Origin of the sequence: Pedobacter sp. MC2016-14 (assembly GCF_020991475.1) — a bacterium.
Lineage (GTDB): Bacteria > Bacteroidota > Bacteroidia > Sphingobacteriales > Sphingobacteriaceae > Pedobacter.
This window is the reverse complement of sequence record NZ_JAJMPA010000001.1, coordinates 2,768,229-2,998,914: the sequence shown is the minus strand read 5'-3', so window position 1 is coordinate 2,998,914 and position 230,686 is coordinate 2,768,229. Positions and strand designations below refer to the sequence as shown.

The following is a 230,686-nucleotide window of genomic DNA, read 5'->3' as shown; positions in this document are numbered from 1 at the left end:
GTAGTGACGGAGATTCTTATCTACGGGCAGCGGTAGCCAAATATTTGGAAAAATGGTGTGAAGACAACGGCTATAGCCTTTATGAGGATGGTTTAAAAATCTATACGACCATTGATTCCAAACTTCAAAAATATGCTGAGGAAGCGGTATCAGAACAGATGAAAATTCTGCAAAAAAGATTTTATAATGTTTGGGGTAATGAAGATCCATGGTATGACTCTGAAAAGAAAAAAGTAGATTATCCAAATCGCGCTATGCACAATTTGCCGATATATGCTTTATTGCAGAAAAAATTTGCAAACCAACCCGACTCTATTGACGCTTATTTTAATAAGAAAAAGAAAATGAGGATATTTTCATGGAAAGGTGATCGGGACACCCTTTTTTCTACTATTGATTCTATCCGCTATTATGGCAAAATATTAAATACGGGCATGATGACCCTTGATCCTTTTTCGGGTAAGATTAAGGTATGGATCGGTGGAGTTGATCATAAATTTTTCAAATATGACCATGTGAACCAATCTAAACGTCAGGCTGGCTCTACTTTTAAGCCCTTTGCTTATTTGGCAGCTCTTGAAAGTGGAATGAGTCCTTGTGATACTTTTACTGACAAACCAGTTAGTATTGAATATCAGGAAAATGGAAAAACGGAGCATTGGGAACCAAAAAATGCGGATTGGAACATCACTTACAGGGAAATGTCCCTGCGTTGGGCAATGGCAAAATCTGTAAACACAATTACCGCGCAGGTAACTGAAAAAGTGGGTTGGGATAATGTAGTAAAATGGGCCCATGAATGCGGAATAGATAGCCATTTACAGTCTGTGCCTTCTGTGAGTCTCGGTCCAAATGATGTTTCAGTATATGAAATGGTAAAGGCTTATGGTACATTCCTGAACGATGGCGTGAAAACAGATCCAATTCTTGTTGAAAAAATAACCGACCTGGATAACAATATCATTGAAGAGTTTAAAGCTAAAACAAAAAAAGTGCTTAGCGATGAAATTTCATGGCTGATGTTATATATGTTCAGAGGTGGAATGGAAGAACCGGGTGGTACTTCGCAAGCTTTATGGGAATGGGATTTATGGAAAAAGAACAATCAAATTGGTGGCAAGACGGGCACTTCATCTGATTATGTAGACGCTTGGTATATGGGGATTACAAAAGATCTGGTAACCGGGGTTTGGGTGGGCTGCGATGAGCGAACTGCACATTTTAAAAATGGGGAAACAGGTGAAGGTTCCCGTACTGCTCTTCCAATTTTCGCGAAGTTTATGGAGAAAGTGTATCATGATCCTAATTCCGGCTACACTTATGGCCCTTTCCCAAAAGCTAAGGTAAAAATTACCAGGACTATCAATTGCCCTAGCCCAAGAATAGTAGAAGATACTACGGCAACAGACAGCACAGCTATAGATTCACTGAGTATTGATTTACCTGAAACGGGTGACGTACAACAGGCAGCACCAACAACGGACGTGCAGAAGACTGAGGACAAAAAAACTTCAGAACCTGTACAAAGCCAACAGCCAGCAACACCTGTTCCGCTAACAAGAAAAGAAGAACGTGAACTCAAGAGAAAGCAGCGCCAGGAAGAAAAGGACAAAAAAAATAACGCTCAATAATATCATGTAAAACATCTAAATTTATGAAGATAACTTTTACTTTTTACAGAGGACTTATTCCTTTATTTTTATTAATTATGTTATCTGTATTTTCCGTCCAGGCGCAGTATTTTGGGCAAAATAAGGTACGTTATAAAAATGAAAAATTTAAAGTACTGGAAACTCCGCATTTTGAAATTTACCATTATTTAAAGAATCCAAAGCTGCTGCAAAAAGTAGCACAGGACGCTGAAATATGGTATAAAATGCACCAGGAAATATTCAGGGATACTTTTTTGAAGAAAAACCCAATAATTCTATACAACAACTCTCCGGATTTCCAGCAAACTACAGCCTTAAACGGCGAAATTGGCATTGGAACGGGTGGTGTTACTGAGGCATTAAAGAACAGGGTTATTATGCCTGTAATGGAACTGGGGAGCCAAACAAGGCATGTACTTGGCCATGAATTGGTTCATGCTTTTCAATACCACACATTACTGGAAAAAGATTCCATGAGCCTTGAAAATGTAAGTCAGGTACCCTTATGGATGGTTGAAGGAATGGCAGAATACTTGTCAATTGGTAAAAAGGATGCTTTTACCTCCATGTGGATGCGCGATGCATTGCTAAACAGAGATGTTCCTTCTTTAAAAGACCTTACAAATTCAAATAAATACTTTCCTTATAGATACGGCCAGGCCTTTTGGACGTTTGTTGGCTCAGTTTACGGCGACAGCACAATTGTACCGTTATTTAAGGCAACTGCAAGATATGGCTATGAAAATGGCTTGAAATATACTTTTGGATATGACGACAAAGCATTTTCTGGCCTATGGAAGAATGCAATTGAATCTCACTACAGGCCCATGCTGAGAGCAGACAGTTCGCAAATAAAAATCAGTGGCACAAAGATTATCGACAACAAAAATGCCGGTAATATGAACGTGGCCCCGGCATTAAGCCCTGATGGAAAACTTCTCGCTTTCTTATCAGAAAAGGATCTTTTTGGAATAGACCTGTTTCTAGCTGATGCGAAAACCGGAAAAATCTTAAAAAAACTAAGCAGTCAAATTGCAAATTCTCATATTGATGATTTTAATTTTTTAGAATCCGCAGGTGCCTGGTCGCCAGACAGCAAGTCATTCGCCTTTAGCATTTTCAGTAAAGGAAGAAATAAACTCATGGTAATTGATGTGAATTCCGGCAAAACAAAACTAGTTACCGATATGGGTAAAGTGGAGCAGTTTGGAAACCTGACCTGGTCGCCAAATGGCAAAGAAATCGCCTTCTCTGGAATGGTTGAAGGCCAAAGCGACATTTTTTCCTACGATACTGATACTAAAATAATTACTCATATAACAGATGATATCTATTCTGATTATGCACCGAGTTATGCTCCTGATGGAAAAAAAATCATCTTTTCTTCTGACAGGGTTGCAGTAATGGCAAATAATCAGAATGCAGTGAACCCCATTAACCTTAGTATTTTTGACCTCGAGGAAAAGTCATTGACTAATGTCCCGGTTTTTAGTGGTGCAAATAATTTAAATGCACAATTTTCAGGAGATAGTAAAAGGATTTATTTTCTCTCTAACAGGGACGGCTTCCGGAACCTGTACGAATATGATTTAGCAAATCAAACTGCAAATCAACTTACGGATTATTTTACTGGCATTAGCGGAATAACAGAATTCTCTCCTGCCATTTCTGTATCAAGAACTGACGAGATTGTGTATAGTTATTATCGTTCTCAGCGCTATACATTATATAATGCTAAAATTAGCACCTTCAAACCTAAGCAGGTAGATGTTCAATCTACTAATTTTGACGCAGCTATTTTACCACCGCAAGTATCTACAGGTGTTGATGTCATCAATGCTAATCTTGGAAATTTCGCAAGGTTTGAGAGAACCAAGGCAGATTCTATGCGTATAATTCCTTACAAACCTAAATTTAAACTGGATTACCTTGCAAATAGTGGTGTAGGTATTTCAACCAGCAGGTTTGGAACTGGCGCGCAAGGTGGTGTAGTTGGTATGTTTAGTGATATACTGGGGCAAAATCAGATTATAGCCAATCTATCTGTAAATGGAGATATTTACGATGCCGGTGGTATGGTAGCTTACATTAATCAGCAAAACCGGATTAACTGGGGCTTTGCTTTGTCACATACTCCATATTTAAGCGGATTTAGAGAGATTGTAAAAACGACAATCCCGGTTGATGATCAGCAATTAAATGTTTTTGATGACCGTACAAATATTATACGCACGTTTGAACAGCAATTACAAGCATTTGGTGCCTATCCTTTTAACAAAGTACACCGCTTTGAAACTGGTGTTGCGGTTTCAAAATATAGTTACAGGGTAGACAGATTTAGTAATTACTATCAGGACATCAATGGTGTAATAGGCAATTATTTTGGATCTGATAGACAAAGGGTAGCTAATGAAGAGGCTTCAACCCAGTTGGGCACTCCATTGAAGCCTTTTTCAATTTTCCAGGTCAATGCGTCTTTTGTGGGAGACAATTCTATCTTCGGGCTGGCTGCACCTTTAGATGGTTTTAGATACAGAATTGGACTAGAACAGTATTTTGGTGACTATCAGTTTTATGCATTGAATTTTGATGTCAGAAAATATGTTAGAACCAAACCTTTTACCTTTGCTGCAAGAGCTTATACCTATATGCGGATGGGAGAACAAGGAGAGAACCTATATCCTTTATATGTAGGTTATCCTTATCTAATAAGGGGTTATGAGGCCACTTCTTTATACAATAACCAGAGCGCCGGTAATTTTGACATCAACCAACTATCAGGAAGTAAAATTGCGGTATTCAATTTTGAGCTGAGGCTTCCGTTTACCGGTCCTAAGAAACTGGCACAAATACCTTCTAATATATTATTTACGGATCTTAATATTTTCTTCGACGCAGGTCTTGCCTGGAATGAAGATTCAAAAATTGTATTTAAAGGACAGCCTGGTGATGATTTATTGCCAAATGGTACGCCACTGGAACGCGTACCCGCATTAAGTGCCGGCGTATCCTTAAGGGTAAACTTTTTCGGGGCTTTTGTACTGGAGCCTTATTATGCTTTTCCTTTTCAGCGTAAAGACGTAAAAGGTGGAGTATTTGGGTTAACCTTTGCACCGGGATGGTAAAGTATTGATCACGCACTCAGGGGTAAAATAACCTGAGTGCTGATTACCTTATTTATAATCAGATGTTCATAGTCCAACCCTATTGTTAAATCAATCCAATCCGGATTACATGACCGCACCAGTCTTTCCTTCTGCATTCTTGTAAATCTACTTACTACTTTAAAACGACTTAAAGCCTGCGCTTCTGTTTTAAATTCTTCAAAATAAACCAGACGGCTAAGCTGATGGCTTTTATCGAAAAACAAACTTGGCATCTGTTTGTAAAAATCCAGCGTTTTCATTAAGTCAGAACTCATTCCAACGTGAAGGTTAGTGCGGTTTCTATCGGTTACGATGTATACAAATTTCTTCATTGCTTTTAGTATAAATATGATCAAACTAATTTAGTTAGTACTTATATTTGCAAAGCGAATAAATATTACTAACTTTATTGGCACAATAATACTAACTTATTTAGTAAAAACAAATTATTTATAATATTTTATTTTATGTCAAATATATCCGCCAACCTAAAATACCTTCGCAAGAAAAAAGGGCTTACACAACAGCAATTCGCTGATGCTTTAGAAATTAAGAGATCACTTGTAGGTGCTTACGAAGAAGAACGAGCAGAACCTAAATATGACTTACTAAAAAAAATAGCTGAATATTACGAATTTTCAATTGATGAATTTATCAATGACACCATCAATGATAAATGGAAACCTAAAGCTAAAGCCCAAGGCTCTAACCTAAGGGTGCTTAGTATTTCTGTGGATAAAGATGACAATGAAAACATTGAATTAGTTCCTGTTAAAGCAAGTGCGGGATATCTTAACGGCTTTTCTGATCCGCAATACATCAAAGAACTTCCAAAATTTCAACTGCCCCTCCCCTCGCTAAGACAAGGAACGTTCAGGGCTTTTGAAATTATGGGTGATTCAATGCTGCCGATTCAACCGGGAAGTGTGATCATTGGTGAATACATCGAAAACTGGAATGACATTAAGGTGGGTGATACCTACGTGATCATCAGTAAAAATGAAGGTGTAGTATATAAGAGAGCTGGCAATCGCTTTAAAGAAAGTAAGGAGCTAAAATTAATTTCAGATAATAAAGTCTACGATGCTTATAGTATACCTGCAGACGACATATTGGAAATTTGGAAAGCGAAAGCTTATTTCAGCACCTCACTCCCGGACCCAACACCAGAACCAACCATAGAAACTTTAACGAGCATGATGTCGCAGATGCAAAAATCAATTTCTCAGCTGAATAAAAACAATTAATCTTAGAATATTTGTTACTCAATAGCCGTAATTCAAAATCCGGAAAAAACCTGAATTCCCCTCAAAGAACAATGAATTTTCAAGATATTAGGGCGTTAAAATTGCATTTTTTCATTAGCTTTGCGATTCAAAAATCACATTGTAGGTGATGGAAATATTCAATTTATTAATTTTTAAATCATAGTTGTAGATGATTAACATTACACTGCCTGACGGATCTGTCCGCCAGTATGATCAGGGCACTTCCGCCCATCAAATTGCTTTATCTATTTCAGAGGGCCTTGCCCGTAACGTACTTGCCGCAGAGGTAAATGGAGAAGTCTGGGATGCAAATCGCCAGATAGACACTGATGCTTCAGTAAAACTGCTTACCTGGAATGACCAGGCCGGCAAATCTACTTTTTGGCATTCCTCTGCCCATTTAATGGCAGAAGCCCTGGAAGCGCTCTACCCAGGTACTAAATTTGGAATTGGCCCTGCAATTGAAACAGGGTTTTATTACGATGTCGATTTTGGGGAAAAAGAATTTTCATCTGATGACTTCAAAGCCATTGAAAACAAAATGCTGGAACTGGCGAAACAAAAAGAAATTTTTGAGCGCAGTAGTGTCTCTAAAGCAGATGCTATTGCATATTTCACAGAAAAAGGCGATGAATATAAACTAGACCTTTTAGAAGGACTAGAGGATGGGAAAATTACATTCTATAAACAGGGATCTTTTACAGACCTGTGTCGTGGACCCCATATTCCAAACACGGGCTTCGTTAAAGCAATAAAACTGATGAATGTTGCGGGAGCTTACTGGCGTGGTGACGAAACAAAAAAACAGCTTACCCGTATTTATGGCGTTACTTTCCCTAAAGCAAGTGAGTTAACAGAATATCTTCATATGATTGAAGAAGCAAAAAAGAGGGATCACCGAAAACTCGGTAAAGAACTTGAACTGTTTGCTTTTTCTGAAAAGGTAGGTATGGGCTTGCCGTTATGGTTACCTAAAGGTGCTGCCTTACGCGAACGCTTAGTTCAGTTTTTAACCCGTGCACAGGGCAAAGCTGGCTACGAGCAAGTTGTTACACCACACATAGGTCATAAAAACCTGTACATCACTTCTGGTCATTACGAAAAGTATGGTAAGGACAGCTTTCAACCTATAAAAACACCACAAGAAGGTGAAGAATTTTTCTTGAAACCAATGAATTGTCCGCACCACTGCGAGATTTATAAGGTTAAACCACGTTCTTACAAAGACCTTCCATTACGCTTTGCAGAATTTGGAACAGTTTATCGTTATGAGCAAAGTGGAGAATTGCATGGTTTAACCCGTGTGCGTGGGTTTACTCAGGATGATGCGCATTTATTTTGCCGTCCTGATCAGGTAAAGGAAGAATTTAAGAAAGTTATTGACCTGGTACTTTATGTATTTAAGTCATTAGGTTTTAATGACTATATCGCTCAGGTGTCTTTGAGAGATCCTGATAACAAATCTAAATACATTGGTTCAGACGAGAACTGGCACCTTGCTGAGTCTGCTATTGTAGAAGCAGCTGAAGAAAAAGGGCTCCCTACTGTTGTTGAATATGGCGAAGCTGCATTTTATGGTCCTAAATTAGATTTTATGGTCAAAGATGCATTAGGTAGAAAATGGCAGCTTGGAACTATTCAGGTAGATTACAATTTACCTGAGCGTTTTGAACTGGAGTACACTGGTAGTGATAATGCAAAACACCGTCCGGTAATGATCCACCGTGCACCCTTTGGTTCACTTGAAAGATTTATTGCGGTGCTGATTGAACATTGTGCCGGTAATTTTCCACTTTGGCTTTCACCAGAGCAATTTATCATTCTTCCTATCTCAGAAAAATATGAAGAATATGCGAAAAAAGTTTCAGATGAACTAAATAATTCCGATATTCGCGGTTTGATTGACTTTCGGGATGAAAAGATTGGAAGGAAAATTAGAGATGCAGAGGTTAAAAAAATCCCTTATATGCTGATTATAGGCGAAAAAGAGATGGAAGATGGAAAGTTATCCGTGAGGAAACATGGAGAAGGAGATTTGGGAACAATGACTTTGCAAGAGTTTAGCGATTTATTAATAAAAGAAATAACAATTTAAATAACATACAAATTTGGCATTAGGCAGACCAGGATTTAACAGGGGACCACGTCCTCCTTTTAAGAAAAAAGAAGCAGAACATAATATTAATCAGTTTATCAGAGCCCAGGAGGTGAGATTAGCTGGAGATAATGTTGAACCAGGGATCTATCCTTTGGCAAAAGCTTTGGCCCTTGCTGATGAACTGGAACTGGATCTTGTAGAAATTTCTCCAAATGCGGTTCCACCAGTTTGCAGAATTATTGATTACAGTAAATTTGTTTACGAACAAAAGAAAAAGCAGAAGGAGATTAAATCTAATGCAAAGCAGACTGTAATTAAAGAAATTCGTTTTGGTCCGAATACCAATGATCACGACTTTCAATTTAAACTAAAGCATGCTGTTAGTTTTCTTGAAAATGGTGAAAAGGTACGTGCCTATGTTCACTTTAAAGGAAGGGCAATTGTTTATAAAGAGCAGGGAGAGATTCTTTTGCTTAAATTTGCCCAGGCTTTAGAAGATATTGGTAAAGTTGAACTGTTACCAAAATTAGAGGGAAAACGTATGTTTTTAACGCTGGCCCCGAAAGTTGCAAAAAAATAAATAAGTTACATAAATAAACACAGGTTATGCCAAAAATGAAGACCAATTCCAGTGCTAAAAAGCGTTTTTCGCTTACTGGAACAGGTAAAATCGCAAGAAAGAACGCATACAAAAGTCACATCTTAACAAAGATGTCTACTAAACGTAAGCGTAATTTAGGTCACACCTCAATGGTGTCAACAGCTGATATGGGCAACGTTAAGCGTATGCTTGCCATCGGTAAATAATTAATTTTTAACCAGGTACCCGGTAGTAAGTTTGCTGAAATACGCAACACCGTTTATCAAAAAACAACACACTATGCCACGTTCGGTAAACGCAGTAGCTTCGAGAAGAAGAAGGAAAAAAGTCCTAAATATGGCCAAAGGCTATTGGGGATCAAGGAGTAAAGTATTCACTGTAGCTAAAAATACAGTAGAAAAAGGTTTGCAATATGCATACCGTGACCGTAAGGTTAAGAAAAGAGAATTCCGTGGATTGTGGATTCAGCGTATCAATGCTGGAGCTCGTCAATATGGTATTTCTTACTCTCAGTTTATTGGTAAATTAGCAGCTAAAAATATTGGCCTGAACCGTAAAGTTCTTGCTGATTTAGCAATGAACCATCCAGATGCTTTCAAAGCTGTAATTGATGCAGTAAAATAATAACTTATTTGTTATAAAAAAGGGGACTAATTATTTAGCTCCCCTTTTTTTATGCTTAAAGAATATTAATACTCCGTACTTTCCAACCAGCCATGTGTCAATACATCTGCAATATGCATGGTCTTTAATGGGATCTGATGTTTATCGATATATCCCTGCAAATGCATTAAACAAGATAAATCTGTTGAAATGATATAGTCTACTTCCTGTGCCAAGGCATTATTAACCTTTTGTTCAGCCATTGCTGAAGATATGGCATCAAACTTCACAGAAAATGTCCCTCCAAATCCACAACACATATCTGTATCTTTCATTTCTACCATCTCCAGGCCATGTACTTTAGACAATAACAATCTGGGTTCTTCTTTAATTTTACACTCCCTCAGTCCACTGCAGGAATCATGGTAAACAGCCTTACCTTCCAGCTCGGCACCGAAATAATCCCGCTTTAAGATGTTAACTAAAAAATCAGAAAGTTCAAAAATATTAGCTTGTATGCTTCGGCACCTGTTATGTACAATAGTATTTGTAAACAAATCATTGTAACCACTTTTAACCATCCCTACACAAGATGCGGAAGGGGCAACAATATATTTGGAATCTGAAAAATCGTTTAAAAATTTATTGCCGGTAATTTTAGCTTCTTCCCAATATCCGGCATTATAACCAGGCTGCCCACAGCAGGTCTGACTGGAATTGTAGCTTACTTTACAGCCTGCTTTTTCCAGAATCTTAATGGTATTAAAGGCTGTTTCCGGATATAATTGATCGACAAAGCAGGGTACAAATAATTCTATATTCATCTATTATATTTTTAGACTAATTGCTGCGTATCACCAGCCGATTTGGTTGGAACCCGCTTAAGCAGCATCAAAAATACCAATCCTAAAACAAAAAACAGGATTAATAATAGTATGGAATTTCTCATACTGCCGGTAAACTCCTCAATAAATCCAAAACCAACTAGTCCTGCAACAATAGCAAGCTTTTCAGTCACGTCATAAAAACTAAAAAAAGAAGCCGTATCAGCAGAGTTTTCCGGGATAAATTTCGAGTATGTAGATCTGGATAAGGACTGAATTCCCCCCATTACTAAGCCTACAAATGCAGCAACGATATAAAATTCAAGAGCTGTCGTTGTAAAATAGGCGCAAATACAAACAGCTATCCAAATAATGACCACAGCAATTAAAACACTAACATTTCCATAAATATCAGACAGCCTTGACATCAGCGTTGCACCTCCAATAGCAACCAACTGAATAATTAAGATGACCTGAATAAGCGCTTCTGTAGGCATTTCCAACTCCTTGGCGGCAAAGCCTGTAGCAACTAGCATTATGGTTTGTACGCCCATGCTATAAAAGAAAAATGAAGGTAAAAATCGCTTTAATTCCGGCATGTTTTTAACTTTTCTCCATACTTGAGCTAATTCAATAAATCCTCCCTTGATAATGTTATGCGTATGGGGCTGTGCATTCGGACTTCCCTTCGGCAATATCCTAAATGGAATGAGCGCAAAACCAATCCACCATATCCCAACAAGTAAGAAGGACAATTGTGCCGCACTAGACTCAGTCATACCGAATACAGCTGGCCGGAGTACAAAGACAAAACAAATCAGCTGCAAAATAACACTGCCAATGTAACCATAGGTAAAACCTTTTGCACTAACTTTATTTTGCATATCTGCAGAAGCGATTTCCGGAAGATAAGAGTTATAAAATACGAAGCCACCAGAGTATCCTATGGCAGCAAGAGCAAAACAAAAAATGCCCCATTCTAAAGTATTTGAATTAAGGAAATATAATCCGCAACAGGCAGCAGAACCAATTATAGTGAAGAACTGCATGAAAACTTTTTTATTGCCTCGGTAATCTGCGATGGAAGACAACACTGGCAACAACAGCGCAATAATGAGGTAAGCAGCCGCAAGTGCGTAATCAGCCAGTGCAGTATTTACAAAACGCTGTCCAAAAAATTCCACCGTATTGCCATTGGCCTTATTAGTAGTAACCGCTACATAATAAGCCGGAAATATAGTGGAAGTGATGACCAGGTTATAGGCGGAGTTTGCCCAATCAAAAAAAGCCCAGGCACGAATAACTTTCTTATCATTTTTTTGCTTCATAAACTTAATTAGCCTTTTCTAGTTTGCCTATACCGTTCTTTTTTTCTTCAATCTTTTTTGGGCTTCCTTTATAATATATTTCACTTGCCCCATTTGTTTTCACTTTTAACTCATTTAAAACATTAATATTGGATTTTCCCACACCCTCTATATTTAAATCATATAATCCAGAAACGAAATTAAATGCATTAAGTTCAATTGCGCCTTTAGATTTAAATTCATGTTTACCAGTCTGCCCGGAAAGGCTAATTTTTGATTTACCATTTACTTCAGTTTTTAGCTGTGCGGCATCCAAATTAAGGGTAAGCGCTGTTGTATCTGAAAGTTTAACTTTCAATTCTCCAACGTGTACAATTCCGGAGCTAAAAACCTGGCTTCTATTTTCGACTTCAAGTTCCTTTAACTCCCCTATTCCTGCATGCACAACAATAGAATCCTGACCACAATATTTTCCTGGATCCAGGGATATTTTTAGTTCGCCTCCACTAACCTCAGTTTTAATTTGGTCTATAATGTTAGAATCTGCTGAGAGCTGCAAAGTATAACTACTATCTTGTTTTATAACCAATTTTAAAGGACCACTAACTTTAATTTCGTCAAAAACTTTTAGGCTAACATCTTTATTAATGTGTATACCAGAATCTTCCAGGCATTTAGATTTACAGGCGGCAAACACGACCGGAACAAACAACATCAGGATGGATAACTTTTTCATAGGGATATATTTTAACAATTTGCTAAAGGTAATAATTCTTACTATCTGTTTTAATTTTACCGGCATCCATTAAAACACGTATTCTTTCCAGGCGTTCGGTTTCTGAACCACTTTTTAGCGAACTTAACAATACATCTAGGCTAATGGGACCTGTTTGTAGGAGCGAAGCTATTTCAAAATCTATTTTTGAAATTAAGTCTGCCAGGTCCTCCCGTTTCTTTTCTGCCAAACAAATGTCACACACACCACATTTAGGGGCATGGAGCTCATCAAAGTAAGCAAGCAACTGTACACTACGGCATACTTGCTGCTCGGTATAACTTAGTACTGCGTTAATTTGATCTGCCTGGATCTTTTTACGTAAGGCAATATATTTGGTATCTATATCCAGGTGTACTAAATCTGTTCTGGGTAATATCCACTGCAATTGCGGTTCATCTGTTTGAGGTAAATAAGATAGTAATTCTCTTTCCTGTAATTTATTCAGCAACGTAATTACCATATTATATGATACTGCAAGGCGCTTGGCAATGTCATATTCATTTATTTTCACATATTGATCAAAAGAGCCACCGTAGGAGCGCAAGATGGTTTTTATAAGAGGATCGTAGCCTGCATTTTCAATTTGAAAGCGATACAGATCTTCGTGATTAGCAGTAAAAAGCACTCTTGATTGTAAAAATATATTTTCAGATAAAGTGACATAACCATCGTGTTCCAGAAATTTTAAGGCTGCCATTGTTTTAATTACCCCAACATCAAAGCGTTTACAAAAATCTGCCAGATCAAATGGAAAGGTAACACCCTGTCCCGCCCCATATGCAAGCTGATAATAATTTCCGAGGTAATGGTAAACTTTCTTGATATCATCAACAGAAGGAAAGCTTTCTGTATATTTAGCTTTTAAAGCAAGCTGATCAGATTTGTTAGCAAGCAATACGCCATATGCGCGTTTTTCATCCCTGCCCGCTCTGCCGGCTTCCTGATAGTAAGCTTCCAGGCTTTCTGGTAAATCCAAATGCACTACATAACGTACATCAGGCTTATCAATGCCCATTCCAAAAGCGTTTGTAGCCACCATCACGCTAATTTTATTTGTTTTCCATGTCTCCTGTTTCCTTGACCTTTCCTTGGGTTCCAGGCCAGCATGATAAAAATCAGCTGCAATTCCATTACGCTTTAAAAAAAAAGCCACCTCAGCAGTTTCTCTCCTGTTACGAACATATACCAGGCCACTCCCTCCAACGTTTTTGATCACATTAATGAGCTTTTTATATTTATCCTCCAGATCAAATACTACGTAGCTTAAGTTTTTCCGGGCAAAACTTTTCACAAAAATCTTGTGGTTCTTAAATTCGAGTTTTTCTATGATGTCATTCCTCACAAATGCCGTTGCAGTGGCTGTAAGTGCAATAACAGGCACGCCAGGAAGTATTTCACGGAGGGCCGCCAGTTGAAGGTAAGGCGGCCTAAAATCATAACCCCACTGAGAAATACAATGTGCTTCATCAACAGCGATTAAGTTTACTTTCATGTAGGAGATCCTCACTTTTACCAAATCACTTAATAAACGTTCGGGCGAAAGGTATAGAAATTTAATATTGCCGTATATGCAATTGTCAAGCAGGATGTCTATTTCTCGCTTTCCCATACCCGCATAAATAGCTATCGCTTCTATACCTCTGGCCTGTAAATTCTCTACCTGATCTTTCATCAGGGCAATTAATGGCGAAATGACAATACAAATACCTTCCCTCAATAATGCAGGAACCTGAAAACACAATGATTTACCACCTCCGGTAGGTAACAAAGCCAATGTATCATGCCCTGCAATAACAGAATCAATGATATCTTCCTGTAATGGCCTGAAGACATCAAATCCCCAGAAATGCTTTAAAATCTCGGCTTTATTCATAAAAGGTATTCATCAAAACTATAAAAATGAACTGATATTATTAAATTGCGCATCAATATGACATGCCAGATGAGAAACTACATACTTATTACACTCCTGCTTTCTACACTACAAACAGTAACTGCGCAGGAAAGTTCCAAATGGGACGTTGAGAAATATAGAGGAACCACAAAAACTTTTAGTATCAATACAGATGAAGGCACCTGGATGAACCTTGATGTTAGTCCGGACGGAACCGAAATCGTATTTGATTTACTCGGAGACATCTATTCAATTCCAATTACAGGTGGCACTGCAAAATTACTGAGTGCGGGTGTAGCCTGGGATATACAACCAAGATTTAGTCCTAACGGAAAATTCATTTCTTATACCAGTGACAAATCTGGGGGAGACAACGTATGGATAATGAATCGGGATGGTTCAAACAAAAAACAAATCACAAAGGAAACTTTTCGGTTACTAAACAATGCGGCCTGGATGCCCGGTAGCGATTATTTGGTTGCCCGTAAGCATTTCACAGGGACACGTTCTCTTGGTGCAGGAGAAATGTGGATGTATAACATTTATGGCGGTGACGGTGTGCAGCTTACCAAGCGCAAAAATGACCAGCAAGATGCAGGAGAACCAAACATTTCTGCTGATGGTAAGTATTTATACTTTAGTGAGGATGTATCTCCAGGGCCAACTTTCCAATACAGTAAAGACCCCAATGGAATTATCTATGCCATCAGGCAATTGGATTTAAATACTGGAAAAATCAAAAACCTTATTGAAGAACAAGGCGGAGCGGCAAGGCCACAAATCTCTCCAGACGGCAGCCAAATGGCTTATGTTAAGCGCGTGCGTTTAAAAACGGCCTTGTATGTACAAAACATTAAAACCGGCGAAGAATGGCCACTTTACGAAGACCTTTCCCGGGACCAGCAGGAAACCTGGGCAATTTTTGGAGTATATCCAAACTTTGCCTGGACACCAGATGGCAAAAACATTATATTTTATGCCAGAGGCAAAATAAAAAACATCAACTTATCCAGCTTATCCATAACAGATATTCCGTTCCAGGTTACTACGAATCAAACTGTTCAGCAGGCGCTCCATTTTCCTCAGGAAGTGTTTAAAGATGATATCAACATTAAGATGATCCGCCAGCTTAGTACTTCACCGGATGGCAAAACAGTAGTATTTAATGCTGCTGGCTTCCTGTATAAGAAAGAATTACCAGCTGGTGTACCAGAAAGATTAACAAACGGTAGTGATTTTGAATTTGAGCCTAGTTTTAGTCCCGACGGAAAATCAATAATATATACCACCTGGAGCGACGAATTTAAAGGCTCTATTAAAAAAGCAGATTTAAAATCTGGCAGAACAACCACGCTGACTGATGAAAAAGGATTTTATTATTCACCTTCTTTTTCTAATAAAGGAGATAAAATTGTGTACAGAAAAGGCAGTGGAAATGAGGTATTAGGTTTTTCTTATGGAAAAAACACAGGTATCTATATCATGCCATCTAACGGCGGAAACCCAGATCTGATTTCAGAAAGCGGGATTAAACCACAATTTAATACGGATGACAGCAGGATATATTTTCAGTCTAACGAAAATGGAAAAAAAGCTTTCAAAAGTATTAGCATCAATGGAAACCAGGAGCGTACGCATTATACTTCGACCTATGCTACACAATTTACACCAAGTCCGGATGGTAAATGGATGGCTTTTACAGAGCTTTTCAATAGCTATGTGACGCCGATGGTTACCATTGGCTCGGCCCTGGAATTATCTGCTTCTAATGGTTCAATTCCCTTAACGCGGGTTACCAAAGATGCGGGCACTTACCTGCACTGGACTGCAGATAGCAAAAAATTATGCTGGACACTTGGAGGACAATATTTTAGCAGGGAACTCAAAAATTCCTTCACTTTTCTGGAGGGCTCGCCATCAGTATTGCCTCAGGCAGATTCTACTGGGATCAGCATTGGCTTAAAATTAAAATCAGATCGTCCTGATGGAATAATTGCACTTAAGGGTGCAAGAATAATTACGATGAAAGGTGAGCAGGTTATTGAAGAAGGAACCATTGTGGTAGAAAACAATAAAATTACAGCTGTTGGAAAAGCAGCAGAGGTAATTATTCCTGCTAGCGCAAAAGTTATAGATGTAACCGGAAAAACAATTATGCCGGGAATGATTGATGTACATGCACACCTGCATACCAGCCCTGATGGGATCAGTCCTCAGCAAGACTGGGCATACCTGGCAAACCTTGCTTTTGGCGTTACTACTGCTCATGATCCATCCAGTAATACAGAAATGGTTTTTAGCCAGTCAGAAATGATTAAAGCCGGGCGTATCACAGGTCCGCGCTTATATTCTACAGGTTCTATTTTATATGGGGCAGATGGCGATTTCAAAGTAGTCATTAACAGTCTTGATGATGCACTTTCACATTTAAGAAGATTAAAGGCCGCCGGCGCTTTTTCAGTAAAGTCATACAATCAACCACGCAGGTCACAACGTCAGCAAATTCTGGAAGCTGCCAGACAACTGAAAATGGAAGTGGTACCTGAAGGTGGTTCAACATTTTTCACCAATATGAACATGATTGCAGATGGCCATACGGGAATTGAACACAGCATACCTGTTGCACCTGTTTATAAAGATGTGATCTCCTTTTGGAACAATACCAGCGTTGCTTACACCCCTACATTAATTGTTGCTTATGGAGGGCAATGGGGAGAAAATTACTGGTACGACCGTACAAATGTATGGGAAAATGAACGTTTGCTTGCCTTTACACCAAGATCTATAGTTGATCAGCGTTCCAGAAGAAGAACTACTTCTGAATATGGCGACTATAACCACATAGATATTTCAAAAGCAGCGAAACAAATTGCTGATGGCGGCACCAAGGTAAATTTAGGCGCACACGGACAATTACAAGGCTTGGGCGCGCATTGGGAGCTTTGGATGTTGGTACAGGGCGGCATGAGCCCTTTAAGCGCAATTAAATGTGCTACGGTAAATGGGGCAGAATATCTTGGGATGAGTAAAGAAATTGGTTCATTAGAAACAGGTAAGCTTGCAGATCTGGTGATTATGGAAGACAACCCTCTGGATGACATCCGCAATTCTGAAAAAATTAAATATGTAATGATTAACGGACGTTTGTTTGATAGTCTGTCTATGAATGAAATTGGCAGCAGAGAGAAGTTACGCGGTAAACTATGGTTTGAAATGGGCAAAGGAACTGGTTACAACATGCCGGCCCAGGGATCAGAAACCTGGATCTTTACCACTCCTGATTGCGATTAAGATTATAATGATTTTCTAAGAGTCACTTTAAAGGGTACGGCAATGTGCTGGCAGGAAGGATTAAGCACCTCTTCTGCCGCCATTTTGCCCATCATTTCAAAATTTGTTGAAATGGTGGTAATACCATTTAAAATAACACGTTTTATGGGGGTTTCATTGTAAGAAATTAAACCAACGTCTACTCCTGCCGTTAATCCAGAATTGATCATCATTTCAATAAGTTCAACAAGATCGTCTTCCGTTAAAGTGATATAGCCTGTTCCCTGGTTTATCACCTCATCTTTTACGTAGGTAATCATATCGTAATCAAAAGCGTACTGCCTGCAAAAACGCTTAAAGCCCTTTAATATTTCTTTGGAGTGATAACTGTCTTGAGGAAAAATTATTTTAAGGGTGTGGTATTTGCACAACTGTTCCAGAAGCTGCTCCAGGGCGCTGTAAATGTCATTTTCAAAATCCTGATAAATCGAAGAGAAATTACCTGTAACGCCCTTTACCAGCTTATCCAGCAAGATCAATTTTTCTCTTGGTATGGTATTGATCATCTCGTATGCCCTGTCGCTGTTTTCAAGAAAATGAGGTACAATAACAAATTTAGCATAACTGTTTACCTTTTCAGAGATCAGCTTTTTGAAGATATTAAAGTCGTTATTGTAGACATAAAAATCTACAGCGGCGCTATTGCCCAAAGCATCAACAAAAGCATCATAAACAATTTTCTTATGTCCGCTTAGCTTGTTAAAAAGCAATAAGGTTTTTACAGGCTGTTCAAATTGGTCTTGTGCAATAAAAAATCCTTTACCAGCAACAGAGGTAACAATACCAGCCTTTTTTAAGGTATTATAAGTCTTTTCAACAGAATTTCTGGAAAGGTCCAGCGCTACACAAAAATCATTGATGGAAGGTAGCTGATCATCCTTTACAATCTGGCCAGATTCAATTCCCTGCATAATGGCATTAACCAATTGCCGGTATTTCGGCGTACTGGAATACTCATCAATGTGTACAATTTTCAGGTAATTCTTCATCAAACTATTTTACCATACCGTAAATTCGATTCAAAAATAAGTTTCTTTTCTCAATAGAACACCTTTTTTAGAAAAACACTTGTCAGCTAAGTTTGTTGTTTTGGCATGGCATTAATCAATTTCAGCAGCAAAGGCATTTACTGTAAACAGGGCAATTTTTATATTGATCCCTGGCAGCCCGTAGATCTCGCTGTGACTACACATGGTCACGCAGATCACGTAAAGTGGGGAAACAAGGCCTATTTATGCCATGAACTAACAAAGCCTGTTTTAAACCAGCGACTGGGCACAGATTTAAAGATAGAAACACTGCCTTATCATAAAGAGATTAGTATCAATGGGGTAAAAATAAGTTTATTCCCGGCTGGCCATGTCATTGGATCCTCCCAGATCAGACTAGAATATAAGGGAGAGATTTGTGTAATTTCTGGTGATTATAAAGTGGAATATGATGGCATAAGCACGGCGTTCGAGCCTGTAAAGTGCCACACCTTTGTTTCTGAAAGCACCTTCGGATTACCCATTTATAAATGGCAGCCACAAGAAATTATTTTTAACCAGATGAGAAGTTGGATCTCAGATAATCAGGACAAAGGTAAAACAAGTGTACTTGTGGCCTACAGTTTAGGTAAAGCGCAACGATTGATTAAGAATTTACACGGATACTCAGACATTTACGTACACCAATCTATAGCAAATCTTAATGAGGCATTTATACAAGCTGGGGTAGATTTGCCACCCACCACCAGAATAACTCCGGACCTTAGAAAAGAAACACTACAACAAGGCATAGTCATTGTACCTCCGGCACTTGCAGAAGGTCGCTGGATTAAAAATTTACAAAGCGCAGCAACAGGTGTGTGTTCTGGCTGGATGCAAGTGCGTGCAGGTAGGCGCTGGCGGGCGGCTGATGCTGGTTTTGCACTTAGTGATCATGCCGACTGGCCGGATTTACTTTCCGCAATTAAGGCTACCGAAGCAGAAAAAGTATTTGTTACGCATGGTTTTACTTCAACTTTTTCTAAATACCTAAATGAAATAGGTATTGAATCCGAAGAAGTTAAAACTCAGTATGGCCAGGAAGAAGAAGCTGAAAAGGAAACAACAGAGCTTATGAAAGAAAGGGAGGAACAGCTTTGAAACGCTTTACCGAATTGATTTCGCAGTTAGAAATGAGCAACAAAACCAATGATAAAATTGCAGCGCTGGTTTCGTATTTTAGTGAGGCTGATGAAAAAGACAAACCTTATGTAATTGCCATGTTTACTGGCAAAAAGCCAAAAAGGCCCGTAACTACAGCGTTATTGAAAGAATGGGCAATAGCACTGAGTAATATCCCGGCCTGGCTTTTTGCAGAAAGTTATCATAGCGTAGGTGATTTAAGTGAAACCATCGCATTGGTACTGCCTGCTCCATTACAGCTAAAAGACCGTAAACTTCACGAATGGATTAGGGATTTGGCAGCATTACATGGTGCAGATGACGATACTAAAAAAAGTTTTATATTGGATGCCTGGAATAGCCTCGAAACCCAGGAAAGATTCATTTTTAATAAGCTGATTTCGGGAAATTTCAGAATTGGGGTATCCAACAAAATGCTGGTAAATGCTATTGCCAAACAAAGTGGTTCAGAAAGCAATAAAATCATGCACAGCATAATGGGGCGCTGGACACCGGAAGAGATAACTTACGATGAACTCATAGCTGGAAGTCATGTAAATACGGATAACTCCTGGCCTTACCCCTTTTGCCTGGCATATGCACTGGAAGCAGATCCTCCAACTTTAGGCACAACTCAGGAGTGGCAGGCAGAATGGAAATGGGATGGTATACGTGGGCAAATTGTTAAAAGAAATGGCGAACTCTTTATTTGGTCACGCGGCGAAGAACTGGTAACAGCACAATTTCCAGAACTTCATTTTCTACAGGATGAGCTTAAAGACGGCACCGTTTTAGATGGAGAAATACTTTCAGTTAAAGATGGAAAAATACAGGCTTTTAGTACTTTACAGCAAAGGTTAAATAGAAAAACCATCAGCAAAAACCAATTGAATGATGCGCCCATTGGATTCTTTGTTTATGATCTGCTGGAATATGAAGGAGAAGATTTTCGCAGTCACGCACTGGCCCAAAGGCGCCGGCAGCTTGATAAAGTAATTGAAGACATACCTACTAAAAATATCGTCTTGTTATCGCCTGTAATAGATTTTTCATCATGGGAAGAATTAGCTGAAATCCGCAAAGGATCACGTGATAACAACAGTGAAGGGATCATGCTTAAAAAACTGGATTCGCTCTACCACAGTGGCCGTAAGCGTGGCGATTGGTGGAAATGGAAAATAAATCCCTATACGGTAGATACGGTGATGATTTATGCACAAAAAGGAAGTGGCAGAAGGGCTAACTTCTTTACAGATTACACCTTTGCCATAAGAGACGGAGAAAACCTCATTACCATTGCCAAGGCATATTCTGGCTTAACAGATAAAGAAATTAAAGAAGTAGATAGCTTTGTAAAGAAGAATGCAATAGAGAAATTCGGTCCCGTTCGTACGGTAAAACCAGAACTTGTTTTTGAAATTGCATTTGAAGGCATTGCAGAAAGCAAAAGACACAAAGCAGGTCTTGCCTTGCGTTTCCCCCGCATAGCACGCTGGAGAAAGGATAAACTAGCTACAGAAATCAATACCCTTGATGATTTAAAACAATTGTTACAGTCAACCTTATCAGCTGAATAATGGTTATAGAAAAAAGTGCTGGATATAAAAAAATCATTAAATGGCTAAAAAACGATAAAAAAAAGCCCTTTGATTTTCAAACGGATGCATGGCGATATTATGCTGAGGGTTACAGCGGCCTTGTAAATGCGCCCACTGGTTTCGGTAAAACATTTTCTATGTTTTTAGCGGTCATTATAGAAGAGTTAAACCACAGAGCAGATGAAATTACGATAACCGATAAAAAACAAATTCAGCAAAAAACACCAAGAAAGGCCACTGGAGTAAAGTTGATGTGGATTACCCCATTACGTTCACTGGCAAAAGACTTATCGCGCGCCATGAGAGAAGTTTGTACAGCATTAGAATTAGACTGGCAGGTCGGCGTGCGTAACGGAGACACCTCATCGGCTGATAAGTTAAAACAAAAGAAACAGCTACCAGAGGTGCTCATCATTACACCTGAAAGCATACACCTTTTACTGGCACAAAAAAATACTACAAATTATTTTGATGAACTGAGGTGTATTGTTGTAGATGAATGGCACGAGTTGCTGGGTAGTAAGCGTGGGGTGATGACCGAATTGGCCATTTCAAGAATTAGAGGATTGCTGCTGCACAAACATCCTGAACGGCTACTAAGGATTTGGGGAATTTCGGCAACCATTGGAAATATGGAACAAGCTTTAGAGGTACTGGTTCCTTACCAAGATGTTTTAAAAACCATTGTGGTTGCTGATATTGAGAAAAAAATAGACATCAAATCTATCCTTCCAGATCATATTGATATGCTACCCTGGGCGGGGCATCTTGGCCATAAGCTAGCACATAAACTACTGCCTATCATCTACAAAAGTAAAACTACCTTAATCTTTTGTAACACCAGAGGACAAGCAGAACTATGGTATCAGAACTTATTAAAAATAGATGAAAATCTTGCTGGTCAAATAGCCATTCATCATGGCTCAATTGATTACGAATTGCGTAACTGGATTGAAGATGCCATACATACCGGCATATTAAAAGCTGTAATCAGTACCTCATCACTTGATTTAGGTGTAGATTTTAAACCAGTTGACACCGTAGTACAGATTGGATCTCCAAAGGGCGTAGCGCGCTTCTTACAACGTGCTGGTCGCAGTGGACACTCCCCTTTTGAAACCTCCAAAATTTACTTCCTGCCGACACATGCACTGGAACTAGTTGAAGCTGCCGCCATAAAAGAGGCAGCCCGGACCAACAATATTGAAAGCCGGGAGCCAATTGTCATGTCATTTGATGTCCTGATTCAATACCTGGTTACCCTGGCGGTTGGCGATGGATTTGACGAGGAGGTCATTTATAAAGAGATTAAAGAAACACATGCTTTTCAGGAATTGTTGCCTTCAGAATGGAGCTGGATCAGGCAATTTATTACTACAGGTGGTGATAGTTTAACAGCTTATAATGAATTTAGTAAAGTAGTTAAAACAGATGGTCTATGGAAAGTAGAAAGCCGGCAAATTGCCATGCGCCACCGTTTACATATTGGTGCAATTGTAAGTGACGCCATGGTAAAAGTTAAATTCATTTCCGGCGGTTATATTGGCATGGTAGAAGAATCTTTCATTGCTAAAATTAAGCCGGGTAACAGCTTTACGCTGGCGGGTCGGGTACTCGAATTTATCATGGTCAAAGACATGACGGTGATTGTGCGCAAGAGCAAATTAAAATCTGCCATCACCCCCAGTTGGATGGGCGGCAGAATGTCGCTTACGGCAAATCTTGGTGCTATATTAAGGCTCAAATACAATCAAACGCTGGATAAAGAACATGATGATGAAGAATTAGATCTTATACTTCCTCTTTTTGAAAGACAAGCCAGAGAATCCCATGTTCCAAAAGACGATGAATTTTTGATTGAACTCATTAAAACAAGAGATGGCTACCACTTATTCGCTTATCCATTTGAAGGCAGGCAGGTTCATGAAATTATGGCCGCGCTAATTGCCTACAGGCTTAGCATATCCAAACCCATTAGTTTTTCAATCGCAATGAACGATTACGGCTTTGAATTACTAAGTGAGCAACCCATTTTACAAAAAGACATTTCTGACATCACAAAAAAGATAAAGCTGCTTTTTAGCCCTAAAAATCTTAGTCAGGATATTATAGCCAGCGTAAATTCAACAGAAATGGCACGCCGAAAATTCAGGGACATTGCTTGTATTTCTGGTTTGGTATTTCAGGGTTTCCCCGGAAAATATATTGCGAATAAACATCTACAATCCTCTTCAGCATTATTTTTTAATGTTTTTAGTGATTACGATCAACATAATTTATTATTGCGGCAGGCATATGACGAAGCCTTTTTTCAGCAAATTGAAGAACCTCGGTTGGCATCTGCACTAACACGGATCCAAAGCAGCAAAATCATAATTGTAGAAACTGATCGTTATACTCCATTATGTTTCCCAATTAAAGTAGATAGCTTGAGGGATAGCATGAGCAGTGAAGAGCTGGGACAAAGAATAGAAAGAATGACTGCTGAGGCAGAAAAAAAATCAAGGAAAAAGAATGACCATCAATTGTAATGGTGAAACACTAATATTGGATAAATACAGGGCCATTTATTGGTTTGCAAAAAAAATGCTGATGGTAAGTGACCTGCATATTGGGAAATCTGCCCATTTTCGCAAGGCCGGAATCCCCGTCCCCTCTACTGTAGCTGCATCAGATCTTGTAAAATTAAGCAGTTTAATAGCAAAATACGATGTAGAGACCTTACTAGTTACCGGAGATATGTTTCACAACACCGCCAATGGTGACGTAGCTGCTTTCTACAATTGGCGAACGGCCCTTCCCGACTTGAAAATTTGGTTAGTGAAAGGCAACCACGACGATTTAAGACCTAAAGATTACGCACAGCTAGACATTCAAGTTTTCGACAAAGAATTACTTTATAGGCCCTTTCGGTTTATCCATGACAAACCAGATACCGTTGATGAGTATTATAACATCTCAGGGCATATCCATCCAGGCGTAACACTTCATGGAAAAGCGAGGCAGAAATTGAAATTTCCATGTTTTTACTTTAACCCTACCTGTGCCATCTTGCCTGCATTCAGCAATTTTACAGGTTTGAGTGTTATAAAACCCAAAGAAGATGACCGTATCTTTGCCATTACGCCATCAACCGTAATTGAAGTGTAATTTATCCCGCTAAAAGTTCATTTGCTTCAACAGTAGTTCCACTACTGTCTTATCTGTTTTAAAAGTTACGTCATCTACAGATAATTTACTAAGATCTACCCATCTAAAAGACTGCAGTGCTTCGCCGTCAAAATCAAATGGGATGGTTTTAAAATTCACCGCTAAAGGGTGCCGTTCTTTAACAAAATAATAAATACTAAGAATCTGACTATCGTTAAAGGAAGACTGCTCGTAAAAGTCTGTAGTATACAAATGGCCCAGCACCTCAATCTCTGTATTGCATTCTTCCATAAACTCGCGTTTTAATGCGTCTGTAAGTCCCTCGCCCAGCTCCAAACCACCACCAGGAAATTTACTAAATGACCTTCCCCCTGACTTTTCATCACTAATCAAAACCTGATTTTTAGCATTGATCAGCAATCCGTATACCCTTACATTAAAATAACTCATCTTAAAATACTTATTTTATCTATCTGTTGGCGCTAATAATAGCTTAATAGCACGCTTCTTTTTAAGCATTCAAAAGTACAGTTTAACCATCAAACTCTATTAAAAGTATTTTTTTTAGTTCATAATTGGCCTATATACATATATTTGCCATCTAACAAAATTATATTTGCTTTTCGAATAACCAACTATGACATTTTTATCCAACAGAATCAATAATCTATCAGAATCACAGACCATTAAAATGGCTAAATTAGGTAGAGAATTGTCGGCTAAAGGCATTGATGTAATCAATTTAAGCTTTGGCGAACCAGATTTTTTCACACCTGAATACGTAAAGGAGGCTGCTAAAAAGTCTATTGACGAAAATTATTCTTACTACACTCCTGTGTCAGGTTATCCTGACCTGCGTAAGGTGATTACAGAAAAGTTACTGAAGGAAAATGGATTAACTTACAATTTTGATCAGATTGTAGTTTCTACGGGTGCTAAACAATCACTTGCAAACGCGGTATTGTGTTTGATTAATCCCGGAGACGAGGTTATTGTTCCAACGCCATACTGGGTATCTTATTCAGAAATGATCAAACTTGCTGAAGGCGAAACTGTCTTTATCAATGCCACTGTTGAAAATGATTTTAAAATAACTGCAGCTCAACTGGAAGCGGCTATCACGCCAAAAACCAAACTGTTCATGTTTTCTTCACCATGTAACCCAACAGGCTCTGTGTATTCAAAAACAGAACTTGCGGCCCTTGCAGCGGTTTTTGAGAAATATCCGGAAATTTACATCATCTCTGACGAAATTTATGAACACATCAACTTTGTTGGTGAACATACCTCAATTGCTTCTTTTGATGCCATTAAAGACCGTGTAATTTTGATTAACGGATTCTCAAAATCTTACGCCATGACTGGCTGGAGAGTTGGCTATATGGCTTCCAACAAAAAACTTGCTGATGCTTGTGATAAATTACAAGGTCAAATTACTTCAGGTACATCGTCCATCGCCCAACGTGCTGCATTAGCTGCCTATCAGGGAACGTTAGATTCTGTGAAGGAAATGGTTGCGGAATTTAAAAAACGTCGTGACGTTGTATATGCATTGCTTAGTGCAATTCCAGGCGTAAAAGTTAACCTTCCAGATGGTGCTTTTTATTTCTTCCCTGAAGTTAAATCTTATTTTGGCAAATCAAGCGGAAGTTATACCATCAATAATGCAGAAGACCTGTGTCTTTATATTTTAAATGAAGCTCATGTATCTACGGTAACGGGAGAGGCATTTGGAAATGAAGATTGCATACGTATTTCTTACGCAGCTGCAGAAGATAAGCTTAGGGATGCAGTATCAAGAATTGCTGGAGCTTTGGCCAAACTTAGTTAACCATACACAATATTTTAAGGCAGCTCTTACCGGGCTGCCTTTTTTTATGACCTTATGGCTTCCACGGGATCTAATTTAGAGGCTGCATAGGCTGGCCAGAATCCTGAAATTAGTCCAATCGCCAATGATATGCCAATGCCCATCACTATATTTTTAGCATATAGTACCACTTCTACTTCGGTAAAATAAGTGAACAGGTAGGTCCCCCCAAAAACCAGCAGCAAACCTATAATTCCACCCATTAAACACAATGCTACGGCCTCAAAAATAAACTGGAGCAAAATAAAATAGTTTTTGGCCCCCAGTGACTTTTGAATACCAATAATGTTGGTACGCTCCTTAACGGAAACAAACATGATGTTGGCAATACCAAAGCCACCTACAAGGATTGAAAAACCTCCAATTACCCATCCGGCAATCTTTATTGCCACAAACATTGCATTTAGCGTATCAGTGAGCATAGTTGTTTTATTAAGTGCAAAATCACTTTCCGCACCAGGTTTTATTTTTCTGATGGAACGCATTAGACCCAGCAACTCACTTTCCACTTCTTCTAAACTCACACTTTCCTTTCCTTTTACCGTAATCTGCGGATCGTACTGGTCGTTTTCTACCTCAAAGAGCCCACGTGCAAAATTTAGAGGAATTAGTACATTGTTATCTTGAGACATGCCCAGCATATCTTCTCCCTCTTTTTTAAATACCCCTACTACGGTAAGCCTGCGTCCCATTACTTTAATTTGCTTCCCTATCGCAGATTGATCTCCAAAAAGCCCCTGAGCCACCTCTGCACCCAGAATAACCAGTGGTGCGCCAAATTTCCCTTCTGTTTCTGTAAAATACCTTCCATCTTCAAAATCCAGGTTCCAGGTTTTATCATAATCCTGCGAAGCAGCTTTTAAGCCTACCCCTTCTACAGCGCTATTTTTATACTTAATCGTTCTTCCTGATGCCATTGACTCAAAACATATTCCATCCGCATTTTGAATTCGTTCTTTTAGCGTAGCATATTCTTTAAGTTTAGGCAAGGGGCGGTTAATGTATTTCCACCACGGATAATCGCCCCCGAAGCCCCAGGGCCACTTTTGAACAAACAGGGTGTTGGAGCCCAGCTTATCCACACTGGATTGCAACTTATCCCTTAAAGTATCAACAGCAGAAAATACAGATATGATGGTAAAAATACCAATCGTAATCCCCAGTAATGAGAGCATAGTACGCAGCCTGTTCTGAAACAAGGCGTCCGCGGCAAACCTAAAACTTTCTGCAATTAGTCTAAAAATCATCATAACATTAGTTAGAGCATGAGCGGGCAGAAAGGTTACAAAATGTAAGCTTTTTAAGCCATACCATTATATGCGAAAAAACAAAATTATTTTTTGTAAATTTGCGCCCTTAATTCTTACATCAAGACATATGAAGTTATCACAATTTAAGTTTAATTTACCTGAATCATTAATAGCCAATAATCCTTCAGAACAAAGAGATGAAGCCCGTTTAATGGTATTACATAAAGATAGTGGCAAAATTGAGCATAAAATATTTAAGGATGTTCTAAGTTACTTTGATGACCAGGATGTAATGATCTTAAATAACACCAAAGTTTTTCCTGCACGTTTATACGGAAATAAAGAAAAAACAGGTGCTACAATTGAAGTATTTTTATTGCGTGAACTGAACAAAGAACTTCGCTTATGGGATGTTCTTGTAGATCCGGCACGTAAAATCCGTGTTGGAAATAAATTATATTTTGGGGATGATGATCTTTTAGTTGCTGAGGTAGTTGATAATACCACCTCCCGTGGCCGTACCATTCGTTTTCTTTTTGATGGTACTGATGAGGAGTTCAGGAAAAACATTGAAATCCTTGGCGAAACACCACTTCCTAAGTACATCAAGCGTAAAGCAACTGCTCAGGATAAAGAACGTTACCAAACTATTTTTGCTAAACATGAAGGCGCTGTTGCCGCACCTACTGCAGGTTTACACTTTAGCCGGGAATTAATGAAACGCCTTGAACTTAAAGGTATTGATTTTGCCGAAGTTACACTTCACGTTGGTCTGGGTACTTTCAGATCTGTAGAGGTGGAAGATTTAACCAAGCACAAAATGGATTCTGAGCAATTTATAATTGAGCAGAAAGATGCTGATATTGTAAATAAAGCACTGGATAACAAAAGAAAAATCTGTGCTGTGGGTACTACCTCAATGCGTGCTATAGAATCAGCTGTTTCTTCAGGTAAGAGACTAAAATCAGCAAATGACTGGACAAGCAAATTCATTTTTCCTCCATACGAGTTCAGTATCGCAAATTCTATGATCACCAATTTCCACACACCAGAATCTACCTTATTAATGATGATTAGTGCTTTTGGAGGTTATGATTACGTGAGAAATGCCTACGAAGTAGCTTTGAAAGAAAAATACCGTTTTTACAGCTATGGTGATGCCATGCTAATTATATAACCGTAAAACAACGAACAAGTAAATAGGAGAACCTAAAGGTTACTCCTATTTTTTTTATCTTAGCATTTATGAAATATTACGCCATACTCGTTGCAGGAGGTTCGGGTAGCCGAATGAACAACGCGATAGCCAAGCAGTTTTTATTACTGAATGGTAAACCCATCCTCATGCATACCATTGAAGCATTTCATAAATCTGTCTTAAATGTTGAAATATTAGTTGTCCTGAATATACAACAACACGACTACTGGAAAAGCCTCTGTACTTCTTATCAGTTTCATATTCCACACCAAATTATTGAAGGAGGGAGCCAGCGTTTTCATTCTGTTAAAAACGGACTCTCGGCAATTCATGATGAGGGGATTGTAGCAGTTCATGATGCCGTACGCCCGCTGGTTTCGGCAGAATTGATTTTAAATTCATTTGAAACAGCAAGAAAATATGGAACTGCGGTTGCGGGAATACCACCCATAGATTCTATAAGAGTTATAAAAGAGGCTGATCGCAATGAAGCCTTACCTAGAGAACAGGTGATGCTAATTCAAACACCACAAACTTTTAAATTAGATATCCTTAGGAAAGCGTATGAACAGCCTTACAGCGAAAACTTTACTGATGATGCCTCAGTAGTTGAAAAAGCCGGTTTTAACATCACCCTGGTTACAGGAGAGCGTTCAAATCTAAAAATCACCTGGCCAGAAGACTTTGAAATCGCAAAAATGCTTTTAAAAAAAGAGGCCCCTGAAATTCAGGAGCCTGAGCTTTAAAAATATAATCTGCTTAAAACTATTTTAAGCAGCTCCTCTGATTACCCTCAAAATGATGGCTATAATAGCAATTACCAATAAGGCGTGAATAATACCGCCAGTGTAATATCCTCCAAGGAAACTGATGGCCCAAATGATAACTAGAATGACTGCGATTAAATAAAGTAGATTTCCCATAGTTGTATTTTTTAATTGTTCATAAATAAATGTAGCAGGCTCATGATTTCATTTACCTGACATTCGTTAAACAATCATCGTTCCAAAATACAAAAGCCCCGAATAACGAGGCTTTTTTAGGAATTAATATTCGTCTTCATTAAAGAAGAAATCATCTTTAGTTGGATAATCCGGCCAAATTTCTTCGATGGTTTCATAAGGTTCACCATCATCTTCCAAAGCCTGAAGATTTTCAATCACCTCTACAGGTGCTCCAGATCTGATTCCGTAATCAATCAATTCATCTTTTGTTGCAGGCCATGGAGCGTCTTCCAAATGCGATGCTAGTTCTAGTGTCCAATACATATTTATATAATTAGTATGCTAATTTTTAATTCCGCAAAAGTATATTAAAAAAGCTGAGGAAAACAAACTTTTTTTTCCACTTATACACGCGGAAGCCAAATATTTTCTTCGTTATTGAAGTCCATATTAAGTTTACGAGCCAAAACAAACAAATAATCGCTTAATCTATTCAAATAGACCGTCATCTTTTCGTCAACAAAACTTTCTGTTGCCAAATGAACAGTCAGTCGTTCAGCCCTGCGACAAATACAACGTGCAATATGACAATAAGATACTGTACTATTCCCTCCAGGCAGCACAAAATGTTTCAATTCAGGTAATTGTTCATTCATCACATCCATTTCTGTCTCCAGTAATAGAATATCACTTTGCAGCAGGTCTGGAATTTTCATCTTTGATTTTTCAGGATCGGCTGCCAAAGAAGCGCCCACTGTAAATAAACGATCCTGAATTTCTTTGAGCATCTGTTGGTAATGCAAATCAATAGGCTGACACAAGATCAGCCCAATGTACGAATTGAGCTCATCTACGGTTCCATAACATTCAATTCGTAAATGAAATTTTGGCACCCTGGTACCTCCAATTAAAGATGTTAGCCCCTTATCTCCGGTTTTGGTATAGATTTTCATGCAATTACAACATTTGGCTCATCACTCTCAATTAATCCATCCCGCATACGTACAATTCTGTGGGCATGTTGGGCTATATCTTCTTCGTGCGTAACCAAAATAATGGTATTTCCCTTGCTGTGGATTTCCTCCAATAAGGCCATAATCTCTATAGAAGTTTTGGTATCGAGGTTACCAGTAGGTTCATCTGCCAGAATAATAGAGGGATTATTAATCAATGCCCTTGCTACAGCCACACGTTGGCGCTGACCACCCGACAACTCATTTGGCCTATGGGTTACCCGGTTCCCCAAACCAACATTTTCAAGTGCCTGTTGTGCTCTACGCTGACGCTCTGATTTACCCACGCCAGCATAAATCAATGGCAAGGCTACATTATCTAAAGAAGTAGAACGCGGCAAGAGATTAAATGTCTGAAAAACAAACCCTATTTCTTTATTTCTAACCTCTGCAAGATCATTCTCCGTCATACGACTTACATCGGTTCCGTTTAGTGTATAACTGCCCTGGTTGGGTGTATCTAAACACCCCAAAATATTCATCAGCGTAGATTTACCAGAACCGGAAGGACCCATTAAGGCAACAAATTCACCTTTATTGATGTTCAGCGATACCGATTTAAGCGCATGAATAACTTCTGTGCCAATCACATATTTACGGCCAATTTCTTTAATAACAATAAGCGGTTCGTTCATGGAAATTTCAATTTGAATTCTGGCATCAGACAGTTTCCGGGCAACTTATGTTACATAAGCCGCTTTATTTTTCAATAACCTTAGGCACCATAAAATAATTCTCGTTGTGTACAGCAGCATTTTTTAAGCCTTCTTTCACTGTAATTTCCTGAATCACTTCATCTGCTCTCCAAACATTTACTTCCTCATTCATATAAATCAAGGGCTTTACACCGGTAGTATCCAACTCGTTTAGCTTCTCCATAAAAGTAAGTATTTTACTCATTTCCGTAATGAGTGTATCTACCTCCCCTTCCTGAATGTTTATCCTGGCTAAATCAGCAACTTTATGTATGGTTTGTGTATCTATTTTCATGTTTTATAAGGTAACAAGTTTACTATTTATCAAATCAAATACCTGGTCTTTCAGCAAATCTGCATCTGCACCAGCCAAATCTTTTGTGGATATTGGTTTATGGATGTAAATATCACAAATTCCGGGTCTACTTCCATATTTTCTACCATCATCCCACATCTTTTTCCAGGCATTACTGATACTGATGGGCACAATGGAAATATTTTTATCTATGGCTAACCTAAAAGGGCCATTTTTAAATGACTGTAAAACCGGCGGATAATGGGTTTCGTCAATTTTACCTTCGGGAAAAATAATCAAACTCATGCCATGATCTAAATTTTCCCCGGCACGTTTAAATGCCCTGAAAGCCGACATCTTAGAATCGCGGTTAACAGGAATATCAATCGTTTTAAAAAACAACCTTAATATCGGTGCTTTTAGCAGTTCATCCTTTCCCATAAAATGAAAGCGCCCCTTTGCCAGCAGACATAAAATCATAATATCCAGGTTAGAAGTATGGTTACTACAATAAATATAGGTTCTGTTTGCTTCTAGTTTTTCTTCATAATGAAACCGGAAAAAAATGCCGGTAAAAAAACTACAAACCCAGGAGTGGAATTTCCTTAGCTGATTTAACAGACCATAACCCGACGGCTTACGGGAAAGCGGATAGTAAAACGGGAAAAGCAGCACAAAAAACAGTACTATTATAAATATTACGTAGATGCGGTGGATTTGTCTCAGGCCTTTAAACATGTATTCCAAAAATAGACAATTGAAGCAAGTACGGGCACATTTGTTAGAAAAAAGAAATTATAAGCAAATCAAATAGCGGTTTTTTACTAATTTCGACCCATGAAAGAAACGGTAGTTAGTGGCATACGTCCGACAGGAAAATTGCATCTGGGAAATTATTTTGGTGCAGTAACCAATTTTGTAAAAATGCAATACGATTACAATTGCTATTTTTTTATCGCAGATCTACATTCACTTACCACACACCCTACGCCAGATGATTTACATGGCTATGTGCGCCATGTACTGGTAGAATACCTTGCATGCGGCATTAATCCCGAAGAAAGTACCATCTATATTCAAAGTGATGTCCCTGAAGTTGCCGAGCTTTACTTATACCTCAATATGAACGCTTACCTGGGAGAACTGGAACGCAGTACTTCTTTCAAAGATAAGATCCGCTCACAACCCGATAATGTAAATGCAGGCTTGCTAACCTATCCTTCGCTTATGGCGGCAGATATTCTGTTGCACAGGGCAACCAAGGTTCCCGTAGGTAAAGATCAGGAACAACACCTGGAAATGACCCGTACTTTTGGAAACCGCTTTAACCGCCTGTACAAAACAGATTTCTTTCCAGAGCCTTATGCATTTAATTATGCGCAAAACCTGGTTAAAGTGCCTGGTTTAGACGGAAAAGGTAAAATGAGTAAGTCTGAAGGTGATTCAAATTGCATTTACCTTTCAGATTCTCCAGAAATCATTCGCAAAAAAGTTTCACGCGCGGTCAGCGACAGTGGCCCGACTTCTGAAAACCAAACTAAACCTGAAGCCATACAAAACCTGTTTGACCTCATGAAAATTGTATCTTCAGCAGATACCATCAGCCATTTTGATTCGCTCTATAACAAGATGGAAATCCGTTATGGCGATTTGAAGAAACAACTGGCAGAAGACATGATCATTTTTAATACACCAATTAGGGAGCGCATCGAGGAACTTTCAAAGGACACCAGTTATTTACGTCAGGTTGCCAGACACGGTGCTTTAAAGGCCCGTGAAAGCGCCAGCGAAACGATTAGAGAAGTTAGAAAACTGATTGGTTTTAAATCATTCTAATTGCTCCAGATAAATTTATTGGTATTATTACTATCTTAAGCCCTTCAAAAATCACATATGCATATAGCTGTAGTAGGCAATATTGGCGCCGGAAAAACCACTTTAACTGAATTACTGGCCAAAAATTACGGTTGGGAGGCTTTATTTGAAGCTGTAGAAAACAATCCATACCTGGAAGATTTTTACAGTGACATGAAAAGGTGGAGCTTTAATTTACAAATTTATTTCCTGAACAGCCGTTTTCAGCAAATTGCAGATATCGCAAATTTTAAACGTAATGTAATCCAGGACAGGACCATCTATGAGGATGCGCATATTTTTGCAGAAAACCTTCACGAAATGGGCTTAATGACCACTCGTGATCATGAAAACTACAAAGCCATTTTTGAGAACATTACTTCTTTTATAAAACCACCTGATCTTTTGATCTATTTGAGGGCTTCTGTTCCTACGCTCGTAAACAACATACAGCGTCGGGGACGCGAATATGAAGCCAGCATCAGGATTGATTATTTGTCTAAGTTAAATGAAAAATATGAGGCATGGATTAAAGGTTACAACCTTGGAAAATTGCTGATTCTTGACAAAGATAAATTAGACTTTACCACGAACCCTGAAGATTTAGGTGCGGTGATACAAGCTATTGAGGCAGAAATTAACGGATTATTTTAATGAAAACTATAGGTATCATCCCTGCACGTTTTGCTTCTACCCGCTTTCCCGGAAAGCCTTTAGTGCAAATAGACGGAAAGAGCATGATCCGACGCGTATACGAACAGGCATCAAAAGCTTTAAGTCTGGATGATTTGGTAGTGGCTACAGATGACGAACGTATAGTGGCGGAAGTAGAAAGTTTTGGAGGTTCATATGTTTTCACCGGCAGCAACCATCAAAGCGGCACAGACCGCTGTGCCGAAGTTGTCAGTTTAAAACCAGGATTTGATGTAGCCATTAATATTCAGGGAGATGAGCCTTATATAGACCCTGCACAGATTGAATTGTTAGCAGGTTGTTTTAATGATCCATCTGTAAAATTAGCTACACTGGTTAAAGAAATTCATAGCCAGGAAGAGCTTTTTAACGCAAATATCCCAAAGGTATTGATCAACTCAAACCAACAGGCCATTTATTTTAGCAGGCACCCTGTTCCTTTTATCAGAAACGAGGAACAATCGAACTGGTTAAATGCCCACCAATTTTATAAACATATCGGCATTTACGGCTATACCATCCCAACCTTGTTGGCCATCACACAATTACCGCCTTCCTCTTTAGAAATCGCAGAAAGTCTGGAACAACTGAGGTGGATAGAAAATGGCTATAGCATCCAAACCAGGATGACATCTTTAGAAACCAGGGCGGTAGATACGCCAGATGATTTAAACAGAATTGTTAAGTTATAATTTGACTATGAAACAGCTGCTCACCCTTTTATCCCTGTCTGTTTTATTTTTTTTTGCCTGCAGCTCTTCAGATAACGGAAATATCGAAAGTGTTGTATCGAAACAAATGGTTAAGCCCTTTAGTGATTCTTTAAAGGCAGATACCTTTAATGTAGCACTTGCAGGCAATACGCCAAAAAACATGTCGCTAACCTTTACCATTCACAATTACAAAGGACAGGAGATCTATAAACAGATCATCAAAGGGGCAGAATTAATTGGCAACTATAAAAAAACACTGGATCTGGAAGGAGAAAAATCTCAGCTTAAATTTTTAAGAGAAGAGGTCAGCCTATTTTTTGAAGAAGAGAACTTTTTGGAGCCTGCTGTTACTGAACAGGAAGAGCCGGACCAGTATTCGCCAGATAAAGATTTCTATGCCGAATTAAAAAAAACAGGATTAAATGGTTTTAAGTACCGTCTGGGCAACGAGACTAAAATTTATATCGCCTGGTCGGCAAAAGATCAAAAAATCAAAATCTACTATAAGTGCTGTTAAAGGGCTTCGGTTATGCTGCTAAAACAAGCAGCAGCCTTAGTACTTAGTGTACAAATAACACTATAATTATGCTATGTTAGCATTGTACATTCATGACAATAACTTAGTATAATATGCAAAAATCGTATAACTAATACCTGAACAGGCCATATTCAGCTAAAAATTATTTAGTTGATTATATGGTAGTTATGAAATATTTAAGACTTTTTTTAGTAATGTCACAATAATTTAAAATAATCCTCCTATATTTACCTTAGTGTAATGATAGAAAGAACCACAATTAACACTACAACCTAAAGCATATTCTAACCAAATATATTACAAGAAGAGCCTGGCAAATTTGCCAGGCCTTTTTTTTAGCGCCAAATCCAGATATTTTTATAACTTTGTATCCCGTACAAAAACAATAAAGCAACACTAAAAACTGCTTTATCACACAAACACAAAAACATGACTAAGTATATTTTTGTTACGGGCGGTGTTACTTCCTCACTAGGCAAGGGCATCATTTCCGCTTCATTAGCTAAACTTTTACAAGCCAGAGGTTACCGTGTAACCATCCAAAAATTTGACCCTTATATCAATATCGATCCGGGAACACTAAACCCTTATGAGCATGGAGAATGCTTTGTAACCGAAGATGGTGCAGAGACTGACCTTGACCTTGGACACTATGAGCGTTTTTTAAATGTACCTACCTCTCAGGCAAACAACATCACCACCGGTCGCATCTATCAAAATGTGATCAACAAAGAAAGACAAGGTGAATACTTAGGCAAAACTGTACAAGTAGTACCTCATATTACAGACGAGATTAAACTAAACATGCGCAAGCTTGGTGAGACCGGCGAGTTTGACATCGTAATTACTGAACTTGGTGGAACTGTGGGTGATATTGAGTCCCTTCCATTTATTGAAGCGGTAAGGCAATTTAAATGGGAAGCGGGCTCTAATAATGCCATTGTAATCCATTTAACACTCATTCCGTACCTTGCAGCTGCAGGAGAATTAAAAACCAAACCTACCCAACACTCCGTTAAGGCATTATTAGAATATGGTATTCAGCCAGATATCCTTGTTTGTCGTACAGAACACCATATCAATATGGATATCCGCAAAAAGATTGCACTTTTCTGTAACGTAAATGTAAATGCGGTAATAGAGTCTATTGATGCTTCTTCTATTTATTCAGTTCCGCTTTTAATGATGAAAGAGCAACTGGATAAAACGGTATTGAGCAAGCTTAAATTACCCAACAAGAACGAACCTGACATGGAAAGCTGGAAAGACTTCCTGGGCCGTTTAAAAAACCCAACTTCCGAAATCAGAATTGGCTTAATTGGCAAATATGTGGAGTTGCCAGATGCGTACAAATCCATTATTGAATCTTTTATTCACGCAGGTGCCAAAAATGAATGTAAAGTACGCGTAGAATACGTGCATTCTGAAGAGGTTTTCCCTGACAATGCAAAAGAGAAATTAGGACATTTGGACGGTATACTGGTCGCACCGGGTTTCGGCAGCAGAGGTATTGAAGGTAAAATTGATGCCATTCGTTATGTCCGCGAAAATAATGTTCCCTTCTTCGGTATCTGTTTAGGTATGCAATGTGCGGTCATAGAATTTGGAAGAAATGTTCTTGGTCTTGCTAATGCAAACACTACGGAGATTGATGAAGAAGCACCGCATCCTGTAATTGACATGATGGAAGAACAAAAAACAGTGACCGACAAAGGAGGCACTATGCGTTTAGGTTCTTATCCATGCGATCTTAAAAAAGGCACAAAAGCTTATGCCGCGTACGGAAAATCTCATATCAATGAGCGTCACAGACATCGTTATGAATTCAACAATGATTATTTGAGCCAATATGAAGAAGCCGGAATGATTGCTTCGGGAATGAACCCTGACAGCCATCTGGTTGAAATTATTGAGCTTAAAAACCACCCTTTCTTTGTGGGCGGCCAATTTCACCCGGAATTAAAATCAACAGTTGCTAATCCTCACCCACTTTTTGTTAAATTTGTCGCCGCTGCGATGGAGCATGCAAAAAAGAAAATAAAATAATACGCGTTTAAACGACAATAATGGATAGAAATACGTTTACAGGATTATTCCTGATCATGATCGTTCTTGCTGGCTTTTTCTACTTTAATAAGCCATCAGAGGCCGAAATGAAGAAAGAGCGCGAAATACAGCGGATAGATTCTTTAAAAAGAGCCGGCGTAAATCCGGCAACAGAAGAGAAAGCCAAGGATACAACTACTGCTTTAATCAATGCTGCTCCCGCACTGGATTCTGCAACCCTAACAGGTCCTTTTGGAGCTAATTTAACAGGTACTGCCAGCACTAATGTACTGGAAAATGAAAAACTTAAAGTAACCTTTACAAATAAAGGTGGTAAAATAGCTTCTGTACAAATCAAAGGACAGGAATCGTACCACGGAAAGCCAGTTGTTTTATTTGATGGCGACCAAACCAAGTTTGGATTGGAATTGAATGTGAACGGTAAAACAGTAAAGACAGACGACTTGTTTTTTACGCCTTTAATCAGTGATTCTGCTTTAACGATGCGTGCTACTTATGGCGCTGGTAAATTTATAGATTTCATTTACAGCTTGAAAGCCAACAGTAACAATCTAGTTTTTAATGCTAACCTTATCGGCTTAAACCAGGTAGTACAAGGCAATTCAATTGTATTAAATTGGCAGGGTATTTTAAAAGAGCAGGAAAAATCATTAACCAATGAACAACATTACTCTGCACCTTATTATAAGTATGCAGATGAAAACCCTGACCATTTAAATTTTGCTAAGGATGAAGATGTAGCACTTACAAAAGGTAAAGTAGAATGGTTTGCCTTTAAGCAACACTTTTTCTCAGGCGTACTGGTACCTTCAGTTCCTTTTGAATCCGGAGATCTTTCGGTTAAAACCCTTACAGATCCTGGTGTAGTGAAATGGTATTCTGCCCGTATGAATTTACCTTTCAATCAACTGGCAGCACAAAACTATAGCATGAGCTTCTATTTCGGCACCAACAAGTTCGCTGAATTAAAAGAACAGGGACATGAAATAGAGAAATTGGTTGAAATGGGCTACTGGCCATTAAAATACATCAACAGGTTTGTGGTATTGCCGGTGTTCAACTTCCTTGAAGGTTTTGGTTGGAACTATGGCTTAATTATCCTGGTTTTAACCATCCTGTTAAAACTGGTGTTATCGCCCTTAACTTACAAGTCATACATCTCTATGGCTAAAATGCGGATTCTTAAACCAGAAATGGACGAGATTAAAGCTAAAGTAGGAGAAAGCAACCCAACATTACTACAACAGGAGTATTTAAAACTTTATAAACAAGTAGGTGTAAACCCATTGGGTGGTTGTTTACCCATGTTACTGCAGTTGCCAATTGTTATGGCCTTCTTCTTCTTTTTCCCTAACCTTTTCGAATTAAGGGGACAAAGCTTCCTGTGGATGCATGATCTTTCTACGTATGATGATTTCATTAAATTTGGTGTACATATTCCATTCCTTGGAGATCACTTAAGTTTAATGTGTATCCTAATGACGGTTTCAACCCTAATCTATACCTATTTTAATAACCAGGTATCTGGTGCAACCGGTCAGATGAAATATATTGGTTACATCATGCCAATTGTATTTTTGGGTGTACTGAACGATTATCCTTCAGGCTTAAACTACTATTATTTCTTAGCCAACATGCTCACATTCGGTCAGCAGTTCTTAATTAAAAGCATGGTCAATGACGAAAAAATACATGCTACCTTAAAAGAGAACAAAAAAAGACCTGAAGAAACGAAGAAAAAATCAAAGTTCCAGGCTCGTTTGGATGACTATATGCGTCAGCAAGAAGTGAACAAGATCCAGGATAAAAAAAATAAATAATCCTACATCAATCGATTAAACAGAAAAAGCACCTCATGAAGGTGCTTTTTCTGTTTAATAACCTTTCCTTTTAAACAATTTGTAATAAAAACGCTAAACAATCCCCAATTGTGCTAAAAATTTACAATTTTTAGGTTTGAATCTTTTGATCATATAAATCAGCCACAAACATGCAGGGAAAACTAGTATTATTATTTCTTTTCATTACAGAATTAGCTTTCGCACAAAAAAAACCACTCAACCATACTGTTTACGATTCCTGGGAAAATACAGGACTAAAAAAACTGTCAGATAACGGGCAATGGACGGCCTTTACCATCGTTAAACAAGAAGGCGACGGTATCCTGTATTTTAAAAACGTAGTTAATAACGCTGCGTTTAATGTACCAAGGGCCAGCAATGTACAGTTCACTGCCGACAGTAAATTTGCGGCCTTTCTCATCAAACCTACTTTTCAAGAGGTTCGTACGGCAAAAATTAAAAAGAAAAAACCAGAAGAACTGCATAAAGACACACTTGGTATCGCAAACCTGCTGAATTCAACCGTGCTAAAAATTGCAAAAGTTAAATCTTTCAAAATTTCCGAAAATGGCTCCAGCCACCTGGCTTACCAACCAGAGCCACAACAGGATTCTACTAAAAAAAATAAAGGTACGGAGGCTCCAACTAAAACAGAGGGGACAGACTTAATTGTCCGTAACTTTTTAACCGGAAGCCAGCGTACTTTTAATTATGTAAACGACTATCAGTTCAGTAAAGATGGCAAGTTGCTTGTACTGGCCTGCACAGGCAGCAAAAAAGATAAAGCAGCTGTCCAGGGTGTTTTCCTTTATAATACAGAAAAGGGAACCTTAAAGACTTTGGTTAAAAACAAAGGAAATTTCAAAGGATTCATTTTTGACGAAGACAGTGAACACCTGGCCTTTCTTGGCGAAAGCAGTCCCGAAAAAGCAGAAATTAAAGATTATAGCATCTATTATAACTCACCTAGTTTAGATACCGCACAAGTATTGGTAGATCGGGAAATCACCGGTATGCCGGCCAAATGGGCGGTTAGCGGAGATGGATTGCTAAGTTTCAGCAAAGATGGGGAAAAGCTTTTTTTCGGTATCGCCCCTATAAAAATTGCAAAAGATACCACCCTGGTAGATTTTGAACATGCTAAACTAGACATATGGGGTTATAAGGATGACTACCTGCAACCCATGCAATTGAAAAATCTGGAAAAGGATTTAAAAAGAAGCTTCCTTTCGGTGATCAACATTTACAGCAGCGATCCTAAAATTATACCCTTAACGGATTTAAAGATTCCCGATGCCAGTATCGTCAATGAAGGTCTTGCCAGTTATGTGCTGGCCTCTACAGATGCTGGCTACAGGTTAGAAAGTCAGTGGACCGGAGAATCCTTCCGTGATTATTACCTGTCTGACCTCAAAAACGGGACAAAGAAAAAAATCCTTTCTCGGGTAAAGGGCGCAGTGGCCTCTCCCGGGGGCAACTACATCATCTATACAGATGGTAAAAACCAGGGCATCTATACCTATGCCATTTCCTCAGGCAAAACTACGCAGCTCAATGATGGTATAAATGTCAAGTTCAATGATGAAGAAAACGATGTACCTGCAGAAGCCAGACCCTATGGTATTGCTGGATGGACAGAAGAGGACAAATCGGTTTTGATCTATGATAAATATGACATCTGGTCTTTTTCGCCCGATGGCAAAACCGCTGCAAAAAACATCACTAATGGATTTGGCAGACAAAATGGTTTAACTTTTCGCTACCAAATTGTAGATCCGGAAGAAAGGTTCATTACAAAAAAAGAAGCCATCTGGCTTACTGCTTTCAATCGTGCAAGCAAAGAAAATGGCTTTTATCGTAAAAATATATCCGACAACAAAAATCCAGAACGCATTGTAATGGGGCCATTCCATTACTCTGAACTTGTAAAAGCTAAAAATGCAAATCGCTACTTATACGATAAAAGTAATTATACGAGTTCACCAAATATTTTTACTTCTGCAGATTTAAAAACAGAAGTTAAGCTAAGCAATACCAATCTTCAGCAACAGAACTACAATTGGGGAACAGCAGAACTTGTAAAATGGACGACTCCTAAAGGACTTGCTGCAGAAGGCATTTTGTACAAGCCAGAAGATTTCGATCCTACAAAAAAATACCCGATGATCGTTTATTTCTACGAGAAACTAAGTTCGGGTTTGTATGATTATATTGCTCCCGCACCCACCCCATCCAGACTTAACATTTCTTTTTTTGTAAGTAATGGCTATCTGGTATTTGCTCCGGATATCAGTTACGAAATTGGTTATCCTGGCAAATCTGCTGAAGAATTCATCAATTCCGGCGTTGAAAGCTTAAAAAAGAACAGTTGGGTTGAGGGATCAAAAATAGGCATACAGGGACAAAGCTGGGGAGGTTATCAGGTTGCCCACCTCATTACCAGAACAAATATGTATGCTGCAGCATGGGCGGGTGCACCGGTAGCAAACATGACTTCTGCCTACGGTGGTATTCGTTGGGATAGTGGAATGAACAGACAGTTCCAATACGAGAAAACCCAAAGTCGCATAGGTGCCACACTTTGGGAAAAACCTGAATTATATATTGAGAACTCACCATTATTTTCTTTACCTAAAGTCAACACACCAGTAGTAATCATGTCTAATGATGCAGATGGTGCCGTACCATGGTATCAGGGGATTGAGATGTTTACAGGATTAAAAAGATTAGGTAAACCGTCATGGCTGTTAAACTACAATAATGAAGCTCATAACCTGATGCAACGTCAAAATAGAAAAGACATTCAAATCAGGGAGCAACAATTTTTTGATTATTATTTAAAAGGTGCAAAAGCCCCAGTTTGGATGACGGGCGGGATCCCTTCCACAGAAAAAGGAAAAAGCTGGGGATTTGAGCTTACGGATGATAAACCTTAAATTACAGGCCTAAACAAATAAACTAATGGCATTAAGCAGAATCTGGTCTGCATTTATTATCGTTGCAATACTAGTTGCGGCAATTAAATGCTTCTTTTTTGGACAGTCTGATATTTTTAACTGGATGGTTGTTGGAAAATCCGGAGATGAAGGTAACCCCTTAAAAGTTGACGGCGTAATCGAAACTTGCTGGACAGCAGTAAACATTTGTTTAAAGCTTGTTGGGATCATGGCTTTGTTTATGGGCTTTATGAGTATTGCAGAAAAAGCTGGTGGCATTCGTATGCTGTCAAAAATTATCGGCCCGTTTTTTTCTAAGTTGTTTCCGGAGGTTCCAAAAGGACATCCTGCAACGGGACATATGGTCATGAATTTTTCTGCTAATCTTTTGGGTTTAGACAATGCGGCTACACCATTCGGCTTAAAAGCAATGGAAAGTCTTCAGGAACTAAATCCCAATAAGGATACGGCCTCCAATGCGCAGATTATGTTTCTATGCCTCCATGCCTCAGGACTGACCCTAATTCCAGTGAGCATTATAGCAGTACGTGCGTCATTAAACTCGGCCAACCCAACCGAGATATTTATCCCATGTATGATTGCCACCTTCGTAGCCACCGTTGCGGCTATGCTCATTGTATCTTTTAAACAGAGGATCAACATTCTTCAGCCTGTTATCTTATCCTGGATACTAGGCTTATCCGCAGTTATTGCAGCAATGGTTTTATACCTTACCAGTCTAAGCAGTACTGGTCTTCAGTCCTTTTCCGGAATATTGAGCAACGGTATTTTACTGCTCATCTTTCTTTTGATTGTACTTGGCGGACTTTACAAAAACGTAAATATATTCGATGCTTTTATTGAAGGTGCTAAAGGTGGATTTGATACTGCCGTTCGGATCATCCCTTATTTGGTTGGGATGCTTGTTGCCATCAGTTTACTTAGAACGAGTGGCACATTTGATCTTGTGATTAACGGGATGAAAAGTGTTTGCGCTTTTCTGGGTGCCGACACCAGATTTATAGATGGAATACCAACCGCATTGATTAAGCCATTAAGTGGCGGAGGTGCAAGGGGGATGATGATAGATACGATGACTGTACATGGTCCGGATTCGTTTGCAGGACGTTTGTCTAGTATTCTGCAGGGATCATCAGATACTACTTTTTATGTTATAGCCGTGTATTTCGGAGCGGTAAATATCAAAAATACAAGATATGCCGTAGGCGCTATGCTCCTGGCAGATCTTGTAGGCGTTTGCACTGCCATAGGCTTGTGCTATTTATTCTTCGGCTAGAGTTATAGTTTACACTCCCGGCGAAAGTTCGCTGGTATGTGTGGCCAAATGGCCTATAATCCTGTCCAACACTCCGGATTCAATAGCGACATGCTTAGATGAACGCCAGGTTGCCGTATTGTCTATCCATACGCAAAAAGAATGATAGCCATCTACCATCACTGCATAAGTTTCATGGAAATCATCATGGATCCGCATACAGAAACCTTTAATAGGTTTACCCTGTACATCAAACTGAAAGTTTAGATAATTGCTTAACATAATTTATATCTGGTTATTTTAAACCATACAACAAAACTAACGGACGAATGTTTAGCAATCCTCAATTTTGTAATATGTAATTGTTAATTCTAGTTTATTTATAATTCCACTATTATGAACTATTGCGGTAGGCAGCTGGTAAAATCATATAGTATTTAGTACAGTAGTACTCAGACGGCCAATTGAACCCCTACCATTTTTACCAGGTTATCAATGTCAAATGGTTTAGGTAAAAAATCATTAGGTGAGCCCGGGAACTGAAGCAAGCTTTGTAAATTATGACTTGCGGAAATCATGATCACAGGGATATTTTTAAAAATTGAATGGCCTTTAATAGACTTACAAATGTCCCTTCCGTCCATTCCGCCCAGCATTACATCCAGTAAAATTAAATCTGGCTTAATTTCATCTATGCGGTCCATCACCCCCTCTCCTGTATTTAATGTGTCCACTTCATAACCTTCGTCTTCAAGAATTATTTTGATGACCTCTAGAATGTCGTTATCATCGTCTACAGCAAATATTTTTTTAGGCTTCATTATAACCTCTGCAAAGCCATTAACATGCCAAATTCAAACCATACAAGATAAAGTTGTAGCTAAAAAACCTGGATTTAAATTTAAATGAATATTATACTAAAATAATTAGCATATTTGCAATCATCTATCCTGATCAAAAATGTTGTATGCTGTTGTAGATATAGAAACCACCGGTGGATATCCCGCTGGAAATGGGATTACAGAAATTTCCATACTGATCCATAATGGAAATGAAGTAACAGACTCTTTTGAAACACTCATCAACCCGGGCCAGTGGATTCCAAAACACATCGAAGCGCTCACAGGTATTGACAATGAGATGGTTGCTGATGCACCTGCTTTTAGCGATGTAGCTGAAAAAATATACCATCTTTTATATGACAAAATATTTGTAGCACACAATGTTAATTTCGACTTTTCCTTTATCAGGCACCAGCTGGCTTTATGTGGTTATGAATTACAATGCAAAAAATTATGTACCGTAAGGTTAAGCCGTAAACTTTTACCAGGTCATTTATCATACAGTCTGGGTAAACTCTGTACCTCACTAGGCATCGAAATCAACAACAGGCACAGGGCTGGCGGCGATGCGGCAGCAACTGCCATTCTATTGACCATGCTTTTGACAGCAGACGATACCGGTATCATTACACAAGCCTTAAACCGTGGTTCAAAGGAACAGGCCCTTCCCCCAAATCTTCCTAAATCTGCAATAGAACGATTGCCTCAAAGCCCTGGTGTCTACTATTTTAAAGACCATAAAGGGGATGTGATCTATGTAGGAAAAGCCAAAAACCTTAAGAAGAGGGTTTGCTCTCATTTTACCGGCAACAATACCAGCAGACAACGACAAGATTTTCTGAAAAACATTTACCATGTAGATTTTGAAATCTGCGGTACTGAACTCATGGCCTTTATACTGGAAGCAGCAGAAATTAAACGCCTTTGGCCGGAAAACAACAGGGCCATGAAACGCCCCGAGCAAAAATATTGTCTTTTCTCTTTTGCCGATCAAAAAGGTTATATGCGCCTTGGGATTGAGAAACACAAACCATTCATTACACCTTTATTTAGTTTTAACAGCATCCTGGACGGACATAATTTATTAAGGAAACTGATCAAAGATCATAAACTTTGTGAACGGTTGTGTTTCATTCAGAAAAACAGATCGGCCTGTACAGGGCACGAATCTGGTCACTGTAGTGGTGCTTGTATTGGCGAAGAATCTTCCGCCGCATACAACGTTCGTGTTAAATTTGCCATAAAAGATCTTAAATCAATGCTGCCTTCTTTTGCATTGATTGATGAAGGCCGAAATAGTGAAGAACAAAGCTGTTTATGGGTTCAGGAAGGGAAATTCTGCGGCATGGGGTATATCTCGCACTATAGTGATGTAAATGACCTCCCGGGCTTAAAATCGGTTATACAGCCCTACCCCTCTAATGATTATATCCTAAACCTCATTATGACTTACGCCGATGCTCATCCGGAAAAGAAACTGAGTATTTAGATCCTGGATTAATCCAAGTTTCAGATGTCTGTGCCGTGTTAAATTGGTAATAAAAAAGGCTAATTATGCAGTGCGATAAGTGTGCCGCAGCTGGTCCAGATACTATATATCAATCCAAATAACAGACAATACAAAAGGATATCTGTCTCTTTTCTCAGATTGATCCAGAATACAACAATAGACATCAGCGGGCAGGTTACCATGAAGATAAAAACAATTGTAGCCAGCGTTACAAAAAAATCCTGATTATAATCCATGAGCAGTATCCGGATGCCAAAATGTATAAGCCAAACAAAAATTGGCGAAATGAAGCAAAGCAACCATTTCCAAACCTGTTTAAGCTTGAGCTGTTCGGGAAATGTACTGCGGAAATTACGAATTAACAATAAAATGGTAACAGCTACAAGCAAAACAAGAATTCCAATCTGGATATATTTAATTCGGATCGTATCAGCGCGCGTATTGACGCTACCTGAAGAAACAAGCTTGCCGCGGCTATACTGCTTAACGCTGGTTCGTTCTCCATTGACAAATGTTTGTATCAATACTTTTGTACCACTGCTGTCCCTGGTGGTCCAGGTGGAGTCTTCCAGTCCCATTTTGTAAAATCCCTCTATAATTAGCTGACTATTTTTTGTTCTGCTGAACCTGCCATCCAAACGCCCGCCATTAAACCTTAAAGCATCGGTACCCCAAGCCGTATTGATGGCAAGATTTGTCACTTTGCCAGGGGGAATCAGGCTTGTGCTGTCTGAGATCTGCTCTCGGATAGCTTCATCAAGATCTTTAACGGAGCGGTTCTTATTATAATCATCAGCCATGACTGGCTTTGCGATAAACATTTGATTGACTTCAACAACGAGCAACGAATCTTTTTTGTAAAATTCAAACCCTTCATATAGGCTGGGATCTGGTAATACAGTACTGCACAACAGCACATACTGCGGCTGATCAAATGATTGGATATACCTTTGCTGAGTAGTGGCACAGAATGAAAAAATAGCAACAGCCCCGATAAACAAAGCGCTTAAGCGTGTTAATAAAGAGTTTACAACAATTACTACCTTCGGATTGGTTTTTATATAGAACCAGCCCAGCAGTAACATCGATAAGGCTATCAGATCGGTTGCATCCACAGTCCGCTGAATGCTAAAGATGGTATTTACCTGTTCAATAAATCCTGACGCGTATTCGCTTTTCCACCAGACAAATAGTAGTCCGGTAAAGACAAAGACCCATATTTTTTGACGAGGAAAGACCGCTGACCAGAAAATCGGAAAAATAAACAATCCGCAGAAATCGGAAAGTTTCCCGGTAAGCATATTATGAAATGTTGCTTTAAGCAAAAAGTCGTTAAGGATTAACAACGCAAGGCAACAGATGAAAAGCGGCGACAATAAATGTCTTAAACGGTGATGCATGCTTATTGAATTTTATGTCTCTATTACTGGCGACTTTAAGGTTTTACTGGTGGTAAAACAACAGGTATTTGCTCATGTTGAATTTTATATTCGATAAAGCCATTGTACTTGTAGGATAGCTCTGCTCCTTCACCGCATACCGTGAAAAATAGGCTTTTAGCCAGATGTGTAACATCAATTTTGAATTCGCTCTTTGACTTTGGGGCCAACTTCTGGTATTGACGCAAGTAGCTTGGGTCATTGTATTGGTCTTGCATGTAGCGACTCTTGTTTTCCTTTGCTTCCAACGCAGTGTAAAGATTTTCTTTTTTATCATACACATACCTGGCTGTTTCTGGTTTAGGAAAAGTGTTATAATGCTGATTTGCATAAATAACATCCTTATTAAACCTTTTTTCCTGTTCATACTGGCTTTTCAGATCCAGGACTTCCTTCCACTGCTGCTCTCCCTTATCTTGTTTTTGCTTAAGATAGCCCTTTTCACCCCCATAGTTGGAGAGTTTGATGACTTCTCCTTTTTCAGTAGCAACAATGATGGCCACAAAGTCTTCATACTCTCTTTTGGTGGCATTATGCACAAAGATAAAGTCGTTATAACCTGCGTTATTTACGTAAGAAAAAGAAGTGTTGACTGAAGAAGTTGACCTGTGGAATTCAGGGGGAAGAGCAGCTAATGTAAATTCGGCTAGTTTTCCAGATTTAAGGTATACAAAGGGAGCATCAAAACAGTTGGCGTTTTCATTAAACACAGGCCTTATGCTGTCATTGGCTAGCTGTGCATATGTTTTACTTCCACGCTCAAAACCAATGAAGTTAATTCTGGCACCTGTTTTTAGAGAAGGGTTATGGTGCGCAAAAACCTCAAACAGTTCCTGACGATCAGCAGAGAAAAGCAGTTGGTCTTTTTCGAAACGATAGGTACCAAAAACCAAGGTAGCATATCCATACAATAGATAAGTACCGTCTTCAAAAAGCACAATACCTGAACTGTTACCATAACGACCAGCATATTTTTTATACCTGGAATCTTTCGGATTTTGTTGCTGTGCGGATGTTGAAGTCATAAAGAAAAGAATACCAAATAAACTCAGGACAAAAAATAAAGTAATTTTACACGGCTTGTACGTTGACATAAACTTGGCTCATAAGATATAATCGTTAGCTAATAGTTTCTAAATTCATTCGCTTTAGCTGCAATGGCACCTTGAAATTGTATCAGCTGTTCTTTGTTAGCGGTTATGGCTTCAATTTTAAATGGATAGCTAACCTGTTGATTAGCGCTGGTCCACTTGCCCGAAACCTGGCTGCCGGATACTATTCCGAAAAAAATACCCGAGAAATTTGGTGTGGCCTGCTCAACTAAAACAATATTGCCGTCCTTATTTCTATATCCGTTTAATAACAGGTATCCCTTTTGACCGTCATATTTATAGGCACCAATAATCGGATCAGCATTTGTGCCTTCCTCCAGCCCTTGTAAATAGAGACTGATTTTAATCGAATTGTTTAAGGTTCCCTTGAAAAGTTTCCCTGTTTGTGCAAATGTCTGGGATGTTAAGCCGAAAACCAAAAGTATAATTAAAATGCGCATATTTTGAAGTTGAATGTTAATGAAATTTGAAAACTGGTATTTAGCGACAATTATTGGACATGCCTTACTATTTTAACAACTTTAAAGGTTTATAGTTTTTTTTTAGAAATCCTACTCAAAAAAGTAAGCATCGCCACTAAACAATCTTTATACGGATAGGTTCCTTAATATGCTTTACATCTATGACCTTTCCCTTTTGGGTGATGCTTACCTTATTTTGTTGATGTAGGGCTAAAGCAGCATGAACCACCTCCGTCATATGTTTTCGCCAGTCATTAGGAAATAACATGCGGGCAATTTCAGAGGGGCAAGTACTTTTTTCAGCACCCCGCTGGGTTGCAACTGTTAGAATTGCTGCTGATAAATCTACAATCAAAGCGCCTGTGTGTTTTTCTTGTTTCATATATCTCAATATTAATGGATGAAGGCTCCATGCCCTTCAACAGATCATTCAGCTAAACAACTGTGGCGAAACATTGTTGATGACAAAGCATGACAAGTCAAATAATCAAAGATAAGTTTTGTGGTTATTCTGGGATTGCAACAATTCTAATCAAAATCAAGGATGCATAGTATGGAAAACAAAGGTTTTGTAATTGTAAAAGGTGCCAGAGAACATAACCTGAAAAATGTAAGTTTAAGCATCCCAAGGGATGCTTTTGTAGTTTTTACCGGTGTATCAGGCTCCGGTAAATCTTCACTGGCCTTTGGGACGCTATATGCCGAGGCACAGCGGAGATACCTTGAATCCGTTTCCCCTTACGCCCGTCGTCTGTTCAATCAGATGGCCATTCCGGAGGTAGACGAAGTTGAAGGTCTGCCACCTGCGATTGCCCTCCAGCAGCAGCGGGGCGCATCCAATTCCAGGTCATCGGTTGGAAGTGTGACTACTTTGTCTAACCTGTTGCGAATGCTGTACTCGAGGGCAGGAGATTATCCAGAAGGCCAGGAGATCATCTATGCGGAGGGTTTTTCTGCAAACACTCCTGAAGGTGCATGCCCGCAGTGCCACGGTATTGGCCGGGTATACGAAGTAACAGAAAAATCAATGGTTCCCGATGATTCCCTGACGATCAGGGAAAGGGCAATTGCGGCATGGCCTACAGCCTGGCAGGGACAAAATCTCCGGGATATTCTGATTACCCTAGGCTATGAAGTGGATACACCATGGAGAAAACTACCTAAAAAAGACCGGGACTGGATCTTATTTACCGACGAACAACCCGTAGTCCCGGTATATCCTCGTTTTACCGCCGAACAGGTGAGAAAGGCCATTGCAAATAAAATGCAGCCAGACTACATGGGTACATTTACCGGCGCAAAAAAATACGTTATGCAAACCTTTGCCGATAGCCAGAGCCAGCTTATGAAAAAACGAGTGAGCCAGTTTATGCTCAGTGCGCTCTGCCCGCTGTGCCAGGGCAAAAAGCTCCGGAAACAATCACTAAGTGTAAAATTCGATGGTAAAGACATCAGCCAGATGCACGCTTTGTCTCTGGACGAGTTACATGCTGTATTCCAGAGGCATGCCAGAGCCGATAATGAGTTTAATAAAACTAAAGAAGCTGCGCATCCGGAGAAAGGCATGGTGACCCAGCGCATCGCTGAAGACCTGGTATCTAGACTGGAGACCATACTTGATCTCGGTTTGGGCTACCTGAGCCTTGATAGAAGTACACCCAGCCTTTCTCCGGGTGAACTTCAGCGTCTGCGGCTGGCTACGCAGATCCGGTCTAATTTATTCGGGGTTGTTTATGTCCTGGATGAACCATCCGCCGGATTGCACCCCGCGGATACCCAGGCTTTATTGAGAGCGCTTGATAAACTTAAGGCTGCTGGCAACTCACTATTTTTGGTGGAACATGAAATTGACGTGATCCGTCACGCTGAGTGGATTGTAGATGTGGGCCCTGGTGCGGGCGAAAATGGCGGACAAATCCTGTACAGCGGTAAGCCTGAGGGGCTCAAATACATCAAAAATTCCCAAACTAAAGACTATATCTACCATCAAAAAAATACTATTAATGAACATCCACGTGCGCCTTCAGCATGGCTAAAGCTGGAAGGTCTGAACCGCAATAACCTCAAGAACCTGAGTGTAGAATTTCCACTTGGTGTTTTGACCAGTGTAACCGGTATCTCCGGTTCCGGTAAAAGCACATTGGTCAGCCAGGTACTGGTGACATTGGTTTCGGCAGCAATAGGACAAAAATCTGCTGATACACCCGATGAAAGCAGCGCTGATCTATTGCAGGAGCAGCCGGGACAGATGGAAGGAAAAATCACCGAAGGGGTTAATCAGATCAAAAGACTGGTTCAAGTGGATCAAAAGCCGATAGGCAGGACACCACGATCTAATTTAGCGACCTATACCGGTCTGTTCGATCCCATACGAAAACTCTTTGCAACTACGCCAGCAGCCCGGAAGCGGAAATACGATGCAGGTCGTTTTAGTTTTAACGTTTCGAAAGGCCGCTGTCCACATTGTCAGGGGGAAGGCTTTGTTATGGTAGAATTGCTATTTTTACCAAGCGTGTACAGTCCCTGTCCGGTCTGTAAGGGAACACGGTATAATGAAGAAACCCTGGAAATTGAATATAACGATAAAAACATTGCCGAAGTCCTTCAGATGAATGTAGACCAGGCATGGGACTTTTTCAGCGAAGATGCCACACTTGCACGCGGGCTGAATATTGTCAGGCAGGTCGGATTGGGCTATTTAAAGCTGGGACAGCCTGCTACCGAACTTTCTGGTGGTGAAGCGCAGCGCATTAAACTGGCTACGGAGCTTCAGCGCAACCAGCAGGGTAAAACGCTTTACATTATGGACGAACCTACCACTGGCCTGCATCCGGCCGACGTAGAGAAACTGATGGTTCAGCTCAATTACCTGGTAGACCAAGGCAATACCGTTATTCTGGTAGAGCATGACCTTTCTGTGATCGCCGCCAGCGACTGGATTATGGAAATCGGCCCCTCGGCTGGAGCAAAGGGCGGCAAAGTGGTATGCAGTACGGCCCCCCGGCAGTTCCTTACATCTGGCAACACCCGTACGGCGCCTTTTCTCGCTGCTTACCTGGATCCATCTTAGAGTTTTTACACTCCGGGTTTCTCCAGCTATAGTTTACTGGATCTGGTAAAAATCTGCTTATCCCAACGGGATGTTTTTTTGGTGATGATGGGCTTTGTCAGGTAGATCAGTGTGTTGTTTTTTGAGATGATTTCACTATAGGGCGCATGGAACTCGGTGTCTTCTGGCATGACGAGTTTTCCATTTCTGAGAAATGCCTTGTAGATATCGCCGCTTTCCCGCTTTTGTAATTTACTGGTCCAGTCTATAATGGTAGCATAACCATTCTCAAAAGATATTTCCAGGTGCCTGGTCGTTTTCTTATCCACCCATATCCCTTTAAAAAGCTTTTCCGCCTGTGGTGTGGAGGGCGACTGGGCTTGACCAGGAGCAGCAGTAAGTAATAAAAATATTAGCACCGGGATGTGTTTGATATACGTCATCATCTGTTTGACTAGATTGGCTAATTTCATATTTATATACGGAGCTTAAATGATTGATATGTAAGCGCTCCGAAAACAAAAAGCCCTTAACAATAAAGTTAAAGGCTTTTGATGTACACCCAATAGGATTCGAACCTATGACCTACGGTTTAGAAAACCGGTGCTCTATCCAGCTGAGCTATGGATGCATTTCCCTTCGGAGCGCCAAAGATAGGAGTAATACGCTACATGCGCAAATCTATTTTAAATTAATAGTGCATTTAAAGCTCAACAAGCTTTATATCAGCCTCCAATTAATTTAAAAAATTAAGCAACATCGTCTACAAATTATCCTCAACCCTAGCGGTGCTAAGGATTTGGTTCGGTATTTGTTTAAATTAACTAAATTCTAATATTTTTGCGCACAAAGAGCGATAGATCCTACATACCCTATGAATGAATACAATGTTGACCTTACCAATTGCGACCGTGAACCCATACACGTTCCAGGAAAAATTCAGTCTCACGGCTTTCTCATCGCCGTACATGCCGATAACCTGAACGTATCTTATGTTAGCGAAAACATTGAAGATTACCTCTCGGTGGATGCAAAACAACTATTGGATTTACCGATTGCTGATTTAAATAAAAACATTCCCGCTTTTAAAGATGAACTGGATTTTGCTCAGCTGCTTAAACTTGGAAAAAGTCAGCAGACATTTGAGGTTATCAACCCCTATAAATTAAAGATTAACGAGGAGCTATTTTACCTGATTATCCACCAAAGTAATTCAGCGTATATCCTAGAATTTGAACCGGCCACGTTAGAATTTGACATTCAACACCTGATCGGCAAATCCATCTCCGAAATCCTGGCCAGCAAAAATCTCGATGGTTTATTGAGCCATTCTGCCCATGAAGTCAAAAACTTGATTGAATACGACAGGGTAATGATTTACCGCTTTGCTGAAGATGGGCATGGAGAGGTAGTAGCAGAGGTAAAAAATGAAGAATTGGAACCTTTTTTTGGACTTCACTACCCGGCAACAGACATCCCCAAACAAGCAAGGGAATTGTATAAATTAAATTTTACCAGGATCATTGCCGACGTAAATACCAACAGTGCGGCAATTTCAACCTATACCAATACGCCGCTGGATTTAACCCATTCCAGTCTACGGGCCGTATCGCCCATACACATCCAGTACCTGAAAAATATGGGTGTAGCCAGCAGTTTCAGTATTTCTTTAATTGCACATGGAGAACTTTGGGGATTGGTGGCCTGTCACAATTACGGTCCTAAATTTATAGATTATAAAGCCAGAGAAGGCGCCAAGTTAATTGGACAGATATTATCTTCTGCATTAGAATACAGACAGGGGGAAGAAGACACAGAAAAAAGCAATAACCTTAAAGAGGCCATCCAGGAAATTTCAGGGTATCTGGAAAAAGATGCCGATTTGGTTTCTGCGTTAACCAACCATAAACTGTCCTTATTGGACGTAACCAGCGCCGAAGGTGTGGCCATTTTATTTGAAGGCCGGTTTGAAACTCTTGGAAAAACCCCGGCAAAGGAGCAGTTGATACCGCTTTTTAACTGGCTTAAAGATACCATGCAGGAATCGGTATACCACACTCATCAATTACCCGAAGTGTTTAAGCCAGCCAGAGATTATGCAAACATAGCAAGTGGAATAATGGTTTGCATGTTGAGCAGAGACCTTTCAGAATTAATTGTATGGTTTAAACCAGAACAGATTCAAACCATACAATGGGCAGGTAATCCAGAAAAACCAACAGAAAAAGGCGAAGATGGCCTCTTAATCCTTAGTCCCCGTAACTCTTTTGAAAGTTGGGCAGAACAGGTGAGAAATACTTCTATCCGCTGGACAAAGGAAGAATTTACAGGAATCTTGAAGCTCAGGGAAAAAATCATCAGCACCATCAATAAAAAAGCCAGTGAGATCAGAATCCTCAATGAACGTTTAAAATTAGCCTATGAAGAGCTGGATACTTTTAGCTACACGATATCACATGATTTAAGAACACCATTAACCTCTATAAAAAGTTACACAGAATTATTTTTGGCCCAGAACAAATCTATAGATGAAAAGGGCAAAAAATTACTCGATCGTGTAATTAATGGTGCAGACAGAATGAATTTTCTGATCAATGAAATTTTGAAACTGGCAAGAGTAGGCCGTTCTGAAGTGGACTTTGTTAGCATTACAATGGGTAAATTGATTAAAGACATTACCCGGGAAGTTGTTTCTGCTTATAAGGCAGAAAATGCCAAAATCATTATTGGGGAATGCCCAGACTTACAGGGAGACCAAACGATGATTTCTCAGGTGTTTAACAACATCATTGGCAATGCCGTAAAATATGCCTCAAAATCTACTTTGCCCCAAATTTCTATTGAAGGTAAGGCAGATGAAGATGAAATTATTTATGCGGTTAAAGATAATGGCATTGGTATTGATGTAAACTATCACGACAAGGTGTTTGAATTGTTTAAACGCATGGAAAATGTGAAAGATTACGAGGGAACAGGAGTCGGCTTGGCTATTGTTAAACGTATCATTGAGAAGCATAACGGACGCATTTGGTTCGAGAGTGAGTTGGGAACAGGTACAATATTTTATATAGCATTTAAAAAATAAGACTATGATTTCGCCGGATATATTTTATGTAGAAGATGACCAGGATTTTGCTTTTATCCTGGAACATGCAATGAAGGAAGTTAGAGAAGATTTGACCTTAAGCGTAGTAGAAGATGGAAGGGATGCAATCAGGAGCCTGGAGAAGTTTGTAGAGAACAAAAACAAACCTAAACTTATTTTACTGGACCTTAATCTTCCCGGACTTTCTGGGCTTGATATCCTGAAAAGAATCAAGGAAATCCCCTACTTACGTTTTACACCAGTTATCCTATTTTCTACTTCTGATGATCCAACGGATGTTAAGGCCTCTTATGAATTCGGTGCAAACGCCTATATCACGAAACCTTCTGGTTACAACAACCTGGTTACTTGTATAAGGTCAATGCATGAATTCTGGTTTAACCAAAACAGGACCATCAACTAAATTACCGTCTACCAGTATAACTTAGTGAAAACTATGTTAATTTTGAAATCTGGTTGAACAGCGGTAACATGGAAAAAGATAAAAAAGCAAAAAAGCCCGGGATTTTCACCCTTCTAAAGCCCTATAAGGGATTAATATCTTTACTTGTCCTATTTGCCTTATTGAGTAACGGAATTAACTTATTACTCCCGAAACTCATTGCCAGAGGCATTGACACTTACACCAAAGGCAGCTTCAACAGCAATGAAATAGCCTTACATTTTGGTATTGCTATAGGACTCATCTTCATCTTTACTTATCTTCAAAGCATTGTTCAAACCTATGCTTCAGAACGTGTGGCACGAGATTTACGCAGTAGGTTAGCGCATCAGATTTCCAGGCAAAGCCATGCAATGGTTGAATCCCTGAACCCATCAAAGCTACTAACCAACTTAACTGCAGATGCCGATTCCATTAAGCTCTTTGTATCGCAAGCCATAGTTTCCATTACCTCTTCCATTTTTCTGATTGTAGGCGCCAGTATATTGCTGCTAAACATCAACTGGAAATTAGGTTTATGCATCATCACCATTATCCCCATCATTGGCATTACATTTTATCTGGTTTTAAAAAAGGTAAAAGTGCTATTTGTTCAGAGCAGAGAGGTGATTGACTGGCTAAACAAAGTGATTAACGAAAGTATATTGGGATCTGCCATTATTCGCGTAATCAATTCTCAGCAATTGGAATACGATAAGTTTATTACAGCTAATGCCAAGGCAAGAAACCTGGGCCTGGCCATACTTAAACTGTTCGCCGGTTTAATTCCGGTGATCATATTCATCTCCAACCTTGCTGGTTTAACCATATTAGCGCTTGGTGGCCATTTTGTGATCACAGGGAGCATGTCGCTGGGGGAATTTGCAGCCTTTAACTCCTACCTCAGCATCCTCATCTTCCCCATATTGGTTATTGGTTTTATGAGTAATGTAATGGCGCAAGCTACAGCATCTTATCAGCGAATAGCCTCCGTTTTAGATAGTCCGGAACTACTGGATGAAGGAGAGCTTAGTGAAATGACAGGAAATATGACTGTAGAAAATATTTCCTTAAACTTTGGACAAAAGCCGGCACTCAAAGACATTAGTTTTACTTTAAGGGCTGGATCTAAAACGGCCATCATAGGCCCCACCGCAGCAGGTAAAACCCAACTCTTGTACCTGCTAACTGGTTTAACCAAACCAAGCCATGGCTTGATACTATTTGATGGCCATGATTTACAAAATTACAATCAGGATGCCTTTTACAGTCAATTGGGTTTTGTATTCCAGGACAGCATCATCTTTAACATGAGCATCCGTGAAAATATTGCCTTTAGCAAAGCGGCCACAGACCAGTCTTTAGAAAAAGCTATTGAAACAGCAGAATTAAAGGACTTTATAGCAGGACTTCCTGAAGGATTGGATACCATGGTTTCTGAACGTGGATCTAGCCTTTCTGGCGGACAAAAGCAGCGAATTATGCTTGCCCGTGCACTTGCTATAGAACCTAAAATCCTGTTATTGGATGATTTTACAGCAAGGGTAGATTACCATACTGAGCAAAGAATACTTGAAAATATACACACTAACTATCCGGGCATCACCTTGCTTTCCGTGACGCAAAAAATCTCGGCCATTGAGCAATACAACCATATCATTGTATTGATGCAGGGAGAAATTATTGCACAAGGTACACACCAGGAATTAATGAGCAGCAGTACAGAATACGTACAAATCCACGCTTCACAACAGAGCACCAGCAACTATGAATTACAATCTTAATGACCTCAATGAAAGCAATGTAAATAAATCTGCTTTTTCCGGGCTTAAAAAATTGCTACAGCTAATTTCCGGGGAGAAGAAAGTACTATTGCTGGCTTTGGCTGCGATATTAATTAATTCGGTGCTACTCCTATTAGGCCCTTTGATTGTAGGACATGTGATTGACAACTATGTATATACCAAAAAATATGATGGTGTTTTGTTATACAGCGGTTTATTATTGATGATGTACCTGGTTACACTGGCTACAGGTTACTGGCAAACTAAACTGATGGGGGGTGTAGGCCAGCGGATGTTATATACCCTACGTAATGCCATTTTTAATAAGCTACAGGAACTTCCTGTTTCATTTTTTAACCAGAACAAAGCAGGTGATTTAATCTCAAGGGTAAATAACGATACAGACAAGCTCAATCAGTTCTTTTCGCAGTCACTGATGCAGTTTATTGGCAGCATCATTGGGATGTTTGGCGCAGGTATTTTTCTGCTTTCTATCAATATAGAACTTGGTGCGGCGGCGTTATCCCCTGCCCTGTTAATCTTGCTCATCACTGCGGTATTGTCACCTTGGGTTAAGCGAAAAAACGCTTTAAATCTTAAAAGTCTGGGTGGCTTAAGTGCTGAAATTCAGGAAAGTCTCAATAATTTTAAAGTAATCATTGCCTTTAACCGCAGAGACTATTTTAGGAAACGCTTTGACGAGGCCAATACAGCTAATTACAAAACTGCAATAGCTGCAGGTTTGTCCAATACGATATTTGTGCCGATATATGGCTTGTTCTCTGGTGCTGCGCAGCTGATTGTACTTATCTTCGGCATCTACCTGATTACAATCCACCAGTTTACGGTCGGATTACTGGTCAGCTATTTTGCTTACACCATCAACTTTTACAATCCATTGCGACAACTGGCTGCACTGTGGTCAAGTTTTCAGGTTGCGATGGCCTCCTGGGAGCGAATTTCAATCATCCTGGCACTAGAAAACGATTTGGCTGATCATTCACTTGTTGTATCTGATTCCACTACTTTGAGCGATGCAACAAAAGGTGAAGTTCCGGTTTTATTGGAATTTAAGCACGTACACTTCTCTTATACGGAAGACAAGGAAATACTGCATGATATTAACCTTAAATTTGAGAAGGGAAAGACTTACGCTTTAATAGGTCCTACTGGTGGTGGAAAAACTACTACAGCCTCCTTAATTGCAAGGTTATATGACCCTACTAAAGGGGAAGTTTTATTGAACGGGCAAAACATGCGGAGCATTACAGCGGCAGCACGTAGTCAGAAAATAGGCTTTATACTCCAGGAACCGTTTTTATTTACCGGAACCGTACGTGAAAATATTTTGTATGGCAACACTGCGTACCAATCTTACACCAACAAAGAATTAGGCGCTGTGATTGCAGAGGCCAACCTGGAGGAGCTGATTGCTATTTTTGACGAGGGACTGGAAACTCCGGTGACCTCGGGTGCCGACAACATCAGTTTGGGTCAGAAACAACTTATTGCTTTTATGAGGGCAGTACTTAGAAACCCGGAATTGCTGATTCTTGATGAAGCAACGGCCAATATTGATACGATTACAGAGCAACTTTTAAGTGCGATCTTAAAAAAGCTGCCGAAAGAAACTACCCTGGTGATTATTGCACATCGTTTAAACACGATCGAAAATGCGGATGAGATCTATTTTGTAAATTCAGGGGAAGTGCTTAAAGCAGGAACATTGCAACATGCAATGGAAATGTTATTGCAAAAAAAGAGGAGCTCTTAGGCTCCTCTCTTCGCATTCTATTTACCGCTGTTTTTCTTTTCGGTTACTTCTGTACGGATTTCCTGAGCAAGGGTTTTTAAATCCTGCATTGCTTTGCGTACCCTGGTACCTGCGGCACCATTACCTGAACCGTAAAATTTTGTAGCATCTGCTTCTACAGCAGCAACAAGTTCTTTTAATTTAGCGAATTTTTCCATTTTATTTGATTTATTTTGATTTATGGGTTTAAAGTTAATAAATATTGCATCTGTTACAAATCTATAACGGCACTAAATGAAGTTTTAATATATCAACATTTGTATTCAAAACTATTTCCTACAAGCGTTGTTCTAAAATCATAAATCTTTTACTGTCAAAATCTTAAAAACATGGATAGCAAGGAACCTAAAAAAGACACACAAACACCTGTAAATGAAGGATATGATATTAATAACCCTCAAAACACCACAAAGCCGTCATATAACAGTGGAAGCGCTCATAGGGAAGCAGGGGCACTTCCGGGTGTGGAAAACTTAAATCAAAATAAACTGTCTGAAGTTGACAATCCGGGAGAAAAATTGGATAATTCAGGTATAAAAACGCCTATAAACGATGAATCTTTAACAGGAAGCGAGCCAAAAACCGACCTTGGAAATGGGCAACGTAAAGAAGATGAAGGAGAAAAAGAGAAGATCATCCGTACTTAACAGCATGGATAATCTTCCTTCATTTTTAATAATTACCGGTAACGCCGAGCTCTAAACCCCGCAATTCTGCCAGGCCTCTTAAACGACCGATCGCTGAATAACCCGGATTCGTCGTTTTATTCAGGTCATCCAACATCTGATGTCCGTGATCTGGCCTAAATGGAATTGGTTGATCACGTTTGGCATTTTCAGCGGCTATCACTTTCATTACCTCATACATATTTACATCTCCACCCAAATGATCGGCTTCATAAAAGTTGCCCATCTCATCTTTGGTTACGTTGCGGAGGTGCAGAAAATTTACGCGCTCTTTAACAGATTCGAAAATATCTACCAAATCATTTGATGGACCAGCGCCCAATGAGCCAGTGCAAAAACAAATTCCGTTAAATGGTTTATTTACACTTTCCAGGATATACAATAAATCTTCTTTATTACTGGCTACTCTTGGCAATCCAAGAATGGCATAAGGTGGGTCATCAGGGTGGATTGTCATCTTAATACCCTCCTCTTCGCATACATCTGCAATAGAGGACAAAAACCAACTCAAGTTCTTTCTCAAACCATCTTTACCAATTTCCTTATATTCATCTATACTGGTACGCAAAACTTCAAGTTCAATCTCCTTTTCGTTCGGAATTCCCATTAGTACATTAACACGAAGTTCTTTAAGCTCATCCTCGGTTAAAGTTGCGAATTTATCTTTAGCTGCCTGTTGGATTGCTGCGCTGTAATCTACTTCGGCACCTGTACGTTGAAGAATATAGAGGTCAAAAATAGCCAGGTCTATCCAATTAAAGTACAATGCTTTTGAACCATCAGTCATTTCAAGGTCCAGCTGCGTTCGCGTCCAGTCCAATACCGGCATAAAATTATAGCATACCGTTTTAATACCGCATTGTGCAAGGTTTCTTAAACTAGTTTTGTAGTTTTCGATGTATGTACCCGCATCCGCACGTTTGGTTTTAATGGCTTCGTGTACTGGCACGCTCTCTACTACCGCCCAATGTAAGCCTGATGCTTCAATAATTGCTTTACGCTCCAGAATATCTGCTACAGGCCAGACTTCTCCATGCGGTACGTGGTGTAGTGCGGTCACTATTCCTGTTGCCCCCGCCTGTTTCACGTCCTGCAAACTTACCGGATCTGAAGGGCCGTACCATCTCCAGGTTTGTAATAATTTATGTGGTTTTGTATCCATGGTTTTGAGTTAAAATCGGATCAATATTAATCAAATTTTAAGAGAGCTGGGGTTTCAATGACAGAATAATTCTACGTAAACGTTTTCGCCACAATGCGAAAACATGTTTTTTTGCCAGTCAATTTTTTCATCTGCTAACTTAACTGCAGCTTTTTGATTTTCTGTTCATGTTAAATTAACATTAACGATATGCTTAACATTAACAAAATAATAATTTAACAATACATTCATTTTTAGCTACCTTTGCTGGGTGATATTCCCTATCTTTATTTTCCACGAGCTGGTAATTAGACTCGACCAGGTTAATCCCGGGATTGGTCGTTACCAGTATAACAAGCAGCATGACGAGTCTTTTACATTGTTTACCGGAACAGGCAGCGTAATTGTACCTGTCCATTTTTTAAAGATGCAATTCGAAGACCCCTCCTTAATTAATGATGCTGATCTGGCGATCCTGGCCACAAACTTCAAAGCATTTGAGTTAGATGTAAAATAAGCCGGTAATTTATTACCTTTATTAAAATTTACACAACCAAAATATGATGCCCACACCTATTTCTGAGTGCTTGTATTGCCAGAAGAATGAGACTTTAGACCGTTTAATGATTAAAATCGGTGATCTGGAAGTATCTCAATTGTTTTTATTTAAAGAACAATCTCACCCAGGACGCTTAAATGTAGTTTATAAAGATCATGGAATTGAGTTTCACGAACTGAGTGATGAGCAACGGAATGCATTTATGAAAGATGTAGCCTCAGCGGCAAAAGCCATTGCAACCATCTTTAATCCTGATAAAATAAATTATGGTGCCTTTGCAGATACTTTATCGCATTTACATATGCACGTTGTGCCTAAGTATAAAGATGGGTATGGATTTGGTAGTGTGATTGAGATGAACCCTCAAAAGGTTGCTTTAACAGATACTGCATATGCTGAACTTGTTGAACAATTTAAAACCCAGTTATCTTTTCCAGTTCAATAACGTGAATGCCTGAATTCAATACCTTTGGGGCTTTGGCAAGTTTAGCTGCCAGTACCTCTGTACTTAGCGGTTTGAAACGCTTGAATAGCCCAATACTGCTTAGGAAATTTAATACAGGCGCAATGATCCGTTCTGCAGCTCTGTCTGAGCCTTTACGAATCAACATTCCTGGTTTAAAAACAATGAGCTGAGCGAAAGCAAGGTTAGCCATGGCTTCCTCCAGTTCACCTTTGATCCGCGAATAAAAGATCTTGCTTCCAGGGGATGCACCGTAAGCAGAGACCAGGACGAGGCTTTTGATTCCTTTTCGTTTTGCGATTTCTGCAAATTTGAATGGTATCTCGTAATCTATATGCCATTGCTGCTCTTTTGATCCGGCATCTTTTAAAGTGGTGCCCAGGCAAGAAAACAACACTGTGCCATTGATATGGTCTGCGATGTCTTCCAGCCGGTCAAAATCAGTTAGAATTTCTTCAAGCTTGTGGTCTGTAATTCCAGTAGACTTACGCACAAAAACAACTACCTTCGTGTATGCTGAATCTTGTAAAAGTACCTTTACCAGTTCCTTCCCTGTTGAACCTGTTGCGCCTATAATTAATGCTTTCATTATTTATCTCCTTTTGTAATGGATTACTTTTTCACCAAGATACAGGTTCTACCGCATTCGAGGTAGGAATAAATGAAATACCAGGCTAAAGTGGATTATACCTGCGGTTGAGGGAAAGTACGGCATAACAAATTAAGGCAAGGCCAATAATCAGAAAGCCAAGGTTGCCAAAAAGCCCTGGCCAGGGAGTCCCTTTAATCAGCATATCTCCAATGAGCGTAAAAAATACGCCTAAAACCTGTGTAGATTCTACTGCCAACATACCGAGATGGTTTTTACTGACCAGTTGCATGGCCTTAAAGAAAAGAATTGTGCCAATTACACCGGAGGACAGTACAGCCAGAAAGGAAGTTTCTAATTGAAGTAATGATGGAGCTCCGGCACTGTAAAAACCGTATGCAGCAAGCAACAGGAGAATGGGAAGGCCGCCAATGGTCATCCCTAATATTCTTTGAATAGGATCAAGCGTAATCTGCTCCTGCTCTAACTTAAGCATTAGCTTTCTATTGCCCAACGGCCATAAAAATGCAGCCAGAATAGCCATTCCAATACCAAGTACAGTTAAGGTAATGTGCTCCAGCTGACGAATTCTATCCATTTGCATAATGAGCAATCCTGAAACCAATAGTGAGGAAAGCAACAATGCCTTTTTCGAAATCATTGCCCTGTGGTCATCATAAATCAAGGGACAGATTAACACGCCGGCAAGTACTGTGGTCATAAACCCGGCAGTGACCAGCCAACCAGGTATCATCCCAATGGCATAAGAAAGCAGTGCATAATAAACCCCAAAACCCAGGTTGCCCCAAAGAATAAATGTGAGTGGCATCTTTTTAAAAGCCAGCATCAAGCCGTTTAATTTCCCTCTAAACAAAACAATAATTACCAGTACGGGAACGGCCAGCAAATACCTTAATGAAGCCGTCCATGCCCAGTTATTGCCCTTATAGGCATTGAGGCTGTTGATGATTAAACCGGTGGATAAAAAAAAGGTACTGATTATAGCAAGGCACAGCGCGTAGGCAATTTTTCTTCTGGACATTTAGGGATATTTTCGCAATTATTGGAGTTGCAAATGTCCTAAAACTAAACGGCAAGTCATGTTATGAAATGGTACTAATGGGAGTATAATCTGGTTAGGGCAAATACCTGTTGCGAAAGTCGGATGGACGTTCTGCACGGTGTTTCTTGAAAAAAGTGGCCATGTGCGACTGATCTACGAAGCCCAATTCAAAGGAAATCTCTTTTAAAGAGCGGTTGCTGCCAACAAGTCCGGCCTCAATTTCTGCCAGTAAACGCTGATTGATCATATCCTGGATAGATACACCCATGGTTCTATAGCAAAGGGCGTTGAGTTTTCTGGGCGAATAGCCTAATGAGGATGCATAGAAAGTACTTTCCCTGTTTGTCCTGAAATTAGATTCTATAAGCACTTTCAATTTTCTGAGCTGCTCGGTATCGATGCCTTGTATCGTGAGTGAATTGTCCTGGGCATACTTACGGGCGGCAAACAACAAGAGTATAGAAAGGTAATGTTGTAAAATGTCCATATTGAAACGCTCATTAGCCTCAACAGTCATAAGGTTGGCAATAGTTTCAAATTGCTCGATAAGATCTTCACCCAGATCTACCCATGGGCGGGCGTTGAAATAATCAAACAGTCCATTTTGTTCTTGCTTAGGGTTCATTTTCAAGAACTCCTGAAAGCACACGCCATTAAACATCACCATCCAGCCATCATTGGCGTACTCGCTTACCTGGTGCACCTGATTTTGGTGAAGAAAGAATAACCTGCCCCTTGTCATGATATATGGCTCGAAATCAATAAGATGCTTACCTTTTCCTTCAGTAGTCCAATAGCACATAAAAAAATCATGTCTATGCGGAAAGTCGGACGATGGATCATGAAAATCCAACATGCGTACAATTTGCAAGGGAGCTGGGAAAGGTATGGATTGAAAGGGAAGCGGCTGTGACATCTTGGGCAAAAGAAATATGAATGAGCAAATATAGCTACTATTTTACAGCCAAAGAGCCTGAACCGCAGCTACGGTTCAGGCTCTCCTCTAATTTTACAGCCTTAGCTATTATTTTGTTGCAAAAATCATCTGCAATTTCTTGTGAAGATCCTCACCTCTTAAATCCTTAGCTATTACTTTGCCATCAGGTCCAATTAAAAAACTGGCAGGTACGGAACTTACTCCATAGAGCGCCGCAGCTTCATTTTTCCATCCTTTTAGATCGGATACATGATGCCACGTTAACTGATCGGTAGCAATTGCTTTTAACCAGGGCTCCTTATTACTATCTAATGATACGCCCAAAATCTCAAAGCCTTTGTCATGATATTTTTTGTAAGCTGCCACAACGTTAGGATTTTCCTTTCTGCATGGGCCACACCAGCTTGCCCAAAAATCCACCAATACATACTTTCCCCTAAAATCGGCCAGGCTTAGGGTTTTCCTATCTCTATCAGCCATAGAAAACACCGGGGCAACTTTTCCTGTTGCAGTTTTTTCGTCCAGGGCCAATCTGGCGTAAATCTGTTTCCCAAAGGAAGATTCCCTCACCTCCTTACTTAACAATGGCATTAAGGCTCTTGCATTATCAAAATACGGATAGTCAATATAGCGGTCTTTAATGACCATAGCCGCAGCTATAGAATTCCAGTTCTTTTTTGCATATGCATTCACAACACTATCATTCATGATGTTGAGCGCCGCAAACTCGGCATCAAATGCTTTTCTGGTTGCAGCGTCCATTTTTACTTTTCCACCCTGATCCGCTACGGCCATCCTTCCGTAGATTTCACCAGCTTTGGCCGTTACAGGCTTCCACCAAGTATTGTAAAAAGTCATGTAAGTATCGTAAATCGGTCCGCCCTTAACCTTAGCCCGATAAAGCGAATCCTTTTGACCTAAAAATGTCAGATTCGAATTTTCCAATAGAAAGTGTGACGACTTACTTTTATCCTTAATATACAAGGAATAAAAAGCCAATTCATCTACTTTTCCTTTAAATTCAAATTTACCGTTCCTCACATTTGCAGAATCCCGGTGGCCATCTCCATCATTTTTTTCCAGATAAACTTTTCCCGTCGGAAAATCTACCATGGTCCCTTTAATGGTATATCCGGATTTATTTTGTGCTGTTGCATGGCTAAGTGCCCCGAAGGTCACAATGGCCAGCAAAAGGTTATTTACATTGTACTTTTTCATTACCATCCTTGATTATTTGGCAATAACGCCGGGTTTTTTTCTACTTCTGCCTGGTAAATCGGAAACAAATACAGCCTGTCTGTAAAGTTTCGCTGCAGAACCGGGATTTCTGTATATTGGCGTGGATTGGTACCACTTTGTGTAATTGATATGCCTTTTAATGGTGTTCCAAGCAATTCAGGGCCCAGCCTCCAACGACGAATGTCCCACAACCTGGTACCTTCAAAAGCAAGCTCAATATTTCGCTCATGCATAATTTTAGCCAGCGTAAATTGTGTGGCGGGAATTTCAGGCATGTTCACACTAGGCCTGGCCCGCACCCTGTTTACATACGTCCTTGCCTCCTCAATTTCTCCGATGTGAAATGCTGCCTCTGCCAGATTCAAAAAGATCTCAGCGTAGCGGATTAGGACATAATTCTGCCCACCTCCGTAGCTTTTAGTTAAATCTAAAGGATTAAAAGCTGGATCCTGCATTTTTTTTAATGCATAACCTGTAGTAAGCGGTGACGAAGAAGGATTATAATTTGAACCTGGGATAAAATCAAGCGTTTTACCTAAATACGTTGATCCATCATAAAGAATACTGGCATAAAATCTAGGATCACGATTGACGTATGGACGTGCGCTGTCATAATTGGAACCACTTTCGCCAATCATTTTACCATTGCTCATTTCATATTCATTGACAATGTTCTGGGTAGGCTGGTTCAATGCGCTTGGCCCCGGAGGAACAATTCCCCATGGCAAGTTGTAATGATGTACATGATAAGCCTGGAAATTTGACTTATACTGATGATCTAAAATGACCTCTGAATTGTTGTCATTTGCCTCATAAAACATCGTTTCGTAATTTGAAAATAACGCATAACCTGTTTTAGACTGTACATCAATGAGATCTTTTGCTGCATTATAAGCTGCCCGCCAGTTGTTATTATAGCTTGCTGCATATAACAGCACCCTGCCTTTTAAAGCGAGTGCGGCACCAATAGTGATGCGCCCAATATTGGCCCCTGTATATTTATAGGCCAGATATTGCGCACGATTGATATCGTCCATTTCAGAAACGATAAAGTTTACCACTTCTGTATAAGAATTACGAGGCACATTTAAGTTTTCATCCAGATCCTGGGCCTTAGTAATTAAAGGCACTGCTCCAAAATAGTTAATGAGATAAGCGTAATTTAAAGCACGTAAAAATCTTGCTTCATCTCTTGTTTGATTTTTAAATTTTGCGCTTGCGGGAACACGATCTATGTTGGCAATTAATATATTGCAACGTCTGATGGTAATGTAGGGATTATTCCATGCGCCAGATATTCCAAAAGGGGCAGTTGAGGCCGCAAATGTATTTTGATAGATACTTACATTACCGCTGGAATACAATTGATCGCTTAAGGCATCGCGCATGGTTCCGCCAAACTCTGTCGGAATATTAGCATACAGGTTATTTAAAAATAAGCCTGTTAGCGTAGAATCTTTATAAACATCTTCGTCGCTGAACCTGTCTAAAGGCTGACTGTTCAGGAAGTCCTTTTTACATCCTGTGGTAATAACTATGACAAACAGGAATATGATGAGTGAATATCTTTTCATTTTAGATAGATTAAAATTTAACAGTTAAACCAAGGTTGAAAACTTTTTGGATCATATAGCTTTCTGCACCGAATGATGAAACAAGAGCTTCCGGATCTACATCTTTCAAACTTGTAATGGTAAACAAGTTTGTGCCGCTTACGTAAAAGCGGGCGTTTGAAACATTTATTTTCGAAAGAAATGAAGTTGGGACGTTGTAACCCAACTCCAGGTTTTTCAGTCTAAAATAAGAACCATTTCTTAGCCAGTAACTTGAGATCTCTTTATTATTGCTATAACTAGAGAATAACCGTGGATAAGAAGCAGCTGTGTTTTCGGGCGTCCATCTATCTAAATGCTTTTTTGATGGAACTGCATTTCCTGCAAATGCCCATTCTCCTAAACCATTCATGTATTTCTCTACCTGAGCGGCACCTTGCAATAATACGCTAATGTCAAAACCTTTATAATTTACGCCCATAGATAGACCATACATAATTTGCGGATAGTCACCTTTACTAATTATTGTTTTGTCTGCGGTAGTAATTTTACCATCCCCGTTAATGTCGCGGTATTTGATGTCACCAGCTGCAACAGTTGTATATAAAGGAGTAGGGCCAGCTGCAACTTCTGCTGCAGATTGATATAAACCATCTGCAATATACCCTGCTGCTGAGGTTAAATTAACAGCTGGGAGATAGTATGGATGCCCGATTAAACTTTGATAAGGAAGGGTACCTGCAGCTTCAGGCATATATATCACCTTATTCTTGTTAAACGTGATGTTAGGTTTTATAAAATAATCAACTGCACCTATGCGATCCTTGAAATCAAGAGCCAGCTCAAATCCACTATTATCTATAACATTAAGGTTTTCCTGTGGTAAACCAGTTGTGGACGCTCCAATGGTGGCCGGGATAACGAAGGCCCTGGTTCCCAAAATATCTTTAGTTCGCTTGTAGAAATAGTCAGCCTCAATACCCAGTTTATTATTAAATAGTCGGGCTTCAAATCCGATATTGCCAATATTGGCCTTTTCCCATGTAAAAGTCGCATTGGGGATTACTCCAGGCACTAGTGCCTGAACCTCCGAACTACCAAAAATATAATAACCATCGAGGCCACTGCCTAAAGTGTAACTGTTCAAATAGTCAAATTGACCAATTCTATCATTACCCAACTGGCCATATGATCCTCTCAATTTTAAAAAGTTTATGACTGAAATGTCTTTCAGAAACGATTCTTCAGATAGAATCCATCCGGCCGAAACAGCGGGGAAAAAACCAAAGCGATCATTCTTTGGAAACACGTCTGATCCATCGTAGCGGAAACTAAATTCAAGCAGGTATTTGCTGTTATAATTATATGCAGCTCGTCCTACCAAACTTTGACGGGCATTTCTGAACCCCACTCCAGTGGCATCATCATTATTAACATCTCCCGCAAACAACTGATCTACTTGCGGAGAGGCGAAATTGCCACGGGACGCCAAAATTCTGTTTCCCTGATTTTCAGTCTGCGTGTATAAAGCAAGTACATCAATATTATGCTTGTTAATGGTTTTTTTATAATTCAAAGAAGCCTCAGCAAGAACAGTCTGTCTTTGCTGAAATTGCTCTGTGAGCGAGGCCCTGGTGTTTCCAGTTGCCCGGGTTGTATAAGTACCATTGTCATTCCTTACTGAAGTTACATAAGGCTTGGTGAAATTTTTAATATACGTTTGATATTTATTGTAAGAGAAGGTTCCCTTAGCTGTTAAGCCGGTAATAAATGGAACATTATAAATCAATGAGCCTACACTTTCCAATGCATTTAAGTCTGTATTTACATAACCTGCGTCTCCTCTGCCCATTAAATAAGGACTGCCATTGATCAACGAAGAATTACCACTCACAATTGAAATATAATTGTAGGTACCATTACTAAACTGACTGGGCAGTAGAGGTGATATTGTACGATATTGACTCGTAATTCCGCCGCCTGCTACTTGATCCTTTGTTTTCTCTACCCTTCCGTTCAGGTTCAAACTCACTTTTAAATTTTTAGATATTTCTGCATCTAAGTTCGTACGGAGCGAATATTGCTTAAATCCGGCAGATTCATAAAGTCCTTTTTGATCCAGGTATCCTGTTGAAATGAAATATTTAGATTTATCTCCACCTCCATTTACAGAGATATTATGTCTTTGTTGAAATGCAGAGGGTTTCATTAAAGCGCTATACCAATCGGTGTTTGCATAGCGGTCAGGATCAGAACCTGTTCTAATGACTTCAAGTTGTTCATTGGTATAACCTCTGTTTGCAGATGGAAGAAAGTTATTTTCATTCTTATACATCTCATTCAATAGTGTTGCATACTCATAACTATCAACAAGTTCTGCAAGCCTTGTTGGCTTTTGCCAACTTCCATTGAAAGTATAGTTAAGACTAGGCTTTCCTCTGTCTCCACGTCTGGTAGTGATCAAAATAACACCATTTGCAGCCCTTGCCCCATATACCGCGGCAGTACCTGCATCTTTTAAGATGGAAATACTTTCAATGTCTGATGGATCAATATGTGGAAGGAAGGCATTAACAGGGCTACCATCGCTGTTCACCGTCTGGCCATTACTATTTACCGCTTCCTGAGGTATCCCATCAATTACAATTAATGGAGACGAGTTCTTAGAAGTGCTTATTCCCCTAATCAACAATCTGGAATCATCCCTGCCCGGTTGTCCGGAGCCTTGAAAAGCAATTAATCCAGGTAAACGTCCGGCAAGGGAATTACTAATATTGGCTGCAGGGCTTTGCCTCAGCTCTGCGCCAGTAACTGTAGCAACCGATCCAGTAATGCTTTCTTTCTTCTGTTCTGAATAACCCAAAACCACTACCTCCTTTAAACTCCCGGGTGCAGCATTCATCGTTACTTTCAATGACGCAGAAGTGCCAACAGCTACCTCCTGTGTTTTAAAACCTATATAGCTAAAAACCAAAATCTGGTTGCCATCTGAAGGAATATTGATGTTAAAATGTCCGTTTAGATCGGTAGCAGTGCTCGAACCACGATCTCCTTTAACCATAATCGTTACCCCTGGCAAAGGCAGTCCGTCCTGGTCTGCTACCATCCCTGTAACACGCGTATCCATTGGCTCAGCAGCGGCAGCAGGGGGCACATTTTTAGCAACAAGGATTTTCTGGTTAATTTCACTATAACTAAGCCCATTCCCTTTTAATATAAGATTCAGCGTTTCTGCGAGAGAACGTTGTTCTAACGGAAGGTTGATACGTTGAACATCCTTAATGTCGCTGCTCCTGTAGATAAACCTGAAACTTGTTTGTTGTTCTATTTTCTTTATTGCTGATAAAATGGACTCATTTTTCAGTTCCATAGTCAACTTTACTTCTGCAGCACCCTGTGCTTTTGTTTCAGATGCACACAAAACCTGAAAGGTTGAACTGATTAAAATAGCTGTAATTAGGCTTAGACGCATAATTTGACGAATTATATTTCGTGACTTGTTGGAGATAGGAAAACCCAAATAGATTTCACTACCCTCTGCTGGTTTTGCAGAAAATTTCATAATTTTAAATGTTTAAATGATCCTCGAAAAATTGTTTATAACAGATTGCCTTAGTTAGCGCTAAAGCAAAAACAATCAATTACTCCCTGTTTAGCGACGGGGAGTTTTTTAATCAAATCTTTAGCTGGTAAATTTCTTTCATCATGTTTCTGGTTTAGGTTATAAAATTGATTAATTGGTTATTTGCATCCATTTCCGGAAATTAGAAATCCCCCGGATTCTTTTTGATAAGTGGTATGGTTAAATGAGGTGATTACTTTTAGAATTTCTTCCAGTCCTTCGCCTCTTAAAAAGGTACCTGTAAAACGACATTCCTTGCTGGCTTCATTGGCGAAGCTAATTTTTACGTTGAAATACCTGGACAGTTCGCCAGCGGCTTCTTCCATAGTTACCTCGTCAAAAAATAAATCTCTTTCCTGCCACGCTATGCTTTTCTTTGCCATTACAGGCATCACCAATGATTTCATCTGGATTTTGTTGTACACAATCTGCTGGTCCGGAACAATAATCCCAATGGTTTTACTTTCATCTTGCACCATAACTTTACCCCTGGTTACGGTAACCACTACATCTTGCTTATCGCCATAGGCGTTAATGTTAAATGCCGTTCCCAGAACGGTGGTTTTGATTTTTCCGGCATATACCACAAAAGGCTTATCTGGATTATGTTTAATGTCAAAATATCCTTCACCTTTTAAAATCACTTCTCTTCTCCCCCCTACAAAATCTTCCGGAAACTCCAGGGTACTGTTATTATTCAGCACCACTGTACTTCCGTCAGGCAACTTTATTTTCCTATGTTCATCCGCTGTAACTTTGTTTAATTTAGCCTTTGCAACTGCCTTGCTTTGTAAAGCCACACTTTGCTTCTGTTTTATATTACTACCAGAATTGTAATAGAAAAACACAAAAAGACCAAGTAAAATAGAAGCCGCAGCCCAGACTGCCCATGAAGAATAGGAATTTAGTTTGCGTACCTTAACATCGGTACCCTTTTGCTCGGCGGAGCTCATGATCTGATCAAAAAGTTGTGATGCTTTATGTTGACTGAACATGGGCGTATTTGGATTTTGTTTCCATTCCCTTTCCATCAACTGATCTAGTTCAGCTTTAGCTTCCTGACTTGCAACAATTGCCATAAATGCTGCATGCTCTTCCGCTGTGCAGGTTTTATCTGCATATTCCTGAAACAACTGTTGTAATTTTTCCTGATCCATCGGAACCTAATTTTAAACAACACACAAAATCATTCTGTGTGTTTATATAGATGACAACGGGAAATTAAAAAGGTAGTAGTGAGATTAAAAATTATTTCAACATATAAATAAAAAGCGGTAAAAAAGCCTGTAGTTCTGTCCTGTCAGACATAAATTTACGAATGTTTTTTGTCGCTTCTCTTAGGTGAACTTTCACAGTTAATGGAGATATGTTTAGTCTTTCAGCAGCCTCTTTTTGTTTTAACCCCTCAACCTGGCAACATTCGTACACAAGTTTTTGTTGCTTTGGCAATTGATTAATTGCTTCGTGTAGCAGGGCACGAGTATCTTTAAGAAGAATAGCATCTTCTGTATCGGTATGCATTTCTGTCCACACCTCTGCCCCTGCAACATTCTTTTTAAAATCCAGCGCCAATTTCTTAAGGGCGTTCAGTGTTTGATTTTTTGTAATTACCCTTAAATATCCTCCAAAGTTCGCAATAGCTGGTAAAGCTTCTCTTTTTAACCAGAGGCTTATAAACACCTCTTGTACAATCTCTTCAGCCAAAGTTTCATTTCTTAAAAACCGAAGCGAATAGCTGTATACCTTATGATGATACAAATCAAACAGCAGGCGAAAAGCACGATGATCTCCTGTGGCTATTTCATTGAGCAAATTTTCTTCATCTTCGGAGGCCCTGCTTTGCATAATGCTAATGTACAACTTCGAACATCAAAATAGCAATTCAAATTGATGAAAGTAAGATTTTGATGGTTCAATTACACGAGCCCGCATTTTCTTAACTTGAATCTACCAATAGCACTGTGGAAAAACAGTTGGCGCTAATTACTGTTTTCAATTAGGATGACTTAGCAATAACAGAAAAGGCTAAATACATTTAAATGGTACAGACATGATTAAAAAATTCCTATTCGTTACATTTTTAACATTTATGATGAGCAATGCCAATGCCCAGCCTTTCACCTTGAAATCTGTGGGCATAGCGAAAGAATTCCGGCTTAAGATTTATTTCGGTGCAGAAGGTAAAGGAGCTTTTGTGCAATATGTGGGGCAGAAAGGGATAATTCCGCTAAGGATAAAAAAATATGCTGTTGACAGTTCAGAGCGGGAAAGTGGTCAGCCGGATTTTACTACTTACGTATGGGACGAAGTTATTAACGGGATAACCACGGGAAGTTACGGCCTCACAGAAGGGCTACGGGAGCTAACCGACATTTGGTACTTAAGAAAAAAAGACGGAAAGCGTTTTTTACTCCAATATGTTGATGAAAAACCAGGAGCATATAGTGGCGATGACAGCTATCTTTTACATGGTGTTTTGCTCTCCTTTAACCATATTAAAAATAACCAGCTCAGCTTTGAATATCCAGGAGGAACAAAAAAGGTGGTATCGTTACCTGATTTTGATAGCCCAGACTACGGAAGACAGGGCACTATTGCTGATTACAATTTTGATGGATATGATGACGTTGCTTTTTCCATACCGGATGCCGGAATGGGTGTTTATCGAACATTTAGCATTTGGCTCTATAACGCTAAGTCCAAACGGTTTGAGCAGTTGAGGGAGCCGAATGATCCAAGAGCCAAATGTTCGGAACTATGCAACGTTGCTATAGATAAAGAAAAGAAGCTATTGTTCAGTTCCTGCCGTGGAGCTGCTACCTGGTGGAAGGATGTTTACCGGTTTGGGCCTGATAATAAATTGGTGTGGATAAGATCTGGCAAGCTGAAAGAGTAGATTCTTTATCCTACCTTAGATTTTTATTTTATGAATACCATGCCCCAGTCTTTGCCCAATGAGGAGCTCCTTGAGATCCTGACCCATACACAAACCGCCACAGCAGTGCACATCGGTGAGGAGGCCACAATCCGCTTTGCTAATCAGGCGATGATAGACATCTGGGGCAAGGACAGATCGGTTATTGGAAAAACCCTGGAAGAAGCACTTCCAGAACTAAAAGGCCAGCCCTTTATCGGCATGTTTGCCAGGGTTTGGCGAGAGGGACTCACCATTAAGGGTACCGATACACCAGCTAACCTTACCATAGAAGGAAAACTGATCACGATATACTTTGACTTTGAATACAGGGCAATCCTGGACAAAAAGGGCAAAACGATTTGCATTCTGCATACTGCAGTGGATGTGACGGAGCGTTTCAAGAAACAAAATGCAGAACAGCAAACGGCATTAGTACAGGAATTTCTTGCCCGGGAACAGCGCCTAAACGAACAATTGGCCAATTCCAACGAAGAACTCGCTGCTACCAACGAAGAGCTCTCGGCTGCATTAGAAGAACTCAGGGTTTCGAATGAGCAGCTCATGCAAACCAAAGCAGGTTTGCGCCTGCTCAATGAACAGTTAGAACAGCGTGTGGAAGAGCGCCTAAAGATCATTGCAGAGCTTAACACACGATTGGAAGTATCGGCAGAAGAACTCAATAAATCCAACCAGGAGCTGGCTGCCGCCAACGAAGAGCTAACTGCCACTGTGGAAGAACTGGCCAGCTCCAACCACGAGCTCCATGCCACCTATGATCAGCTCAAGATCAGCCAGGACGAAACTGAGCTCGCCATCAATGCTGCAAGCCTCGGCACCTTTGATCTTGACCCAAGAACCGGCAAATTTGCGGGCAACCAGCAGCTCAGAGATTGGTTTGGATTAGAACCTAGTGATCAGATTGAACTACACATTGCCACCCAGGTGATAGCACCAGAAGACCGGGACAAAGTTACAGAGGCCATTAACATGGCACTTGATCCGAAATCAGGAGGACATTATAGCACTTATTATACCATCATCAATCCTATTGATCCCAGGCCAAGGATTGTGCAGGCGAAAGGAAAAGCCCTTTTTGATGACAAGGGAAAAGCTACACGCCTGAGTGGGGTGCTTCAGGACGTTACCCAACAGGTTCAATCTGCACAGGAAATTTCAGAAGCCAATACCCGGATGAACATCGCCATTGAAGCAGGATCCCTAGGTTCTACAGAGGTAGATCTTGCCACCGGGCAGATGCAATGCAATGAACAGTTCAAGAAATTTTTTGGCAGAACAAAGGATCAGCCCTTTACCTATCCCGACCTTTTTGCAGCCATATTACCTGAATACCGTGAGCGTGTAAGGGAATTGGTAACTATTGCAAAAGAAAACCGCAGCGTCTATCAGGCCCAATATCAGGTATGCTGGCCAGACGGCTCAATCCACTGGATCAGCGCCCACGGTAGAGCACGCTACGACCAGCATGGAAAAGCTATAAAAATGGTTGGCCTCATCTCCGATATCACTGAAGCCAAGGCCGACGAGCAGCGCAAAAATGACTTTATCGGCATGGTGAGCCATGAGCTTAAAACCCCTTTAACCTCACTCAATGGCTATGTGCAACTATTGCAGCGGAAGGCCCAATCACAAGGCGACAACTTTAGCATACAGGCGTTGGAAAAGGCAAATAACCAGCTAAAAAAAATGACTGGAATGATCAACAGCTTCCTGAACGTATCCAGGTTGGAATCCGGAAAGATCAATATCGAAAAGAAGGAATTTGACCTTACTTTACTGATTGCAGAGTTGGAGAGCGAATTTAACTACACTGACCATAACCATCAACTCATCTATCTGCCCTGCGGAGAGATCCTGGTTAGTGCCGACCGCGACAAGATTGGTCATGTGGTTAGTAACCTGATTTCAAACGCGGTAAAATATTCTCCCGGAGGAACTAACATCACCATTACCTGCAGCAGCAACGAGCGAAATATTCTGGTTTCTGTAGCAGATCAAGGCAACGGTATTAGCAAAAACGACCAACCCCACTTGTTTGAACGTTACTATCGGGTATCTGATCAGCCCAGTTCCATTTCAGGATTTGGCATCGGCCTATATCTCTGTGCGGAGATCATTGAAAGGCATAATGGGAAGATTTGGGTAGAGAGTGAGCCGGGAGCAGGTTCAACGTTCTATTTCAGCCTTCCGATATCATGAAAAGGAGCAAGTTTTAGTACATTATTATAAAAACTAAATTATAATTTATTCTAAAGGCTACTGATTGGCAGTTATTTTACGGTACTTCTCTACCACACTCCCCAATCCTTTGTCGCCATGATAACTTGGTGCCTGATACACAAAAACATACGGTTTATACAAAGTGGCGCAGGATGCCTCCTCTTCTTTAAGTTTTTTATAGGCCTGCCATGCCGAATCGTAGGACGCAATAGCTGTTCTAATCGACACTTTATCGTATTTACCATTCAGGTCGCCTTTGTACCCAAGGGCCATAATCCTCCAACCTTGTGCAATAATCTGGTGTAGTAATAGACCATATCTGGAAGACACATTGATATAGCGTGTATCCGCAGCATTTTTAACATTGATCTGTTTACTTAAATCAACAATTTGTTCCCACAACCTAACCGCTTCAAATTTCTCTTCCACTGATGCATCCAGCTGATTAGCCTCGTACAATTTCTTAAATTGTGCATCTAGTGGATCAGAATCGGTGCCACCAAGAAATTCATCACGCATCCACCAAACCAATTGCGCATCAAAAGCAGGCAAAACACTATCGTGCCCTCTCAATACTGCACGTGCGGAAAGCAGGCACAATTGCCTGAATGCTATACGGCTCTTCCCTTTAATTCCCTGCTGATCCATATAGATATTAAAAACTTCTTCCTCTGTAAAGTTTGTATGTTGCGCCCAGTAACTGATCACATAAGCATTTAGTCTACACCAAAATTCATTACTAATATAAGGGCCTACCCAACCACCCCCTCTGGACCATGACCATATACCTGCAAATTGCGGCGTATTTTTTATGCCGTTTAAAGCATTATAACCTTTTTGAGGACGATTAAGACCGTACTCTTCGAAGCCTTCAATAACACCGTTCATCACATAATTTGGATAAGCCCCCTTACCTTCATATTCACGCTGGCATTGTACCTCAACAATTTGCCTATGTGCTCCGATACCTAATGTTGGGTTAAAATCAAAAGTGCGATGGTAATCACCTTTGGTATGTTTAATAGAAATAACCAAATTCGGGTGAGGAATGATCCTGTTCATTACTTTTAGATAGTACTCAGCGCTTTCATGCATGTCTCCGAAAGACCAGGTGCGATAGATCACTTCTTTATTCCTTTTTACACAAACTTCATCGTGCAGAAGATTCAATAGCTTGACATGGCTTTCCTCAGCATTAGTAATGGGATTATTTCCAGTATGATAAGGCACATTATTGAGGTAGGTTTCGCCCGTCCTAATCACGAGTCCGTCCAAATCAGGAAAAGCATCAAATACTTCATTGAGCATCGCTTTGTGGATGGCAATTGTTTTGGGCCGCTCAAAAGAGATTTTTCCGTTTGAATCGCAAATTTCATCACGGTACAGGTCAACCAATTTTTTCGGCAAAACAATAATATCAGTAAAATAGTAAACCTTGATACCGGCGGAATGCGCACGTTTAATATTTGCCCGAACTTTGGCTGCTGCTTCCATCACCCACGCACGGGCGGCCGACCCTTTTGGAAAAATACGTTTATCAAAACTATCGTAAGTGATGGCTGCATGTGCAAAAGTAAAGTCATTGATTACCATGCCTCCATAGCCATGCTGTTTGAGTAGTTTTGGGTCATTAAAATCGCTTTTGGTTAATTTTTCGCCCGGGTTATTGTGTACCATATCTAACACATAAGCCGACTTCACCGTCGCCGTAGCACGATCGACCGCTTTAACAATAAAGTCCACCACTTGTGTAGGGTCGGCAATGCCGTGCGGATGGTGCTTGAACCCTGGTTTTTCGATAATTTTTAGGTTCCCGCCCAGGGCTTTGATCTTTTCTGCGAAAGGCAGGGTATTTTCACCGATAGGCACAACTTCGTCTTCCATTGCTAAAACATGCAGCATCGGGTATCCGCCGGCCACAATTTGCCTAACCTTATCAATCGGACTTTCTGAAAATCTCTCCTCCTCCTCACGGGTACTCAGATTGAAGTCTTTCTTTACAATAGACCAATCATTCTTACTGCCGGGTCCTTTGCCTTTGCCACCAGGCCAGCTTTTCAAATCTACAACCGGGTTATCTGCATAGACACAGGCTACCTTTTCTGGGTTTTCTGCAGCCCAATTGTATACATAAACTCCACCCCTACTCATTCCTTCCAGCACTGCCTTATGTGAAAGTCCGGAACGGAGGAGGAATTGATAGAAATTGTTCCAGATGCCGACCGCCGCTGAATTCCCGTACAATTCGGATACATCACAGTATACTACATGGTAACCTAAAGCCAGGAGCCTAATTTCTGCTTCGGGAGCGGTATTCCAAAATCTTGCACGCCAAATGTATGGCCTGCCTGGGGAGGACCACTTAGGCGCTACGATCCTGCAATTTCTTCCTTCCAATTTAAAAGACGCGCAACGATAACCATGAAAATCAGTAAAGGTTTTCTCTGCCGTTATATACTTAAAAATATTAAATGTCGTATCCCGTTTATTATCCGCTCCTCCCGCAACACATATCGCAGTGCTAAGACATAAAAACACTAGCCATGCGGCAGTTAACTTAAGTTTAATCATTTCAATTATTACTTGATCTGTGTTCCGAGTAAAAGTACCCAGCCTGCATAACATGCATTTTCTTCAAATTTCCTCAGATTACCCTGATTGGCCACTTGCTGCATAACAGCAGTTTTGTCGGGGGCCTGATCCGAAACTTTCCACTCCACCTCATGCAATCCCGGGTTCATTAAGGGAAGTGTAAAGTAAAAACTGCGGTAGGTTGAGGAATATTTGTCAAACCGTGGATAGGATTGTTTTCCGGCACCATCAACAGTAACTACATATTGTCCGCAGCCCGGTCCAACAACATCATAAATCCCTGCCAGGCGCCCATTAAACTTAAGCTTTAAAGATGCTCCTGGAACCACAGATTTATATAACACCGGGAACCGGTTGCGGAGCATTCTTGCCACACTATCCTGTTGGGTCAATTCCTGCCAGCTTCCTGCTTTAACGATGTCCCTAAGCGAAATCATTTCCGCATCCTCCCAGTTTTCTCTTGTATAAGGTTTGCCAAGCTTATGCGCAACAGTACGGGCATGATCTGCCATTACGCGAAGGTTTTTTACCAGTATTTCCGCATAAATCCGCTGCCCCGTTTTTGGCAGTGGATGAACATTATCCGTAGTAAAAACAATCTTATCTGTATTTTCTTCAGGTTTACCCTGGAAAATAACCTTACCTGTTTTAATTTGCTGAACCACCTCAGGTGCAAATTTCACAGAAGGAATATCGTAATGATTAGCGATATGTTCCATAGCCAGCATAGACGGCCATAATTTACCTTCGGTGATTTTAGGCACCATGTTGCCAGACAAGGTATATACAAAACAAATATCTGTAAGTGGATCTGCACGCCAGATTTGCCGCACAATCCCTTCCATCGTTTCATGAATCCTTGCTGGATCCAAACTCCCATCATTTACAGCAAACTCAACAAATACCAGGTCTGGCCTATAGGTTAAAACATCATTTTTTAACCTAAATACACCAAGATCAGATCCTGTTCCGCCTACAGCTGCATTAATCTGCTTAACCATAGCTTTTGGATACTGACTTTGCAGCCAGCTCACAGACTGGTCCCGCCATCCGTCTTTGGCGGCCGTAATGCTTCCACCAAAATAAGCAACGGTAACTTGTTTACCGGCTTTCAGTTTTGAAAAAAAATTAGGGAGACCGTTGCGCTGATCAAATTCCTTCAAGTTATCCAGCTGATCTGTTTGTGCTTTTACAGCAAAGGCACACATACAGACAGCTAATAGTGATACTAATTTTCGCAGATTTAGAGTAAAGTTCATTTTAGCTTGTTTAGCGTTATTGTTTATTATTAGTATTTACTACCAGTATGTAAACTGATAGGGATCAAAATTTTTATATAATGGACGATAAAAATCAACAGTGGCCGTTTCCGAAACAGCAGCAGCAGCAGCTGCATTTTCCTCATAACTGATGTCTGCCCAGAAACCAAACCCGCCCTTTCCAGAACCAATTTTCAGCGTAAGTATATTTTCTCCGGCTTTAAGCGGAACACGGAGCGATACCTCACTCGCCCTTTTATGGTGAGTTTTGATAATCTGAACGATAGGTCTACCATTTAACCAGCCTTCCATCCAGTAATCAACACCAAATCTCAGTATCGCGTTTTGCGCGCTTTTAGTGGTGATAGACCGGGTAACAAATGCTACCGCATTTTCATCAATTCCAGAAAATGCTTTACCCAGGTTTACAAACCCAGTTTGATCTGCCTGTACTGTTGTTCTCCAGTCCAGCGTTACCCCATCAGTTCGCTTATAGGTAAGATTTGGATTTTGCCCGCCTTCAATTGCATCTTGCTGTCCCGGTAGTTGAAGACCGGGTAACTTCTCCCCATTTAACCCAGGTACCAGGTAAGGTCCCAGCACTCTCCAGCTGCCCAGTGTTTGAAAGGTTGGCCTGGGGTTAATTTTTTCAAGCCTGCCTGCAATTACCGGATCTGGTATAGCCTGCAAATTATTTAGCAAGCCTGCCTGTAGCTGCTGTAAGCGGGTTACGCTAAGTTGCAACGCCTCACGCTTTTTAGGGTCCTCTGTATATTTTGAAGATAACAATTCAGGTCCTACCTGAAGATAATATTTAACCCCTTTACCTATTGCCTGTTCTGCAATCAGGCCATCAGCAGATACCTTAACCCCAGCAGGCTGATCCGTCGTTGCGAAAGCAATAACATCTAATGCATCGCGCCAGCGCCACAAGTTAGCGCTTAGCCCACGTAAAATACCATTGGCAGGCGGTTGGCTGACTTTTAAAACCCGCTTAGGATTGGCCTTAAAACCCTGTTCTAACAATTGCGCAGCTGTTTGCGGAAAATGTAGGACCAGACCTCCATTATTTACAAAATGGTTAAGCTGGGAAACTGAAAAATCTACGTTCCCATTTCCCAGCACCAGGAGGTCCCCGCTTTGCAGCGTTTTGCTGCTAAGCGGAGAAATGCCTAACTTTTTAAGCTGTATAAGGCCCAAAGTATCACCACTATACACAACCCGCCTTTGCGCAGGAAGTGCCATTGAAGCATTTGTGATTAAATTTCTGATTAGCAATACTGCTGCCGGTTCGTGCTGCCGTCCCTCAAGATCTATTGAGCAAAACGTAATGGCTCCTTTGCCATGCCTGAATTCCATCAAAGGGCTGTAAGCAAGGTCAAATTCTGCTTGCAAAATTGGCCTGAAACCAACGACATCCGGGATTTTTAAAACTGAAGAGGCTACAGCATTGGTGTTGGTCCACTTAGGTGCATGCTCCTGGTCATATTCCATCGCCAATTTACCTTCAGGAAGCAAAAGTGGCGTTCCGCGCCAGTTACACAGATCGGCATTGCCTAATCCTTTCAGCACTTTGCTTAAACTGTCCCGAATAAAAACATAGCGCGACATGTTTTCTGCCGTTTCAAATCCCATGCCCTGCCAAACATCGGGCTGCTGGGCCAATATGATCACTTTCAAACCTGCAGCAATATCGGCCGATGAGTATGGCAGATCCTCACCAGCTTGTAAGGACTGCTCTCCAATAATCAAAGTCTTTATTCCCGTTAACCCCATATTTTTGGCCCAGACTGGCAACTTCAATCCCATCCCATCGAGTATAGTTTTTGATTTCCCTAAGGGGTCATATAATGCAAGTCCTTTTAGTTCACCTGGCTTTTCAATGGCTGGAAACAGGGTGAGCTGTAGTGTATCCAGCAAGTCTGGTTCTCCAGGTTGTTTAACTTTTAAAACCAAGTGACAAGTTGTTTTAGCGGAAACAATCGGTGCTTTCATCTGAAAAGGCACTTGTCTTATTTCACCTGCTTTAAGCTTAATTTTTTCAGCCCCATTTAGGAGCACTTTTTCACCCGACAGGAATTGCCATTCTGCATCCAATACCAGCTGCTCCACTCCATCCCAAACTATTGAAATCTGTTTATTGATCGTTTCGCCGCTATAATACTGATGCGTTTTATCCGTATGTATCGGAAATCCACCGATGTAAACAAGTAAAGGCTGGTTTGCCTGTTTAAAAATTTCAAACCGCTCATTTACCCAAACAGGCTTGGTCAAAACCGGGTCTTTCAAATACTTGTAACGGTTACTGTATCTTGGACTCTTGTTGTCGGGAGGTGTTCCGTATCCTTCCAGGAGCCAGTTCATCCAACCCCCGTTTACCCCCCAGCTTCGCCATGACCTGTTGGTATTTTTGGCAAACAGGCGCTGGAAATCCCAAAATTTGGGATACTGGGTAAAATCCATTTGTTCCCAGGTGGCACTAACAGGGTTTAAGCTTCTTGATATGGTACTATCTAAACCTTTAATTCCTTCAGTATAATATGCTGCTTCGCCCTGGTACATGGCCAGGTATTCTGTAAGCAGGAACTGGTTGCCTTTCCAGAAATTATTCCAGTAAGGCGGGCCAAATTCAACTGCAGAGAAAGGCATGTTACCATGTGAAGCCCATTCACTGGGCCACTCCTCCCGCTCCTGTAAAGGGATGAAATTCAGGTAAACATTTGCCGATGAAAGGTCTCCTATACTGCCATCGGCATGCGAATAAGCCAATCGCGTGGGATCTAAATCCTTCACTACAGCGCAGGCCAAACTGATGACTTTAGCCTGCCCAATTAGCACCGTATCGCGTTTACCCATGGTATTTGCTGCAATATTGGATTTTGGATTGTAGCTGTTCATGCCAACTACCCAAGCCATAATGGAAGGATGGTTACGGTACCAGCGCATATAGTACTCCATTTCTTTGCGATAGGCCTCCAGCACTTTAGGGTTAGAGACAAGCGCGGTGCGCAAAGAATTGATACTTGGTGCAGGCACAGTACAACCCATTCCTATGCGGTCCATCTCGTCCAGCAGCTCTTCATCTAGCAAGGGTGTCTCGGCCTGGGCACGCCACCATAAATTAGAATGAGGCTGGATCTGCGCTACATTATACCCCATCAGCTTGTACAAGCCTAAGCCATTTTTACCCGTTCCGTATATATCCGTGAGACGCCACCTCGAAGGGTGCCCATTCATATAAAGATCTTTCCCCTGCGTCCATAATTCCCTGAATCCAAAAGTAACTGGTGGATGGCTATCCAGTTTTTTGCTCTTGGACAACAGCACAACACTTGCCTTATACAGGTAAGGTTTCTCCAGTTCCCAGTATACCGGATTTTTCCAGTCTGCGGTAAAGCTATAAACAGCCTTTCCCTTAACCATTTCCAATTCGCTGCTTGTAAGCTTTAATGCCTCTTTACCATCCTTGTCGTAGATTATGGCTTCAAGCCTGCTACCAGTTAAAGGCTTTAGCGCGTCAATTTCCACCTGCAGGGTCAATGTCTTTTTCCTAAAAGAAGAGATGCAAAACACATCAGTAACGGCCTGAGGATTTCTGGCCATGAGGATTGCCGAAGCTGTTATCCCCAATCCCCATTTTTGCTGCGGAATTGTATTTCCTAGTGCCTGCCGTGATAAATACCGCAATACGTCTGATTTAAAATCACGCGAGATACCGGAATAATCTCTTGTCACAACTATTTTTAGGCTATTCTTAACACCAAAATTAATATGGCTGCTAAGGTCTACTTCTCCCCCTGGACGCAGTAATTCCGCAACCCTCACTTCATTAACATAAATAATGGCGTCGCCTTCAATACGCCTAAAATTAAGAATAACTCTTTTATTCTGCCATGTTTGTGGTATCAGCACCGTTTGCTGATACCACAAACTATTTGCCGTATCTGTCGGGATCCCTCCACTGGCTGTTTTTTTCTGCCAGCTTTTCACACTTAAACTCAGCGAATCCTGGGCGGCCCCGGGCAATGCAACGCCCAACAGCAGCCACAGGATTAGTTTTTTTAAAGACATATTAAATTACTTTAAATACCCATACTGGCTGATTGGAAAGCTGTTTAACGATGGCCGGAGGAATACTTACCTCAATACCATTTTCGGTTTTTGTCCACACCAACTTCTTTTCAGTTCCCAATAACTTAACCGTTGTTTTAGAACTCGAGTCTTTTAGGGGTACCAGTAGTTTTGCAGGCAAATCCTTTTCATTGTCTGCCGGCAAATAAGAAAGATAACGGGAACTTGCATTTTTAGTAAATGCCCATTGTGCTTCTCTATAAGGGGCAAAAGGTTTAGTGCCATAAATCGATTCCCCGTTTACCCTCATCCACTTACCTATTTCGGCCAGCCGTTCTGTAGCAACTTTGTGCCACTGCCCGTCAGGGCCCGGACCAATGTTTAGCAGCAGGTTACCATTTTTGGCGACCACGTCTACCAGCAACTGCACAAGTGTTTTTACAGGCTTAAACTGGTCATCCTGTTGAAAGGACCAGTGCTTGCCCATGGTGATACAGGTTTCCCAAGGGTGTGGCATAAACTTCGCCGGCACCTTTTGTTCAGGAGTGGTGTAATTTACGTACTCCGGCTTGCCATGCCTGTCTACCACAATAATGCCCGGTTGCTCTTTCCGTGCCATGGTTACAATTGGAGTCATGTCCATTTTCGCCCAGTCGCCGTCAAACCACAACAGGTCTACCTTCCCGTAACCCGTCATCAGCTCTTGCACCTGGTTAAAGGTAAAATCGGTAAAACGCTTCCAGCGGTCGGGATACTTTTTGCGGTCATACGACTCCGTCCTGTCCTTAGGCGGAAAGTAAGACCACCAGTAATCTTCCGAATGCCAGTCTGGCTTTGAAAAGTACGCGCCAATCATAAAGTTGTTTTTCCCAAAGGCATTGAAGATCTCTTTGGTAACATTTGCTCTTGGATTTTTCGAAAACGGTGTTTTCGCATTGGTAATGCTATAATCTGTATATTTAGTATCAAACATGGAAAACCCATCGTGGTGTTTGGTGGTAAAAACGACATATTTCATTCCGGCATCTTTTGCTGCATTAGCCCATACCTCCGGATTAAAGGCCGTAGGATTAAATGTCGTCTGCAGGTTTTCATAGCTTTTCTTGTAATCGGCCCACTTGCCGCTATTTGGCCCTGTACGTTGGGTAAACTTACGGTCTTCCGGACACAGTGACCACGATTCCACAATTCCCCACTGACTGTACGTACCCCAGTGCATAAAAAGTCCAAATTTTAGGTCTTGCCAATGCGCAATTTTTTCCTTCACCAGTGGATCGGAAGGCGCCTGATAGGTTTTTTCGCCATCATAACCCTCCGTTTCCTGTGCAAGGACTACTGCGCAGGAAGCCATAACAAAACAAGAAAGCAAGGCAACTTTATAAAATAATTTCATCATGATACGGCTATACTAATTGTTTAAAGGTTTGTTGCTTGGGTACATATAAGTAGATGTGGTAACGGGGCGGCTATCAGATACAGAAACATACCAGTATCCCTGCGCTGCCGCACCTGGCAATACCGCCTCATACCAACCATTTTCTAACAACTGCGCATCTGCTTTGAGCCACTTATGTTTGGTCCAATTTTCCTGATCTATACAATAAAAAACAGAAGCTAAGGCTGGTTTAACCGCATTTTTAACTTGAAATCTAACTTTCACATCTTCATTAACAATGGACGACTGCTGTCCGTATATTTCAGGTAGGGGCGATCCCTCCCCTTTTAAATAATAATCAAAATAAGGCTCTTCCATTTTAAGCCATCCAGCTCGTCCGGGCTCAGCGGTTCCACCGGGAACAGGGGCTGAATGGTTGGCATTGGGTGCAAATAAGTGACCTGTTTTGCTTTTCACTGCTTTTAAAGTCGCAGTTATTGCTGGGGGATAGAAAAAGATATCATTAGATGCCGCGGCAATAAAATATGGGCTTTGAATATCTTTTACTCGTCTGCCTGCATCAAGTTGTTTTAGCCATTCTTCTCGTTCTCCCGGGGTAACCAGGGTAAGCTGTCCTGCAAAGGCAGACCCCTCATCATAAAAACCCGAGCCATATACAGAAAATGCAGCCTGCACTTTGTTTTTAAGCAAGGCGGTCAGCATGGTCGTCGTATATCCGCCCCAGCTAATTCCGGAAATACCCAATTTATCTTTAATTACACCAGGCTGGGCCTGCAATAAGTAAAACCCTTGTAAACCAGCCACTACACCATCAAATATCGTACTGTAGGTGATATCGGGAAGTGCATTGAAACGGTGAGAATTGTAAGGAAAAGCTTTCCAGGCACCCGAAGAATTAGGTACTTGTAAAGGATCGGCAATACCAGGCAGGTCTATGGCGACTGTCACGTACCCACGTTTGGCCCATGCAATTGCTTTTTGCAATTCTGCATAACCCTTACCTCCATGAAGAATCAGCAAACCAGGATAATTTCCTGACTTAACTGGCCGCACAATCACGGCATAAATTTCTGAGGGTACAACTTTACCATCGGCAGTTTTACCATCCCTGGAGTAATACACCACTTTTTTAACGGATACTGTACCGGCAACAGAATCGCCAAGCTCTTTAACGATCCGTGGTGCCTTCCCTGTTAAATAAGGAATTAGGGGATCTTGCGCATTTGCAACTGTGATTATTGTTAAATTGCAAACCATTAGGAATGCATACTTCATAAGTTTAATTTTCATCTTCATTGGGTTACGGTTATATTAATTTGTTTAACAATGGAAATTTCTGCGCTGGCATTTCTATTAAAAGCCACAAATGTTACAGTATAGTTCCCAGGTTTGGTAAATGCGTATTCATAGTTTGTAAGTACTGCACTCGTTAGGCCCTGGATCGACACCGGAACATCCGGCGTGGCTTTTTTAAGGTCAAAGGCACGTGAGACTACCCAGTCTTCGTTGTCCTCGTTCACGCTTCCTGCGCCCGTCCCATTAATACTGATTAGTCCCGTTAATAATGGAATTATCCAGGATACCGTAGAGTTTTTAACATCTACCGATTTCCAACCCACATTGTCAATCGTTGCCAACGGAACTGTTTTTCCGTCTGTAAGGATATTGTTTAGATTGAATGTCCTAATTGTCCAGGTGGGCTGTCTTAATGTAGCATGATTGTATCCCACATATTTAAATGCAAAATAAACGGGTTTACCCAAGGCGGAAATGTCAGTAAGGTCAACCACACCAGAAGGCCACCTATCCACACCGGAAGACAAAGCCGCCCTGCTGGTGATGTCCGTCCAGGTTGCCTGGCTTATGCCCGGGGCATCATAATTTCCGGAAAAATCTACCGAATAGAGCAACCGCAGCGTCCCTGTTTCTCCTGTATTCTGGATAAAAGACGTAAAATCCAGTGTTGGCTTACCATTTGACGACATCCGGTTTCTGTTATCATATGAAAATCCCGGTTCACCGGAATAAAAAGCGATGTGGTCTGTTTCTCCAGAGAACAGAAATTTCACTTTTTCATTGATCTTATAGGTTGTTTTTTCCGTTGTAATCTCAAATTCTGGTGCCTCCACCTTCATCTTTTTACAACTGGCCAAAAATAGACCTGGAACCAGCAGGAAAATCGCTATTAATTTCATGATGTTTTTATGAGTTACCATCCCGTATTTTGTATTAATAGTTTATTTACGTTCATGTCGTGCGTAGGAATTGGCATGAGCAGGTTACGATCAGAAACTATAGTAGGTGAATAATTAAGAAATTTATAGGCAGCTGGTGCATTGTTATTGATGTCATCCGCCATGGCCCGCATCGTAGGTATAAATATGTTCCAGCGGATGAGATCGTTTCGGCGTAAAGCTTCAAAACACAGTTCCCTTGAACGCTCGCCGTAAATTGTCGCCAGAAAGGCTCCTGGAGGATCGGTTTGCGCTGAAGTCAGATCGGCATCCGTTAAAGTGGTCAATGCAGGGGTTACTGTAGCCCCGGTGCCAGGACCGCCAAGTGTTACCGTAGGAAGACCCGTGTAATTTGCACCAGGGTTGGTTACCGTTACATAAGTGACCCTACCCCCGGCTACGGTCGCAACGGCAGTGGCACCACTGCCCCCACCTCCAGAAATTGTCACTAAAGGAGCGGTAGTGTAACCTGCACCTTGTGTGTTTACGGTAATGGATTTAAGGTTGATCCCGTTTAGCGTTTTCCCATACCCCCGGCGCCTAACCTGGTTTACGGCATCTATCGCCAATGGCGTAACGCCATTTACGTAATACTCTGCCTCGGCAAGCATTAAAAGTACATCTGAATACCGCAGCACCGCGAAATTTTGAGGTGTGAAATTTTTGTTCTTTGGTGTAAGAATTTCGTACTCGCGCCGCCACTTACCAATATTCAACGCCCATACTTGCGTATTTGCGATGTACGTATCTCCGGGGCCTGAATAATTATAATTTGCACAGTTCCAGTCCCTTCTTATGTCAGGGGATGGTTTGATGGGCAGAGGACTTGTTAAATCAGACGCATAAGACTTGTAAAGCGTATAAGTTGCATTTGCCGATGCATAACAATATCCAATCTCCAGGCTATTGGTCTTGATACCAAGATTGTTTCCAATACGCCCGGTTTCATTGTATATTCCGGTGCCGTTGCCAGAGAATTCTATCTCCCAAATACTTTCTTTAACGTCGTATTTATCCTGGGCGTAATTGATAAAAATCTGCCTGTAATCCGGATTTAGGGCATGTTCGCCAGAAGCCACTACTTTTTTTGCCCAAGCCAGCGCATCATTATATTTGGCTTCGTCCCTTAGCGGGTATCCTGCCATGGTTAAACATACCCGGGCAAGGATGCCCTGAACTGCGGTTACGCTAACCCGACCACTAAATCCAAGCTTGGTAATGGTCTGTTCATGCAGCCTTAGCAGTCCTTCTGCTTCAGTCATGTCATCGAGTATCTTCGCATAAATTTCCTGCGTCGGCGTACGGGCCATGTTGGGGTTTTCAGTTGAAATTGTAGGGCTAAGTACCAAGGGCACATCTCCAAAGTTAGACACGAGTAAAAAATAATAGTAAGCCCTTAAAAACAAGGCTTCGCCTTTAATTTTAGCCCGCTTACCCGCATCCATTTCCGGCTTATCTATACTTGCCAGCAATACATTGGCACGCTGAACACCAAAATAGAGGGCACGCCAGAAGCTCGTTACGATGGCATCGCCCGCATCTGTATTGTAAGAACGTATGGTTGTGGTAGTAGGTGTAGCTTGTAGAGATTCGTCTGTGGTAGAATTAAGTTCCCAAACCATATATTCGCCATAAGTCTCGGCGCGTCCCAAAAAATCATACACACCGATAAGCCCTTTATTAAGCTGATCCTCGGTGGTATAATAAGATGCGGTAGTTAAAAAATCTGTTGGCTCGGTATCTAAAAATTTTTTACAGGAGCTTTGTGCCAGCAACAATACTACAGCAAATAAAACTGATAACTTCTTCATTTTATTTATCATTATAAGTTTGCATTTAAACCAATTACAATTGTGCGGGGAGTTGGGTAAGATGACCAGTCAAAACCGGGGGTTAACGCGCTGTTCCTGGTAGAGACATCTGGGTCCCGGCCCGAATAACCTGTCCATGTATACAGGTTTTGTGCCGTTATGTATGCTTTTAACCCTTTTATCTTCAGCTTGCTCAGCCAGTCATTTGAAAAATTATAATTCAAACTCACGGTCTTAAGTTTCAGATAAGATCCGTCCTCAAGTAATCTGGTTGAGTAATAAGTAGGGCCCTGTCCATTTGGCCTGAACAGTGTACTACTTGGTTGCTCCGGCGTCCAGTAACTGGCATAACTGGCATACTGGTTTAGCGCACCAACCCCTCTGCCGTTCCCTTCAAAAATAAGCTTGTTTGCATTGAATATTTCACTACCATAAGACCATTGAAAAAATACATTTAGCCCAAACTTCTTGTACACAAAATTATTGCTAAAACCACCCCTGTGAATTGGCATCGCACGACCAATAATGGTAAAATCCTTGGCATCCACAACCAGATCGCCATTAATATCCTTATACTTAATATCGCCCGGCAATATGTTAGCTCTTGGATTGCCGTTTGTAGTCAGGTTACTTTTTAACAGGTAACGGCCATCCGGGAATTTATCGAAGTCTTCATATTGATAAACACCATCCCATATGGCACCGTAAAACTGGGCAACGGGCTCACCAACTTTCGCTACATACAAGGCATTTGCGAAGGAAGCGTCCCAGGCTACGGTACTTGGAAAAACTTTTTGGTTTTCCGTTAACCCCAGCACACGATTTCGGTTGAAGCTAATGTTGAAAGAAGAATTCCATTGAAAATCCGTACTTTTTACGTTTACTGTATTCAGCGTAATTTCTAATCCCTCATTCTTCATTTTACCTATATTTTTAAAGCCGGTATCATAACCAAGGTGGTAAGGAAGTGTGGCATTTAGCAGCAAGTCTGAGGTCACCTTTCTATACACATCAACTGTCATTGATAAACGCTCCTTAAACAAGCTTAAGTCAAAACCGATATCCGTTTGCGCAGTGGTCTCCCATTTTAGATCTTCATTGCCCACTGCATTCAGATTGACACCTGCGACCGGGGTTCCATTGTTGAAATTGTAATAGGAAATTATTGGCAGGTTAACCGTGGTGAGGTAAGGAAAATCACTTACCCTGTTGTTACCTGTTTTACCATAGCTCAGCCTCAATTTTGCATCAGAAATAGATTGTATGTTTTTAAGGAAAGACTCCTGCTTTAATCTCCAGGCAAAGGCGCCGGAAGGAAATGCCCCCCATTTGTGGCCAGGGGCAAATTTCGAAGACCCATCTCTCCTCATGGATAAAGTAAATATGTAGCGGGACCTATAAGTATAATTTACCCTCCCCAAAAAAGACAACAATGTACTTCTGGAACTCGTAGAATTCAGACTTTGCGTAGCGCCTTCATCCAGACCGTCAATTCCGAGCGACTCATTTGGAATTTGTGACGCGACTAATCCATAAGCTGAGGTATTAAACTTCTGCGCTGTGAATCCCGCAACGGCATTCAGGTTATGGATTTTATTAAATACCTTGGTGTAGGTCAACGTATTTTCATTCAGCCAGTTGCTGTTTGTTGTGTTGGTAACGCTTCCATTTACCCCTTTAGAATTGTACCTGATGTTTCCTGTTGACGTTTGGGAATTATAAAAACCCTCTGCCTTTAAGAAATTAAGGTCCATGCCCCCGGTTACTTTTAAGGTAAGTGAAGGTAAAATCTTATACTGCAGGTAGGCATTGCTGATCAAATTATTGCCTGTTCGCCTGTTCAATTCATTTCTTGCCGATAACACCGGATTGATGCGATAATCGCCATTTAAATTTCCATCAATCGTAGGGTCATATAGAGAATTCAGTAAATCCTCGTCATTTGCACCTCCAGAGGTAGGCCTGTAACCCAATGCTTGAAAAAGCAAATTTATGGAAGCACTGTTGGCGCCCCCGTTTACAATATTCCCAAACGTCCGCGTATTGCTGAAATTGGTATTAATGCCGATTTTAAACCTGTCGTTTACGGTTTGATCAAGTACTAACCTGCCTTGATAACGACTAAAGCCCGAATTGGTCATCATTCCATTCTGATCAAGGTATCCAAAAGACAGCGAGTACTGTGTTTTATCGGAACCGCCCCTTACAGACAAATTATGACTTTGCATCCCAGCTGTGTTTAGCAGTTCATCCTGCAAATCTAAACCTGCTACACCAATGTAGCTATCTAATGTACGGTTAGGGATTGTCAGGTAAGTATTGATGGCTGTAGCTGGTGTGTTGGCGATCTGGTACCTCACAAAATCATAAGGCTCCATCATTTTTGGACGGTTTACATCTTTTTGCAAGCCGTAATATCCATCGTAATTTAAAACCGGCTCGCCTACTTTACCACGTTTAGTGGTGATGATGATAACCCCATTGGCACCTCTGGAGCCATAAATTGCAGTGGCAGAAGCATCTTTCAAAATATCGATGGATTCGATATCTGCGCTATTGATGAGGTTATTGTCTGGGTTGGTTACCGGAAAGCCATCTATAACGTACAACGGGGAATTGTCCTGGGTAACGGAATTGGCCCCTCGGATCACAATGTTTGATGGTGCACCAGGCTGACCATCGTTGGTGGTTACCTCTACACCTGCCACCCGTCCGGCAAGTGCATCATCAAAGGATTTTACAGGCGCCAAAGCTAAATCTTTAATATTTACCTTAGCAACAGATCCCGTAAGATCTTTTCGGGTAGTGGTTCCATAACCAATAACGTACACCTCATTTAGTCCTGTATTTTGCAGCTTTAAGCTTACATTCAGCACACTTTTACCAGCGACGGGCATTTCCAGGGGCTCGTAACCAACAAATGTAAATTGGAGCACCGGGTTGCTTTGATCCGGAATTACGATTTTATAGATTCCATTAATATTGCTCTTTGCCGTAATTTTAGTGCCCTTAACTGTAATGTTCACACCTGCCATGGCCTGCCTTTGCTCGTCCGTAACCTTCCCCGTGACGTTAATGATGTTATTTGCCGGCACTTGGGGTTCATCTATTTTTCTTATCACAACCGTTTTATAGGTCGCATTAAAAACAAGCTCGATATTTTGACCTTCAAAGCACCGGTGCAGGACCTCCTTCAACTCCATCCTGGTTACATTTAAACTAATGGGCTTCAGATTTTTAATCAGGCTGCCATCAGCCATAAAAGTTTGTCCGGTTTGTTCGGTAAGTTTATTAAAAACAGTTTTGATCGTGGCATTTTCGACCTTTAAATTTACTTTTTGAGCAAAGGAAGCAGCGTTCGCCTGCAAAAAAACAATCATTATCAGCACAACGTTAAGTTTCATAGCAATGAGAAATCTGGAGGAAAAGCAAAATCGCTTTCCGCATATTAGTGCAGTAAAATTTTTATACATTTGGTAAGGATTTATATTTGGTTTGTCAATCATTTATTTGTTATCCTCTATCAGTAGTTATACTGAGTAACCAGGGGTGGCTCAAAACACTCCTGGTTCTTTTGATAACCGGTATTTATTTAGTTATTGCTGTAACGGTTACCCTCCTTTCCTCTATTTTAAAATGAACTTTATTCGTTAATTCAATCGTCTTCAATAGATTGGCCAGGCTCCTGGAGCGCAAGTAATTCCCTTGAAAAGTTAGCCCTTCGAGATTTCCTTCGTATACAGGCACAAAATCATACCAACGGGAAAGCTTTTTCATAATCTCTTTAATGTCCTCATTATTAAAAATGAAGTAGCCATTTTTCCAGGCCATCACGTCCTCTACATCAACATGCTCCAGGCTTATGTTTAAGTTCTTGTAGTCATTGGTCGCCATTTGACCAGGCTTCATAATCCTGGAATAGCGGTTTGCGGTAAACTTGATGGACCCCTCCAACAATGTGGTCTTGCTAAAAGCCTCATCGCCATAGGCATGGACATTAAAATGTGTCCCTAAAACCTCTATCTGCTCCTTACCCGTAGAAACGATGAACGGCTTATGAATATCTCTTTTTATCTCAAAATAAGCCTCACCATGAAGCTCAACATGCCTCAGCCCTGTATTTACAAAAGAAACAGGGAATTTTAGCGATGATCCGGCATTCAACCACACAATACTTTGATCTGGTAATACGACTTTATGTTCTCCACCTCTTGGCGTGGTTATCATATTATAAATTGGTACGCTTTTTTCAGGTTCTTGCGCTGCACGGTAAATAAGTTCACCATTAGCATTTTTAACCACTGTTATACCCGATTCTGTGGCTAACGCTCCTCTTGCTGCATCGTTGAGATTTATTTTCTTACCATTCCCGAGAGTAAGTATGGCTTTTCTACTGCCCGGGTTCAGATCATTAACAACATATTGCTTGTTTGTCTGTATTTGACTTTTTGTTCCGACTGTTGCAAAATAGAACCCAGCGGCAAACACTAAAACAATAGAGGCGGCAGCTACAATACGTGGCCACAATTTTGCCGGTCTAATCTCGTTACTTCGCTCAATAGCTGCCCAAAGTTTTACTTTCAGTAGCATATAGTCTGGTGTGCCCAGTAAATCTGCCCTTTCCTTGGTTTCGTCTAAAAACCAGGATTCTACTACTGCCTTTTCTTCAGTGGATGCTCTTCCTTTATTATATTTGGTTAGCAGTATTCCTGCCTTTCTTTTACCCATAGTCTTCTTGCTTTACGTAAGGATATGGATAAGAACGGCAGCTCAGATAAAAGTAGCAGATGAAAATAAAAATATTTTTTCTCCAGAGCCGGGATTACAGAAAGGTAAGAGCGATACTAAGCAAGTCGCCGAATTTAACCTTTAACAAATTGACCGCATTATTTCGCTGTTTACGAACAGTATTCTCAGAAATACCCAGTTCTTCAGCAATTTCTTTATAAGACAAGTTGCCTTTCTGTGTATATTTAAATACCTCACGCATTTTTTCTGGAAGCATTGACACTTCATATTCAATCCTCGCTGCAAGTTCCCGCTCCCTTGCAAGGTGATCTGTTATACAGGTACCGTTATCCATAAAATTACCGAGGGAATTGATGTAGTTTTTGCGAACCTTACTTTTTTCAAAATGTTTAAGGATGCGGTTTCTTACTGATGCATATAAAAAAGCAGATAAGGAAACTTTTAATTCGAGGTCGTCCGACTTAGACCAAAGCATGACAAAAATATCCTGCACCACATCTTCGGCTTCCTTTTCACTTTGCAGCAGCCTACGGGAATATCTATATAAAACTGCCCAATACCGGTCATAAATTTCAGCATAGGCGTTCTTATCACCACCTTTTAAAAAAACAGTTAATTCTGTATCGGAAAGTTGACTATACTCCTGCATACGTAATTTTAGATGCGAGTGCTGATACTTGGCAAAGCTTTACCCTTCATACTTGGTTATTTATTGTAAAGCTACAAAACGTCATCAATAAAGTGAAATTATTTAGACCTCGCTTTACAACAATCGAAGTAGTATCAACTTATAACAGTCGGTTCCCTTGACGAGCGATTCTTTTACCGGTTATCAATAATCCGATCGCCTCGTATTTCCCTATGCAGACAAACAGGCATATCAATATACATTCCATCACTCCAATATACTTTCTGCATCCCTCATGCCCGGCATTACAGGCCATTATTTAGTCAAAACCCCATCAGTTTCCCCATGTTGGAAATAAATTAAAACTTAACACCCAGCAGATTGCAATCACCAGAAAATTTGCAAAATGATCAATTATGAAAGTGTTAAAATTTTGCCTGAAATAAGATTTGCAAATATCTATTAATACTCAATATGATCTTTGCTGAATAACAAAAGGACAACTATTCCATTTAAATAAAAAAGTCCTCAAATCATAGATTTAAGGACTTTTAATATTGTGTCGGGGTGGCAGGATTAACCGCCATCTTTATATCTATTTGATAGTAATATTGTTATTAAAAATTTTTAACCTGAGGTACCTCAAAAGGTACCCCACATTTTTGATTAAAAATTGTAGGGGGAACACCCCGATTTTTTCTCGAAAATCAATGAACTTTGTTTACATAAATATACCGTTTTTATCGGAAAATTATCTGGACGCTTCACAAAAAAATCAAACGCAGTTTGAAGAAATTAGCCTAAAATTTTGGCTACTAATTGGAGTGCACTGTTCTTCCTAAAGCTGCCTTGATATTTTTAATTGCAGTAGGACGGTCATCCATAGGAATGTACAACAGATCGATATCTACAGAAAGCCTGAGTAATGGCCGGTAAAAAAGATTGATTGCCGTTCCACCTTTCAAAGCAAAGCAATCTTCCTCATCAATTAATAGCAGTCATCCCTTTCTCGATCAACCATGACCTGCTCACAATCATGCTATCGGGTATGAGTTGAATTAATTCTTTTCTGCGTTCGGAGTTGACAGGCATAGTTTATTAAATCTTATTGTTGCGGCGATGATCGCCGCGAATACGAAATTAAGCAAACCATTGGTTTAACAAAATCAATATCTGTGGCGATCATCGCCGCAGGACAGCAAAATGACAAACTAATTTTAAACAAATTATTTTATACTTAAAACTAACTAGTAATAGGTATAGATAGATAGAGCAGCTGGTCATTATGAAGCGAAATGACTGGAAAGCGGGTTTCGAAATCAGGTGGATAGTATTGCCGAAACCTCCACAGGCATCAAAATCGTAAGCACTGCGCTAGTGACCTTGATCCGGAACTGGCCAGTACTGGATTAATTTAACAGCAAACAGCCGACTAATCAATTCCTCAAACCATCCGGCCAACCGTTTGTTGCATCTAAAAATAGTACCATGTCCAAAGCTTCAGAGAAACCAAGCCTAAATTTGCTCGACGCCGCACGTAGCTGCGATTCCCTTTTAGTCAAAGACCGGATTAGCCAGGGAGCGGATGTTAGGATGAGCGATAAAAATGGCTTTAACGCATTACATTACGCGGCCATGGGCAGTAATGCCTGCGATGAGGAAACTCCTATTTTGAAAACGCTGAAAGTATTGCTCGAAGCCGGATGCCCGCTCACCTCAGCAAGTAATGACGGAAGATCTCCCCTTTTCCTGCTGGCAGAATTCTCTCCATTTCTTTCTCCGGTAGCATTTTTAATCCAGGCCGGAGCCGATCCGGATGTCAGGGACGGACATGGCAATCACATCACAGAAAATGCCATGATGGAAGAGGTTCAGGCATTGCTGAGTGAACTTACGGGCGTAGTTCCCCAGGAACCTGAGCCGGCATTGCACTTTGAAAAAATGTCTCCCCTCGCATGGAAGACTGCTAGCAAGACGGTAGATGACGTATTTTCCGAATTGAACGCGGATGGGATCATCTGCCTGGCAGACACAGGTTATACCCAATCAGATGGTTTCGCTGATTGTGCGGAAGTCCTCGCTCAGCACAGCCAGCCGGACAGGGTCAGCGGATTCTGTTTTTATACCAGGCAGGATCTCCGAACTGCCAAACAAACAAGCCAGCTTTATTTAGGGATATGGGGAGCGCCCAGTGGCGAAGATCAAGAGACCACCACCGTCGCGAAGCGCGTGATTTCAGCCTTTGAAAGCAAGGGAATGAGTTGCAGTTGGAACGGCTCAGCCTTAGTGCGTCCTTGTGTTCTGCTTTACGACTTCAAGGGATAATTCATTACTCATCTTCGAAGAATTCAGCGTTTAAGCTTTTAAGCCACGTATTTTACACCCCATTTCAGCAACTCTTGAATGCTGGGCGCTAAGTCCTGTCCCTTTTCAGTCAACGTATATTCTACCGTCGGCGGCACCGTTGCAAATACCTCTCTGTTCACAATACCATTGGCTTCCATGTTTTTCAGCTCTTTAACCAGCATCCGGGTGTTGATCTTAGGTATCATGCGCTCTATTTCGCTGAAACGCCTTTTCCCCCCAAATAAGGCATAGATGATTGACATGGACCATTTCCCACCGATGATATCCAACAATTCCTGCAGCGCGCAGCGCTCTTCACATTTTTCCATTTTTTTTCCTTTCATAACTAGCTGAAAATGTGCTTCCCTTTACTTTATGTTATTACTATACATTCGTGTTACTACTTTCAAAAGTAAAGTATTGTATTTTTCTTTGCAAACAGAAATTAATTTTAAAACCATGGAAACAACATTAAAAGGCCAGGTAGCCCTGGTGACAGGTGGTACAAAAGGCATCGGTCAGGCGATCGCAGATAGATTAAATGACAGAGGAGCACAGGTCGTGGTCACTGCCCGAAATGCGCCAGAGGAAAACCCGAAGGGACATCATTTCATTGCCGCTGATCTCACAACAGCAGATGCCGCAGCAACAGTAGCCCAGGAAATCTTAGCGGCATATGGAAGGATCGACATCATAGTCAACAATGCTGGGGCGAATTTAAGTCCGGGAGGGGGTTTCAATTCACTCGATGATGAACATTGGCTTAACGACTGGCAACTAAATTTCATGTCGGTGGTACGCATGAACAAGGCCTTACTGCCTACGATGATCAGCCAGAAAGGTGGTGTGGTGATCAACATCTCTACCGGAGCAGCAAAGCTGCCCCTCTGGGAAATGACCATGTCCTATTCTGCTGCTAAGTCAGCTTTGAATACCTACAGCAAGGCACTTGCCAATGAGTTGGGCCCGCAAGGCATACGGGTAAATGTCGTCTCACCTGGTCTGGTAAAAACAACCTTGATGATGGATTTTATTGAGAATATTGCAGATTCATCAAATGTCCCAGCTGATCAGGTTTTCCAGTCAATCATGGACAAAGTTGGCGTACCTATAGGAAGAATGGCAGATCCGGAAGAAATCGCTGGCCTTGTCGCTTTTTTGGCGTCCTCTGAAGCCAGGTACATTACAGGGATAAACTATTCTGTCGATGGCGGTGCTTTCCCGGCAGTTTAGCACCTATGAAATGCCATAATAACCTGTAAGGCAGATTTCTCCTATACTAGTCAAATAGGGGGAATTCTGCATGCATTAGGTCGACGTCTGTCGAGCGCTGTGCAGATCACTAGCCATAAAACCGTCAACTAACTGCATGGCTCGAATTCAATTGCGTAATTTGGTTAGCTCAGACTTGAGGACTGTCTTCTACTAACATAGGTTTACAGTTTTAGAAATAAATTAATTTCAAAAATGAATGAACACATTTTAAATTTTACTAACACAAAGACAGTATAGTGGAGGTTTCCTCCCCGCTTTTGGTGGTAAAATAGAACATTAGTCAAAATACAGTCAACTACTTTCAAAGAGTTCCCATTTAAAGGCGATTTTTCTGTGCAATTTTACCTTCAACTCTTCCGACCACCAAAAGTGGGGAAGAGCCAGGTTTCCTCCCCAGCCATGTACCATAAAACATCAGTACAGCGCTTTCTCACGGGGCGAACAAAAACTACTGCCTCCAATTACCAAGCACGGGAATGCTGAGCCTGAGATAAGTTTTGATGTCTGCGATGTCTTTTCCAAACGCCTGGTACCAGCCGCCGGATGCCCGGAGGTCCGCTTTACTTTGATAAGCTTCACTGTAGACCAAACGATCGAAATCATCAATTGCTCTTTTATCTTTGAGCAGATGATCAAACATCCAGTCATGACGGTATCCATCCTTCATATTAGGCACTTGCCATGATCATAATGACTAGTTGAAGATATTTGACCACCAAGTCCTGGTTGGTGTCATCTCCGGTGCAATATCATGATTTGTTCACCTGAACTTTGCTAAATCAACAGCTCTCAATTGAATACCACGTCCCGGTATTTGCTCCATGGGGTCTTATTACCTCACAGCCTTCAAGCTCCCTCCCAATCGTGAGGAGCGGCAGTTGATCTGACTTAGCGGTTTTTCCGATTTCCCCTCAGGAAAACTGACTTTCGTAAAAATGCAAAACCATTTGTTAGCCGGTGTTTTTTCCTAACGACTGGGATACTCAAGATAGCCAGAATTGATATGCAGGCAGATGCGCCCAGGGCACCGCCATACCCCTGAAAGAATTTACTTGCATTCAGAAATATAATGCAAAATAGAATTCCTGCGACTCCAATGAGCCAATAGCTTCTGATTAGGCGATTTGAAACCATTCCTATAAACGAAGAACCGATGCAAACTAGTGGAATATTTTTTATTAGGTATGGGTCGATACCGAAGTTAGAAAATTTGAGAAGCAAACCCACAGAAAGGGATAGCATGGCCGATGAACGCACAGGCCCTTGATTCAATTCTTCATTAACATAAAATGTAATGATAGCGCCCATAAACCCCACGCCGATTAGTATTAATAGGTTAAGCATATCTTGAAATAAGATAATAGATAAATGAGGTAGTGACCACTCCTGCAAAGGCTAAAGTGCCGAGCTTTCCTCCTACCCCCGAGAATAGACTTTTCGAAACTAAAATTAAAACAGCGGTAAAAAAACTTGCTGTAAGGACAAAAACCAGGTTGGGAGCTACGCTAGTACTAGACATGCCGATAAACGCACCACAATATATGGCACTAGGAAGCTTTTGAAGGTAGGTCGATAGTTTCTTGAAATTCGGAGTAAAAGAAGCTACTAGCCCAACGGCAGAAGCAGAAATTACCGGCCCCATTTCCAAATAGTGATTAAGATAAAAAGATGTAACTGCCCCTATCGGAATCCATATTACAACCAGAATATGCTCATACTGATGTTCGTGATGATGAATTTTCCCACTCGTATACGCCGCAAGTATCAGAATACTGATGATAGCGATCGAAATGAGAATTCCCATAGACTGAAGATTTTCTCTAAAGATCGAGAAGAGAAAAATAATTTGGATCGACAGCAAAAACATGATCGATGCTTTTCTGAGGAGCTTGTGTTTTTTCATTGAGTGGAAGGTATTATGACTCACTATAGGAATTTGACTTGATGCGATGATCGGTTGATGATAGAAATTAACACTTTAAAATGAACGTATGCGAACTTCCTCCTATCCCGATGGTTCTTACGTTAACTACACAAAAAATGCGAATCGGCCATCGGCTAAAATGTTGATGTCCTTAAGTGGCAACTGCAAACCCGTAGGGGTATAAGCTTTACAGACTATATAAAACCAAAGCATCTTATTCTATATATGATTTATGCAGGTTGACCTGGGGATGAAATTCGCAACTAGGGCTTGAGGGAAAACATAAAATTTGAAACTAGCACACCATGTAGAATCCAACAAATTTCATCTCTCTTCTTAAAACCATCAACTATTTTAATTTCCGCTGGTCTTCACTGATGGCTAAGTTATTAATACTTGCATATCTCTTGGCCATTAAACCATTTTCATCAAACTCCCAATTCTCATTACCATACGCCCTAAACCAGTTGCCATCTAAATCCTGGAACTCATATTCGAACCTTACAGCGATGCGGTTATCGGTATGAGCCCAGTATTCCTTTTTAAGTTTATAGTTTAACTCTTTCTTCCATTTATCGGAAAGAAATTCTACAATTTCTGCTCTTCCATTTACGAATTGATCTCTGTTTCTCCATTCGCTGTCAACAGTATAGGCTTTGGAGATTTTCTCAGGATCCTGTGAGTTCCAGGCATCTTCTGCAAATTGAATTTTTTGTAACGCGCTCTCCAATGTATATGGAGGTAAGGGAAATTTTTGTTCCATGATTTAATTGATTAGGTTATTTATAATTGACTTTGAACGTTCTATTAGTTGATTCGACCTGAACATTTTACTTTCCGTAATGCAGCTCTCGAAGAGCAGATAAACGTGATCCGAAATAGCCTCATCTGCAATCAGAGTTTTAAAGAACTCCTTTAAATCTTCCTTGTGTCGTTGGATCGGATTTAATAGCTTAATATTATCACCAGGTATTTCAGACAAAATATTCAGGAAACTACAGCCTCGAAAATTCTCTTTTGCATTCATATGGATCAAAAAATCAAATGACGAAACGACCTTGGATTTCAATCCTTCCGCCTTTTTATTGTAATCATACAATTCATTAAACCAGTAGTCATGTCTGGCATCCAGGAAGGCTACACACAAATCCTCCTTTGATTTAAAATGCTGATAAAAACTTGCCTTGGCGACATTGGCCTCAGCAATTATTTGATTAATTCCTGTGGAGTTATAACCCTGACTTGCAAAGAGAACAGAGGCTGTCTCTAGAATCCTTTTCTTTGGTGATGACATAAAATCAAAATTTACTTATGCAAAAGTAGTAATAAAAATTATATAAACAGACAGGTCTGTCTATTAATTTTAAAAATTAAATAATCGATGATCGATACCAACGTCGTTGGGCTGTAAAATCATGTTCGTAGACTAACTAAAAAATCAGAACGAGAAAATGATCCGCAATTCATGCGAATCTACGAACACATTTGATTTGACGATCGAGACATGGAAGGTTCTGAGGTACCAACAGCAAAACTTCAGGTGTAGCAGAGCAAAGACACAATACCGGATCGGCGAGCGTTTTTCAATGCTCTAGTAATTCTGGCTATGGATTTCTGAAGAACTGATCCTGGAGCTGAGTAAAAAAACCGCAGCGCTCAAAGAATAAAATGATGAGCCGGACCAACGAGTTCGGCCACGAAGGGGTTTTGCCAAACTTCTAGTGCATGGTTCGAAAAACCCCTTAATCAACCTTAATCTGGACGCACAGGCGTTGTGAATGCATCTTAAACCTCAAAAGCTTATAGTTTCGACGCTTTTCTTCAACAATTTGTAGCAGCAATATGTTGCTGTAGTTAATGGATAAGCCAATCAGTGGATGATGATCGAGACATGGAAATGATTTCGAGGGACCCTAAAATCGAAAAACCTCGATAGGGTCCCTCGTAGGGTCCCTCAATACTTGAAATTATGTCATATCAGAGGATATAGGATTTAAGCAAAAAGGCCTCAAATCATAGATTTAAGGCCTTTTTAACAGAAGGGTAAATTCTGTTCGTCGGGGTGGCAGGATTCGAACCTACGACCTCCTGCTCCCAAAGCAGGCGCGATACCGGGCTACGCTACACCCCGAACTGGTATCTTCTTTTTTACTGGTCAATATTAAACTACCTTTCCAGATAGTTTTGTCGGGGTGGCAGGATTCGAACCTACGACCTCCTGCTCCCAAAGCAGGCGCGATACCGGGCTACGCTACACCCCGAACTGGTATCTTCTTTTCCCCTTTTCGAGGGGCTGCAAAGTAACGCATTTAAATTAACAATACATTGCTTTTACACCATTTAATTTCAGCGGAAGAAGAGGGATTCGAACCCTCGGTACCGTTGCCAGTACGACAGTTTAGCAAACTGTTCCTTTCGGCCACTCAGGCATCCTTCCGTTATTCGCTCGAAATGTCCCTTTCGAGGCTGCAAATATAGTAATTCAAATAGGTTTTCAAAAAAAAATTACACGTTTTGTAAGTAATCTATACGCACATGATAGATACTCATAAGCATAGTCTTGAATATCAACTTTATAGTTTCTAAATCTTTTAACGTTAAATCGCAATTATCTAACTGGTCTTGCTCCAGTTTATAATTAATGATGCGTTCCACCAGGTCATTTATGCTCTGTGCATCCGGATTTTTAAGACTTCTTGAGGCCGCTTCAACCGAATCTGCCAGCATTAACACCCCGGTTTCTTTAGAAAAAGGAATTGGTCCGGGATACCGGAATATATTTTCATCTACAAATTTCTCTGGGGAATTCTTTAAAAACGACTGATAGAAATAATCTACCCTGGTGTTTCCATGGTGCGTTTTGATAAAGTCTATAATAGTTTCGGGCAACTGATGCTTACGCGCAATCTCAATGCCCTTAAGCACGTGCTTAATGATGATCTGCGCACTTTGCTCATATGGCAATTTATCGTGCGGGCTTTTGCCGGTATTTTGGTTCTCAATAAAATACTGCGGATTTTCTATTTTACCAATATCGTGGTACAAAGCCCCTGCCCTAACCAATAAAGAATTACCACCAATTTTAAATATAGCAGCTTCTGCTAAATTAGCTACCTGTAAGGAATGCTGGAAAGTACCAGGCGCCTTAAAACCAAGCTCCCTAAGCAACTTATTATTCGTATTAGTTAACTCTATCAACGCCACATCAGATGTAATACCAAATACCCGCTCAAAGCCATAAATTAATGGGTAAGCGAGGAGTGACAACAACACACTAATTACAAAAGGCACAAAGTTAACCCATTCAATTTCTTCAAACGAGCCTTCCCGAAGTAAGGCGATACCTACAAAGCAAATAAAATAAGCCGTTAAGATAAATAAGGCAGATAGTAAAAGTTGTTCTCGTTTAATTAAGTTACGAATACTGTAAATGGCCACCATTCCAGCTGTAGTTTGATAAAATACAAACTCAAAACTGTTGGGCACAAAAAATCCAGCAATTAAGATGACCAATAAATGGAGATAAAGTGCCAGCCTGGTATCGAACAGGATTCTGATAATAATTGGTACAATACAAAATGGTATATAGTATAAACTAGGTAACTGCAATTTAATAGACCAGGTTAAGGCAAACAACATGGTGGTGATGACAAGCAGCAACAAAGATAGCTGCCTGTTATCCGCAAAAATATCCTTCCTAAACATGTACAGGAACACCATTTGTAAACTGACCACAAAGCCTACCAATAAGATTTGCCCCAGGTAAACCAGCTGACTGCTGCCGATAGTTTTAATCTGTGCTTCGTAAGTTTCTTTGAAAGACTCCAGCTTTTGATAAGCATCATCATCAATCACACTTCCTTTTGCAATGATAAGATCTCCTTTTTGAACCATACCATGTGTGGTAGAAAGGCTATTGATGGTACTGGTTTGTACGATGCCAGTTAGTTTTTCATCAAAAACCACATTAGGCTGTAAATAATCCATCACTAAATTGGTTACCACATCTTTAACCTTTGGGTCTACCGGGCCAAAGTTCTTACTAAAGTAATCTAATGCCGATTGAACAGTATATAAATCCTGGCTATTGATGGTTTTAGTGATGTTGTTATTTAATAAGGAAAGGTCACAATATTTTTTCCCTTTAAGGTGTTTGCTGTCAATAGCCAGAATGCCTTTCTCATAAATGCCCTTCATTAAGCTTAAAGAGCTTGCTTTATAAACATCTTTTTCTGGTTCAGGAAAAGCCGCGCCTTTCCATTTGATGTCAAACTCGTTTGAATAGGCCTCAGAAACAGCCTCAAAAACTTCGCTGTCGTATTTATAGATAGGCAATATGTTTTCTAATGCATCATTCTTGTCTATAGTTAACTGTGGATTGGTTTTTAAAATCGCAAAGCTAAACGGTGAAATCAAATCTTTATTCTGCCAAACTTTACCTTTCTCAAATTCGTAACGGAACCGGGGCTGCTTGGGTAAAAATAACGTAATGGTAACCACGGTAAGCAGCATCATTACATACTTGATATTGGATGAGTACTTGCGGTAAAAGACCTTATGAGAATTCTTTCTGACTTTCATTATATCAAAAATAGCATAAAAACATGAATATACCGTGCCTCTATGTTATTCTATTCATGTATAGCAATTATTGAAATATTTAAAAGAAAATCAGCCTATTATCATTTTACTATTTTATACCTTTGCCCCACTTCAAAAATAAGAGACGATATGTCAAATCATAAAGATGTCAATAAACTGTCCGCCGCCGGTTTATTAATTAGCCTGGGAATTATTTACGGCGACATAGGTACCTCTCCACTTTACGTATTTAAAGCCATCATTGGCGAACGTTTGATCACCGCCGACCTCATTCTTGGAGGGTTGTCCTGCATTTTCTGGACGCTCACCTTGCAAACAACCATTAAATACGTTATTATTACTTTGCAGGCAGATAATAAGGGTGAGGGTGGAATTTTTTCTTTATATTCTCTGGTAAAACGTAAAGCAAAATGGCTCATCATCCCCGCAATGATTGGTGGTGCTGCATTACTGGCAGATGGCATCATGACCCCTGCTGTTACCGTATCTTCTGCTATTGAAGGTCTGGGTATCATTTATAAAGATTTACCAACCGTACCTATAGTCATTGCCATTATATCAGTCCTATTTATTGTACAGCAATTTGGAACCTCGCTCGTGGGTAAAGCTTTTGGCCCCATTATGTGGCTCTGGTTTACTATGATTGCCGTATTGGGATTGGTTTATGTACTTCAGTTTCCTGAGATTTTAAAGGCTGTTAATCCTTATTATGCCTACCATATACTTACCACAAATCCGGAGGCATTTTTAATTATAGGTGCAGTATTTTTATGTACTACGGGAGCAGAAGCGCTGTATTCTGACTTAGGGCATTGCGGTCGCGCAAATATCCGCATCAGCTGGATCTATGTTAAGATATGCCTGGTGTTAAATTATATGGGTCAAGGTGTATGGCTTTGGAAAATGCAAGGCCAAAGCCTGGGAGACGTTAACCCCTTCTATCATTTAATGCCAGACTGGTTCCTGATCTGGGGAATCTCCATTGCAACAGTAGCTGCAACAATTGCCAGCCAGGCGCTGATTTCGGGCTCATTTACCTTAATTGCTGAAGCAGTACGCTTAAATTTATGGCCTAAAGTAAAAATCAATTACCCAAGTAATCAAAAAGGTCAGTTATATGTACCTTCCATGAACTGGGTGTTATGCATAGGCTGTATCATCGTGGTATTAATTTTCGAAAAATCTACCAATATGGAGGCCGCCTATGGTCTTTCCATCACTATAGCCATGCTAATGACCACCATTTTGGTTTCCATTTTCTTAATGAGAAAAAGGGTTCCAATGTACCTGATCATTATCTTTTTAACTATATATGGCGTCATTGAACTTACCTTTTTATTAGGCAACGCTGCTAAAATTCTTCATGGAGGCTGGTTTACGGTACTGTTAGGAACCTCACTCTTTTCTATCATGTGGGCATGGTTCAACGGACGAAGAATCCGTAACCGCTATATGAAATTTGTAGACATTGAAAAATACTATCCTATCATTTCAAAAATAAGTGAGGATAGTACAATTCCTAAGTATGCCTCTCAATTGGTGTACCTTACAAGTGCCAATTTCAATTCCGAAATTGAGTCGTCCATCATGTATTCCATGATTCAGAAACTACCTAAAAGGGCCGACGTATATTGGCTGTTGCATGTTGATGTAACCGATGAGCCACATACCATGGAATACAAAGTTGTTCCATTAGTACCGGGCAAACTGATTAGAGTAGATTTTAAACTTGGGTTTAGGGTAGAGCAGCGCATCAACGTATTGTTCCGTAAAGTAGTGGAAGACATGGTTAAAAATAATGAAATTGACATTACCAGCAGATATGAATCTTTACATGAACATAAAATTGCTGGTGATTTCAGGTTTGTTGTCGTAGAAAAAGTGTTATCTACCTCTAACAGCCTGGATTTTGTAGAGCGCATTACGATGATTTATTACCGGATCCTTAAAAATTTCAGTGTACCAGAAGAAAAAGGCTTTGGGCTAGATTTGAGTTTTGTAACCGTTGAAAAGGTGCCCTTGATTGTGGATTTGCCAACGGATTTTGTCTTGAAGAGAATAGAATAATTTGTTTTTTCACAAAAATGCGTTGTCTGTTGTGGTATGATTCCAAACAGGCAGCGCATTTTTTATTACATCATAGAATGAAAGCCAATCTGATTGCCTTCAGTGTCCATACATATTCCACAAAACCCATATTGTCCAATAGACATCTTCTCAGAAATCACCTGGCCTCCTGCAGCTGCAACTCTTGAAATTTCAACAGCACAATCCTCACATGAGAAATAATTTAACGTACCTCCAGCGCCGGGCTTAAACATAGGTGATTTTACGATTGCCCCACTAATACCAGGCGCATCCATCTCACCTGGAAAAAACACCATTTCAAAATATTCAGCACTACCTTCTTCAGCATCCATTCCTTCCGGCATTGGCGCAGCTTCCATTTTAAGCTCCAATACGGTTTCGTAGAATTTCTGTGCCCTTGGCAAATCTTCCACGTAAATTTCTGTCCATCCAATTGGGTTTCTTGTTTTCATAGTTTCTGTATTTATATCTAAAATGATTTTTTATTTACAACCCAAAAATGATCAATAAAAGGCACATTTACAGGTGCTGTTTAAGACAAAATAGCGGTGCATTTGCGTCAGGTAAAGCGCGGAATAATTTAAAGAGATCTAAGTGTGCTGCCTGTATTTTCTACCATAAGAATGTGCCGTACACCGCATTTTATGGCGATGTTGTTCCTTTGATGCCCTACCGGAAAATCGAAGCAAACAGGATAATCATATTCTTTTACCTTTTCCAATATAATCTCAGCTACCGACTTACCAAACTCTTCATTTGGATCATCTTGTTTTACTTTAAAGCCGCCAATAATCAATCCGGCCAGTTTGGAGAGTTTTCCTGTACGTTTTAAGTTCCACAACATGCGGTCTATGCTGTAAAGGTATTCACCGGTATCTTCAATAAACAGAATTTTATTCTTGGTATCCAAATCAGATACAGTTCCTGCAAGCGTTTCTATAATGCTTAAATTACCGCCAATCAGCGGGGCCTCTGCCCTGCCTAATCTGTTCAACGCATTTGCTGGTGCAGTATATTTGAAGTCTTCACCTGCCAGTGCTTGTCTTATAGATAAAATTGTAGCTATTTGTACAGGATCAGCTTTGGTCCAGTCGCCCGGAAAACTATTACACATTTTACTGTGCAGGCTGGCAATTCCAAAGTTCCGGTTAATGTGGCAATGTAAAACCGTTACATCACTAAATCCTATAATCCATTTGGGATGCTTTACAAAAGTTTTAAAATTAAGGCCATCAATGGTCCTTACCAGACCGTAACCTCCCCTGGCACACATGATTGCTTTTATTTCCGGGTCATCCAGCATCAGCTGAAAATCGGCCATTCTTTCCTCATCGCGCCCGCCGTAAGTAAAATCTCTTTTGCCAACAGCAGCACCTATAATCACTTTATAACCCCAGCTTTCCATCAGTTGCACAGCAGGCTGAATATCATGTAAACCAATATATCCAGCAGGACTTGTAATTCCAATTGCATCACCAGACTTCAAATACGGAGGGATTTTCTGCATTAACCTAGCTACATTCGGCTCTTTTGATGTTGATGCTGCCCAACCATTTGAAGCAGACAAAGCAGCGCCAGCAGTTATAACGGAAGAGATAAATTTTTTTCGGTTCATTCTTAGAGGGTAAACTCCTTTTGATAAGCTAAAGGGCTTTTTCCGGTAATGTTCTTGAAGCTTTTATGAAAACTAGCCAGGTTATTGAAGCCGCTTTCAGAACAAACCTGCTTCATATTTAACCTGTTATCTATAAGTAATTTACAGGCATGACCAACTTTGATTTCAGCAAGGAATTGTGAATATGTTTTATGCGTTACAGATTTAAAATAACGGCAAAAAGAACTTGTACTGATCCCAGCTATACCAGCAATATCATCCAGGTGAATGTTGTTTCTGAAGTTAGCGAAAGAATATTCATAAACGTCTTTGATCCTGTTGTTGCCCCCTTCTTCCCTTTCCAGCACAAAACCCACAGAAGATAACAATTGCAGACGGTCGCTTTTAGCGATCTCTAGCAAAGCCTGGATCAGATAAATCAATCGGTCAGCACCTTCAGATTCCAGCATTAAACCCAAAATTTCAATGATCCGTTGTTTATTACTTCCCAGTACCTTGATGCCGCGCCTGGATTTTTCCAGGATATCTTTAAGCGGCTTGTTCTCCGGAAGATTTAAAAAATATTCACCAGGAAAGCCTTCTGAAAAATGTGCTACTTTAACATCAGTAGCAGTAATGGTACCCCCATCCTGATCAAAACGCCAATAATGCGGTAAGTTGCCCCCAACCAGTACAAGATCTCCCGGACCAAACTCTGTAATGCTATCGCCAATAAACTGCGTTCCCCTCCCCTGTACAAAATGAATCAGCTCCACTTCAGGGTGGTAATGAAACTTATTGTTCATGCTGGGTTTCAAATCGTGTCGTACACTGAACGATTGCGCCGGACTCCTGGAAATTTTAAGTAACTGAGGTTTCATGGCTTATATTTCTTGCTAATTTAGCAAAATTACAAGACAACTAGATCATTGTTAAATTAGAATTGTAGCAATAAGGTCAGACTTCTTGGCCCATGAGCCCCGATAACAAGGCTCTGTTCAATATCAGCTGTTTTGGAGGGACCAGCAATAAAAGACCCGAATCCGGTTTTGTTGACTTCAATCTTTTGGTAAGCATGGTGCATGGTAGGCACTATTTCATTGACTTTAAGCACCACTACCAGGTGCTGACAAATAAAAGGCAGCAAACGGTTCACCATGGCATTTTCATCCATCCAAACCGCCCCATTTTCAGCAACACCCAAAGCCCCTCTTACATAAGCAACATCAACTGCTTCCAACTGTACAGAGTTCATTTTATTGATGTTGGCCAGCCCCTCGGCATCAGCAGTAATGGTATTGATCACAAACTCTTCAGGGCTATGTGAAGCCATCCTTGCCAGCAAGGAGGCCTCATCCTCAAAATGTTCAACAGTTCCACCTATGCGGGTTAATATCAGGTCAAACTGTGCTGCCAGGTTTTCGTAGTTAATTACGCTTTCCAGGTTAATTTGTGGCAGGGCTACAAATGCAGGTTGGTTTTCCAGTGCAGCTTTTAATATGTTCTCTCTTGAACTCATTTTTTTCTATTCTTAATGTACCATTCGCCAAAACTCTCTTTTGGAGGAGCAGGCATTTCACGCTGTTTGTACCATGGATTTAGTCTGTTATTGACCATAAAAGGGGCAATCCGCATAAAAAAGCGCCCCATCTTTCCGGCAAAACGGTAAAGGTTTGGATGAGAGAAAAGGAAACCCATTCCCTGCATGCTCAATTTTTTTCCCGCGCCAACATAACCCTCTGCAACAATCACCTGACGCCATTTCCACAACTGCTCGTGAATGTCAATCTTAACCGGACAAACATTAGAGCAGGAACCACAAAGCGTGGATGCAAAAGGTAAATCTGCATTTGCCTTCATGTCTAAATTAGGGTTAAGGATGGAACCTATGGGACCAGCAACAGCGGTATGGTAACTATGGCCACCGCTTCTTCTGTACACAGGACAAGTATTGAAACAAGCCGCACAGCGAATACATTTCAAAGAATTTCTGAAATCAGGTCGTCCAAGTTGCCTGGTCCTTCCATTATCAACAATTACAATATGCATCTGCTGACCTGGACGGGGACGATGAAAATGACTGGAATAAGTAGTGATAGGTTGGCCTGTAGCGCTTCGCGTTAGCAACCTCAAAAATACGCCCAGATGTTCTGCCTTAGGGATCAGTTTTTCAAATCCCATACAGGCCACATGAATTTTTGCGGTGTGCGCACCCATATCTGCATTACCCTCATTAGTGCATACCACAAAACCACCAGTCTCTGCAATGGCAAAGTTTACACCGGTAATGGCCAGCTCAGAAGCCACAAAGTGATCACGCAAATGTATCCTTGCAGCTTCCGTTAAGTATTGAGGATCGTTATTGCCCTTTTCAGTATGTAAAAACTCGTGGAAAGTATCACTTACGTCCTGCTTCTTTAAGTGAATGGCAGGCAATACAATGTGACTTGGTGGTTCTTGTCTCAGTTGAACAATCCGTTCGCCAAGATCCGTATCAATCGTTGCAATGCCATGGTGGTTTAAATACTCATTGAGGTGGCATTCCTCGGTAAGCATACTTTTACTTTTCACAATCTTCTCGATGCCATTGTCTTTGATCAGTTTGTGTATAATTCTGTTGTGCTCTTCCGCATCTGCTGCCCAATGAACGGTAATCCCGTTAGCATTGGCATTTTTTTCAAATGCGGTTAAATACTGACTTATATTAGAAAGTGTATGATTCTTAATTTCAGAGGCCCAATCCCTTAACTGCTCCCATTCTGGTAGACCATGGGCGGCTAAATCACGCTTGGCACGTACAAACCACAAGGTTTCATCATGCCAGTCGGTTCTTTCACCATCTTTAATAAATTCCGCTGCAGCCTCAGCATGTGATTTCATAACTATTGGTGATTTAAAATTTCAGCAATATGCAATACCTTAACCGCGCTGCCCTGGCGCTTCAAAATTCCCTCCAGGTGCATCAGACACGAAAGATCTGCAGAGGTAATATACTCTGCACCATTCTTTACATGATCCGCCACCCTATCCTGGCCCATCTTGGCAGACACAGCTTCTTCAGCCACACAAAACGTACCGCCAAAACCGCAGCATTCGTCCATCCTGTCAAGTTGAACCATGTTTACCCCATCTACCATCCCCAGCAATTGCAAGGGTTTGGAAAAACCGGGTGCCACAAGTTCTGTCATCTGAGAGATTTTTAAGCCACGCTGTCCATGGCAGCTTTGGTGTAAGCCAACCCGGTGAGGGAAACTGGCCTTCAGTTGTTCAACCTTAAGCACATCTGTTAAAAACTCTGTAAGTTCATATATTTTGCTTCTTAACGCAACGGCCTGCGCTTCATCTTCAGCATGTAAATGCTCCTTGAGGTGTAATACACAACTCCCGGAGGGGCAAACAACATAGTCATAACTTGAAAAGTTTTTTACAAACAAAGCATCACAGCCACCCGTTAAACCAGAAAAACCAGAATTGGCCATTGGCTGTCCACAGCAGGTTTGACCGCTGGGATAACCTACCTCCACACCTAGTTTCTCAAGCAATTCTAAAGTTGCAATTGCCGCTTTAGGATAGAACTGATCTACATAACAGGGGATAAATAAACCTACTTTCATTAAATACAGATATTAGAATGCTAAGCTAATAATTATTTAGTAATCGCACGATCCAAATGCACATAACCACCGTCTATATACACTAACTGGCCTGTTGTGTGGCTCGATTTTTCAGACAAAAGGAATACCGAAGCATTCGCAATTTCCTCAGCTGTAGTCATTCTCGTACCCAGGGGGATCTTTTGCGTAATTTCCTTCAATTTTTCTTCAGAATTTTCCAAAGAGCTGATCCATGTTTGGTAAAGTGGCGTAAAACACTCCGCTACAATAACCGCATTTACACGAATACCATAAGGCAACAGTTCAACAGCCCATTCCCTGGTTAATGCATTTCTGGCACCGTTGCTGGCAGCATAGGCCGAGGTACCACCCTGTCCGGTATCCGCCACTTTAGAACCAATATTTAAAATAGATCCTTTGGATTCCTTTAAGGCTGGCAAGGCATAATGCGCCATTAAATAATAATGCACTACATTTTTATGCAGACTATCAATAAAGCCTTCATAGCTGCCATTTTCCAGTCCTACACCATCATTAACACCTGCATTATTTACCAGTCCGTCTATACGGCCATGTATTTTAAGCACCAGCGTAATGGCCTCTTTACATTCTTCAGGATCTTTCAGCTCGGCAACTACATGACCTGCCTGTCCCCCTTTTGCCTTAATCGCATCAACTACCTTTAAATTATCTTCAGCTTTTCTACCTATAATTACAGGAATGGCGCCTTCTGCGGCAAGTGCTAAGGCTATGCCTTCACCAATGCCTTTTGCACCGCCAGTTACAATAACTACTTTATCTTTCAGTTGTAAATCCATTTGTTAAATACTTAAGTTGTAGAACTTAGCCGCATTGCCCGACCAGAATAAGGCCTGTTCCTGCTCAGAGAATGAAGATAGGTATGCTTCCATAATACTCAGCACCTCACCATATGTTGCAGCCAGGCGACAAACCGGCCAGTCAGATCCAAACATTAATCTGTTTACACCAAAATGCTCAAAAACTACATCCAGGTACCTTTTAAAATCGGCTTTCTTCCAGTTTCTCAAATCCGCTTCCGTTACCATGCCAGATACCTTACACCATACATTCTCTTGTTTCGCAAGATGAGCAATAGCTGCGCTCCAGGACTTAAAAGCATCATCAGCGTTGTCTTTAATTCCGGGTTTAGCAATATGGTCAAGCACAAAAGGCTGGTCCGGAAATGTCGCAGCAAGTTCAGCAGCGTAACCAAGCTGGTCCGGAAATATCAGCACATCATAGGTATAACCAAATTGCTTTAACTGCCCTATCCCGTTTTTAAAAGCCGGTTCAAGCATCAAATCCCTTTGTTTTTCTCCCTGTAAAATATGCCTGAAGCCTTTCAGCTTATCGTATCTACGATAAGCCTCCAGTTGTTCAGTGATATCGGCAGCCTGCAAATCTATCCAGCCTACCACGCCCTTTATAAAAGGATTTTGTTCAGTTTGCTGCAACAGAAAATGAGTTTCATCGGCACTTTGATCAGATTGCACCGCAACACTGCCCATAAATCCATAATGCTCCAGTATCGGCTGCAAATGTGCAGGCATAAAATCGTCCTGAAGGATGGCCATATCATCGCCGATCCAACTGTCCCTTACCGGATCAAAAACCCAGAAATGCTGGTGTGCATCAATTTTTAACATATGCTTTTAATGCCTGTTTTGAAGTGCCCAGACCGTCAATTCCCAATTCAACCACATCACCTTCTTTTAAGAAAATCGGCGGTTTAAATCCTAATCCTACACCTGCTGGTGTACCTGTACTAATTACATCGCCTGGCAATAAAGTCATAAATTGGCTTACATAAGCAATCACAAAAGGGACATTGAAAATAAAGTTAGACGTATTTCCATCCTGCATCTTCTCTCCGTTTACCGTTAGCCATAGGCGAAGGTTGTTTACATCAGCAATTTCATCCTGAGTGGCAAGGAAGGGACCTAATGGCGCAAAAGTATCGCATCCTTTTCCTTTGTCCCAGGTTCCGCCTCTTTCAATTTGAAACTCACGCTCTGATACGTCATTGTGCAAGGCATAACCGGCAACATACTCCAAAGCATCAGCTTCATCCACATAAGATGCTTTTTTACCAATCACAACAGCAAGTTCAACCTCCCAGTCCGTTTTAACTGAATTTTTAGGGATGATGATGTCATCATTCGGGCCTGCCAATGAAGTGGTAGACTTCATAAAAATAATGGGCTCTGGTGGAAGAGGCGCATTGGTTTCTTTAGCATGATCAGCATAATTTAAACCAATACAAACGATTTTTGATGGCCTGGCAACCGGTGAACCCAAACGCTCATCTTTGCTGATTTCTATCAACTTACCTTCATTTGCTTTTACAAATTCCTCCAGCCTTTCCAATCCGTTTTCTTCAAAAAACTGCTCATTGTAATCGCTTCCAAAAGCAGAAGTATCATACCATTTATCTGCTATAATTACGCCCGTTTTTTCTTTACCGGCAGCACCGTATCTTATTAATTTCATGTATGTATATATTAATTATTTAACTTTATAAAACCTCCGTCAATCGGATAATCATTTCCCGTCACAAAGCCTGCTTCATCTGCGCAAAGGTAAAGTGCCAGTGAAGCCACCTCTTCAGGTTTACCCATTCTGCCTATTGGCTGACTTTTAGAAAGCTTCTCAAAAATTTCCGCTTCCTGACCAGCATAGTTTTTAGCGATAAAACCATCTACAAATGGCGTGTGTACCCTTGCGGGAGAAATGCTGTTACAACGAATTCCGTCTGCCATGTAATCTCTGGCCACAGAAAGTGTCATGGCATAAATCGCACCTTTACTCATAGAGTAAGCAAAACGGTCCGAAATTCCTACAATAGCACCAATAGAAGCCATATTCAAAATAACACCCGCACCTGCGGTTTTCATCATCGGTATAGCGGCAAAAAGACAGTTATAAGCACCTTTTACGTTCACATCAAATACTTTAGTAAAATCCGCTTCGCTGGTAGTATCAGCACGTCCAATGTGCGCAATACCAGCATTGTTAACCAATATATCTACCTTACCAATTTCTTTAAAAGTATTTAATACCTGCTCCTGGTTACTCACATCACAACCGTGCGCAAACGCCGGCGTTTCAGTACCTATTGCGCTTACCGTTTCTGTAGCAGCCGCTGCATTCAATTCAATAATGTGCACTGTAGCACCTTGTTTTGCGAACAATAAGGCTATAGCTTTACCAATTCCGCTGCCACCTCCTGTAATAACTGCTGTTTTTCCTTTTAAACTAAACATCATCTCTTTTTTATTCTTTAAACTGAACTCTTAAAACCTAAAACTTATTACTTAAAACCTATTAGTAAAACTTCAGGATTAAACCCTTCTTTTACAAAGATACGCCTCTTTTCCATGGAATAAAATCGTCCTGATTGAGTAAAACCGCTTTAGGAATCACTTCCCCACTGGCTGCTTTTATACAATATTCCAGGATTTCTGTGCCCATTTCAGGAATGGATTTTTCTCCCCTGATAATTGCACCTGTATCAATATCAATAATATCGCTCATTTTAGTGGCCAATTTAGTATTGGTAGCCACTTTTATAACCGGACAAACAGGATTTCCTGTGGGGGTACCTAGACCAGTAGTAAACAAAATTAAGGTAGCACCACTTGCCGCCTTTCCTGTTGTTGCTTCTACATCATTTCCAGGCGTACACACCAGGCTCAGTCCAGGCTTAGTAACTGGTTCAGTATAATCCAATACATCCACTACCGGAGAAGTGCCCGCTTTTTTAGCTGCGCCGGTACTTTTTATGGCATCCGTAATCAATCCATCTTTGATGTTCCCAGGGGAAGGGTTCATGTAAAAACCAGAACCAACGGCATGTGCCTGCGCATCATATTCCTGCATCAGCAATATAAATTTATCCGCAGTAGCTTTATCTACACAACGGTCTATTATATTTTGTTCTGCACCGCACAACTCAGGAAACTCTGCCAACAGTACCTTTGCACCTAAAGCAACCAGTAAATCTGAGGTATAGCCTACAGCAGGATTAGCAGAAATACCACTAAAACCATCACTTCCACCGCATTTAACACCCACTACTAATTTGCTTAAAGGAGCAGGTGACCTTTCGATTTTATTGATTTCCACCAAACCGGCAAAAGTCTTTTGTATAGCATCTTTTACCAATTGCTCCTCGCTAACACTCTGCTGTTGTTCAAAAATCAGCACAGGTTTATCAAATTGGGGATTTCTTGCCTTTAGATCTGCCATAAAATTACTGGTTTGTAAATGCTGGCAGCCCAAACTCAGTACCGTAATTCCGGCTACATTTGGATGATCTGCATAGGCAGACAGCAATTTGCTTAACAATTCAGAATCCTGACGTGTACCACCACAACCGCCTTGATGGTTTAAAAACTTGATGCCGTCTACATTTTTAAAGACCCTGTTTTTTACCGCTAATGATGCAGTTAAAGCATCAGGCGTAAACGTTTCAACAGACTCTCCTTCTATAAAAGCCTGCAATAGCTGATCTGTAAATTGCTTGTATTTATCTGTAACCGTATAACCCAGGGTATTGTGCAGGGACTCTTTAATCACATCCAGGTTCCTGTTTTCGCAAAAAACTGTAGGCACAAAAAGCCAATAATTAGCCGTCCCTACCTTCCCGTCATTGCGGTGGTAACCCTTAAATGTACGGTTTGCAAATGCAGATACATCCGGAACCTGCCATTTGTAATTTACATCCCGGTAATAGTAATCCTGGGAAGCATGCTGTACATTGGCTGTAGTCATTAAGCCCCCTTGCGGGATAAATACCATGGCTTTACCTACCAATACACCATACATGAGTACCTCATCTCCCGGCTCCATGTTTCCAATAAAGAATTTATGCTTTGCATGAACTTCATCCTGCAATACAAATACAATATCTTTCCACTCAATCACCATGCCCTTAGGCAGGTCTTGCAAAGCAACCAGCACATTGTCGTCTGGATGAATTTGCAAAAATGCTATTGATTTTTCGCTCATTTTATAATTCAAAAATTTTCTCCATCATTACCCATTTGTCTCCAGCTTTAGCTCCGGGCACTGCCTGCTGATATTTCCACATCAGCCGCTCCCATTCTTGTACCTTTTCATTCTCAAAATCGGCTGCTGCTTTTTTAGCAGCGTCATAACTATCGCTCACTTCCATTACCATCATTAAACGGTTTTTAAAGCGATAAATTTCCATGTTCTCTATGCCGGCCGACTTAATACTCAATATAATCTCCGGCCATACCTCTTTATGGTAGGCTACATATTCAGCTATTAATTTGGGGTCATCAACCAGATCCAGTGCTAAACAATATTTTATCATAACTTATATTTTCACAACTTTGTGCCCTTTTAAACCAAAAAAGAAAACCACAACAAAACATATTAAGGGAACAATATATCCCATTTGAATATCCTGCCATTCATCACTCACGTAAGCCATAACAGGTGGGATAACCGCACCGCCCACAATAGACATGATGATCAGACTGCTACCAAACTTTGTGTCTTTACCCAAATCTTTAATTCCGAGTGAAAAGATGGTAGGAAACATGATAGACATGAAAAACGCGATACCAATCACGGCAAATAACGCAGTGTATCCAGTTGCAGTAATAGCCACAATACATAACAATACATTTATCAACGCATAGATCACCAAAAGCAATTCGGCCTTAATAAATTTCATTAGGGAGGTGCCCACAATTCTACCAATTAAAAATGCCAGCCCGGCACCATAACCTGCATAATCTGCTGCTTTTTGCTGACTGATACCAGCCGCTTTGGTAGCATATAAAATAAAGAAACTGAAAACGCATACCTGTGCCCCAACATAAAAAAATTGTGCGGCAACGGCCCAGCTTAAATGTTTATGTTTTAAAGCATGAACAATGCCGGTCTTCTCACCCGGTTGTTCTGCTGTTTCCTGAATTTCGGGCAGCTTTAAAAACACAAAAATTACCGCGATAATGAGAATGATACAGCCCAAAACCAGGTAAGGGGTTTTTACGGAAGATGCTTCAGAAGCCAGGGCTATTTGTCGCGCTGGTGCAGACATTGCCGCAAGTGCCTCTTCAGAATTTCCTTCAATTAAAATGATTCTTGCTCCTATGGTAGGTGCCAGGGTGGCCGCCAATCCATTAAAGGTCTGTGCAAAGTTTAAACGAAAAGTAGCCGTTTCTGGCGGCCCCAATAACGAAGCATAAGGATTTGCGGCAGTTTCCAGGATGGTCAAACCACAGGCAATGATAAATAAAGCTATTAAAAAGAAAAAATACTGTTGCGTATTGGCTGCCGGGATAAAAAGAAATGAGCCCAGGGCAAAAAGCAGTAAGCCAATGATAATACCTGTCTTATAACCATATTTCTTCATGAGCAAACCTGCTGGAAGTGCCATGACAAAATATGCGATAAATACCGAAGAATCTACTAAAGATGCTTGTAACGTAGATAGACTGAAAGACTTCTTTAAATGAGGAATTAGGATAGGATCAAGATTATGCACAAATCCCCATAAAAAAAACAGGGAGGTAATCATGATAAAGGGTAACAAAAACTTGTTCTTAGACATTGTGATTTATGTTTGGTTTTCCAAAGTAAGGGAAAACCAAACATAGATCATTTAGACATTTTGCCTAATTATTCAACAATTTTGACATCGGGAGTCAAATAGAGGTTACATTAGCTCATTTTAAGCTTCTTTTCAATATCGGATACATAAGCTCGGAACTTTTTGTCAGTTTGAATCAAATCTTCCACTGTTTGGCAGGCATAAATAACCGTACTGTGGTCCCTGCCACCAAAAAATGCACCGATGGTTTTTAAAGAAGATTTAGTCATGCCTTTAGACAGATACATCGAGATCTGACGTGCCTGTACAACTTCACGTTTACGCGTTGGAGATTTCAGCAAATGCGCTGGTACTTCAAAATAATCACATACCAGTTTTTGGATATAATCCATAGAAACCTCTTTAGTAGTGTTTTTAATAAAGTTTTTAAGCATATCCTTTGCCAGGGAAAGATCTATTTCTTTCCTGTTCATTGTAGATTGTGCAAGAAGAGAAACCATGGCGCCTTCAAGCTCACGCACATTGTTGTCGATGTTATGTGCAACATATTCTACAACTTCATCCGGAAGATCAATTCCATCAGCATACATTTTCTTCCTTAAAATGGCAATTCTGGTTTCCAGCTCAGGCACCTGCAAATCTGCAGAAAGACCCCATTTAAAACGGCTTAGCAAACGCTCTTCCAATCCAGAAAGATCTTTAGGAGATTTATCTGAAGTAATGATGATCTGCTTTCCTGACTGGTGTAAATGATTAAAGATATGGAAAAATATATCCTGAGTTTTCTCTTTACCAGCAAAGTTATGTACATCATCCATAATGATCACATCCATGGCCTGGTAAAAATTCACAAAGTCATTAATGGTATTGTTTTTTAAGGACTCCACAAACTGCTGGCAAAACTTTTCGCAAGAAACATAGATAACCAGTTTATCAGGTAAATTTTGTCTAATCTGGTTTCCGATAGCCTGAGCCAAATGTGTCTTTCCAAGTCCGGATGTTCCATAAATCATCAATGGATTAAAGGAGGTAGCACCGGGCTTAGCTGCAACTGCAAAACCAGCCGAACGGGCCAGTCGGTTACAGTCACCTTCTACATAAGTATCAAAAGTATAATTGGCATTTAACTGAGGATCTACATTGATCTTTTTTAAGCCTGGAATTACAAAAGGATTTTTAATATCCCTGTTGATATTTACAGGATTAGGCATAGACTGTTTACGGGAATCGGCACCACCTCCGTAAGAAGGCATATTAGTAGTATAAGGCAATGCACCGTTGGTGGTAGATTTGTCTACAACGATATTATATTCTAACCTGCCTTCATCACCAAGTTGTTGTTTTACCGTTTTACGCAACAGGCTAACATAGTGTTCTTCAAGCCATTCGTAGAAAAACAAACTAGGTACTTGTACAGTCAAAACCTTGCCTTCCAATTTCAAGGCAGATATAGGCTCGAACCAGGTTTTATAACTCTGGGCCGGTATATTATCCTTAATAATTTGGAGACAATTATTCCATACTTGTGTACAAGTGATCTGCATATATAATTTTAATTTACGTGGTTTTACAATATCAATAGGTAGGTAATCCTACCGTTTCGGGAGTGCGAAGATCATAAAAAATTACCAACATTTACAGGGAAAATTTAACCTTTTTTCTAACTCATTCATTAATACAACAATAGAAATACTACACCACGATATTGTTGTGGATAACTCTTTTTCCATTTTTTTCTATTTAAAAATTATTAAATATTAGCATTTGTTTTATCTCTTTTTGGGCCCAATTTTCGGGCATCGCCTTTAAGACAATATCAAGACATATCCATACCATCACCGCAGAGAAAACACACTAAAACCAGACTAAAAACACAGTAAACACAGAACAACCACACACCGGCTGTGCGTTCTGTGTGCGTTCTCTGTGCGTTTGCTCTGGACATGGTAAGGGCATGGACCGCTTCAAACCAGGAATTAGAAGCTTATGGTGTGCTTTGCATCACGGTCAACATTACACCATTCTTGATTGCCTTTTTCATCATCAAACGGACTGACACTAAAAACTTGTCCCTCTTTTACTCTTCCAATTACAGTCGATTTCACAAAAGCCGACTTACGAACATTTGTATAGCCATCTTTAAGACAAACTGTTTAAAAGCACCAATAAAAATACTGAAATTGTTGTAGCTATTTCTCTCAGTTCATATGAAAGGTTACTATAATCTTAATGTAATACCCTAACGAGCAAAAGGCATGCACTAAAGGCCTCGTAATGTGGAATTTTTTCTATGATAAAAACTCAAATTCCCCAATCATCGCCTCATTAAACCGCCTTAAACCACGATAAAGCGTCCTTTAAAGTTTTGGTACGGTGTTAGCCTATACAATTACAGTAGCCGTTCGGCTCAGCAATATTGCTTTAAAGCATACTTGCAGGGAATTTTCAAGGATTAGAAAAGGTTTTTTGTTCTTTCAATTACCTCTAGTCGTTTCGTAAACCGAAACGACTAGTTAATCTTTATCACTAATAAAATACCAGATCCATTTTTATCGGGAAATCTATCATAAATACTGCTAACTTTATTATCCAAATTAAGCGCGTACAAAAATGATAAAAGTCTTCTTCCTTAGTCTGGTGTTTTTAAGCTTTTATGCCCCCGGCCCCACTATTGATAGTGATAAAGCAAGGTGGAAACCTTACTACACGGATGCCGCACCGAATGCAACTGTAAGCGATTGGTCGCTACCTTTCCTTTCTGCAAATAGAAAAGACATCAAGCAAATCAAAGTGATCAGCATTTATGGTGATCATAGGGACAGCTATTACAAAGGGCACATGCACACGGCTATAGATATCAATCCAAGTGCTCCAAAGACAAAATTAGTTGAAGTGTATGCTATGGCAAAAGGAATTGTCTGTTCTGTACATCTCGGAGAAAACCAGCGCACTGTTGTTGTAAAACACAGACTGCCCGATGGCAGCATCATATTCACTTCCTATAAACACTTAAAGGAAGTATATGTAAACAATGGCCAGCAAGTTGATGAACGCACAAAATTAGCACGTTTGTTTACTCCTGCAGAGTCAAAAAAATATGGCGGAGATTATCATCACCTGCATTTGGAAATCCGAAAAAGCTTTGACGATTACGGTTGCGCAAGCTGGCTAACCATGAATCAAAAACAGTTGGAACTTCGTTTTTTCAATCCATTGGTTTTTCTAAAAAAGAATTTAAAAGGATAAAAACAACCAACTTATATACCAGCAATATATAATCGCTGGCATATAACAATCACATGTGTGGAAAAATCCCATTGAAAAGTATCCAACTGTGAGCATCCTGGGCGCTGTTTGCGCTGTAAGTGCCTAACAAATGCCAGATGCGACAGATGGATACTTTTTCTCAGCACTACCTCAACATCGCTCCTATTTCCTAACTTTGCATGTAACCAAATCATAAAAAAACACAAATGAAAGAAGTTGTAATTGTTTCAGCACTAAGAACTCCTATTGGAAGTTTTGGCGGTGCTTTAGCGGGTTTAACCGCTACACAATTGGGCGGAATAGCTATCAAAGCCGCAGTTGAAAAAGCAGGAATAAAACCAGAACAAGTTCAGGAAGTATATATGGGCAACGTATTGTCTGCCAACCTTGGGCAAGCTCCAGCCACACAAGCCGCTAAATTTGCAGGCCTGCCAGATTTACCAGCTACCACTATAAATAAAGTATGTGCATCAGGAACAAAAGCAATAATGCTGGCGGCACAAAGCATCGCATTGGGCCAAAACGACATTGTAGTTGCCGGAGGGATGGAAAGCATGAGCAATGTGCCTTATTATCTGGATAAGGCAAGAAACGGGTACCGCTTAGGTCATGGTCAACTTACAGACGGTCTGGTAAAAGATGGTCTATGGGACGTTTACAACGACTATCATATGGGTTCAGCAGCGGAACTTTGCGCTGCAGATTGTAACATCAGTCGCGAAGACCAGGATGCTTTTGCAACAGCATCGTATAAAAGAGCCCAAGCCGCACAAACTGACGGTAAATTTACCAGCGAAATTGTTCCGGTAGAACTCAAAGACCGTAAAGGCGAGGTAACCTTAATAGATAAAGATGAAGAACCATTTGCTGTCAAATTTGATAAAATGCCTGGATTAAAGCCGGTATTCAAAAAAGATGGAACTGTAACAGCTGCCAATGCTTCTACTTTAAATGATGGTGCCGCGGCATTAGTTTTAATGAGTGCCGACAAAGCAAAAGAACTCGGCTTGAAACCACTGGCCAGAATTTTAGCTTATGCTGATGCACAGCAGGCTCCGGAATGGTTTACAACAGCACCTTCAAAAGCGATTCCTTTGGCTTTACAACGGGCAGGTAAAAATATTAGTGATGTTGATTATTTTGAAATCAACGAAGCTTTTTCTGTTGTATCTTTAGCCAACAATCAGTTGTTGGGCTTAAAAAACGATCAGGTAAATGTAAATGGTGGCGCAGTAGCAATGGGGCATCCCCTTGGGGCTTCAGGAGCTAGAATTGTGGTTACCTTACTTTCGGTCCTCGAGCAAAACAATGGTACACTGGGCGTTGCCGGAATTTGCAATGGCGGTGGCGGGGCCAGTGCAATTGTCATAGAGAAAATTAATTAACCTACATGCCAAAGGCAATAAAACACTTTTTAATACTTGCATTCATTTGCTGTTCCGGCTTAAATGTCCCTGCACAGCAAATGAATGCCTATCAGGATACCTTAATCAGGCTCGCAAATGCAACACGTGAAGCTAACGATAACAATGAACGTTACGCCATTAACTCCCGGTTTATAAAAACACTGGTTGCTGCACTGAAGACTAAAAACTCCTTTCAATACGGCTTTGATTCCCTGAAACAGATCTCTATCTTAACATCGCCAGACCGTACTTTCCGTATTTTCTCCTGGAATGTTGCTGCTGATGGCGGAAGTTATCGTTTTTTTGGAACCATACAAATGGCTACTAAAGACGGTTCACTGAAGCTATTCCCATTAATTGATGCTACAGCAGATCTAAAAAATACAGATGAAATTACAGATGCCAAAAAATGGTATGGCAGCAGGTATTACGAAATCATACCCATCATAACCGCAGGAAAACAAACCTGGTATGCCCTTTTGGGTTGGAAAGGGAGCATGGCTAAGACTGCGAAGAAAGTCATCGAAGCCTTGTCTTTTGAAAATGGCAACCCGGTTTTTGGCAAAAATGTATTTGAAGGGCAAAAAGGTACACCCATTAAAAACAGGATAGTTTTTGAATACAACAGGCTAAATTCTATGACGCTGCGCTTGGATAAAAAAGAGGCTATGATTATTTTCGATCATCTGGCGCCCTTTAACCCAGAAATGACCGGTAATTTTGAGTATTATGGCTCCGATTCCAGCTTTGACGGATACAAACCTGTTAACGGCCGCTTAAAACTTATGGAAAACATTAAATTACTGAATGATCCTAATGCAATGGACGATTTTTACATAGACCCAACTCTTAAAAACACTCCAGCAGTCAAAAAGTTTTAAATTTGCCGACTATACTTGTTAAAAATTTGTGGGTTTGCCAACTCATAGCTATCTTGCCGAACTAACACACAACTAACTAATACATTAAAAAACCAACATGAATACACAAAATTTGGATTCCCCAAATAACTTCTTTGAAAGTAAGGTAATGGGACATCCTGCCGGATTGTTTGTACTTTTCTTTACCGAGATGTGGGAAAGATTTTCCTACTATGGTATGCGCGCATTATTGGTGCTTTTCCTTACCTCTTCCTTAACAGACATTAACCCTGGTTGGGGATGGCCAAGAGAACATGCAATGGCCATATATGGTTCTTATACCGGCTTAGCTTATCTTACCCCTATTTTAGGCGGTTACATTGCCGATAGAATTATCGGTTACCGCTGGGCAGTTATTGTTGGTGCTTTCCTTATGACTTTAGGCCATCTTTCTATGGCTATTGAAATAGATCATGTTTTTATGTACCTGGGCCTTGGATTGCTCGTTATCGGTAACGGTTTCTTTAAACCAAACATGACTTCTATAGTGGCACAAATGTATAAAGAACATCCTGAGAAAAAAGACGGTGCGTATACCATCTTTTATATGGGCGTAAATGCTGGTGCATTTTTAGGAATGTTGCTTTGCGGATACATTGGCGAAAGTCCAAATTGGGGCTGGAGTTATGGCTTTGGTCTTGCGGGTATCTTTATGTTTATAGGTATGCTCCAGTTTTACTTTACACAAAATATATTTGGAACTATTGGTTTGAAACCGGTAGAAAGCAAAGAAGAAGTGGTTAAAGATGAAAACAATCTGGAAGAATCCACACGTAATCCTTTCTCAAAACTAGACCTTGTATTAATCGGGTTGATCTCTATAATCGGGCTTTCCTGGATCATTAACGATCCGGTATCCAAAATTACCAGCCTAAACTTATTCAGTTTTCAAGTTGCGGGTATTGACGGTAGCAACTTCATGATCTGCATTGCGCTGGCTTTGTTTTTCTTTATTTTAATCAAAAGGATTTCACAATATACCCCTGTATTACGTGATAAAATGATCGCCGTAATTGTACTGGCTTTCATTACTATCTTTTTCTGGGCCTCATTTGAACAGGCTGGTGGTTCCATGACCATTTTTGCTAAAGACTATACGCAAAGGGTATTAACAGGTGATTCTAAAGTAATCTTCAACATTGTAAATACCTTAATTACAGTGATCCCACTTGCCATTATCTCTTTTGTATTATTTAAGCTGTTTACTAAAACTTTTGCCAAGTATGCACTGGGTAACATCATTTTAGCACTTAGCTTTGTCATCATCTGGACAATCGTAATCTATATGCTTTCACAACAGTATAGCGAGGTTAAATCTGAAGTTCCCGCCACTTGGTTCGGAATTTTAAACTCACTGTTTATCATCAGTTGTGCACCAATTGTATCTAAATTATGGGAGAGCAAATACAACCCATCAGCTACTTACAAAAATGGCTTCGGAATGATCTTGTTGGGTATCGGTTTTGCAACGCTTGCTTACGGAGCAAGCACTATCCCTCAGGGTGCCACTGTAGCTGCAGTAAGTATGATCTGGTTAATTTTAGCTTATTTCTTCCATACCATGGGTGAATTGTTCATTTCTCCGGTAGGTTTATCTTACGTAAGTAAACTGGTACCTGGAAGGATGATTGCCATCATGTTCGGAATTTGGTATCTTGCTATTGCTATCGGAAACAAAATCGCCGGTACTATGGGTGGTATGATTGATGAAATCACCTCTAAATATTCCATGACTACTTTCTTTTTGATCTTTACTTTTATCCCTGTAATTCTCGGTATCCTTATCATACTGCTAACACCTGTGATGAAGAAACTGATGCACGGCGTAAAATAAATAAAAACCTTATCCAGGCCTTTGGTAATCCCAAAGGCCTTTTTTAATACAACCATATGTCAGAAATCTTGACACTGGAGCAGATCCAGAACTTTAAAGGAAAATTCCCTAAACAACTTTGGTCGCTGTTTTTCTCGGAAATGTGGGAGCGTTTTTGCTTTTACGGCATGCGGGGTATGCTTACCTACTTTATGGTAACCGAACTGATGATGAAAGACGATACCGCGAATCTTCAATACGGAGCTACGCAAGCCTTTGTTTATGCTTTCACTTTTATCGGTGGCTTATTCGCTGATAAAATCCTTGGATTCAGAAAATCATTGTTCTGGGGAGGACTATTAATGATTGTTGGCAGTGCCATTCTGGCCTACGACCCGCATCAGTTCTTTTTTCTGGGCATTAGTTTCACCATCATCGGTACAGGTTTTTTTAAGCCCAATATATCAACCATGGTAGGTGCATTGTACCGCAAAGATGACGCGAGAAGAGATGCCGGATTCTCTTTGTTTTACTCTGGTATCAATATCGGTGCGTTATTGGGCGGTTATGCCTGCATAGCCATTGGTAAAGAATATTCCTGGCACCTTGCATTTGGGCTTGCCGGAATTGTAATGGCCATCAGTTTGCTCACCTTTTTATTTACACAAAAAAATCTCGGTCCTATTGGTCTGTCCCCTTTTAAAGCCGCAGAACAGGAAGACGTTGTAATTGACGGAATAGCCGACGGCCTGAAAACCGAACCCGCAGTAATTACGCACAAAACTACGCCAAAACCATGGTACGATTACGCCGTATACCTGGGTTCACTTGCTGTAATACCTTTAATTATGGTTATGGTTGCCAAAACCCAATATACCGACTGGTTTATGTATACCATTGGTCCTGCTACCCTGCTTTATCTTTTTTATGAAATGAGCAAATACGGTGCAGCAGAACGTAAAAAACTGCTGGCAGCATTGGTATTTATTTTGTTCTCTATCATCTTCTGGGGTATTTTTGAGCAAAGTGGAGGTTCGTTAGCCCTCTTTGCTGCGCGCAACCTGGACAATAAAATACTTGGTGTAATCACTTTAGACCCTAATGGGGTTAATAATGCGGCCAACTCTTTATTTGTCATCATCTTTGCCCCCTTAATCGGATTGGTATGGATAGCAATGGCTAAGAAAAAGATTGAGCCCAATACAGTGGTGAAGTTTGGCCTTGGATTCTTATTTCTTGCAGGGGCTTTCTTTGTTTTTTACAGCAGTAAGTTTTTTGCAAATGCCCAGGGCATTACATCATTAGATATATTTACCATCGCTTACTTCGTGATTACACTGGGCGAATTGTGCCTCTCACCCATCGGTTTGTCTATCATGACTAAACTGTCACCTAAAAAGTTGCAGGGAGTGATGATGGGCATGTGGTTTTTAGCCAGTGCCTACGGACAGTATGTTGCAGGCATCATAGGTGCGGGCATGTCAACAGGAGCTGAAAATGACAGCATCCAGCAAAAACTGATTACTTATACAGACGGCTATAAACAACTGGCTATTTACGCGTTAATTACTGGCGTAGTACTCATTGTGATCTCGCCTGTTGTGAAAAAATTGATGCAGGAAGTAAAATAAACATTTATTATAGATACTTTCGCAGAGTTTTAACAAAATACCAAATCCAACGTGCCAGACAGTTTAGTTATTATTCCTACCTACAACGAAAAAGAAAACATTGAAAGAATCATTAGAAAAGTTTTTTCCCTGGATACCTTTTTTGAAATTCTGGTGATTGATGATGGATCTCCTGATGGCACGGCTGACATTGTCAAAAAACTACAACAAGAGTACCCTGCCCTACATTTAGAAGAGCGCAGAGGAAAACTCGGACTGGGAACAGCTTACATCCACGGCTTTAAATGGGCCTTGGCACATGAGTTTGATTTTATCTTTGAAATGGACGCTGATTTTTCCCATAACCCGGATGATCTGAGTCGTTTAAGACTAGCCTGTGTAAACGGGGCAGATGTAGCCATCGGTTCCCGATACATTAATGGTGTAAATGTGGTAAACTGGCCAATGAACAGGGTACTGATGTCATACTTTGCGTCCATGTATGTCCGGTTTATTACACGTATTCATATCCAGGATGCTACCGCAGGCTTTAAATGCTACAGAAGAAAAGTTCTGGCAACTATTCCATTAGATCAGATCAAATTTGTTGGTTATGCTTTTCAAATTGAAATGAAATTTACCGCCATTAAATTTGGCTTTAAAGTAGTTGAAGTGCCCATCATTTTTACCGATCGTACCGAGGGCGTTTCAAAAATGAGTACCAGGATTTTCAGGGAAGCTTTTTTTGGCGTAATCCAAATGAAACTGAGTAGTTGGTTTAGAAATTACAAGAACTAAATTAATCTATAAAAATAAAGGCCTGAAGCAATCGCTTCAGGCCTTTATTTTTTGTCATCCAGACGATAGGAGATTAAAATTTAACTCCAAAAGTCAAAAACACATTGTTTCTGTTCAATTTTACATCAGCTGTAGGCTCAATGCTTTGATTACTTAAAGTATAAGGAACATAAGTGTTGTTGGTTTCTACACGCTGATAAGCTAAATCAACATAGTATTGGCTAAACCTATAGCCCAAACCTCCACTATAATATTTGGTATCAAAAACGTTCGCATTATCATCTTTATACGGACTGCCATTCACTCCAAAACCAGCACGCAAACTTAAGTCAGCAATTTTGTATTCACCACCTACCCTGTAGTTAACTGCACTGGTGTAAAAATCTTTTACATCCATATTGTTGAACATTACTACATTTCTGGCATCAGCATTATTGTTGTTAGCTGCCGTGCTGAATTTTATACTCGCATAGTCTACATAATCAACATCTGCAGAAATCAAGGCATGGTTTCCTATAATGAAACTGGCACCTAATGATCCTTTATAAGGAGTTCTTAATGAATAATCAAATTGGTAGTTACCAGTAAAATCGGTTACATCAGCCAATGGAGCATTAGCAGGATATCTTACATCAAAATATTCCGATGAATTATCAGAAATATGCATCCAGGTAGGTGTCTGAAATGAAGCACCAATTCTAACTGCAGGAACAGGTTTAAAAATCATACCTAAACGGGCATTAATACCAGTTCCATCAGTTTGTTGGCTCTGCCTGTAATTTACATTATAATTCAAACCATCGTAAGGATTAGCTGGATCGTCTGAGTCTATAGTCCCATTGTCAGTAAAAATAGCATCACTTAAATAACGAACATTTACGATATTTAGGGAAGCTCCTAAATAAAATTGGTTGGAAAAATTAAGCGCACCTGCAAAATTCAATTCTGATGTCGAACCCGACCTAACTTCATTTTTGTATTGATTATTACCTGATCCAATAGCTGATTGGTAAGCGGTCGGACTTGCAATCGTTTCGTCAATTAATCCATTTTGATAAGCCATATCAGCAATACTACCCCGACCAAGATTATCAAAGGTTGCACCGTTAGCCTGTTCAGCAAAGAAATCTCCAATAGAACTTGTTAAATTTCTACCTCCAAAAGTTACATTACTGCTAAAATCGTTATTCCTACTATAACCGATACCAAAAACAGTGCTCACTAATCCTTTATTCAAATCTGCACCATTTGCTTTAACAACAGGATTATACCAAGCTACGCCAATCTGACTTAAATTTAACCTGTTTTTGCTACTTGTTGTCGTGTTACCAAGATAGCTTGAATTCGCTTGCGAATTGTTAAATTCCGGAGTCAAGGCAAATTCGGAACGCGTGAACATACCTAGACCTGCAGGGTTACCACCAAGCGAACTGATATCACCACCTAAACTGGTTTGTGCATTTCCTAATCCTTTAAACCTGGATGAACTACCATAATTGGTTTGCGAAAACCGCAAAGCATCAGATGCGTATTGTGCATATATAGTACCTGTACTGGCTACTATAGCCAATACAAGTAATGTCATAAATTTTTTCATGTAATAATTTAAAGATTAGTTTCTACCACCACGACCGCCTCTGCTGCCGCCACCGCCGCCCATTGAGCCACCACCACTATTACCGCCACCGTAGCTTGCAGGTGGAGAATACGTTGGTCTGCTTTGCTGAGGAGGATTGTAGCTTTCGGTACGTCCTTGCCTAGTAGAATTGGTACCTGTAGTTGTAGTACCTCTGCCACCACGTCTTTCGGTATATGTCGTTGTACCGTTAGTAGTCCTTCCATTTGTTGTTCTTCCATTATAGGACCTTGAACCCTGACTTCCATAAGCTGGTCTGGCATAACCAACACCGTTTTCACGCCCACGGTTTGGTCTTGGAGTATTGTTAACGAAACGACCACCACCATAGTAACCGCCGCCATAAAATCCACCGTAGCCGCCGCCATAGAATCCGCCGAAGGCACCTCCGTAGTAATTGTTAAAACCCCAGAACGGATCGTAGAAAGAATTCCATCCATAAGGAGAATAAAAAGAGTTACCCCATCCAAAGCCGGTTCCGAAGCCTAAGCCAATCGAAAATCCAGAACCGTAAAAAGGATAACCGCCAAAACCTCCAAAGCCACCAAAACCTCCATATCCATAAGGACTATAAAAAGGATCGTAGTAAGACCTGAAAGGTGAACCGTAATTGAACCTGTTGATTCTGGAAGAATAATCCATATCGTAATAAGGATCACTCGAACCGTACCCATAACCGTCATCTTCACTATTATCGTAACGGTCGTAGCCATCATCCTGACGAGGTACCGGCGCTACATAGGCCTTTGCCTGCGCAGTGCTGTTGTATACATCATCATTAATGGTATTTTGCTGTGCCATTTTAGGGGCAGAACAGGAAGTAACAACTATCGTTGCAACCGCCAGCATACTGGTTAATAAATAATTTGGTTTCATATTGTGTTAATTCTTGTGTGTGTTACAATTTAATGTAGGTATAAATTTATAGATTTGCACCCTACTATCCAAGACATTTAACACAAAAAACGTTCCAAGAGCGTGCATAAGACTTATGAGTAAAGGCATTACAAGCAAAAAGCAGGATTATTCCCAGTGGTATAACGACATTGTTATAAAAGCCGACCTGGCAGAGCATTCATCTGTCAAAGGTTGTATGGTAATCAAACCCTATGGATATTCAATTTGGGAGAAAATACAGGCAGTTTTAGACCAAAAATTTAAAGATACTGGCCACAGCAATGCCTATTTCCCCTTATTCATCCCTAAGTCATATTTCTCTAAGGAAGCTGCCCACGTAGAAGGTTTTGCGACAGAATGTGCCGTAGTGACACATTATCGCCTAAAAAATGATGGAAACGGAAACATCATTGTAGACGAAACTGCCAAACTGGAAGAAGAATTGATCGTACGGCCAACATCAGAAACCATCATTTGGAATACTTATAAAGGCTGGATCCAATCTTACAGGGATTTGCCATTATTGATCAACCAATGGGCCAACGTGGTAAGATGGGAAATGCGCACACGTTTATTCCTCCGCACCACAGAGTTTTTATGGCAGGAAGGACATACCGCGCATTCCACTTCAAAGGAAGCTATTGAAGAAACAGAAAGAATGCTGGATGTATATGCAGATTTTGCTGAAAACTGGATGGCCATGCCAGTGGTTAAAGGTCGTAAAACGGCAAACGAGCGTTTTGCAGGTGCATTGGATACCTACTGTATAGAATCATTAATGCAGGATGGAAAAGCATTACAGGCTGGAACATCACACTTCCTTGGCCAAAATTTCGCAAAAGCTTTTGATGTAAAATTTACCAATAAAGAAGGAAAAATAGAGCACGTATGGGCAACATCATGGGGCGTATCTACCCGCTTAATGGGTGCATTGATTATGTCGCATAGCGATGATGCCGGCTTGGTTTTACCTCCAAAATTGGCACCGATCCAAGTCGTTATCGTCCCTATTTACAAAAGCGATGAAGACCTGGAGAACATCTCTGTCTTTGTTCGTGGCCTGATGACTAAACTTAAAGCTTTAGGGGTATCTGTAAAATACGATGACCGCGATACGCAGCGTCCGGGATTCAAATTTGCAGAATATGAACTTAAAGGTGTTCCAATCCGCCTGGCTATTGGTGGTCGTGATATGGAAAATGGAACTGTAGAGGTAGCCAGAAGAGACACCCAGGAGAAAATGACGGTGCAGCAGGAAGGTTTGGAAAATTACATTCCACAGCTCCTAAACGATATTCAGGAAAATATCTATAAAAAAGCACTTGATTTCCGCGAGGATCACATCACTGAAGCCAATTCGTACGAAGAGTTTAAACAACTACTGGATGGTAAAGCTGGTTTCATTGCGGCCCATTGGGATGGAACTCCAGAGACCGAGCAAAAAATAAAAGAAGAAACAAAAGCTACCATCCGTTGTATTCCTTTGGATAACAAACTGGAAGATGGGATTTGTATTTATTCAGGCAAACCTTCTATACAGCGCGTATTGTTTGCGCGTGCATATTAAACTCCAGGTATCTAAATATTAACAGCTAAATACTTAACACTATCTGTTACTAAATACAATTAAAAATGAAATTCGCAACCAAAGCCATACATGCCGGTCAGGAACCTGATCCTTCTACAGGAGCAGTAATGACACCCATCTACCAAACTTCTACCTATGCTCAAAAAGCACCCGGAGATAATCAGGGTTTTGAATATTCAAGGGGTACAAATCCTACCCGTAAGGCTTTGGAGGCTTGTTTAGCGGCATTAGAAAATGCAAAACACGGGCTTGCTTTTTCTTCTGGCATGGGGGCTACTGATGCGGTTTTACGTTTATTGCAGCCCGGTGATGAGGTAATTACAGGCAACGATCTGTATGGTGGATCTTACCGTATTTTCACTAAGGTGTATGCTAAATACGGCATCAAATTCCATTTCCTGGATTTATCTAAACCAGAGAACATCCTCCCTTACATCACGGAAAAGACCAAACTGGTTTGGATTGAAACCCCTACCAATCCTACCATGCAGATTGTAGACATTGAAGGTGTATCCAAAATTACAAAAGCAAAGAATATCCTGCTGGCGGTTGACAATACATTTGCTTCTCCATATTTGCAAAACCCTATGGATTTGGGTGCTGATATTGTAATGCATTCTGTAACCAAATACATCAGTGGTCACTCAGACGTTGTTATGGGCGCTCTGCTGGTGAATGATGATGAACTATATAAACAGCTCTGGTTTGTGTACAATGCCTGCGGTGCCACTCCTGGTCCTCAGGATGCGTTTTTAGTACTTCGCGGGATTAAAACCCTGCATTTACGTATGAAAGCGCATTGTGAAAACGGTGAAAAAATTGCACATTACCTAAAGAACCATCCAAAAATCGACAAGATTTACTGGCCTGGTTTTGAAGATCATCCTAATCATGACATTGCCAAAAAACAAATGCGGGGCTTTGGGGGGATGGTTTCTATTACTTTAAAAGGTGCCGATTTGGCAGAAACTTTCCGTGTAGCCTCCTCTTTCAAAGTATTTACGCTTGCAGAATCCCTTGGTGGTGTAGAATCATTAATCAATCATCCTACTACTATGACGCATGGTTCTATTCCTAAAGAAGAACGTGAAAAAGTTGGAGTAATGGATAATTTATTGAGGCTTAGCGTAGGTGTTGAAGATATTGAAGATTTACTGGCAGATTTAGAGCAGGCATTGAGTTAAATCACCGTCATCTCGAACGAGGTTACCGAGGAGAGATCAACAATTAGAAAATATGGTCTTTTTATTCGTCGGCTGCATTTCGTTAGGCGCTGAAGGGCGCGAGCAAACGCCTGGCCGGTTCATTAAAAGATCATATTTACCTATTACTACTGCAAAGCTACCGGCTCAGCTACCGAATATATTAAATAACGCATACATTGGAATTTTTAGCGCTCAAAGACTTTCTGGACATCAAGGTTGAACAGTACAACCAGCCGTCGTTTATAGCAAACGATCCCATTTGCATTCCTCATGGATTCTCTAAACCACAAGACATTGAAATTGCGGGATTTTTTGCGGCAATTTTAGCCTGGGGGCAACGTAAAACCATTATAAATAAATGTAAGGAATTGTTTTCCAGAATGGACAATGAACCTTACCAGTTTATGATGCAACATGGTGACGATGACTTGAAAGGCTTATTGGGTTTTAAACACCGGACATTTAATGATACGGACTTGTTGTACTTTGTAGCGTTCTTTAAACAACATTATGCAAATTCTGAAAGTCTGGAAACGGCTTTCCTTCCGGCGGACTTTGCTGTCCAGCTCAACTTTAGTGCAGAGCAGGCCTTAAACCATTTCCGGGCTTATTTTTTTAGCCTGCCTGATTTTCCACGCCGGACCTTTAAACACATCTCCTCTCCCCTGCAAAAATCTACTTGTAAGCGTCTCAATATGTTTTTGAGGTGGATGGTAAGGAAAGACAATAAGGGTGTAGATTTTGGTTTGTGGGACACCTTAAAACCAGCAAATTTGATATGTCCATGTGATGTTCATGTAGACAGGGTAGCCAGGCGACTGGGTATGATTTCACGCAAGCAAACCGACTGGCAAACTGCAGTGGAACTTACAGCAGAACTGCGCAAACTAGATCCTCTTGATCCTGTAAAATATGATTTCGCACTTTTTGGCTTAGGTGTAGAAGAAAAGTTTTAGTTATATTTATACCATCTAGATTTAGTTATAATGGTGACTTTTAAAGCAGAAATAGAACGTTTTGGCGAAAAAGGAGAAAAAACAGGATGGTATTTTTTGATGATACCTGCTGCTATTTCCGCTCAAATTAAAGCAGACTGCAGGAAAAGTTACCGGGTTAAAGGCATGCTTGATGCCCTGGAAATTGAAGGTCGTGCCCTTACGCCAATGGGTGAGGGTGATTTCATTTTACCGATAAAAAAGGAATTGCGGCAACAGTTGCGCAAAGATCTCGGTGCCATTGTACAACTGAACCTGGAAGAAGATAAAGACTTTAAAATCGAAATCCCCGAAGATCTGGAACTCTGCTTAAACGATGAACCCCAGCTTATAGAAAACTTCATGAAGCTACCAAAATCTCACCGCAACTGGTACATCAATTGGCTGAATACAGCCAAAACCGAAGTCACCCGTACAAAGCGGTTGGTGAAGATTGTTTCTGCCATGGACCGCAACCTCAGTTTTGGGGAAATGATGCGGGAAGACAAGGAGAAAAAGTAGCAGCTTACAACTTAAATCTTTCTATTCGCTGTTCTACTCCCGGGTCTTTGATCAATTCTGGTGCATGATGAGGTTTCTTCCTCGCATCAATAATGAGCGGCCCTGTGCATCCCCAATGTTTATTTTTAGTAAAACTCCCTATTCCCTGGATATCCGTCGCCGGATTACTCCTTGTAAACGTTACCCAAACCAGGTTGTTAATATTAGCCGCCGTAAATGCCGCATCATCGCAGATCACCATCAAGGCTAGCCCTTCCAGCGACTGCGTAGCTAAATGCTGCTCCAGATTTTTCAACTCTTCCATCGCAGATCCTGCTGTAGTATATGCAGGGCCTGTTATAGATACCACCCCAGGAATAGCCATAGCATAAGAAGTAAAAGTTTCTGGCAGGCTGAGCTCAATGGTCTTGCTAAGCGTTCTTTTTTGCAGCCCCGCCGCTGCAAGCACAACCTTAGAGCCTGCGTTTAATCCTTCCCCACTGTAATCAAGCGTATCAATAGTGGTTTGGGTATAAAAATGAAGGTCCCTGCTAAAATCCATGCGCTCCAGCACATGTTGCATAAAACGGGCAATATCATGCGTTTCCAGACTTTCATCATCTTCGCGAGCAGCAATAAAAAGATATTTAGCTAAACTAAGCTGGTTTTTACCAAGAATATGATTGGCAATTGTTAGAATTTCCTGTGGTCTCCGCTCTTTTAAATACGGCGTATAACGCTCACTGCCAATGGCGAACAACAAGGGGTGCACCCCTGCTGCATCCACCGCATTAACCTCTTTTAAACCATGAATCTCCTGTGGTAATGCAGAACCGGCAATTTCATGGATCAATGCGCCAAAACTCGTATCTTCCTGTGGCGGTCGGCCTACCACAGTAAATGACCAAATGGCATCCTTACGATGGTACACGTTATGTACTTTCATCACCGGAAAAGGATGCGTTAAGCTATAATAACCCAAATGATCGCCAAAAGGACCTTCAGGTTTATTATCATTGGGATATACGGTTCCCGTAATCACAAAGTCGGCGTCAGCAGAAATACAAAATCCTTCCTCGTCATAAAAATAGCGGAACCTTCTATTGCCTAAAGCGCCGGCAAAAGTCATTTCAGAAAGTCCTTCCGGCAGGGGCATTACAGCCGCAAGAGGATGTGAAGGCGGGCCGCCTACAAATATGCTCACTTTCAAAGGCAGGCCTTTGGCATTGGCTTTAGACTGATGAACGCCTATACCACGGTGAATTTGATAATGCAAACCAATTTCCTTGTCTTGCTCATATTCATTCCCCGCCAGCTGAATCCGGTACATACCAAGATTAGAATTAAAGATTCCAGGTTTATCCACATCTTCGGTATAAACCTGGGGCATGGTAATAAATGGTCCGCCATCCATAGGCCAGTTTACAATTTGAGGTAAAGCCGAGATGGTTGTTTTTTGAAAAGTAGATTTAAAAAGGTCTTGCTTTAAAGGTAAGGCAGAAAGTGCTGTTAAACCCGCACCTGCATAATTGAAGGGATTTTTTAGCGCTTTAATGGGATCAGACCGTAAGCCAACCAGTTGCTCTACACTTTCAAGGCTATCCCTGAACATAAATTTAGCACGTTCAAGTGTACCAAAGAGGTTAGAAACCGCCGGGAATTTACTCCCTTTTATGTTTTCAAACAGAATGGCAGGTCCCTGTTGCTCATAAATCCTAAGGTGTATAGCCGCCATTTCCAGATAAGGATCTACTTCCTCTTTAATCCGGATCAGGTGACCGTGCTTTTCTAAATCAGCCACGCAGGCTGCTAAGTTTTTATATCCCATTACGGTTCAAAGATAAAAAAAAGACCGTGCCTTGCGACACAGTCTTTTCGTTGAATTCCTAATCGTTTCCCTGATCAGGCCTTTATTTTTTACCTGCAAATGAACGAAGCATCCAGGTGGTTTTCTCTTTAAATTGCATAAAACGGTTAACCATGTCATTGGTACCATCATCACTTGCATTAGCAGAAGCTTCCAAAAGCTCCCGTTCCAATTGAATTAGCGTAGCCATATCTTCAAGGATCGCATCTACCATCGCCAAATCACTCATACCAATGGTATTGATCTCCTTAATGGCAGATTCGGAAATATAGTCAGAAAAACGGCTATGTGGTGGTTTACCTAATGTAAGTACACGTTCCGCTATTTCGTCTATCGTAAGCTGCGCATTGGTATATAATTCTTCAAATTTGATGTGCAGGGTAAAAAAGTTTTGGCCTTTAATATTCCAGTGGCATCCCCTTAACTTCTGATAATGAATGTGGTAATTAGCAAGGTAATCGTTCAACAAATCTACAACTGGTTTTACCTCTTTTTCAACGAGGCTGATTTCTTTTGCGTCCATAATATATTGTAATTTTAATGTGCTTGTTTGTATGTAAAACTACACAATAAAGATGCCGGAAATGGATTTGTTAAAAAACTATTTTACAACAATACGAAGGCCTGTTTTTACGTTTACCTTTCATAATTTATGCTCTTATTTTTTATTCGTATTATTGCCAAACCATATTAAACTTCAGAAGATCATTAATGCAAAAATATTATATAGGGGCGTTGTTTGTCTTCCTTTTTAACATATCAACAGCTAAATCAGCTGCAACAAGAGATTCGATTGGCGTCGAAAACCTTAAAGGGAAAAAAGTCATTATTCATAAGGTAGTTGCAAAAGACACCTATTATTCTATTGGAAGACGGTATAACATTCCTCCAAAAACGATCATGAGTTTTAATGACGATAAGTATCTGCAAATTGATGTCATCATTAAGGTTCCAACCGAGCTACCTTTTAATGAAGCAGTTGCCGCTGCCGTTAAAAAAACTCCGGTTAGCAGTCAACCCACAACTCAGCCACCTGTTACAGAAGGAAATTACATCACCTATATTGTAAAACCTAAAGATAATCTGAATAAGATTGCAGAGGAGAACAATACTACGGTGGATGAGATCAAGCGCATCAACAATTTAAAAACAATTAATCTTAGGATTGCTCAAGAGCTAAAACTTCCGGCAATTGTACCTGCTCCGGAATCTTCTACTGCAACAACTCCTGCAGAAGCGGTAAAAACCCCGGCAGTACAAGCCCCCGCAGTAAAAACAACTGTCCCAACTCTCCCTAAACCTACTGTGCCTTCCGCACCTGCAGATGCCAGCGAGGAGTTTGTTGGACATACTGTAGCCTCTAACGAAACCATATATTCCATTGCTACCCGCTACGGTATAACGATGGACCAGCTTAAAATTAAAAACAACTTAAAAGACAACTCCTTACGTGTGGGTCAAAAGTTATTAATTAAAGGTCAGTACCCGCCTGCTAAACCTGCCTATACACCACCGGTAGAAACTGAAGAAAGAGACACAACTTACCTTAAAGATCCCCGCCTAAGATATGCACCCAGCAGATATGGCTTAAACCAGGTAGACGAAAAAGGTACAGGCGTATGGATTGCCGATCAGGACCTTGATGCCTCTAAAATGCTGGTCTTACACCGTACGGCGCCTATTGGAACCGTGATGAAAATTACCAATCCAATGAGCAACAGAAGTACCTTTGCAAAGGTTGTTGGTAAATTTACTGAAAATGAAACCACAAAAGATGTTATTATTGTAATGACTAAAGCTGTAGCCGATGCGCTTGGGGCTTTAGACAAAAGATTTTTATGCAATTTAACCTACAGCGGACAAGCAAGTACTCCTCCAGATAATGAACAATAAACCTTTTATTATAGGCATCGCCGGCGGTAGCGGCTCAGGTAAAACATTTTTCTTAAACTGTTTTCTTCACCATTTTAAAAATGATGAAGTAACCCTTGTATCGCAGGATGACTATTATATTCCGGCCGGAGAAATGACCCAGGAGGAAAACAAACTCTATAATTTTGATCTCCCTTCTACCATTGATGACGGACAGTTTTTAAGGGACATTCAGAAACTGATTGGCGGCGAGGTGGTTTACAAAAAAGAATACAATTTCAACAATCCACTGGCTATTGTAAAAATCCTGGAAATAAACCCTGCTCCTATCATCATTGTTGAAGGACTCTTTATCCTCCATTTTAAAGAAATTGGTGAGCTGCTGGACCATAGTATCTTTATTGAAGCAGATGAACAGGTGGCCCTGGAGCGCCGTATTAAAAGAGATGGTATGGAACGTGGTTACCCGGAAGACGACGTGTTGTACAAATGGAAAAACCATGTGGTACCGTCATACCATGAGTATTTACTGCCCTACCGCGAGCAATGTGACCGCGTGATCAGGAACAACTCTAATGAAGCTGACGAAATTTTAAAAATCAGTGAGGACATCTCCATAGAACTGCGGGAACAATACTGTAAATAATAAAAAAATGATCTTTTATTCATCGGCTGCATTTTGTTAAGCGCTGAAAAAGCGCAAACAAACGCTAGGCCGTTTCATTAAAAAATCATTTTTTTTTTACAGAACTATAAACTCATTTCAGGCACATCATCTGCCGCGTATAACTTACCCGCAGTTACGCTTTTAATATAGTCTACACTTACACCAGGCGCACGCTCCAAAAGTTTAAACCCACCTTCAGGCAATACATCCAATACCGCAAGCTCCGTAACAATCTTCCGGATACACCTAACACCTGTTAGTGGCAAACTACAAGTTGGCAACAATTTGCTCTCCCCGGCTTTATTTACATGCTGCATGGCCACAATGATATTTTTAGCCGAAGCCACCAAATCCATTGCTCCCCCCATACCTTTAACCATTTTACCTGGAATTTTCCAGTTTGCAATGTCCCCATTCTCCGAAACTTCCATCGCACCCAATATGGTAAGGTCTATCTTCTGACTCCGGATCATGCCAAAACTCATGGCAGAATCAAATATCGATGAACCAGGTAATGTAGTAATCGTTTGCTTTCCAGCATTGATCAGGTCAGCATCCTCTTCGCCTTCAAAAGGAAATGGGCCCATGCCCAATAAACCATTTTCTGACTGTAGCACCACATTGATCCCCTCCGGAATATAGTTGGCAACCAAAGTAGGAATCCCGATCCCAAGGTTTACATAGTAACCGTCTTTTATTTCTTTAGCAATACGTTTTGCAATTCCGTTTTTATCTAACATAGCCTTAGTTTCCTGTTCTTACGGTTCGTTGCTCAATTCTTTTCTCATAGTTGCTGCCCTTAAAGATCCGGTGCACAAATACACCCGGCGTATGGATATGATCAGGATCTAACACACCCGGCTCCACAAGCTCCTCTACCTCGGCAATGGTAATTTTCCCAGCCATAGCCATTACAGGATTAAAATTGCGACTCGTAGACCTGAAAATAAGATTACCGGCATAATCACCCTTCCACGCTTTAACCATGGCAAAATCTGCGTCAAAAGCATATTCCATGAGGTAATCCTTACCATTAAAATTGCGTACCTCCTTGCCTTCTGCCACTTCAGTACCCACACCCGCAGGGGTAAATATGGCCGGCATGCCATAACCCGCCGCCATACATCTTGTAGCCAGCGTTCCCTGTGGAATCAATTCTACCTCAAGTTCGCCGCTCAACAATTGCCTTTCAAACTCTGCGTTTTCACCCACGTAAGAAGAAATCATCTTTTTAACCTGACGTTGCTGCAACATGAGACCGATTCCAAAATCATCTACACCAGCATTATTAGAAATACAGGTAAGTTCTTTAACACCCTTTTTTACCAGGGCAGCGATGCAATTTTCGGGAATGCCGCAGAGGCCAAAGCCGCCCAGCATAAGCGTATGCCCGTTTTCTATATCACGGATAGCCTCATCCGCATCCGACACTACTTTATTAATCATTATACTTGGTTTAAAAGCAAAGCTATATAAAACTACTTTAAATATACATATGATATTCCATCTCCGCCCCTATCTGCATGCTCATCTTCAACCCGGGTAACCTGGCTATATTTTTTAAGATAATCCCTGATCATTTTCCTTAAAATACCATCCCCCTTGCCATGAATCAGTTTAATGAACGGAAAGCCCAGCATTACAGACTTATCCAGGTATTTTTCTACTTCGTGAATGGCATTTTCTGCACGCATTCCACGCAGGTCCAGTTCTGCATTAAAAGAACTGATGGCTTCCGAAATGCTACCAGAATAAGAATTGGCCTGTACCACTTTTTTCGCCTGCTTATTACTGATTTTTTGAACCCGGTTTTTCTTAACCACAGATCTTAAATCACCAAGAGCTAAAACCAGGTTGTCCCGATTTATTTCCAGTACCTGACCAGTAGTTTCAGAGTTATTCAGTTGCACCCAATCACCTACCTCAATAGGGGTATTCAATTTTTCTGCAGGAACATGTACTGGTTCAGGTTTCCTTTCTTTAACCTGATGCTGCACCAGCTCCTTTTGTAAGTTCTGCCGCAGTTGTTTTGTCGCGCTTTTTTCGGCCTGGCTTTCCTTAATCTCAGCAATGGTATTTTCAACCAGTTTATTTGCATTTTTGATAATGGCCTGGGCCTCCAGTTTCGCTTCCCTAATCAGCTCTCTCCTATTTTCATCTAAAAATATTCTGAGTTTCTCATTCTCAGACACCAGGTTTTTAACCTTATTTTGCTGATTGGCCAAATGAACCTTGGTATCGTAAATCTGCTTCTTCTCTCTTTCCAGATCTACCAGCAAGCTATCTATCCGATTTTGGTTGGTGCCCGTTTTAGCCCTTGCCAGCTCCAGCACCTCTTTTTGTAAGCCTATATTTTGTGCAATTTCAAATGCATAAGAGCTTCCCGGTTTACCCACTTCAAGCACGTATAAGGGTTTCATCTTATCGTTATCAAACAACATTGATGCATTTTCCAATCCAGGCGTATTGCCCGCAAACAGCTTTAAATTAGAATAATGCGTAGTGATTACACCACGTACCTTTTTATTGTTCAGCACTTCCAATACCGCTTCTGCCATTGGCCCGCCAAACTGAGGATCGGTACCCGTCCCAAACTCATCAATAAGCACCATGGTTTTAGCCGATGCATGCGCCACAAAATAGCGCATTTTGGTTAAGTGAGCACTGTACGTACTCAAATCACTTTCTATCGACTGATCGTCACCAATATCGGCGAAGATATTGTCAAATATCCCAATCTCACTGGATTCATGAACAGGAATCAGTAAACCCGCCTGCAACATCAGCTGTAGCAAGCCAACTGTTTTCATACATACAGATTTTCCACCTGCATTTGGTCCCGAAACAAGTACAATTCTTAAATCATCAGAGATTTGCACATTCAATGGAACTACGGTCTTTTTATCCTCTTTAAAGGACAGCATCAACAAAGGATGCCTTGCGTTAATCAGTTTGGTTTTAGAACCCGTAACCAATACCGGCATATCGGCCTCCACATCTATCGCAAATAAAGCTTTAGCGCGTACAAAGTCCAGCTTGGTTAAAAAACCATGATACGACAACAATAAAGGGGTATATGGCCTAAGTTCAGAAGTTAAAGCAATCAGGATCTTAATAATTTCCCTGCGTTTTTCAAATTCCAGGTCACGCAGTTTATTGTTCAGTGTAAACACCTCTTCCGGTTCCAGGTAAACTGTCTGACCACTCGCAGATTCATCATGAATAAAACCCTTAAGCTTGCGCTTATGATCAGCGATGATAGGAATACACATCCGGCCGTCCCGAATGGTTAAACTGCCATCTGCCACCCAGTTACTGGCCACTGCCTGCTTATAAATACTATCCATCCGCTTCCTAACATCCTGCTCACCTTTGGCAATCTGTCCAATAATGTCCTGCAAAGCAAAAGAAGCATTAGGTTTTATTTTTCCTTTAGGATCTAAAATGGTCTCAATCTTTTTAAGGATGTTTTTTTCTACCGGAAGGTGTTCAAAAAGAGCTTCAAGACTGGGGTATATTCCTGCCCGTTCCTCAAAAAAACGAAGGACAGAAAAAACAGTCTGCAGCGAAGTATACATCTGAAACAATTCATCTTCTACAAGATAGGTGCCTTCTACCCTAATCTTCTCTGCAAGACTTCTGATGTCAAAAAAGGTATTGATCTGTAAGGGTTCCTGATTTTCCAGGATACTTTTAAATTCTTTAGTCTGCCTTAAAAACTTGTTGATCTGATCGTATTTGGTCATGACCTGCATCTTTTCGACCATTTGCTGGCCCATCGGACTGAGGCATTTCTGCAAAATCAACTGTTTAACATCGTTAAAACCCAGCCTGTCAAGGCAATTTTCGGGATACAACATAATATATTTTAATTTCTTATTCTGCGCAAACCAGATTTGCGCCTGATGGAATCTGTTTTCTTTTGTGCCTGCGTCTTTTTAAGAATTACATTCTTTTTAGATTCGGCAACTTTTTTAATAGAATCTGCTTTTTTAAGGGCTGCCTTTTTAGCTACATCTGCCTTTATAGAATCGGCCGTTTTTTTAAGCTTTTCTTTTATAAAAGCCGGAGTTTTAGCAATGGAGTCGGCAATTTTTGTAGAATCCGCTTTAAATTTAATCCTGGCTTTTTTGGCCAGCTTTACATTATCCAGGGAATCTGCTTTAATCAATTTGCCTTTCTCTTGAGTTAGCTCAGCAACCAGCTTCACGTAAACCTTGGAAAATACTTCAGGATTATCGCCATAAAACTTCAGGCTTTGGTTGTAAAGCGCAGAGTCCACCCCATGCTTCTTAAATATTCCCTTGTAGTAGGCAGCTGATACTTTTTTTGCAGAATCTACACTCGGAACTACATTTGTATATCCATCTGCAACATGTATATCATACAAAATCTCAGCCATTTCCTCCGGCTGGATAAACGCTCCCGGAACCTCTGGCTTACAGCCTGATAGTGCAACAAACAATAATATGATGATGGTAGATTGTTTCATTATTTTAAATAACCTCGTTATTTCTTAGCCAAAATTGGGCTAAGGTTGTTAATTTTACCAAAAATACTGATAAATGAGCATAGCAGACAACTTATTAAAATATAAAGCAGAAATTGAGGGGCCAACAGTTAAACTGGTTGCCGTTTCTAAATATCATGGAGCTGATGCCGTATTAGAAGCTTACCATGCCGGTCAGCGTGTATTTGGAGAAAACATTGTACAGGAACTGGTTGAAAAACAAGCAGAACTGCCAAAAGATATTGAATGGCATTTAATTGGTCATTTGCAAACCAATAAGGTAAAATATATCGCCCCTTTTATCAGTTTAATTGAATCTGTTGACAGTTTAAAACTGCTGATAGAAATTGACAAACAGGCGGCTAAAAATAAACGCATAATAGACTGCCTTTTACAGGTATACATCGCCGATGAAGACACTAAATTCGGGCTGGCATTTGACGAAGTGGTTGACTTACTGCGTGACGAGCAATTTTCTGCGCTTAAAAACATCCGCATTGTTGGTTTGATGGGAATTGCGTCAAACACTAAAATGGAAAAGCAAATTAAAGACGAATTTAACGAGCTTAAAGTATTGTTTGATGGTATAAAAGCATCCTTCTTTAGAAAAGACGAAGCCTTTAAGGAAATCTCTATGGGCATGTCTGCCGATTATAAAATTGCGATTGAGCAAGGCAGTACCATGGTTCGCATTGGTAGCAGTATTTTTGGCAAAAGAGTGATCAAACATTTTAAAGCAGATTGATTGTAGTAGCGTATGGAAGTATATAAATTTGGCGGAGCATCCGTGGCAAATGCCGTATCAGTAAAAAACGTTGCTCAAATCATCAAAAATTCATCACCAACCCACTTGCTGATTGTGGTGTCTGCCATGGGCAAAATCACCGATAAACTCGAAGCCCTGGTTAAAGCCTATATTTACGGTGATGCCGATGCGCATGAACTTCTGGATCAGGTTAAATCTTTTCACCTGGCCGTTATGCATGATCTTTTTGAAGATCCCAAACATCCTGTTTATAACGATGTGGCCAACAGTTTTGTAGAAATTGAGTGGTTGCTGGAGGAAGAGCCTAATGATGCGCCAGACTACATTTATGACCAGATTGTCTCTATCGGAGAGATTGTCTCTACCAAGATCCTAACCGCATGGTTAAATACCTCAGGATGCCCTGCTACCTGGGTAGATGCCAGGAACTACATCAGGACAGACAATACTTACAAAGAAGCTAAAGTGGATTGGGAACTTACAGAAAAGGAAATCCAGACTAAACTAGCGCCATTGCTTGAAAAAACCATTGCAGTTACCCAGGGTTTTATAGGCAGCACCAGTGAAAATTTCACTACTACGCTTGGTCGCGACGGTTCAGATTACTCTGCGGCATTGTTTAGCGCTGGTTTAAATGCTAATGCACTAACCATATGGAAAGATGTTCCAGGCGTATTAAATGCAGATCCCAAATGGTTTACGGAGACAGAACACATTCCTGAACTTTCCTACCATGATGCCATTGAACTTACCTATTATGGCGCCAACGTGATACATCCCAAAACCATCAAACCCCTGCAAAATAGGAATATCCCCTTGCAGGTAAGGTCATTTATCCATCCTGATGGTCCGGGCACTAAAATTACTGGTGTAAAAACACCATTACCAGTACCCTCTTTTATCTTTAAGGTAAATCAGGTGTTAATTTCTATTTTCCCTAAAGACTTCTCCTTTATTATTGAAGAGAACCTGAGTGATATTTTCAGTATTTTCCATAAACACAAGGTAAAGGTAAATACGATGCTAAATTCTGCCATCAGTTTCTCGGTCAGTGTAGACAATGATGACGTAAAGATTAAAGCGCTGCTCAGCAACCTTTCTGAACTTTACAAGGTTAAATACAATACCGGCCTGGAACTGGTCACCATCAGGTATTACAACCAGGGGACTATTGACCGGGTTACAGAACAAAAAGACATTTTACTAGAGGTAAAAAGCAGGCATACCTGCCAAATTGTAATGCGAAACAGGTCTGGTGAATAAGTTCATTTTAACAGCTGAAGTGCAACAATACATCGATACACATTTGGATGTTGATGTTGCTACACTCGCAATGGCTAAAAGCCCCTTTGCAGTGGTAACAGCTAAAGAACTTGCAGTGCAAATTGCAGCAAAGAAAAAATGCTTAAAGAAACTACCTTTATGGTTTAGCACCCCATATATTTATTATCCCCCGCTAATTTCTGTAGAACAGTGTTCATCAGAAACTACAGCGGCATACAAAGCCCAGCTTGCCGTTGGTACAGCACTTATTGATTTGACAGGTGGTTTCGGGGTCGACAGCTCTTATTTCGCTAAAGCGGGAAAACAGGTAATGCACTGTGAGATCAATACTGATCTTTCCGGTTTAGCAGCACATAATGCAGAAATCCTTGGTTTAAAAAACATTTCTTTTTATGCAGGCAATGGTCTTGATTTTTTAAAGGAAACAAGCCTTAAATTTGACACCATTTATGTAGATCCCGCGAGACGTAGTGATGCAGGCAAAGTGTTTATGCTCCAAGATTGCCTCCCAAACGTGGTAGAGCACATGGAACTTTTAAAGACAAAAAGTAGCAGGATCATCATCAAAACTTCACCCCTTCTGGACATTTCCGCAGGGCTAAAAGAACTCAAAAACGTAAGTGAGGTCCATATCGTTAGCCTAAAAAACGAATGCAAAGAACTACTCTTTATCATAGATAAAGCCATTGAAGGGCCTGTAAAAATTATAAGCGCAGCGCTGAATGAAGAGGTAAAACTGTTTAGCTACCTTAAGGGCCAGGAGGAGCCTGGCAGCAGCGTAAGTATCGAATTACAACAGTATCTGTATGAACCCGATGTTGCTTTAATGAAAAGTGGGGCATTTGATTTAATTGCGCAACGTTATAATTTGCAAAAGCTCCATGAGCAAACGCAATTGTATACTTCAGCCAGTTTAAACCCAGCTTTTCCGGGAAGGATATTTCAAATAGACGAAGTGATTTCTATGGGAGATTTAAAAAAGCAAAAGGAACTTACAGGAAATGTAATTGTAAGGAGCTTTCCCCAAAAAGCAGAAGTGCTGGTAAAAAAGTATAAAATTAAGCCTCAGCACAATAATTTCCTGATATTTACCAATACCAAAACATCAGGTTATGTAGTGATAAAAGCAACCATTCTACAACATTATTAGTGGTTGATGGGCCACATCAACCACTTTATTCTAAAACTCTTTATTTGTTAGGCTGAGGCGTAGTCCTTAGATAAGGTTTAATTACCTTATGCCCTTTAGGGAACTTCGCAGGAATATCTTCCGTTTTAATGCTGTTCATCACAATCACATCTTCGCCATCCTGCCAATCTGCCGGTGTTGCCACACTATGCTGCGCAGTCAATTGCAAAGAATCAATTACACGTAATACTTCATTGAAATTTCTTCCTGTAGAAGCCGGATAGGTAATCATCAGTTTCACCTTTTTATCTGGCGAAATCACAAACAATGAACGCACCGTCATGGTCTCAGAAGCATTCGGATGAATCATATCATACAGATCAGCTATCGTTTTATCCTCATCAGCAATGATCGGAAATTCAACAGAGGTGTTTTGCGTTTCATTGATGTCGCTAATCCAGCCTTTGTGAGATTCCGCAGAATCAACGCTCAAAGCCAATACTTTAACATTTCTCTTGTCAAACTCTCCTTTTAACGAGGCCGTACGTCCAAGCTCAGTGGTACAAACAGGCGTATAATCTGCCGGATGAGAAAATAAAACACCCCAGCTATCGCCCAGGTATTCGTAAAAGTCGATATCTCCTATTGATGTTTTCGCTTTAAAATTGGGAGCGACATCCCCTATTCTTAAACTCATATTGTTTCTGATTTTAATTGTCAAACGTAATATCTACAAATTTAGTATACTATTTAAATAATCAAATACTTTGTTAAAATAAACCTTTCTGTTCCGGAATAAACACCACTTCTGCCAGCTGGCTGCCCAGTTGTTCATTAAAAACTTTAATGGTATAATTTGCAAGCACAGGTGTATCCCTTTCATCGTGCTGGTGCAAAAAGAAATAAACTTTTTCCAGTCCTTTGTCCAGCCATTCTTTCAGTCTAACTACCCAGGCATCTACCCTCGCAAAATCTGAGGCCGCATACTTTTGTCCGTTTCCTACAAAGCGGATAAAAGCTTCGGGAGTACTCAGTTCCATATGCACACAATCCCTTCTGCCACTTGCGTCTGTAATTACCGAACCTCTGTTTAATTGGGCCAGCATACTGAATGTTTGCGCCCTAACTTCAGGATTGCCAAACCAGTCTTTATGCCTCAATTCCACAAACACTTTAAAATCTTCGGGAAGGGTTTTCAGGTATGCCTCCAGCACCGGCAATTGTGCTGGCGTAAAATTCTCTCCTAATTGCAAAAAGCAGGGACCAAGAAACTTACCAAATTCAGAAACCCCTGCAAGAAACTGATTGGTTACCTCCTCTACGTTTTGAAGACGTTTGAGGTGGCTGATTAAGCGTGGAAATTTAGGGAAGAACAAAAAACCATCCATGGCATTCTGGTCTGCTTTCTCTTTCCATTTTTTTACCTGATCTATTTTTGGAACGCTGTAAAACATCGCATTTAGTTCAATGGAATTGAAATGTTTTACATAATGATCTAAAAAGTCTGCTTCCTTAGTCTTCAATGGATAAATCATACCAAGCCACTCTTTCCTGCCCCATTTGGCACAACCGACATAGAAATCCGGTTTTGGCCTTGCTTTACCAGATAAAGTGAGCTGTGTCTGCTTTCCATCGGGAGGCAGCGTAAAATCTATACCAGCAATTTCATTTTCCGGTACTTTTCCAAATTCCATAGACTAAATTATTATATACAAAAAACCCCGAAACTTGTGAAAAGTTTAAATTATATTTTTCTTCGTTTTTCACTTTTTTCCATGAATAAAACACGGCTTTAAACTACATTAAAAGCATATTGCATTATTAAAAAAATCTTAGAAAAAAATATTTTTTTCCCTTTTTTTTCCCTTTTTCAAGTTCTGTTTTAGGATGAATTTTAAATCTATATAATTTTGTTAGATATTAGTAGTAATAAATAACTAATCTCAACAAATGAAAAAACTAATATTAATTAGCCCTGTATAACTAAATCTTTGATCATCATTATTCCACCGAATTCAAAGCGAATAATAAATGAAAGTATTCATATTTGAATCTTTTGACTTGTATTTAAAGTAGTGGCTTTATTGTTTTAATAAGTTGAATAATAGTATATTTGAAAGTCTAAATTTTTTCAAATGAAACGATTTTTATTATTTCTGCCCTTAACGTTGTTTATATGCTGTCAACCTAAAGTTAAGCACAAATCGAAGGTTCTGGACTCATCAGAAAAAGTACATAATTCAAGCAAAACCCCAAAGCATTATCCAACCGATTTAGAAGCATATGCAGCCAGCCAATTTTATGTTCAATTCGAACTTGACAATCCAAGGTCAGCAATTTTTCCAATGATGGATGGTTATAAAATTGAAAGTATTCCTAAAGACAGTACTTTCAAAGTTGAAAGTACTGTTGACTTCCAAAATCAATATGATATAGCTGTTAAAAAAAAATGGCACTGCATTATTAAATATATAGGAGGTGACGTCAGTGATTTTGACAGCTGGAAAATTATAGTATTGCGTGCACATACGATATAACTTTTGTTGCTAACTGGATGAAGGTAGTAAACAACCCTTAATTACAACTTTAAAAATTCATACTCCAACCCAACTTCGGGTATAAGCCTTTTTGAATCTGGAAAATACAAATCTGAACCTGTAGCTGTCACATTTTTATACGTGATTCTGACTTGACCACCGAATGCAGCGCCACCAGTAGATGGTATAGAAATAGATCTTAGGGAATAAATTAACTCAATGAAAATTAGAATAGTAGCCCCAATAAGACACTTCCAATTAGCAGAAAATTTTGAATTCTTTATTGATTCAATAAGAATTACTAATAACCCAGTTATCAAAAATTCACTGTACTCAGACCAAAGTTTTATAAGTGAAATAGGAAAAATATCTTCTGATACAATAAAAATGAATCACATTTTTTATTTTGAAGGTGAATCTTCCGAAATACCATTTTTGGAAGGACTAAAGAATGAATATCAAATGAGTAGAATATTATGCGGTTTTTTTGACAACTTCATAAGCACAGTTTGGTTCATTAAGGATGGTGGAGCGCACACCAATACTTGTTATGTAGAAAATTTAGAAAACAAGAATTATTCAATAGGTTTTGATAATAAAAATGTATTTCAAAATAGTAGGGACACTATTCTCTCCAATAGCAGTGGTATATTTTCACCAGTGCTTTTAAATGCTTCAGAATGTGACAGACTAAAAGAAATTTTTAAGAATATTTTAAATGTTTATCAAATATCTGTTAACGTTGATGATTCTATCTCTTTTAAAGCTGGTGTTACTATTCCCGAAAGCCTAAACATGGTAGATGAAACATTTAATAGAATGGAGAGGGCATTATTATTTCTTAAAATTCTTAGAAAGGATGGTTATATAATTTCAAAATTAACTTATTATATGGCCTTATTAGAGTCACTTTTCACTTTTGACAATGCTAGAATAAGGGAAACGGTATCTAATAGAGCCTCTAAGTTTATAGGAGGTAGTAACTCTACGATATTTAAAAACATAGAGAATATTAAAGAAGCTTACAAAATCAGAAGCAATTACATTCATGGTAACATAAACAAAAAAAAACCTAATGAACAAATAGATTTATGTAAAGCCATTGATGAAATAGTTAGACAAATTCTGTTAAAGATTCTAGCAAATGATATTCCAGAATTAGAAAACTTTAGTTTACCAAATACTAATGAAAATTTAAGAAAATTTGAAAAATATATACAGAAGTTCAATTAATATTATACAAGACTGTAAAGAAACGGCAAACAAATTAGGTGTACACCTAAAAATAGTATATATTTGTTATGAGAGCGTTAAATAATCACAATGTGGTTGATTAGGGGGGATTATTTCCCCCTTTTTCTTTACCTCACATTTTTGAAGAAACGAATGATTTTAACAATGTCCGCTTCTATAATCTTCTCAACCTTTATATTTTTCATAATCCAAATCTACCAGTAATAAGAATTACTTATTATAAATGTCAATTAGGTTATAGGGTAACCGTAATAGCTGCAAACCTTCAATCCATCTACAACAGCAGCGTTACCCCTTTGCATCCTGTAAGTAAATTTACCACCAGTTGTAATAATGTCAGTACAGGTTATTACCCAATTGATACGACTACCTGTAACACTAACTACAGTACATTACCCTCAACTGAATAAGCATCTCCATCTGCATTACTAAATTGAGACTGTATTATTGGTCTATCATAAGTTAACAACACTGAATTACCAGATTTAACTGCACTTATAATTCGAGGTGGTGCAATATCTGTATTAGGATCTTTAATCGCTGGATTTCTCTTGTAAACGTTAATTAACCCGGTTGAAGTATTATAGCTGTAAAAAACCCCGAAACTCGTGAAAAGTTTCGGGGCTTCAATTTATATTTAAAATATGAATTACAGGCCTTTTACCATAAAAACATAGTTTTGAATTTTAGACACTTGTTTGGATGCCTCCATCTTACGAATGGAGCTCTTTTTAGAAGAAGATATTTTTCCAACAATTGAATCCTGGGGAATAGTGCTCAAAGCCTCACGAAGATACTTGGCCTTTACAGCAAAAGTAGCCCCATCGGTATTGCTTTCTTTCGCATTGATGATCCCCACAATATTTCCACTATTGTCTAATAAAGGGCCTCCACTGTTTCCAGGGTTAACATCAATGGCAACCTGATAAGCAAGGCTATCACCATTAAAACCACTTTGAGAACTTAAATAACCTTTTCCAAAAACGATGTCGTCTTTTGGAAAGCCTAAAGTATAAACAGATTCGCCCAGGCCAAGCTGATTTCTGGTTAAGGTATACGGAAGCGATCCCAATACAAAACTCTTATCAATAATCTTTAAGATGGCGATATCATTTACAGGATCTTTATAAGTTACGTTCACCTTATAAGAATCGCCATTGGCAGACTGCACATAAATGCTATCAGACCTTTCAATTACATGGAAACTGGTAAGGATATACCCGTTTGTAGAAATCGCGAATCCCGTTCCGCCAAATTTACCTGGTCTTGAGGGTTTACGATCTGCAGGTTTAATAGCTTTACTGGATTTTACATCTCTGATTAAAGTACTTGTAGTACGTTTCAGCCGACTAAATTCCTGGCTCATTTGCTCGTAACTTCCAGTTTGCTGACTGGTTTGCTGAATAGAAAAAAGTGTAACTATAGTCAGAAGGATAAAAGATGCTGCTACAGCAATGGCCGACTTGTTGTTGCGCCACAGGTTTACTATATAGGAAGGATGCGGGCCAAGTTTCTTGCTTAAAGCAGCCACATCAATACCCTCATGTGCCTGATCCATGCGCTCTTTTAAAGCCAGTACATCCGCATAATCTTTCATGGCATCCAAAAAGACTTTATGCGACACTACTTTATGATCAACAACAGGATCATTGGCACGCAGCTGTTCAAAAGCTTTCGCTTCTTCAGCAGAAAGTTTACCATTCAGGTAATCTTCAATTATACTATCCAATTCTATCTCGTTCCTCATATCAATTATACTTGAAAAAATAATTTCTTTAACCTTTGCAGGCATTTGTATTTCTGGGTTTTGGCGTTATCTGTATTTGTATAGCCAAATTTCTCAGAGATGTCCTGCATGGATAAATTGTTTATATAAAAATCCTGAATAATGGTTTTGCAAGGTTCACCGAGATGAACAAGGGCCGATTGCATTTTTTCAAACTGCCTGTCCTTTTCTTCATGTACTTCCAGATCCACTTCTACCGCTACCACATCTTCAAAGTCTGCCAGGTTACCGGTTTTCTTTCCCATTTGAGAAAGCTTTTTCAACCAAATCCGCCTGCTAACCGAATATATATACGTTTTAAGTTTACTGCTCAACTCAAAATTTCCGCTCTTTATTTTGTTGTACAATACAATGATGGATTCCTGATACACGTCTTTAGCATCATCTTCATCACCACTGTTGTTCAAAATAAACTGTAACACCATAGGGTAATAACCCAGGTACAGTTTGTTTAGCGCTTCTTCCGAGTTGTTAAGTATCCCTAAAACAACCTCTCTATCTGTTGGAACTGAACTGCTTAACTTATTACTCACCAATTAATACCTTTTTATGTGAATGGTAACCCATTTTTTTAAATAATAATTTTACTTTTGTGCGCTTCAAACATTGATACCGCCATTGCCAAATGGTGACCCAAAGAAACGGAAAAAAAAGATTTTATTTTTTTTACAATTCATGGGTTACCTTTTAAAAGATCTGGCATTAAGATGTAAAATTAATTAATTATTTAAAATAGAATTCAACATGAAAAACTTATTCAAATTTGGCTTTTTAGCTTTAGCAATCTCTTTATCAGTAGCAGCTTGTAACTCTGAGAAAAAAGAAGCAGGTGCTGACACAACTTTAACTGATTCTTCAGCTATCGTTACTGATACTACTGCTGTTGATACTACAGTTTCTGATTCAACTGTAAAAGATACTGCTGTTAAAGTTGAAACTACTACTACTGAAGTTAAACACTAGTATTTAGCTAAGCATAAAAAAGGGGCAAAGGATTATTTCCTTGCCCCTTTTTTATGCCTTTACATTTCCATTCCGTAAACTGATGATAAATGTTACCTTTGCATTTTAAAACAGTTTAATAGAATGAATTTATCTCCACTCACCGCCATTTCACCTGTTGACGGGCGTTATAGAAATACCACTCAAAAACTAGCAAATTATTTTTCTGAATATGCCCTCATTAAATACAGGGTATTTGTTGAAGTGGAGTATTTCATTTCCCTTTGTGATACGGGCCTGAGCGGACTGGAAAATTTCGATCAAACAAAATACACCGCATTACGTGCCATATACATCAATTTTGATGAAACCGCCGCACAGGAAATCAAAGACACTGAAAAGGTAACCAATCATGATGTCAAAGCTGTTGAGTATTTTGTTAAAAAAAGATTTGATGAGCTTGGCCTGGCAGATTATAAGGAATTTATACATTTCGGCTTAACCTCACAAGATATTAACAATACCGCCATACCTTATACTTTTAAACTGGCCTTAACGGAGGTTTATTATCCGGCCTTAACTGAACTGATTGCTAAATTAAACGCACTGGCAATAGAATGGAAAGATGTTCCGCTTTTGGCCCATACTCATGGCCAGCCAGCCTCTCCTACTAAACTGGGAAAAGAATTTATTGTTTTTGCAGAACGTCTGCAAATCCAGCTTAATGCACTTCAGCTGATCCCTAACAGCGCCAAATTTGGCGGTGCGACAGGAAATTTCAACGCACACCATATTGCATACCCACAAATAGACTGGGTAGCATTCTCCAATAATTTTGTAAATGAAACACTGGGCTTACACCGTGCGCAACATACTACACAAATAGAGCATTACGATCAGTTTGCTGCACAATGTGATGCCTTAAAACGGATCAATAACATCATCATTGATCTGGATAGAGACATCTGGTCTTATATCTCTAAAAACTACTTTAAACAAAAGATTAAAGAAGGAGAAGTAGGATCTTCAGCTATGCCTCATAAAGTTAATCCAATTGACTTTGAAAATGCGGAAGGTAACGCCGGCATCGCAAATGCATTGTTTGAGTTCTTTGCTGCCAAACTTCCCATCTCCCGTTTGCAAAGAGACCTTACAGATTCTACTGTACTGAGAAATGTTGGTGTACCCATGGCACATACCACTATTGCCATTGCTTCTACATTAAAAGGTTTAAACAAAATAATACTGAACAATGAAGCTATCGCTGCAGACCTGGAAAACAACTGGGCAGTCGTTGCGGAGGCTATTCAAACTGTATTGAGACGCGAAGCTTATCCAAATCCTTACGAAGCTTTAAAAGACCTGACCAGAACCAATCAAAAAATTACGGCTTTAACAATGTCGCAATTTATAGATGGCCTTCAGGTTACCGATCAGCTCAAAGAAGAATTAAAGCAAATCACACCATTTAATTATACAGGGGTTTTTTAAGCCAGGACGCTATTTTTTTACCTTTGCTTCTGTATTTAAATCCTTGTGTTGGGTTCTTTTAGCAACAAATGACCTAAAACAGACACCTGGACAATACATTGAGATAGTTATTATTTATTTTTGTAGAAAAAAAGGAATAATGACTATCAACGTTTATACAGAACAAACCCCGAACCCTGCCACGATGAAGTTTATGGTCAATAAACTATTGATCAATGGCAGTGAAGATTTCGCTACAAAAGAAAGTGCAGAGCATTCTCCTTTTGCTAAGGAATTATTCAAATTTAACTTCGTAAGCGGTGTATTTTTTGCCAGTAACTTTGTAACCATTACAAAAACTGAGGACGCAGATTGGGCAGACATAGAGCCTTTGCTGAAAGAATTTGTTAAAGGTGCTGTTGAATCAGAATATAAGATCAAAGAAGACACAGGTGCAGAAACACCATCTTTTGAGGGTACAGATATAGAAATTAAAATACAGCAGATCCTGCATGACTATGTTCGTCCTGCTGTAGAGCAAGATGGTGGCGCAATTAGCTATAGGTCATTTGATCAGAATGAAGGCGTAGTAACTGTTGAGCTTCGTGGTTCATGCAGTGGCTGTCCATCTTCAACCATCACCTTAAAATCAGGGATCCAAAACTTATTACAGAGAATGGTACCAGAAGTTAAAGAAGTGGTTTCTGAAGCTTTGTAGGGTTCAAAATCATTAAAGCATAAAAAAACCGGCTATCTTTTTAAGAGATAGCCGGTTTTTTTATGTCTTATTACTTGTCTTAATAATTTGCGTGTTTCTCTTTATTTTTCAGTGCGAAAACCACCAGCAGCAGTCCGGAGATAAAGAGCAGGGAAGAAATCAATTCTGCCTGTGTAAAAGAAATTCCAGCCACATGGTATTTTGTATTTACCCTGATCAGCTCTACAAAAAAGCGTTCCAAACCGTTAAACATTAAATATATACCAAACATCATACCTGGTAGTTTAATTTGCTTACGGATTCTCCAAAGGATCAGGAATAAAATAAAGCATACAATGACTTCGTATATGGGAGTAGGATATACTGGTAAGGGCAATTCGTTACAGAACTTCCCTGTACAGCCCGGGATAGGCAGCCCTTCCATGGCCACATTGTTTGGATAAGTATAGGCCCATAACCAATCCGGAAACCAGCTAAAGGGTTTTGGATGCAGGTTGGCAATTCCCCAGTCGCCATCTCCCGACATATGGCAGCCAATGCGGCCAACGCTATAAGCCAGCATCATTCCAGGGCCACCAATGTCCAGCATATGTAAAGGCTTAATGCCGTTTTTATTGGCAATGTACAACACTGCGGCACCCCCACAAATCAATCCCCCATAAAAAGTTAAACCACTAAAGGACAAAAGCCCACCAATCGGATCCTGGATAAAACTATCCCAATGTTCCAGGTTATCAAAAATCTTGGCACCCAGAAAACCCCATACCGCAGCCCAAACAATCAAATTCCCCATCAATTGATACGGATGTTCTGTTACCTCTACTGTTTTAGGTTTTGCTAATTTGTGCTTGTTCTTTTCCGTGTAATCCCAATAGGCAAATAAAGCAGCAAAAGCGATTCCACCCAACACACTACCTTTCAAAGATAAAAGTACGGTTTGCGCATCGCTTACAAAAAGCTGATAATTTGACAAGGCATAAACCAGTTTATAACCAATTAAAAAACCGAATAAACCATTATAAAACAGCTCTAAAGAACTTGCTGGAACACCAATGGTAATGGTCTTTTTAATGGGATGAAGAATCCCTAATGCTTCTTTTCGCTGCATTTCTTTAGAAAAGGCCCAGTAGCCGGCAACAAAAGCTAAAGCTACAAAAACACCAAATGTATTAAATGGCAAAGGGATATTTATTCCAAAGAGCCAGGAGATAAAATGAGATACAGTAGGAAACATATTAAAATTTTATGCGAATATAGGATTAATGCACTAATACTTCTTGCGATTCAGTAACTTCTACTTCGCCATCTGCGGACAGCTCTACGAGGTTCACAATTTTGATTTCATTCACCATCACAGGATCATATTTGGCTTTAACTTTAACATAGTTTTTTGTAAAACCATGCATGAAACCATTCTTCTGATCGTCTTCAAATAAAACCTCAGCCACTGTACCCAACTGCGACTGGTAAAATGCCCTTCTTTTTTTATCCGACAAGATGTGAAGCATTTTACTACGGTCAGCTCTTGCGCTGCCAGTAACCACACCTTTCATTACCGCTGCTTCAGTCTGCTCACGCTCCGAATAGGTAAACACATGTAAATAGGAAATATCCAATTCATTTAAAAACTGATAGGTATCCAGAAAATCTTCATGGGTTTCGCCAGGAAAACCAACAATAACATCCACCCCAATACAGCAGTTTGGAATCAATGCTTTAATGGTAGCGACACGCTCCGTATATAAATCCCTGCGGTAACGCCTCTTCATCAATCCCAGAATTTTGTCTGAGCCGGACTGTAGCGGAATGTGAAAGTGGGGTACAAATCGTTTCGAAGCCGCAACAAAACTGATGATCTCATTACTTAACAAATTAGGTTCAATAGAAGAAATACGAATCCTTTCAATGCCCTCTACTTCATCAAGCGCTTTAACCAGATCAAAAAACTTGTCTTCTCTTTTGCCATCCCTGATCCCAAAATCACCAAGGTTTACACCAGTAAGGACAATTTCTTTCACACCACTTTCTGCAATCTGACGCGCACGGTTGACCACATTTTCTATGGTATCGCTCCTGCTGCCACCTCTGGCCAGGGGAATGGTACAATAGGTACAAGGATAGTCACAACCATCCTGAACCTTCAAAAAGGTACGGGTCCTGTCACCTATAGAATAGGCCGCAATAAAATTATGGTTTACCTTTTCAATATTTTGTTGATGAACAATGGCTTTGGGCTGTTTGGTTAAATCAGAAATGTACTCTACAATGCGAAACTTTTCTGCTGCGCCCAACACCATATCTACGCCTTCAATTTCCGCAATTTCGGCAGGTTTTAACTGTGCATAGCAACCTACAATGGTAATGTAGGCATCGGGTGAATATTTAAGTGCTTCTTTAACTACCTTTCTGCATTTCTTATCTGCATGTTCTGTAACAGAACATGTATTGATCACATACACATCTGCAGCATCGGTAAACTCCACTACAGCATATCCGGCATCGGTAAATAACCTGCCAATAGTTGAAGTTTCCGAAAAATTCAACTTACAACCTAAGGTATAAAATGCAACTTTTTTCATTAATGCTGCAAAGATACTAAAAAATTAATCTTCGTTCCAGCGGTAACTCTCCTGCTCAAAGCCAGCAAGATCTATGACACGGCTCACCACCGTTTGTGCCAGTTCTTCAATACTTTTCGGAAGACTGTAAAAGGAAGGGTTTGCGGGACAAATGATACCGCCAGCCTCGGTAACCAGTTTCATATTGTTGATATGAATTAAGCTAAATGGCGTATCCCGAACCACTACGATCAATTTTCTGCGTTCTTTGAGCACTACATCCGCTGCGCGTGAAATGAGATCATTGGATATCCCATGTGCAATTCGGCCTAAAGTCCCCATAGAACATGGGATAATCATCATGGTGTCAAACTTTGCAGAACCCGAGGCAAAGGGGGCATTGAAGTCCATTTTAGGATAAAAATCGAACGGATAATTGTTGTAATCTTCATTCCCGAGTTCAAAACGCCAAACCTCTTTTGCATTGTCAGACATTACTACCCCTACCCGCTCAACCTGTTCGCTAAGTTGCTGCAGATTATCCAACAAAAGCTTTGCATAAACAGACCCACTGGCACCGGTAATGGCAACGATGACTTTCTTTTTCTTCATAGTATGTAAAGATACATAACCCAATACAAAAAAGGGCCGAATATTACTATTCGACCCTACATCTACCTATGAAAAACATACCCCCGAAAGGGTAAGCTCAAATGTAATTATCTTTTTGAATAAAAAAAAGTTTAAACATCTTTTATTGGACTTAAATACAATTTAAACAGATTATTGCAAAATATTATGGTATAAATTGCTGGCTCTTCATCCAATTTTTTAAATGGTCAAACCATTTGTCTGTAGTCGTTCCGTTAACCATCCCAAAACCATGTCCGCCTTTAGGATAAACTATCAATGCGGCGTCTACCCCATTTTTATGTAAAGCCTGGTAAAAATTGAGGCTATTTTCTACTTTAACCCCGCGGTCATCACCTGCATGTACTAAAAATGTAACAGGCGTTGCTGAGGTTACCTGCAAATCGTTACTGTATTCTTTTATCTTCTCTGGAGAAGGATTTTTGCCGATCAGATTTGTTCTGGAACCCAAATGAGCAAGTTCATCAGAAAAACTGATTACAGGGTAAATCAGCACCATAAAGTCAGGACGTACACTGGTATTGTTGGCATTAGGAATCAGTGCTTTGCTAAAATGGGTTCCTGCTGTAGAAGCCAGGTGACCACCAGCAGAGAAGCCTAAAATCCCCACTTTATTTACATCAACATTCCATTCGGCAGCACGCTCCCTCACTGTTTTTATAGCTTGCTGAGCATCCTGCAATGGTCCTATGCTTTTATCTTTCATAGAAAGATCTGAGGGTAAACGGTAATACAATATAATCGCTGCTACACCAATTTTCTGAAATTCTTCTGCCAGCCTGTCCCCCTCATGGGTAATGGCAAGCCCACTGTATCCGCCTCCCGGACAAATCACCACTGCTGCTCCGGTAGCTTTAGCTTTCTCTGGCAGGTAGACTTTAATTCTTGGCACGGTAACTTTAGACAGCGTTTGGTTGTTGCTGCCGGCGCGGTTAGTAAGCACTTCGTTAGTGGTATCGGAAATAGAATTTGGAACAGGTCCTTTATATAAAGGATACAAATTTTGTGCAGAAGCCATTAAACAAGATAAATGGATTAAAGCGATACAGGTAATTAAGTATTTGGTTTTCATAGCCAACAAATAACAAACAATTTCGCAACAAACAAAAAATAATTTCAAATAGCCTTAGTGATCCACCTCACTTAAAGCTTCGTAGAGCTTATCAATTTCTATAGGTTTCCTTAAGAAGCCGGTAAAGAAGCTCCTGTAATTTTCCAGGGCCTCTATGGTAATATCTGCCGTAAGTGCAAAAATAGGGGTTTGTTGATTTAGGTTCCTGTTGGCGCGTAAGTAGGCCGTGGCATCCAGTCCGTTCATTTCAGGCATATGAATGTCCATGAGTATAAAATCAAAAGCCATAGATTTAGCTTTTTCAATCACATCCAGCCCATTTACCGCATGAACGGTACTTATTCCCCAGTTGCCCAAAAGCTTTTTGGCCACCATGGCATTAATCATATTGTCCTCAGCCAGTAATACCGATTTATTTTTTAGTTTATGCTGCGCCTTAACCGGCAATTTTACAACTGAATTACTGCTTTTTAAATTCACATCAAAATAAAAAACCGAACCTCTGCCCATAGCACTGTCAAAATGAATTTGACTGCCATAAATTTCCACCAGCTTTTTAACTATAGCCAAACCCAGGCCAGTACCCCCCTGCTTACGTGTGGTGATAGATTTAGGCTGCGAAAAACTCTCAAACATCTCTGCAAAGTATTCTTTTGGAATGCCTAGTCCCGTGTCCGTAACCTTAAACCTTATTTGGGCAACATCATGCGTAACCGATTCAACTTGCTCCAGTTTATTCGCTTCAAGCACCACATTCCCTACCTCTGTATATTTTATGGCATTGCTAACAAGGTTACCTAAAATCTGCGATAGTTTGGTTTCGTCAATTTCAAAGCATTCTGTATGCGTTATATTGGTGACTAAGGTAAGCTGCAAGCCTTTTTCAATCGCCAGGTTCTCGTAGGTTTTGATGATCTGCTGTAAAAGTACACGCAACTCACAAGGCCTCGGTTCCAATACTACCTTTCCATTGTCCAGTTTTGTAAAATCCAAAATATCATTGATCACGAGTAACAAGTTACCCGAGGCAGCCTTCAAAGAATCCAGCAAAACCTTATCTTCTCCTTCATATTTTTCAATCAAAAGAGAGGTAATTGTTGTTACAGCATTCAATGGCGTACGTATTTCATGACTCATGGTAGAAAGGAAATTCTGCTTCATTTGAGCCGTCTGCTCCGCCCTGTCTTTTTTCTCAGTGATATCTGCTTTTTCCTTCTGCAGCCGGTTATCCTGCTCGGTAGCCTGCATTTTGTTCATCCATTCGTAACTTTCAATAACCTGCAGGGTTTGCATATTAATGACAGCCTCTTTTTGATGGAGGTACAATTCAAGATAGGCCAAAGACTTTACTGTATCTTGCTGCTGTTTGGCAATTTGATACAATAAATAATTGCTTCTAAATTTCACAAAGGCGATATTATATTGATTACTGACCTCCAGTGCCTGTTCCAATACTTGCTTAGCCAAGTCCAGTTTGCCCATTTGCATGTACAAATAACCCAGCTTCTGGTAAGCCATTCCCAAACCAAGTTTTTCCCCTGCATCCAGATGTATTTCAATAGCTCTTTTAAAATCCAGTTCTGCCAATTCATACAGCCCTTTATGAATGTACACCTTAGCCCTGCCATAAATAGCAAAAGCCAGCCCGCGAACATCACCAGTCTTATTTTTAATCGCGATTGATTTCTCTATGAGCGCAAATGCCTTGGCTACCTTATTATTCTTAAGGTAAATACCCGACAAAGGATTGTAAGCATTTGAGATGAGGTTAAGGTCATTGATCCTTCTGGCTGCAAATATTGCATTTTCATACGAAGACAAAGCGTTTTTTTGATCGCCGAAATATTCGTAAATGGTGCCTAGCGATTTGTAGACCCTTGCCTGGTTATGGTAATCGTTAAGCTTGCGATAAGTGGACAGTGACGCACTTAAATTGACCAGGCCAAGGTGAAAATGATCTGTTTTATAATATACACTCGCAATGTTAAAGTTGGCATCCGCAATTCCCTTTTCATCATTTAGTTCTTCGAAATAGGATATGGCTGTTTTTGCCAGTTTGATAGACCGCTTATAATCGCCCCTGATCATATAAAAAAGGGAAAGATGATTGTTGCTTCGGCCCATCATCAATTTATCATCAAGGAGGGTACTAATCCTAAGTGCTTTTAAAGAAAGGCTGATGCTTTGCTTTAAATCATACGTACGACAATTGTAAGCATCGTTTAAAAGTGCAGCAGGAAAGATTTTATTGGCATCAATTGTCTCCATTCATATACCTCTAGTATCACTAAAGATACACAAAGGAGACAATTTTACAGTATATTAATTTTTTTATTGCCTGCTTAGGCTTCCAACCATTTTCTGGCGTTTACAAATGCACTTATCCATGGGGTAACTTCATCTTTACGTCCCTCAGGATAATTAGCCCAGTTCCATTGAAAAATGGAACGCTCAATATGTGGCATCATTACCAGGTGTCTTCCTGTAACATCGCACATCATTGCAGTGTTATAGTCTGAGCCGTTAGGATTGGCAGGATAACTTTCGTAGCCATATTTAGCCACAATGTTATACTGATCCTCTGCATAAGGCAACTGGAATTTTCCTTCTCCATGAGAAATCCAAACGCCAAGGGTAGCTCCTGCAAGACCAGACAACATCACCGAGTTATTTTCCTGAATGGTTACCGAAGTAAATCCACTTTCGTGTTTATGGCTATCATTATGCAGCATTTTTGGCTTTTCTTCCTGAGTTGGGTTAATTAAACCAAGCTCAACAAATAACTGACAGCCATTACAAATCCCAACAGATAAAGTGTCTTCGCGTTTAAAGAAGTTTTCCAGTGCTGTCTTTGCTTTCTCATTGTAAAGGAAAGCACCAGCCCATCCCTTAGCTGAACCTAAAACATCAGAGTTAGAGAAACCGCCTACAGCGCCTATAAACTGAATATCTTCCAGGGTTTCCCTGCCTGAGATCAAATCCGTCATGTGCACATCTTTAACATCAAAACCAGCCAGGTACATTGCATTTGCGAGTTCACGCTCAGAATTACTACCTTTTTCACGGATTACCGCAGCTTTAGGCCTTGGTTTAGCCGAATCTATTACTGGCCTTTTACCATCAAACTGTAATGGGAAGCTGTAGTTTAACACATGGTTTTTATAGTTGTCAAAACGCTCTTTAGCCTTAACAGGGCCGCTTTGTTTTTGATCCAGCAGGTAAGAAGTTTTAAACCAACTATCTCGCAATTGGTCAACATCAAAGTTCCAGTTTCCTGTAGCGTCTTTGACTTCCAAAACAGGCACTGAATTTACCTTTCCTATTTTATGGAAAACTACGCCATTTTTATTCAGCAGTGCTTCTGCCGCTTCATCAGCCTGAAACACGATACCAATGTTTTCAGCAAAAAGCTTAGTAATGATGTCCTGATTACCCAAGGCAGAAAGATCTACCGCAGCACCAAGATTACGGTCTGCAAAGCAAAGTTCTAATAGGGTGGTGATTAAGCCCCCACTGCCTATATCATGACCGGCCTGAATGTAACCTGCTTTAATTGCTTCCTGAAGGGTGTTAAAAGTATTTTTAAATTCAGCTGCATTTAAAATATCAGGTGTTTCTGTACCTATCTTATTTAAAATCTGTGCAAAGGAAGAACCCCCTAATTTATAAGCATCAGCAGAAAGGTTGATGTAATAAATACTGCCTCCGTTTTTCTGCAATACCGGCTCTACTACTGCGGTAATGTCATCACAATGACCAGCGGCAGAGATAATTACTGTTCCCGGCGCTATGACTTCGCCATCTTTATATTTCTGCTTCATGGATAAGGAATCTTTACCCGTAGGTATGTTAATTCCAAGATCAATAGCAAATTCAGAACAAGCTTTTACAGCAGCATATAAGCGGGCATCTTCACCTTCATTTTTACAGGCCCACATCCAGTTGGCAGAAAGCGAAACGCTTTTTAAACCATCTTTTAATGGTGCCCAGATGAGGTTTGAAAGTGATTCTGCAATAGCATTTCGGCTTCCCGCAGCAGGGTTTATTAAAGCAGATAAAGGAGCATGACCAATAGAAGTGGCAATACCATCTTTACCCTGGTAATCCAGTGCCATTACACCACAGTTATTGAGCGGTAATTGCAGCGGACCAGCACATTGTTGTTTGGCCACACGGCCACCCACACAACGGTCTACTTTATTTGTTAACCAGTCTTTAGAAGCCACAGCCTCCAATTGTAAAACTTGCTCCAGGTAAGTATCCAGCTGCGCAACATCGTAAGCTACAGCCTCGTAAGTTCTTTCTACGGTTTTATCCTGCATCACTACCTTCGGAGAGCTACCAAACATATCTTCCATTTTCAGGTCCATTGGTTTGGCGCCGGTAGTAGCAGATTCAAAGGTAAAACGGTGATCGCCCGTCACCTCCCCTACCGTATACATTGGAGATCTTTCCCTGTCCGCAATTTTTTGCAGGGTATCCAAATGTTCGGCACCAATTACCAGTCCCATACGTTCCTGAGATTCGTTGCCGATAATTTCTTTCGCAGAAAGCGTTGGATCGCCTACAGGCAATTTGTCCAGGTCAATCTTTCCACCTGTCTCTTCCACAAGTTCAGAAAGACAGTTTAAGTGTCCACCTGCACCATGATCATGAATGGATACAATGGTATTGTGATCGCTTTCTACCATGCCACGAACTGCATTGGCTGCTCTTTTCTGCATTTCCGGATTGGAACGCTGAATTGCATTTAATTCTATACCAGTGCCAAGGGCACCTGTATCAGCAGAAGAAACCGCCGCCCCTCCCATTCCAATTCTATAATTTTCGCCACCTAAAATAACAATCTTGTCATTTAAAGAAGGCGTAGCTTTTTTTGCCTGATCAGCTTTTCCATAACCGATACCACCGGCTTGCATAATTACTTTATCGTAGCCGAGTGTCCTTGAATTTTCTTCATGTTCAAAAGTTAGCACAGAGCCCGTAATCAGCGGCTGACCAAATTTATTTCCAAAATCAGAAGCACCATTTGATGCTTTGATTAAGATATCTACTGGAGTTTGGTATAACCATTTACGTTCTTGTACCGCGTTTTCCCATGGTCTGTCTTCCGTAAGACGGGATAATGCAGTCATATATACCGCAGTACCAGCCAATGGTAAAGAACCCTGTCCGCCAGCTAACCTATCCCTGATTTCTCCACCTGCACCGGTAGCAGCACCATTAAATGGTTCTACAGTGGTTGGAAAATTATGTGTTTCTGCTTTTAATGAAATTACAGCTTCAAAATCTTTGATCTCATAGTATTCTGGCACGTCTGCACGTTTAGGTGCAAATTGCTGTACTACGGGGCCTTTTACAAAGGCAACGTTATCTTTGTAGGCAGATACAATTCCATTTGGATTTGCTTCTGAAGTTTTACGGATCATTTTAAACAAAGAAACCGGCTGTTCTTCTCCGTCAATTACAAAAGTTCCGTTAAAGATTTTATGGCGACAATGTTCTGAATTTACCTGAGAAAAGCCAAAAACTTCAGAGTCCGTCAGTTTACGACCTAGTTTTACAGCTAATTTATCAAGGTATTCAATCTCTTCCTCGCTAAGCGATAGTCCCTCCTGCTGGTTATATTCAGCAATGTTGTCAATTTCTAAGATCGACTCCGGCTGTAAACTGATGGCATATAATTCCTGGTTCAGTTCTCCGTATTTTTGAGAAAGCATGGGATCGAAATCAGAAAAACCTGCTTCAACTTTAACAAACTCTTCAATCCTTACGATGCCCTGGATATCCATGTTCTGGGTAATCTCTACCGCATTGGTGCTCCATGGCGTAACCATTGCTGCACGCGGACCTACAAAATAATCAGTCAATACGTGTTCCTGTTTCAGTTCGGCACCGCCAAAAAGCCAGCTTAATTTCGAAATATCTGAAGATGTGAGTGTGCGTTCCAGTTGTACAGCAAAAACGGTGTTGACCTCGTTGGAGAAGAAATAAATCATGGTTTTATTTTATGCCGCAAAGGTACAAAAAATACATCTTTTTCAGAACAACTTAAAACAACAAAAAAGGATACCGGGCTTTAGGCTCAGTGCGGCTGAGGGAGCATTTTACAATAAAGAAGGATTATTCCGCTCTGCTTCAAATTCGTAGTCAATAGCCAATGCAGCCTTATTTTTACCTGCCGCAACAGCCAAGACATCACAGCGTTCGTTTTCCGGGTGTGCATTATGACCTTTAATCCAGATGAAATTTACTTTATGCAACTTGTAAACATCAAGGAAACGTTTCCAAAGGTCTTTGTTCTTTTTACCTTTAAAACCGGTTTTAACCCATCCAAATACCCATTTCTTTTCTACAGAATCTACCACATATTTAGAATCTGAATAGACGGTTACCTGTTCTCCAGGTTTTTTAATGGCGCTTAAGCCAACAATAACAGCCAGTAATTCCATCCTGTTATTGGTGGTCATCCTAAATCCTCCGCTAAGTTCTTTTTCGTATGGACCCGAACGTAAAACCACTCCATAACCACCTGGCCCGGGATTACCACTTGCTGCACCGTCTGTATAAATCTCAATCATAAACTGCCGTAAAGCTAATCATTAATCGTAAATGTGATCTTGCAATTGTTCAAAAACAAAATCTCAGATCAATCAAAATTTCAAAACCAGATCTCCTAAAACTTTGTTTATTAGCATTATGGAAACAACAAGACAACTCATTGAAAAAATTAACCAGCTATTCCTTGATAACGATATGGAGGCATTCATGGGCTATATTGCCGATGATATGGTTTGGGACATGTATACTTCTACCTCTGGACATACCACCCTGAGGGGGATTGAAGAGATCGGCAACATGGATCCGGGAAACATGCCCGAAAAAATGGACTTCAGCTTCGATACTGTTGTAGTTGAAGGCGACATTGCCATCGCGAACGGAAGTAGCACTGGCGTTACCAAGAATGGAAAACCGTATAAAGGAAACTTCTGCGACATTTACCAGTTTAGCGGAGGCAAGATCATTAAAATGACTTCCTACGTAATTGACAACATAGAAAAAGATTAATAAATGAGCAGTAACAGGCAGTGGCTTGTAACCACTGCCTGTTATTCCTTTTGGCGAATTAAGCGCTAACTATTTCCAGCCTAAGCCAGGGGCAACATGCTCCAGAATGGCAGAAAGCACATGGATATTATAATCCACACCCAACGTATTCGGTATAGTCAGCAGTAAGGTATCCGCTTCCTGTATAGCCTCATCCTGCGCCAGTTCTTTGATCAGCTGATCCGGTTCAGCAGCATAGCTTTTACCAAAGACCGCACGTTGGTCGGCTTCAATATAACCAAAACTATCAGCCCCTTTTCCCTGCTGTCCAAAATAGTACCTATCCTGTTCGTTAACCAGTGCAAAGATGGAACGACTTACTGAAACCCTTGGCTCGCGCTCATGCCCGGCTTTCTTCCAGGCTTCCTTATACAATCTGATTTGCTCTGCTTGCTGAATATGAAAAGGCTTACCACTTTCGTCAAATTTCAGTGTTGAACTTTGCAGGTACATACCATTTTCAGCAGCCCAAACAGCAGTTGCGTTAGAGGCGGCACCCCACCAAATCCTTTCCCGTAATCCCTCAGAATACGGTTCTAAACGCAACAAACCCGGCGGGTTCGGAAACATCGGATTAGGATTAGGCTGGGCAAAACCTTCGCCTTTTAAACGATCTAAAAACTCCAGGGCTTTCTTTCTACCCATATCCGCATCCGTTTCTCCCTCTTCAGGCTGATAACCAAACTTACGCCAACCTTCAATCACCTGTTCTGGTGATCCGCGGCTGAGCCCCAATTGCAATCGTCCACCGGAAATCAAGTCTGCAGCACCGGCATCTTCTACCATATACAACGGGTTTTCATAGCGCATATCAATCACACCTGTGCCAATCTCTATTTTGCTGGTTTTAGCGCCAATAGCCGAAAGCAAGGGAAATGGTGATGCCAACTGGCGCGCAAAATGATGTACCCTAAAATAGGCCCCATCTAAACCTATTTCTTCAGCGGCAACACTTAAATCTATGGATTGCAGCAAGGTATCGCCTGCGCTGCGCGTTTGATAAGCGGGATGTTCAGCCCAATGCCCGAATGATAAAAATCCTATTTTCTTCATTGATTACATGATTTATAACCAAATGTAAGAATACCTCCGTAGCGTACTGGTCACCGCTTGGTCATAACGATTTACCGCGCCTCCTAAAAAACGGTTTAAGCATCCGGAATTTCAGGTTCTACCAATCTGATCAATTTCTCTAAAGATTCTTGCCAGCCCAAATAACACATTTCAGCTGGTATTACCGCCGGAATTCCTTCCTGAAGCACTTTAAGTTCTGTACCGCAGAAAACCTTTTTCAGCCATATCGAGGTGGTAATTTCGCCAGGTAAATTTGGATCATCAAACTTATCTGCATATTTAATAAATTGGTTAGGCTCTATTTCAAGGATCGTTCCGCCAAATGAATGCTGCCCCCCTGTGCTAAAGTTAATAAAGGTCATTTTAAATGTACCACCAACTTTAAAATCCATATGCTGTACTGTACATACAAAGCCATAGGGTGGCAACCAGGTGGAATACGCTATCTGGTCTGCAAATGCCCGAAATACTTTCTCGGGACTTGCTTTAATTACCCGTTGCAGGGACACTGAATTACTTTCCATTGTAGTAGAATTTTAGTTTTAGACTGATGTTAATTTATCTTTATAAAAGTACGAAAGGGCAAGGATACCTAAGAAAACCAGGGGCATCAACATAAAGCCAATATTTTTATCTACGCATACATGACTGATGAATGCATAGATTAAATTGAATGTTAATCCTGCATAAGCCCATTCTTTTAGCTTAGCTGGTGCTTTAGGATAGGCTATTGCTAAAACGCCAAATACCTTAAAAATAATAAGTGTATAGGCAAAGTAATCAGGATAACCCAGGGGCCTTGTTCCTACAGTTACATATTCTGGCATAAAAAGGCTGGTACTTAGTGGCATTATACCCTCCCAAAGTATAATGATGGCAGTTGCAATCCAAAAAATTATTTTATTCTTCTTCATTGTATTCCGGTTGTTTTAGTTTACAATTCAAAAGTACAGCAATACCAGACAGCCTAAGCATTATAAAAACGACAGCTTTGAGGGTGGATTATGACAAAATATTTTTTACCTTGGCGTTCTATAGTTTTTGTTACTATGCAAATTTCCGTTTTTGTACCTGAATACGGCGTAATTGAAGCCATTACACCCCCGTTTAGAACGTTTAACACTGCCAATGAGCTTTTGGCTACATTTGGTAAAAAGCCCATTTTCGAGGTTGAATATGTGGGCCTAAGTACACACGTCCCAGCCAACAATGGCGAGTACATTATAAAAACCGACAGATTACTCAAAGATGTGAATAAAACAGATCTGCTGATTATTCCACCTACATTTGGCGATACGACTAAAGGCATAGCAGACAATGCAGAAGCCATCCCGTATTTTAAAAAGTTATACGCTCAAGGTTCAAGCCTGGCCAGCTTATGTATTGGCGCTTTTCTTTTAGCGGAAACTGGCTTACTCAACGGCAAAAAATGCTCTACACATTGGGCTTACATCAATGAGTTTAAAAAAAGATACCCTGAAGTAGATGTAGAAGAGGGCGCTATACTAACCGAATTTGGTGATATCTACAGTAGCGGCGGTGCAAATAGTTTGTGGAACTTAATCTTATACCTGGTAGAAAAGTTTGCAGACAGAGAAACCGCAGTAATGGTTTCAAAATACTTTGCACTGGATATCGGAAGAGACAGCCAATCCCAGTTCGCCATATTTAAAGGGCAAAGAAATCATGGTGATGGTGACATTCAAAAAGTACAGGACTATATTGAAAAACATTATTCTACTAAAATTTCCATTGAAACTTTAGCCATGTTAATTCATTCAGGCCGTAGGACCTTTGAAAGAAGATTTAAAGAAGCCACTCACAATACTTCAATTGAGTATATCCAAAGGGTACGGGTAGAAGCAGCCAAAACTTATTTTGAAGGTTCCAGGAAAAATGTTTCTGAAATCATGCTGGATGTAGGGTATACAGACACCAAAGCATTTAGAGACATCTTTAAAAAGTTTACCGGATTAAGCCCCATTGAATACAGAAACAAGTTTGCAAGGTTTTAAAAACCAAGATGCTGATCTAATGGTTTAATCGCCAGTTTGGGCTGTAGAAAAGCAACAGAGGCTCAACCTTGATGGAACGAAAAAGTAACTCGTGTCCGGATTTATTGGAATAAGCAGATAATAAGTTGCAGGTAATTAGGCCGTAAGTTGGACCTTTACTACCCCTTTCGCTATCCTTTATTACTCATTTCCTTGACCCCGCATTGTCGTTCGACAAAGAAAGGACAACGAAACCCCAACTAAGGGGATAACGAAACTTCAACTTACCTTCAACTTACCCCCAACATTCCTTATACTTACATTTATAACAACATACATAATCTCTTGTGCATCTATAGTTTTTATAATTCAGTAATGTATCGTTCAAGTTTTTGCGGGTCGTGATTTGGGTTTTTACTAACGGGGGATGTTTTAAGGCGTAGAGTTCTGTCTTAAAACTCTATTGCTTTATGATACTAGCAAACTCTTTAGAGAAATCGGCCCTTTTAATATCAAGATAACCATTGGCACCTTCTTTATACTTGTCTTCAATAACAACCCTTAACTCCGCAGCAACATTATCATCCTGATAAGCGTATACGTTCAAGAACTTTGAGGTTTGAAAGCTTGCGTTCTTATATTGACTCTTAAAAAAGTCTTCAACTTTTTGCTGGTCGGCAAAAGACTTAATCCTGAAAGCAAAACCTACCAATTTACCTCTCCAGGAAAGCAATTCTATATGACCCGGAATCACTCCTGCAAATAGAAATTTACCGTCATTGTCGATACCATAAGATACCATGTCCTGCCTGCCACTTAATTTTCCTTCGTGGATATTGCGTATATCTTTGACCACGGCTTTAATATCTTCATTGAATTTGATCTTTGCTAAATCCATTTTATGCTGGGCCAGGCATCCAAGTTGCCAAAATGTTGCAGTGGCAAAAAGCATTGCTGTTAAAACTTTATTTAATTTCATATTGGAATGATTAAGAATAAAACGGAGGAAACTGGTTTTTTATTTTACAGTTAAAATAGAAAGCAGGGCAGTGCGTTATTATGGTATGAAAAACAACTGGCTGAAATTAATGATGTTAAACTTTCTTGTTGGCCTTTCCGTTACATTCGTAGAGGTGTCTAACGCCTCTGCAATACCCAAGATTGATTTCAATACTGATTACCAAACAGACACCACAAGGAAGCGATTGGTTGTGGAATATTACCCTAATGGAAAAGTCAGGCTAAAAGGCTACCACGGTTTTTATGCAAACAAGGAAATATCAACCGACTATTATCTGGGGACTTGGTACTTCTACAATCAAAATGGAACACTTAACCACTCGATCTATTATCATAACGACCTGCCAAGCAAGGCTTTCATCATTAAAAAGGAATATTATCCCAATGGGAAGCTAAAATCGATTAAAAAATACAACAATTACGACCTATACCAGTCAGAAAAGAAAAAATTGGGGAAATGGCAGTATTTTGATAAAAATGGGAAACTTGTAAAAAAGGTGGAACATTAGATTAGCACTCTAGTGTGGGAGTTTCAAAGAAAGTGTTCATCCAGTACGCACTAAAGTGACGTTTTATTTCAAGACAAACTGATCCTGCTATTTCAGTATAAAGTGGCCGTTTGGAGTTTTAGAAGCCGATTTTTGTGCTAGATTATAAAATGTAGTTTGTTGAAATAAGCCATTTATAAGCCGTCTAAGTGACAATTGTAGGTAACAATGTCGAGTATGGTTGAGTATCTTTAGACGCTTCAATAGAATTACTACTGTTGAACCTTACACAAACGTTCAATAGAAGTACTTCAGCCCCGCTTTTGGCAATACCTTGTTACCAGCAATATTTTTTATTTTCTTTCAATTTTTACTAAACCTTGTCTTGTTGCTAAATATAAAATTCCCTTTCCATCCATCGTCATAGTAGAAATATAAGAAGTTGGAATTTCAGAATTTTCATTATGATAATTTTCCCAACCATTTTTAAGGTCATATCTTACTAAACCTGCCCTATCTGTTGAAATCCAAAGAACTTTTTCGTTTTTATCATACACAACACAATTTGTATGATTGAAAGGTATTCCTGAATTTTCAGTAGTAAACTGTTTGAAAGTTCCGTCAGAATATCTAATGGCAATACCTTCATCATTATTCACTTTTCCTTTTTCCTTTCTTTCAAATTCATAAAGTGAAAAATAAAGATTACCATTTTCATCTTCGTCCATAGAAGTAATACATTTTCCTTTCAAAATGGTATTTGTATTTTCAAAGTTTGTTACTTGATTATTTTCGTCAATCATAGCTGTACCGCTAAAAGTCCCAATCCAAATTCTGTTTTTTGAGTCTCTCTTTGCAAATGTCACTCTATTTGATGGCAGGGCTTTTAGTTTGCTTTTATTTATATTTGTCCACTTTCCGTCCTTGTAAATTGTCAATCCTTCGTCTGAGCAGAAAAATACTTCTCCTGTCTTTTGATTATTAACAATTTCATACGCTCCATCTATTCCTATTTCCGTTGAGTCACATTTTGTCCATTTAATATTGTCAAAACTGTAGATGTTTTTAGTTCCATAAACCCACTTGACATTAGAATTGTCTGTGGCTAATGCGTAATAAGAGAAGAATCTTCCCTTGTCTGTAATATTCTGTTCTGCGTTTTTAAATTCTTTCCCGTCAAAAGTCACCAGTCCTTCATCAACGGTCAACCAAATAAGACCGTTTTTATCTATAGTGATATTGTCATTCATATTGTTTGGAAGATTTGAATTATTCGAATTCCAAACCGTTATTTTATAATTTTTTAAACTTTCGTTTTTGTACTCGTATATTTTATTGTAAATCTCGGGACTGTTCGGTTTATCAAATGATTTATTAAAAGCCTTCATATCAACCCGCTCTATTTTCCCCGAAATTTTGTTGTCACTTACGGCAAAAATTAAATTGATAGATGCCTTTTCTTCAGTCTTTCCGCTTGTTATTGCTGATGTCCATTTCTTTAACTTATTAAGTTCTTCAATAATTTTCAAGGAAATGGGATTGTTAGATTGGTCAGTATGGCTCAATACACAAGCTCGACCTTTTGCGTCAACGAGAACTTGAAATTTTACAGCTCCTTTTATTCCTTGTAAGTTTAATTCCTTGTTTAGTTTGTCCTGTAGTTTTGCAAACTCATTTTCGTCATATCCTGCTTTTGTATCTCCACAGTCAAGGCAAAACCTCTCAGTTTTACAATTTTCGAGTTTTACGGGGAATAAGTTTTGTGCATTTGCTTGAAGCGTCAAACTTACAAAAAGGATAAAAAGCGTTTTTCTCATTTATTCTGTTATTTATTGGATATTCTGGAGATGCGCCCCCCGTACTGGTGATGTTGCCCCCCGAGGTTTTGGTTCAGCGAAGCTGACCGCCTGACAATTTTACCTCTTTTTTCTTAGACTTTCAGCTTTTAGTTCAATTCCGTACGAAGTGTGCACCATACGGTCCAGGATTGCATCAGCAATAGTTTCCTCTCCAATGACGTCATACCAGTTGGCCACTGGCAGCTGGCTGGCAATAATGGTTGCCGCACTTGCATGCGTGTCTTCGATGATTTCCATAAAGTCCATTCGTTGCTGCTGTTCAAGATGAGTTAGCCCGAAATCATCAAAGATGAGCAGTTCCGCTTTGGAAAGCTTCTTAAAGAACTTGTATATGGTACCATCAATCCTGCTCATCTTTGTTTTTAGCAGCAGTTTTTGCAGGTGGCGGTGGTGTGAACTCAGATGCTCTTTATCTGTGTTATAGCCTGCCATTACATAACTTCTGATGTGCACAGCAACTTGCTTTCCACGGGCATAGATATACACCATCGAGCGGGTATAAATAACTTTTACCTTTATGCCAACGTAGGCAAAAGGAACACTATAATAATGCTTGTCTTTACCCAGATAGATGTGGTTATTGGCGACCGTTGGTTCACTGTAATACTTTACTTCAAAGCCAGTTTGTGGAAGGGCAGCCAGCAGGGTCTTTTCTGCAGCAAGGAAACGTTCTTCCCTGCACCAGGGCTTTCGGTGCATCCGGGTTTGATTACGCTGGCTAACTTTATTAAATACGACTTCACCGTATTCTTGCTGATGCCCAGGTTACGGGCCATACTTAATGGAATTGCCTCGTTTGTGAAGGCGTAATAATTGTTTGATATGATTCATTGCTTTTGCTTTTCAAGCCATCAGCATTCTGTTTAGGTGAAGTAATATTCACCTAATAAACCAAACTTAAGAAGGGGGTCAACATGCTCCGGTACGACCAGTTTCTTAAAGCTAAGGAGGGCAGCATCCGCCGGAATGACAGGGTTTACTTAATTTAAGAACCCATTAAATCCTCTGTTTTATACCTCATCGGGTGGGGTCAACATCGTCCAGAATATCCAACTCTCTTCCCCAGTGATGGGTGGATTTACCTCCAAATGTCATCGCGTTTTGTGGCTGATTTGAAGCGGTTGGCCGATTTGAAAAGAAAAATGTTAGAAATGGATGAGCTTGGAAAACTTTTAAAATCGCAACTATTTTAGTCCACGAAAATGATTGTGCAGCACCAAAATTTTATCACTACTATGGAGGTATAAACTTCCATAGTAGTGATAAATGATATATACGTCGATAAATCTTCTCAAACTGATTTTAGTTGGTCATATTAGTTATTTAGATGATTTATTGAAGCACTGCATAGCTATTATTTCCAATCCATTAATATCCTTGTATTCTGATAACATTTTTTGATACCTTATTTGTTGTGCAGGATTATCGTATATCTGGAAAATAGCATAGATTCCGTTATCACCGTTTGCTCTTAAATATTGAGTCAGCTTGTGCTTATACTCTTTACGTTTTCCTGGTTTCTGGATTTCGTCATTGTGCATTAGCTTTAATTCTACCATTACTGGACCGAAAAGACCGTAACTAATGAGATAATCATATTTCTTGCCATCCATGCTTTCTACTTCTCTATGGATATCTGTTTTTCGCAATCCATTTTCTAAGAGAGCTTTTCCCAGTGCAATTTTTAAAGTTTTCTGAATAATAGCCTCAGTAACGATTGACGATTGGCTTTGTGGATCATTTATTAGTTGATCAGATAGTCTGTAAAACCCATCATTTTCTATCAGAATTTTGATCTCGTTGTTAAATATTTTAAGGATAAGTTCCTTGAGTTCTTGAATACTTTGAATTGGCAGGTAGGTTTTTGATAAAATTTCATTCGCAGAGTGGACGGCTGTAGAAAAAGGCTCGTTCTTTTTTTGTTGCAGATATAATTCTTCCACCATTTTATCCAAAGTATTATTGAAGGAATAGGTTTGTTCAATAATAGGAAAACTACTGGCAATCTTTCTTAATTCTGCGATAAGTACTGAATTGATATTGGGCTGGAAGTAAGTGTAAACTATGGACTGCAAATATGTACTGTACCTAAAAAAAGGTTTTGTGTCCCTGATTTGAAATGAAAAATTGAGTAGATCAAGCATTTTTGTTTTTATAGATTGCTCAGATAAACCATAAAAACATTTTGGAAATTCTGGTCTATCCAATTCCTGCTCAAAATAGCTGACACTTCTTGCTCCATTGTATTTAATATCTGTGTCGAAAGGTGTACGGCGATTTTTGAGCTCTTCGAATCTCCAAGAAATGGCAGCTGGATCTTTAAATTTTGAAACCAAGTAGCTGTTAGCAATGTCTTTCAGTTCATCATGTACAGAGGTTTTAAAAATTCTTGTGAGTGAATTTAAATCCGATTTATTTTCAGCTAATTCACCAAAGGCCTTTACAATCTCTTGTTTTTCAAACAACTTAACCTTACTATTTTTAAGTAATTTTAATAATATTGGTTTCAAAGTATGTATATTCAACCTATAAGCGATTTCAGCGAATGATCTTCCGCTTAGAGCTAACATATCATCTTTTCTTTCGATACAGAACGTATAGATCGTCTTTAAATCGGTTTCCGAAAGCCCCCCGATAATTTCGACAATATTTTCAACAAGGTCTAGTCTTTTATGTTCAAAAATATCAAGACGTGGAATGGTTTTAATAAATTTCACCCGATATTTTTGAAGAATTTCCCTGCTTTCTAATAGATAAGCAGTTTTGAAATACAGTTCAATATGAAACCAGACATCATGATTATGAGAAAAACTTGTTTGATTACCCTTAACTTCGTTTATTTCTATTCTGAAGACATCCGGATCATAGTTGTGTAAAACAATGTCTATTATGTCTAGTAAATAGGCTTTGTCAGAATCTTCCAATTCAGCATAAATCTCGTCAAATTTCTCTATGAACTTAGGAAACAAAGCAGGATTAAAGTACTTCTTGTCCTCTAAGTAGTAATCCCTAATCTCTTCAATCGCAGTTTTAGTTACCGGCTTCTCTTCCTGAGGTTTTGTTTTGCTCCAAGGTAACAAATATTTGCGATTAATATACAGGTAAACCTCGTGATCCTTAATTGGTTCAAGTTTATGCTTAATTTTATAAATTACGCGGTCAAGTCTCCATGCGTTATCACTGCTTAAAATAAATTTTTCGATCGTTTTGAATGTTTTCAGGTCTAAGTCTAAAGCTATAATCTCAATAATTACATCGATAGATTGTAAAAATGTTGGAAAGGACATCATTTTCTTCAGGAAGCCCTGCTGATGCTTTAAGCAATACTTAAATGATAACTCAGTGATGCTGGACATTTGATGAATATATTGCCTATGTTGAAATACGTTGCAAATAAATTGGTAAACTGTATTATTTAACTCTTTTGAATTAAGTATTTCTATTTGCTCAAATAAACTGTAAAAACCTACTCCAAATCTAAAGCGATCACTATCTAATATAGATAACGATCCGTTTAACGAATTAAAAAAATCAGTAATTCTATCTTTATCTGTAATCCTATTAATCAAAGTATCAATATTATCAACTCGTCTTCCAGAGGTCAGACACCGTGTAATAAGTTTACTAGTTTCCAAATCATTTGGTACTAGTTGACTTAAGGCATAGAATAAATTGTTTAGAATATAATCAGGCTTTTGCTCAAACACTGGGATTAATTCTAATACTGCTTCAGTGTCATTTAATGCAACCAAAGTGCGAAAAATGGTGCTTTGCATTGAGTAAAATTCATCTTTTTGAACCAAGTTGACTAAGTAACTCACCCAATTAGATTTATCATTCATACTTAATCTATTTTGTTCTGCAAGGGCTTCAATAAGTAAAATCTGGTTACTTTGTATGTGTGTCACCGAATCTTTTAGCTGGTCGATTCCATAATATGGGATTAAAATTTCTGAACGACTTTTAGTAAAATAATTTGCAAGTTGAAAATAGGTATGGAAAATGATCTTTCCCCTTGAATAATAGTAATTACCTACTACATCAAAAAAAAGATTTTTAAAGTTGTCATCGAAATTGGTTGCAGGAATATTCAACAGCAATTCGACTAATTTCTCATCTATATTCCCATTTTTATTTACTTCAATAAAACTTAGGAGTGGTTTAGAGAACTCAGGTTGTATTTCCACCGCAAATGTTAATACATCAATCCAGTTGTTTTTTAAAACTTGAAGATTGTTATCTACCATGAGATCATAGACAGTTTGGAATCGATAGCCCATGCGACTAAGTTCTTTTGCAGCCATATACTCTTGAAATTCAGTATGTTCAAATTGGAGCATATCATCTGTTTTTTTCATCACCCTGCACAATAAATCTTCCAAGTCTACACTATTAAGAAAGATCAAACTAATATTTGAGTCCGTCTGATCCAAGAAGGTGACAAAATCTTCCATGTGAATTTGATTTAACCCATGAATTTCCATAACCAAAGCCAATCGTTCAAGTACTCTCTTAGTTAGATACTTTGAATTCTTATTATCACTCGTATCATGCTCCAGCTTATAGTATATTACTTTTTCAAAAAGGTCAGATTTACTTAGTTTTATGATATTTTCAGGTGCTATTTTATCTTTCAGAATATAGTCAGAAAACTCATTAAGATAGCGGGGCGTACGTAGTATGGATTTAGGGGAATTGCCTTTTGAGTTTTCAATAATCTGATTTATTTGTTCAGCAGAATACTGAAGTTCTTCTAATTTATCTATTAAAAAAGATCTCACTTGGTACTCATCAAAGGGCAACAATTTTATAAATTGGAATTGCGTCGCTTTAAGTAAGTGCTGAATCATGTTGATGTAATGAAGACGATTACTAACAATCAGTTTAACATTGTTGTCTTCACAAAGTTTAAGTAATTCAATAAAAGTGGGCACTACATCTTTACTTTCATCTAAGGCATCAAATATTAAATATTCAGTATCAGAATCCAAAACAATTTTATCCGACCCAAGTCCAATAGCGTATTTATAAAGAATGCCGTTGTCATTAAAATACGTAATTAATTGATTAATTAAAGTTGTTTTTCCATGACCTGGCTCAGCGACAATAAACAGTCGCTCAATGTTTAATAATTCAGACAACTCGACTAGGCTGGCTCTAGGATAGTAGCCAGATTGACGAGATTTTCCATTGTTTAAGTTTTCAACTCCTTCGTACCATTCTGTGTATTGTCTAATAAATTTTGCTTTTATCATTTGCTAGCGGTTAATTAGAGTTGCAAATTAAAGATTAAATCAAGTACTTCAACATAAGTGTCAGCTCCATATACATTTTTATATAAAATGCTCTCCATATAGGAATTTCTTTAAATAGTTACTATATTGACTAAATGAATATTAAAGAATTAGCGGCCTCATTTTTACACGTTAAAGAAAGCCGGGACGAAGAAAAAAGGGTTATTGATTACGTCCTCAAGAGAGAGTTGACGGAATTACAAAAGGAAGCTTCAACTCCTCAACAAAAACTGAGCATATTAGCTAAGAAAGATGAAATTGAAGCAGCTAAACACTTCCTTGAGCTACGAGAAATAGAATTTAAAGAGATTTCTGATGAACTTTTAGATGAACTCAAAAGAGCGGAGATTAGAGAAGGTGAACGATTAGATGTTCATGTTAAAGAACAGATTTTCTTTTCTGTCTGGTATGATGAAAATGATGTGGTTTATACCGCAGGAACATTTCACAAGATTTCGTAAGATTAATTTTCAGGGTTAGACATATTCAAGTTATAATTAAAGTCCGTTATTGACGATAAGATCAACATTCACCCGCCTGCACCTTTAGAAAATATATTTAATGTAATGAATCCAAATAATGATGAAATACTAAATGCGGTTCAAGCTTCAGGATATCTTTTTGAACAGGAAATCGCCACCATTTTCGAGAAAAATGATTATTTTGTAAAAACTAATGTGGCTTTTAAAGATATAGACGAAGAAAAATCCAGAGAAATCGATGTGATGGCGTACAAACGCATACATTATGATGATGAAAATAAGATTTCTGTTGGAATAAGAGTATTAGCAGAGTGCAAAAACAATACTAATCCGTTTGTCTTCATTTGTCGTGATAAAAACAGCTACGATAACAACTATACTCCACCAAACTTTGTCTTTCCGCAAGTGGAATATCGAATTCCAATTGAAGGTAAAGCCAATTATTTCTCAGTCGTAAAGGCTTTCAACTATTACAATTTAAATATCCACTTTCCATTTCATAAGAAAAATACTAAAGCCGTACAGTTTTGTAAGATCGTTCGCAAGGGAAAGGACTGGCTTGCAATGCATGAAGGTATTTATGATGGCTTGATTATTCCAATTGTAAAAAGTCTCGAACACTGGAAAACGCATGACTCGCATAAAACAGAATGGAAGAGCTATACTATCTACTTTCCATTGATAGTATTAAATTCTGAGATTTATTCTATAGATTCAAAGCAGTCTCCCATAAAAATTGATAAGGTTAGTAATGTTTCATTCATTAGAGAAATCCACTCCAAAACGTTAAAGGATACATATTTAGTTGACTTTGTTAATAAGCAAGGCCTAGAAATTTTTATAAAAGATCACATCACGAATTTTGTAGGAGAATTTATAAAGGCTATCAAGTGATCTATAAACTACCTTTCTTAAATAATATGCCAGAAGCAGAGTTTGAAGGCTCTCTTTATAAGTATATAAATATGGATGATACTTTTAATTCGGAAAATAATTGTAAGTTGAAATCTATAGATGATCAAATCGTAGTCTTTAAAAGGGGAAGAAAAATAGTTACTATCGACAAGGATGATCAGTATATAACTTTTGATTTTGATAAGGAAGTAGACCATTTTGAGATATATCAACAAATAAAAGAAATGGTTCAAGAGTTCATTATAGATACTTATAAACCTGCCAATCTTAAATAATCTTTAAAAAACGTTTTATGATTTCTATGGTTAATCCAAATGAAAATCAATTAAATTCTGGTGTTTATCTTAGATCACCTCGTTAAATGGCGGGATATATATATCATTAATTCTAATTAGTTTTGAATTATGAATTGGATCACCCGAGAAAGACCGAAGATTGACCGGATTGCCTGTCCCTGGCTGATCAGGAATTTCATTGATCCACAGGCGCAGTTTTTTTATGTTCCTTTTGATACCGTGATCGAAAAAGCAGAAGAACTGGATGCAACTCCATTTGACGTTTTAGGCGTTGAACTAACCCATAAAAATGGCTTCTGTACTTTTGATGCTTTGATGGAGAAATACAAGCTTGATGATCCGGCTTTGCAGATCATGGCTCCCATTATAAGGGGTGCGGATACCGATCAGCATGGCCTCGCCAGTCAGGCTTCAGGCCTATGGGCAATTGCAGCTGGAATGGCTTATAATATTAAAGATGATCAGGAGCTGCTCAAAGCTGGTATGGTGATCTATGACGCGTTGTATACCTGGGCAAAGCATCTCCAGAATGTCAGGCATACCGAAAGTCCGGTTGAGCAGTTACTGGTCGATGTCTACCAGAAATACCTTAAAAAAGGTAATGGGGCTAAGATCCCCGTCTGGGCAAAAGAACTGAAGACAATTATACAGGATCAGATCGATACGAACCTGGCACTGAGCCTTACCGGAATCTCCACAGAACTGAATATTAACCCTGCATACGTGTCGAGGGAATTTTCCAAATACTTCGACAATCTTTCCTTTGGTGAATACATCCGGAAACTGCGTATTGAAAAGGCAATCACCTTTATGGAGACCTCGGAATACGCTTTATCTGAAATCGCCTACCTGACCGGGTTTTCTGACCAGAGCCATTTTACACGAATCTTTAAGCTGGAAACCGGACTTACCCCCTCTGAATTTAAAAAAAACAGGAACAAAAAGTAAGTTATGTACCAATAGTAAATCCTGTTCTATTTTGGCTTGCCGGAATGATGTAGCATTGTGCCATGCAAACTCAAGTACATAAAATTCTTACAGGAGTGGTACTGCTGGCCATTACCACAGTTATCAGCACCTTTGCTCAAACGACCCAGACTTATCCAAAGCTGGCAGGCTACGTAGGTATCGCCCATCCTATAGTTACCTTCAGCTCTGATGGGACTCACACTAACTTTAAGGACAGTTACACCATAGGTATGCCGATCGGCATCAACATCTGGAAAAGCGCTAGGATAGGTTTCTCTAGTGAGATCGTGCCTACCATCAAAGCAACCAACAGCAGTAGCAAGGTGAGTAATGTATTGTTCCATCCCGGAATTTTAGTTGCCCTGGGCAGTGGCTTTACTTTTGCCGGACGGGCGGCCTTCGAAACATCAGGTCGCTATGGGCTAACTCCGGTCATCAACAAGATAGTTAAAAAGAATAAAGGATGCAGTTATTTTGTAGCAATCCCGCTGCCTGCAAGGTTTGGCAATGACCAGCCGTCCTCATTCGGCATTGGCTTTCAGTTTGGCATCGCTTTTTAATCATGGGAAAGCAGCAGGCAAGCTACAAACTGACCGATCTGGTCCTCTATTTCCTGAAACTGGGAACCTGGGGCTTTGGCGGCCCTGTTGCGTTGGTCGGATATATGAACCGTGATCTGGTTGAAGATAAAGGATGGTTAACCGAAGAAGAGTATAAAGAAGGCCTGGCACTTGCCCAACTGGCACCAGGGCCGCTCGCCGCTCAGCTGGGCATCTACATCGGCTTTGTCCATTACCGCTTTTTGGGCGCGACACTTGTCGGGCTTGCTTTTGTATTGCCCTCATTTGTGATGGTTGTCCTATTGGGAATGGCCTATAAACTTTATAGTGGCTTGTCATGGATGCTGGCCGTGTTTTATGGGGTAAGTGCCTCAGTGATCGGTATTATTGCCATTAGCGCTTACAAACTGACCATTAAGTCAGTAAGCGACCTTAGTATTAGCTCCATGAAATCCAAGTGGTTGCTCTGGTTATTTTACCTGTTAGGTGTAGTGGTTACGGTAATTACCCAGAAAGAAGACATCCTTCTTTTTGCGGGATGCGGCATTCTTTATATGCTGGTAAAAGCGCCGCCCAAATGGATCAGGAAACCTACCGTCTTGCCTGCACTGATCTTGACCGGAACTGGGTTTTGGCAATATGAAGGAAAGACTTTGCAGGAACTCGGCTGGTTCTTTTTAAAAGCAGGTGCATTGGTATTTGGCAGTGGTCTTGCCATAGTGCCTTTTCTGCATAGCGGTGCTGTAGATCAATATCACTGGCTGAATGAGCAGGAGTTTGTCGATGCAGTGGCGGTAGCCATGATTACGCCTGGGCCAGTTGTCGTCACTGTTGCCTTTATAGGTTACCTGGTAGCAGGCTTTCCGGGGGCGTGTGTGGCCGCCTTCGCTACTTTCCTGCCTTGCTATCTGTTTACAGTGGCTTTAGCTCCCTCATTTAAAAAGATCGCAAAGAATGCAAGCATCAAAGAATTTGTAAACGGCATCACAGCCGTCGTCGTTGGCGCTCTGGTCGGTGCCGTAATAATTATTGCCAGCAGGGCAATTGTCGATATCCCGACAACCGTCATAGCATTGGGAGCAGGAGTTGCGCTGATCTATAGTAAAAAAATCAAGGAGCCACAGATCATATTGCTGGCCGCTATAATCGGTTTAATGATCAAGGGCTTATAACTAGTGGGCTTGCTCTCCGTTATTGAAAGATGTAAAGCAAAAAATATTACAGTTGGACCGCTGCCGTTATTTTATAAAGGCTCTTCCACGGACGTAGTAATGATATACCTTTCGTCTTTTGGTCGATAGAGCCTGTCTTCCTTGATACAGCTGAACAGTCGCTGGATCAGCTTATTTCTCACCGCATTGACAACGCTCATTTTATTTTTGCCTTGCTCAGTCTTTCGCTCAAAATACCGCTTCATGTCGCCACTGATCAGTGAAGCCATAGCGGCCATGTGCAAAAGCATCTTAACCTGTTTATTGGCCTTATGGGACACTCTTGCCCGGCTTTCCGGAATTGTGTTCAAAAGGGACTATGCCGGCATAACAGGCAAATTTCTTTGCAGTTCGTATGTTCTTAAATTCGTTGGTCGCTATGATGATTTCAACGGCTGTAACTGTTCCTATTCCACTTACAGATGTGGATATTTGGAATAGGCGTTTCAACGTTGGGTCGGCTTTAATGATTTCCAAAATATGTTTTTCTACAGTTTCCAGGTCTTGCGAGACATGCTTTAAAGTGTTTTTGCAGATATTCTCTACTGTTCTGCCACCATCTTTATCAAACAATTTCAATTCTTTTACAGGTATGGAAAGGGATTTCTTGGTGCGTACCAATCTGCTCCGTAATGAAGTTAGATGCTTTAAGGTTTTGATGACTGCTCTTGGTGGCTCCCAAAGTCTGATTGATTCACGTTCTTTATAGGCATAAATCGCAATTCGTTCGGCATCCACTTGGTCATTTTTTCCCCTTGTCAAACCAACACATAGCTTTAAGTGAGCAGGATGTTCTAAGCAAATGGAAACCTTTTTCCCCTGTAGAAAGGAAAGCAGATGCTCATTATAAATGCCGGTGTGTTCCATACAAAACACCGAGTTTTCTGAATTGAAATCAGGAATTTGTTTGTTTAATAATTTCCAAAACCCGCTTAGAGCTTTTGGCTTGTTTTCAATTTCAAGGCTATATCGTTTTTCCTTTCCTTCTAAAATACACACATCTAGTGTTGCCTTTGAGACATCAATACCGATAAAATACTTCCAGTTCATAGTTTATAATTTGGGTTACCGTTAACGTATTTAAACACACTCAATACCTTACTAATGAGCCTTTACACTCGAATTTCTATTTGAAGCTTGTTTAAACATCAGACAGGAGCCTAAATCATGAATTAGATCTTTAATCTTGCCCGCAAGTTAGTTCGCTCCTGACTGTGTTAACTTTTTCAGACAAACGTCTGTAATATTTCTTTATAGTCTATAAAAGCAAAGAGGCATAAATCATGAGTTAGATCTTTAATCTTGCCCGTAGGATAAGTCGCCTCTTTACTCTCATACTGTCTTAATCAGCACTTAAAAAATTCTTATTTTTGCACTTAGCAAAATCTTATACAAACCTAAAGGCCCGTTAGGGCCGCCCGAGATTTTAGCCGATGCCACAGGTATGACAAATGGCGGGCAATCTGTTTACCAATGTGTGCAGTTTTCTCCGCACTTATTGGTAAACTCACCTTATCAGCATTTACAGGTCAAACAGCAGTCTTACCGCCAGCGCAAATTTTGGCGGGCAGTCTTCTGTTTCAACATATTGCATCAAGCTATGCAAGGTAAAAAGACATACCCTGTTTTTAAACAAACGCTTGGCAAACAGCTTCCCGCAATGATTAAAGCTGTCCCCGTATCTCCTGAGACAATCAAACGTACGGTCAGCCAGAACAGTCCAGTAACCATGCTGGATGACATTGTTGCCCCAGCCCCTTGCGATCTCTTCGCTGTCGTCAATGGTCTCAACCGCACAGTTTTTCAGGTAGCCGATGTATTTAGGGATTTTCTCAGGGAATAAACTGTGAAGGATTTTGATTTTATCTTTTAAACTTAGACGGTATATCGGTTTCATGATCATTAAGAATTAACGGGTAGATTTCTAACCGGGATTTTACATTAAAAAGTTAACAGTAGTTTGGAAAAAACATGGTACGGCCAGTTTAAACCTTTGGTTATAGCATCCTGTTTCTGCGTACTTAGACAGTTGATTGACTGTGATGGTAGCATAATCCAGGAAAAACAGGTGGCTTGCAAAAGCTTCAGAACTGGATTCCAGTTTAGGGCGTTTGCTTTCCAAAAGCTGGACGATATACCCAGAGGTGACCCGCCACCTTTCAAAGTGCATTAACCTGGAATTCCACAACTTCTCATAACCTTCCTGCCGTTCATGTAAATGCGTACAGAATTGTTGCAAGTGGTTTAAAAACTCCGGTATCTCATTGGGAAAAAGCAGATGCAACAGTTTGGCCTTTTCCTTGGTATTGAGTTTTAACAATGGTTTCATGATGATCAGTTTAAGGGGATTGTTCCCCCGTTAAAAAATAAATGAATTCAGGACAGCGCCATCGTTTTGGCGAAATCAGTACAGAGGTCAAAGGCTTTTTGGCCTCTTTGTAAGCCTGTGCCGTACATGATGGATTTAAACTTGCTCTCTTCATCCCTATAATTGCGCACGTTTTGAAAATATCCGGTAACGCTGTTATAAGCACCAAACAAAGTTCCTTTTGTAGTTTCCTCCTGTTGTGTCGGGCTGCTCATAGCATATTCAAACACATTTTCAACCGTATTTTTGTAGACCGTGGAAAGCGCTTCAAATTCACCATTGCGTAAGGATTCTACCGTTTCTTTATTTGGATATTGAGGAATTTTTTAAAATACCCAAAATGTCCCAGAATGCTAACAGGCAATGCTTCAAAAGGACGAACAACTTACAGGGTGTATTATCATTGCAGATCCAAATGCGGTGCAAGGTTTAGGACAGAAGAAGTCAATGCCGCCTTCCTAGTCGAACTGATGCAGTTTATCCCTAGAAACGGTTATTCTGAAATATTCGTTCAGACGATTACCGATGCTTACAACAATCAGACGAGAGAGCTGAGAGATGACCGGAAGGAGATGACCGGAAGTAATTGATCACGAAAATCAACCAGCAGACTAAAAGAATGGAAAATGCCAGGGAGCTGATGTTAAACGATGACATTACATCTGCTGATTACAGGATTGTGAAGGAGCAATGTAATGAGAAGATCACCCGACTGGAAGCGCAATTAAATCAGATGACGGCTCAAAATGCGGCAATTCTGGACATCAAGCCAATTGCACAACAGGCTATTGAGAACCTACAGGAATTGGACAAATTATTCGAAACTTCCAGTGTAGAGGGTAGAAGGTACCTAGTAGGGATGTTATATCCTGAAAAATTGACTTATTCTGAGGGGGCATGTCGAACCACAAAAATGAATGAGGCTGCCGAGTTGATCTACCTGAAAAACAAAGAGTTACAAGTAAAAAAAATGGGACAAAAGACCTTTAAAAATCTCTTGTCCCATCAGGGGTGGAATATGGGGCTCGAACCCACGACCCTCGGTACCACAAACCGATGCTCTAACCAACTGAGCTAAAACCACCATGTTTTTTTCAGTTCACAAAAGTACGATTTAAAATATGCTATCCAAAAAAAAACTAGATTAAATTTATGATTTCTGATAAATATTTAAAGTTCAATAGTTTAAAATTTATCAACTTAAAACTATTAGAGGAAAAAATCTGCTGTCAAAACCAAAGAATACCTGCTAGCCTTAAAATTGAGTATAGCGTAGCGGGACTTATAATCCAATTTACATAAATCGATAGCGTTTATGAACATAATAAAAAACTATCCGAGTAAACTTAAAATAGAACAAACGGAAACGATAGACAAAGCCATTTTAAAAGCAAAAAAACTTGTCCAACTTCACCAACAATTCAATAGTGATGCAATTATTGTTTACATAGTAATGAGCAATATAATGGGGTAAAAGTATGGGAGCATTACAATGCGTTGGCTTAGCTTGGGGAGACGGTGACTTATTTCATTGGAGCAACAATCACGATTATGGACACGATCAACATTTTAGTGTTTGGACAACTACAGAGCCAGGCTATTTTCTCCCTGAAGAAATTAAAGACGGAAATATGAACCCAAAAAACTTAGTATTTGGTTTTTCAATTCCAAGAAGTGCAGCCCCAAAAAATATTTATGATAGTATGCTAAAGGCTGCAAAATATTGCCAAAAGAAATTAAGCGGGCAAATCTTGGACAAAAACAGACAACTCCTTAATGAAGCAAAAGAAAAACAAAACTTAACTGACCTTATAGACCAAATGAAAAGCAAAGGAATAATTGTTGGCTCGGACAACGCTTTGAGAACTTTCTAATCTCTTAACAGGCTACGTCCGGCATGCGTATATACCATCAAGCAATCACGTTCGAATCACGTACAGATCAACGTCAAGGTTGAAACGCATTTAGGTTACTCAACCCTTAAGCAACCTCGAAATTGATTCAAACCAACCCTTAAGTTGGTATATACGCATGCCGGACGCATGTAAGAAACACAAGCCAAGCCTGGCTGAACCACTCATCAAGTAAGGCCAAATCACCCTCTTTATACACACCTCTTGCGATTCGGCCAGGAATACATTTGTTTAAGCCTGATCGAGGTCCCCAGAGGTAGCCGACACCTAGCCAAGTCCTACAATACCTCTATGTTAGTGCTTGTATTTATTACCCACGGTAGAACCACAATTGAACCGTGACTGAACCTGGTCATACAATCCAAAGAAATCTGATGAGAAGAAAATCCCAAAATCAGACCATCGGATTTAATTTTTATTTTCTTAAAAAAGATACGCTGACACTATATTAAGCAATAAGGGCTCCAGATGAAACAAACAATTTATATAAGTTAAACGTTTTTGGGCTAAGAGCAACTAAAGCCTGAATAAAATGAAATACAGATTTTTAATAATCGCGACTTTAATTTCTTTTGCTGCTTATGCACAAAAGAAACCGGTAAAGAAAAATATCCCGCCACCACCACCCCCTGTAAGGAGAATAGATGATCAGGATCCCGCTACAGATCCTAAAAACCCTTTTCCAGAAAATATCACTTTTAAATGGAAAATCCAGCCTGCCACACTAACAACTTTAACGCCAACAGATGTTTTCGAAAAAAGCTACACTTTTAATGGCCGAGGTAGAAATGTGAGGATAAGTACGGTTTATCCGAAGGATAGTTTTGAATATAAAAAGCCAAACGCAGACGAAATTGAAATGGCTCAAACCTTAGTTATACGATACAAGGATTATAAAAATGTAACCATTGCAGGTAATATCATTAAGATTGTAAGTGATGATGGCAAAGAGGAGATAAAACTACAGCTCAGCAAAAAAGGCAGTCAATTAACACAGATAAAAGAATTGAGTACAAATAAAGTATTCATGGTAACTGATAGCTACGCGGGCGAACCTACCATAGGACTATAACTTATGAAAAAGCCACATTTAATCTTCATCAAGACCGCTAAATTTTTAGGCATAAGTATTTTGCTTTTTTCTTGTTCCGGTGCAAATCAACTTCATAAGTCAGAGAAAATAAAATCAATTTCAATTTCAACTTTTGGCGGTGAACGTGGATATTTCCAATCGCTTGTTATTACCCCCGACACGCTATATTATGAACTGGGTTCAAGTGTAGATACTGCTAACAATAAAAGCATCAAAAAAATTAATAGCCGATACAAATTTGAAGATATAATTTCTGAAAATCAGATAAATGGTTTTTCTACGATAACGAACGGTAAAAGCCTGCTGCCAGTGGATGGAACTGACACCGAAATAACAATTAAAACCGACAGTTCTGATTTTAAAGTAAGAAATGCAGAACATAGTAGGAAATGGCTGACTGTTCAAGCAAAAATGAACACAATCCTTGAAAAAGAATTTAAGTAAATACTTGCTGATGAAATCACTTATTTTTCCAGCTCTCCTTGTTTTAATGATTATGGCAGGTTCGTGTAAATCTCCACTATCAGATGGAAAAGTTGAGGATTTATCGGCCATTTGTGCAAAAATTAATGTTCAGCAAAACTTGTCTGACAGGAAAGATAATAGCGTAACTGTTTCGCTGTATGATGACGACGACTATACGATTGATAATAAAAATATAATCATCAAGGTAAACGGTATGGTGTTAGACACAGTTGGAACCCGAATTATGTATTACACAAAATCGATCATTTATTTCAAAGAAGATGTTCCTGTTAATAATGAATATAAGTTCGAAATTATTTTGACCGATAAAAAAACGCATGTATTAGGTAGCATAAAACCAATAGAAGAAAGTAACGAGAATACCATTTCTTTACCCGAAAAGGGCAATTTTGATCAGGATCTATTGATAAGTTGGCATAAGCTGAAAGAAATAAATGAGCTTTCAATTTCAAAAAGCATGTTACTAAAAACGTCCAATAAGTTAGAAACTAACTACGCATATGAGTCAACGATTGTAAAAATTGGTGCTGAGGGTAACTACAGCTTTCCTAAATCTTCTTTTATTAACTCAAAGGCTATACTTAATGGAATAGAGATGAAATTTACGGCGCAAAAATATGGTAAGATGAATAAACAACTTTTACCAAAGAGTGAAATCAAAATATCTGGACATATAGATAAGTATGTAGATTTTGATGAAGAAAAAAAGATGGCTAAGTAATTTCGATTAAATTGATAGGGGTATCTTGCTGCATCGATTTTGAAATTAAACTCCTTATTTAAAATTCCTGGCCGTAGGGACAGGTAATTCTTCATTTTCTCTGCTGCTAAGGCCCTTCAATAATTTGCTCATGTCAAAACAACGCTCTACAATAACATGAACTACCTTCCCCTCCCGCTGTAACTTACCCTCTACCATCAAGAGTTTTGCACCCAGAATTTCTTTACGGTACTGATCAAACAACTTTTTGAATACCACCAGGTTTGAAAATCCTGTTTCATCTTCAATAGTGATGAAACAAATTCCTGCGGCAGTACCCGGCCTTTGCCGTACCAGCACCAAACCAGCTACTTTTACCTTAGCACCGTTTTCAGCCTCACTGATTTCTTTGGTAGATAAAATCCGCAGCAGTTGCAGCTTTTCCCGGATAAAACTTACCGGATGGGCTTTTAAGGACAATGCCGTGGCAGCATAATCCTGCAGCACATGCTCCGAAGTCTTCATCAACGGCAGTTCTACCTGCGTTTCTAACACACTTTCCGAAGGCTGCCCCTCAAACAGTACCGTAGGACGGTCTTGCAAGGCAGCTATTTCCCATAAAGCCTGCCTCCTATCCAGCCCCATAGAACGAAAAGCGTCCGCATCAGCCAATCTTTCTAAGGCTGACTGAGATACACCTGCTTCGCTCAATGCCGTAATATTTTGATAAGGTGCATGCCTTGCTGATACCAGTACCTGCATATCACTTTCATTTAAACCTTTTGCTTGTCTAAATCCTAAACGAAGCGCAAAGAATGTCCCTGATTGCTCCTCCAGCAGGTTATCCCATTGAGAGTAGTTGACGTCAATTTCGCGTACCTCTACCTGATGCTTCTGCGCATCAATAATGATCTGTGCAGGCTGATAAAAGCCCATAGGCATGCTATTGAGCAAAGCCGCAGCAAATACATCTGGATAATAACATTTTAGCCAGCAGGAAACATATACCAAAAGTGCAAAACTGGCGGCATGGCTTTCCGGAAAACCATAACTTCCAAATCCTTCCAGCTGTTTAAAAATCCGTTCCGCAAATTCTAGCTCATACCCATTATTAATCATACCATCAATAAGCTTCTGCTTAAATTTAGTAACCAGGCCCTTGGCTTTAAAGGTGGCCATGCTGCGCCGCAGTTCATCTGCTTCTGCGGGCGAAAAGCCAGCTGCTACGATGGCAATTTTCATGGCTTGTTCCTGAAACAAAGGCACCCCAAGTGTCCGTTTCAGGATCTCCTCCAGTTTGGGAGGATACGTAACTGCTTCTTCCTCATTTCTTCTTCTCAGGTACGGATGTACCATATCTCCCTGTATGGGTCCGGGCCTTACAATAGCTACTTCAATAACCAGGTCATAAAATTTTCGTGGCTTTAACCTTGGCAGCATAGACTGCTGGGCACGGCTTTCAATCTGAAATACACCTAAAGTATCTGCTTCGCAGATCATGTCATAAACCTTTGGGTCTTCCGTTTTATTGATGTCTGCCATGTTTAAATCCAGGTGATAATGCTTTTTTACCAAATCAAATGCCTTGCGGATACACGTGAGCATTCCTAAAGCCAGGACATCAATTTTCAAAAAGCCTAAAGTATCTATATCATCCTTATTCCATTCAATATTGGTACGGTTTTCCATCCTTGCGTTAAGGATTGGACACAGGTCAGAAAGCTTACCCTGGGTAATCACAAAACCACCAGTATGTTGTCCCAGCTGCCTGGGAAAGCCAACCAACTGCTCAGTTAACTGCCATACTTTTTGCAAATGAGGCGCCGCTTTAAAACCATCTTCTTCAGCTTTCCAGGCAGCAGCAGATAGCTGGTTAACCGCATCAACAGATAAGCCCATAGCTCTCCCTACATCCCTTACCGCCCCTTTGTGGTGCAATTGAGTTACCGTAGCCACTATGGCAGCCCGGTCTCTACCGTATTTGGTATAAATATACTGCATCACCTCTTCCCTGCGTTCATGCTCAAAATCTACATCAATATCTGGTGGCTCATCACGCGCAGAAGAAATGAAGCGTTCAAAAAGCAGTTCAAATTTGGTAGGATCTACTGAAGTGATCCCCAGGCAGTAGCAGACCGTAGAGTTCGCTGCCGAGCCCCTGCCCTGGCACAGGATGTTCTTTTCTTTAGCAAAACGGACAATATCATAAACCGTTAAAAAGTAAGCCGCATAATTCATCTCTTCCATAAAGGAAAGCTCATACCGGATAGCAGCCGCAATTTTAACCGGAACCTTATGGTCAAATCTTTCTTTTGCGCCTTGCCAGGTCAGGAAAGTGAGTTCCTGCTGAGGAGTACGCCCTGCGCTGGTAAGCTCTTTAGGGTAAACATATTTTAAGCTGCTTAAAGAAAACTGGCAGGCTGCCGCTATTTTACCTGCATTTTCCAGGGCAGCGGGATATTGCACAAAAAGACGGTTCATCTCTTCTATTGACTTTAAATGGCGCTCTGCATTGGCATGAAGTTTAAAACCAGCAGTATGGATGGTACATTTTTCGCGTACACAGGTTAAAATATCCTGCAGTTCCCGCCTTGCGGGTTCATGGTAATGCACATCATTGGTAGCCACTATAGGTATATCAAGCGCTGCCGACAGTTGTGACAGCCTGAATATCTTTTTATGGTCCTCACCATCATAAGTCCGGGTAACAGCAATATAAAGATTGGCACCAAAAGCGGCCTTATAATCTTGTAAATGCTGCCTAAAATCAGGCTCAAAATTGAAACTCTCATCCAGCACAACTGGTGGGATGACAATAAATTTGATACCCGTTGAATGCGCAAATACATCTGCTTTATACAAATGACAATCGCCTTTCTCTGCCCTTAGGTTACCGATGGAGAGTAAGCCAGACAATCGGCTATAAGCAGCTGTATCTGTTGGGTAAGCCAGCAAACTTGGGCCATCAAGCAAATCTAGTCTGCAGCCCACAATAAGCCTTAAACTTGATTTTTTAGCAGCAGCATAGGCCCTTACTACGCCTGCAAGGGTATTACGGTCTGTAATGGCAATTTCCGAATAGCCAAAAGCAATAGCCTGGGCCACCAGTTCTTCTGGATGAGATGCCCCACGAAGAAAACTGAAATTGGAAGTAACCTGTAATTCTGTATAACCCATTTTTCTCTATGCAAAATAACCGTGAATAAACCAGTTCTGGGATTTATCGCCTGTATAATGCCCCAGCCTAAATAACCAGTAACGCTTGCCTTCTTCATCTTCTACGCTGTAATAATCCCTGTGGGCACCACTATCCAGCCACCATTCTCTTTCAATGCGCTCAGGCCCATCGGCCTTTTTAATATAGTGGACCTGACCTTTATAGCGAAACAGCATGGGCGGATAATCGGGCACCGGGGCAGCAACTTCAATCTGCTCCGGATTGGCCAGCAATTGCGTAGGCCGCAATTTATGCCGCTGCCAGCTTGAAGTCAGTTGCTCTAAAACAGAACCTGCCGGTTTGATAGAGTGCTCAGGCCAGTAATGTTCATCAGGAAGGTAACGCCTAACCACTTCAGCCCCAAGTTTTACAGTAAACCGATCCAGCAGCTCTGTAACTTGCTGGTTATTTAAACCGGGTTCATCAGACCAGAGTGCTTCCTGCGGAACAGAAAGGGCTTCTACTTTTGGAGCATCCAACAGGAAAAGCTCTATGCCTAATGCAGGTCGGATACTGGATATTTTGAGCTGAAACAATTTAAAAAGATGTTCAGCATGGTGTGAGGGGGCATTGGTACCAATGTTTACTTCAATTACTTTACCGTCTACCCTGTAACAAGTTAAAACCGCTGTCCGCAGCCCCTTCCCTTCTTCTTTTAAGCGAGAGCAAATCCCTTCTAAAAGTCTTCTGATGGCAATTTCAATTCCGGTTGCCGTGCGGATGGGCTCCATACTTGGCAGACGTTCCTGATAAGGCAAAGGAACCTGCAGTGGCACAAGCACCTCTGTTTCCCTTCCTAATGCTTGTGCAAGCCTTAAAATAAGCCCATCACCAAACCTGCGCCGCAATACTGATTTTGGCATGCCTATAAAACTACGTACCTGATGTAAACCCAGTTTGTGCAGGCGCTGCAAAGTAGCAGCTTCCAGTCGCAAGGCTGCTGGCGCCAAAGGCAGTAAAGCATTGGCTTGCTCGCCGCTTTCTATAATTGCGTTTAAGGTGCCAAAATGTGCAATGGCCCATGCGGCACCTATGGTATCGGCAATTGCAACGCGGACCTGATAGCCTTTACTTTTAAATTTTGTATTAATTTCCTTAAGATAGGCTTCTTCTCCACCCCATAAATGCGTACAGCCGGATATATCCAGAAACAATCCATCAGGCGCATCTAAAGCTACAACAGGTGCATAGCGAATGCACCATTCACCCAATGCCTTTAACAAGTTGGCCTCACGACCAGGTTTTTCTTCAAAGACTTGTAAATGGGGCACAAAAGTCTCTGCATCTGCCAAAGGCAGGCCAGGCCGGAGTCCCTGAGCTGCCGCAACAGGATTAACCCCTGAAATGACTTTTTTTCCCCGCTCGGCAACACTAAAAACGAAAGGTTGATTTTGCAGTTCCGGCCGGCGAAGGGTAAGCCAGTCGGTTGTTAAATAACGAAACCATATGACGGCAAAACGCTTTTGCATGTTATACCGCCCTTCTTCCCTGCTGCAGAACATCACTTTCTGCAGCTTTTGCTGTAAACACCTTAAAGCAGCCTTGGGACCACTCTATTTCCCAGTTTCCAGGATTTCCATTGCGCAGTTTCAGCAGTTCTACCCGCCACCTCGGGTAACCTATCCCTGGCATGCCATCTTCAAATTCACTTGCTACCGGTGAGATTTTCCAGCGGGCAACACAAGAGGTAGTGCTGTATTTGCGGGGATCGCTGCGCAGCATAAAACCAGTTACCTTACTTTGCTCTGCAGCAAGTTGCAGCCTCCTGGACTGTATGAGGCTAACTTCCCTTACATCCGCAATTACAGCCGCAAGTCCGCCACACTTTAAAGCTTCTTCCATTGCCCACAACACATCTTTTTCTTTTTTTACATCTATAAAGATGATCCTGTCTGGCGACAGACCAAAAGCTTTTAATGCGGGAGGAAAAATCATTCTGCTGGCGCTAACCCAAATACAGGCACCATTGTGCTGCATCAATGTTGACAGTAAGCCAGCAATAAACCCGCTGCAGGCTGCTGCCTGCTCTGGTGCCTCGGTTAAAAATTCATGCAATACACCCCTTGGAAAAACACCATTTGGAAAAACAGCCTCTACCAGGCCCAAGCCCTTGATACCCATTTTGCCTGCTGCCGCTGGTTTAAAGCCCTGCAAGGACAGTATTTCCTTTCGCAGCTGACTAATGATATCCTGTTTATCCCTCAATGTGCCTTCCATGATCTCAAATGCTTAATTCCAGCACAAATGTAATACTAATATTTTTAGTATTACATTTGATTTTTAAACAAGTTATGCACAAAAAAATGCCTGGATGATGCTGAGTCCTCAACATCTTCCAGGCATTCTAAAAACCTGCAAGCAGGGATACTATTACTATTAGTAAAATTTACTCAAATATTTTAGCTGTTTTAATCAATTCCTCCAACAATATTTAACTGCTCCAGCGTTTTTTCTGCTGGTGCATTCAGGTTATTTTCGGGCGAATACTCCTTCATCAGTTCTTCTATTTTATCCACCATTTTTTTAGAGCCAATGAATACCGGCACACGCTGGTGTAATTCTGTAGGCACAATATCCATAATGCGGTTAAAACCATCCGAAGCGGTACCACCTGCCTGTTCTATGATAAAAGCCATCGGATTTCCTTCGTACATCAGCCTCAGTTTACCTTTTGGAGAGCTGGAAGTAGTTGGGTACATATAAATCCCTCCTTTAATGAGGTTTCTGTGTACATCACCAATCATAGAACCAATATACCTGGAGGTATAAGGACGATTTGTAGCCGCATCTTCTGCCTGGGCATATTTGAGGTATTTTTTTACACCTTCTGGGAAATGCACATAATTTCCTTCATTGATAGAATAGATATATCCTTCTTCCGGAACCTTTAAATCAGGATGCGATAAGCAAAACTCACCGATAGATGGGTCTAAAGTAAATCCATTTACACCTTTTCCGGTAGTATATACCATCATGGTAGATGAACCATAAATTACATATCCTGCTGCGACCTGCTCCGTACCTTTTTGCAACACATCTTCTAAAGTAGCCATTCCTTCTACCGATTTTCTTCTCAGAATAGAAAATATGGTCCCTACAGCTGCATTGACATCAATATTAGATGAACCATCTAAGGGATCTATACAAACAATATATTTTGCATTTTTAGATACCGGTGAGTCTATTGGCACAAACTCATCTTCTTCTTCAGTAGCTACGATACAGCATTCTCCGCCACTGGTGAGTGCCGAAATGAACTGCATATTGGCAAAAACATCCAGTTTTTTCTGGTCCTCTCCCTGTACATTTACAGTACCTGCATCTCCAAGAATTTCTGCTAAGCCTGCTTTATTAACCTCCCTGTTTACAATTTTTGCCGCGATCCCAATATCGCGCAGTAACCTTGAAAGCTCTCCTTTTGCGTAAGGAAAATCTGCCTGCTTTTCAATGATGAACTGCCCTAGTGTTTTTATAACTGCCATTATTTTTACTTAGTGTACTATTTACATTATCTATTACCAATTTCAATGGCCTCTAAGGTATGTATTTTTTCGTCCGAAATACTGAAGCGGATTAAAGTTTTTATTTTATGCCAGCCGGAATTTCCCGCAGCACCGGGATTTATATGAAGACAATTAATTTTTTTATCAAACATTACTTTTAAAATGTGAGAATGCCCGGTAATGAAAAGCTTTGGAGGGTTAGTGTATATTACCGGTTTTACAGCGGGGGCATATCTGCCGGGGTAACCACCTATATGTGTCATCCAAACATCTACCTTTTCACAGTTGAAACGCAGGTTTTCGGGATATTCTGAGCGAATTTGCTGTCCGTCTATATTGCCATACACTCCTTTTAACGGTTTAAAAGCGGCGAGTTTTTCAGCAACCTCTGAACCAAAATCTCCGGCATGCCATATTTCATCACAAGATTCAAAATGCCTGAAAACCGCATCATCTAAAAAACCATGTGTATCTGACATCAAGCCTATTTTAATCATTGTAATTGTTATTTAATGGTACTAAAGTCCTATAAAGAAATCTTTTAGCAGCGTTGTATAAGCAGCTGTATGCATTCCTTTTGATTCATAAATATAGAAATGTTCCTGCACAATTGCAGCACGCTGATATTGCAGGCATATAATTCTGCGAAATTCTGACTTTGAGGCATCAGAATGTAAATGGATGAGCTGTGAGGGAAACATTTTCCACAATACAGCATGAGTGATGATCCATTCAGCTTGCTTTACCGGTAAGATGAGCCAAAACTTACCTTCTTTATGTAGCAACTGTGCTACTTTAGCCAGCAAAGCCCCAAAGAATGTCTCATCGGCATGTCTGGCCAATTCTTTTCTTTTCTCCGGATTTTTAAGATCGTTCACAAAATAAGGAGGGTTGGAAACAATTAAATCGTACTGCTTTGCCGATGTATACTGTGCAACATCTGTATGATAAACCTTACAGCGGCTGGAAAAAACTGAATTTTCTACATTTAGCTGCGCAGTCAAAGCTGCCTGTTCATCAATTTCTACAGCGTCAATTTGTGCATCGGCAAAGCGTTGTGCCAGCATCAATGCAATTACACCCGTTCCCGTACCTATATCTAATATATGTACAGGTTTTTGGTGATGGGCCAGTGCAGCAAGTAAAACGCCATCGGTATTGATCTTCATGGCACACCCTTCCTGATTTACAGAGAATTGTTTAAATTTAAAAACACTACCCATTTAAAGCTCATAAATTTCCAAAGGCAAACCATCAGGATCAGCAAAAAAAGTAAAACGTTTACCTGTATACTCATCTATACGAATGGGTTCAACCAATACTCCTTTTAAAGAAAGGCTTTTTGCAACATTCTCTACATCCTCTACCTCAAAAGCCAGATGTCTTAAACCTGCAGATTCTGGCCTTGAAGGACGTGCTGGTGGATTTTCAAAAGAAAACAGTTCTATTTGATATAAACCATTCACAGCCAGGTCTAGCTTGTACGATTTACGTTCTGCCCTGTAAACTTCATTTAAAACTTCAAAACCCATAATCCGGGTATAAAAATCTTTACTGCGTTCATAGTCTGAACAAATGATCGCGATGTGATGAATTCTATTAAACATACCCAAAAATACAATATATTAAAATGCAATGCAGTCTTTAATATTCATACCTCTATTGATAAAACTTAAGTATCATACCTATTGTATTAAGCATCTGCCTGCTGCACACCAAAAACATGATAAAGCAAAAACAAAGTATTGGCACGATATCAAAAGCATTTGATTCCAGAAAACAATACACTTTTTATGTTTTTTAATACATTTATTCAAATAATTCAAATATTATACTATTTTTGAATCAAATTTTAAAAGAATCAATGAAAAGTTTAAGAACAATTGCACTAAAAGAGGCACAATCCAGAGTTTCACCAGAAGTTAAGGCGCCATCAGCGAGAATTTCTGAGTTTTTTGGTATTAATGTTTTTGATAAGAAAAAAATGAAAGATGGCTTATCAAAAGAGGTTTATGAAAAATTAATCTCTTCCATCGATCAGGGCGAACTTATCAATCACGAAGATGCCAACCATATTGCGGCAGCCATGAAACAATGGGCAATGTCCAAAGGGGCTACGCATTACACGCATTGGTTTCAACCTTTAACCGGTACTACGGCAGAAAAGCATGATGCTTTTTTTGAGCCTAGTGGTGATGGTGCAATTGAAAAATTTGCAGGTAGTGCATTGGTTCAACAAGAGCCTGATGCTTCAAGTTTCCCGAATGGTGGTATCCGTAATACTTTTGAAGCACGCGGTTATACAGCATGGGATCCTTCTTCTCCTGCATTTATCATGGAAAGCGCAGCAGGTAAAACCCTTTGCATTCCTACAGTATTTGTTTCTTATACAGGCGAAGCCCTCGATTATAAAGCTCCTTTATTAAAAGCGTTAAACGCAATGGATAAAGCTGCAGTTGATGTATGTCAGTATTTTGATAAAAGCATCACTAAAGTTAACGCTTCTTTAGGTATTGAGCAGGAATATTTCCTGGTTGATATGGCATTATATAATGCACGTCCGGATTTAGTTTTAACCGGCCGTACTTTGTTTGGTGAAATGGCAGCTAAAGGACAGCAATTGGAAGATCATTATTTTGGATCTATCCCTGAGCGTGTTTTTGCATTCATGGTGGATTTTGAAAACGAAGCCCTTAAATTGGGGATTCCTTTGAAAACCCGTCACAATGAGGTTGCGCCTATGCAATTTGAATGTGCCCCTATTTACGAAGAAATCAACTTAGCGATTGACCACAATCAGTTGTTGATGGACTTAATGGAAAAAGTTGCCCGCAGACATAATTTCAAAGTATTGTTACATGAAAAACCTTATGCAGGTATCAATGGTTCAGGTAAACACAACAACTGGTCGTTAATTACAGACACTGGTAAAAACTTACTTGCTCCAGGCAAAACTCCTAAAAACAACTTGATGTTCTTAGCGTTTTTTGTAAACACTATTAAAGCTGTACATGAGCACGCTGACTTATTACGTGCAAGTATTGCTTCGGTAAGCAACGATCACCGTTTAGGTGCTAACGAAGCTCCACCAGCAATCATCTCTATCTTCTTAGGTCAGCAGTTAAATGAAGTGCTTGACGAGATTGAGCATAGCCGTATCAGCAAAAAAATCAAAGAAGACAATGCTTTGTGGTTAGGTATCCCTAAAATCCCACAAATTCTATTAGATAACACTGACCGTAACCGTACTTCTCCTTTCGCCTTTACTGGTAATAAATTTGAATTACGTGCCGTAGGTTCTTCTTCTAACTCTTCTGCGCCAATGACTGTGTTAAACGCAATTGTTGCAGACCAGTTGGTTAAATTTAAAGTAGATGTTGATAAACTGATTAAAAAAGGCGAGAAAAAAGACATCGCTTTATTAACAGTGATCAAAAGATACATCAAAGAATCTAAAGACATCCGTTTTGAAGGTAATGGTTACAGCCAGGAATGGGCTGACGAGGCAGAAAAACGCGGTTTATCTAACATCAAAACTACGCCTGTAGCTTTAGATGCTTATGTAAGCGAAAAATCTACTGAATTGTTTACCAAAACAAACATCTTCAGCAAACGTGAATTACATGCCCGTCACGAAATTCTATTGGATAGCTACTTCCTGAAATTACAGATTGAGGCACGTGTTATTGGAGAAATTACCAATACCATGATTATCCCTGCTACTATTGCTTACCAGAATTCATTGATTGAGAATGTTAAAGGATTAAAAGAAATTGGCTTAGGCAAAGAAACTACTGATATCCCTGTTGGTATCATCAGCAAAATTTCAGAGCACTTAAATGTAGTTAAAACCAGTCTTGATGCAATGCTTGCAGCACGTAAGGTATCTAACAACATTGCTGAAAGCCGTGATAAAGCAATCAGCTATGATGAGCAAGTTAAATCGCACTTTGATACGATCCGTTACCATGCGGATAAATTAGAGCAAATCATAGACGATAGTGTTTGGCCATTGCCTAAATTCAGAGAATTGCTTTTTATAAAATAAAAACAACTTTTCGTTGTTTCGATAACCCTTCAGCTGAAAACTGAGGGGTTATTTTTTTTCAGACCCGGGTTGAAAACATTAATCTTGTAACATTAACCCGTTTATTTATCTTTGCAGCAACATGAGTGATAACAGGTACAACCAGCGCGGCGTTTCTGCCTCCAAAGAAGATGTGCACCAGGCCATCAAAAACATAGATAAAGGTATTTTTCCACAAGCATTTTGTAAAATTATACCTGATATTTTAGGGAACGATGATGCCTATTGCAACATTATGCATGCGGATGGTGCAGGTACTAAATCCTCACTGGCCTATGCTTACTGGAAGCAAACCGGTGACCTTTCTGTATGGAAAGGAATTGCACAGGATGCCATCATCATGAACCTGGACGATTTGATTTGCGTTGGTGCTACAGAAAACATCCTGCTTTCATCTACCATCGGAAGAAATAAAAACTTAATTACAGGAGAAGTAATTGCTGCTGTTATTAATGGTACAGAGGAAATTCTGGCTGAACTTAGGGAACAGGGTATTTCTATCTACAGCACAGGCGGTGAGACTGCCGACGTAGGCGACCTTGTACGTACCATTATTGTAGATTCTACGGTAACTTGCAGGATGAAACGTGATGAGGTGATCAGTAACCACAACATACAGGCTGGTGATGTTATTGTAGGCTTATCTTCATCTGGACAGGCAACCTACGAAAAAGAATACAATGGAGGTATGGGTTCAAATGGTTTAACCTCGGCCAGACATGATGTTTTTAATAAATCTGTTGCGGAGACTTATCCTGAAACTTACGATCCTTCGGTACCTTTTGACCTGGTCTTTTCTGGTGGAAAAAACCTCACAGACCTTGTTAAGATTGATGAACAAACTGAGGTTACCGCTGGTAAGCTTGTTCTCTCTCCTACCCGTACTTATGCACCGGTTATTAAGCAAGTACTGGAGCAATTCAGATCTCAAATTCATGGACTGGTACATTGCAGTGGTGGTGCGCAGACTAAGGTGCTGCATTTCATTAATGATGATGTACATGTAATCAAGGACAACTTGTTTCCTGTCCCTCCTTTATTTGCACTGATCCAGGAGCAATCTGGCACTGATTGGAAAGAAATGTATAAGGTATTTAATATGGGCCATAGAATGGAGCTTTACGTTCCGGAAGCTATTGCTTCGGCTATCATTGAGCTTTCAAAAAGCTTTAATATTGATGCGCAGATTATTGGCCGCGTAGAGACATCATCGCAAAAGCAGGTTACTATTCAAAGTGACAAAGGAACTTTTGTGTATCACTAAAAAATAGGCTATCCTTTCCTCTTCCCGAAACTTTGAAGGAAGTTTCGCATGTCGATTAAAGGACAACCTATTTTTTTTCAGAATTCAGACAAGCAGATCTTCAATACACAAAACAGCCGCCAACCTTTTATATGGTAAGCGGCTGTTTTATGCTCGTATAGTTTGTCAGTACCTTAAACACTGCATCCGGTTTGTTAGCATTTTAAAAAAAGAACAGGTATACTTCGAAGACCTACAAAACTTCCTTCAAAGATTTGAGGATGAGAAGCTTACCTGTTCTATTTAGCTATTAATCTTCATCAGCATGAAGCGTATCTTTATGATCGTCCGGATTGTAAGAAGCCTGCAATTCTGCCAGTTTCTTTTTACCATACGCTATTTTAGTAATCAGTACAAACAGTACCGGTACAATAAAGATAGCCAGGAAAGTAGCCGAAACCATACCTGCGGCAACCGTCCAGCCAATTGTTTTACGGGATACTGCACCGGCCCCAGAAGAGATAATCAATGGAATAACCCCTAATATAAAGGCAAGAGAAGTCATCACGATAGGACGCAAACGTAACCTAACCGCTTCAATAGTTGCAGCAATTAATTCCATGCCCCAGTCTACCCTTTCTTTAGCAAACTCTACAATCAGAATCGCATTTTTTGCAGAGAGACCAATTAGCGTAATCAAACCTACCTGTGCATAAATGTTATTGTCGAGCTTAGGCAGAAATATAAGTGCCAGAATTGCACCAAACAAGCCAAGTGGTACAGCAAGTAAGATAGAGAATGGTACCGACCAGCTTTCATATAGCGCCGCTAACAGCAGGAATACAAACACTACAATCAATCCAAAGATTAAAGTAGTACTGTTACCGGCCTCCGTTTCTTCCAAACTTAAACCAGAGAAATTATAAGTATAGTTTGATGGTAAAGTTTGAGCCGCTACTTCCTGCAATGCTTTTAAGGCATCACCAGAACTATAGCCCGGCTTGGCCGATCCACTAACCTCGATAGACCTGAACAGGTTAAAGTGGTTGATGATGGATGCATTTTCTACAGTTTTATAAGAAACCAGGGAAGTCATTGGTACCGGAGTTCCCGCTGCATTTTTAACGTACAGCTGATTCAGATTTTCAATACTGCTTCTATAATTGGTATCCGCTTGTGTAACTACCCTAAAGTTACGACCGTACTTTGTAAAATCATTTACGTAGCTACTACCCAAATAAGCAGATATGGTACTATAAATAGATCCTATAGAAACACCCATTTTTTTCGCTTGCTCTCTATCTACATGAAGTTGATAATTTGGGGTACGCGCGTTAAACAAGGTATAAGCCATTCCAATTTCAGGGCGTTGGTTAGCCGCAGCAAGGAATTTACCCACGTTGGCTTCAAACTTTTTGATATCTCCGGTTTGTTTTTCCTGGATTTGTAAAGAGAAACCTCCACTGATACCTAGACCCGGAATTGGAGGTGGTGCTACAACCAGTACACTACCATCTTTATCACCTGCAAAATCTTTAGTAACCCCGGCAATAACCGTAGCCACATCTGCCTCACGATCATCCCAGTTTTTTAACTGCACAAAGAATGTTGCAGCATTGGACTTAAATGAACGGTTCAAAATGTTGATACCACCAATTGAGGTGATGTTTTTAACCTCAGGATATTTCTTTTGAATGCTTTCTGTAATCCTTTTTATAAAAACATCAGTACGGGCTGCAGAAGCACCTTCTGGAAGGGTTACCCCCATCAAAAAGATACCAGCATCCTCATTAGGAATAAAACCTGATGGTTTTTTCATGAACATACCCACTGTACCTACATAGATACAGGCCAGGATGACCATGACCAAAGGTGCTTTTTTGAGTGCCCACTTTACGCCATTAGAGTAATTATGGGTAACCTTCGCAAACCAGGTATTGAACTTAAAGAAAAACTTGTTTAAGCCTTTAGAGTCTTTGGTGAGGTTCATTGGCGTAAGCAGCAGTGAACACAAAGCAGGCGTAAGTGATAACGCAATAAAGGCAGAGATCAATACGGAAACCGCAATGGTAATTGCAAACTGCTGATACAACTGACCAACCATACCCGGTATAAATCCTACTGGTATAAATACAGCCGCAAGAATTAAAGCGATGGCAATAACCGGAGCGGTAATGTCTTTCATGGCCCTGCGTGTTGCATCAGGAGCAGACAGACCGTCGTGGTCCATATAATGCTGCACAGCCTCTACCACTACAATGGCATCATCTACCACAATACCAATGGCCAGTACAAAACCAAACATGGTGAGCACGTTGATAGAGAAACCGAATAAGGTAAAGAGGATAAATGTACCGATAATGGAAACCGGAATGGCAAGAACAGGAATTAAGGTAGCCCTCCAGCTTTGCAGGAAGAAGAATACCACTATAGTTACCAAAATAAGGGCCTCCACAAGGGTATGGATTACTTCGCTAATGGACACCTTTACAATAGAAACGGTTTCGTAACCAACTTTATAGTCTAAATCTTTCGGAAAGGATTTTTTCAGTTCTTCTAAGGTTTTATCTATACCATCAGCCGTTTGCACCGCATTACCACCAGGCGTTTGGTTAATGGCCATCATAGAAGCTACCTTACCATTAATTTTAGATCTGGTAGCATAGCTAAACTCACCAAGTTCTACACGTGCAATATCTTTAAGGTAAACAGGCGCACCGTCAGTACCATTTTTGATAATGATGTTTCTGAACTGTTCTTCAGTATTTAAATCACCATCCAATACCACCGAAAACTCAAAGGTCTGGTTGTCATTTTGTGGCGGTCCACCTACTGTACCCCCTGGAATACGGGAGTTTTGCTCAGAAATCGCCGTAGATACATCTGCCGGTGTTAAACCTAAACGGGCAAGCTTACTTGCATCCAGCCAAACCCGCATACTAAAAGGCTGACCAAATGCCTGAACATCCCCTACACCCGGAATACGCAATAACGCATCCTTAACGTATAAGTTGACATAGTTGGAAATAAATTTCTGGTCGTAAGTTCCATTTGGGGAATACAAACCTACAACCATCAAAATGTCATTGTTAGCCTTTTTAGTGGTTACACCTAAACGGCGAACCGCTTCTGGAAGTGCAGGTTCTGCAATACCTACCCTGTTTTGAACATCAAGGGCAGCGATATCGATGTTTGTACCAACATCAAACGTTACTGTGATGGCTGAACGACCATCTGAAGTACTGTTCGATGACAGGTACTTCATACCTGGAGTTCCGTTAATTTGACTTTCTATCGGCGTAGTTACCGTTTGTTCAACAGTTGCCGCATCCGCACCAGTATAGGTGCCTGTTACGGTAACTGTTGGAGGGGCAATGTTAGGGTACTGACTGATCGGTAATGTGGTAATCACAATTGTTCCGATCAGTACAATTAATATGGAGATAACGATGGCGGTGACCGGTCGTCTTATAAATACTTCTGATATCATATTGAAATTCTATTAAGTTATTTCTTAGGTGCTGCTGCTGCCGGTTGTTGTCCGTTTGCTTCTGCCGCAGATGCAGGTTGAACCACCGCACCCGGCCTTACATTTTGTACACCTTCTACTACAATTACGTCACCACGCTTTAAGCCACTGCTTACCACGATGTCCTGGTTAACTTCTTTACCAAGTTTAATAATTCTAGGTTCTGCTTTACTGCTATCGCCCACAACGTAAACGTTAAATTCTCCCAATTGCTCTACAACAGATTTGTAAGGGATAATTAATTGCTTTTCTGATGCTTTATTAAGCGCAAGAAGATTAACCGTCATACCAGCAATTAAATTACCGCTTGCATTAGGATAGCTTAATCTCACTTTAATGGTACCTGTTTGAGGGTCAACTGCACGATCTATGGTAACAATACGTCCCAATCCTTTAAAAATAGTTCCGTCTTGCAATTGAACGCTGAATACAGAGTCCCTAACTGCAGATGGATCTTTTTGTAAGGCTAAAAAACGAGGGATTTCTGCCTGGTTAACTGCGATATCCACAGCAATTGGATCATTGGTAGAAACAGTGTTTAAAATAGTTGTTCCCGGAGATACAAATGCACCCAATTTAACTTGTGATATTCCAATTGTGCCGGTAAGTGGCGAGGTAATGGTTGCACGCTGTAAATCATTAGCGGCAGATGCCAGCTGTGCTTGTGCTGCTGCAACCTGAGATTCTGCATTTGCAAGATCTGTAAGTGCATAATCAACACGTTGTTTAGCTACTGCATCTTGCTCTGCAAGTTTAGTATAACGGTCGGCATCCTTTTTAGTTTTGTCTCTGTTTGCCTTTGCAACCGCCACATCAGCCTTTGCAGAATTATAAGCTGCAAGGTATTTGGTACGGTCTACTTCATAAAGTTTTTGTCCTTTACTTACCTTCTGACCATCTTTAACATAAATGGCAGTGATGTAACCGCCAACTTGTGGGCGTAACTCAACTTCATTTAATGCAACTACTACACCTGGATAGGTATCTGTAGTGGTTACCGATTTTTCTTCTACCGTATATGTAGTAACGGGAGTAGCCGGAGGTGGCCCCTGCTGCTGTGCATTCTTATCAGAATTACCGCAAGATGCGATGGTTAAAGCGCCTAAGATGACGATGCCGAGTTTTATGTGTGTGTTCATTTGTGCTTATTGTTGAGTTACGGTAATGGTTCCTAATGCTTGTTGTACATCCAGCTTAGAAGAAAGCAGGCTATATAGTGAGTTTAAGTAATTTAATTGTGCAGTACGCAAATCTGTCTCTGAAGTCATTAAATCCAGGTAAGTTTTAATGCCTTCATCATACTGTAATTTGATGGTATTGTAAACTTGTTTGGAGATTTCTACATTGGCACGGGCGGTTTTCCAATCGTTTAGGTTGGCTTTGTAAGTTGCCATGGCCTGATCGTACTGACTGTTAATCTGATTTTTGATATTGAACAAATCAAGCTCTACTTTACGCTCCTGAAGCTGTGCTTTTCTGATCTCCTGGGTGCGCTTTCCACCAAGAAAAATAGGAATCGCCAATTTAAGTCCAAGTACAGATCCTGGATAATTGGTATTGTATAAATCTCCCAGGGTTGCATTTTGATAATTGAAGCTATAATTGTAGAAACCAGAAAGTGTAGGTGAATAACTCCATTTATTGTAACTGGTGTTAATTTTCTGCAATTGCTTTTGAGTTTCCAGCAAGCGATATTCTACCCTGCTTTGATAGTTTAAGGTCTGTACGGTGTCAAGCACTATTCCTTTTTCCATTTCATCAGCTGCGTAGTTTAAAGTAAACTCCTGCGTTGAGTTATAGCCTATCAGTTCCTTTAAATAGGTGTATTTGTATTTAAGCAACTCTTCCGTACGTTTTTTATCGGCCTGAGAATTACTTAGACTGATTTGCGCACGTTGATAGTCGGTTTTATCAACCAAACCTGCCTCATATTGAGCTTTTGCATCTTTTAGCTGTTTTTGTAAACGGGCAATATTTTCATTCACAATATTCAATTGCTCTTTGCTGGTTAATATATCGTAAAAACCTTTACTTACTTCAACTACCGTATTGATACGTGTGTTTTCTGTATTTTGTTTATACTGTTGTCTAAAGTACTTGGCGGTTTTGGAGGCCTGAATTAATCCGGCATTTAAAAATTGTTGATCAGCCTGTAACACTAAAGCAGAAGTATTTTTTGCGCCTACGGTGATTAAATTTTGAACTCCGTTAGTGGTTAGAATGGACGACTGCTGTTTAAAGTTATGATTAAATGTACCGGTACCGTTAATTTGCGGCAACCAACCCGATAAAGCAGATTTGATATCGCGTTCGCCAATTTCTTCATCCAATAGCGATTGCTGAATTGCAGGTTTGTTTCCAAGTGCATAATCAATCACTTGTTGTAAAGTTGCGTTACCAAGTGGTTTTTCCTGATTTACGGTCTGTGCCACTACTCCTAATGGAACCAGTCCTGGTAAGCCCAGAAGAAACAGTAAAACTATTCTATTTATTTTCATATATTAATTGTGTGTTGAGATTCATAATTATTGTTTTTTTACGCCATCCCAGATGATGGTGACTACTTCTAAAATATCTTCTTCAGAATAAAGCATATGTTCAGATAATTTAAATGTTGCAGCAGCAACTAATGTGCCTCTAATTGTTGGCCAAAGCAATCGGGAGTCAATATTCTTAATATACCCCTCTTCTATGCCTTTGGTAAAAAAGGGAATAATGATTTCTGTAAAAGCATTGGTTCCCTTGTCAGGAAAATTCTTAGCATAAGGCGAATTGATGTATTGCTCCAGAAAATAAAGGGCAGCATCGTTTTCGATGTAATAGTGATAATGATTTAGCATAAAGTGGAAAAACCGTTCCTTGTAAGGTTTAGTATCATCATCACCTTTAACTATCGCTTCACCAAGTTTATTTTTAGTGTAGCGATGTAGTTCTACCATTAAGGTTTCTTTGGAATCGAAATAATGATAGATGGTACCAGCAGCTACATTTGCGTTCTTTGCAATCTGGCTCATTGGCGTACCATGAAAGCCATGTTCTTTAACCAGCGTAAGCGTGCTGTTTAGGATAGCTGTGCGTTTATTATCTTCTAATTGAATGTTCATTCGGTTACAAAGAAACAGAAATTCAGAACAGCTTGTTTATTGTTTAAGAGTTTATGACAATCTTATGATTGGGTGTAAAAAGGACACTAAGCAAAATGATGTCCTTCTTCTTATCCTCTTTGCTGAAGGGCAAAAATCTGCATGTCTTTGAAGAGAACATTATTTTAGCCAAAAAAAAAGCCCTGGCAGATTGCCAGGGCTTGATTCTTTTTTATTGAATTTTAGTTAAAAAAGTATTTAAGACCTAACTGTCCAGTCCATCTCGAAGAATTGTAATTCGAGAAATCCTGAATACTGAAGGCATTGTCTTTAGCATTAAGTACCGTTGGATTAAAGGTATATGAAGGAACTCTCGTTGTAGCATTTACTGCAGTAACAGTCAACAACTGATAGTTATCATTAGTTAAGTAGTAAAATCTTCCCCAATTTTTATTCAACAGGTTTCCAACGTTATTGATATCAAATGAAACTGCTAAGTGCTGCTTAGAATTTCCAATTTTTACAAAGAAGTTCTGCTCAGCATGTAAATCAAACATATTCACAAAAGGCAAACGGCCACCGTTACGTTCTGCATAATTTCCTCTTCTTTTTTTCAAGTAAGGATCGTTATTGATATAATTATCAAATGCAGCACTCTGCTGAGCAGCAGTATAAGTAACGCCATTTAGAGTCAATGGAACAAAATTTAGCTCGGAAGCAGCATTAGGCACATAGATCAAATCATTATTAGTAGCAAATCCATCGTCACCTAGGATACTATTTCTAGAAACATAAGTAAATCTAGTACCTGACTGACCAGTATAAAACAGGCCTATTGAAGTTCCACCAAATTTAAACCAGTCTTTAGTGTAAGTTGCATTTGCTCTAATTAAGTGACCAAAATCAAAATCAGAATTACTCAATGATACCATGTTCTTACCATAAGCAGTCTCCATATTTCTCCATTGAGAAGAGTTCTGGCTACTGGTAGGTTCATTCACTACCAATGCTCTTGAATAAGTATATGATGTAGACACATCAAGTCCCATTGGGAACTTTTTAGCCAAGGATGCAGATACTACATAAGATCTTCCAGGAGAACCTCCATTAGTAACTAAATAAACATTGGTATAAGGATTTTGTATACCTGCTGTGCTAGGATTAAAGTCAATTTTTGTTGTAGAATATAATGGACGATTGTCAACACCTACAGCATTTGCTTGAGAACGAATTAAGTTTACGTTATAATACATCGTCTGGTTAACATTTACAGTGTAGTTACCTTCCAATGATGCAATGATATCTCCAGGTAATTTTTGATCTACAGCAAAATTGAACTTAACTACCTTTGGAGACTTATAGTTTTTAGCCATAATATTGATCTCTCCAGAAGGACTGCTTGCAGCCGCACCAAAACGTTCCGCTCTGTATTGCTTATTCACATCAGGTTGGAAAGGCAGGGGTACTCCATTCAATAGAGGATTATTAGTAGGAGATCCTTGAGTTCCACCAATCAAGGTACCGCTGTTAGAAAACATACCTCCAGGAGTTACAGCTGTAATCCTTGCCTGGAATAAGCCCATACCTCCACGAAACTGAGTAGCGCCATCATTTAAGCTATGTTTAATAGCAAAACGAGGGGATAATGAGATATAAGCTTTTGGAGCCTGGCCAGAACGAGCACCATCAAGGTTATAAACATTTTGAATGTAACCTAATGCTGTATTATTAAAGTAAGTATCTTCAATAGGATTATTGCCATATCCAATAAGGTCTCCACGTAAGCCTAACATGATTGTAGTATTAGTAGCTAGATCCCATTTGTCTTGCAAGGCCAGACCTACTCTGTAAGTTTTAAACTTAGCTGCCGCTGCAGAACCATCCCCAATGATGTCATCCACTAGAGAGTAGGAATAGTTATAGGATGCAGGTCCAGCATCGTTAAGGAAATTATCCAAACTGCTATATACATATGCGCCATAAGCCTGGCGGATAAATAAATTATAATAATCATTATATTCCGCATCCTCAATTAATGAGAATGTATGTTGACCAGAATATAATTTTGTTTCATTGATTAAACTATAAGTTTTTTGCTTCAACTGATTAGCAGCACTAAATGCCTCCGTACCAAAATATATATTTGAGGAAGCACCATCTCTAATAGTTACACTAGGAAATGGGCTACCTTTACTTCCCCTATCATCTAATACATCGGTATAACCAATCAGCAAACTATTAGAAACCTTATTTGAAAAATTGGATTTCAATTCTCCAGTAAATTGATGCGTTTTATTTGGATACACAATAGCGCCATTATCAAAGTTAATGGCAGTTCTTGAACTAGCTAAGGTACTTACATTTTTAGCATCTATGTAATTATAGAACAAAGAGAACTGATGTTTAGAGCTGATATTCCAATCTAATTTTGCAGTGATTGCTTTTCTATCTACAATTGCAGGGTTATTTAAGTAATTCCCTGGATCATAGTTATACTTAGGGCCTTTAAGGGTATTTATTAATGATTCAATTTGAGTTTGAGTAACGGCACCTGTATAAGTAGCGTAATCAAATACTTTAGGAGTTTCAGATTTCTGGTACTCTCCTGCAACAAATAAAAATAGCTTATTTTTTATCAATGCTCCACCTAAATTAGCACTGTATGTTTTTGCTGTAAAATCTGGAAGCTTGATACGCTCAATCGATTCATTATCTGTGGGTGTTTTACCAGCAAGGTTTTGATTTCTTAGAAAATAAGAAAAACCACCCGTCACTTTATTTGTACCAGATTTTGTAACTGCGTTTATTGATCCACCCAAAAAGCCTGAATACCTAACATCAAATGGACTAACGTTGACCTGAAGCTGATCAATAGCATCTACCGGGATGGGAGAAGAGCTTGCCTGACCACCGTTTGTTCCAGTTGCAGCTAAACCAAATTGATCATTTGCCGGAGCTCCATTAATACTTACTGAATTATATTTATTATTCTGACCTGCTATTGAGATACCTCCCTGATAATCCGCCTTCGCTTGTGGAGTGTGTCTAACAAAATCATTCAAATTCCTGTTCATAGTTGGTGTGGAAGCCAATTTCTCAGCATCAAATACTGTCGTTGTATTTAATGAATTTTTATCAAATGCAGAGTTTGTTCTTTTAGCACCAGTTACCTTAACTTCTTGCAATTGTCTTGTATCGGACTGCAAATTAAAGTCAACTTTAACGTCATCACCCAAAGCAGCAGTTACGCCACTTTTTGCTAGCGGCTGATAGCCAACATAAGTTACAGTAATAGTATAAGGACCGCCAATATTAACGTTTGACAGCGTAAATCTTCCGTCTGAACGAGTATTTGTCGAGTATTTTGTACCAGTAGGAGTATGAACAGCTACTACCGTAGCCCCAGGAATACCCGCTGTGTTGTCACGAACCAAACCACTTAAGGTAGAAGTCGTGATCTGCGCCTTTAAGCTAAAGCTTAAAATTGCCATAAATACAATTAGTAATGTTTTCTTCATACTTTTTTGATTGAAATTTGTTTTTAGTTAATTATAACACCACAAAGATAATTGTTAAAAAGCTACATTTTTTAAAATTCAATGTTAATTAATCATTAATAAAACTAATATTTATAAACATTTAACAGATTATTTAACATTTGACCGCTTTTAGTGTGAATAACTTACACTTATTTACATTCAATATTAATAATAGTCACAAAAACCAGAATTAAAGAAATTTATAACGGTTAAGAGTTACCAGTATTTTTTTATAATTTTGGGCTTTGATAAGAAATTTCCTTTCATAGATATGAACTACGATTTAATTGTTATAGGCAGCGGTCCGGGCGGATACGTAGCTGCAATCAGAGCTTCTCAGCTGGGTTTAAAAACAGCCATAGTTGAACGCGAGTCTTTAGGTGGAATATGCCTTAACTGGGGTTGTATCCCTACAAAAGCATTATTAAAAAGTGCGCAGGTATTTGAATATATCAACCATGCTGCCGATTATGGCATCAACGTGGCTCCGGCTGAAGCAGATTTTGCTGCGATCATTAAACGTAGCCGTGGTGTAGCTGATGGCATGAGCAAAGGTGTTCAGTTTCTGATGAAAAAGAACAAGATTGAAGTAATTATGGGTACTGGTAAAGCTAAACCAGGCAATAAAGTAGAAGTTAAAGCTGCTGATGGTACCCTAAAAGAATATACTGCAACCAGCATTATTCTTGCTACTGGCGGAAGATCTAAAGAACTTCCAACTGTAAAACAAGATGGTAAAAAAGTAATTGGTTACAGACAAGCGATGGTTTTACCTGAGCAACCAAAATCTATGGTGATTGTGGGTTCTGGTGCTATCGGCGTGGAATTCGCTTATTTCTATGCAACTATGGGTACAAAAGTAACCGTAGTTGAATTCATGGAAAACATAGTTCCTGTAGAAGATGAAGACATCTCTAAACAATTATTACGTAGCTTCAAAAAAGTTGGCATTGATGTAATGACTTCTTCCAGTGTTGAATCTGTTGATACTTCAGGCGCTGGATGTAAAGTTCAGGTTAAAACTGCTGCTGGAATGCAGACGCTTGAATGCGATATTGTATTATCTGCTGCTGGTGTAGTGGCCAATATCGAAAACATTGGCCTGGAAGAAACCGGAATTAAAACCGAAAAAGGCAAAGTTGTAGTTGATGAATACTACAGAACAAACGTTAAAGGATATTATGCTATTGGTGATATCGTAAGCGGTCAGGCTTTAGCTCACGTTGCTTCTGCAGAAGGCATTACCTGCGTTGAAAAAATTGCTGGTTTACATGCTGAGCCTATCGACTACAATAACATTCCTGGATGTACCTATTGCACACCTGAGATTGCTTCTGTAGGATATACTGAAAAAGCTGCTAAAGCAGCTGGCTACGAACTTAAAATTGGTAAATTTCCATTTTCTGCTTCAGGTAAAGCAAGCGCTGCCGGCGCTAAAGACGGTTTTATTAAAATCATTTATGACGCCAAATATGGTGAATTATTAGGTGCCCACATGATTGGTGCTAATGTGACTGAAATGATTGCTGAAATTGTTGTGGCTCGTAAACTGGAAACCACAGGTCATGAAATGCTGAAAGCTATTCATCCACACCCAACTATGAGTGAGGCAATTATGGAAGCTACAGCTGATGCATACGGTGAGGTTATCCATTTGTAACACACTTTTTATACCTTATTGAATAAAAACCTGCCATTAAACCGGCAGGTTTTTTATTTTTACACCAAACCCAGATCCTAAACATGAATCTTCATACCATAGATACCGGATTATTTAAATTGGATGGTGGCGCCATGTTTGGCGTTGTACCAAAATCCATTTGGAAGCGTACAAATCCAGCAGACGCCAATAATATGTGTACCTGGGCAATGCGTTGCCTGCTGATTGAAGATGGAGAAAGGTTAATTTTGATTGATACAGGAATTGGAGATAAACAGGACGAAAAATTCCTGAGTCATTATTATTTACATGGTAGCGATACGCTATCAAAATCTTTGGCCAACAAAGGTTTTTCTACGGATGACATTACTGATGTTTTTTTAACACACCTGCATTTTGACCACTGTGGAGGTGCAATTGTACGAAAAGGAGATAAATTAGTACCAGCTTTTAAAAATGCAACGTACTGGAGCAACGAAAAACATTGGAACTGGGCTGTGTATCCTAATGCAAGGGAAAAAGCGTCTTTTTTAAAAGACAACATACTGCCTATCCAGGAAAGCGGACAATTAAAATTTATAGAGGAAAAGGAAGATGTTGACTTTATAACTGGTTTTAAAGTTGGTTTCGCGTTTGGACATACAGATGCCATGATGTTGCCAAAACTAACTTATAAAAATCAAACCATAATATATGCAGCAGATCTGCTGCCATCAATTGGCCATATCCCCCTTCCCTATGTAATGGCATATGACATGTTTCCTTTACAAACTTTAAAAGAGAAACAGGTATTTCTGGAAGATGCAGCAAAAAACAACCATATCCTGTACCTGGAACATGATTCGGTAAATGAATGTTGTACACTACAGCAGACAGAAAAAGGAATTCGATTAAAAGAAACTTTTGCGTTAAAAGACCTTTAGGCTCAAATCATAAGCGCTACTTCTTAACTGCCAGAATACTGACAAAAGTATTTTTGGAATAATTTTTGCTATTGTTTTATCCTGTAAATAACAGGCGTAAAGTGTAACGTTTTCAGGAATTTATCTTTCCAGATTGCCTTTAAATTGTTACTTTTGCATTTTTACAAGAAATAACGAGCACCAAAGCATATAAATGAGACAACTCAAAATCACGCAATCTATCACCAACCGTGAAAGTCAATCTTTAGACAAATACCTTCACGAAATTGGTAAAGTTGATTTAATAACAGCAGAAGAAGAAGTAATATTAGCGCGAAAAATTCGTGAAGGGGATCAGGCAGCATTAGAGCGACTGACCAAGACAAACTTACGTTTTGTTGTTTCTGTTGCCAAGCAATATCAAAATCAAGGTCTTACTTTAGGAGACTTGATTAATGAAGGAAACCTGGGTTTAATTAAAGCTGCCAAGCGTTTTGATGAAACTAAAGGTTTTAAATTTATCTCTTATGCAGTTTGGTGGATTCGTCAATCTATTTTGCAAGCAATTGCAGAGCAAAGTCGTATTGTTCGTTTACCGCTAAATCAGGTAGGTTCATTGAGTAAAATCAGTAAGGCCTTTTCTAAACTAGAGCAGGAATATGAACGTGAGCCTTCTCCTGAAGAACTGGCAGATATCCTGGAAACTACAGTAGATAAAATATCTGATACTTTAAGCAACTCTGGTCGCCATGTATCAATGGATGCTCCCTTTGTTCAAGGTGAAGAAAATACATTGTTAGACGTACTTGAAAATCATGAACCAAATACGGACAGCAGCTTAATCAACGAGTCACTTTCTGAAGAAATCAAACGTTCACTTTCTACATTAACAGAACGCGAACGCGAAATTATTGTCTTGTTTTTTGGTCTGAGCACCAATCACCCTTTATCTCTTGAAGAAATTGGTGAGAAGTTTAACCTTACCCGTGAGCGTGTACGTCAAATTAAAGACAAGGCATTACAACGTCTGCGTCACACTTCAAGGAGCAAAATCTTAAAATCTTACTTAGGATAATCTCCTGATTAGAAATAGTTAAATAAAAAAGCGGGAACATTCCCGCTTTTTTATTATCCGGTATTTTCCAATTGTCATATATTTATAATATATTGGATCGTCTTATTAGCCTCCACACCAAATTAACTATTACTATTATTAAAATGAGACCTTATTATATCCTTTCTTTGGCAATGCTGTTCGGCTGCAGTTCTGTTAAAAACCCGAATACCATAGACAATACAGACCTTCTTTTAAAAGACGTGAAGATATTATCTTCAGATGAGTACACTGGACGTAAAACCGGGACTAAAGGAGCTGAGCTGAGCAGAAAATATATCAAAAAACGTTTAAAGGATATGGGCGTTACCTCCTACCCTTCATTAAAAGATTATGAACAGAATTTTAGCTTTAAAAGCAAAGAAGGTGAAAATATAGCAGCCAAAAATATCATTGCCTACATTCCCGGAAAAAGCGCGAATACAATTGTGTTTTCTGCACATTATGACCACCTTGGTGTCATCAATAATGAAATTTATAACGGCGCAGATGATAACGCCTCGGGAGTTGCAGGACTTTTAAAAATTGCTGGCTGGTATGCCAAGCATAAACCCAACAACACAATGTTATTTGCATTCTTTGATGCTGGCGAGGCAGGCTGGAAAGGATCTGAGGCTTTTATAGCTCACCCACCCATAAGCCTGGATCGTATAAAATTGAATATAAACCTGGATATGATTAGCCATAATGAAAAGAATATCCTCTATGCAGCCGGCACCTATAAGTACCCACAACTTAAAGGCTACATTTATCAAAGCAATCCAAACCTGAAAGTAATTTTCGGACATGACAATCCTAAACAAGGGGTAGATGACTGGACCAATCAAAGCGATCAGGGTGCTTTTAATGCAAAGAAAATTCCATTTATCTACTTCGGCGTAGAAGACCACAGCGATTACCATAAAGCCAGTGATGAGTACGAGAGCATCACACCTGAATTCTTTGTCAACGCAGCAAATGGCATTCTTGAAATTGTAAATAACATTGATGAGAAGAAGGACATTCAGTCTATTTTCAGATCAACCATCCAGATGAAAAAACAATAGGATAATATACCTGTATATGTAAAAGGCCTCTATGAAAATCATAAAGGCCTTTTGCTTTTTACATCTTAGTTATTTTATTGTATGGCGTGTTTCAATCATCCCTTTAAACTCACTATTGGGATTAACAGCTTTCATTTGGGAAGCGTCAAATTTTGGCATTTCAACAACAGTACCATCAACTCTCACAATCCTATCAGTACTTGTGGGTTGAGAGCTAGGCACAAGTTCCTTTAAAGCCAACGATAGATAACTCTCCCTTTCATCTCCAAATACATAAATCGAATTATCATTAGTACTAAATACATTTGGTATAAAACCAGCATAGTACGAGCCCTCATTGTTCGAATTCCGAGTCTCGAACATAGGCATATATACTTCATATCGGTTCTCAATTTTTATCGGAAAAAAACCGACAGGTTTACCATAGGTAGTTTCCCCTACAAGTTTGACATTCAAATAAGGCTTTAAAACATTGATAAGTAATTCACTAGCAGAAGCGGTATTTCTCGATACAATAAAAACCACATTCATAATGGTATTTAGACTACCCTTTTTTACGAAATTTGCATTGTTAGATTCAGCTGTTAGTGAATAATCGACATCTGCATAAGTCACTAACTTACCGTCAGCATACTGGAGTTTTCCTTTCGGATCAGGCAATGGTTGATTAGCCAAAATCGTTGCTTTACCCGTCTGCATGGTAGAGTTGTAAATTTCAGTATACATCTTTTTTCCGGCCAGGCTCGAAGGTGCTATCAAATTTGCAAGATATTCTGCTGTATTTACATAACCGCCACCATTGTACCTTAAGTCGACAATTAAGTCAGTAATGCCTTGAGCAGAAAAATTTGCAAATACGGGATCTAAATTTTTATCACTTGGCGCGTTCGAACTTGGATTAGACAGTATTGAAAACCTAGCTAAAGACAAGTATCCAATTTTTTTATTGGATATAGTAAACACCTTATCTGCGTAAACCGGACTACTTTTATAGGATGTTTTAGTTAGCGTTACATTAAAAGGCTCATTATCTATAAAGTTATATCCCGTAAGAGTTACACTTCCAGCAGCTAAAGCTGACCTAACAGTATTCTGTTCTGTAGTATAGTTAGTACCAATAGACTTATTATTAACTTTTGTAATCACCCATCCCCTTTTAACCCCTAAAGCCTCTGCTGGAGAATTCTGATAAACAGCGGTGACAAAAAGCAAATATGGTCCGGTTTCGGATTTAGTAGTTAAATAGAAAATTGGCCTAATTCCAATATCGTTCCCATTTCCTTCTGTGTCTACATCTGCAAGTCCCATGCTTGAAGTTGCAGAGGGATTGGCTTCAGTATTATCATCGATCCTGGAATACTTAGCCACACCAGAAGCATAATACTCATACGGACGGTTGGTAAGTGGGTTGATCTTTAACTGAGAAATAGCAAATAATTCACTATTGTAACTGTCAAGATCAGTTGAGCCAGAATTGTACTGACGCGGGTTAAATGCGTCATAGCTTGGCAAAGCATCATTCCAATAATAAACTTGCTTGGCATATAAAAATATAGAGTCAAGTGTAAGTTCCTTGCGTGAACCAGAAGGCTCGTCATTTTTATTCTTTTTACAGGATACAAATGCTACAGCTAGCAATGCAAAGCACATCCCAACGGCAATGCTCTTTTTAAAATTCAATTTCATACAGTTAATAATTCCCTTAAAACTACGCAATTAAAGTGCAAACAGTTTGCTAATTAACAGTAATTTAACACCTGTGGCTTTTATGCCTTTTTTATTTACTTCGGTGGCATCAAAAAAAACAACCTTTTCAGGATTTAGGGAATGTTTTTCCATAACAACATTTAAAGCATCAGGAACAATTCCGTCAGACAATTCTTTGGTAAAATAAACAGTTAGGTATTGCGCAATGCCATACCATTCTGTCTGCTTAATTTTGTTCAGCTGCTTTAAAGGCTCGCCATTTGTCAGTAAATAAACAGACTTCCCCTGGTTAATCAACTGTTTTATAAATTGAAGTACAGCATCAAACAGCAATAGTTTTAGCGGAAGTTTAGCACCTTGCTCCAACAAACTAAAATTAACCTGATATTCGGCAGGCAAATTAAATCGTTTTGCCGTCTTATCAAATATACCCTCTGCGCCCTCAAGCTCATATACCTCTTTCATATAAGTCAGTACCTCAGCAGCATCCAGTTGCAGCGCATATTCTATAAACTGCGCAAAAAGATAATACACCTGTAAATCATAATCCTTTTCCGGATAGATTACATTGTCAAGCTCAAAAATAAAAGCGTCGTATTTTTTAATTAATCTTTCAACTTGCATTGTCTAAGATTTAATGAGCTGATGCTCTTTTGGCTGTAATACCGCAATATTAAATTCTTCGAAAAGGACAGTCGATTTATTCAATTCGTTGAGTTCAAAATGCTGTAATGGTAAAATTGCATCTACCCCTTCGTTAAGGCAATGATTCAATAAATTATGTGCAATAACATCGTCGTTTCGCTCACCAAGTGAAATAAAATTATAGTTTACCGTTGGAAAAGAAGGCATCTCGCCATAATCTGCAAGCACAACTACATCATTTTCAAATGTTTTAACCAGCTTCAAGGCCTGGATAGATTTACCTCCGGTTATTAATATCTTCATTATATAATTGTTCCGTCTTTCATCGTAACCACCCTATCGCTAATGTTAGCCAGGCTTTCGTTGTGGGTTACAATGATAAAAGTTTGTTTAAAGTTGTCGCGCAGTTTAATAAAAAATTCGTGCAGTGCCTGTGCATTGGCAGAGTCCAGGTTACCCGAAGGTTCATCTGCCAATATAATAGCAGGATTATTAACCAATGCCCGCGCAATTGCAATTCGTTGTTGCTCTCCACCAGATAACTGTGCCGGCTTATGTTGTGCCCGGTCTGATAAACCCAACAGCTCCAACAATTCGAAAGCCTTACGTTCTGCCTGTTTTTTACTTGTTTTAGCAATAAATGCAGGAATACAAATATTTTCTAAAGCTGTAAATTCTGGTAAAAGATGATGAAATTGAAATACAAAGCCTATATTCTGATTTCTAAAAACGCTAAGCAACTCTCCTGATAAACTACTCACTTTAACGCCATTAAGCTCCACAGTGCCCTCGTCTGGCTTATCAAGTGTGCCCAAAATGTGAAGCAGTGTACTCTTACCTGCGCCGGATGCGCCTATAATACTCACAATTTCTCCTTTGGCAACTTCAAAATCTACACCTTTTAAAATCGGCAGACTGCCATATGACTTTTTTATACCTATAGCTTTTAGCATGAGTACAAAGCTAATAAAAAAGTAAGTGCTTATCTGTATTTAACTTAGTAGCAATAGCTGGATCTGCAAAAAGAATAATTAAAATAATTTGGATGTTACCAGGCAATCAGTAACTTTGAAGTGCAAAGTACTTTAATTAATACAAACCCTAACCTTTAAAAACAGACACGCAATTCGGCATAACACACCAAATCCAACTTACAGCATCAATTACTTTGAAATCCAAAGCACTTTATTAACACAAAATAGATCATGAAAACAAAAGCAGATTTACCACTTTTAGCCACATTAGCTGGCGGTATACTTTTTAATTACTTATTCTGGGCGGAAAAGCAGGCACTCAACCTGCTTATTTATTCTTTGTTTGTCCTGGTATTGCTGTTCTGGGATAAAGAAATCCTAAAAAGCAAAAAATTAATCGTCATCTCCGCCTCTCATTTACTGGCAGCCATGTTAGTGGTCATCAATCATTCTGCTTTATCTGTTATTACCTGGTACATTAGTTTCATAGTATGTATTGGCTTTGCACATTTTCAACAGCTTAGAAGTGTATATACGGCAATTTTAGCAGCCAGCTTACAATTCCTCACCGCACCTATAAGCCTGATTAAGAGAATAGCTAACGCAAAATTGGGTAACATATCTTTAAAGCCTGAATTCAAATTGTTTAAATACGTTCTCATTCCCCTTATCGTGATCTTGATATTTTGTGCGTTGTATAGTACTGCCAATAAAGTCTTTGCTAAATATTTGGAAATATTCAGTAACAGTATCCTGTCCTATTTAAATAGCCTCATCATTTTCTTTTTTGCTGATCTAAATTTACCCAGGATCTTGCACCTTTTTCTCGGTATCACATTTACTGCCGCAGTGGTCTTCAAATTCAGTAGTAATATTGAAAAAAATGAACTGGAGCAGCATGAACAGATGTTACGGAGGAGAAAAAAACGCGATAGTCTTTCTGTAGGCCAGGAGTTCATCGCAATTTTTGCAGGCAATTTATACCAGAGAAAGATGGCGCTAAAAACAGAAAATATCATCGGCATACTCTCCTTCTCTGCCCTAAACCTGCTTTTATTATTCTTAAATAGCATAGACATCAGCACATTATGGCTAGCCAAGGCAGACAGCTTAACCTCAACCAACTATTCGGCCGAGCTGCATGAAGGAACAAATGCATTAATATTCAGCATCCTTATGGCCATGATGGTTATCCTTTACTTTTTTAGCGGCAACCTAAACTTCTATAGTAAAAACAAAACTATCCGTTTATTAAGCTACATCTGGATTATCCAAAATGGGTTTCTGGTACTTTCAGTTTTGCACCGCGATTATAATTACATCAGCATGTATGGATTAACCTACAAACGAATCGGTGTACTTGTTTTTTTACTGCTCTGCAGCATAGGCCTTGCTACAGTTTATCTTAAAGTAGCAAGACAAAAGACTTTCTTTTATCTCTGCAAAGTTAACGGGGCCATTTGGTATATATTACTGCTGGTTTTGGGATTGGTGAATTGGGATGTGTTTATCGTAAACTACAATATCCGCAATGAATCTTCTATCCGGCTGGATCTTGATCATTTAACAGACATGTCAGATAAGACCTTACCCCTACTTATCAAAAACAAAGAAATGCTCAAATCTTATCTTCCTTTAAAACGCTACCGCTATTTAAGTAACATTGTTGTAGATACCAGTACAACTGTACTTTCTAAACAACAAGCGCAAGATTTGGAACAACAAGGACAAATTACAGCCTTTGAAGATGAATTAAGCGCACGCAGGGAAAGCTTTGAACATAATTACGCACAAACTTCATGGCTTTCCTGGAATTATCCAGATTGGCAAACACATCAGTTTTTTCAAAAAAAAGAATAAATAGATCACATAAATTACCACAAACACTAAAATTGAATTTTTAAAACCAATCTGAAATAGTAGATTTGAGCAAATTTTTTAGCAAATGAATATCCACGAATATCAAGGTAAAGAAATACTTAAAAGTTTTGGTGTTGCCGTACAAGAAGGCATTGTTGCCGAAACTGTTGAACAAGCTGTAGAAGCTGCAAAGAAAATGAAAGTTGATTACAACTCTGACTGGGTGGTAATTAAAGCGCAAGTACATGCAGGCGGAAGAGGTAAAGGCGGAGGCGTTAAGCTTGCCAAAAACCTTGACGAAGTAAAACAAAGGGCTACCGATATTTTAGGAATGCAATTGGTAACTCCACAAACCAGTGCTGAAGGTAAAAAAGTACATAAAGTACTTGTTGCTCAGGATGTTTATTATCCAGGCGCCTCAGAAACAAAAGAGTTTTATGTGAGTGTACTTTTAAACCGTGCAAACGGCCGTAACATCATCATGTATTCTACAGAAGGTGGAATGGATATTGAAGAAGTTGCAGAACATACCCCGCACTTAATCTTCAAAGAAGAAATTGACCCTAAAGTAGGTTTACAAGGATTTCAGGCACGTAAAATTGCGTTTAACCTTGGTGTAAGCGGTGCTGCTTTTAAAGAAATGGTAAAATTTATTACTGCGCTTTATAAAGCTTATGACGCTACAGATTCTTCTATGTTTGAGATCAACCCGGTATTAAAAACTTCTGATGACAAAATCATTGCGGTAGATGCTAAAGTTGATTTGGATGAAAACGCATTGTTCCGTCATCCTGATTATGCAGCAATGCGTGATAAACTGGAAGAAGACCCAACAGATGTTGAAGCAAGTGAATCAAACCTTAACTATGTAAAACTAGACGGAAACGTAGGTTGTATGGTTAACGGTGCTGGTTTAGCTATGGCTACTATGGACATCATTAAAATTGCCGGTGGCGAGCCTGCAAACTTCTTAGACGTTGGTGGAACTGCAAATGCACAAACTGTAAAAGCTGGTTTTAACATCATCCTTAAAGACCCTAACGTAAAAGCTATCCTGATTAACATCTTTGGTGGTATTGTACGTTGTGACCGCGTTGCGCAGGGTGTAATTGATGCCTATAACGAAATTGGTGATATCCCTGTGCCAATTATCTGCCGTTTACAAGGCACAAACGCTGTAGAAGCTAAAAAACTAATTGATGATTCAGGACTTAAAGTATATTCTGCAATTGCATTGAAAGATGCTGCTGACTTAGTTACTAAAGTTTTAGCGTAAGAAATACTTAATTATAAAGCAGAGCTGGTTGTTCATTCAACCGGCTTTTTTTATGCCCTTAACCTAAAAAATCAGTAATACAAGAAAAGCCTCCTGCAATGAGTACAGGAGGCTTTCAAAAACCAAATATAAATTAAACGAGCAATACAAATATGAGAACTTTTATCAAATAATCCAACTAATTACATCAATTATTTATGCAATCGTTCTCAAAACACCAAAAATCCCTCAAAATAGACAAACAAAATCACCAAAAAATATTACAAAAACCACTTTATAGAAAAAAATACAAAAATTAGAGGCTAAAAAATCTACCTTAATCGTTTTTCAACAGAAAAATCAAGAAAAACCTCTAAAAAATAGCTTTAAAAAATACAGTCCAATAAAAAACCAAACAAATACCTTCCTGCCACTTAAAAACAATAAAACCGCAAAATAATTGCCGGAAATCCCTATTTTTGAAGCGCTCCACCATAAGTACCATGATTAAAAGAGAAAAAATAAAAAGCTTGTTGGAAACAACAACCTTCGATAGAGAAGTTACTGTAATGGGTTGGGTGCGTACTTTTCGCAACAACCAATTTATCGCACTAAATGATGGTTCCTGCATGGGAAACATCCAGATTGTAGTAGATTTTGCCAATACCTCAGAAGAATTGTTAAAACGCATTACCACTGGCGCTGCTATTGCCGTAACAGGGACTATAGTAGAATCTTTGGGTAAAGGACAGCGGGTTGATGTTAAAGCAACTACAATTGAAATATTAGGTGATAGTGATCCTGAAAAATTCCCTTTGCAGCCAAAAAAACATAGCCTTGAGTTTTTAAGAGAGATTGCACACCTGCGCTTCCGTACCAATACTTTCAATGCAGTATTTAAAGTCCGTCATGCCCTGGCTTTTGCCATCCACAAGTTCTATAACGAAAGAGGCTTTGTTTATATGCATACTCCGGTAATTACTGCATCGGATGCAGAGGGTGCCGGAGAAATGTTTAAAGTAACTACATTAGATTTCGACAATACCCCTCGCACCGAAGATGGTAAAGTTGATTTTTCAGAAGATTTCTTCGCACGCGCTACAAACCTTACTGTATCCGGTCAGCTGGAAGGTGAACTTGCAGCAATGGCTTTTGGACAAATCTATACCTTCGGTCCTACTTTCAGGGCAGAAAACTCCAACACTACCCGTCACCTTGCAGAGTTTTGGATGATTGAGCCAGAAGTTGCTTTTGCCGACCTGGAAGACAATATGCAGTTAGCCGAGGACATGATGAAATTTGTGATCAGCTACGCTTTAGAAAACTGTAAAGAAGAAATTGATTTTCTAAACAACCGCTTGCTGGAAGAAGAAAAGTCCAAACCTCAAAATGAGCGCAGCGAACTTACCCTTATTGATAAGTTAAACTTCTGCCTTGACAATGACTTTGAAAGATTAACCTATACAGAGGCCATCAGGATTTTAAAATCTTCTAAACCCAACCAGAAAAAACAATTTAAATATTTAATTGACGAGTGGGGAGCCGATTTGCAGTCAGAACATGAACGCTTCCTGGTTGAAAAACACTTTAAAAAACCAGTAATCCTAACAGATTATCCTGCAGATATTAAATCTTTCTACATGCGCCAGAATGAGCCGGATGAGCAAGGCAGACAAACTGTTGCGGCAATGGACATCCTTTTCCCTGGTATAGGAGAAATGATTGGAGGCTCACAGCGTGAAGAACGTCTTGATCTTTTAACTAAACGGATGGAAGACATGAACATTCCGCAAGAAGAGCTTTGGTGGTATCTTGATACCAGAAGATTTGGCTCTGCTCCTCATGCAGGTTTTGGCCTGGGTTTTGAGCGTCTCGTTTTATTTGTAACCGGAATGACCAATATCAGAGATGTTATTGCCTTTCCAAGGTTCCCGAAAAACGCAGAGTTTTAATAAAATACGGTTGGTTAGTTACAAGCTAACCAACCAAATAAATACCCCTTCCTATGTTAGTTAAAATCTATCCCGAAAATCCCAATCCCAAAGCTATTGAGCAAGTGGTAGAGGTACTTAAAAAAGGGGGATTGATTATCTACCCTACAGATACCATTTATGGACTTGGCTGTGACATCACCAACCAAAAAGCCATAGAGAAAATTTGCCGCATCAGAGGTATCAAACCAGAGAAAGCAAATTTCTCTTTCATTTGTTCTGACTTAAGCCATATTTCAGATTACGTAAAGCCAATTGATACCACCGTTTTCAGGTTGTTAAAGAAAGCGCTCCCTGGCCCTTTCACTTTTATTTTCAATGCCAGCGGAAACGTACCTAAACTACTGAGCTCCAATAAAAAAACAGTCGGTATTCGTGTACCAGACAATGCTATAGCGCGTGAAATTGTAAAGGTTTTAGGAAATCCAATCCTCTCTACCTCTATTAAGGACGATGATGAATTACTCGAGTATTCTACAGATCCGGAATTGATCCATGAAAAATACGAAGACCTTGTAGATTTGGTTATTGATGGTGGTTATGGCGATAATGAGGCTTCTACAGTAGTAGATTGTACCTCGGGCGATTTTGAAATCATCAGACAAGGTAAAGGGATTTTGGCCGACTACCTTTAGCATCGGCCTAATCTCCTAATAGAAATACTATTTAAAGTCTTTCATAAATTCAGCTATATCTTCTGCGGTTGCAGCCTTAGCAAGGGCTTTCACAAAGGCAGTTCCAATAATAGCACCGTTGGCATATTTACAAGCCTTATCAAAAGTAGCCTTATTGCTGATCCCAAAGCCAATCATTGTAGGATTGTTAAGCTCCATGGCTTTAATCCTCGCAAAATAGCTTTCCGTGGCATCAGATACATTCAGGTCTTTACCTGTTGTTGCAGAAGAAGACAACAAATAAATGAAACCATTACTGATACTATCTATCTTATGGATCCGCTCCAGTGATGTCTGTGGGGTTACCAAAAATATATTACTCAAACCATTTTCCAGAAAGGTATCTTTATAAAACTCTTCATATTCTACCATGGGCAAATCAGGAACAATGCATCCGTCTACCCCAACAGCAGCACAAGCTTTACAAAAATTTTCTACGCCATACTGCAAAACAGGATTTACATACCCCATCAACAAGACCGGAATGGTTACTTTTTTACGCAAATCCTTTAATTGCTCAAAAAGCAGGTTTAAATCCATACCATGGTCAAGCGCAAGTTTACTGCTGGCCTGTATCACCGGCCCGTCTGCAACCGGATCCGAATAAGGGAAGCCAATTTCAAGCATATCTGCTCCGGCAGCCTCCAATGCCTCCGCAATCCGCACCGTATCTCCCAGATTAGGAAAACCGGCTGTATAATAAATAGAAAGGATATTGTGCTTTCTTTTCTCAAATAACTGATTGATTCTATTCATCTTAAAGATTAAAATATTTCATATACGTATCCATATCCTTATCTCCCCTTCCAGATAAGCAAACCACCACATTTTCGCCTCCTGCAAAAACCATTTTTTCCAGGTAAGCCAATGCATGCGCACTCTCAATTGCAGGGATGATGCCTTCCTTCTGGGTAAGCAGCAAGCCCGCATCCAGTGATTCTTCATCGGTAATAGAAACATACTTTGCACGTGTGGTTTTAAACAAATGTGCATGTTGGGGGCCAATTCCAGGATAATCCAATCCCGCAGAAACAGAATGTGGCTCTACCACTTGTCCGTCTGCTGTTTGCATTAAAATACTTCTGCTGCCATGTAGCACGCCCTCTTTTCCTAAAAATGTAGTTGCAGCAGAAAAACCACTACTCACACCTTTGCCCGCTGCTTCTACCGCTATTAACTTTACATTTTCATCATCAATAAAATGATAAAACATGCCCATCGCATTACTTCCACCACCAACACAAGCCAAAACGTAATCCGGTTGTTCAGAACCCGTTTGTTCCAGTAATTGCCTTTTGGTTTCCTCAGAAATGATGGATTGAAAAATAGCCACCATATCAGGATAAGGATGCGGACCAACTACAGATCCAATAATATAATGCGTATCAACCGGATTATTTATCCAGTCGCGCATCGCCTCATTGGTGGCATCTTTTAAAGTCTTGCTCCCAGAAACTGCCGAAACAACCTTTGCGCCAAGCATTTTCATCCTGGCTACATTTGGTGCCTGGCGCTGAATATCCACTTCGCCCATATAAATCACACATTCCAGTCCGCGTAGCGCACATACTGTAGCTGTAGCTACCCCATGTTGTCCCGCACCAGTTTCAGCAATAATCCTTTTTTTACCCAGTTTTTCTGCCAATAAAATCTGTCCAATCGTATTGTTGATTTTATGAGCCCCCGTGTGGTTCAAATCTTCTCTTTTCAAAAAGATATTTGCATTGTACTTTTCAGACAAACGTTTAGCCAAATACAGTGGCGATGGCCTTCCAACATAATCCTTTAGTAAAGCATGAAATTCCTTTTGAAAATCTGCATCATTAATGATTTGAAGATAATTCTGCCTCAATTCTTCTACATTGGGATACAACATCTCAGGGATATATGCTCCCCCAAAATCGCCATAATATCCCTTTTCATTTACAAAATAACTCATAATTGTATTTTAAATTCACCCAATTTATCTATGTCCTTTAGTCCCGGCTCAAGTTCAAACCTGCTGTTCACATCTACAGCGTACAAACGCTCATCATTTACCCTAAATAATTCCTGCGCATTGTCTAATCCAATACCGCCACTTAAAAAGAAAGGCTTTAACAGCTGATATTTTTCCAATAAACGCCAATTAAAAGCCTTTCCAGATCCGCCATGTTCAGCTGTTTGCGTGTCAAACAAAAAGTAGTCAGTTACATCATAATAATCATCAAGCTGGTCAAAATCAAAAGATTCATCAATTCCAAAAGCCTTAATCACCTCTACCCCGCTCTCTTTCAAGGCGGCGCAGTAGGCCACACTTTCCTTGCCATGCAACTGTACCGCTTTTAGCCCATACGCAACTATCTTTTCTTTCAGTACTTCCAACTGTTCATCCACAAAAACGCCAGTAGCTTTAATGGCTTCCGGAATATGCTTTATGAAGTCAGGATTCAGGTCTGCCACAAACCTTTTAGATCCGGGGAAGAAAATAAATCCCATATAATCCGGTTCAAGGGCAACCACATCCGCAATATTTTCGGGAACTTTCATTCCGCATATTTTTAACTTAACACTCATGAAATCAGCTTTTTAAAACTACCCAAAGCCTTTTTATTCATCAAGGACTCCTCTGCATCGTAAAAACAATCTGCAAAAGAGCGCGTATCGTCTATAGTTTGCATGGCCAGTGCCGCATTACAAAGCACCACATTATGTTGCGCATCGGTACCCTCCCCATTCAATACATCCATAAAAATCTTTGCCGAAGACGCTACGGTATCACCTCCTGTAATTTGGTTTTCAGCCAGTAAATCAAAGCCCAGATCAGCCACCTTAATCAGCGCCTCACCTCTTTTGCTAAAAGTCTTAACATCGCAAGTCAATGAAAGTTCATCAAAACCATCCACAGCATGCAATATGGTATAATTTTTATCTGTATCCTGATATAAGTAGGCATACAAACGTGCCAGTTCCAAACTAAATACACCCACAATCTGGTTTTTAGGCTGTGCAGGATTGCACATAGGCCCAAGCATATTAAAGAAAGTTTTAACCCCAAGTTCCTTTCTAATTGGTGCTACAGTTTTCATGGCCGGGTTAAATAATGGCGCATGGATAAAACAAATCCCGGCCTGTTCAACACTCCTTTTTAAAACCTCCGGGTCACCAGAAAACTTATAGCCAAGGTATTCCATCACGTTAGAAGAACCACAGCCAGACGAAACCCCATAATTACCATGTTTAGCTACCTTATGTCCGGTTCCGGCAACTACAAAAGAAGCCAGAGTAGAAATATTGAAAGTATCTTTACCATCTCCACCCGTACCACATAAATCTACCAATTCAAAATCAGAAAGATCAACCTTAATACAAAGGTCAAGCATGGCATCCCTAAAACCCTGCAGCTCCTGCACCGTAATGTTCCGCATTGCAAAGGCCGTAATAAAGGCTGCAATTTGCGAGGTATTGTATTCTCCCAGGGCAATAGCCGTTAAGATTTTTTGTGCTTCGGCCCGGCTAAAGCTCTTGTTTTCAAATAAGTGGTTTAATATTTTCTTCATGGTTATAAAACAAAAAGGGTTGCTTCTCAGCAACCCTCAACATATCTTTTATATAAAAAATAAACGTACAAAAAAGGGTTACACTACGCTGCTGCGTTGTGCCACCACCAATTGTTAAGTCCGTTTGTTAGTATCATTAAAGCAAATATGGAATAGTTTTGGCAAAGCAGCAAATCTTTTTAAAAAAAATGAGAAAATACTGTAAGTTGACATGCTGGTCTTTACCTTTATTCAGGGCTAAGATACGAGGAGACGAAAAGTGTTTTCTTATTTTTTCTTACCCGTACCCCTAATAAATTCTAAAATATAGGTATACAGTGGGTTCCTCCCAAAAATCATTTGTGTAATCATACCCACATGCTTTTTATTCTTAATCACATGCAATTCAGCTTTAATGTGCTGGGCAAGCAGCGTATCATACATTCGTCTCGATTGCAATTGTATAGCAGGGTACGTTTTTGAACCATAAAAAATTAAGTGAGGATTGCGAATCTGATCAGCGTAGTGCAAAGGAGATCCCATTTCCCAAACTGCCGGATCTGCAGAAAAAGTATGCAGAAAATTGTAGTAATTGCCATCTTTCTCCGCTTTACTAAGGTACTCCAGCATATCTAAACCAAATGGGTCGTTTAAAATCAAACCTTTCACAGGATTTGTATTTATTCCCGAACC

Annotated in this window: 193 protein-coding genes, 5 tRNA genes and 1 pseudogene (2 of these 199 only partly in view); 80 read left to right on the top strand and 119 right to left on the bottom strand. The window is 39.9% G+C overall.

The window, feature by feature from the left end:
* Nucleotides 1-1,631, top strand: the 3' portion of a protein-coding gene (locus LPB86_RS12425) for a transglycosylase domain-containing protein (RefSeq protein WP_230644253.1). The gene continues 820 nt to the left of window position 1, outside the view; only the last 1,631 of its 2,451 coding nucleotides appear in the window; its start codon lies off the left edge, out of view; it ends in the stop codon at nucleotides 1,629-1,631.
* A 23-nt stretch (nucleotides 1,632-1,654) separates the two neighbouring features.
* Nucleotides 1,655-4,777, top strand: a complete 3,123-nt coding sequence (locus LPB86_RS12420) for a basic secretory protein-like protein (RefSeq protein ID WP_230644251.1) — start codon at nucleotides 1,655-1,657, stop codon at nucleotides 4,775-4,777.
* Between the two features lie 8 nt (nucleotides 4,778-4,785).
* Here the strand turns inward: LPB86_RS12420 and LPB86_RS12415 are convergent, their stop codons facing one another.
* A complete protein-coding gene (locus LPB86_RS12415) occupies nucleotides 4,786-5,130 on the bottom strand; it encodes a GIY-YIG nuclease family protein (protein ID WP_230644249.1) in 345 nt (114 codons plus the stop codon).
* A gap of 135 nt (nucleotides 5,131-5,265) precedes the next feature.
* Here LPB86_RS12415 and LPB86_RS12410 point away from each other — a divergent pair, with 135 nt between their 5' ends.
* The 5 genes from LPB86_RS12410 (at nucleotide 5,266) to rplT (ending at nucleotide 9,389) form a co-directional block, all read left to right on the top strand.
* Nucleotides 5,266-6,045, top strand: coding sequence for a helix-turn-helix domain-containing protein (locus LPB86_RS12410; RefSeq protein WP_230644247.1), 780 nt, complete (start codon nucleotides 5,266-5,268; stop codon nucleotides 6,043-6,045).
* 190 nt (nucleotides 6,046-6,235) lie between these two features.
* Complete coding sequence (gene thrS, locus LPB86_RS12405; protein ID WP_230644245.1) at nucleotides 6,236-8,161, top strand: threonine--tRNA ligase; 1,926 nt, start codon at nucleotides 6,236-6,238, stop codon at nucleotides 8,159-8,161.
* A gap of 13 nt (nucleotides 8,162-8,174) precedes the next feature.
* The gene (gene infC, locus LPB86_RS12400) at nucleotides 8,175-8,744 is read left to right on the top strand and encodes a translation initiation factor IF-3 (protein ID WP_230644243.1); all 570 of its coding nucleotides are present in this window, start codon (nucleotides 8,175-8,177) and stop codon (nucleotides 8,742-8,744) included.
* 26 nt (nucleotides 8,745-8,770) lie between these two features.
* Complete coding sequence (rpmI, locus tag LPB86_RS12395) at nucleotides 8,771-8,971, top strand: 50S ribosomal protein L35 (protein WP_230644241.1); 201 nt, start codon at nucleotides 8,771-8,773, stop codon at nucleotides 8,969-8,971.
* A 73-nt stretch (nucleotides 8,972-9,044) separates the two neighbouring features.
* Nucleotides 9,045-9,389: a 50S ribosomal protein L20 gene (gene rplT / locus LPB86_RS12390; protein WP_230644239.1), complete on the top strand. Its 345-nt coding sequence runs from the start codon at nucleotides 9,045-9,047 to the stop codon at nucleotides 9,387-9,389.
* A 65-nt stretch (nucleotides 9,390-9,454) separates the two neighbouring features.
* Here rplT and LPB86_RS12385 read toward each other — a convergent pair whose 3' ends face one another.
* Genes LPB86_RS12385 through LPB86_RS12370 form a run of 4 tightly spaced genes read right to left on the bottom strand, consistent with a single transcriptional unit; the run spans nucleotide 9,455 to nucleotide 14,150 of the window.
* Complete coding sequence (locus LPB86_RS12385) at nucleotides 9,455-10,192, bottom strand: (Fe-S)-binding protein (RefSeq protein WP_230644237.1); 738 nt, start codon at nucleotides 10,190-10,192, stop codon at nucleotides 9,455-9,457.
* 11 nt (nucleotides 10,193-10,203) lie between these two features.
* The gene (locus tag LPB86_RS12380; RefSeq protein ID WP_230644235.1) at nucleotides 10,204-11,520 is read right to left on the bottom strand and encodes an MFS transporter; all 1,317 of its coding nucleotides are present in this window, start codon (nucleotides 11,518-11,520) and stop codon (nucleotides 10,204-10,206) included.
* A 4-nt stretch (nucleotides 11,521-11,524) separates the two neighbouring features.
* Complete coding sequence (locus LPB86_RS12375) at nucleotides 11,525-12,235, bottom strand: head GIN domain-containing protein (RefSeq protein WP_230644233.1); 711 nt, start codon at nucleotides 12,233-12,235, stop codon at nucleotides 11,525-11,527.
* A gap of 22 nt (nucleotides 12,236-12,257) precedes the next feature.
* Nucleotides 12,258-14,150 (bottom strand): ATP-dependent DNA helicase RecQ, encoded by a 1,893-nt coding sequence (locus LPB86_RS12370; protein ID WP_230644231.1) that lies wholly within the window; start codon nucleotides 14,148-14,150, stop codon nucleotides 12,258-12,260.
* A gap of 69 nt (nucleotides 14,151-14,219) precedes the next feature.
* Here LPB86_RS12370 and LPB86_RS12365 point away from each other — a divergent pair, with 69 nt between their 5' ends.
* Nucleotides 14,220-17,462 (top strand): amidohydrolase family protein, encoded by a 3,243-nt coding sequence (locus tag LPB86_RS12365; RefSeq protein ID WP_230644229.1) that lies wholly within the window; start codon nucleotides 14,220-14,222, stop codon nucleotides 17,460-17,462.
* A 2-nt stretch (nucleotides 17,463-17,464) separates the two neighbouring features.
* Here the strand turns inward: LPB86_RS12365 and LPB86_RS12360 are convergent, their stop codons facing one another.
* Nucleotides 17,465-18,490: a GntR family transcriptional regulator gene (locus tag LPB86_RS12360; protein WP_230644227.1), complete on the bottom strand. Its 1,026-nt coding sequence runs from the start codon at nucleotides 18,488-18,490 to the stop codon at nucleotides 17,465-17,467.
* Nucleotides 18,491-18,595: 105 nt separating this feature from the next.
* Here LPB86_RS12360 and LPB86_RS12355 point away from each other — a divergent pair, with 105 nt between their 5' ends.
* The 4 genes from LPB86_RS12355 to pdeM are packed head-to-tail and all read left to right on the top strand — an operon-like array spanning nucleotide 18,596 to nucleotide 24,399.
* Complete coding sequence (locus LPB86_RS12355; protein ID WP_230644225.1) at nucleotides 18,596-19,630, top strand: ligase-associated DNA damage response exonuclease; 1,035 nt, start codon at nucleotides 18,596-18,598, stop codon at nucleotides 19,628-19,630.
* Nucleotides 19,627-21,228 carry an ATP-dependent DNA ligase gene (locus LPB86_RS12350; RefSeq protein ID WP_230644223.1) on the top strand — a complete coding sequence of 534 codons (1,602 nt, stop codon included), beginning with the start codon at nucleotides 19,627-19,629 and terminating at the stop codon, nucleotides 21,226-21,228. The genes LPB86_RS12355 and LPB86_RS12350 overlap by 4 nt, the downstream gene beginning before the upstream one ends.
* On the top strand, nucleotides 21,228-23,780 hold the full coding sequence (locus LPB86_RS12345) for a ligase-associated DNA damage response DEXH box helicase (protein ID WP_230644221.1): 2,553 nt from the start codon (nucleotides 21,228-21,230) through the stop codon (nucleotides 23,778-23,780). Before LPB86_RS12350 ends, LPB86_RS12345 begins: the two co-directional genes overlap by 1 nt.
* Complete coding sequence (gene pdeM / locus LPB86_RS12340; protein ID WP_230644219.1) at nucleotides 23,764-24,399, top strand: ligase-associated DNA damage response endonuclease PdeM; 636 nt, start codon at nucleotides 23,764-23,766, stop codon at nucleotides 24,397-24,399. The genes LPB86_RS12345 and pdeM overlap by 17 nt, the downstream gene beginning before the upstream one ends.
* A 9-nt stretch (nucleotides 24,400-24,408) precedes the next feature.
* On the opposite strand, the gene LPB86_RS12335 is transcribed toward pdeM, so the two are convergent.
* The gene (locus tag LPB86_RS12335; RefSeq protein ID WP_230644217.1) at nucleotides 24,409-24,849 is read right to left on the bottom strand and encodes an NUDIX domain-containing protein; all 441 of its coding nucleotides are present in this window, start codon (nucleotides 24,847-24,849) and stop codon (nucleotides 24,409-24,411) included.
* A gap of 187 nt (nucleotides 24,850-25,036) precedes the next feature.
* On the opposite strand from LPB86_RS12335, the gene LPB86_RS12330 reads away from it, so the two are divergent.
* A complete protein-coding gene (locus LPB86_RS12330) occupies nucleotides 25,037-26,230 on the top strand; it encodes a pyridoxal phosphate-dependent aminotransferase (protein ID WP_230644215.1) in 1,194 nt (397 codons plus the stop codon).
* Nucleotides 26,231-26,274: 44 nt separating this feature from the next.
* Here LPB86_RS12330 and LPB86_RS12325 read toward each other — a convergent pair whose 3' ends face one another.
* Entirely contained in the window at nucleotides 26,275-27,519 is a 1,245-nt protein-coding gene (locus LPB86_RS12325) for an ABC transporter permease (RefSeq protein ID WP_230644213.1), read from the bottom strand.
* A gap of 127 nt (nucleotides 27,520-27,646) precedes the next feature.
* On the opposite strand from LPB86_RS12325, the gene queA reads away from it, so the two are divergent.
* A complete protein-coding gene (gene queA, locus LPB86_RS12320; RefSeq protein ID WP_230644211.1) occupies nucleotides 27,647-28,696 on the top strand; it encodes a tRNA preQ1(34) S-adenosylmethionine ribosyltransferase-isomerase QueA in 1,050 nt (349 codons plus the stop codon).
* Nucleotides 28,697-28,764: 68 nt separating this feature from the next.
* Nucleotides 28,765-29,463 (top strand): 2-C-methyl-D-erythritol 4-phosphate cytidylyltransferase, encoded by a 699-nt coding sequence (locus LPB86_RS12315; protein ID WP_230644209.1) that lies wholly within the window; start codon nucleotides 28,765-28,767, stop codon nucleotides 29,461-29,463.
* Between the two features lie 24 nt (nucleotides 29,464-29,487).
* Here the strand turns inward: LPB86_RS12315 and LPB86_RS12310 are convergent, their stop codons facing one another.
* The 6 genes from LPB86_RS12310 to LPB86_RS12285 all read right to left on the bottom strand — a co-directional run bounded on the left by LPB86_RS12310 (nucleotide 29,488) and on the right by LPB86_RS12285 (nucleotide 32,402).
* Nucleotides 29,488-29,640, bottom strand: coding sequence for a lmo0937 family membrane protein (locus LPB86_RS12310; RefSeq protein ID WP_230644207.1), 153 nt, complete (start codon nucleotides 29,638-29,640; stop codon nucleotides 29,488-29,490).
* A 123-nt stretch (nucleotides 29,641-29,763) separates the two neighbouring features.
* The gene (locus LPB86_RS12305) at nucleotides 29,764-29,985 is read right to left on the bottom strand and encodes a DUF2795 domain-containing protein (protein WP_008240955.1); all 222 of its coding nucleotides are present in this window, start codon (nucleotides 29,983-29,985) and stop codon (nucleotides 29,764-29,766) included.
* A gap of 80 nt (nucleotides 29,986-30,065) precedes the next feature.
* Nucleotides 30,066-30,614 carry a cob(I)yrinic acid a,c-diamide adenosyltransferase gene (locus LPB86_RS12300; protein ID WP_230644205.1) on the bottom strand — a complete coding sequence of 183 codons (549 nt, stop codon included), beginning with the start codon at nucleotides 30,612-30,614 and terminating at the stop codon, nucleotides 30,066-30,068.
* Nucleotides 30,611-31,309 (bottom strand): ABC transporter ATP-binding protein, encoded by a 699-nt coding sequence (locus LPB86_RS12295; protein ID WP_230644203.1) that lies wholly within the window; start codon nucleotides 31,307-31,309, stop codon nucleotides 30,611-30,613. Before LPB86_RS12295 ends, LPB86_RS12300 begins: the two co-directional genes overlap by 4 nt.
* A 64-nt stretch (nucleotides 31,310-31,373) precedes the next feature.
* On the bottom strand, nucleotides 31,374-31,664 hold the full coding sequence (gene gatC, locus LPB86_RS12290) for an Asp-tRNA(Asn)/Glu-tRNA(Gln) amidotransferase subunit GatC (protein WP_230644201.1): 291 nt from the start codon (nucleotides 31,662-31,664) through the stop codon (nucleotides 31,374-31,376).
* A gap of 3 nt (nucleotides 31,665-31,667) precedes the next feature.
* Entirely contained in the window at nucleotides 31,668-32,402 is a 735-nt protein-coding gene (locus tag LPB86_RS12285; protein ID WP_230644199.1) for a 1-acyl-sn-glycerol-3-phosphate acyltransferase, read from the bottom strand.
* 99 nt (nucleotides 32,403-32,501) lie between these two features.
* On the opposite strand from LPB86_RS12285, the gene trpS reads away from it, so the two are divergent.
* The 8 genes from trpS (at nucleotide 32,502) to LPB86_RS12245 (ending at nucleotide 43,603) form a co-directional block, all read left to right on the top strand.
* Complete coding sequence (gene trpS, locus LPB86_RS12280; protein ID WP_230644197.1) at nucleotides 32,502-33,500, top strand: tryptophan--tRNA ligase; 999 nt, start codon at nucleotides 32,502-32,504, stop codon at nucleotides 33,498-33,500.
* A gap of 57 nt (nucleotides 33,501-33,557) precedes the next feature.
* The gene (locus tag LPB86_RS12275) at nucleotides 33,558-34,172 is read left to right on the top strand and encodes a deoxynucleoside kinase (RefSeq protein WP_230644195.1); all 615 of its coding nucleotides are present in this window, start codon (nucleotides 33,558-33,560) and stop codon (nucleotides 34,170-34,172) included.
* Entirely contained in the window at nucleotides 34,172-34,903 is a 732-nt protein-coding gene (gene kdsB / locus LPB86_RS12270) for a 3-deoxy-manno-octulosonate cytidylyltransferase (RefSeq protein WP_230644193.1), read from the top strand. Before LPB86_RS12275 ends, kdsB begins: the two co-directional genes overlap by 1 nt.
* A 7-nt stretch (nucleotides 34,904-34,910) precedes the next feature.
* Nucleotides 34,911-35,441 carry a hypothetical protein gene (locus LPB86_RS12265; RefSeq protein ID WP_230644191.1) on the top strand — a complete coding sequence of 177 codons (531 nt, stop codon included), beginning with the start codon at nucleotides 34,911-34,913 and terminating at the stop codon, nucleotides 35,439-35,441.
* 450 nt (nucleotides 35,442-35,891) lie between these two features.
* Nucleotides 35,892-37,508 carry a CTP synthase gene (locus LPB86_RS12260; RefSeq protein WP_230644189.1) on the top strand — a complete coding sequence of 539 codons (1,617 nt, stop codon included), beginning with the start codon at nucleotides 35,892-35,894 and terminating at the stop codon, nucleotides 37,506-37,508.
* A gap of 20 nt (nucleotides 37,509-37,528) precedes the next feature.
* Entirely contained in the window at nucleotides 37,529-39,349 is a 1,821-nt protein-coding gene (gene yidC / locus LPB86_RS12255; RefSeq protein ID WP_230644187.1) for a membrane protein insertase YidC, read from the top strand.
* 170 nt (nucleotides 39,350-39,519) lie between these two features.
* Nucleotides 39,520-42,306: a prolyl oligopeptidase family serine peptidase gene (locus LPB86_RS12250; RefSeq protein WP_230644185.1), complete on the top strand. Its 2,787-nt coding sequence runs from the start codon at nucleotides 39,520-39,522 to the stop codon at nucleotides 42,304-42,306.
* A gap of 25 nt (nucleotides 42,307-42,331) precedes the next feature.
* Nucleotides 42,332-43,603, top strand: a complete 1,272-nt coding sequence (locus tag LPB86_RS12245; RefSeq protein ID WP_230644183.1) for a nucleoside recognition domain-containing protein — start codon at nucleotides 42,332-42,334, stop codon at nucleotides 43,601-43,603.
* 9 nt (nucleotides 43,604-43,612) lie between these two features.
* Here the strand turns inward: LPB86_RS12245 and LPB86_RS12240 are convergent, their stop codons facing one another.
* Together LPB86_RS12240 and LPB86_RS12235 are read right to left on the bottom strand one after the other, a co-directional pair.
* The gene (locus LPB86_RS12240; protein WP_230644181.1) at nucleotides 43,613-43,864 is read right to left on the bottom strand and encodes a hypothetical protein; all 252 of its coding nucleotides are present in this window, start codon (nucleotides 43,862-43,864) and stop codon (nucleotides 43,613-43,615) included.
* A gap of 170 nt (nucleotides 43,865-44,034) precedes the next feature.
* The gene (locus tag LPB86_RS12235; protein WP_230644179.1) at nucleotides 44,035-44,403 is read right to left on the bottom strand and encodes a PleD family two-component system response regulator; all 369 of its coding nucleotides are present in this window, start codon (nucleotides 44,401-44,403) and stop codon (nucleotides 44,035-44,037) included.
* A gap of 139 nt (nucleotides 44,404-44,542) precedes the next feature.
* Here LPB86_RS12235 and LPB86_RS12230 point away from each other — a divergent pair, with 139 nt between their 5' ends.
* Complete coding sequence (locus LPB86_RS12230) at nucleotides 44,543-45,913, top strand: exonuclease domain-containing protein (RefSeq protein ID WP_230644177.1); 1,371 nt, start codon at nucleotides 44,543-44,545, stop codon at nucleotides 45,911-45,913.
* 59 nt (nucleotides 45,914-45,972) lie between these two features.
* On the opposite strand, the gene LPB86_RS12225 is transcribed toward LPB86_RS12230, so the two are convergent.
* From LPB86_RS12225 to LPB86_RS12210, 4 genes are all read right to left on the bottom strand, one after another.
* Nucleotides 45,973-47,334, bottom strand: a complete 1,362-nt coding sequence (locus LPB86_RS12225; protein WP_230644175.1) for a hypothetical protein — start codon at nucleotides 47,332-47,334, stop codon at nucleotides 45,973-45,975.
* 35 nt (nucleotides 47,335-47,369) lie between these two features.
* Complete coding sequence (locus LPB86_RS12220) at nucleotides 47,370-48,398, bottom strand: preprotein translocase subunit SecD (RefSeq protein ID WP_230644173.1); 1,029 nt, start codon at nucleotides 48,396-48,398, stop codon at nucleotides 47,370-47,372.
* Between the two features lie 98 nt (nucleotides 48,399-48,496).
* Entirely contained in the window at nucleotides 48,497-48,925 is a 429-nt protein-coding gene (locus LPB86_RS12215; protein ID WP_230644171.1) for a hypothetical protein, read from the bottom strand.
* Between the two features lie 136 nt (nucleotides 48,926-49,061).
* Nucleotides 49,062-49,328, bottom strand: coding sequence for a DUF3253 domain-containing protein (locus tag LPB86_RS12210; RefSeq protein ID WP_230644169.1), 267 nt, complete (start codon nucleotides 49,326-49,328; stop codon nucleotides 49,062-49,064).
* A gap of 162 nt (nucleotides 49,329-49,490) precedes the next feature.
* Between LPB86_RS12210 and uvrA the strand changes: the two genes are divergently transcribed.
* Nucleotides 49,491-52,016, top strand: coding sequence for an excinuclease ABC subunit UvrA (gene uvrA, locus LPB86_RS12205; protein ID WP_370632809.1), 2,526 nt, complete (start codon nucleotides 49,491-49,493; stop codon nucleotides 52,014-52,016).
* Between the two features lie 26 nt (nucleotides 52,017-52,042).
* On the opposite strand, the gene LPB86_RS12200 is transcribed toward uvrA, so the two are convergent.
* Both LPB86_RS12200 and LPB86_RS12195 read right to left on the bottom strand, forming a co-directional pair.
* Nucleotides 52,043-52,441, bottom strand: coding sequence for a hypothetical protein (locus LPB86_RS12200; protein WP_230644165.1), 399 nt, complete (start codon nucleotides 52,439-52,441; stop codon nucleotides 52,043-52,045).
* Between the two features lie 111 nt (nucleotides 52,442-52,552).
* A tRNA-Arg gene (locus LPB86_RS12195) sits at nucleotides 52,553-52,626 on the bottom strand.
* A 243-nt stretch (nucleotides 52,627-52,869) separates the two neighbouring features.
* Between LPB86_RS12195 and LPB86_RS12190 the strand changes: the two genes are divergently transcribed.
* From LPB86_RS12190 to LPB86_RS12175, 4 genes are all read left to right on the top strand, one after another.
* Nucleotides 52,870-55,080, top strand: a complete 2,211-nt coding sequence (locus tag LPB86_RS12190) for an ATP-binding protein (protein ID WP_230644163.1) — start codon at nucleotides 52,870-52,872, stop codon at nucleotides 55,078-55,080.
* Nucleotides 55,081-55,084: 4 nt separating this feature from the next.
* Complete coding sequence (locus LPB86_RS12185; protein WP_230644161.1) at nucleotides 55,085-55,504, top strand: response regulator; 420 nt, start codon at nucleotides 55,085-55,087, stop codon at nucleotides 55,502-55,504.
* 68 nt (nucleotides 55,505-55,572) lie between these two features.
* Nucleotides 55,573-57,306: an ABC transporter ATP-binding protein gene (locus tag LPB86_RS12180; RefSeq protein ID WP_230644159.1), complete on the top strand. Its 1,734-nt coding sequence runs from the start codon at nucleotides 55,573-55,575 to the stop codon at nucleotides 57,304-57,306.
* Entirely contained in the window at nucleotides 57,290-59,080 is a 1,791-nt protein-coding gene (locus LPB86_RS12175) for an ABC transporter ATP-binding protein (protein ID WP_230644157.1), read from the top strand. Before LPB86_RS12180 ends, LPB86_RS12175 begins: the two co-directional genes overlap by 17 nt.
* Nucleotides 59,081-59,097: 17 nt before the next feature.
* Here LPB86_RS12175 and LPB86_RS12170 read toward each other — a convergent pair whose 3' ends face one another.
* On the bottom strand, nucleotides 59,098-59,277 hold the full coding sequence (locus LPB86_RS12170; protein WP_230644155.1) for a histone H1: 180 nt from the start codon (nucleotides 59,275-59,277) through the stop codon (nucleotides 59,098-59,100).
* Nucleotides 59,278-59,448: 171 nt separating this feature from the next.
* Between LPB86_RS12170 and LPB86_RS12165 the strand changes: the two genes are divergently transcribed.
* Entirely contained in the window at nucleotides 59,449-59,766 is a 318-nt protein-coding gene (locus tag LPB86_RS12165) for a hypothetical protein (RefSeq protein ID WP_230644153.1), read from the top strand.
* Nucleotides 59,767-59,791: 25 nt separating this feature from the next.
* On the opposite strand, the gene uxuA is transcribed toward LPB86_RS12165, so the two are convergent.
* A complete protein-coding gene (gene uxuA, locus LPB86_RS12160; protein ID WP_230644151.1) occupies nucleotides 59,792-60,967 on the bottom strand; it encodes a mannonate dehydratase in 1,176 nt (391 codons plus the stop codon).
* A gap of 250 nt (nucleotides 60,968-61,217) precedes the next feature.
* On the opposite strand from uxuA, the gene LPB86_RS12155 reads away from it, so the two are divergent.
* Together LPB86_RS12155 and LPB86_RS12150 are read left to right on the top strand one after the other, a co-directional pair.
* Nucleotides 61,218-61,463 (top strand): hypothetical protein, encoded by a 246-nt coding sequence (locus tag LPB86_RS12155; protein WP_230644149.1) that lies wholly within the window; start codon nucleotides 61,218-61,220, stop codon nucleotides 61,461-61,463.
* Between the two features lie 43 nt (nucleotides 61,464-61,506).
* Nucleotides 61,507-61,950, top strand: coding sequence for an HIT family protein (locus tag LPB86_RS12150; protein WP_230644147.1), 444 nt, complete (start codon nucleotides 61,507-61,509; stop codon nucleotides 61,948-61,950).
* Here LPB86_RS12150 and LPB86_RS12145 read toward each other — a convergent pair.
* The 8 genes from LPB86_RS12145 to LPB86_RS12110 all read right to left on the bottom strand — a co-directional run bounded on the left by LPB86_RS12145 (nucleotide 61,919) and on the right by LPB86_RS12110 (nucleotide 72,816).
* Nucleotides 61,919-62,557, bottom strand: a complete 639-nt coding sequence (locus LPB86_RS12145; RefSeq protein WP_230644145.1) for an NAD(P)H-binding protein — start codon at nucleotides 62,555-62,557, stop codon at nucleotides 61,919-61,921. The two genes, LPB86_RS12150 and LPB86_RS12145, sit on opposite strands and share 32 nt — an antisense overlap.
* A gap of 85 nt (nucleotides 62,558-62,642) precedes the next feature.
* Nucleotides 62,643-63,599, bottom strand: a complete 957-nt coding sequence (locus tag LPB86_RS12140) for a multidrug resistance efflux transporter family protein (RefSeq protein ID WP_230644143.1) — start codon at nucleotides 63,597-63,599, stop codon at nucleotides 62,643-62,645.
* A 94-nt stretch (nucleotides 63,600-63,693) separates the two neighbouring features.
* Nucleotides 63,694-64,536 carry an AraC family transcriptional regulator gene (locus LPB86_RS12135; protein WP_230644141.1) on the bottom strand — a complete coding sequence of 281 codons (843 nt, stop codon included), beginning with the start codon at nucleotides 64,534-64,536 and terminating at the stop codon, nucleotides 63,694-63,696.
* Nucleotides 64,537-64,644: 108 nt separating this feature from the next.
* On the bottom strand, nucleotides 64,645-65,775 hold the full coding sequence (locus LPB86_RS12130; RefSeq protein ID WP_230644139.1) for a TlpA disulfide reductase family protein: 1,131 nt from the start codon (nucleotides 65,773-65,775) through the stop codon (nucleotides 64,645-64,647).
* The gene (locus LPB86_RS12125; protein ID WP_230644137.1) at nucleotides 65,775-67,370 is read right to left on the bottom strand and encodes a RagB/SusD family nutrient uptake outer membrane protein; all 1,596 of its coding nucleotides are present in this window, start codon (nucleotides 67,368-67,370) and stop codon (nucleotides 65,775-65,777) included. The genes LPB86_RS12130 and LPB86_RS12125 overlap by 1 nt, the downstream gene beginning before the upstream one ends.
* A gap of 10 nt (nucleotides 67,371-67,380) precedes the next feature.
* Nucleotides 67,381-70,911 carry a TonB-dependent receptor gene (locus LPB86_RS12120; protein WP_230644135.1) on the bottom strand — a complete coding sequence of 1,177 codons (3,531 nt, stop codon included), beginning with the start codon at nucleotides 70,909-70,911 and terminating at the stop codon, nucleotides 67,381-67,383.
* Nucleotides 70,912-71,090: 179 nt separating this feature from the next.
* Complete coding sequence (locus tag LPB86_RS12115; RefSeq protein ID WP_230644133.1) at nucleotides 71,091-72,128, bottom strand: FecR family protein; 1,038 nt, start codon at nucleotides 72,126-72,128, stop codon at nucleotides 71,091-71,093.
* Between the two features lie 91 nt (nucleotides 72,129-72,219).
* Nucleotides 72,220-72,816: an RNA polymerase sigma factor gene (locus tag LPB86_RS12110; protein ID WP_230644131.1), complete on the bottom strand. Its 597-nt coding sequence runs from the start codon at nucleotides 72,814-72,816 to the stop codon at nucleotides 72,220-72,222.
* Between the two features lie 205 nt (nucleotides 72,817-73,021).
* Between LPB86_RS12110 and LPB86_RS12105 the strand changes: the two genes are divergently transcribed.
* Both LPB86_RS12105 and LPB86_RS12100 read left to right on the top strand, forming a co-directional pair.
* Nucleotides 73,022-73,867 (top strand): hypothetical protein, encoded by an 846-nt coding sequence (locus tag LPB86_RS12105; protein ID WP_230644129.1) that lies wholly within the window; start codon nucleotides 73,022-73,024, stop codon nucleotides 73,865-73,867.
* 30 nt (nucleotides 73,868-73,897) lie between these two features.
* Nucleotides 73,898-76,105 (top strand): ATP-binding protein, encoded by a 2,208-nt coding sequence (locus LPB86_RS12100; RefSeq protein WP_230644127.1) that lies wholly within the window; start codon nucleotides 73,898-73,900, stop codon nucleotides 76,103-76,105.
* A 57-nt stretch (nucleotides 76,106-76,162) separates the two neighbouring features.
* Here LPB86_RS12100 and LPB86_RS12095 read toward each other — a convergent pair whose 3' ends face one another.
* From LPB86_RS12095 to LPB86_RS12045, 11 genes are all read right to left on the bottom strand, one after another.
* Nucleotides 76,163-78,697: a S9 family peptidase gene (locus LPB86_RS12095; RefSeq protein ID WP_230644125.1), complete on the bottom strand. Its 2,535-nt coding sequence runs from the start codon at nucleotides 78,695-78,697 to the stop codon at nucleotides 76,163-76,165.
* Nucleotides 78,698-78,705: 8 nt separating this feature from the next.
* Nucleotides 78,706-79,977 carry an SGNH/GDSL hydrolase family protein gene (locus tag LPB86_RS12090; protein WP_230644123.1) on the bottom strand — a complete coding sequence of 424 codons (1,272 nt, stop codon included), beginning with the start codon at nucleotides 79,975-79,977 and terminating at the stop codon, nucleotides 78,706-78,708.
* Between the two features lie 39 nt (nucleotides 79,978-80,016).
* Nucleotides 80,017-84,048, bottom strand: a complete 4,032-nt coding sequence (locus LPB86_RS12085) for a glycoside hydrolase family 2 TIM barrel-domain containing protein (RefSeq protein ID WP_230644121.1) — start codon at nucleotides 84,046-84,048, stop codon at nucleotides 80,017-80,019.
* Nucleotide 84,049: 1 nt separating this feature from the next.
* Nucleotides 84,050-85,444, bottom strand: a complete 1,395-nt coding sequence (locus LPB86_RS12080; protein ID WP_230644119.1) for an alpha-L-fucosidase — start codon at nucleotides 85,442-85,444, stop codon at nucleotides 84,050-84,052.
* Nucleotides 85,445-85,456: 12 nt separating this feature from the next.
* Nucleotides 85,457-86,719: a S9 family peptidase gene (locus LPB86_RS12075; protein WP_230644117.1), complete on the bottom strand. Its 1,263-nt coding sequence runs from the start codon at nucleotides 86,717-86,719 to the stop codon at nucleotides 85,457-85,459.
* 17 nt (nucleotides 86,720-86,736) lie between these two features.
* A complete protein-coding gene (locus LPB86_RS12070; protein WP_230644115.1) occupies nucleotides 86,737-87,639 on the bottom strand; it encodes a DUF5017 domain-containing protein in 903 nt (300 codons plus the stop codon).
* A 14-nt stretch (nucleotides 87,640-87,653) separates the two neighbouring features.
* Nucleotides 87,654-89,489 carry a RagB/SusD family nutrient uptake outer membrane protein gene (locus tag LPB86_RS12065; RefSeq protein WP_230644113.1) on the bottom strand — a complete coding sequence of 612 codons (1,836 nt, stop codon included), beginning with the start codon at nucleotides 89,487-89,489 and terminating at the stop codon, nucleotides 87,654-87,656.
* An 11-nt stretch (nucleotides 89,490-89,500) separates the two neighbouring features.
* Nucleotides 89,501-92,893, bottom strand: a complete 3,393-nt coding sequence (locus LPB86_RS12060; RefSeq protein ID WP_230644111.1) for a TonB-dependent receptor — start codon at nucleotides 92,891-92,893, stop codon at nucleotides 89,501-89,503.
* Nucleotides 92,894-93,077: 184 nt separating this feature from the next.
* Nucleotides 93,078-94,217, bottom strand: a complete 1,140-nt coding sequence (locus tag LPB86_RS12055; protein ID WP_230644109.1) for a FecR family protein — start codon at nucleotides 94,215-94,217, stop codon at nucleotides 93,078-93,080.
* 94 nt (nucleotides 94,218-94,311) lie between these two features.
* Entirely contained in the window at nucleotides 94,312-94,887 is a 576-nt protein-coding gene (locus tag LPB86_RS12050) for an RNA polymerase sigma factor (protein ID WP_230644107.1), read from the bottom strand.
* A 794-nt stretch (nucleotides 94,888-95,681) separates the two neighbouring features.
* On the bottom strand, nucleotides 95,682-95,855 hold the full coding sequence (locus tag LPB86_RS12045; RefSeq protein ID WP_370632817.1) for a nucleotidyl transferase AbiEii/AbiGii toxin family protein: 174 nt from the start codon (nucleotides 95,853-95,855) through the stop codon (nucleotides 95,682-95,684).
* A gap of 499 nt (nucleotides 95,856-96,354) precedes the next feature.
* Between LPB86_RS12045 and LPB86_RS12040 the strand changes: the two genes are divergently transcribed.
* Nucleotides 96,355-97,191, top strand: coding sequence for an ankyrin repeat domain-containing protein (locus tag LPB86_RS12040; protein WP_230644104.1), 837 nt, complete (start codon nucleotides 96,355-96,357; stop codon nucleotides 97,189-97,191).
* Nucleotides 97,192-97,229: 38 nt separating this feature from the next.
* Here the strand turns inward: LPB86_RS12040 and LPB86_RS12035 are convergent, their stop codons facing one another.
* Nucleotides 97,230-97,556, bottom strand: a complete 327-nt coding sequence (locus tag LPB86_RS12035) for a helix-turn-helix domain-containing protein (protein ID WP_230644102.1) — start codon at nucleotides 97,554-97,556, stop codon at nucleotides 97,230-97,232.
* A 115-nt stretch (nucleotides 97,557-97,671) separates the two neighbouring features.
* Here LPB86_RS12035 and LPB86_RS12030 point away from each other — a divergent pair, with 115 nt between their 5' ends.
* Entirely contained in the window at nucleotides 97,672-98,445 is a 774-nt protein-coding gene (locus tag LPB86_RS12030; RefSeq protein ID WP_230644100.1) for an SDR family oxidoreductase, read from the top strand.
* A gap of 490 nt (nucleotides 98,446-98,935) precedes the next feature.
* Here LPB86_RS12030 and LPB86_RS12025 read toward each other — a convergent pair whose 3' ends face one another.
* The 8 genes from LPB86_RS12025 to LPB86_RS11990 all read right to left on the bottom strand — a co-directional run bounded on the left by LPB86_RS12025 (nucleotide 98,936) and on the right by LPB86_RS11990 (nucleotide 104,992).
* Entirely contained in the window at nucleotides 98,936-99,163 is a 228-nt protein-coding gene (locus LPB86_RS12025; protein ID WP_230644099.1) for a hypothetical protein, read from the bottom strand.
* Nucleotides 99,164-99,823: 660 nt separating this feature from the next.
* Complete coding sequence (locus LPB86_RS12020; protein WP_230644097.1) at nucleotides 99,824-100,390, bottom strand: hypothetical protein; 567 nt, start codon at nucleotides 100,388-100,390, stop codon at nucleotides 99,824-99,826.
* 370 nt (nucleotides 100,391-100,760) lie between these two features.
* Complete coding sequence (locus LPB86_RS12015) at nucleotides 100,761-101,174, bottom strand: nuclear transport factor 2 family protein (protein ID WP_230644095.1); 414 nt, start codon at nucleotides 101,172-101,174, stop codon at nucleotides 100,761-100,763.
* A 3-nt stretch (nucleotides 101,175-101,177) separates the two neighbouring features.
* Entirely contained in the window at nucleotides 101,178-101,705 is a 528-nt protein-coding gene (locus tag LPB86_RS12010; protein WP_230644093.1) for a TetR/AcrR family transcriptional regulator, read from the bottom strand.
* 763 nt (nucleotides 101,706-102,468) lie between these two features.
* A tRNA-Pro gene (locus tag LPB86_RS12005) sits at nucleotides 102,469-102,542 on the bottom strand.
* A gap of 56 nt (nucleotides 102,543-102,598) precedes the next feature.
* Nucleotides 102,599-102,672, bottom strand: a tRNA-Pro gene (locus LPB86_RS12000).
* A gap of 89 nt (nucleotides 102,673-102,761) precedes the next feature.
* Nucleotides 102,762-102,848 (bottom strand) — tRNA-Ser (locus LPB86_RS11995).
* 68 nt (nucleotides 102,849-102,916) lie between these two features.
* Nucleotides 102,917-104,992, bottom strand: a complete 2,076-nt coding sequence (locus tag LPB86_RS11990; protein ID WP_230644091.1) for an HD family phosphohydrolase — start codon at nucleotides 104,990-104,992, stop codon at nucleotides 102,917-102,919.
* Between the two features lie 150 nt (nucleotides 104,993-105,142).
* Between LPB86_RS11990 and LPB86_RS11985 the strand changes: the two genes are divergently transcribed.
* On the top strand, nucleotides 105,143-107,080 hold the full coding sequence (locus LPB86_RS11985; RefSeq protein WP_230644089.1) for a KUP/HAK/KT family potassium transporter: 1,938 nt from the start codon (nucleotides 105,143-105,145) through the stop codon (nucleotides 107,078-107,080).
* 65 nt (nucleotides 107,081-107,145) lie between these two features.
* Here the strand turns inward: LPB86_RS11985 and LPB86_RS11980 are convergent, their stop codons facing one another.
* The 14 genes from LPB86_RS11980 to dnaA all read right to left on the bottom strand — a co-directional run bounded on the left by LPB86_RS11980 (nucleotide 107,146) and on the right by dnaA (nucleotide 120,463).
* The gene (locus LPB86_RS11980) at nucleotides 107,146-107,553 is read right to left on the bottom strand and encodes a VOC family protein (protein ID WP_230644087.1); all 408 of its coding nucleotides are present in this window, start codon (nucleotides 107,551-107,553) and stop codon (nucleotides 107,146-107,148) included.
* Nucleotides 107,554-107,681: 128 nt separating this feature from the next.
* Entirely contained in the window at nucleotides 107,682-108,716 is a 1,035-nt protein-coding gene (locus LPB86_RS11975) for an LD-carboxypeptidase (protein WP_230644085.1), read from the bottom strand.
* A 2-nt stretch (nucleotides 108,717-108,718) separates the two neighbouring features.
* Nucleotides 108,719-109,576 (bottom strand): AraC family transcriptional regulator, encoded by an 858-nt coding sequence (locus LPB86_RS11970; protein WP_230644083.1) that lies wholly within the window; start codon nucleotides 109,574-109,576, stop codon nucleotides 108,719-108,721.
* Between the two features lie 56 nt (nucleotides 109,577-109,632).
* Nucleotides 109,633-110,214 carry an LUD domain-containing protein gene (locus LPB86_RS11965; protein ID WP_230644081.1) on the bottom strand — a complete coding sequence of 194 codons (582 nt, stop codon included), beginning with the start codon at nucleotides 110,212-110,214 and terminating at the stop codon, nucleotides 109,633-109,635.
* The gene (locus tag LPB86_RS11960) at nucleotides 110,211-111,575 is read right to left on the bottom strand and encodes a lactate utilization protein B (protein WP_230644079.1); all 1,365 of its coding nucleotides are present in this window, start codon (nucleotides 111,573-111,575) and stop codon (nucleotides 110,211-110,213) included. The genes LPB86_RS11965 and LPB86_RS11960 overlap by 4 nt, the downstream gene beginning before the upstream one ends.
* A gap of 2 nt (nucleotides 111,576-111,577) precedes the next feature.
* A complete protein-coding gene (locus tag LPB86_RS11955) occupies nucleotides 111,578-112,309 on the bottom strand; it encodes a (Fe-S)-binding protein (protein WP_230644077.1) in 732 nt (243 codons plus the stop codon).
* A gap of 32 nt (nucleotides 112,310-112,341) precedes the next feature.
* Nucleotides 112,342-113,127 carry an SDR family oxidoreductase gene (locus tag LPB86_RS11950; RefSeq protein ID WP_230644075.1) on the bottom strand — a complete coding sequence of 262 codons (786 nt, stop codon included), beginning with the start codon at nucleotides 113,125-113,127 and terminating at the stop codon, nucleotides 112,342-112,344.
* A gap of 3 nt (nucleotides 113,128-113,130) precedes the next feature.
* Nucleotides 113,131-113,976 carry an amidohydrolase gene (locus LPB86_RS11945; protein WP_230644073.1) on the bottom strand — a complete coding sequence of 282 codons (846 nt, stop codon included), beginning with the start codon at nucleotides 113,974-113,976 and terminating at the stop codon, nucleotides 113,131-113,133.
* Entirely contained in the window at nucleotides 113,963-114,820 is an 858-nt protein-coding gene (locus LPB86_RS11940) for a fumarylacetoacetate hydrolase family protein (RefSeq protein ID WP_230644071.1), read from the bottom strand. The genes LPB86_RS11945 and LPB86_RS11940 overlap by 14 nt, the downstream gene beginning before the upstream one ends.
* A gap of 11 nt (nucleotides 114,821-114,831) precedes the next feature.
* On the bottom strand, nucleotides 114,832-115,593 hold the full coding sequence (locus tag LPB86_RS11935; RefSeq protein ID WP_230644332.1) for an SDR family NAD(P)-dependent oxidoreductase: 762 nt from the start codon (nucleotides 115,591-115,593) through the stop codon (nucleotides 114,832-114,834).
* Between the two features lie 91 nt (nucleotides 115,594-115,684).
* Entirely contained in the window at nucleotides 115,685-117,340 is a 1,656-nt protein-coding gene (locus tag LPB86_RS11930; RefSeq protein ID WP_230644069.1) for a UxaA family hydrolase, read from the bottom strand.
* A 1-nt stretch (nucleotide 117,341) separates the two neighbouring features.
* Nucleotides 117,342-117,671, bottom strand: coding sequence for an L-rhamnose mutarotase (locus tag LPB86_RS11925; RefSeq protein WP_230644067.1), 330 nt, complete (start codon nucleotides 117,669-117,671; stop codon nucleotides 117,342-117,344).
* 3 nt (nucleotides 117,672-117,674) lie between these two features.
* A complete protein-coding gene (fucP, locus tag LPB86_RS11920) occupies nucleotides 117,675-118,919 on the bottom strand; it encodes an L-fucose:H+ symporter permease (protein ID WP_230644065.1) in 1,245 nt (414 codons plus the stop codon).
* A gap of 110 nt (nucleotides 118,920-119,029) precedes the next feature.
* A complete protein-coding gene (gene dnaA, locus LPB86_RS11915) occupies nucleotides 119,030-120,463 on the bottom strand; it encodes a chromosomal replication initiator protein DnaA (protein ID WP_230644063.1) in 1,434 nt (477 codons plus the stop codon).
* A 1,066-nt stretch (nucleotides 120,464-121,529) separates the two neighbouring features.
* Here dnaA and LPB86_RS11910 point away from each other — a divergent pair.
* The 6 genes from LPB86_RS11910 (at nucleotide 121,530) to LPB86_RS11885 (ending at nucleotide 128,733) form a co-directional block, all read left to right on the top strand.
* The gene (locus LPB86_RS11910) at nucleotides 121,530-122,165 is read left to right on the top strand and encodes a M23 family metallopeptidase (protein ID WP_230644061.1); all 636 of its coding nucleotides are present in this window, start codon (nucleotides 121,530-121,532) and stop codon (nucleotides 122,163-122,165) included.
* 227 nt (nucleotides 122,166-122,392) lie between these two features.
* Entirely contained in the window at nucleotides 122,393-123,571 is a 1,179-nt protein-coding gene (locus LPB86_RS11905) for an acetyl-CoA C-acyltransferase (protein WP_230644059.1), read from the top strand.
* Between the two features lie 5 nt (nucleotides 123,572-123,576).
* Complete coding sequence (locus tag LPB86_RS11900) at nucleotides 123,577-124,473, top strand: hypothetical protein (RefSeq protein ID WP_230644057.1); 897 nt, start codon at nucleotides 123,577-123,579, stop codon at nucleotides 124,471-124,473.
* A 97-nt stretch (nucleotides 124,474-124,570) separates the two neighbouring features.
* Entirely contained in the window at nucleotides 124,571-126,346 is a 1,776-nt protein-coding gene (locus tag LPB86_RS11895) for a peptide MFS transporter (RefSeq protein WP_230644055.1), read from the top strand.
* Between the two features lie 56 nt (nucleotides 126,347-126,402).
* Nucleotides 126,403-127,956: a peptide MFS transporter gene (locus LPB86_RS11890; RefSeq protein WP_230644053.1), complete on the top strand. Its 1,554-nt coding sequence runs from the start codon at nucleotides 126,403-126,405 to the stop codon at nucleotides 127,954-127,956.
* Between the two features lie 51 nt (nucleotides 127,957-128,007).
* A complete protein-coding gene (locus tag LPB86_RS11885; RefSeq protein WP_230644051.1) occupies nucleotides 128,008-128,733 on the top strand; it encodes a polyprenol monophosphomannose synthase in 726 nt (241 codons plus the stop codon).
* A gap of 73 nt (nucleotides 128,734-128,806) precedes the next feature.
* Here the strand turns inward: LPB86_RS11885 and LPB86_RS11880 are convergent, their stop codons facing one another.
* Together LPB86_RS11880 and LPB86_RS11875 are read right to left on the bottom strand one after the other, a co-directional pair.
* Entirely contained in the window at nucleotides 128,807-130,330 is a 1,524-nt protein-coding gene (locus LPB86_RS11880) for an OmpP1/FadL family transporter (protein WP_230644049.1), read from the bottom strand.
* Nucleotides 130,331-130,345: 15 nt separating this feature from the next.
* A complete protein-coding gene (locus LPB86_RS11875; RefSeq protein ID WP_230644047.1) occupies nucleotides 130,346-131,245 on the bottom strand; it encodes a hypothetical protein in 900 nt (299 codons plus the stop codon).
* A 115-nt stretch (nucleotides 131,246-131,360) separates the two neighbouring features.
* On the opposite strand from LPB86_RS11875, the gene proS reads away from it, so the two are divergent.
* From proS to LPB86_RS11855, 4 genes are all read left to right on the top strand, one after another.
* Complete coding sequence (gene proS / locus LPB86_RS11870) at nucleotides 131,361-132,833, top strand: proline--tRNA ligase (protein WP_230644045.1); 1,473 nt, start codon at nucleotides 131,361-131,363, stop codon at nucleotides 132,831-132,833.
* A gap of 65 nt (nucleotides 132,834-132,898) precedes the next feature.
* On the top strand, nucleotides 132,899-134,038 hold the full coding sequence (locus LPB86_RS11865; RefSeq protein WP_230644043.1) for a cystathionine gamma-synthase: 1,140 nt from the start codon (nucleotides 132,899-132,901) through the stop codon (nucleotides 134,036-134,038).
* Nucleotides 134,039-134,235: 197 nt separating this feature from the next.
* A complete protein-coding gene (locus LPB86_RS11860) occupies nucleotides 134,236-135,015 on the top strand; it encodes a TIGR02757 family protein (RefSeq protein WP_230644041.1) in 780 nt (259 codons plus the stop codon).
* A 30-nt stretch (nucleotides 135,016-135,045) separates the two neighbouring features.
* Complete coding sequence (locus tag LPB86_RS11855; protein WP_230644039.1) at nucleotides 135,046-135,555, top strand: YdeI/OmpD-associated family protein; 510 nt, start codon at nucleotides 135,046-135,048, stop codon at nucleotides 135,553-135,555.
* Between the two features lie 4 nt (nucleotides 135,556-135,559).
* Here the strand turns inward: LPB86_RS11855 and LPB86_RS11850 are convergent, their stop codons facing one another.
* A complete protein-coding gene (locus tag LPB86_RS11850) occupies nucleotides 135,560-137,362 on the bottom strand; it encodes a UbiD family decarboxylase (RefSeq protein ID WP_230644037.1) in 1,803 nt (600 codons plus the stop codon).
* A gap of 82 nt (nucleotides 137,363-137,444) precedes the next feature.
* On the bottom strand, nucleotides 137,445-137,924 hold the full coding sequence (locus tag LPB86_RS11845; protein ID WP_230644035.1) for a Dps family protein: 480 nt from the start codon (nucleotides 137,922-137,924) through the stop codon (nucleotides 137,445-137,447).
* Between the two features lie 188 nt (nucleotides 137,925-138,112).
* On the opposite strand from LPB86_RS11845, the gene LPB86_RS11840 reads away from it, so the two are divergent.
* Both LPB86_RS11840 and LPB86_RS11835 read left to right on the top strand, forming a co-directional pair.
* Complete coding sequence (locus LPB86_RS11840) at nucleotides 138,113-139,294, top strand: LysM peptidoglycan-binding domain-containing protein (RefSeq protein ID WP_230644033.1); 1,182 nt, start codon at nucleotides 138,113-138,115, stop codon at nucleotides 139,292-139,294.
* Nucleotides 139,284-139,919, top strand: a complete 636-nt coding sequence (locus LPB86_RS11835; RefSeq protein ID WP_230644031.1) for a uridine kinase — start codon at nucleotides 139,284-139,286, stop codon at nucleotides 139,917-139,919. Before LPB86_RS11840 ends, LPB86_RS11835 begins: the two co-directional genes overlap by 11 nt.
* A gap of 104 nt (nucleotides 139,920-140,023) precedes the next feature.
* Here LPB86_RS11835 and LPB86_RS11830 read toward each other — a convergent pair whose 3' ends face one another.
* From LPB86_RS11830 to LPB86_RS11815, 4 genes are read right to left on the bottom strand one after another with little or no spacing between them, the layout of a single operon-like run.
* Nucleotides 140,024-140,680 carry a CoA transferase subunit B gene (locus tag LPB86_RS11830; protein WP_230644029.1) on the bottom strand — a complete coding sequence of 219 codons (657 nt, stop codon included), beginning with the start codon at nucleotides 140,678-140,680 and terminating at the stop codon, nucleotides 140,024-140,026.
* 4 nt (nucleotides 140,681-140,684) lie between these two features.
* A complete protein-coding gene (locus LPB86_RS11825; RefSeq protein WP_230644027.1) occupies nucleotides 140,685-141,386 on the bottom strand; it encodes a CoA transferase subunit A in 702 nt (233 codons plus the stop codon).
* A 32-nt stretch (nucleotides 141,387-141,418) separates the two neighbouring features.
* Nucleotides 141,419-143,800, bottom strand: a complete 2,382-nt coding sequence (locus LPB86_RS11820) for an endonuclease MutS2 (protein WP_230644026.1) — start codon at nucleotides 143,798-143,800, stop codon at nucleotides 141,419-141,421.
* An 8-nt stretch (nucleotides 143,801-143,808) separates the two neighbouring features.
* The gene (locus tag LPB86_RS11815; RefSeq protein WP_230644024.1) at nucleotides 143,809-144,432 is read right to left on the bottom strand and encodes a DUF4296 domain-containing protein; all 624 of its coding nucleotides are present in this window, start codon (nucleotides 144,430-144,432) and stop codon (nucleotides 143,809-143,811) included.
* A 73-nt stretch (nucleotides 144,433-144,505) separates the two neighbouring features.
* Here LPB86_RS11815 and LPB86_RS11810 point away from each other — a divergent pair, with 73 nt between their 5' ends.
* The 3 genes from LPB86_RS11810 to LPB86_RS11800 are packed head-to-tail and all read left to right on the top strand — an operon-like array spanning nucleotide 144,506 to nucleotide 147,650.
* The gene (locus tag LPB86_RS11810) at nucleotides 144,506-145,195 is read left to right on the top strand and encodes a YggS family pyridoxal phosphate-dependent enzyme (protein WP_230644022.1); all 690 of its coding nucleotides are present in this window, start codon (nucleotides 144,506-144,508) and stop codon (nucleotides 145,193-145,195) included.
* Between the two features lie 12 nt (nucleotides 145,196-145,207).
* Nucleotides 145,208-146,479 carry an aspartate kinase gene (locus LPB86_RS11805; RefSeq protein ID WP_230644020.1) on the top strand — a complete coding sequence of 424 codons (1,272 nt, stop codon included), beginning with the start codon at nucleotides 145,208-145,210 and terminating at the stop codon, nucleotides 146,477-146,479.
* Nucleotides 146,472-147,650 carry a hypothetical protein gene (locus tag LPB86_RS11800; RefSeq protein WP_230644018.1) on the top strand — a complete coding sequence of 393 codons (1,179 nt, stop codon included), beginning with the start codon at nucleotides 146,472-146,474 and terminating at the stop codon, nucleotides 147,648-147,650. Before LPB86_RS11805 ends, LPB86_RS11800 begins: the two co-directional genes overlap by 8 nt.
* A 40-nt stretch (nucleotides 147,651-147,690) precedes the next feature.
* Here LPB86_RS11800 and LPB86_RS11795 read toward each other — a convergent pair whose 3' ends face one another.
* Complete coding sequence (locus LPB86_RS11795; RefSeq protein WP_230644016.1) at nucleotides 147,691-148,326, bottom strand: peroxiredoxin; 636 nt, start codon at nucleotides 148,324-148,326, stop codon at nucleotides 147,691-147,693.
* A 73-nt stretch (nucleotides 148,327-148,399) separates the two neighbouring features.
* A complete protein-coding gene (locus tag LPB86_RS11790; protein ID WP_230644014.1) occupies nucleotides 148,400-149,323 on the bottom strand; it encodes a DUF72 domain-containing protein in 924 nt (307 codons plus the stop codon).
* Nucleotides 149,324-149,764: 441 nt separating this feature from the next.
* Between LPB86_RS11790 and LPB86_RS11785 the strand changes: the two genes are divergently transcribed.
* Entirely contained in the window at nucleotides 149,765-150,166 is a 402-nt protein-coding gene (locus LPB86_RS11785; protein ID WP_230644012.1) for a hypothetical protein, read from the top strand.
* A gap of 219 nt (nucleotides 150,167-150,385) precedes the next feature.
* Nucleotides 150,386-151,399 (top strand): HEPN domain-containing protein, encoded by a 1,014-nt coding sequence (locus LPB86_RS11780; RefSeq protein WP_230644010.1) that lies wholly within the window; start codon nucleotides 150,386-150,388, stop codon nucleotides 151,397-151,399.
* 670 nt (nucleotides 151,400-152,069) lie between these two features.
* Here the strand turns inward: LPB86_RS11780 and LPB86_RS11775 are convergent.
* Both LPB86_RS11775 and LPB86_RS11770 read right to left on the bottom strand, forming a co-directional pair.
* Nucleotides 152,070-153,167 (bottom strand): S1C family serine protease, encoded by a 1,098-nt coding sequence (locus LPB86_RS11775; RefSeq protein WP_230644008.1) that lies wholly within the window; start codon nucleotides 153,165-153,167, stop codon nucleotides 152,070-152,072.
* 5 nt (nucleotides 153,168-153,172) lie between these two features.
* Nucleotides 153,173-153,739 carry a sigma-70 family RNA polymerase sigma factor gene (locus tag LPB86_RS11770; protein ID WP_230644006.1) on the bottom strand — a complete coding sequence of 189 codons (567 nt, stop codon included), beginning with the start codon at nucleotides 153,737-153,739 and terminating at the stop codon, nucleotides 153,173-153,175.
* A 211-nt stretch (nucleotides 153,740-153,950) separates the two neighbouring features.
* On the opposite strand from LPB86_RS11770, the gene LPB86_RS11765 reads away from it, so the two are divergent.
* From LPB86_RS11765 to LPB86_RS11755, 3 genes are all read left to right on the top strand, one after another.
* Nucleotides 153,951-154,169: a hypothetical protein gene (locus LPB86_RS11765; protein ID WP_230644004.1), complete on the top strand. Its 219-nt coding sequence runs from the start codon at nucleotides 153,951-153,953 to the stop codon at nucleotides 154,167-154,169.
* Nucleotides 154,170-154,292: 123 nt separating this feature from the next.
* A complete protein-coding gene (gene purB, locus LPB86_RS11760) occupies nucleotides 154,293-155,639 on the top strand; it encodes an adenylosuccinate lyase (protein ID WP_230644002.1) in 1,347 nt (448 codons plus the stop codon).
* 139 nt (nucleotides 155,640-155,778) lie between these two features.
* Nucleotides 155,779-156,336: a NifU family protein gene (locus tag LPB86_RS11755; RefSeq protein WP_230644000.1), complete on the top strand. Its 558-nt coding sequence runs from the start codon at nucleotides 155,779-155,781 to the stop codon at nucleotides 156,334-156,336.
* Between the two features lie 79 nt (nucleotides 156,337-156,415).
* Here the strand turns inward: LPB86_RS11755 and LPB86_RS11750 are convergent, their stop codons facing one another.
* The 7 genes from LPB86_RS11750 to rnhA all read right to left on the bottom strand — a co-directional run bounded on the left by LPB86_RS11750 (nucleotide 156,416) and on the right by rnhA (nucleotide 167,198).
* A complete protein-coding gene (locus LPB86_RS11750; RefSeq protein ID WP_230643998.1) occupies nucleotides 156,416-157,570 on the bottom strand; it encodes a prolipoprotein diacylglyceryl transferase in 1,155 nt (384 codons plus the stop codon).
* Nucleotides 157,571-157,595: 25 nt separating this feature from the next.
* Nucleotides 157,596-158,915 (bottom strand): tRNA (N(6)-L-threonylcarbamoyladenosine(37)-C(2))-methylthiotransferase MtaB, encoded by a 1,320-nt coding sequence (gene mtaB, locus LPB86_RS11745; protein ID WP_230643996.1) that lies wholly within the window; start codon nucleotides 158,913-158,915, stop codon nucleotides 157,596-157,598.
* Nucleotides 158,916-158,939: 24 nt separating this feature from the next.
* On the bottom strand, nucleotides 158,940-159,506 hold the full coding sequence (locus LPB86_RS11740) for a UbiX family flavin prenyltransferase (protein ID WP_230643994.1): 567 nt from the start codon (nucleotides 159,504-159,506) through the stop codon (nucleotides 158,940-158,942).
* A gap of 184 nt (nucleotides 159,507-159,690) precedes the next feature.
* Nucleotides 159,691-160,617: an alpha/beta hydrolase gene (locus LPB86_RS11735; RefSeq protein WP_230643992.1), complete on the bottom strand. Its 927-nt coding sequence runs from the start codon at nucleotides 160,615-160,617 to the stop codon at nucleotides 159,691-159,693.
* Nucleotides 160,618-160,671: 54 nt separating this feature from the next.
* Complete coding sequence (locus tag LPB86_RS11730; protein WP_230643990.1) at nucleotides 160,672-162,885, bottom strand: ATP-binding protein; 2,214 nt, start codon at nucleotides 162,883-162,885, stop codon at nucleotides 160,672-160,674.
* Nucleotides 162,886-162,959: 74 nt separating this feature from the next.
* Nucleotides 162,960-166,616, bottom strand: a complete 3,657-nt coding sequence (gene purL / locus LPB86_RS11725) for a phosphoribosylformylglycinamidine synthase (RefSeq protein ID WP_230643988.1) — start codon at nucleotides 166,614-166,616, stop codon at nucleotides 162,960-162,962.
* Nucleotides 166,617-166,724: 108 nt separating this feature from the next.
* Entirely contained in the window at nucleotides 166,725-167,198 is a 474-nt protein-coding gene (gene rnhA, locus LPB86_RS11720; RefSeq protein WP_230643981.1) for a ribonuclease HI, read from the bottom strand.
* A gap of 118 nt (nucleotides 167,199-167,316) precedes the next feature.
* Here rnhA and LPB86_RS11715 point away from each other — a divergent pair, with 118 nt between their 5' ends.
* Nucleotides 167,317-167,685 (top strand): nuclear transport factor 2 family protein, encoded by a 369-nt coding sequence (locus LPB86_RS11715; protein WP_230643979.1) that lies wholly within the window; start codon nucleotides 167,317-167,319, stop codon nucleotides 167,683-167,685.
* Nucleotides 167,686-167,754: 69 nt separating this feature from the next.
* On the opposite strand, the gene LPB86_RS11710 is transcribed toward LPB86_RS11715, so the two are convergent.
* From LPB86_RS11710 to LPB86_RS11700, 3 genes are all read right to left on the bottom strand, one after another.
* Entirely contained in the window at nucleotides 167,755-168,777 is a 1,023-nt protein-coding gene (locus tag LPB86_RS11710; RefSeq protein ID WP_230643977.1) for an LLM class flavin-dependent oxidoreductase, read from the bottom strand.
* A 95-nt stretch (nucleotides 168,778-168,872) separates the two neighbouring features.
* Nucleotides 168,873-169,322, bottom strand: coding sequence for an SRPBCC family protein (locus tag LPB86_RS11705; protein ID WP_230643975.1), 450 nt, complete (start codon nucleotides 169,320-169,322; stop codon nucleotides 168,873-168,875).
* Between the two features lie 18 nt (nucleotides 169,323-169,340).
* A complete protein-coding gene (locus LPB86_RS11700; RefSeq protein WP_230643973.1) occupies nucleotides 169,341-169,712 on the bottom strand; it encodes a DoxX family protein in 372 nt (123 codons plus the stop codon).
* A 135-nt stretch (nucleotides 169,713-169,847) separates the two neighbouring features.
* On the opposite strand from LPB86_RS11700, the gene LPB86_RS11695 reads away from it, so the two are divergent.
* Complete coding sequence (locus LPB86_RS11695) at nucleotides 169,848-170,813, top strand: GlxA family transcriptional regulator (protein WP_230643971.1); 966 nt, start codon at nucleotides 169,848-169,850, stop codon at nucleotides 170,811-170,813.
* 439 nt (nucleotides 170,814-171,252) lie between these two features.
* On the opposite strand, the gene LPB86_RS11690 is transcribed toward LPB86_RS11695, so the two are convergent.
* Nucleotides 171,253-171,771 (bottom strand): hypothetical protein, encoded by a 519-nt coding sequence (locus LPB86_RS11690; protein WP_230643969.1) that lies wholly within the window; start codon nucleotides 171,769-171,771, stop codon nucleotides 171,253-171,255.
* 85 nt (nucleotides 171,772-171,856) lie between these two features.
* On the opposite strand from LPB86_RS11690, the gene LPB86_RS11685 reads away from it, so the two are divergent.
* Nucleotides 171,857-172,321, top strand: coding sequence for a hypothetical protein (locus LPB86_RS11685; RefSeq protein ID WP_230643967.1), 465 nt, complete (start codon nucleotides 171,857-171,859; stop codon nucleotides 172,319-172,321).
* Between the two features lie 332 nt (nucleotides 172,322-172,653).
* On the opposite strand, the gene LPB86_RS11680 is transcribed toward LPB86_RS11685, so the two are convergent.
* The 3 genes from LPB86_RS11680 to LPB86_RS11670 all read right to left on the bottom strand — a co-directional run bounded on the left by LPB86_RS11680 (nucleotide 172,654) and on the right by LPB86_RS11670 (nucleotide 179,414).
* A complete protein-coding gene (locus LPB86_RS11680; protein WP_230643965.1) occupies nucleotides 172,654-174,117 on the bottom strand; it encodes a two-component regulator propeller domain-containing protein in 1,464 nt (487 codons plus the stop codon).
* Between the two features lie 99 nt (nucleotides 174,118-174,216).
* Nucleotides 174,217-174,858, bottom strand: coding sequence for an ATP-binding protein (locus tag LPB86_RS11675; RefSeq protein WP_230643963.1), 642 nt, complete (start codon nucleotides 174,856-174,858; stop codon nucleotides 174,217-174,219).
* A gap of 620 nt (nucleotides 174,859-175,478) precedes the next feature.
* Nucleotides 175,479-179,414, bottom strand: coding sequence for an NACHT domain-containing NTPase (locus LPB86_RS11670; protein WP_230643961.1), 3,936 nt, complete (start codon nucleotides 179,412-179,414; stop codon nucleotides 175,479-175,481).
* Nucleotides 179,415-179,548: 134 nt separating this feature from the next.
* Here LPB86_RS11670 and LPB86_RS11665 point away from each other — a divergent pair, with 134 nt between their 5' ends.
* From LPB86_RS11665 to LPB86_RS11640, 6 genes are all read left to right on the top strand, one after another.
* Nucleotides 179,549-179,914, top strand: coding sequence for a hypothetical protein (locus LPB86_RS11665; RefSeq protein ID WP_230643959.1), 366 nt, complete (start codon nucleotides 179,549-179,551; stop codon nucleotides 179,912-179,914).
* A 105-nt stretch (nucleotides 179,915-180,019) separates the two neighbouring features.
* Complete coding sequence (locus tag LPB86_RS11660; RefSeq protein WP_230643957.1) at nucleotides 180,020-180,829, top strand: hypothetical protein; 810 nt, start codon at nucleotides 180,020-180,022, stop codon at nucleotides 180,827-180,829.
* A 26-nt stretch (nucleotides 180,830-180,855) separates the two neighbouring features.
* On the top strand, nucleotides 180,856-181,125 hold the full coding sequence (locus LPB86_RS11655) for a hypothetical protein (RefSeq protein WP_230643956.1): 270 nt from the start codon (nucleotides 180,856-180,858) through the stop codon (nucleotides 181,123-181,125).
* 129 nt (nucleotides 181,126-181,254) lie between these two features.
* Nucleotides 181,255-182,094, top strand: coding sequence for a chromate resistance protein ChrB domain-containing protein (locus LPB86_RS11650; protein ID WP_230643954.1), 840 nt, complete (start codon nucleotides 181,255-181,257; stop codon nucleotides 182,092-182,094).
* A 62-nt stretch (nucleotides 182,095-182,156) separates the two neighbouring features.
* Entirely contained in the window at nucleotides 182,157-182,675 is a 519-nt protein-coding gene (locus LPB86_RS11645) for a hypothetical protein (RefSeq protein ID WP_230643952.1), read from the top strand.
* 2 nt (nucleotides 182,676-182,677) lie between these two features.
* Nucleotides 182,678-183,847: a chromate transporter gene (locus LPB86_RS11640; protein ID WP_230643951.1), complete on the top strand. Its 1,170-nt coding sequence runs from the start codon at nucleotides 182,678-182,680 to the stop codon at nucleotides 183,845-183,847.
* Between the two features lie 71 nt (nucleotides 183,848-183,918).
* On the opposite strand, the gene LPB86_RS11635 is transcribed toward LPB86_RS11640, so the two are convergent.
* The 6 genes and pseudogenes from LPB86_RS11635 to LPB86_RS11610 form a co-directional block, all read right to left on the bottom strand.
* Nucleotides 183,919-184,137: a hypothetical protein gene (locus LPB86_RS11635; protein WP_230643950.1), complete on the bottom strand. Its 219-nt coding sequence runs from the start codon at nucleotides 184,135-184,137 to the stop codon at nucleotides 183,919-183,921.
* A gap of 19 nt (nucleotides 184,138-184,156) precedes the next feature.
* On the bottom strand, nucleotides 184,157-184,936 hold the full coding sequence (locus LPB86_RS11630) for a transposase (RefSeq protein ID WP_230643949.1): 780 nt from the start codon (nucleotides 184,934-184,936) through the stop codon (nucleotides 184,157-184,159).
* 472 nt (nucleotides 184,937-185,408) lie between these two features.
* Nucleotides 185,409-185,783, bottom strand: coding sequence for a hypothetical protein (locus tag LPB86_RS11625; protein WP_230643947.1), 375 nt, complete (start codon nucleotides 185,781-185,783; stop codon nucleotides 185,409-185,411).
* A 39-nt stretch (nucleotides 185,784-185,822) separates the two neighbouring features.
* Nucleotides 185,823-186,215: a hypothetical protein gene (locus LPB86_RS11620; protein ID WP_230643945.1), complete on the bottom strand. Its 393-nt coding sequence runs from the start codon at nucleotides 186,213-186,215 to the stop codon at nucleotides 185,823-185,825.
* Between the two features lie 47 nt (nucleotides 186,216-186,262).
* A pseudogene (locus tag LPB86_RS11615) lies at nucleotides 186,263-186,565 on the bottom strand (DUF932 domain-containing protein); the annotation flags it as partial.
* 698 nt (nucleotides 186,566-187,263) lie between these two features.
* Nucleotides 187,264-187,339: transfer RNA gene (locus LPB86_RS11610), tRNA-His, on the bottom strand.
* A gap of 393 nt (nucleotides 187,340-187,732) precedes the next feature.
* Between LPB86_RS11610 and LPB86_RS11605 the strand changes: the two genes are divergently transcribed.
* The 4 genes from LPB86_RS11605 to LPB86_RS11590 all read left to right on the top strand — a co-directional run bounded on the left by LPB86_RS11605 (nucleotide 187,733) and on the right by LPB86_RS11590 (nucleotide 190,467).
* The gene (locus LPB86_RS11605) at nucleotides 187,733-188,128 is read left to right on the top strand and encodes a cell division protein ZipA C-terminal FtsZ-binding domain-containing protein (RefSeq protein WP_230643943.1); all 396 of its coding nucleotides are present in this window, start codon (nucleotides 187,733-187,735) and stop codon (nucleotides 188,126-188,128) included.
* A 571-nt stretch (nucleotides 188,129-188,699) separates the two neighbouring features.
* The gene (locus tag LPB86_RS11600; protein WP_230643941.1) at nucleotides 188,700-189,239 is read left to right on the top strand and encodes a hypothetical protein; all 540 of its coding nucleotides are present in this window, start codon (nucleotides 188,700-188,702) and stop codon (nucleotides 189,237-189,239) included.
* A gap of 3 nt (nucleotides 189,240-189,242) precedes the next feature.
* Nucleotides 189,243-189,704 (top strand): hypothetical protein, encoded by a 462-nt coding sequence (locus LPB86_RS11595; protein ID WP_230643939.1) that lies wholly within the window; start codon nucleotides 189,243-189,245, stop codon nucleotides 189,702-189,704.
* 10 nt (nucleotides 189,705-189,714) lie between these two features.
* Complete coding sequence (locus LPB86_RS11590; protein WP_230643937.1) at nucleotides 189,715-190,467, top strand: hypothetical protein; 753 nt, start codon at nucleotides 189,715-189,717, stop codon at nucleotides 190,465-190,467.
* A 54-nt stretch (nucleotides 190,468-190,521) separates the two neighbouring features.
* On the opposite strand, the gene LPB86_RS11585 is transcribed toward LPB86_RS11590, so the two are convergent.
* From LPB86_RS11585 to LPB86_RS11555, 7 genes are all read right to left on the bottom strand, one after another.
* Entirely contained in the window at nucleotides 190,522-193,623 is a 3,102-nt protein-coding gene (locus LPB86_RS11585) for an error-prone DNA polymerase (protein ID WP_230643935.1), read from the bottom strand.
* A 6-nt stretch (nucleotides 193,624-193,629) separates the two neighbouring features.
* Nucleotides 193,630-195,132 carry a DNA polymerase Y family protein gene (locus LPB86_RS11580; protein WP_230643933.1) on the bottom strand — a complete coding sequence of 501 codons (1,503 nt, stop codon included), beginning with the start codon at nucleotides 195,130-195,132 and terminating at the stop codon, nucleotides 193,630-193,632.
* 1 nt (nucleotide 195,133) lies between these two features.
* Complete coding sequence (locus tag LPB86_RS11575) at nucleotides 195,134-195,880, bottom strand: ImuA family protein (RefSeq protein ID WP_230643931.1); 747 nt, start codon at nucleotides 195,878-195,880, stop codon at nucleotides 195,134-195,136.
* Nucleotides 195,881-196,071: 191 nt separating this feature from the next.
* Nucleotides 196,072-197,145 (bottom strand): class 1 fructose-bisphosphatase, encoded by a 1,074-nt coding sequence (gene fbp / locus LPB86_RS11570; protein WP_230643929.1) that lies wholly within the window; start codon nucleotides 197,143-197,145, stop codon nucleotides 196,072-196,074.
* Between the two features lie 26 nt (nucleotides 197,146-197,171).
* Nucleotides 197,172-197,663 (bottom strand): metallophosphoesterase, encoded by a 492-nt coding sequence (locus tag LPB86_RS11565; RefSeq protein ID WP_230643927.1) that lies wholly within the window; start codon nucleotides 197,661-197,663, stop codon nucleotides 197,172-197,174.
* A gap of 21 nt (nucleotides 197,664-197,684) precedes the next feature.
* Nucleotides 197,685-198,335, bottom strand: coding sequence for a tRNA1(Val) (adenine(37)-N6)-methyltransferase (locus LPB86_RS11560; protein ID WP_230643925.1), 651 nt, complete (start codon nucleotides 198,333-198,335; stop codon nucleotides 197,685-197,687).
* Between the two features lie 54 nt (nucleotides 198,336-198,389).
* Complete coding sequence (locus tag LPB86_RS11555; RefSeq protein ID WP_230643923.1) at nucleotides 198,390-198,773, bottom strand: VOC family protein; 384 nt, start codon at nucleotides 198,771-198,773, stop codon at nucleotides 198,390-198,392.
* A gap of 257 nt (nucleotides 198,774-199,030) precedes the next feature.
* Between LPB86_RS11555 and LPB86_RS11550 the strand changes: the two genes are divergently transcribed.
* Both LPB86_RS11550 and LPB86_RS11545 read left to right on the top strand, forming a co-directional pair.
* On the top strand, nucleotides 199,031-201,214 hold the full coding sequence (locus LPB86_RS11550) for a glutamine synthetase III (RefSeq protein ID WP_230643921.1): 2,184 nt from the start codon (nucleotides 199,031-199,033) through the stop codon (nucleotides 201,212-201,214).
* Nucleotides 201,215-201,335: 121 nt separating this feature from the next.
* Complete coding sequence (locus LPB86_RS11545) at nucleotides 201,336-202,517, top strand: AIR synthase related protein (protein ID WP_230643920.1); 1,182 nt, start codon at nucleotides 201,336-201,338, stop codon at nucleotides 202,515-202,517.
* 289 nt (nucleotides 202,518-202,806) lie between these two features.
* Here the strand turns inward: LPB86_RS11545 and LPB86_RS11540 are convergent, their stop codons facing one another.
* The 5 genes from LPB86_RS11540 to LPB86_RS11520 form a co-directional block, all read right to left on the bottom strand.
* Complete coding sequence (locus tag LPB86_RS11540) at nucleotides 202,807-205,986, bottom strand: efflux RND transporter permease subunit (protein ID WP_230643918.1); 3,180 nt, start codon at nucleotides 205,984-205,986, stop codon at nucleotides 202,807-202,809.
* A 17-nt stretch (nucleotides 205,987-206,003) separates the two neighbouring features.
* Nucleotides 206,004-207,164: an efflux RND transporter periplasmic adaptor subunit gene (locus tag LPB86_RS11535; protein ID WP_230643916.1), complete on the bottom strand. Its 1,161-nt coding sequence runs from the start codon at nucleotides 207,162-207,164 to the stop codon at nucleotides 206,004-206,006.
* A 6-nt stretch (nucleotides 207,165-207,170) separates the two neighbouring features.
* On the bottom strand, nucleotides 207,171-208,523 hold the full coding sequence (locus LPB86_RS11530; RefSeq protein ID WP_230643914.1) for a TolC family protein: 1,353 nt from the start codon (nucleotides 208,521-208,523) through the stop codon (nucleotides 207,171-207,173).
* Between the two features lie 27 nt (nucleotides 208,524-208,550).
* On the bottom strand, nucleotides 208,551-209,129 hold the full coding sequence (locus LPB86_RS11525) for a TetR/AcrR family transcriptional regulator (protein ID WP_230643912.1): 579 nt from the start codon (nucleotides 209,127-209,129) through the stop codon (nucleotides 208,551-208,553).
* Nucleotides 209,130-209,350: 221 nt separating this feature from the next.
* A complete protein-coding gene (locus LPB86_RS11520) occupies nucleotides 209,351-212,626 on the bottom strand; it encodes a TonB-dependent receptor (RefSeq protein WP_230643910.1) in 3,276 nt (1,091 codons plus the stop codon).
* A 292-nt stretch (nucleotides 212,627-212,918) separates the two neighbouring features.
* On the opposite strand from LPB86_RS11520, the gene lpdA reads away from it, so the two are divergent.
* The 4 genes from lpdA (at nucleotide 212,919) to LPB86_RS11500 (ending at nucleotide 217,369) form a co-directional block, all read left to right on the top strand.
* Entirely contained in the window at nucleotides 212,919-214,307 is a 1,389-nt protein-coding gene (lpdA, locus tag LPB86_RS11515; RefSeq protein ID WP_230643908.1) for a dihydrolipoyl dehydrogenase, read from the top strand.
* A gap of 83 nt (nucleotides 214,308-214,390) precedes the next feature.
* A complete protein-coding gene (locus LPB86_RS11510) occupies nucleotides 214,391-215,230 on the top strand; it encodes an MBL fold metallo-hydrolase (RefSeq protein WP_230643907.1) in 840 nt (279 codons plus the stop codon).
* A 193-nt stretch (nucleotides 215,231-215,423) separates the two neighbouring features.
* Nucleotides 215,424-216,284 carry an RNA polymerase sigma factor RpoD/SigA gene (locus LPB86_RS11505; protein WP_008242129.1) on the top strand — a complete coding sequence of 287 codons (861 nt, stop codon included), beginning with the start codon at nucleotides 215,424-215,426 and terminating at the stop codon, nucleotides 216,282-216,284.
* Nucleotides 216,285-216,427: 143 nt separating this feature from the next.
* Complete coding sequence (locus tag LPB86_RS11500) at nucleotides 216,428-217,369, top strand: M28 family peptidase (RefSeq protein WP_230643905.1); 942 nt, start codon at nucleotides 216,428-216,430, stop codon at nucleotides 217,367-217,369.
* 69 nt (nucleotides 217,370-217,438) lie between these two features.
* Here LPB86_RS11500 and LPB86_RS11495 read toward each other — a convergent pair whose 3' ends face one another.
* The 4 genes from LPB86_RS11495 to LPB86_RS11480 are packed head-to-tail and all read right to left on the bottom strand — an operon-like array spanning nucleotide 217,439 to nucleotide 220,674.
* Complete coding sequence (locus LPB86_RS11495; RefSeq protein WP_230643904.1) at nucleotides 217,439-219,055, bottom strand: S41 family peptidase; 1,617 nt, start codon at nucleotides 219,053-219,055, stop codon at nucleotides 217,439-217,441.
* 30 nt (nucleotides 219,056-219,085) lie between these two features.
* Nucleotides 219,086-219,700 (bottom strand): HAD hydrolase-like protein, encoded by a 615-nt coding sequence (locus tag LPB86_RS11490; protein ID WP_230643903.1) that lies wholly within the window; start codon nucleotides 219,698-219,700, stop codon nucleotides 219,086-219,088.
* Nucleotides 219,701-219,703: 3 nt separating this feature from the next.
* Complete coding sequence (locus LPB86_RS11485) at nucleotides 219,704-220,024, bottom strand: hypothetical protein (RefSeq protein WP_230643901.1); 321 nt, start codon at nucleotides 220,022-220,024, stop codon at nucleotides 219,704-219,706.
* Complete coding sequence (locus LPB86_RS11480) at nucleotides 220,024-220,674, bottom strand: ABC transporter ATP-binding protein (protein WP_230643900.1); 651 nt, start codon at nucleotides 220,672-220,674, stop codon at nucleotides 220,024-220,026. The genes LPB86_RS11485 and LPB86_RS11480 overlap by 1 nt, the downstream gene beginning before the upstream one ends.
* A gap of 252 nt (nucleotides 220,675-220,926) precedes the next feature.
* On the opposite strand from LPB86_RS11480, the gene LPB86_RS11475 reads away from it, so the two are divergent.
* From LPB86_RS11475 to LPB86_RS11460, 4 genes are all read left to right on the top strand, one after another.
* Nucleotides 220,927-222,555: a DUF4173 domain-containing protein gene (locus tag LPB86_RS11475; RefSeq protein WP_230643898.1), complete on the top strand. Its 1,629-nt coding sequence runs from the start codon at nucleotides 220,927-220,929 to the stop codon at nucleotides 222,553-222,555.
* Nucleotides 222,556-222,640: 85 nt separating this feature from the next.
* A complete protein-coding gene (gene sucC, locus LPB86_RS11470; RefSeq protein WP_230643895.1) occupies nucleotides 222,641-223,831 on the top strand; it encodes an ADP-forming succinate--CoA ligase subunit beta in 1,191 nt (396 codons plus the stop codon).
* Between the two features lie 482 nt (nucleotides 223,832-224,313).
* Nucleotides 224,314-225,762, top strand: coding sequence for an asparagine--tRNA ligase (gene asnS, locus LPB86_RS11465; RefSeq protein ID WP_230643894.1), 1,449 nt, complete (start codon nucleotides 224,314-224,316; stop codon nucleotides 225,760-225,762).
* A gap of 53 nt (nucleotides 225,763-225,815) precedes the next feature.
* Nucleotides 225,816-226,436, top strand: a complete 621-nt coding sequence (locus tag LPB86_RS11460) for an L-threonylcarbamoyladenylate synthase (protein WP_230643892.1) — start codon at nucleotides 225,816-225,818, stop codon at nucleotides 226,434-226,436.
* A 27-nt stretch (nucleotides 226,437-226,463) separates the two neighbouring features.
* Here the strand turns inward: LPB86_RS11460 and trpA are convergent, their stop codons facing one another.
* From trpA to LPB86_RS11435, 5 genes are all read right to left on the bottom strand, one after another.
* Complete coding sequence (gene trpA, locus LPB86_RS11455) at nucleotides 226,464-227,231, bottom strand: tryptophan synthase subunit alpha (protein ID WP_230643889.1); 768 nt, start codon at nucleotides 227,229-227,231, stop codon at nucleotides 226,464-226,466.
* Between the two features lies 1 nt (nucleotide 227,232).
* Complete coding sequence (gene trpB, locus LPB86_RS11450) at nucleotides 227,233-228,414, bottom strand: tryptophan synthase subunit beta (RefSeq protein WP_230643887.1); 1,182 nt, start codon at nucleotides 228,412-228,414, stop codon at nucleotides 227,233-227,235.
* Complete coding sequence (locus LPB86_RS11445) at nucleotides 228,411-229,031, bottom strand: phosphoribosylanthranilate isomerase (protein WP_230643885.1); 621 nt, start codon at nucleotides 229,029-229,031, stop codon at nucleotides 228,411-228,413. The genes trpB and LPB86_RS11445 overlap by 4 nt, the downstream gene beginning before the upstream one ends.
* On the bottom strand, nucleotides 229,028-230,014 hold the full coding sequence (gene trpD / locus LPB86_RS11440) for an anthranilate phosphoribosyltransferase (RefSeq protein ID WP_230643881.1): 987 nt from the start codon (nucleotides 230,012-230,014) through the stop codon (nucleotides 229,028-229,030). Before trpD ends, LPB86_RS11445 begins: the two co-directional genes overlap by 4 nt.
* 267 nt (nucleotides 230,015-230,281) lie before the next feature.
* Nucleotides 230,282-230,686, bottom strand: partial view of an alpha/beta hydrolase gene (locus tag LPB86_RS11435; protein ID WP_230643879.1) — the end only. It continues 438 nt past the right edge of the window; 405 of the gene's 843 nt are visible here — the last part of the coding sequence; its start codon lies off the right edge, out of view; the stop codon is at nucleotides 230,282-230,284.

Bases quoted from the DNA above. Each gene is read 5' to 3' on its own strand.
- LPB86_RS12420 (WP_230644251.1), top strand. From the start codon at position 1,655: ATGAAGATAACTTTTACTTTTTACAGAGGACTTATTCCTTTATTTTTA.
- LPB86_RS12415 (WP_230644249.1), bottom strand. From the start codon at position 5,130: ATGAAGAAATTTGTATACATCGTAACCGATAGAAACCGCACTAACCTT.
- LPB86_RS12410 (WP_230644247.1), top strand. From the start codon at position 5,266: ATGTCAAATATATCCGCCAACCTAAAATACCTTCGCAAGAAAAAAGGG.
- thrS (WP_230644245.1), top strand. From the start codon at position 6,236: ATGATTAACATTACACTGCCTGACGGATCTGTCCGCCAGTATGATCAG.
- rpmI (WP_230644241.1), top strand. From the start codon at position 8,771: ATGCCAAAAATGAAGACCAATTCCAGTGCTAAAAAGCGTTTTTCGCTT.
- rplT (WP_230644239.1), top strand. From the start codon at position 9,045: ATGCCACGTTCGGTAAACGCAGTAGCTTCGAGAAGAAGAAGGAAAAAA.
- LPB86_RS12385 (WP_230644237.1), bottom strand. From the start codon at position 10,192: ATGAATATAGAATTATTTGTACCCTGCTTTGTCGATCAATTATATCCG.
- LPB86_RS12380 (WP_230644235.1), bottom strand. From the start codon at position 11,520: ATGAAGCAAAAAAATGATAAGAAAGTTATTCGTGCCTGGGCTTTTTTT.
- LPB86_RS12375 (WP_230644233.1), bottom strand. From the start codon at position 12,235: ATGAAAAAGTTATCCATCCTGATGTTGTTTGTTCCGGTCGTGTTTGCC.
- LPB86_RS12370 (WP_230644231.1), bottom strand. From the start codon at position 14,150: ATGAATAAAGCCGAGATTTTAAAGCATTTCTGGGGATTTGATGTCTTC.
- LPB86_RS12365 (WP_230644229.1), top strand. From the start codon at position 14,220: ATGAGAAACTACATACTTATTACACTCCTGCTTTCTACACTACAAACA.
- LPB86_RS12360 (WP_230644227.1), bottom strand. From the start codon at position 18,490: ATGAAGAATTACCTGAAAATTGTACACATTGATGAGTATTCCAGTACG.
- LPB86_RS12355 (WP_230644225.1), top strand. From the start codon at position 18,596: ATGGCATTAATCAATTTCAGCAGCAAAGGCATTTACTGTAAACAGGGC.
- LPB86_RS12345 (WP_230644221.1), top strand. From the start codon at position 21,228: ATGGTTATAGAAAAAAGTGCTGGATATAAAAAAATCATTAAATGGCTA.
- pdeM (WP_230644219.1), top strand. From the start codon at position 23,764: ATGACCATCAATTGTAATGGTGAAACACTAATATTGGATAAATACAGG.
- LPB86_RS12335 (WP_230644217.1), bottom strand. From the start codon at position 24,849: ATGAGTTATTTTAATGTAAGGGTATACGGATTGCTGATCAATGCTAAA.
- LPB86_RS12330 (WP_230644215.1), top strand. From the start codon at position 25,037: ATGACATTTTTATCCAACAGAATCAATAATCTATCAGAATCACAGACC.
- LPB86_RS12325 (WP_230644213.1), bottom strand. From the start codon at position 27,519: ATGATGATTTTTAGACTAATTGCAGAAAGTTTTAGGTTTGCCGCGGAC.
- queA (WP_230644211.1), top strand. From the start codon at position 27,647: ATGAAGTTATCACAATTTAAGTTTAATTTACCTGAATCATTAATAGCC.
- LPB86_RS12315 (WP_230644209.1), top strand. From the start codon at position 28,765: ATGAAATATTACGCCATACTCGTTGCAGGAGGTTCGGGTAGCCGAATG.
- LPB86_RS12310 (WP_230644207.1), bottom strand. From the start codon at position 29,640: ATGGGAAATCTACTTTATTTAATCGCAGTCATTCTAGTTATCATTTGG.
- LPB86_RS12305 (WP_008240955.1), bottom strand. From the start codon at position 29,985: ATGTATTGGACACTAGAACTAGCATCGCATTTGGAAGACGCTCCATGG.
- LPB86_RS12300 (WP_230644205.1), bottom strand. From the start codon at position 30,614: ATGAAAATCTATACCAAAACCGGAGATAAGGGGCTAACATCTTTAATT.
- LPB86_RS12295 (WP_230644203.1), bottom strand. From the start codon at position 31,309: ATGAACGAACCGCTTATTGTTATTAAAGAAATTGGCCGTAAATATGTG.
- gatC (WP_230644201.1), bottom strand. From the start codon at position 31,664: ATGAAAATAGATACACAAACCATACATAAAGTTGCTGATTTAGCCAGG.
- LPB86_RS12285 (WP_230644199.1), bottom strand. From the start codon at position 32,402: ATGTTTAAAGGCCTGAGACAAATCCACCGCATCTACGTAATATTTATA.
- trpS (WP_230644197.1), top strand. From the start codon at position 32,502: ATGAAAGAAACGGTAGTTAGTGGCATACGTCCGACAGGAAAATTGCAT.
- LPB86_RS12275 (WP_230644195.1), top strand. From the start codon at position 33,558: ATGCATATAGCTGTAGTAGGCAATATTGGCGCCGGAAAAACCACTTTA.
- kdsB (WP_230644193.1), top strand. From the start codon at position 34,172: ATGAAAACTATAGGTATCATCCCTGCACGTTTTGCTTCTACCCGCTTT.
- LPB86_RS12265 (WP_230644191.1), top strand. From the start codon at position 34,911: ATGAAACAGCTGCTCACCCTTTTATCCCTGTCTGTTTTATTTTTTTTT.
- LPB86_RS12260 (WP_230644189.1), top strand. From the start codon at position 35,892: ATGACTAAGTATATTTTTGTTACGGGCGGTGTTACTTCCTCACTAGGC.
- yidC (WP_230644187.1), top strand. From the start codon at position 37,529: ATGGATAGAAATACGTTTACAGGATTATTCCTGATCATGATCGTTCTT.
- LPB86_RS12250 (WP_230644185.1), top strand. From the start codon at position 39,520: ATGCAGGGAAAACTAGTATTATTATTTCTTTTCATTACAGAATTAGCT.
- LPB86_RS12245 (WP_230644183.1), top strand. From the start codon at position 42,332: ATGGCATTAAGCAGAATCTGGTCTGCATTTATTATCGTTGCAATACTA.
- LPB86_RS12240 (WP_230644181.1), bottom strand. From the start codon at position 43,864: ATGTTAAGCAATTATCTAAACTTTCAGTTTGATGTACAGGGTAAACCT.
- LPB86_RS12235 (WP_230644179.1), bottom strand. From the start codon at position 44,403: ATGAAGCCTAAAAAAATATTTGCTGTAGACGATGATAACGACATTCTA.
- LPB86_RS12230 (WP_230644177.1), top strand. From the start codon at position 44,543: ATGTTGTATGCTGTTGTAGATATAGAAACCACCGGTGGATATCCCGCT.
- LPB86_RS12225 (WP_230644175.1), bottom strand. From the start codon at position 47,334: ATGCATCACCGTTTAAGACATTTATTGTCGCCGCTTTTCATCTGTTGC.
- LPB86_RS12220 (WP_230644173.1), bottom strand. From the start codon at position 48,398: ATGACTTCAACATCCGCACAGCAACAAAATCCGAAAGATTCCAGGTAT.
- LPB86_RS12215 (WP_230644171.1), bottom strand. From the start codon at position 48,925: ATGCGCATTTTAATTATACTTTTGGTTTTCGGCTTAACATCCCAGACA.
- LPB86_RS12210 (WP_230644169.1), bottom strand. From the start codon at position 49,328: ATGAAACAAGAAAAACACACAGGCGCTTTGATTGTAGATTTATCAGCA.
- uvrA (WP_370632809.1), top strand. From the start codon at position 49,491: ATGCATAGTATGGAAAACAAAGGTTTTGTAATTGTAAAAGGTGCCAGA.
- LPB86_RS12200 (WP_230644165.1), bottom strand. From the start codon at position 52,441: ATGATGACGTATATCAAACACATCCCGGTGCTAATATTTTTATTACTT.
- LPB86_RS12190 (WP_230644163.1), top strand. From the start codon at position 52,870: ATGAATGAATACAATGTTGACCTTACCAATTGCGACCGTGAACCCATA.
- LPB86_RS12185 (WP_230644161.1), top strand. From the start codon at position 55,085: ATGATTTCGCCGGATATATTTTATGTAGAAGATGACCAGGATTTTGCT.
- LPB86_RS12180 (WP_230644159.1), top strand. From the start codon at position 55,573: ATGGAAAAAGATAAAAAAGCAAAAAAGCCCGGGATTTTCACCCTTCTA.
- LPB86_RS12175 (WP_230644157.1), top strand. From the start codon at position 57,290: ATGAATTACAATCTTAATGACCTCAATGAAAGCAATGTAAATAAATCT.
- LPB86_RS12170 (WP_230644155.1), bottom strand. From the start codon at position 59,277: ATGGAAAAATTCGCTAAATTAAAAGAACTTGTTGCTGCTGTAGAAGCA.
- LPB86_RS12165 (WP_230644153.1), top strand. From the start codon at position 59,449: ATGGATAGCAAGGAACCTAAAAAAGACACACAAACACCTGTAAATGAA.
- uxuA (WP_230644151.1), bottom strand. From the start codon at position 60,967: ATGGATACAAAACCACATAAATTATTACAAACCTGGAGATGGTACGGC.
- LPB86_RS12150 (WP_230644147.1), top strand. From the start codon at position 61,507: ATGATGCCCACACCTATTTCTGAGTGCTTGTATTGCCAGAAGAATGAG.
- LPB86_RS12145 (WP_230644145.1), bottom strand. From the start codon at position 62,557: ATGAAAGCATTAATTATAGGCGCAACAGGTTCAACAGGGAAGGAACTG.
- LPB86_RS12140 (WP_230644143.1), bottom strand. From the start codon at position 63,599: ATGTCCAGAAGAAAAATTGCCTACGCGCTGTGCCTTGCTATAATCAGT.
- LPB86_RS12135 (WP_230644141.1), bottom strand. From the start codon at position 64,536: ATGTCACAGCCGCTTCCCTTTCAATCCATACCTTTCCCAGCTCCCTTG.
- LPB86_RS12130 (WP_230644139.1), bottom strand. From the start codon at position 65,775: ATGAAAAAGTACAATGTAAATAACCTTTTGCTGGCCATTGTGACCTTC.
- LPB86_RS12125 (WP_230644137.1), bottom strand. From the start codon at position 67,370: ATGAAAAGATATTCACTCATCATATTCCTGTTTGTCATAGTTATTACC.
- LPB86_RS12120 (WP_230644135.1), bottom strand. From the start codon at position 70,911: ATGAAATTTTCTGCAAAACCAGCAGAGGGTAGTGAAATCTATTTGGGT.
- LPB86_RS12115 (WP_230644133.1), bottom strand. From the start codon at position 72,128: ATGGATCAGGAAAAATTACAACAGTTGTTTCAGGAATATGCAGATAAA.
- LPB86_RS12110 (WP_230644131.1), bottom strand. From the start codon at position 72,816: ATGCAAAGCAGGGCCTCCGAAGATGAAGAAAATTTGCTCAATGAAATA.
- LPB86_RS12105 (WP_230644129.1), top strand. From the start codon at position 73,022: ATGATTAAAAAATTCCTATTCGTTACATTTTTAACATTTATGATGAGC.
- LPB86_RS12100 (WP_230644127.1), top strand. From the start codon at position 73,898: ATGAATACCATGCCCCAGTCTTTGCCCAATGAGGAGCTCCTTGAGATC.
- LPB86_RS12095 (WP_230644125.1), bottom strand. From the start codon at position 78,697: ATGATTAAACTTAAGTTAACTGCCGCATGGCTAGTGTTTTTATGTCTT.
- LPB86_RS12090 (WP_230644123.1), bottom strand. From the start codon at position 79,977: ATGAACTTTACTCTAAATCTGCGAAAATTAGTATCACTATTAGCTGTC.
- LPB86_RS12085 (WP_230644121.1), bottom strand. From the start codon at position 84,048: ATGTCTTTAAAAAAACTAATCCTGTGGCTGCTGTTGGGCGTTGCATTG.
- LPB86_RS12080 (WP_230644119.1), bottom strand. From the start codon at position 85,444: ATGATGAAATTATTTTATAAAGTTGCCTTGCTTTCTTGTTTTGTTATG.
- LPB86_RS12075 (WP_230644117.1), bottom strand. From the start codon at position 86,719: ATGAAGTATGCATTCCTAATGGTTTGCAATTTAACAATAATCACAGTT.
- LPB86_RS12070 (WP_230644115.1), bottom strand. From the start codon at position 87,639: ATGAAATTAATAGCGATTTTCCTGCTGGTTCCAGGTCTATTTTTGGCC.
- LPB86_RS12065 (WP_230644113.1), bottom strand. From the start codon at position 89,489: ATGAAGAAGTTATCAGTTTTATTTGCTGTAGTATTGTTGCTGGCACAA.
- LPB86_RS12060 (WP_230644111.1), bottom strand. From the start codon at position 92,893: ATGAAACTTAACGTTGTGCTGATAATGATTGTTTTTTTGCAGGCGAAC.
- LPB86_RS12055 (WP_230644109.1), bottom strand. From the start codon at position 94,217: ATGGGTAAAAGAAAGGCAGGAATACTGCTAACCAAATATAATAAAGGA.
- LPB86_RS12050 (WP_230644107.1), bottom strand. From the start codon at position 94,887: ATGCAGGAGTATAGTCAACTTTCCGATACAGAATTAACTGTTTTTTTA.
- LPB86_RS12040 (WP_230644104.1), top strand. From the start codon at position 96,355: ATGTCCAAAGCTTCAGAGAAACCAAGCCTAAATTTGCTCGACGCCGCA.
- LPB86_RS12035 (WP_230644102.1), bottom strand. From the start codon at position 97,556: ATGAAAGGAAAAAAAATGGAAAAATGTGAAGAGCGCTGCGCGCTGCAG.
- LPB86_RS12030 (WP_230644100.1), top strand. From the start codon at position 97,672: ATGGAAACAACATTAAAAGGCCAGGTAGCCCTGGTGACAGGTGGTACA.
- LPB86_RS12020 (WP_230644097.1), bottom strand. From the start codon at position 100,390: ATGAAAAAACACAAGCTCCTCAGAAAAGCATCGATCATGTTTTTGCTG.
- LPB86_RS12015 (WP_230644095.1), bottom strand. From the start codon at position 101,174: ATGGAACAAAAATTTCCCTTACCTCCATATACATTGGAGAGCGCGTTA.
- LPB86_RS12010 (WP_230644093.1), bottom strand. From the start codon at position 101,705: ATGTCATCACCAAAGAAAAGGATTCTAGAGACAGCCTCTGTTCTCTTT.
- LPB86_RS11990 (WP_230644091.1), bottom strand. From the start codon at position 104,992: ATGAAAGTCAGAAAGAATTCTCATAAGGTCTTTTACCGCAAGTACTCA.
- LPB86_RS11985 (WP_230644089.1), top strand. From the start codon at position 105,143: ATGTCAAATCATAAAGATGTCAATAAACTGTCCGCCGCCGGTTTATTA.
- LPB86_RS11980 (WP_230644087.1), bottom strand. From the start codon at position 107,553: ATGAAAACAAGAAACCCAATTGGATGGACAGAAATTTACGTGGAAGAT.
- LPB86_RS11975 (WP_230644085.1), bottom strand. From the start codon at position 108,716: ATGAACCGAAAAAAATTTATCTCTTCCGTTATAACTGCTGGCGCTGCT.
- LPB86_RS11970 (WP_230644083.1), bottom strand. From the start codon at position 109,576: ATGAAACCTCAGTTACTTAAAATTTCCAGGAGTCCGGCGCAATCGTTC.
- LPB86_RS11965 (WP_230644081.1), bottom strand. From the start codon at position 110,214: ATGAGTTCAAGAGAGAACATATTAAAAGCTGCACTGGAAAACCAACCT.
- LPB86_RS11960 (WP_230644079.1), bottom strand. From the start codon at position 111,575: ATGAAATCACATGCTGAGGCTGCAGCGGAATTTATTAAAGATGGTGAA.
- LPB86_RS11955 (WP_230644077.1), bottom strand. From the start codon at position 112,309: ATGAAAGTAGGTTTATTTATCCCCTGTTATGTAGATCAGTTCTATCCT.
- LPB86_RS11950 (WP_230644075.1), bottom strand. From the start codon at position 113,127: ATGGATTTACAACTGAAAGATAAAGTAGTTATTGTAACTGGCGGTGCA.
- LPB86_RS11945 (WP_230644073.1), bottom strand. From the start codon at position 113,976: ATGTTAAAAATTGATGCACACCAGCATTTCTGGGTTTTTGATCCGGTA.
- LPB86_RS11940 (WP_230644071.1), bottom strand. From the start codon at position 114,820: ATGAAATTAATAAGATACGGTGCTGCCGGTAAAGAAAAAACGGGCGTA.
- LPB86_RS11935 (WP_230644332.1), bottom strand. From the start codon at position 115,593: ATGTTTAGTTTAAAAGGAAAAACAGCAGTTATTACAGGAGGTGGCAGC.
- LPB86_RS11930 (WP_230644069.1), bottom strand. From the start codon at position 117,340: ATGAGCGAAAAATCAATAGCATTTTTGCAAATTCATCCAGACGACAAT.
- LPB86_RS11925 (WP_230644067.1), bottom strand. From the start codon at position 117,671: ATGATAAAATATTGTTTAGCACTGGATCTGGTTGATGACCCCAAATTA.
- fucP (WP_230644065.1), bottom strand. From the start codon at position 118,919: ATGTCTAAGAACAAGTTTTTGTTACCCTTTATCATGATTACCTCCCTG.
- dnaA (WP_230644063.1), bottom strand. From the start codon at position 120,463: ATGCAGATCACTTGTACACAAGTATGGAATAATTGTCTCCAAATTATT.
- LPB86_RS11910 (WP_230644061.1), top strand. From the start codon at position 121,530: ATGATAAAAGTCTTCTTCCTTAGTCTGGTGTTTTTAAGCTTTTATGCC.
- LPB86_RS11905 (WP_230644059.1), top strand. From the start codon at position 122,393: ATGAAAGAAGTTGTAATTGTTTCAGCACTAAGAACTCCTATTGGAAGT.
- LPB86_RS11900 (WP_230644057.1), top strand. From the start codon at position 123,577: ATGCCAAAGGCAATAAAACACTTTTTAATACTTGCATTCATTTGCTGT.
- LPB86_RS11895 (WP_230644055.1), top strand. From the start codon at position 124,571: ATGAATACACAAAATTTGGATTCCCCAAATAACTTCTTTGAAAGTAAG.
- LPB86_RS11890 (WP_230644053.1), top strand. From the start codon at position 126,403: ATGTCAGAAATCTTGACACTGGAGCAGATCCAGAACTTTAAAGGAAAA.
- LPB86_RS11880 (WP_230644049.1), bottom strand. From the start codon at position 130,330: ATGAAAAAATTTATGACATTACTTGTATTGGCTATAGTAGCCAGTACA.
- LPB86_RS11875 (WP_230644047.1), bottom strand. From the start codon at position 131,245: ATGAAACCAAATTATTTATTAACCAGTATGCTGGCGGTTGCAACGATA.
- proS (WP_230644045.1), top strand. From the start codon at position 131,361: ATGAGTAAAGGCATTACAAGCAAAAAGCAGGATTATTCCCAGTGGTAT.
- LPB86_RS11865 (WP_230644043.1), top strand. From the start codon at position 132,899: ATGAAATTCGCAACCAAAGCCATACATGCCGGTCAGGAACCTGATCCT.
- LPB86_RS11855 (WP_230644039.1), top strand. From the start codon at position 135,046: ATGGTGACTTTTAAAGCAGAAATAGAACGTTTTGGCGAAAAAGGAGAA.
- LPB86_RS11850 (WP_230644037.1), bottom strand. From the start codon at position 137,362: ATGGGATATAAAAACTTAGCAGCCTGCGTGGCTGATTTAGAAAAGCAC.
- LPB86_RS11845 (WP_230644035.1), bottom strand. From the start codon at position 137,924: ATGGACGCAAAAGAAATCAGCCTCGTTGAAAAAGAGGTAAAACCAGTT.
- LPB86_RS11840 (WP_230644033.1), top strand. From the start codon at position 138,113: ATGCAAAAATATTATATAGGGGCGTTGTTTGTCTTCCTTTTTAACATA.
- LPB86_RS11835 (WP_230644031.1), top strand. From the start codon at position 139,284: ATGAACAATAAACCTTTTATTATAGGCATCGCCGGCGGTAGCGGCTCA.
- LPB86_RS11830 (WP_230644029.1), bottom strand. From the start codon at position 140,680: ATGTTAGATAAAAACGGAATTGCAAAACGTATTGCTAAAGAAATAAAA.
- LPB86_RS11825 (WP_230644027.1), bottom strand. From the start codon at position 141,386: ATGATTAATAAAGTAGTGTCGGATGCGGATGAGGCTATCCGTGATATA.
- LPB86_RS11820 (WP_230644026.1), bottom strand. From the start codon at position 143,800: ATGTTGTATCCCGAAAATTGCCTTGACAGGCTGGGTTTTAACGATGTT.
- LPB86_RS11815 (WP_230644024.1), bottom strand. From the start codon at position 144,432: ATGAAACAATCTACCATCATCATATTATTGTTTGTTGCACTATCAGGC.
- LPB86_RS11810 (WP_230644022.1), top strand. From the start codon at position 144,506: ATGAGCATAGCAGACAACTTATTAAAATATAAAGCAGAAATTGAGGGG.
- LPB86_RS11805 (WP_230644020.1), top strand. From the start codon at position 145,208: ATGGAAGTATATAAATTTGGCGGAGCATCCGTGGCAAATGCCGTATCA.
- LPB86_RS11795 (WP_230644016.1), bottom strand. From the start codon at position 148,326: ATGAGTTTAAGAATAGGGGATGTCGCTCCCAATTTTAAAGCGAAAACA.
- LPB86_RS11790 (WP_230644014.1), bottom strand. From the start codon at position 149,323: ATGGAATTTGGAAAAGTACCGGAAAATGAAATTGCTGGTATAGATTTT.
- LPB86_RS11785 (WP_230644012.1), top strand. From the start codon at position 149,765: ATGAAACGATTTTTATTATTTCTGCCCTTAACGTTGTTTATATGCTGT.
- LPB86_RS11780 (WP_230644010.1), top strand. From the start codon at position 150,386: ATGAAAATTAGAATAGTAGCCCCAATAAGACACTTCCAATTAGCAGAA.
- LPB86_RS11775 (WP_230644008.1), bottom strand. From the start codon at position 153,167: ATGAGGAACGAGATAGAATTGGATAGTATAATTGAAGATTACCTGAAT.
- LPB86_RS11765 (WP_230644004.1), top strand. From the start codon at position 153,951: ATGAAAAACTTATTCAAATTTGGCTTTTTAGCTTTAGCAATCTCTTTA.
- purB (WP_230644002.1), top strand. From the start codon at position 154,293: ATGAATTTATCTCCACTCACCGCCATTTCACCTGTTGACGGGCGTTAT.
- LPB86_RS11755 (WP_230644000.1), top strand. From the start codon at position 155,779: ATGACTATCAACGTTTATACAGAACAAACCCCGAACCCTGCCACGATG.
- LPB86_RS11750 (WP_230643998.1), bottom strand. From the start codon at position 157,570: ATGTTTCCTACTGTATCTCATTTTATCTCCTGGCTCTTTGGAATAAAT.
- mtaB (WP_230643996.1), bottom strand. From the start codon at position 158,915: ATGAAAAAAGTTGCATTTTATACCTTAGGTTGTAAGTTGAATTTTTCG.
- LPB86_RS11740 (WP_230643994.1), bottom strand. From the start codon at position 159,506: ATGAAGAAAAAGAAAGTCATCGTTGCCATTACCGGTGCCAGTGGGTCT.
- LPB86_RS11735 (WP_230643992.1), bottom strand. From the start codon at position 160,617: ATGAAAACCAAATACTTAATTACCTGTATCGCTTTAATCCATTTATCT.
- LPB86_RS11730 (WP_230643990.1), bottom strand. From the start codon at position 162,885: ATGGAGACAATTGATGCCAATAAAATCTTTCCTGCTGCACTTTTAAAC.
- purL (WP_230643988.1), bottom strand. From the start codon at position 166,616: ATGATTTATTTCTTCTCCAACGAGGTCAACACCGTTTTTGCTGTACAA.
- rnhA (WP_230643981.1), bottom strand. From the start codon at position 167,198: ATGATTGAGATTTATACAGACGGTGCAGCAAGTGGTAATCCCGGGCCA.
- LPB86_RS11715 (WP_230643979.1), top strand. From the start codon at position 167,317: ATGGAAACAACAAGACAACTCATTGAAAAAATTAACCAGCTATTCCTT.
- LPB86_RS11710 (WP_230643977.1), bottom strand. From the start codon at position 168,777: ATGAAGAAAATAGGATTTTTATCATTCGGGCATTGGGCTGAACATCCC.
- LPB86_RS11705 (WP_230643975.1), bottom strand. From the start codon at position 169,322: ATGGAAAGTAATTCAGTGTCCCTGCAACGGGTAATTAAAGCAAGTCCC.
- LPB86_RS11700 (WP_230643973.1), bottom strand. From the start codon at position 169,712: ATGAAGAAGAATAAAATAATTTTTTGGATTGCAACTGCCATCATTATA.
- LPB86_RS11695 (WP_230643971.1), top strand. From the start codon at position 169,848: ATGCAAATTTCCGTTTTTGTACCTGAATACGGCGTAATTGAAGCCATT.
- LPB86_RS11690 (WP_230643969.1), bottom strand. From the start codon at position 171,771: ATGAAATTAAATAAAGTTTTAACAGCAATGCTTTTTGCCACTGCAACA.
- LPB86_RS11685 (WP_230643967.1), top strand. From the start codon at position 171,857: ATGAAAAACAACTGGCTGAAATTAATGATGTTAAACTTTCTTGTTGGC.
- LPB86_RS11680 (WP_230643965.1), bottom strand. From the start codon at position 174,117: ATGAGAAAAACGCTTTTTATCCTTTTTGTAAGTTTGACGCTTCAAGCA.
- LPB86_RS11675 (WP_230643963.1), bottom strand. From the start codon at position 174,858: ATGCACCGAAAGCCCTGGTGCAGGGAAGAACGTTTCCTTGCTGCAGAA.
- LPB86_RS11670 (WP_230643961.1), bottom strand. From the start codon at position 179,414: ATGATAAAAGCAAAATTTATTAGACAATACACAGAATGGTACGAAGGA.
- LPB86_RS11665 (WP_230643959.1), top strand. From the start codon at position 179,549: ATGAATATTAAAGAATTAGCGGCCTCATTTTTACACGTTAAAGAAAGC.
- LPB86_RS11660 (WP_230643957.1), top strand. From the start codon at position 180,020: ATGAATCCAAATAATGATGAAATACTAAATGCGGTTCAAGCTTCAGGA.
- LPB86_RS11655 (WP_230643956.1), top strand. From the start codon at position 180,856: ATGCCAGAAGCAGAGTTTGAAGGCTCTCTTTATAAGTATATAAATATG.
- LPB86_RS11650 (WP_230643954.1), top strand. From the start codon at position 181,255: ATGAATTGGATCACCCGAGAAAGACCGAAGATTGACCGGATTGCCTGT.
- LPB86_RS11645 (WP_230643952.1), top strand. From the start codon at position 182,157: ATGCAAACTCAAGTACATAAAATTCTTACAGGAGTGGTACTGCTGGCC.
- LPB86_RS11640 (WP_230643951.1), top strand. From the start codon at position 182,678: ATGGGAAAGCAGCAGGCAAGCTACAAACTGACCGATCTGGTCCTCTAT.
- LPB86_RS11635 (WP_230643950.1), bottom strand. From the start codon at position 184,137: ATGCTTTTGCACATGGCCGCTATGGCTTCACTGATCAGTGGCGACATG.
- LPB86_RS11630 (WP_230643949.1), bottom strand. From the start codon at position 184,936: ATGAACTGGAAGTATTTTATCGGTATTGATGTCTCAAAGGCAACACTA.
- LPB86_RS11625 (WP_230643947.1), bottom strand. From the start codon at position 185,783: ATGAAACCGATATACCGTCTAAGTTTAAAAGATAAAATCAAAATCCTT.
- LPB86_RS11620 (WP_230643945.1), bottom strand. From the start codon at position 186,215: ATGAAACCATTGTTAAAACTCAATACCAAGGAAAAGGCCAAACTGTTG.
- LPB86_RS11605 (WP_230643943.1), top strand. From the start codon at position 187,733: ATGGGAGCATTACAATGCGTTGGCTTAGCTTGGGGAGACGGTGACTTA.
- LPB86_RS11600 (WP_230643941.1), top strand. From the start codon at position 188,700: ATGAAATACAGATTTTTAATAATCGCGACTTTAATTTCTTTTGCTGCT.
- LPB86_RS11595 (WP_230643939.1), top strand. From the start codon at position 189,243: ATGAAAAAGCCACATTTAATCTTCATCAAGACCGCTAAATTTTTAGGC.
- LPB86_RS11590 (WP_230643937.1), top strand. From the start codon at position 189,715: ATGAAATCACTTATTTTTCCAGCTCTCCTTGTTTTAATGATTATGGCA.
- LPB86_RS11585 (WP_230643935.1), bottom strand. From the start codon at position 193,623: ATGGGTTATACAGAATTACAGGTTACTTCCAATTTCAGTTTTCTTCGT.
- LPB86_RS11580 (WP_230643933.1), bottom strand. From the start codon at position 195,132: ATGCAAAAGCGTTTTGCCGTCATATGGTTTCGTTATTTAACAACCGAC.
- LPB86_RS11575 (WP_230643931.1), bottom strand. From the start codon at position 195,880: ATGGAAGGCACATTGAGGGATAAACAGGATATCATTAGTCAGCTGCGA.
- fbp (WP_230643929.1), bottom strand. From the start codon at position 197,145: ATGGCAGTTATAAAAACACTAGGGCAGTTCATCATTGAAAAGCAGGCA.
- LPB86_RS11565 (WP_230643927.1), bottom strand. From the start codon at position 197,663: ATGATTAAAATAGGCTTGATGTCAGATACACATGGTTTTTTAGATGAT.
- LPB86_RS11560 (WP_230643925.1), bottom strand. From the start codon at position 198,335: ATGAAGATCAATACCGATGGCGTTTTACTTGCTGCACTGGCCCATCAC.
- LPB86_RS11555 (WP_230643923.1), bottom strand. From the start codon at position 198,773: ATGTTTAATAGAATTCATCACATCGCGATCATTTGTTCAGACTATGAA.
- LPB86_RS11550 (WP_230643921.1), top strand. From the start codon at position 199,031: ATGAAAAGTTTAAGAACAATTGCACTAAAAGAGGCACAATCCAGAGTT.
- LPB86_RS11545 (WP_230643920.1), top strand. From the start codon at position 201,336: ATGAGTGATAACAGGTACAACCAGCGCGGCGTTTCTGCCTCCAAAGAA.
- LPB86_RS11540 (WP_230643918.1), bottom strand. From the start codon at position 205,986: ATGATATCAGAAGTATTTATAAGACGACCGGTCACCGCCATCGTTATC.
- LPB86_RS11535 (WP_230643916.1), bottom strand. From the start codon at position 207,164: ATGAACACACACATAAAACTCGGCATCGTCATCTTAGGCGCTTTAACC.
- LPB86_RS11530 (WP_230643914.1), bottom strand. From the start codon at position 208,523: ATGAAAATAAATAGAATAGTTTTACTGTTTCTTCTGGGCTTACCAGGA.
- LPB86_RS11525 (WP_230643912.1), bottom strand. From the start codon at position 209,129: ATGAACATTCAATTAGAAGATAATAAACGCACAGCTATCCTAAACAGC.
- LPB86_RS11520 (WP_230643910.1), bottom strand. From the start codon at position 212,626: ATGAAGAAAACATTACTAATTGTATTTATGGCAATTTTAAGCTTTAGC.
- lpdA (WP_230643908.1), top strand. From the start codon at position 212,919: ATGAACTACGATTTAATTGTTATAGGCAGCGGTCCGGGCGGATACGTA.
- LPB86_RS11510 (WP_230643907.1), top strand. From the start codon at position 214,391: ATGAATCTTCATACCATAGATACCGGATTATTTAAATTGGATGGTGGC.
- LPB86_RS11505 (WP_008242129.1), top strand. From the start codon at position 215,424: ATGAGACAACTCAAAATCACGCAATCTATCACCAACCGTGAAAGTCAA.
- LPB86_RS11500 (WP_230643905.1), top strand. From the start codon at position 216,428: ATGAGACCTTATTATATCCTTTCTTTGGCAATGCTGTTCGGCTGCAGT.
- LPB86_RS11495 (WP_230643904.1), bottom strand. From the start codon at position 219,055: ATGAAATTGAATTTTAAAAAGAGCATTGCCGTTGGGATGTGCTTTGCA.
- LPB86_RS11490 (WP_230643903.1), bottom strand. From the start codon at position 219,700: ATGCAAGTTGAAAGATTAATTAAAAAATACGACGCTTTTATTTTTGAG.
- LPB86_RS11485 (WP_230643901.1), bottom strand. From the start codon at position 220,024: ATGAAGATATTAATAACCGGAGGTAAATCTATCCAGGCCTTGAAGCTG.
- LPB86_RS11480 (WP_230643900.1), bottom strand. From the start codon at position 220,674: ATGCTAAAAGCTATAGGTATAAAAAAGTCATATGGCAGTCTGCCGATT.
- LPB86_RS11475 (WP_230643898.1), top strand. From the start codon at position 220,927: ATGAAAACAAAAGCAGATTTACCACTTTTAGCCACATTAGCTGGCGGT.
- sucC (WP_230643895.1), top strand. From the start codon at position 222,641: ATGAATATCCACGAATATCAAGGTAAAGAAATACTTAAAAGTTTTGGT.
- asnS (WP_230643894.1), top strand. From the start codon at position 224,314: ATGATTAAAAGAGAAAAAATAAAAAGCTTGTTGGAAACAACAACCTTC.
- LPB86_RS11460 (WP_230643892.1), top strand. From the start codon at position 225,816: ATGTTAGTTAAAATCTATCCCGAAAATCCCAATCCCAAAGCTATTGAG.
- trpA (WP_230643889.1), bottom strand. From the start codon at position 227,231: ATGAATAGAATCAATCAGTTATTTGAGAAAAGAAAGCACAATATCCTT.
- trpB (WP_230643887.1), bottom strand. From the start codon at position 228,414: ATGAGTTATTTTGTAAATGAAAAGGGATATTATGGCGATTTTGGGGGA.
- LPB86_RS11445 (WP_230643885.1), bottom strand. From the start codon at position 229,031: ATGAGTGTTAAGTTAAAAATATGCGGAATGAAAGTTCCCGAAAATATT.
- trpD (WP_230643881.1), bottom strand. From the start codon at position 230,014: ATGAAGAAAATATTAAACCACTTATTTGAAAACAAGAGCTTTAGCCGG.